This is a genomic window from Delftia sp. PX-1, assembly GCF_055797465.1.
Genome location: NZ_CP184763.1, coordinates 5,310,820 through 5,539,661 on the forward strand (window position 1 = coordinate 5,310,820; position 228,842 = coordinate 5,539,661).

The window sequence follows — 228,842 nt, forward strand, 5'->3', positions numbered from 1 at the left end:
ACAGAGAACAGGGCGTTGAGCCTGACGCTGCAGCTGCGTCGAGGCGTGAACGAGAACTTCTCCAATGTGTCGGGCGTGCCAATCTGTACGCTTTCCAATGCCAACCCCACATGTGATGTGTCCGGCCCCGCCACTTACGCACCAGGCGACACCATGACTGTGCAGTTGGTTGGCACCCAGGCCTTCAATACGGCGGTTACCGGTTTGATCGTGGTGGCCTCCTGCCAGTGAGCTCGCTATGCGACCTGCGCGCCGCGTCCATATCTGCCTGAACATGATCGTCAAGAACGAGGCCCCGGTGATCGCGCGTTGCCTGGCCTCGGTCAAGCCGTGGGTGGACCATTGGGTGATCGTGGACACGGGCTCCAGCGATGGCACGCAGGACCTGGTGCGCCAGTGCATGGAGGGCATACCCGGCAGCCTGCACGAGCGGCCCTGGGTGGACTTCGCCCACAACCGCAACGAGGCGCTGGAGCTGGCGCGGCCGCACGGTGACTACCTGCTGTTCATTGATGCCGACGAGCAGCTGCGCGTGCCCGAAGGCTTTGCATGGCCGGCGCTGGAGGCGGACGGCTGCATGCTGTCCTGCCACATGGCGGGCACCGAATACCAGCGCAATGCGCTGATCGCCACGCGCGTGGACTGGCGCTGGGAAGGCGTGCTGCACGAGTACCTGACCGCCCCGGCGCACCAGGCCTGGCAGATGCTGGCGGGGCCGTACATCGATGTCTCGCACGACGGCGCGCGGGCGCGGGACCCGCAGACCTACCTGCGCGACATCGCCGTGCTCGAGAAGGCCGTGCGCGAGCAGCCCGGCAACACGCGCAACGTGTTCTATCTGGCGCAAAGCCACCGCGACGCAGGCCAGATCGAGTCCAGCCTGCAGTGGTACCGGCAGCGCGCCGCCATGGGCGGCTGGGCCGAGGAGCAGTGGTTTGCGCTGTTCCAGATCGGCGTGCTGCTGGAGCGCTCGGGCGCCGAGCCAGTCTCCGTGCGCGAGGCCTATCTCACCGCCTATGCCGCGCGACCGCAGCGGGCCGAGCCCCTGTGCGAGCTGGCGCGCTACCACCGCGAGCGGTCCGAGTTCGCCCTGGCCTGCCTCTATGCGCGCCAGGCCGCCGCGCTGCCGCGCCCGGCCGAGGACATCCTGTTCATCGACGCCCAGGTTTATGCCTGGCGCGCACTGGACGAGCTGGCCGTCAGCGCCTTCTACACCCCGCTGCGCGACCTGGGCCGCGCCGCGCTGCAGCAGTTGCTGGCCGAACGCCGCTACCCTGCCAGCGAGCAGGCACGCATCGAGGCCAATCGCCCCTTCTATGGCCTGTAGCCGCCTGGGCCGGGCGGCCTGCGACAATGGCCGCCATGCCGCACACCACCTCCCCCTGGCTGCATGAAGCCATCAACCGCATCGAGGCCGACTACCAGCGCAGTGCCGACACGCACCTGATACCGCTGCCCCTGCCCGGCTTTGCCGACCTGGGGATCGATCTCTACCTCAAGGACGAATCCACCCATCCCACGGGCAGCCTCAAGCACCGGCTGGCGCGCTCGCTGTTTCTCTATGCGCTGTGCAATGGCTGGGTGCACGAGGGATCGACCATCGTCGAGGCATCGAGCGGCTCCACGGCCGTGAGCGAGGCCTACTTCGCGCGCCTGCTGGGCCTGCCCTTCGTGGCCGTGATGCCGCGCAGCACCTCGGTGGAGAAGATTGCACTGATCGAGTTCTACGGCGGCCGCTGCCATCTGGTGGACAGCGCCGCCCAGGTCTATGACGAGGCACGCGCCGTGGCCGCGCAGGCCGGCGGCCACTACATGGACCAGTTCACCTATGCCGAGCGCGCCACCGACTGGCGTGGCAACAACAATATTGCGGAGAGCATGTTCACCCAGATGCGGCGCGAGCGCCATGCCGTGCCGCGCTGGATCGTGGTGGGCGCGGGCACGGGCGGCACCAGTGCCACCATCGGCCGCTACGTGCGTTTCCAGCGCCATGCCACGGGCATCTGCGTGGCCGACCCCGAGGGCTCGGTGTTCGCCGCCTACCACCGCACGGGCGATGCCACCCTCACCGCGCCGGGCTCGCGCATCGAGGGCATAGGCCGCCCGCGCGTGGAGCCCAGCTTCGTGCGCACGCTGGTGGACCGCATGGAGGAAGTGGCGGACTGCGATTCCCTGGCCGCCATGCGCAGCCTGTCCACACTGCTGGGCCGGCGCGTGGGGCCGTCCACGGGCACCAACTACGTGGCCATGCTCAGGCTGGCCAGCGAGATGCGCCAGCGCGGCGAGCAGGGCTCCATTCTTTCGCTGCTGTGCGATGCGGGCGAGCGCTACCTGCCCACCTACCATGATGCGGACTGGGTGATGCAGCGCATCGGCGACTGCGGGCCGGCCCAGGCGCGCATCGCGCAGTTGCAAAGCTGATCCATGATGCCCCTGCCCCGCCGCCATCTGCTGGGCCTGGCTGCCGGCCTGGGCCTGGGGGCGGCAGGACTGCCCGCCCAGGCACTGCCGCCACGCACGCTGGTTTTTCCGCGCGACCACGGTAGCCACCCGGAGCTGCGCACCGAGTGGTGGTACATCACCGGCCAGGCACGCGCGGCGGGCCGGGCCTGGGGTTTCCAGATCACCTTCTTCCGGTCGCGCGTGCAGGCCACGCAGGAGTTGCGCTCCGCCTTTGCGGCGCGCCAGTTGCTGTTTGCCCATGCGGCGCTGTGCGATGTGCAGGGCGCTCGCCTGCACCACGACCAGCGCATTGCGCGCGCAGGCTTCGGCATTGCCCAGGCCAGCGAGGCCGATGCCGACGTGCGGCTGCAGGACTGGTCGCTGGCCCGCACCGATGAAGGCGCTGCCGAGCGCTATACCACGCGCCTGCGCAGCAGCACATTCGCCCTGGACCTGCGCTTTGACACCCGCCTGCCCCCCTTGCTGCAGGGCCGCGCCGGCCTGTCGCGCAAGGGTCCCGAACCCGAGCAGGCCAGCTACTACTACAGCCGCCCGCAGCTGCAGGTGAGCGGCACGCTGGAGCTGGCAGGCCAGCGCATGGCGATAGAAGCCGCACGCGAGCCCGGCGACAACCGCGCCTGGCTGGACCATGAATGGAGCCAGGCCCTGCTGCACCCCGAGGCCGTGGGCTGGGACTGGATAGGCATGAACCTGTTCGACGGCGGCGCGCTCACGGCCTTCCGAGTGCGCCGCAGCGATGGCAGCGCGCTGTGGGCCGGAGGCTCGCTGCGCGACGCCGATGGCAAGGTACAGGTCTTCGCCCACGATGCCGTGCAGTTCACACCACGGCGCCACTGGAGCAGCCCCGCCAGCGGCGCGCGCTACCCCGTGCAATGGCAGGTGGACACGCCCGCAGGCCGCTTCACCGTGAACGCCCTGGTCGATGACCAGGAGCTGGACAGCAGCGCCTCCACCGGCGCCATCTACTGGGAGGGCCTGTGCAGCCTGCAAAAGCCCACCGGCCCGGGCCAGGAGGCGCGAGCCGGTCAGGGATACCTGGAGATGACGGGCTACGCCCGGCCGCTGCAGTTGTAGCTATGGCAGTCAACAGCATGGGCACGTAGCCCACCCCCTTGAAACCGTCCCAACCCGGCTCTCAAGGGGTACGCTTTTTCTGCAGCCGGACGATCAGCTCGCCCATGATGCCCTTGCGGAACAGCAGCACGCAGACCACGAAGATCAGGCCCGTGACGATGGTCACCGACTCGCCCAGCGTGGAGAACCACTCCACGCCCGTGAGGCGCTGCAGGAAGAGGCCGAACTCGCCGATCTTGTTCTCCAGCATGACCACCACGGCCGATCCCAGGATGGGGCCGGACAGCGTGCCCAGGCCGCCCATCAGCGTCATCAGGATCACGTGGCCGGAGGTGGTCCAGTGCACATCCGACAGCGTGGCAAAGCCCAGCACCACGGTCTTGAGCGAACCGGCCAGGCCCGTGAGCGCGGCCGAGATCACGAAGGCCAGCAGCTTGAAGCGCGCCACGTCGTAGCCCAGCGAGGTCGCGCGCGGCTCGTTCTCCTTGATGGCCTTGAGCACCTGGCCGAAGGGCGAGTGGATGGTGCGCACGATCAGCAGGAAGGCCAGGACCACGATGACCAGCGTGACGTAGTACATGGTCATGTCGCTGGCCAGGTCGATGAGGCCGAACAGCTTGCCGCGCGGCACGCCCTGCAGCCCGTCCTCGCCGCCCGTGAAGGGCGCCTGCAGGCACACGAAGAACAGCATCTGGGCCAGCGCCAGCGTGATCATGGAAAAGTAGATGCCCTGGCGGCGGATAGCCAGCCAGCCGAAGATCAGCCCCAGCAGCGCGCCGCCGGCCGTGCCGGCCAGCATGGCCAGCTCGGGCGTGAAGCCCCAGCCCTTGATGGCGTAGCCCGTCACATAGGCCGCGCCGCCCAGGAAGGCCGCGTGGCCGAAGGACAGCAGGCCCGTGTAGCCCAGCAGCAGGTTGAAGGCCGAGGCGAACAGTGCGAAGCACATGAGCTTCATCACGAACACCGGATACGCGCCCAGCAGGGGCGCCGCCAGCAGGCCCAGCAGCAGCAGGCCATAGCCCCAGGGGGCAATGCGTTGAACGAGAGTCTTGGATTTCATGTGGTCGGCCCCTTGTCCTCGTTCTTGTTATTTCTCTTTGCCGAACAGGCCGGCGGGGCGGATGAGCAAAACGATGACCATGATGAAGAACACCACGGTGGACGATGCCTCGGGCCAGAAGACCTTGGTCAGGCCCTCGATCACCCCCAGGCCCAGGCCGGTGAGGATGGAGCCCATGATGGAGCCCATGCCTCCGATCACCACCACGGCGAAGACCACGATGATGAGGTTCTGCCCCATCAGCGGCGTGACCTGGTAGACGGGCGCCGCCAGCACGCCGGCAAACGCCGCCAGCGCCGCGCCGAAGGCATAGGTCAGCGTGATCATCACGGGCACGTTGACGCCGAAGGCCTCGACCAGGCGCGGGTTCTCGGTGCCGGCCCGCAGGTAGGCGCCGATGCGCGTCTTCTCGATCATGAACCAGGTGGCCACGCAGACCACGATGGAGGCCAGCACCACCCAGGCGCGGTAGTTGGGCAGGATCATGAAGCCCAGGTTGGTCGCGCCCTCCAGCAGCTCGGGCGTGTCATAGCCCAGCCCCGAGACGCCGTAGACCGAGCGGAACAGGCCCTCGATCAGCAGCGACAGGCCCAGGGTCAGCAGCAGGCCGTAGAGATGGTCGAGCTTGTAGATCCAGCGCAACAGGAAGCGCTCGATCAGCACCCCCAGCAGGCCCACCAGCAGCGGCGACAGCACCAGCATCACCCAGTAGTTGATGTTGAAGTAGCTCATGGCCATCCAGGTGACCATGGCGCCCAGCATGAACAACGCGCCGTGGGCGAAGTTGATCACGTTGAGCAGGCCGAAGATCACCGCCAGCCCCAGGCTGAGGATGGCGTAGAACGAGCCGTTGACCAGCCCCAGAAGGAGCTGGCTCATCAGGCCTGGCAGGGAAACACCAAAGATTTCCATGGGATGCAGCTGTCGTGGTTGGCCGGGTGGCGGTTGGGGGTCAGTGGCGGCGCAGCGTTACTTCCACAGCGCGCACTTGGTCTCGGCCTTGGTAGTCCAGACCTGGTCGGCGGGCAGCGTGGCCACGACCTTCAGGTAGTCCCAGGGCTTCTTGGACTCGGCGGGCTTCTTGACCTCGACCAGGTACATGTCGTGGGCAAAGGTGCCGTCGGGACGGATCGAGCCCTTGCCGTAGAAGTCGTCGATGGGCGTGCTCTTGAGATGGGCCATGACCTTGTCGGCATCCGTGGACTTCACGGCCTGCACGGCCTTGAGGTAGCTGGTCACGGCCGAGTAGTCGGCGGCCTGGATGGAGGTGGGCATGCGCTTGGTCTTGGCAAAGAAGCGCTCGGCGAACTTGCGCGCCGCGTCGTTCTGGTCCCAGTACCAGCTGGTGGTGAACTGCATGCCTTCGGTGTTCTTCAGGCCCAGGCTGTGGATGTCGGTCAGGAACACCAGCAGGCCCACGGTCTTCATGCTCTTGTTGATGCCGAATTCCTTGGCCGCCTTGATGGCGTTGATGGTGTCGCCACCGGCATTGGCCAGGCCCAGGATCTGGGCCTTGGAGGCCTGCGCCTGCAGCAGGAAGGACGAGAAGTCCGAGGCGTTGAGCGGATGCTTGACGCCGCCCACCACCTTGCCGCCCTTGGCCTTGATCACCGCCGTGGTGTCGTTCTCCAGCGCGTGGCCGAAGGCGTAGTCTGCCGTCAGGAAGAACCAGTCCTTGCCGCCGCGCTCCACCACGGCCGTGCCCGTGCCCTTGGCCAGGGCCACGGTGTCATAGGCGTAGTGCACGGTGTAGGGATTGCACTGCTCGTTGGTCAGCGCCGACGAGCCTGCGCCGCTGTTGAAGTGCACGCGCTTTTTCTCATTGGCCACCTGCGAGACCGCCAGGGCCGTGCCGGAGTTGGTGCCGCTGAACACCAGCGAGATACCCTGCGTGTCCACCCACTCGCGCACCTTGGAGGCGGCGATGTCGGCCTTGTTCTGGTGGTCGGCGCTCAGCAGCTCGATGGGCTGGCCCAGCACCTTGCCGCCGAAGTCATCGATGGCCATCTGCATGGCGGTGACGGCGTTCTTGCCTTCCACGTCCGCATACAGGCTGGACATGTCGGTCACGAAGCCGATCTTCACCTTCTCCTGTGCCATGGCAAGCGGGCTGGCCAGGCCGGCGGCGGCCAGCATGCACGACAGTGCGGTCAGTTTTGCTTTCATTGGTGTCTCCTTCGCGTTGATGTCTTGGGTTTTTTGTCACAGGGCCATGGCAGGAATGCAGCCGGCGAGCCCCAGGCGCCAGCCACGATGGATATCCGGGTCAGACTCCGAGCAGTTCGTTGAGCACGGGCATCTTGGCCTGCAGCTCGGCCGCGCCGAAACGCTCGACCACATGGCCGTGCTCGACCACGTAGAAGCGGTCGGCCAGCGGCGCCGCGAAGTGGAAGTTCTGCTCCACCATCACCACGGTGTAGCCCTTGGTGCGCAGCATGGTGATCATGCGGGCCAGCGCCTGCACGATGACGGGGGCCAGGCCTTCGGAGATCTCGTCGAGCAGCAGCAGCCGCGCGCCGGTACGCAAAATGCGCGCCACCGCCAGCATCTGCTGCTCGCCGCCCGACAGGCGCGTGCCCTGGCTGTGGCGGCGCTCGGCCAGGTTGGGGAACATGGCGTAGATCTCGTCCACGCTCATGCCCTGCTGGCCGGTCTTGAGCGGCGGCGGCAGCATCAGGTTCTCCTCGCACGAGAGGCTGGAGAAGATGCCGCGCTCTTCCGGGCAGTAGCCCACGCCCAGGTGGGCAATGCGGTGCGTGGGCAGGTGGATGGCCTCCACGCCATTGATCCTGATCGAGCCCTTGCGTGCGCCCGTCAGCCCCATGATGGCGCGCAGCGTGGACGTGCGGCCCGCGCCGTTGCGCCCCAGCAGCGTGACCACCTCGCCGGGCTGGACCACCAGGTCCATGCCGTGCAGCACATGGGATTCGCCATACCAGGCCTGCAGGCCCTTGATTTCCAATGCCGGTGCAGTCATCTCAATGCGCTCCCTGCAACTGGCCGTCGGTGGTGCCCATATACGCTTCCATCACTTGCGGGTTGCGCGAAACTTCCTCGTATGGCCCCTCGGCCAGCACGGCACCGCGCTGCAGCACCGTGATGCGGTCGGCGATGGTGGAGATCACCTTCATGTTGTGCTCCACCATGAGAATCGTGCGGCCTGCCGAGACCTTCTTGATCAGCTGGGTCACGCGGTCCACGTCTTCGTGGCCCATGCCCTGGGTGGGCTCGTCCAGCAGCATCAGCTCGGGCTCCATGGCCAGAGTGGTGGCGATCTCCAGCGCGCGCTTGCGGCCATAGGGCAGGTTGACGGTGACCTCGTCGGCCAGGTCCTGCAGGCCGACTTCGGACAGCAGCTGCATGGCGCGGTCATTGAGCATGGACAGGCTTTTTTCGCTGCGCCAGAAATGGAACTCGGTGCCCAGCTTGCGCTGCAGGCCGATGCGCACGTTCTCCAGCAGCGTGCAATGCGGGAAGACGGCCGAGATCTGGAAGGACCGGATCACGCCACGGCGCGCGATCTGCGCCGGCGCCTCCTGCGTGATGTCCTCGCCGTTGAAACGGATGGTGCCGGAGGTGGGCTCCAGGAACTTGGTCAGCAGATTGAAGCAGGTGGTCTTGCCTGCGCCATTGGGGCCGATCAAGGCATGGATGGAGCCGCGGCGCACCGAAAGGTCCACCTTGCTCACCGCCGTAAATCCCTTGAACTCTTTGGTCAGGTTCCGGGTTTCGAGAATAACGTCGCTCATGTGCGCTTCGCCTGCTCCGTTGATGCTGCCAGCCGCCAACGCGTCGCCAGAGGCTCTGGTGGGCGTTGTGCAGGGTCGGACGCATCGTAGGCTTGCCGACGTTGTGCACCGCAGCGGGAAAACGCCTACGTAGGTGCTCCTAAGCACAGGCCCTGCCCCGCACTGCAGCATGGCGCATCAAGACGAGTCGCCGCAAAAACAAGAAGCAACCACTCACACTTGAAATAATCAAGCAGTCACGGGGCTGCAAGGCGCCGCGGCTGCAGGCGGGCCCTAGGGTTCTCCATCACCTCGGCCCGGCGACGCCCACGCGGAAGGCCAGAGCGCTTCCAAAGAGATAGCAAACTACCCTTTTTGCGGCTTGGCAGACAGCGACCAATGTCTGCTGCCTTACGGGAAACACCCAGGTGGGCAATCTCCCTGTGGCCTGCTCAGTCACTATGCGAAAAGCCGCGGATATGCTTGGGTTTGTCGCCCCATCAATTGAATGGCGACAAAGCGACTCAAAGCGCTATTCAATTAATAGCACCAGGTGATTGCCTGGCATGGGAATTGGCGATCGATCGCCATGAGCGCAATTGTCGCCACCAAGACAGCATGTGCCCGGAGCAAGTTACTGCAGCGTTTCCTTGCTGCCTTGCGGCAAGGCCAATGGAACCACGGCAATGCCTTCGTCCAGCAATTGCATGGCCTGCTCGGGACTGGCCTTGCCGCGGATGGCGCGCTCTTCGGTCTCGCCATAGTGCATGCGGCGGGCTTCATCGGCAAAGCGTTCGCCCACGTCCTCGGTCTGCTGCGCGACCTTGCGCGACCACTGCAGCCAGGCGGCCTGCATGGCCTGCAATTGCTCACGCGCCTGGGGCGGCATGGCCGTTGAAGCAGCGGCTGCCGAGCTGGCGTCCGAGGCGGCTGCAGCAGGCTCTGCCGCCGCAGCCGGGGGCAAGCTTGCAGGCTTGGCGCCAAGATTGATGCGGGGGGCGCTCAGGCGCTTGGTGATGTCGCTGTGGCCGCAGACGGGGCACAGCACCAGCTGGCGCTGCAGCTGGCTCTGGAAATCCTCTTCCGAGGCGAACCAGCCCTCGAAGAGATGGCCCTGCGGGCAATGGAGGTCGAGCACTTTCATCGCGCACCCTCATCCATGAAGCAACCGGCACCGCGGCCTCAGCCGCGGCGGTGAATCAGGAAACGATAGACGAAACCCGGGAATGCCAGTGTCAGGAACAACGCCCCCGTGATGGCATAGAACTCCCAGCCCTGGGGTGCAATCTGCCCCACGCGGCGCTCCAGCAGCAGCGCCACGCCGCCGACGATGAAGTACAGCAGCACCATCTCCAGCAGGCACAGGGCCAGCGGCTTGCGCTGGGTGCGCAGCGGCCCCAGCTGCAGCCAGCGGGGGTTGAAGAAAGGCAAATTGGCTGCCACAAGGGCAGCCAATATCACGAGCCAGATCGAAGCGGTTTGCGACAAGCCGATGTCCTCACCGCAGGGCCTTGCGCGCAAGGCCCTGCACAGGGAAAGTGGATCAGGAAGCCAGGGCGCGCACGACGGCGTCGGCGCACAGGGCCATCAGGCCGCCGGGCAGGATGCCCAGACCCAGCACCAGGGCGCCATTGAGGGTCAGCACCACGCGCACGTCCAGCGAAGCGGAAACGCTGGTGGCGGTGATGGGCTCATCGAAGTACATGACCTTGACGACGCGCAGGTAGTAGAAGGCGCCGATCAGCGACATGACCACGGCGAACACGGCCAGGGCGATGTACAGGCTGTGGCCCGAAGCCACCAGCGCCTGCAGCACCGACAGCTTGGCGTAGAAGCCGACCAGGGGCGGAATGCCGGCCATGGAGAACAGGCAGATCGCCATCACGCCGGCATACAGCGGGCTGCGCTGGTTCAGGCCGGCAAAGTCGGCGACCTCTTCGCTCTCGAAGCCTTCGCGGGCCAGCAGCTGGATCACGCCGAAGGCGGCCAGCGTGGTCAGCACATAGGTCACCACGTAGAACATGGCCGAGCTGTAGGCGTTCTCGACGGTGGCCGGATCGACCTTGCCGTCGACCACACCCGACATCAGGCCCAGCAGTACGAAGCCCATCTGCGAGATGGTCGAGTAGGCCAGCATGCGCTTGAGGTTGGTCTGCTGCAGGCCGGCCAGGTTGCCGACCAGCAGAGAGGCAATGGCAAGCACGGCCAGCATCTGCTGCCAGTCGATGGCCAGCGGCAGCAGGCCGTCCACCAGCAGGCGGATGACGATGGCGAAGGCCGCCAGCTTGGGCGCGCCACCGATCATGGTGGTGATGGCCGTGGGAGCGCCCTGGTACACGTCGGGGACCCACATGTGGAAGGGAACCACGCCCAGCTTGAAGGCCAGGCCGGAGACCACGAAGACCAGGCCGAACACCAGCACCTGGTGCTTGATTTCGCCCGAGTTGATGGCCTTGAACACCTGGCCGATGTCCAGCGAGCCGGTCGCGCCGTAGAGCATGGACATGCCGTACAGCAGGAAGCCGCTGGCCATGGCGCCAAGCACGAAGTACTTCATCGCGGCCTCGACCGAAGCCGTGTGGTCGCGGCGCAGCGCCACCAGGGCGTAGCTGGACAGCGTCAGCAGCTCCAGGCCCAGGTAGATGACCAGGAAGTTGTTGCCCGAGATCATGATGAACATGCCCAGCAGCGCGAGCATGGCCAACGTGAAGAGCTCGCCGCCGCGCAGCATGTCGCGGTCAGCGGCATAGGGTCGGCCGTAGACCAGGGTGACCATCATGGCCACGGTGGCGAAACACTTGAGCCAGTTGCCCATGGCGTCGGAGACGACCATGTTGCCCCAGCCATAGAACGTGTTGCCACTGGAGGCATACATGCCTTGCAGGACGGCCACCACGCCCAGGGTCAGCAGTGTCAGAACATAGGTGCCCGTGCGGCGCGGGCTTTTGACGCCCAGGTCCACCAGGGCGATCACGCAGGCCATGACCAGGAGAAGGATCTCCGGATAGATGGCCAGCCAGCTGATGTTGTCAATCATCTCGATTCTCTCGTTTCAGTCTGGTCACTGCAGCTTGCTCATGGCCACATGCTTGAGCAGCTCGGCCACGGACACATCCATCACGTCAGTGAAGGGCTTGGGATACAGGCCCATGTACAGCACGGCGATGGCCAGCAGACCCAGCACCAGGAACTCGCGGTTGCCGATGTCGGTCAGGCCGCGCACATTGTCATTGGTGACAGGACCCAGGTAGACGCGCTTGTACATCCACAGCGTGTAGGCCGCGCCGAAGATCAGCGCCGTGGCAGCGCCCAGGCCGATCCAGAAGTTGTATTGCACGGCGCCCAGGATCACCATCCACTCGCCGACGAAGCCGGCCGTCGCGGGCAGGCCGCAGTTGGCCATGGCGAACAGCAGCGCGAAGGCCGCGAACTTGGGCATGGTGTTGACCACGCCGCCGTAGGAAGCGATTTCACGCGAGTGCACGCGGTCGTAGAGCACGCCGATGCACAGGAACATGGCGCCCGACACGAAGCCGTGGGCAATCATCTGCACGATGCCGCCAGCAATGCCCAGCGGATTGAAGATGAAGAAGCCCAGGGTCACGAAGCCCATGTGGGCCACGGACGAGTAGGCCACCAGCTTCTTCATGTCCTTTTGCACCAGGGCGACCACGCCCACGTAGATCACGGCGATCAGCGACAGGGCGATGACCAGCCAGGCCCACTTGTGCGAGGCATCGGGTGCGATGGGCATGGAAAAGCGCAGGAAACCGTAGGCGCCCAGCTTCAGCATGATGGCGGCCAGCACGGCGGAGCCGCCGGTGGGCGCTTCCACGTGCACGTCGGGCAGCCAGGTGTGGACCGGCCACATCGGCACCTTCACGGCAAAGGCCGCGAAGAAGGCGAAGAAGATCAGCGTCTGGGCCGTCATGGACAGCGGCAGCTTGTGCCAGTCGAGGATCTCGAAGCTGCCACCCGACTGGGTGTACAGGTAGATCACGGCGACCAGGGTCAGCAGCGAACCCATCAGCGTGTACAGGAAGAACTTGAAGGCCGCATAGATGCGGTTGGGACCGCCCCAGATGCCGATGATCAGGTACATCGGGATCAGCGTGGCCTCGAAGAACACGTAGAACAGCAGGCCGTCCAGCGCGCTGAACACGCCGACCATCAGGCCGGACAGGATCAGGAAGGCGCCCATGTACTGGTTCACGCGCTCGGTGATGTTCTCCCACGACGCGATCACGACGATCACGGTGATGAAGGCGGTCAGCGGCACGAACCAGAACGAGATGCCATCCACGCCCAGGTGGTAGTGGATGTTGAAACGCTCGATCCACAGCGCCTTCTCCACGAACTGCATGGCAGCCGTGCTGTTGTCGAACTGCTGTATCAGCGGCAGCGTGACGGCCAGGCCTGCCAGCGCGCCGACCAGGGCCAGCCAGCGCACTGCCTTGACCTGATCCTCGCGGCCCAGGGCCAGCAGGAGGGCGCCGAAGGCGATCGGCACCCAGATTGAAAGACTCAACCAATGCATTTTTGTTCTTCCCCTACTACTTGTTGAGCCACACGAAATACGTCATGAGAGCGAACACGCCCAGCAGCATGACCAACGCGTAGTGATAGAGATAGCCCGACTGCAGCTTGCGCACCCACTGGCCGATGCGGCCGATGAGCTTCCACGAGCCGTTGACGATGCCGCCATCGATGATGGCCTGGTCGCCGACCTTCCAGAAGAAGCTGCCGAAGGCGCGTGCGCCGCGGGCGAAGATGTTCTCGTAGACCCAGTCCACGCCGTACTTGCCTTCCAGTGCCTGGTAGACACCGATCTTCTGCATGGACGACTTGATGGCGGCAGGCACTTCGGGCTTGACCATGTAGAACAGGTAGGAGACGACGACGCCTGCCAGTGCCAGCCAGAACGGCGCGGCCGTGAAGCCGTGCAGCGCCATGGGCACCCAGCCGTGGATCTTCTCGGCCAGCTCGGCCATGGCGCCGTGCTTGCTGCCATCGACGTGGATCACGCCCTTGAAGAAATCACCGAACAGCATGGGCATCAGTGCCAGGGCACCGATCACCACCGAGGGGATGGCCAGCAGCATCAGAGGGCCGGTCACGACCAGCGGCGACTCATGCGGCTTGGCATCGTGGCCATGGCCGTGGTGGTCGTCATGGGCGTGGTGGTCATCGTGGCCATGGTGGTGCGCATCGGGATTCTGGTCGTAGCGCTCCTTGCCGTGGAAGACGATGAAGTACAGGCGGAAGGAGTAGAAGGCCGTGATGAACACGCCGGCCAGCACCGCGAAGTTGGCGAAGCCAGCACCCGGCAGGTTGGTGGCGTGCACGGCCTCGATGATGGCGTCCTTCGAGTAGAAGCCCGAGAAGAACGGCGTGCCGATCAGCGCCAGGTTGCCCAGCAGGAACGTGATCCAGGTGATGGGCATGTACTTGCGCACGCCGCCCATCCAGCGGATGTCCTGGTTGTGGTGCATGCCCATGATCACCGAGCCGGCGCCAAGGAACAGCAGGGCCTTGAAGAAGGCGTGGGTCATCAGGTGGAACACGGCCACCGAGTAGGCCGAGGCGCCCAGGGCCACGGTCATGTAGCCCAGCTGCGACAGCGTGGAGTACGCGATCACGCGCTTGATGTCGTTCTGGATGATGCCCAGCACGCCCATGAACAGCGCCGTGATGGAGCCGATCACCAGGATGAAGCTCAGCGCCGTGTCCGACAGCTCGTACAGCGGCGACATGCGCGAGACCATGAAGATGCCGGCCGTCACCATGGTGGCGGCGTGGATCAGTGCCGAGATGGGGGTCGGGCCTTCCATCGAATCGGGCAGCCAGGCATGCAGCGGGAACTGGGCCGACTTGCCCATGGCGCCGATGAACAGGCAGATGGCCGTCACCGTCACCAGCAGCCAGCCGGTGCCCGGCAGCAGGGTGTTCTGGATCTCGGGCAGCTTGGCGAAGATCTCGCCATAGTTCATGGTGCCCGTGTAGGCAGCGATCAGGCCGATGCCCAGGATGAAGCCGAAGTCGCCCACGCGGTTGACCAGGAAGGCCTTCATGTTGGCGAAGATGGCCGAGGGCTTGTTGTAGTAGAAGCCGATCAGCAGATACGACACCAGGCCCACGGCTTCCCAGCCGAAGAACAGCTGCAGCAGGTTGTTGCTCATGACGAGCATCAACATGGAGAAGGTGAACAGCGAGATGTAGGAGAAGAAACGGTTGTAGCCGTCATCTTCCTGCATGTAGCCGATGGTGTAGATGTGCACCATCAGCGACACGAAGGTCACCACGCACATCATCATGGCCGTGATGCTGTCGATCAGGAAACCGACTTCCATCTTCAGCCCGCCGATTTCCATCCAGGTGTAGATGGACTGGTCGAAGCGCGCCCCGTCGAAGATCACGCTGTTGAAGGTGATGGCCGACAGGATGAAGGCGATCAGCACGCCCAAAATCGTGAGGGAATGGCTGCCGCCGCGACCGATCTTGTTGCCGCCGAAGGCCGTGCCCCAGATACCCGCGAGCGCGGAACCCGCCAGCGGTGCCAGCGGCACCGCCAGGAGCATGGATGCAGAGAGTGTTTGACTCATTCTTAAGAACCTTGCAAGTTACGGCGGACTCAACCCTTGAGGGAGTTGAGATCTTCCGCATTGATGCTGGTCTTGTTGCGGAACAGAAGCACCAGGATCGCCAGACCGATGGCCGACTCGGCCGCTGCCACTGTCAGGATGAAGAACACGAACACCTGTCCGTGCATGTCACCCAGATAGCTGGAGAAGGCCACGAAGTTCATGTTGACGGCCAGGAGCATCAGCTCGATGGCCATCAGCAGCACGATCAGGTTCTTGCGGTTCAGAAAAATGCCAACGACGGAGAGCGCGAACAGCATGGCGCCCAGCGTCAAGTAATGGCCCAAAGTCAGCGTCATGCTTTTGTCTCCACGGCGGGGGTTGCCTCGGCGGCCGGTGCCTGCGGCGCCTGGGTGACCGGCACCTTGACCAGCTCGAGGCGATCCTTTGCGCGCACGCGGATCTGCTGGGCCGGGTTCACTGCCTTGCTGTCCTTGCGCTTGCGCAGGGTCAGGGCGATGGCGGCGATCATCGCCACCAGCAGGATCACGGCAGCGATCTCGACGGGGTACAGGTATTCGGTGTACAGCAGCTTGCCCAGGGCCTGGGTGTTGGAGTACTGCACGGTCTGGCCGGCAGCGTTGACCGTGGCCGCAATGGCCTTGGGCTCCTCGACGCCGCTGAAGCCGCCCATCAGCACCATGCCCATTTCAAAGGCGATCAGTGCGCCGATCAGGGCAGCGAAGGGGAAATGCTTCCAGAAGCCCTGGCGCACGGCGTCGATGCGGATGTCCAGCATCATCACCACGAACAGGAACAGCACCATCACGGCGCCCAGGTAGACCAGCACCAGGGTCACGCCCAGGAACTCGGCCTTGAGCAAAAGCCAGATGCCGGCAGCCTGCGAGAAGGCCAGGATCAGGTTGAGCACGGCGTGCACGGGGTTGCGCGCCGTGACGACCCGGAAGGCTGCAAACAGCAGCACGACCGAGAACAGATAGAAGAAACCAGTTTTGGCGTCCATGGATCGAATCTTTTCAAGTGATCAAGGAGCCGCTTCAGCGGTACTTGGCGTCCGCAGCCTTGGCGGCGGCAATCTCGGGTTCGTAGCGATCGCCAACGGCCAGCAGCATGTCCTTGGTGAAGTACAGGTCGCCGCGCTTTTCTCCGTGGTATTCGAAGATATGCGTCTCGACGATGGAATCCACCGGGCAGCTTTCCTCGCAGAAGCCGCAGAAGATGCACTTGGTCAGGTCGATGTCGTAGCGCGTGGTGCGGCGCGAGCCGTCGTCACGCACATCGGACTCGATGGTGATGGCCATGGCCGGGCAGACCGCTTCGCACAGCTTGCAGGCGATGCAGCGCTCTTCGCCGTTGTCATAACGGCGCAGGGCGTGCAGTCCGCGAAAACGCGGCGACAGAGGTGTCTTTTCTTCGGGGAACTGCACCGTGACCTTGCGGCGGAAGGTGTAGCGGCCAGTCAGGGCCATGCCCTTGGCCAGTTCCCAGAGCATGAAGCTCTTGAAGAAATCTTTGATCGAAAATGGGGTAGCAGCAACCGCAGACATTCTTGCTCCGCTCAGTTCCAGATGTTCCAAGGCGAGTGCATCCAGCCACCCACGATGACCAGCCACACCAGGGTGACGGGAATGAAGATCTTCCAGCCCAGACGCATGATCTGGTCATAGCGAAAGCGCGGGAAGGTGGCACGGATCCAGATGAACATGGACACGACCAGGAAAGTCTTCGCCGCCAGCCAGATCCATCCGGGGATGAACGACAGGAAGTCGAACGGAGGCAGCCAGCCGCCCAGGAACATGATCACGGCCAGGATGGACACCAGCCACATGCTGGCGTACTCGGCCAGGAAGAAGATGGCAAAGCCCATGCCCGAGTACTCGACCATGTGGCCGGCCACGATTTCGGCTTCGCCTTCGACCACGTCGAAGGGGTGGCGGTTGGTCTCGGCCACGGCCGAGATCAGGTACACCACGAAGATCGGCAGCAGCGGCAGCCAGTTCCACGACAGGACGCTGGCACCCATGCTGGCGAACTGGCCCTGGCCCTGGCTCAGCACGATCTGCGTCAGATTCATGCTGCCCGTGACCATGATCACCACCAGGAAGCAGAAGCCCAGCGCGATCTCGTAGCTGACCATCTGCGCCGAGGCGCGCAGCGCGCCCAGGAAGGCGTACTTGGAGTTGGAGGCCCAGCCGGCAATGATCACGCCATAGACTTCGATGGACGTGATGGCCATGATCAGCAGCAGGCCGGCGTTGACGTTGGCCAGCGCCACTTCGGGGCCGAAGGGGATAGCCACCCATGCCGCCAGGGCGGGCATGATGGCCATCACGGGACCCACGTAGAACAGGCCCTTGGCGGCAGCCGTGGGCTGGATCAGTTCCTTGGTCAGCAGCTTCAGGCCATCGGCCAGGGGCTGCAGCAGGCCGAAGGGACCCACGCGGTTGGGACCCATGCGAACCTGCATGAAGCCCAGCAGCTTGCGCTCCCACAGCGTCAGGTAGGCCACGGCGCCCATCAGCGGGGCGACGATGGCGACGATGCCCAGCAGGATCCAGAGCACGGGCCAGGCCACGTCGGTCCACCAGGGGGCGGCGATCAGGCCGGCACCGGCCGTCTTGAGTGCGTCAATCATGCGGCGCCTCCCTCACGAGCCTGACGTGCATCTGCCGTCAGTTGCAGCGACGTCGCGCGGCGCACGATGCTGTCGAGCTGATAAATGCTGGCCACCACGGGCGCGGCATGGCCGGCGCCGTTGGCGATGGAATTCACGGCAGGCGCACCATTGCCCAGCAGGTTGGCCGGCACGCTGGTGGCGCCGGCGGTGGCGGCTGCGAGCACATCCTGCGACGTCTCGTAGTCCACGCCCTGCACGCCCAGCAGGTTGGCCAGAACGCGCAGCACCTTCCAGCCCGGACGGGCTTCGGCCAGCGGCTTGACCACGGCATGGAAGCTTTGCAGGCGGCCTTCGGCGTTGACGAAGCTGCCCGAGGTTTCCGTGAACGGGGCGATGGGCAGCAGCACGTCGCTGAATTCCATGTTGGCCTTGAACGGGCTCAGGGTCACGACCATCTCGGCCTTGCCCAGTGCCTCTGCGGCGCGGGCGCCGGCAGCGGAGTCGAACACGGGTTCGTTGTTCAGCAGCAGCACGGCCTTGAGGCCGCCGGCCAGCATCTGGCCTGCGTTCAGGCCCGAAGCGGCAGGCTGTGCGCCCACCCACTGCGCGCCCACCGTGTTGGCGGCTTCGGTCAGGTAGCCGACCGAGGCGCCGGTCTGCTCGGCAATCCAGTTGGCCAGCGACAGCAGGGTCGATGCCTGTGCGTGGTGCGCAGCGGCATTGCCCAGCAAGATGGCCTTGCGCTCGCCGCGCAGCAGCGCGGTGGCAATGGCCTGGGCCTCGGCATGCACGTCGGCGGCGGCCACGGGAGCGGCAACACCTTTTTCCTGCGCCACGGCGGCGGCCACATCGGCCAGCGCCTGGGCCCAGTCCGGGGCTGCCACGATGGACGCCGTCACCGGCATGGCCCAGTCGTAGACACGCTCATTGATGGCGAGCACGGTGCAGCCCTGCTTGGCCGCCTGGCGGATGCGCTGCGCGAACAGCGGATGGTCCTTGCGCAGGTTGGAGCCGAGCACCAGGACGCCTTGCAGCTTGGACAGCGAGGCGATGGGCGTGCCCAGCCACTGCACGCCCTGAGCGGCGGTGAACTCGGCGTTGCGCAGGCGATGGTCGATGTTCTCGCTGCCCAGGCCGCGCACCAGCTTGCCTGCCAGGAACAGCTCTTCCAGCGTGCTGTGCGGGCTGACCAGCGCGCCGATGGCGGAGGCGCCATGGTCGTTCTTGATCTGGCGCAGGCCGTTGGCCACGTATTCGAGGGCCGTCTGCCAGTCGACTTCCTTCCACTCGCCGCCCTGCTTGAGCATGGGGCGGGTCAGGCGTTCGTCACTGTTCAGGGCTTCATAGGAGAAGCGGTCGCGGTCGGCGATCCAGCACTCGTTGACCTCTTCGTTCTCGAAGGGCACGACGCGCAGGACCTTGTGGTTCTTGACCTGGACGATGAGGTTGGCACCCGTGGAATCATGGGGCGAGACCGACTTGCGGCGCGACAGCTCCCAGGTGCGGGCGCTGTAGCGGAAGGGCTTGCTGGTCAGCGCGCCCACGGGGCAGATGTCGATCATGTTGCCCGACAGCTCGGAGTCCACCGTATCGCCCACCACCGTGGTGATCTCGGAGTGCTCGCCGCGGTTGATCATGCCCAGCTCCATCACGCCGGACACTTCCTGTCCGAAGCGCACGCAGCGGGTGCAGTGGATGCAGCGGCTCATCTCCTGCATGGAGATCAGCGGGCCCACGTCCTTGTGGAAGACCACGCGCTTTTCTTCCTCGTAGCGCGAGGCGGAGCTGCCGTAGCCCACGGCCAGATCCTGCAGCTGGCATTCGCCGCCCTGGTCGCAGATCGGGCAGTCCAGCGGGTGATTGATGAGCAGGAACTCCATCACCGATTGCTGTGCCTTGATCGCCTTCTCGCTCTTGGTGCGCACGATCATGCCCTGCGTCACGGGCGTGGCGCAGGCGGGCATGGGCTTGGGGGCCTTTTCCACGTCCACCAGGCACATGCGGCAGTTGGCGGCGATGGAAAGTTTCTTGTGGTAGCAGAAATGCGGGATGTAGGTGCCTGCCTTCTCGGCTGCATGCATGACCATGCAGCCCTCGGCGACCTCCACCTTCTTTCCGTCCAGTTCAATTTCAACCATATGCTTTTCTCGCGATCAGGCGGCGTGGACCGTCTGCTTGGAAGCGTTCTGGATCTTCGCTTCAAACTCGTGGCGGAAGTGCTTGATCATGGCGCGCACCGGCATCGCTGCCGCATCGCCCAGCGCACAGATCGTGCGCCCCATGATGTTCACGGACACCGAGTCCAACAGCTCGATGTCTTCAGGACGGCCTTCGCCGTGCTCGATTCGGTTGACCACGCGCCACAGCCAGCCCGTGCCTTCGCGGCAGGGAGTGCACTGGCCGCAGGACTCGTGCTGGTAGAAGTAGGACAGGCGCAGCAGGCTCTCGACCATGTCGCGCGAGTCGTCCATCACGATCACGGCGCCCGAGCCCAGCATGGAGCCGGCCTTGGCGATGGAGTCGTAGTCCATCGTGCATTCCATGATGATGTCGGCCGGCAGCACGGGCGAGGACGATCCACCGGGGATCACGGCCTTGAGCTTGCGGCCCGTGCGCACGCCGCCCGCCAGCTCCAACAGCTTGCTGAAGGGCGTACCCAGCGGCACTTCGTAGTTGCCGGGCAGGTTGACGTCGCCGCTGACCGAGAAGATCTTGGTGCCGCCATTGTTGGGCTTGCCGCACTCCAGGTACGCAGCACCGCCGTTGCGGATGATCCAGGGAACGGCCGCAAAGGTTTCGGTGTTGTTGATGGTGGTGGGCTTGCCGTACAGGCCGAAGCTGGCCGGGAACGGCGGCTTGAAGCGCGGCTGGCCCTTCTTGCCTTCCAGCGACTCCAGCAGCGCAGTCTCTTCGCCGCAGATGTAGGCGCCGAAGCCATGGTGCGCGTGCAGCTGGAAGCTGAAGCTGCTGCCCATGATGTTGTCGCCCAGGTAGCCGGCAGCGCGGGCTTCCTCCAGCGCGGCCTCGAAGCGCTCATAGGCCTCGAAGATTTCGCCGTGGATGTAGTTGTAGCCCAGGGAGATGCCCATCGCGTAGGCCGCGATGATCATGCCCTCGATCACGATGTGGGGGTTGTGCACCAGGATGTCCCGGTCCTTGCAGGTGCCCGGCTCGCCTTCGTCCGAGTTGCACACCAGGTGCTTCTGGCCCGGGAACTGGCGGGGCATGAAGCTCCACTTCAGGCCCGTGGGGAAACCTGCGCCGCCGCGGCCGCGCAGTCCCGACTCCTTGACGGTGGCGATCACCTGGTCCTGCGTCAGGCCTTCGCTGCCGTCCTTGCCCAGGATCTTGCGCAGCGCCTGGTAGCCGCCGCGTGCCTCGTAGTCCTTGATGGACCAGTTGGCGCCGGTCAGATCGGCATAGATCTGGGGATTGATGTGGCGGTCGTGGAAGCAGGTCTCGCTGCCCGAGGCGGCAAACCTGGCCAGGACCGATTGTGCGGCGGCGTTCATGCCTTGCCCTCCGCGGCGCGCAGGCCGTCGATCAGTTCGTCGAGCTTTTCGTTGCTCATGAAGCTGCACATGCAGCGGTCGTTCACCAGCATCACCGGCGAATCCGCGCAGGCACCCAGGCACTCGGACTGCTGCAGCGTGAACATGCCGTCGGGCGTGGTCTCGCCCATCTTGATGCCCAGGCGGGATTCCAGATGGTGCAGCGCCTTGTAGCCGTCGCGCAGCTGGCAGGGCAGGTTGGTGCAGACGTTCAGCTTGAACTTGCCCACCGGCCGCTGGTTGTACATGTTGTAGAACGTGGTGACTTCGTGCACCGCGATCTCGGCCATGCCCAGGAACTCGGCAATCACGGCCTCGCTCTCGGGACTGACCCAGCCCTGTTCCTGCTGCACGATGGACAGGCAGGCCATCACGGCCGACTGCTTCTGGTCGGCCGGGTACTTGGCCACCTCGCGCGCAAAGCGCTCCTTGGTCGCTTCGGTAATCATCGGTCAACGTCTCCAAACACGATGTCCAGGGTACTCAGCACCATCACGGCGTCGGCCAGCATGTGGCCTCGGCACAGTTCGTCCATGGCGGACAGATTGGCGAATCCCGGCGGACGGATCTTCAGGCGGTAGGGCTTGTTGGCCCCGTCGCTCACGATGTAGATGCCGAACTCCCCCTTGGGGTGTTCGATGGCCGCGTAAGCCTCGCCTTCGGGCACGCGGAAACCTTCGGTGAAGAGCTTGAAGTGGTGGATCAGCTCTTCCATGTTGGACTTCATGCCTTCGCGCGGCGGCGGGGCGATCTTGTGGTTGTCCACGATCACCGGGCCCGGGTTGGCACGCAGCCAGTCCACGCACTGCTTGATGATGCGGTTGGACTGGCGCATTTCGGCCACGCGCACCAGGTAGCGGTCGTAGCAGTCGCCGGTCTTGCCCACGGGCACGTCGAAGTCCATGCGGTCATAGACCTCGTAGGGCTGCGACTTGCGCATGTCCCAGGCCACGCCGGAGGCACGCAGCATGGGGCCGGTCAGGCCCAGGTTCATGGCACGCTCGGCCGTCACCACGCCGATGTCCACGTTGCGCTGCTTCCAGATGCGGTTGTCGGTCAGCAGGGTCTCGTACTCGTCGGCGCACTTGGGGAAGCGCTGCGTGAAGTCGTCGATGAAGTCCAGCAGCGAGCCCTGGCGGTTGCGGTTCATGACCTCGACCGAGCGCGCATTGCGCACCTTGCTGGCCTTGTACTGCGGCATGGTGTCGGGCAGGTCGCGGTAGACGCCGCCCGGACGGAAATAGGCCGCGTGCATGCGCGCGCCGGAGACCGCCTCGTACATGTCCATGAGGTCTTCGCGCTCACGGAAGGTATAGATCAGCGTCGTGGAGCTGCCTGCATCGTTGCCGCTGGAGCCCAGCCACATCAGGTGATTCATGATGCGGGTGATCTCCGAATACATCACGCGGATGTACTGGGCGCGAATGGGCACCTCGATGCCCAGCAGCTTCTCGATGGCCAGGCAGTAGGCGTGCTCGTTGCACATCATGGACACGTAGTCCAGCCGGTCCATATAGGGCAGCGACTGGATGTAGGTCTTGCTCTCTGCCAGTTTTTCCGTCGCGCGGTGCAGCAGACCGATGTGCGGGTCTGCACGCTGCACCACTTCACCGTCGAGCTCCAGCACCAGGCGCAGCACGCCGTGCGCTGCCGGGTGCTGCGGACCAAAGTTCAGGGAATAGTTCTTGATTTCAGCCATGGTCGTCCATCAAAAAGGCGCCTGCAGCGCCTTCAGTGCAGGCCCCCGTAGTTGTCTTCGCGGATGATCCGCGGCGTGATCTCGCGGGGCTCGATGGTGACCGGCTGGTACACCACGCGCTGCTGTTCGGGGTCATAGCGCATCTCCACATGGCCCGACAGCGGGAAGTCCTTGCGGAAGGGATGGCCGATGAAGCCGTAGTCGGTCAGGATGCGGCGCAGGTCGTCATGGCCATCGAAGACGATGCCGAACAGGTCGAACGCCTCGCGCTCGAACCAGTTGGCGCCGGCCCAGATGGGAGTGACCGAAGCCACCACCGGAAAATCGTCGTCGGTACAGAAGACGCGAACGCGCAGGCGCTGGTTCAGGCTGATCGACAGCAGGTGGGACACCACGGCAAAGCGCGGCCCTTCGCGGCCGACTTCCGCATAGGTGGAATAGTCCACGCCACACAGGTCCACCAGGACCTCGAACCGGCAATCCGGGGCGCTTTGCAGAACCTGCATGGCCTCCAGATAGTTGGCAGCGGACACTTCGACCGTCACCTCGCCCAGGGCCACGGTCACGCTGCGCGCCTTGTCGCCCAAGGCAGCAGCCACCACATCCCGAAGCACTTCGGGGTGAATCGCAATAGCAGTCATCATCTAGCCCTTAGACGCGAGCGATGGTATGGGTGCGGCGGATCTTCTGCTGCAGCTGGATGATGCCGTAGATCAGGGCTTCCGCCGTGGGGGGGCAGCCAGGCACATAGACATCGACCGGCACGATGCGGTCGCAGCCACGCACCACGGAATAGCTGTAGTGGTAGTAGCCGCCGCCATTGGCGCACGAGCCCATGGAGATGACCCAGCGCGGCTCGGACATCTGGTCATAGACCTTGCGCATGGCGGGCGCCATCTTGTTGCACAGGGTGCCGGCCACAATCATCAGGTCCGACTGGCGGGGGCTGGCACGGAAGACTTCCGAGCCAAAGCGGCCAATGTCGTAACGCGCCGCCGCAGCGTGCATCATCTCGACCGCGCAGCAGGCCAGACCAAATGTCATGGGCCACAGCGAGCCCGTCTTGGCCCAATTCACCACCGAGTCGTAACTCGTGGTGATGAAGCCTTCCTTCATCACGCCTTCGATCATCGTGTTTCCTTAGTGAACCCGCATCAGTCCCAGTCCAACGCACCCTTCTTCCATTCGTAGACAAAGCCCACGACGAGAACGGTCAGGAAAATCAGGACAGCGGCGAAACCAGCCCCACCCACGTCCCGAAGCGCAACGGCCCAGGGCAGCAGAAAGGCGATTTCCAAATCAAATAGGATGAACAGGATGGCGACGAGGTAGTAGCGCACATCGAATTTCATGCGCGCGTCTTCGAAGGCCTCGAAGCCACATTCGTAGGGAGAGTTCTTGGCGGCATCGGGCCGGTTCGGACCCAGCACATACCCCAGTACCAGGGGGACTACGCCGACACCCATGCCGACGAGAATGAACAAGAGAACGGGAAGATACTGGTCGATGTTCATCGTGTGCGGCTACCTTGAAAGGCATGCCCGCACCGATCAGCCTGATCAGCAGGGCAGGCTCTTAGTTATATCTTGGTGCCGTCGGCGAGACTCGAACTCGCACAGCTTTCGCCACTACCCCCTCAAGATAGCGTGTCTACCAATTTCACCACGACGGCTACGTCTCGATTTCGGCTGGCTCTTTATCTTCGTTGCAAAGATTCCGCCTACCGAACAATCTCTAGATTCTACTCTGAAAAACCCTCGGACCAGGAGGACTGAGGGCTTTGTTCGAAATTATTTCGTGGGGATCTGGGCCGCACCTTCAGCACCGGCAGCAGGCGCCTGACCTGCCGCAGGAGCAGGCACTTCGCCAGCAGCGCCAGGGACGGCGGGAGCCGGTGCCGTGATGGGGGCCGCGCCTTCCAGCACGCTGCCCGAGCTGACGGGACGCGCATTGCTCAGATAGGCCAGCGCCAGCGTGGTCACGAAGAACACCGTGGCCAGGCCTGCCGTGGAGCGCGACAGAAAGTTCGCGCTGCCCGAGGCACCGAACAGGCTGCCGGAGCTGCCGCTGCCGAACGAGGCGCCCATGTCGGCGCCCTTTCCGTGCTGGATCAGGATCAGGCCGATCATGCCGAGTGCCGACAGCATCTGGACGGCGAGGATCACGCTTGCGAATGCATTCATTGGTTGTACCTGCTAGTAACGCGAGAGCTAAAAAAGCGAATGGAGAAACTGCTCCGGCTCACTGGGCCGCAGCGATGATGGCCAGGAAATCCGGCGCCTTGAGCGACGCCCCACCCACAAGACCACCGTCAATGTCGGCCTGGGCCAGAAGCTGGGCTGCATTGGAGGCATTCATGCTGCCGCCGTAGAGCAAGGGGATGCGGTCAGCCTGCCGGCTGGCAGCCGCCAGCTGGGCGCGCAGCACGGCATGCACCTGCTGCGCCTGCTCGGGTGTTGCGGTCCTGCCGGTGCCGATGGCCCAGACAGGCTCGTAGGCCACGACCAGCTCACTGATGCACTGACCCACCTGATGGATCACGGCTGCCAGCTGGCGCTTGACGACTTCCTCGGTCTGCCCCGCCTCGCGCTCTGCCAGCGTTTCGCCCACACAGACGATGGGGGTGACGCCCTTGGCCAGCGCAGCCTGCGCCTTCAAGGCCACCACGGCATCGGTTTCACCATGGTATTGGCGACGCTCCGAGTGCCCCACCAAGGTGTAGCGCACGTCAAAATCCTGGAGCATGGCAGCCGAAAGCTCGCCCGTGTAGGCGCCCGAGTCATGCTGCGACACATCCTGCGCAGCCACGCCAATGGACGACCCTGCAAGCTCGACCTGGGCCTGGGCCAGATAGGCGGCCGGCACAGCCACCGCCACACCCGCATTTCCACCTTCGGGCAGCCCCTGCTTGAGGGCCTTGAGCAACACGGCATTGGCAGCCAGGCTGCCATTCATCTTCCAGTTGCCGACGATGAGTTTCTTCTTCATGGTTACCACGTCAAAACGATTTTGCCGGTGTGCTGACTCGACTCCATCAGCGCGTGCGCCTTGTCGGCATCAGCGGCAGCAAAGGTGCTGTGAATCACAGGGCGGATACCGCCTGCCTCGATGAGCGGCCAGACCTCGCGCCGCAGCGCCTGGGCGATGGCCGCCTTGAAGGCGACAGGACGCGGACGCAGCGTGGAGCCCGTCACCAGCAGGCGACGGCGCAGGACCAGGCCCGCATCGAACTCCGCCTTGATGCCGCCCTGCACCGCAATGATGACCAGACGGCCATCCTCGGCCAGGCTCTGCACTTCGCGCGCCACATAGCTGCCCGCCACCATGTCCAGGATCACGTCCACGCCCTTGCCGTCGGTGATGCGCTGCACCTCCGCGGCAAAGTCCTGGGTACGGTAGTTGATGGCATGGTCGGCGCCCAGCTTCAGGCAGTCGGCGCATTTGGCATCGGAGCCAGCCGTCACGATGACCGTGGCGCCACGCGCCTTGGCCAACTGGATGGCCGTCACGCCAATGCCGCTGCTGCCGCCCTGCACCAGCAGGGTTTCGCCCGCCTGCAAGGCGCCGCGATCGAACACATTGCTCCAGACGGTGAAGAAGGTTTCAGGCAATGCCGAAGCCTCCACCTCGCTGAGCCCCGCCGGGATGGGCAGGCACTGGGCCACTGGCGCAACGCAGTACTCCGCATAGCCACCACCGGCCAGCAGCGCGCACACGCGGTCGCCCACGCGCAGGCCTGCCAGCCGCATGGCGTCGTCGTCACCCGACACGATCACCCCGGCCACTTCCAGCCCGGGCAGATCCGAGGCACCGGGCGGCGGGGCGTAGTGCCCCTTGCGCTGCAACACATCAGGACGATTGACACCGCTGGCCGAGACCTGGATCAGCAACTCCTGCGCGCCGGCCACGGGCAGCGGACGCTCGCCCAGGCGCAAGACCTCGGGACCACCAAAGTCCGTGAGTTCCACGGCACGCATGATTTGCTTTTCCATTTTTCGACCTCGCAATCCCTGTCAAAAATGCCACAAGCGCTGAACAGGTCAGCGCTTTTTCCAGTCACCGCATGCACCTGCAAGGCCACCCCCCCCTTTTTGGGGAACGGCCTTGCCGGGCATTACTGCTGCTGTTGCTGTTGCTGCTCGCCCTCGGCAGCCGGACGGCCGCCGTCACGGGGCTCGCGAGGTTCACGCGGCTCGCGGTACTCGCGTTGCTGGCGGGGCTCACGCGGCTGGCGGAACTCACGCTCGGCAGGCGCGGGGCGCTCGCTGCGCTCCATGCCGGCAGGACGCTCGGTCAACGCCTTCAGCGACAGCTTGACACGACCCTTTTCGTCGGTCTCCATGACCTTGACCTTGATGATCTGGCCTTCCTGCAGGTAGTCGGCGACGCGCTCCACGCGCTCGTGGGCAATCTGGCTGATGTGCAGCAGACCGTCCTTGCCGGGCAGCAGGTTCACGAGAGCACCGAAGTCCAGGATCTTGGTGACCGGGCCTTCGTAGATCTTGCCGATTTCGACTTCGGCCGTGATCTCTTCGATGCGGCGCTTGGCTTCGTCGGCCTTGGCGGCATCGCTGGAAGCGATGGTGATGGTGCCGTCTTCGCCGATGTCGATCTGCGTGCCGGTCTCTTCGGTCAGTGCACGGATGGTGGAGCCGCCCTTGCCGATCACGTCACGGATCTTCTCGGGGTTGATCTTCATCGTGTACAGCTTGGGAGCGAAGGACGAGATCTCGGCCTTGGCTTCACCCATGGCTTCCTGCATCTTGCCCAGGATGTGCATGCGCGCTTCCTTGGCCTGGGCCAGGGCGACCTGCATGATTTCCTTGGTGATGCCCTGGATCTTGATGTCCATCTGCAGCGCAGTGATGCCGCTGGTGGTGCCAGCCACCTTGAAGTCCATGTCGCCCAGATGATCTTCATCACCCAGGATGTCGGTCAGCACGGCGAAGCGGTTGTCTTCCTTGATCAGGCCCATGGCGATACCGGCCACGTGGGCCTTCATCGGAACGCCTGCATCCATCATCGACAGGCAGCCGCCGCAGACCGAGGCCATGGACGAGGAGCCGTTGGACTCGGTGATTTCCGACACCACGCGGATGGTGTAGGGGAATTCTTCCTTGCTGGGCAGGCAGGCCGCCAGGGCGCGCTTGGCCAGACGGCCGTGGCCGATTTCGCGGCGCTTGGTCGAGCCCATGCGGCCCACTTCGCCGGTGGCAAAGGGAGGCATGTTGTAGTGGAACAGGAAGCGGTCCTCGAACTCGCCAGCCAGCGCGTCGATGCGTTGTGCATCGCGCTCGGTGCCCAGCGTGGACACGACCAGGGCCTGCGTCTCACCGCGCGTGAACAGGGCCGAGCCGTGCGTACGGGGCAGCACGGAGTTGCGGATTTCGATGGGACGCACGGTGCGCGTGTCGCGGCCGTCGATGCGCGGCTCGCCGGCCAGGATCTGGCTGCGAACGATGCGTGCCTCGATGTCGAACAGCATGCCTTCGACCTTGACGCCGTCGAACTCCACGCCCTGGGCCGTCAGGCCGGCCTTCACGGCGGCGTAGGCTTCGCGGCAGGCCTGCGTGCGGCTTTGCTTGTTGCGGATCTGGTAGGCCGCGCGCAGGGCTTCGTCACCCAGTGCGGCCACCTTGGCGATCAGCTCTTCATCCTTGGCGGGAGCGACCCAGTCCCAGACGGGCTTGCCGGCTTCGCGCACCAGTTCATGGATGGCGTCAATGGCGATGCGGCCTTGCTCGTGGCCGAAGACCACGGCGCCCAGCATCACGTCTTCAGGCAGTTGCTGCGCCTCGGACTCCACCATCAGCACGGCAGCTTCAGTACCGGCCACGACCAGATCCATCTGCGAATCCTTGCGCTGGGTCTGGCCGGGGTTGAGCACGTACTCGCCATTGATGTAGCCCACGCGGGCTGCACCGATGGGCCCGTTGAACGGAATGCCCGACACGGACAGGGCGGCCGACGTGGCGATCAGGGCGGCGATGTCGGCATCGACTTCGGGGTTCAGCGACACGGTGTGGATGACCACATGCACGTCGTTGTAGAAGCCTTCGGGGAACAGCGGGCGGATCGGGCGGTCGATCAGGCGGCTGGTCAGGGTTTCGAGTTCGCTGGGCTTGGCTTCGCGCTTGAAGAAGCTGCCGGGGATCTTGCCTGCGGCGTAGGTCTTCTCGATGTAATCGACGGTCAGCGGGAAGAAGTCCTGGCCGGACTTGGCCTGCTTGGACGCCACCACGGTGGCCAGCACCACGGTGTCATCGATGTTGACCAGCACGGCGCCGGAAGCCTGGCGGGCGATCTCGCCGGTTTCCATGGTGACCGTGTGCTGGCCCCACTGGAAGGTCTTGGTGACTTTGTTGAAGATGGACATTGTTGCTCCTAGGGAATGTTGGCCAGATGCACTCATCCGGCCATGATGGAGAGCAATTCAGAACACGATGCCATTCCATTGCTGGATTTCTTGCTATCAAATCCGCAGCAATGGAATGACACAGCTTCGCTCTGTCTTGCTTTCTCCGAAGTAAAAAACGCCTGAGCTAGACAGGCTAACTCAGGCGTTTCGATCTCCCACCGTGCTTACTTGCGCAGGCCCAGCTTGGCGATCAGTGCGGTGTAGCGATCAGCGTCCTTGGACTTGAGGTAGTCCAGCAGCTTGCGACGGCGGCTCACCATGCGCAGCAGGCCACGGCGACCGTGGTGGTCCTTGGCGTGTTGCTTGAAGTGAGGGGTCAGCTCGTTGATGCGTGCGGTCAGCAGGGCCACTTGCACTTCTGGGCTACCAGTGTCGTTGGCAGAGCGTGCGTTGGACTTGACGACTTCAGCCTTCACGGAAGATGCGATCATTTTTTTCCTTGGAAATTGGCGCCTCAAAGACAAAAGCAAGGAGGCAGCCTTGGTTACTTGCGCCGAGACTGGAAAGGCCCCGACGTGCGTCTTGCACCATGCAAAACCCTGAGATTATAACAAGCACGCCCGGACCGGTATCCACACCTGATTTGCAGCCCTTTGCCACTTCGGCCTGCTGCCCGCCCAGAATCCCGCAAAGCCCGCGCCACAGGCATGCCGTCACGAAGCACGGATATGTGGTGCGCAGGCATTCCATACACCAAGGGAGGGCCACGCCATGGCAGTGCGTTTTTCATTCATTCCATCGACCCGACAAGCGCAGCTGCGGCAATGCGCCCTGCTCTGCCTGGTCGCGGCCCTGGGCCTGGCCCTGCCTGCCCAGGCTGCGTCCCATCGCGCCGACGCATCGGCTGCGCAAGGCTCCACGCGCAAAAAGGGCGGGCAGCGGGTCCGGGTGCCGACGCAGCGCAGCAGCTCAGACGAGTCGCCCGAGCAACGCGACAAGCGGCTTTACCGCGAATGCCAGGGCAGGCACAACGCCGGAGCATGCGCCGGATACACCGGGCAGCCGCCGGGCAGGCGCCAGCGCTGACACGCTCCCAGAAACAGTCCTAGGCCAGCCTCCAATACCAAAAAATTTGGCAAGTCCTTGCCATCATTGGATTTTTTCGCACCTCTGCACGCCTGAATTCAGCCCCATTCACGGCACAACTCCTATTTTTTGACCAAAGAAACAGATTGGTCTGAAAGACATGCACGAACAACCCCAATAGATTGAGCGGCGCACGAAACAAACAGCAACAACCAGCGTTGCGCAAGCCAATCGACGGGGAGGGATTCAAGACATGTCATCGACCAGGCCTCAGGCTCGCCCGGGCGCCGAAGGCTTCACTGCCATCGAGTTGATGGTGGTCGTCGCCATCCTCGCCGTGCTCACCACGCTGGCAGCTCCCAGCTTCAACCTCATCATCGAGCGCTGGCGTGTTCGCCAGACCGTCGAGGCCCTGCAATCGACGCTGCAGTACGCGCGCTCCGAAGCCGTGCGGCGCGGTGGCGGCGTTTTCATCCAGAAACTGCCCCAAGGCACCAAGGGCTGCACCCTGGCGGCGCAGCACGCCGACTGGGGCTGCGGCTGGGTGGTGTTCGTCGACCGCAATGGCAACAGGCACTGGGATCCCAAGGAGGAGCTGCAGCGCTTCGACACGCCCGCCCGCACCCTCGTCACCCGCTCCCGGTCTGCCTCCATCATCAGTGTGGACCGCTGGGGTCAGTTGGGCGGACTCACCGCCATGGGTTTCGCCATTGCGCCATCTCCGGCCGGAATCACTTCCGCCGCAACCCAAGGCATTTGCGTCTCGTCCGGCGGACGCATCCGGGTGGTCGGCCAGGAGGGTATTCCATGCGCCTGACTCGTACCCGCAATCGGCATCCCAACGGCTTTACCCTGATCGAAACCCTGGTCGCCACCGTCATCACGGCCCTGGGTGTTCTGGGAATCCTGGGACTGCAGATGCGCACCCTGGCCGACAACCAAAGCGGCGTGCGCCGCGCCCAGGCCATCCGGCTGATCGAGGACCTCAGCGAGCGCACGCACGCCAACCCCAACTCCCTCGGACAGATCGGCCGCTACGTTTCCGACTGGAATCACGCCCCCGAATCCGTCGCCGACTGCAGTGCCGCCGCATGCGGCCCGGACGCAATGGCCAGCTACCACCTCGCACGATGGAAGGCATCCGTTCGCCAACTACTGCCAGGCGGGGCCGCCAAGGTCTTCCTCGCAGGAGACGAGGCAGCCGCCAGCGCCGGCAATGGGCGCCAGCTGGGGATCATGATCAGTTGGCGCGAGAACGAAAAGTCCGGCAAGGCCGACTACAAGGACCCCATCGGACTTGATGGCGATGGCGATCGCATGCACGGCGACCAGGCCATGGCCTGTCCTGCAGGCAGAACCTGCCACCTGCAATACATCCCACTCAGCGCTCGCTGTGCTCCCTACCTTGCAAACAACGCAGTCCAGTTCTTCTGCGCAGGCCCATGAAACCCCATCGCATCGCCACCGCCATTGCGGCCAGACCGCGTCAACGCGGGCTGAGCCTCGTCGAACTGCTGGTCGGACTTTTCCTGGGACTGCTGATCATCGGCGTGGCCATGGGCGCACTCATGGCGTCACGCGCCGTGTCCGCCACCATCAGCGATGCCAGTCAGTTGCAACAGCAGGCTTCCCATCTCTTCCGTGTCATGGGCCGGCAGATCCGGCAGGCGGGGTCCCTGCGGCTGCTTCTTGCATCACACAAGAAGGCAACAGAAGCCATTGACGTGGCAGACCCCGTTGCATTCGAGGCGGGCGCACTGGACTTCAACCCCGTGCACGACACCATCCAGGGCCTCGATGCACCCGGGCGCTCCCAATACAAGCTCGCCGTGGGCTACAGCAACTACACGCAGCCGCTGCACACATCGGCCATCGAGACCTCACTGCAGCGCAATTGCCTGGGGCAAACCAACAGCGACAGCCTCATCCTGAGCCGCTTTGTCCTGGACGCCAGTAAAAACACCCTGCGCTGCGCCGGAGCGCCCTCCGCAGGTGCCCAGCCCCTTGCCAGGAACGTCGCCAACTTCCAGGTGCGCTACCTGATCCAGGCGCCGGGGGGCGCCGCCCGCATCCAGTATGTCAACGCAGCCGCCGTAGGCCAGGACTGGCCTCGCGTCGTCGGCGCCGAGGTCTGCCTGGTGCTCTTCGGCAACGAGGCCATCGACATGCCCGCCAACAGCAGCTATACCGACTGCGCCGACAGCGACGGTACGGCCGAATCCATCCACATGGCCACGCTGCCTGCGCCCAGGACGCGGCGCCTGCACATGGTCTTTCGCAGCGTGTACCAGTTACGCAGCCAGGGGTTGGCCGGATGACGCACAAGGATGCAGGCATGCGACATGCCCACACCTGCGCAGCGCAGCGCCAAAAAGGCATCGCCCTGTTCATCGTGGTGGTCCTGGTCATGCTGTCCATGCTGCTCGCCCTGTGGGCGTCGCGCAGCGCACTGTTCAACGAAATGTTCGTGGGCAACGATGCCGACTACCAGCGTGCCCTGGAGGCTGCACAGGCCTTGCTGCAGGATGCCGAACTGGATATTCGGGGCGAACAGGCCAGCGGCGCCGCCTGCGCCGCCAGCAGCAGCCAGCCATCCGTCTGCCGCAGCGGTGCAGGCATCGCACAGTTCCCCCGGGAAACCGGGGAAGTCGGCCTGCTGCTGGCCAGCCTCGCTGAGGCCACACCCACTGGATGCCGCGATGGCCTGTGCACCAAGCGCACGGGACCTCAGGACTTCTGGAACAACGCGGACGAAGGCCAAGGGATCACGCTGGGCCAGATGACTGCCGCTGACGTCGGCGCACGCTACGGCCAGTTCACGGGCGCCATCGCTGGCGGAAAGAGCGACTCCATCCTGGCAAATCGTGAGGCAGGAAAGGGAGGCTGGTATTGGATAGAGATCCTGCCCTATGACGTCAACGCAGGGAACTCGGGCGTCATCGCCAACGGCTCACCCCGACTGGCCCTTTACATGCAGCCCCAGGTGATCTATCGCATCACGGCCATTGCCCATGGCCGCAAGAGCAACACCCAGGTGGTGATGCAGCAGACCTACGCCCGGCAGAAACGCCGCGACTGACTCAGGACACCTGACATGCCCCACCTCTGCCATCCCTGGCTCCGGCGCATCCTGCTGCCAGCGCCGACAGCCGCAGCCATGGCCGCTGCAGTCCTGGCCGCGCAAAACAGCCAGGCAATGGATATGATCCAGTCGTCGCTTGGGCCCCGAGTCAAGGTCACGATAAAGCCTGGCCTGCCGGCACCCATCCAGGTCCAGCAGGTCTCGGAGGCAGACACTCCAGTTGCCAGGGTTCAGGCAGATGGCACCGAATTCGCCGCGCCCATTGAAGACTGCCCGGCCGGACAACAGGCAGATGCCAAGGGCCGCAGCAGCTCCATGGCCTCCAGCGGCAGCGTGATTACGCGGGCCGGCGTGGACATATTCAGCGCCCGCTACAGCGCAAAAGCGGCCTGGAGCGGCTGGATCAGCGCAGAAACCGTCCAGGCCGATGGCAGCCTCACCGCAACAGCCAGCTGGCAAGGCAAAACCACGGCCGGCCACCTGGATGCACTCAGCGACGAACAGGCAATCAATGACCGTCTGATCCTGACCTGGAGCGACAGACTGCAAAGAGGCGTGTCCTTCAAGTGGAATGAACTCGACCACCGGCAGAAAGCCTCCCTGGGCATCGATGTCGAAGGAAGAGCAGACAACCTGGGCAAGCACAGGCTCAACTTCATACGCGGCGACCGCCGCATGGAAGCGCCGGGACAACCGCCGCGCGTTGGCCCCACCCGTCCTTTTCGCCAGCGCAGCTCGCGCCAGGGCGACATCGTCAACTCCCAGATCTGGCATACCGGCCATCCCGTGGACAACTGGCCCCTGCCGGGCTATGCCGCCTATACCCTCGCCCAGCAGAACCGCCAGCCCATGATCTATGCAGGCGGCAATGACGGCATGCTGCATGGCTTTTCGGCCACCGACGGCAGGGAAAAGATCGCCTACATCCCACGAGGCGTGATCTCCGGACTGGCAAGACTTTCCGACCCCGACTACGACGCCCGGCATCGCTACTTTGTGGACGGCTCCGCCATGAGCGGCGACATCCCCTCGGGCAGCGTTGCGTCCTCGCAGTGGCGCACTGTGCTGGCTGGCATGGCGGGCGCCGGAGCCAAGGGCTACTTCGTGCTGGACATCACCCATCCGGAGGCTTTCAGCGAGTCCGGTGCCAGCTCGCTGGTCCTGCTTGACCGAACCCAGACACGCAACAGCGATCCCGGCGACTGCACCAGCCTGGATGACATGCGCCAGCGCGCCACTTGCCAGGAAAACAAAGACCTGGGCCATATTTTGGCGGCGCCCGTGCTGGACGATGCCAACCCGCAACGCAGCACTCAGATCACGCAGTTGAACAACAACCGCTGGGCACTGGTGACGGGCAACGGCTACCACAGCACCAACCAGCGGCCCGTGTTGCTGATCCAGTATCTCGATGGCAACCAGGAGCTGTTGCGCCTCGTTGCCACGGGCAATACCCCAACCGGCACCACCCCCGAGACTACCCGCAACGGACTCTCCGCCCCGCGCCTCGTGGACATCAATGGAGACGGCCGGCCCGATGTGGTCTACGCAGGTGACATCCAGGGCAATCTGTGGAAATTCCTCATCGCCAGCGGTGCCTCCTCCCGCTGGGGCGTAGCCTTCGACGGCCGGCCGCTGTACACAGCCTGGGGTGGCAGTTCTCCATCGGCCACTCGCAACCTGCGTCAAGCCATCACCGCCCCTCCTTCCGTACGCGCCAATGACCGGCGCAGGGCCAGCAAAAATGCCAAAGAAGGGCGCGAGCGCTTGACGGCAGGCGGCATGCTGGTGGCATTCGGTACCGGACGCCACATCACGCGGCAGGATTCTGGCAACACAGCGGTCCAGAGCATCTATTCCATCCTCGACAGCACCCGCTACAGGCTGCTCGCGGACGGCAGAGTGCAAGCTTGCCTCGATGGCAAGGATTCGGACTGCAGGCAGCCTGACGGACAGCGAGCGGCACCCGTTTCAGGCATCGGAGAACTGGCCAGGCGCTCGGTGAACCATCAGCCGGCAGGGGCGGCCGGCCAAGGCTTCTGGCGCGTTGACTCCACGACCGACCTCGACTGGACGCGGCACAAAGGCTGGTACATGGACCTGCCCCTGCCGGGCGAGCGCCTGCTCAAGCCAATGGGCTTCTACGACGGCAGCAACATCCTCGCGATCTACAGCCAGATACCTGCCGGATCCCCCAGACGCCCCGGCGAAAGCGCAAGCCCGCCCGACGCCTGCAATGCGAGCGAGGAGCGCCAATTCCTGACATTCATGAACATCATGGATGGCAAGCGACCCGGCGTCCCGTTGATGGACAGCAACGGCGATGGGGTCTACGGCACGGCAGATGAGGAGGTCTCGCGCGCAAGCGTCGCCAGGGGATCCCAGGCCTTGCTCCACAAGGGCCATCACGCCATCGGCTACGACGCCGAAGGCCGCCGCAATGTACTCGCCCGCATGCCGGAGCAATCCCTGCGCCCCAGCTGGCGCCAAATGAAATGAGGCACCACATGCGCCGCCCTCGATCCCCAGGATTCACGCTCATAGAACTCATGATCGTCGTGGCCGTCATCGTCATCCTCGGCACGGTCGCCGTCCCCAGCTACAACGAGTACATCCGCGCAGTCCACCGCGCCGACGCCCGCGCCGGTCTACTCCAGGCCCAGCAATGGCTGGAGCGCGCCGCCACCGCCAACGGCACCTACCCCACCGAGTTGCCAGCAGATCTGACCTGGGCCCACGACTCCAGCAAGCGCTACACCATCGACTTCCTGTCAACCAGCGGCCACGACGACGACACCTACACCCTGATCGCCACACGCCGCGGCTCCCAGTTCGGTGACCGATGTGGCGATTTCACGCTGACCCATACCGGAGAGCGCAGTGGTGCGAATGTGGCCTCCAGCACCACAGCCGCTGAATGCTGGGGCAGATAACCCTGCGCATACCAGCCCTGTTTCCCAGGCAATCACCCAGGGTCCATTGCGATCAACGGGCCCCATGCACCCTCGTGATGCGGGAACTACCCGCAGTTCCGCCAGCCACTCATCCCGAGGTTGCATCCATTCATCCGGCTCCTTCGCCTGCCTCTGGACACAATGCCTAGCATCCGGGTATGCATGCATTGTCTCCACGACGGCCACCACGAACCAGGTCTCCCAAACAGGGCTCCAGAGGGTTCACCACCCTGGAACTGATGGTGGTGGTAGCCATCCTGGCCATACTCACAGCGCTTGCTGTGCCCAGCTTCACCTTGATCATTGAACGCTGGCGCGCGCGCGGAGTGGTTGAGGACCTGCAAGCAACGATCTACCTTGCGCGTTCTGAGGCCATCAAGCGCGGCGGCAACGTCCTCATCGACAAACTAGCCAGCGGCAATGGTTGCACCAGCACCGTCGGCAACACCTCCTGGGACTGCGGCTGGCGCGTAGTAACCAGCGGCGGCACCGTGGTACAGCAAAGCTCTGCGCCCAACCGCGTAGAAGTCAATCTGACCAACCTCACGGGCAGCATTTCCGTGGACCGCTGGGGCATGCTGACTAGCGGTGGCGCAGACGCCACGGCCATGGCCATGGAGTTCGTCATCGTCCCCAAAGGCAAAGACGTCAGCGACAACAGCGCGATCCGCCTGTGTGCAGGCATGGGCGGACGAATCGTTCAGGCAAAGGGCAGCGAAGCATGTCCCTGAATTCAACCCGAGACCATCCCATGCACCAGCCGAAACACACCCGGCCAACCCCGCACCGCCGACAGGGCGGCATCACTTTGGTCGAGTCCCTGGTGGCCATCGTGGTGGCTGCCCTGGGCATTCTTGGCATTCTAGGCACACAGATGCGTACGCTGACCGATACGCAAACCACCCTACGCCGCGCGCAGGCCATTCGTCTGATAGAAGACCTGAGCGAGCGGATGAGGGTCAACCCCAACGCATTGGCCAGTCTTGACGCCTACGTTTCCGACTTCTCCAGCAGCCCTTCGCCCGGTGACTGCCGCAACACTGCGTGTACTCAGGATCTGCTGTCCACCTACGACATAGGCTCATGGAAGCAGTCCGTCAGAGACACACTTCCGCTGGGCCGGGCCAATGTGTTCATTGCACCAGCAGATACTTCCGCCACGAATCGTCGGCAACTGGGCGTTATGGTCGGCTGGCGTGAAAACGAGCGGGACATTGCCAACGCAGCCGACAAGAAAACCTACAAGGACAACATAGACGCCACCCAGGTGCGGGCAGCCGACGGCACCCTCAGTTCCGGGGCAGGCACAGCTGCCACCTGCCCGGATGGATTCACCTGTCATCTGCAATACATCCCCATCGCAGCCCGCTGCGCGCCTTACCAACCTCTAGGCAATCCAGTCCAGTTCTACTGCCCGGGAGCCTAACCATGGCCACACGAATCCAATTCTTTAAAACCCCGCGGCCCGGCGCTCTAAGTGCTAAGCCCGCGCTTGCAAGCCCTCGGCGCGCCATGGCGCAACGCGGCGTCACCCTGATTGAATTGATGGTGGGCATTGCTATAGGCCTGCTGGTCGTGGCTGTGTCCATGGCGGCACTGATGGTGTCGCGCGGCGTCTCCGGCACAGTGAGCGATGCCAGTGGCCTGCAGCAGCAGGCCGCCTACGCCTTACGCGTCATCGGCCTACAGCTGCGCCAGTCCGGCTCTCTGTATCTCAACCTCAACCCGACCAGCGCGATCGCGGCCAACAGTTCCGCCGCTCCGGTGGCATTCGAGACCAAGGCGGAGTCAGTGAACAAGGGAAATACCTTCGATCCGGTCACCAATGCCATTCTGGGCACAGCCAGCCCGACCACACTCGCGGTGGGCTATCGCCGCTACAAGGAGCCTGTCTACAGCAGTGCCGACGAGCAATCGCTGGCGCGCAATTGCCTGGGAGGCCCTGCCAATGCCAGCACCGATCAGCGCGTGGAAAGTGTGTTCCAGCTCAGTGGCAGCCAACTCCAATGTCAGGGTAATGGGTCAGCCCCTCAGACCCTGGCGCAGAACGTCGCCAGCTTCCAGGTTCGCTACTCGTTGCAGGACAACACGACCTTGGGCAAACCCAAGATCCAGTATGTGACTGCCACGAACGTGGACAACTGGGGCAAGGTGCAAGCGGTAGAGGTATGCCTGGAGATCTATGGCAACGAGCCCGTGGACATGCCCGCCGGAAGCACCTATGTGAACTGCAACGGTGCGGCCGTCGACATGACGACGCTGGCCGCCCCTCGGACCCGACGCATGCACCTGACGTTCCGCAGTGTCTACCAGCTCCGCAGCCAAGGGCTGGTGGGGACCGTGCTGTGACCCTTTTTGCCAACTCCTCCATGCACCTGCGCATGCAACTCTATTCAAAGGACCGCCGGCAGCGTGGCGTGGCGCTGTTCGTCGTCCTCGTGTTCGTCATGCTCTCTATGCTCCTGGCATTGTGGGCCACCCGCACCTCGCTGTTCAATGAGATGGTGGTCGGCAACGATGCCGATTACCAGCGCGCCTATGAGGCCGCCCAGGCACTGCTGCAGGATGCCGAGTTGGATATACGCGGCGAACAGTCCAACGGTGCGGAATGCAGTGGCAGCGGCGATGTCTGCCGCAAGACGACCGCAGACAAGATCCCTCTGGAGGCACAGGACGTCACTCCTTTGCTGGGCCAACTGGAAGCACAGCCCACCCGATGCCGCAATGGCCTTTGCGCCAAGCGCACGGGCAAGCAGGATTTCTGGAACAACTCGGACGAATCTCAGGGGCCCACGTTGGCACAGATGACGGCCAGTACGGTTGGTGCGCGCTATGGCCAGTACACGGGCGCAGCGAAAGGCTCCAGTTCCCAGCCCGCCAACCCCATCCTGACGGACACAGGCAGCGCCAATCGGGGAGGCTGGTACTGGATGGAGGTTCTTCCCTACCAGGACAACAAGAATTCCAGCCTCATCATGGGCGGCCCGCACAACCTGCTGCCGCTGAACCTCAAGCCCTTCGTGGTGTATCGCGTCACGGCGCTGGCCTATGGGCGCAAGCCGAACACCATGGTGGTCCTGCAGCAGACCTACGCACAGCAAAAACGCAAGAACTAGGCCAACACGCCTTGCCACCCGCCAAGGCATGCAAACCCTTCCACATTCACCATATTGACACTAAGAGGAGCAAGCGCCATGAAATGCAAGCCCCCCGTTTCGCTGCACACCTTCCGCCGGACCTTGCTTTCGCTGGCCGCGGCAGCCGCGCTGCTGCCGCAAGGCGCCATGGCGCTGGATCTTTCGCAGTCGCCGCCCGGCACTAAGGAACCTTACGTTTCACCCAACGTCATCATCTCCATTGACGATTCGGGAAGTATGAATTTCCGGCTCGACAGCGAAAGCACCAGCGGCGCGAGCAACCAGACCACACCCAACTCGGATGGTACTTGGCCCATGAGCAGCCGCCGTGTCAACGTACTCAAGTACGCACTCATCGGAAACAATGGATCCGGCGGTATCTTCCGAGACACCACGCTGCTGCCCGACAAGAAAATCCGGTTGGCCTGGCAGGCCATGTGGAACAACGGTCGCTCTTCCGATGCCGGCAATGTGGACAGCGGCAGTGGCAGAAGCGCCGTCCAGATGAATACGAACTCCATGCGCCCGCTGCAAGGTTCGCATCGCACGAACTTCATCTCCTTCATCAACAACCTGAGCCCCAGCAACGGCACACCGTCGCACCTGATGTTCAGTCAGGCGGACAGTTACATGCGCCGCGCAGTCAGCAAGGACGGACCGTGGGCCAGCGATCCAGGCAATACCGGCGCGCCTTACCTTGCCTGCCGACGCAATTACCACATCATGATGACCGATGGCCGCTGGAATGGCACAGCTACCAATGTCCCCAATACGAATTGGAGAGACAATGCGACCAACCTGAAGTTCAGCGACAACATGGTGTACGGCGGCAGCACGGCGGACCAAAAGAAATCCGCCCTCTACCGTGACGAATCCAAAGGTACGACCTTGGCCGACTGGGCGTTCTACAGCTGGGCCAATCCGCTGCAGACTTCGGGGTTGACAGGGACCATGCAGCCTACCGCCGACTACCGCAAGGCCTCCTCCACCGAAACCTTCACCAATGCCAGCGGCACCTCTGCCACGCTGGATCGCTATTGGAATCCACGCTACAACCCGGCCACCTGGCCCCACATGGTGACCTACACCATCGGCTTCAGCAAGATGGCGTTCGAATGGAGCTATTCATCCATCACGCGTCCGACACAAATGGTACCGTTTGGCTACGACGGAAGTTTCCCAGGCTTGGCCAACGGCACCATCGGCTGGCCTGACCTGACCGCCAACACGGAGTCGCGCAATGCCCTGGATCTGTGGCATGCGGCACTCAATGGTCGCGGACGCTTTTATGCCGTGGAAAAAGGCGAGGATCTGGAAAAGGCCTTCCGTGAGATCTTTGGTCAGATCAACACGCAGACCGAACCCGACCTGACATCCACTGCCACCAGTGGCTCCAACGCCTCACGCAACGATGTCGGCAAATTCACCGGTGCCTATGAGCCGCAGAACGCCTGGAAGGGCTTCGTGACGGCAGAGACCGTGCAAAAGGATGGCACGACGATTTCCGCCCCCGGATGGGGCGGAAAAAATTCGGCAGACAAGCTCGATGCGCTGACCAGCGTGGCCAGCCGTCTGATCCTGAGCTGGAGCGACAAATGGGACACCACCAAATACAAAGGAGGCACGTCCTTCAAATGGGCCAACGATGAGGCCAATCTGAGCACGGCGCAAAAGGCAATGCTGGGGCTCAACCCCAGCGACACCAGTGTCACCGTGGCAACGAACGGACAGAACCGGCTCAACTTCATCCGGGGTGACCGCAGCCTGGAAGGCTCCGACAACAATGGCTACACCACATCCCAACCATTCCGCGAACGCAAGAGCCGCCAGGGCGATATTATCAATTCCGTGGTGTGGTATCTCGGCAAACCTTCGAGCAGCTATGCCCTGACCGGCTATGCCGAATTCACACGCAACAATGCCGATCGCCCCCCCATGATCTATGTGGGCGGCAACGATGGCATGCTGCACGGTTTTTCGGCCGCCGACGGCAGCGAGAAAATTGCCTATGTCCCCCGCGGCGTGATTCCCAACCTCAAGCTGCTGACATCTCCCGATTACAACAGCACGCACAAATACTTCGTGGATGGCTCGCCAATGACTGGCGATGTGGACCTGGGCACTGGCATCCAGGCGACCGACGATCCTAACTATGCGATCAACTACGCGGCCAAATGGCGTACGCTGCTGGTAGGAGCCCTTGGCGCCGGAGGCAAGGGCTACTTCGTGCTGGATGTCACCAATCCAAACTCAGCCACCACCACGGATGGCGCTCTGGGCTTCACCGAAGCCAATGCCTCGCAACTGGTGAGACTCGACCGTACCCGCGGCGCTGGGGAGACGGTGCTTGACTGCGCAAGAACGGGTATAGGCGTGTCCGAGAAGGCCGCATGCCTGAAAGCCGTGGAAGAGGACAGGGATATCGGCCATATCACCGCCCGCCCCGTGCTCGACGAAAACGACCCCATGCGCACCACGCAGATCACACGCATGAACAACAACCGCTGGGCAGTGGTGATGGGCAATGGCTACAACAGTGCCAATCAACGCCCCGTGCTGCTGGTCCAGTATCTGGATGGCGCACAGGAATTGGTGCGTATCCCCGTCACCACGGAAACGGCTGGCACAGGCAAGGCGGCAGACAACGGCCTGTCGGCCCCGCGCCTGGTGGACATCGACGGCGATGGCCGACCCGACGTCATCTATGCCGGAGACAACCTGGGCAATCTCTGGAAGTTCGATGTAACCAGCATCAACGATTCCAACTGGAACGTGGCCTTCAGAGGTCAGCCCTTATTCACGGCAAAGGGGCCGACCGCACTGAACTCGTCCGCACGCACCAATGTACAGCCCATCACGGTCGCACCTACGGTGCGCACCAATGACCGCACCATGACGATAGGCACGGGAACAAATGCCAAGACGGTCCCCGTGACCGGCATGATGATCGCGTTCGGCACGGGCCGCAACGTCACCCAGGACGATCCCAACAGCGTACAGGTGCAAAGCCTTTACTCAGTTCTTGACAACACACGCTACCGCATCATCGACACCGCCAAAGGCAAGCGCCTGGAGGTGCACCCTGGCGACGGGGTCTGCGCGCCATCAGCAACCACCTGCGTGCCTTCACCGTTGGCCTTGGGCGAAGGCGTAGCCAATGCCAAGCTGGCCGAACAGAAAATCAGCGAACTCGGCAACGGCGAATACGGCACGGTGGATGCAAGGAATGCGGAAAACGAACTTAAGAAGGAAACCTGGGCCAACTACAACGGCTGGTTCATGGACATGCCCGCCATTGGGGAACGCCTGCTCAAGCCAATGGAGTTCTATGACGGAAGCAACATCCTGACGGTGTACTCGCAGGTGCCGGCCAAAGGTTCGAACGTGGATCTCAGCGTAGAAAGCTGCGAGTCCACTTCCGTGGATGAGGAGCGCCAGTACCGCACGCTGATCAACATCATGGACGGCAAGCGGCCGACCGTGCAGATCGTGGACAAGAACAAGGATGGCTTCTTCAATGTCAATGATGGCGGTGTCTCGCGCGCACAGGTCAGCAAGGGATCGCATACCGTGCTCTCCAGCAGCAAGATAAATATCGATATTGATTCGAAAAACGAGAAGGAGAAGCTCGCACCCATGCCTGAAGAATCCCTGCGCCCCAGTTGGCGCCACATCAAGTAGGCTTGCGGATGTTATCTTTCATCCCAGTTGAGCAGCCATATATGAAACGCAAGAACCAAGGCTTCACCTTAATCGAGATGATGATCGTGGTGGCGGTCGTCGGCATCCTCACGGCCATTGCCATACCAAGCTACTCCGAGTACATACGCCGCGGACACAGGGCCGATGCCCGTGCGGGGCTGCTGCAGGCCCAGCAGTGGCTGGAAAGGGCTTCTACCGCCACGGGCGTCTATCCCACTGCACTGCCGGCCGCCCTCACCTGGGCAGGCGACAACAGCAAGCGCTACACCATCGGATTCGCAGCAAACAATAGCAACGCAAGCTACACCTTGACGGCAGTGCCCCGTGGCCCGCAGACAGGCGACAAATGCGGAACCTATACGCTGAGCAACACCGGGCTGCGCGGCGCCGATGGAAAGGTCTCGTCGGACTCGGCATTCAACGCCGATTGCTGGGGCAAGTAAGACACACAGCCAAGCTGCCTTACCATGCTGGCCATGGCAGATTCCCCTCGACACATGCACCAAGCGCTTGGGCTCGCCGCCCAGGCGCTTTTTCTTTCCTCCCCCAATCCGCGCGTGGGCTGCGTACTGGTGGCACCCGATGGCCGGGTCGTTGGCCAGGGGTTCACCCAGCAGGCTGGTGGCCCACATGCCGAAGTGATGGCGCTGCGCGATGCCGCAGCACAGGGCGGGGATGTGCGCGGAGCCACCGCCTATGTGACGCTGGAGCCTTGCTCGCACCAGGGCCGTACAGGTCCCTGCTGCGATGCCCTGATCGCTGCAGGCGTTGCCAAGGTGGTAGGCGCACTCACCGATCCCAATCCCCAGGTAGCTGGCCAAGGTTTTGCGCGGCTGCGTGCTGCAGGTGTACAGGTGGAGGTGGGACCAGGTGCAGCCGAATCGCGCGAACTGAACATCGGCTTCTTCAGCCGCATGCTGCGCGGCATACCGTGGGTGCGCATGAAGGCCGCCAGTTCCCTTGACGGCGCAACCGCATTGCACAACGGTGTCAGCCAATGGATCACCTCGCCCGAGGCACGTGCCGACGGCCATGCCTGGCGCGCGAGGGCCTGCACCCTGCTGACGGGCATAGGCACGGTGCTGGAAGACGATCCGCGTCTGAACGTGCGTGAAGTGCCTACCCAGCGCCAACCGCGCATCGCGGTGGTGGATAGCCGGCTGGACACGCCGCTCACCGCCCAGGTACTGAAGACGCCCGGCGGCTGCCTTATCTACACCAGCAGTCAGGATACTTTGCGGTCCGAAGATTTGCAGGCGGCTGGCGCGACGATCATCCACATGCCCAACGCGCACGGCAAGGTGGACTTGGCCGCCATGCTGCGTGACCTGGCCGCGCGCGGTACGAACGAGCTGCATGTGGAAGCAGGCTTCAAGCTCAATGGCTCGCTGATACGCGAAGGGCTGGTCGATGAACTGCTGCTGTACCTGGCCCCCAAGCTGCTGGGCACGGGTGGCATGGGCATTGCCAGTTTCGGGCCACTGGACGCGCTGTCCGAGGCCCTTGCGCTGGAGTTGCACGATGTGCAGCGTATAGGGCCGGATCTGCGCGTTGTCGCTCGTGTTGAAGGGCGCGCCAGCTTCTGACGCGGACAGCAGCTTCCTGGACCAGCGGCTGGCGCAGCCGTCCGACACCCGATTGACCGATCCTTGGGCCAAATCTTCGAATCATGTCCGGCGCTCGCAACCTACAGCCTCTTCCATCCGTCAGCCTCTTCCGAGGCCTGCGGACCACGCTTGTCCTGCTGGTGTCCGCCGTGGTCTGCGGCTGCGCCAGCAGCTTGCCCTCTCAGGTCGATCGCCCCGTCACTGCCGCCTTGGAAGCTCCGCAAAGCACGCCATTGGGCTCTTTGGTGCAGCAATTGCGGCCAGCCAGCGTCAGGCCTCAAACCTCCGCCTTCACCCTCCTGTCCGGCGCCCAGGCCGCCTACGGCGCACGGCTGGCCCTGGTCGAGGGAGCGCAGCAGACGCTGGACCTGCAGTACTACGCCATCCATGCCGACGAGAGCACGCAGCGCCTGCTGCGCGGCGTGGTGGAGGCGGCGCGGCGTGGCGTGCGGGTGCGGGTGTTGCTGGACGACTTCCACAGCACGGGTGCGAATGCGCAGGTCATGCGGCTGGCCTTTGTGCCGGGCATAGAGATGCGCATGTTCAACCCGCTGGCGGGCGCACGCAGTTCCGTGCTGGGGCGGGCCTATACGCTGTTGACGGATTTCCAGCGGGCGCAGCAGCGCATGCACAACAAGCTCTTCATTGCCGACAACGCCATGGGCGTGATCGGGGGGCGCAATCTGGGCGATGCGTATTTCGACGCGGACAGCGCCAGCAATTTCGTGGACCTCGACGTGCTGGCTGCGGGGCCGGTGGTCGGCGATCTGTCACGCAGCTTCGACAGCTATTGGAACAACCCGCGCGCCTATCCGGTTCAGTCGCTCATCAGTCTCAAGGAGCTCAAGCAGCTGCGCGAGCGCTTTGCCGATGATGGCGATCAGGCGCAGGACGAGGACCCTACGCCTGCCGTTGCCGCCAAAGAGGCAAAGACGGCTGAGCAGGCCGCCGAACACAGCCGCATCATCTGGGACCAGCAGCCCATGGATTTGCGCAAGGCGCCATGGACCTGGGCCTCGGCCGCCGTGCTGGTGGACCAGCCGGCCAAGATCCCGCTGGACAGGGATGACAGCCCGAGCAGCAGTGCGGACGCGTCTGCGCCAGCCACACCCGCCCCGAACAGCCCGCAGGCCAAGCCTGCTGGCACGCTGCCCATGGGCCAGCCAACTCCGGCCTTGCGCCAGGCGGCGCGCCCAGTGCTGGAGGCCGATTCGGTAGTGGACGGCCTGCTGGCCCTGGTCCGCAAGACGCGGCGCGATCTGCTGGTGGTCTCGCCCTATTTCGTGCCCGGTCCGGACATGATGGAGGCGTTTCGCGGCGCGCGGCAACGCGGGGTGCGCGTGCGCATCCTGACCAATTCACTGGCCTCCAATGACGCGCCCCTGGCCCATGCCGGCTATGCACGCCACCGCAAGGCGCTGCTGGAGATGGGCGTTGAACTCTATGAGATGCGCAGCACGGCGGCCAGTGTCCGCTCTGCGTTTGGCTCGGGCAGCAGTGGCGGCGGCGGTCCTTCAGGCGCCACGGGTGCCTCGCGCGCCATGCTGCATTCCAAGCTGCTGGTGGTGGATGGTCACCTGGTGGCAGTCGGCTCGATGAATCTGGACCTGCGCTCGCAACTGCAGAACACCGAGATCGCCCTGCTCATCGCCAGCCGCGAGTTCGGCCGGCTGGCCACGCAAAGTATTGACGAGGGCCTGCAGGACGGCAGCTGGCGCGTGGAGATCGACAAGGATGGAGGACTGGTCTGGCGCGCCTCGGAAGACAGCGACCGCGCCGACGAGCACAGCGAGCCCGATGCCAGCTGGGGCCTGCGCCTGATGCTCAAGCTCCTGGGCCCGCTGGCGCCGGACCACCTGCTGTAGGCGGGCGACAGCGCTACAACCCCGCCCACTCCTGGCGCCGAGCCAGCGCCTGGACCCAGAGGGTAATCTCGCGCTGATCGGTCTGGGTGCGCACCTCCTGATAGGCCTGCTCGGCCTCGGGAAAGCGGCGGCGCAGCAGGTTCAGCCATTGCTTGAGACGGCCTGCGCGCTGGCGCGGCTCCAAGTCCTCGCAGACCATGTCCCAGAAGCGCTGAACCTGGGGCACGAGGTCGCTCCAGTACACCTCGGCGGCCGGGGTCTGCTCACCTTCAACGGCGGCGCGAATGGCCAGCGCCAGGCCCGGGTCGGCAACGATTCCCCGCCCCAGCATCAGGTCGCTGCAACCCGATTGCTCGCGGCAGCGCAGCGCCTCCTGCACCGTCCATATCTCGCCGTTGGCCACCACGGGCACGGTCACGGATTCGCGGATGCGCGGGATCATCTCCCAGTAGGCGGGCGGGCGGTAGCCATCGAGCTTGGTGCGGGCATGAACGACGATTTCGCAGGCACCGCCGGCCTGCATGGCCTGGGCGCATTCGGTCATCAGGGCGGTGTCATTGAAACCCAGCCGCATCTTGGCCGACACGGGCATGGCCGCTGGCACGGCGGCACGCACGGCGCCCACCACGCGCGCAATCTGTTCCGGGTCCTGCAGCAGCGCAGCGCCGCCGCCGTGGCGGTTGACCACCTTGGCCGGGCAGCCGAAGTTCAGGTCGATGCCCTCCGGCCCCAGGCGCGCCAGATTGGCCGCGTTGGCCGCCATGCTGTCCGGGTCCGATCCCAGCAACTGGGCCCGCACGGGCACCCCCGCCAGCGTCCGGCTGCCATTGTTCAATTCCGGCATGGTGCGCAGGAATACCTTGTCGGGCAGCAGCGTCCCCGTGACGCGGATGAACTCAGAGACGCAGCGGTCCGCACCGCCCACGCGCGTGAGCACATCGCGCAGCACGAAATCAAGCAAGCCCTCCATGGGCGCCAGCAACAGTCTCATCAGCTGTGTTCCGGGGCCTGCAGCCCCGTCTTCCTGTTACAGATCAAACAATATTCCTGCGGCCCGTACTGGCCGCCTGCCCCTTCGAATCGCCCCTCATCAAGGCGGCGGCAGGCGATTGTGCCCTTGCCGCAGCAAGTTGCACCGGACCAGTTGTCATGGCTTTTTCACGCCACGGTCATTCATGTAACGTGCAATCGGGGCTTGTCGGACTCCCCTGCCCCAACCATGCTGCTGCAAAAAACCGCCAAGGCCCTTGAAGAGCTGCAGCCCGGCCGGCGCAGCCTGCCGCTGCGCGAGCGCTCGGTGCTGCTGATGGCCGATGGCCGCACCGAGGAGCAGCTGCAGCAGGTGCTGGGTGCCCAGGCCAGGGAGCTGGTACAGCAGCTAATAGACAGCGGCCATCTGCAGCGCCTGGCCGGCAATGCCATCGAAACATCGCCCCAGCCGCAGCCCCCCGCGATGGCGCCTGCCGCTGCCAGGGAACCCTCTTCACCAGGCCCTGCCGCCACGCTGAATCTGGCCGGCACACGCATGTATCTGTTCGACCTGTGCGAGCGCATGTTCGCCAACCGCCATGAGGACAAGGCCCAGGTGCTGCGCCATCTGCTGCGCGAAGCGCGCGACCTGGCGGCTCTGCAGGCCGCCGCCTTGCAGCTGCTGCAGACCGTGCAGGAGCATGCCGGCAACGAGCGCGCGGATGCGCTGCGCGAGCGGCTGCAGCATCTGCTGCCCCAAGAGGCAAACGAGTCAATGGCAGCGCAAGGCGCCTGACCGGGATGAAAGCGTGGGTGCCGGCGATCAGCGAGGCGCCAGGCGCCACAGCGAGGTGACTTCGGCAGCGCGTGCGGCGTGCAGCGGATCGGCAGCGTCCGCAGCCTTCCCATGGCGTGGACGGATGTCCTCTCGGCCCAGGACCTGCAGGCCAGCGGCCTCGATCCACTCCAGCAATTGCTCGCGCGAGCGCAGTTGCAGATGCTCGGCCAGATCCGACAGGATCAGCCAGCCTTCGCCGCCCGGCAGCAGATGCGCTGCAAGGCCTTGCACAAAGCCGCGCAGCATGCGGCTGCCTTCGTCGTAGACGGCCTGCTCCAGCAGGGAGCTGGCCTTGCCCGGCAACCACGGTGGATTGCAGACCACCAGGGCGGCCCGGCCTTCGGGGAACAGGTCTGCCTTGCGCAGGCTCACGCGCTGCGCCAATCCCAGTCGCTGCAGGTTGTCCTGCGCACAGGCCAGGGCCCGGTCGCTCAGGTCGGTGGCCACCACCTGCCGCACGCCACGGTGCAGCAAGAGAGCGGAAAGCACACCCGTGCCCGTGCCGATATCCCAGACTGCGGCATCGGCCTGCTGGGCTGCGGCCGGCAGGGGCGCCTGCGCCACCAGATCCAGGTACTCGCCGCGCACCGGGGAGAACACGCCGTAGTGCGGATGAATGCTGAACTCCGGCATGCCCGGCACAGCCAGGGCCACGCCCTTCTTGCGCCACTCATGCGCGCCCAGCGCGCCCAGCAGTTCACGCAAGGGAACGATGACGCTGCGCGCACCCTGATCGGCGGGAATGTCGCCCCAGGCCTCGCGGCAGGCCTCGCTCCAGTCCGGTGCGCGGCGCAGGGCGCAATGCCAGCTGGCATCGAGCTCGATCATCACGCTGGACAGAATGCGTGCCCGCTGCGCCAGCGCCTGGCGGTGCAGGTGGAAGGCATGGGGAAAGACAGGCTTGGCGTCTTGCTTGCCGGCCCGCCGATGGCGAGCCTTGGCGGACGTCTCACGTGCAGGCTTGTCCAGGCGGCGGCCCAGCGCCGACAGCAATTGCCTGGCATTCTGGAAATCGCCGCGCCACAGCATCGCCTGGCCTTCGCAGGCCAGGCGGTAGGCGCTGTCGGCAGACAGGCTGTCGTCGGCGATGACGATGCGGCGCGGTGCGGTCATGGTGCTGTCCGCGCGCCACAGCGCTGCCTGCGTGGCCTCGTTCTCCTGCCATTGCAGCAGGGACCAGTTCTGGGAAGAGGACAAGGCCTGCTGCTCCGTGAGTGATTTAGGGGGAAAGCGGGTCGGAGACCCGATCAGTTCAGTGCGCGCTTGAGCCGCACTTCCTCGATCTTGAGACCACCCACCTGGGCCGTCTTGGCGGTGGACATTTCGCGCTTGAAGCCGGCGAGCTCGTGAAAGCGCAGCGCGCGTTCATTGCGCAGCGGCACCCACGACGTGACATTGGTGCAGCCTTCTTCAAGCAGGCCGTCGCGTGCGGCGTCCCACAGGGCCACGCCCACACCCTGATTCCAGTGGGTAGGTGCAGCATAGATGGCCCAGATTTCACCGGTGGTCTGGCGCGACTTCTCATCGCGCGAGCGGTCGAAGCCGACGAAGCCGACGATCTTGTCGCCATCGATGGCGACCTGAACCTGGGGCTCGCAAAATTCAATGGCTTCGCGCCAATAGGCCTGGCGTTTTTCTACCGACGACATGCTCTTGAGCTGGTCATCGGGAACCAGACCTCGGTAAGCCTCCATGGCGGAAGCAGTATGGATCTGGGCAATCGCTTTTGCATCGCGGAGAGTGGCTGGACGAACCTGGATACTAGACATGGAAAAACCGAAACGAAAACAGGTGAAAATAGAAGGGCGTGATTTTCACCGGAATCGCGCTTTTTGCGTGCATCGAGCCCCTTAGCCATGCACGCAAGTACGGCTGTGCTCGTTTTCTTGCCCTCGGCTATCGGATGTGCTATGTGCTCTTCAAAAAAGAGCAGCTAGTGCATGCAACACAAGGCTCGCCAAGGAATCAGTTGACAATTTCTCACGATGCAGGCATGCCCGGCAACACGCCCGATCGAGCCCTTGCTCACAGCCAGCGGCGCATCAGTTCCATGATGCGATCGAACTTCGCACCATAGGGCGGATACAGCATGGCGGCCCCTGACCAACGCGACTGCACGAACACCGCCTTCTGATGGCTCAGCCGCGCAAAGCCCTGCTCCGAATGATAGGCACCCCAACCGCTGTCGCCCACGCCACCGAAGGGCAGGTTCTCGTGCGCGAAGTGCAGCAGGGTGTCATTGACCGTCACCCCGCCGCTGATGGTGCGTGACAGCACCGCATCACGCACCTTCTCGTCGCGGCCGAACCAGTACAGCGCCAGCGGCCTGGGCCCGGCATTGATGGCCGAGACCACGTCGTCCAGCCTGTCGTAGCTGATCACGGGCAGGATGGGGCCGAAGATCTCCTCCTGCATGAGCTGCATCTGGCTGGTGGCATTGAAGACCAAGGCCGGTGCCATCTGGCGCTCCACGGCATCGCCCCAGGCCATGTCCGCCCCCTCCTGGCTGGCGCCGCCGTCCTCCATCCATTCGACATGGGCGCCCATGCCCTGGGCCTGGCGCAGCATCTGCCGCAGGCGGGCCAGGTGGCGCTTGGTGAGGATGGCGGCATAGTCCGGGTTGCCGGCAAAGCGCGGGAACAGCCGCTGCGCGGCGGCGCGAAAGGCCTCGGCGAATTCGGCCTCCTGTCCACGCGGCAGCAGCACGTAGTCAGGGGCAATGCAGGTCTGGCCTGCGTTGACGAGCTTGCCATGTGCGATCTTGAGCGCCGCCTCCTTCAGGTCGCAGTCGGTGGAGACGATGCAGGGCGACTTGCCGCCCAGCTCCAGCGTGGTCGGCGTCAGGTGCGCTGCGGCCGCCTGGGCCACGCGCCGGCCCACGGCCGTCGATCCGGTGAACAGCAAATGGTCGAAGTGCAGGCCCGAGAACTGCGTGGCCACGCTCACATCGCCTTCGATCACGGCGAACTCCTCGGGCGCAAAGAACTGCCCCACCAGCGCGGCCAGTTGCGCCGACGTGTGCGGCGTGAGTTCGCTGGGCTTGAGCATGACGCGGTTGCCCGCTGCCAGGGCCGTGATGGCAGGCCCCAGCGCCAGCTGCACCGGATAGTTCCACGGGGAGATCACCCCCACCACGCCCAGCGGCTGGCGCTCTATCCACCCCCGGCCCGGCATCAGCATCAGCGGCGTGCGCACCCGCTGGCGCCCCGACCAGCGCGCCAGATGGCGCAGCGTGTGCTTGAGCAGGTTCCGCAGCACGAACAGCTCCACCATCTCGGTCAACCGTGGCGAGCGCATGCCGAAGTCGGCCTGCACTGCGGCAGCCAGCACGGGGCCGTGCTCGTCCAGCAGCTTTTGCATGCGCAGCAGCCTCTCGCGGCGCACCAGCAGCGGCACGTCCACCTGCGCCCGGCTGGCCTGGTACTGAAGTTCGAAGACGCGATGAAGATCCATCTGGGTCATAGGGCTCAATGGTAAGAAGACGCGGCAGACGCTCTCATGCTGCACAGGCCGCCTGCGGGTTGGCTGGATACGGCGGCAAGCAGCCAGAACGGCTCGGAGAAAAAAAAGGGAGCCTTGCACGGGCTCCCGAGGGTTACAGACTATACGGGCCGATATGCGCGGCCTGGGCGCGAAGATGCGCAGGCCGCGTAAAGGCTGCAGCAAGACGCTTCAGGGCTCGCGCACTTCACGGGGCTGAACGTCGGTCACCTCGCCCGCTCCCGGCAGCACGCCTGCGCCTGCACCTGCGCGACGGCCACCGCCTTCAGCCGCGCCGTAGGCGCGCTGCGGGCGCTGGGCCATCCACTCGGAGCCGGAGCGGTAGACGGTCTGCCAGCCAGCCCGCGGGCTCATGCGCATGGCCCAGGGCATGACCGGCTGGCCGGTGAGCCTGGCCCACAGCGCCCGCACGGCCCAGACCAGGGCCAGCAGCGCCGCCGCGGTGAGCAGGCTGACAAAGAAGACCAGGCCCACAAGCATCAGCAGGATGCGAACGGCCCAGCGGGTCAGGGTGGCGACGAAATCGTTCAAAGCAAAGCCTTTCTTGGCTGGCCCGGTGCGTCAGGCGGAGTCTGCCGCATCGAACCGGAATACGCCCGGTTCCTGTACCGGGTCCACATGCACCGCAATCGTGCTCTTGGGCGGGAAGCGCCCTTCGAGCAGCAGTTTCGACAACGGATTCTCGATCCGCTGCTGTATCGCGCGCTTGAGCGGCCGGGCCCCGAAAACGGGATCGAAGCCCACCTTGGCCAGTTCGGCCAGTGCCTGGTCGGACACCTGCAGCGCAAGGTCCATTTTCTCCAAACGCCGCTCCAGCAGCTTGAGCTGAATCCTTGCGATCGACTCGATATTCTTCGCGTCGAGCGCGTGGAACACCACGGTCTCGTCGATACGGTTGAGGAATTCGGGTCGGAAATGGTTCTTGAGTTCCCCCCAGACCGCGTCTTTCACATCATCGTAATCCTCGCCGACCATGGCCTGGATCAGCAAAGAGCCTATGTTGCTCGTCATCACGATGACCGTATTCTTGAAGTCCACGGTGCGGCCCTGGCCGTCGGTCAGCCGGCCGTCGTCCAATACCTGCAGCAGCACGTTGAAGACGTCGGGATGGGCCTTCTCCACCTCGTCGAGCAGCAGCACGCTGTAGGGCTTGCGGCGAACGGCCTCGGTCAGGTAGCCGCCTTCCTCGTAGCCCACGTAGCCGGGCGGCGCGCCGATCAGGCGGGCCACGGAATGCTTTTCCATGAACTCGCTCATGTCGATGCGCACCAGATGGTCTTCGCTGTCGAACAGGAAGCCGGCCAGCGCCTTGCACAGTTCCGTCTTGCCAACGCCCGTGGGGCCCAGGAACAGGAAGGAACCGGTGGGCCGGTTGGGATCGGACAGGCCCGAGCGCGAACGGCGGATGGCGTTGGCCACGGCCGAGATGGCCTCGTCCTGGCCGACGACGCGGTCATGCAGCCGGTCTTCCATGCGCAGCAGCTTGTCCTTCTCGCCCTGCATCATCTTGGCCACGGGAATGCCCGTGGCACGGCTGACCACCTCGGCAATCTCCTCGGCGCCCACATGGGTGCGCAGCAATCTGTGGGCGGGCGCACCGCCCTGCCCCTGCTCGCTGGCCTGGGCTTCGTTGAGCTGCTTTTCCAGCGAGGGCAGCTTGCCGTACTGCAGCTCGGCCACCTTGTTGAAGTCGCCCTTGCGCTTGAGCTCGTCGATCTGGATACGGATCTGGTCGATCTCCTTGCGGATCTGCTCGGAGCCCTGGGCGCTGGCCTTCTCGCTCTTCCACACGTCTTCGAGGTCGGCGTACTCGCGCTCCAGGCTGCCGAGTTCTTCCTCGATCAGTTGCAGGCGCTTTTGCGAGGCCTCGTCCTTTTCCTTCTTCATGGCCTCGCGCTCGATCTTGAGCTGGATCATGCGGCGCTCGAGCTTGTCCATGACCTCGGGCTTGGAGTCGATCTCGATCTTGATCTTGGCCGCAGCCTCGTCGATCAGGTCGATGGCCTTGTCGGGCAGGAAGCGGTCGGTGATGTAGCGGTGGCTCAGCTCGGCCGCGGCCACAATGGCCGGGTCGGTGATGTCCACGCCGTGGTGGGCCTCGTAGCGCACCTGCAGGCCGCGCAGGATGGCGATGGTGTCCTCGACCGAGGGCTCCTCGACCAGCACCTTCTGGAAGCGCCGCTCCAGCGCCGCATCCTTTTCGATGTACTTGCGGTATTCATCGAGCGTGGTCGCGCCGATGCAGTGCAGCTCGCCGCGCGCCAGCGCGGGCTTGAGCATGTTGCCCGCATCCATGGCGCCATCGGCCTTGCCGGCGCCGACCATGGTGTGGATCTCGTCGATGAACAGGATGATGCGCCCCTCTTCCTGGGCCACTTCCTTGAGCACGGACTTCAGGCGTTCCTCGAAGTCGCCGCGGTACTTGGCGCCGGCCAGCAGGCCCGCCATGTCCAGCGACAGCACGCGCTTGTTCTTGAGGCTTTCGGGCACCTCGCCGGCCACGATGCGCTGGGCCAGGCCCTCGACAATGGCGGTCTTGCCCACGCCAGGCTCGCCGATGAGCACGGGGTTGTTCTTGCTGCGGCGCTGCAGCACCTGGATGGAGCGGCGGATTTCGTCGTCGCGGCCGATCACCGGATCGAGCTTGCCGATGCGCGCGCGCTCGGTCAGGTCCAGGGTGTATTTCTTGAGGGCCTCGCGCTGGCCTTCGCCTTCGGCGCTGTCCATGGTCTGGCCGCCGCGCACGGCGTTGATAGCGGACTCCAGCGTGGAGCGCGTCACGCCGCTTTCCTTGAGCAATTGGCCCGCACGCGTGGAGGCGCCGCTGCTATCGGTCAGCGCCAGCAGGAACAGCTCGCTGGCAATGAACTGGTCGCCCCGCTTGAGGGCTTCCTTCTCGGTCACCTGCAGCAGGCGGCCCAGCTCGGAGCCGACCTGCACCTGGTCCTGATGCTGCACGCGCGGCAGATCGGCCAGGGCCTTCTCGGCCGCGGCCTGCAACTGCCCCAGGTTGGCGCCGGCACGCTGCAAGAGCGAGCGCGGACCGTCGTCCTGGCGCAGCAGTGCCACGAGCAGGTGCAGGGGTTCGATGTTGGATTGGTCACCGCCCAGGGCCAGCGTTTGCGCGTCGGCCAGGGCTTCCTGGAACTTGGTTGTCAGTTTGTCGATTCGCATGGTGTTTCTTTTCGCTCCTGAAACAGGGTCATTGCGATTTATCTGATACCGGCAGGGCAAATTTCAAGCCATGCCCGGCCCGCAAGGACAGACGCTTGCGCCAGATCAAGGCCGGCGAGGCCGGCCATCCTTCTCAAGCATTGCGCTGAAAGATCGAGAACTGCGTAGGCGTAACGCCCAAATGCGCCCGGAAGCTGCGCACCAGGTGGCTGGCGCTGGAAAAGCCGCAATCCAGCGCCAGCTCGGCCAGCGGCGGCACGTTGCGCGCAGACAGGGCACGCCGTGCCCGGGCCAGGCGCTGCTGCAGCACCCATTCGTGCACCGTGCAGCCCATGCTCTGGCGGAACATGCGTGCGAAATGGAATTCCGAAAGGCAGGCCTGTCTCGCCAGTGCCGGCAGCGACACGGCCTTGGAGTCATGCAGATGCGCCTCGATATGGGCAAGCACCCTGCGCCGCACGGCCGCAGAGAGCCCGCCCAGCGGCCGCTGCAGCGCCTGCACCTGGCGCGGCGTGGCGGACTGCAGCACCAGCCGGTCCACCAGCTGCTGGCCAATGGCATCGGCCGCCAGTTGCTGCTGCGGGTCCTGCCAGTCCAGCTGCATCAGCGCACGGGCACCGGCGTGGAAGGCCTGATCGTCCCCGTAGATCTGCGCACGCAAGGTGCGCGAGCGGGGCTCGGCATCCAGCATGCGGACCACGCGCCCCGCCCAGGCCAGGTCGGACACATACAGGTGCAGGAACTGCACGGGCGATCGCACCAGCCAGTGCGATTCGTCCTCTGGCGTGAAGATGCAGATGCGCCCCGGCGCCCCCATGGCCTCGGGCCGCGCCTTGAGCTGCGAGCCCTCGCCGCCGGCCAGGTAGACCGACAGCGTGTGGTGACCGGGCTGGCAGTAGCGCACCTCGTCGTCCACATTGGCCCAGACGGCCAGCTCCACCCCCTCGCTCAGGCGCACGCGCCGCTGCAGCCGGGCCTTGGAGCGTGACAGCACCTGGCACAGGTGGCTGGAGGGCAGCTCGGGCAGCGGCGTGGGCGTCATGGCAGCGATTGTGGTCCCGCAGCCATACCGACGCATGGCGCCAGGCCATCAAACCGCAGGAATCTGCCATGCCCGCCCAGCCTGCGGCGCCATCATCACCGGCCATGACTGCCACCCTCTATGCCCTGGTCGTGCTGATCTGGGGTTCGACCTGGATCGCCCTGAAGCTGCAGCTGGGCACCGTGCCCGTGGAGCTGTCCATTGCCTACCGCTTTGCGCTGGCCGCCGTGCTGATGTTCGCCTGGCTGGCCTGGTCGCGCCAGCTGCGCGTGCCCCGCGGCCCGGCGCTGCCGCGCGTGCTGGCCCAGGGCCTGTGCCTGTTCAGCTTCAACTTCGTGTGCTTCATGCATGCCAGCGAGACGCTGGCCAGCGGCCTGGCCGCCGTGGTGTTCTCCAGCGCCAATCTCTGGAACGCGCTGCTGGCGCGCATCATCCACGGCCGCAGGCTGGCGCCCCATGTGCTGGCCGGCAGCCTCTTCGGCCTTGCAGGCCTGGTGGCGCTGTTCTGGCCCGAGCTGCGCGCAGGCCGGCATGCCAGCCTGCCCGGCCTGGCCTGGGCGGTGCTGGGCACGCTGTGCTTTTCCTGCGGGAACATGCTGTCGGCCTCGCTGCAGTCCATGGGCTGGCGGCCCGCACAGACCAATGCCTGGGGCATGCTGGCCGGCACGCTGCTGCTGACCGGCTATGCGCTGGTGGCAGGCCTGCCCTGGCGCTTCGATGCCAGCTGGACCTATGTGGGCTCCTGGCTGTACCTGGCCATTCCGGGCTCGGTGATCGCGTTCACGGCCTACCTGACCCTGGTCGGACGCCTGGGCCCCGAGAAGGCGGCGTATGCGACGGTGCTGTTCCCCATCGTTGCGCTCAGTATCTCGGCCCTTTTCGAAGGCTATGTGTGGACGCCGCTGGCCGTGGGTGGCCTGCTGCTGGTGATGTTCGGCAACCTGCTGGTGTTCCGGCCGCCGCAATGGTTGCGGGGTGCCGCACTGCGCAGGGCCTGAAGCGTCAGCTCACTGGCGCCAGCGCGCCAGCGCCTCTTCGTCGCTGACGCGCGCATCCACCCAGCGCGCGCCCTCGGGCGTCTGTTCCTTTTTCCAGAAAGGCGCCAGCGACTTGAGGTAGTCCATGATGTATTCGCAGGCCTGGAAAGCCATGCCCCGGTGCGATGCGGTGACGGCCACGAGCACGATCTGGTCCATGGGCTGCAGCGGGCCGATGCGGTGGATGACGCGCGCGCCATGGATGCCGAAGCGCTGCACGGCCTCGTCGATGATGGCCTCGATGGATTTCTCGGTCATGCCCGGATAGTGCTCCAGCTCCATGCTGGCCACGGTGGCGCCCTCGTTGCGGTCGCGCACGGTGCCTATGAAGCTGCAGACCGCCCCCACGCGGGCGTCGCCGGAGCGCAGGGCGGCGAGTTCGGCCGATACGTCGAAATCCTCGGTCTGGATGGATACACGGGCTGCTTGCATGCCCGCATTGTCGCAGGGCGGCGGCGCGCCAGAAGGCGATGAACGCGGTAGCATTGCCCTCCCCCGCCCCCAGCGCTTTTTTGCTGCGGCGGGCCACGCATGGCCACACTCACGATCACCACCCCCGAATACACGCTCTACCCCTCGCCGCGCAACGAGCAGCGCGTGGTCTACGAGCACCAGCTGTTCGTGCCCCATCCCTACACCATCATCCACCTGCCCGACTACGGCTTTCGCGGCAAGGCCACGCTGTTTGCAGCCCACCGGCTGGGCGACGGCAAGATGGGCCAGCTGGTGAGCTGCGAGCTGGCCGAAGACATCGCACGCTTCGAACGCCTGTTCGAACCCGATTGAGGCGCGCCATGGACGAGACCAGCCAGATACAGCCGCCGCCGAGCTTTGCCGCCCTGTATGCCGACCGGCACGGCCGGCTCAAGGCATCGATTGCAGACGTGGTCGGGCGCTATGAACTGTGCGAGGACCTGGCCAGCCACCTGGTCGAGCAGGCGCAGACGCTTTACCACTCCGGCAACTCCTCGGAGCAAGGCGTGCTGCTGGGCATGCACGCGGGCCTTGCGGCCGATGGCTCCATCGTCAGCCCTGGTGAGGCGCGCTGGATCGTGCAGCGCCTGGCCGAGCTGCTGGAGTGGCAGGCACCGCTGCTGCCCGATGCATCAACCCCTCCCGGCGCCGAAGGCGCAGCCTGAAGGTCACCACCGAGGCGCTCAGGCGCGCTACACTGCGCGCCATGCCTGCAATCTTTGCCTTCCCCACATGCCACGGCGATGCCGTGTGCCTGTGCCTGGGCAAAGCCTGCAAACCCCAGCTCGTCTGACCGGAGCTGAGGTTCCGTCCAGATGAGCGACGGAACCGGCCCGGCAGCCTCCATCTCCCCTTCCCGCATCCCTTCAGGCGCCTGCCTTTCCGCCCTCGGTCTGGCCGGTGGCTGCGTCCGGTCGTTCATTGTTTGAATCACCCGAAGGGATCTTCCATGTCTTTGCCTTCCACCACCTCGCCGCAAGCCCGATTCCAGGGGCTGTGGCTTCCGCTGGTCACGCCCTTTCTTCCTGGAGATGAGGCGGCGGTGGACCACGGGGCGCTGCGCGCCCTGGTGCAGCACTACAACGCCAGCGGCATCGCCGGCTACGTGGCCTGCGGCTCGACCGCCGAGGCCGCCGCGCTGAGCGAAGCGGAGCACGATGCCGCCCTGTCCACCATCCTCTCAGCGGCCCAGGGCATGCCCGTGGTCATGGGCGTTTCGGACTGCCACCTGGGGCATGCGCTGGCCCGCGTTCAGGCACTGAACGCCCTGCCGCTGGCAGGCATTCTGGTGCCCGCGCCGCATTACATACGCCCGTCGCAGGCAGGCCTGCTGCAGTGGTTCACGGCGATTGCCGAGCGCAGCGCCCATCCGGTCATCGTCTACGACATTCCCTACCGCACCGGCGTGGTGCTGGAGCTGGCCACGCTGCGTGCGCTGGCCGCACATGAGCGCATCGTGGCCATCAAGGATTGCGGGGGCGATGCCGCCAAGACCCAGGCACTGATCGCCGATGGGCAACTGCAGGTGCTGGCCGGCGAAGACGCGCAGATCTTTTCCACGCTGGCCCTGGGCGGCGCGGGAGCGATTGCTGCCAGCGCGCACGCGCATACAGGGCACTTCGTCGAGCTGATGCAATGCCTGGAGCGCGGCGACCTGCCCGCTGCCCGTGCGCTGTGGCAGCCGCTGCAGCCGCACATCGCCGCCTGCTTTGCCGAGCCCAACCCCGCCCCCATCAAGGCCTTGCTGGCGCAGCAGGGCCGAATGCGGGCAACGCTGCGGGCGCCCATGCAGCCGGCATCGGCCGCGCTGGCGCAGCGGCTGGCCGGGATTCAGCTGCCGCTGCTGCCGTCCGCAGACAGTGTTGCCGAACGCAGGTCGGCGTAGCGGTTCAGGATGCGCTGCACCTGACCGTGCGTCCACTCGCCGCCCCGGGCCGCGGCAATGCCGCGCGCATTGAGTTCGGCGGCCATGGCGCGGTGCGTCAGGCCGCGCGCCTGCAGTTCGGCGAACAGCGCCTCATGCTGCTGGGCAAAGGCATCGGCCGTGGATTTGCGCTTTTCCACGGTGGCGCGCAGGTTGTCTGCGCCTGCGCGGCCCAGTTGCACGCCGCGCGCCTTGGCTTCGGACAAGGCCTTGCGCGTGCGTGCGCTGATGGCCTGGTCCACGGGCTTGTCGGTGGTCATTTGGGTCAACCTCCGGTCACGGGGGGGAAGAAAGCCACCTCGTCCCCCTGCCGAATGGCGGCACCGGCATCGCACAGGACCTGGTTCAGCGCCATGCGCACGGCCTTGCCAGGGGCCAGCGCTTCGGCGGCTGCACCGCCACGCGCAATCAGTTCCTCACGCAGCGCGCCCACGGTGGCGGCCTCGGTGGACAGGGTTTCGCTGCCCGTGCCCAGGGCTTCGCGGATGGAGGCGAAATAGCGCACGGTGATGGTGATGGCGATGGGGACGGCCTGGCTCATGACAGCAGCTCCGAAAAGGCGATGAAGCGCACCCGGTCGCCCGGCGCAATGGCCTGGCCCGGCGGGTTGTCCACCACGCCATCGCCCCAGGCCGCCGAGGTCAGCACGCCCGAACTCTGGTTGCGGAACAGCTCCAGCCCGCCGCTGTCGTTGTAGCGCACGCGCAGGAATTCGCGGCGCTTGTCCCCGCGCGGCCAATGGAAGTCGGCGCGCACCTCGACCGAGCGTGGCAGCGCCTGCTGCACGCCCTGCAGGCGCAGCACGAAGGGGCGCACCAGCAGGAGAAAGGTGACGAAGCTGGAGACCGGATTGCCGGGCAGGCCGATGAAGTGGGCAAAGCCTTCACCTTCGCGGTTCACACGGCCATAGGCGAAGGGCTTGCCGGGCTTGACCGCGATCTGCCAGAGGTCGAGCTGGCCCAGCGCCTGCACGGCGGGCTTGACATGGTCTTCCTCGCCGACCGACACCCCGCCGCTGGTCAGGATCAGGTCATGCGCGCAGGCCGCCTCGCGCAAAGCATCCACAGTGGCCTCGCGCCGGTCGGGGACGATGCCGAAGTCGGTGACCTCGCAGCCCATGCGCTGCAGCAGGGCGCGAAGGAAGAATCGGTTGCTGTTGTAGATGCTGCCGGGCGGCATCTGCTCGGGCGCCACGGTGCCCGGCATGACCAGCTCGTCGCCCGTGGAGAACAGGGCCACGCGCGGCTTGCGTGCCACGCGCAAAGTGGCCAGGCCGATGCTGGCGGCCAGGCCCAGCTCGGCCGGCGACAGGCGCGTGCCGGCCGCGATGACGGTGGCGCCGCGCCGGATGTCCTCGCCCGAGCGGCGTATCCATTGCCCGGCCTCGGGCCGCGCCTTGATGCGCACGCGGCCGTCTTCCAGGACTTCGCAGTCTTCCTGCATGACGATGGCATCGGCACCTTCGGGCACCGGAGCCCCCGTGAAGATGCGCGCCACCGTGCCCACGGCCAGCGGCTGGCCCACGGCGCCTGCGGGGATGCGCTGCGAGACGGGCAGCTCGGCATTGCCCTGCGTGCATTCGGCGCTGCGCACGGCGTAGCCGTCCATGGCGCTGTTGTCCTGGGGCGGCACCTGCAGCGGCGAGACGGCGTCGACCCGCAGCACGCGGCCATCGGCGTCAAAGCAGTCCACGGTGTCATCGCCAGCCAGCGGCAGTGCCTGGGCCAGCAGTTCGGCCAGCGCTTCATCGAGGGGCTTGAGCGGGGCTCGCATGGTTTTTCTCCTAGTCTTGGCCGCTGTCAGGTGCACGGTAGCGCAGGCGCTCCCCCTGATCCAGCAGCCATTGCAGTATCTGCGCTGGCGCGTTGAGGTCCAGCACGGGCTGGCGCGGCGGCTCGGGCAGGCGGGCCGGCGCATCGGTCGCCACGGCCAGCACATGGGGATCGTGCGGGAACAAAGGCGCCTGGGTCTTGCCGGCGCTGGTGCGCTCGGGCTGCTCGCGCCAGATTTCTATCTTGGGCAGGTCGGCGTGCTTGAAACCCTCTACCAGCACCCAGTCCACGAGGGGGTCCAGCTCGGCCAGCATGTCGTGCACCGACAGCTCCGTGGGCCGGGGGAATTCGCGCATCAGCGCCAGACGGCGATCGGAAGCCAGCACCACCTCATAGGCACCCGCCTTGCGGTGGCGCCAGCTGTCCTTGCCCTCGTGATCGACATCGAAATGGTGGTGGGCATGCTTGACCACCGAAACGCTGAGCCCCTGCGCACGCATCAGCGTGATCAGGGGCTCCACCAGGCTGGTCTTGCCCGAGCCGGAGTAGCCGGCAAAGCCGATGACCTTCATCGCCATGCACTCCAGCTGCGGACCTGCGGACAGCCCGGCCGTGGCATCAGTCGCAATGCCGGGCGATGTAGGCCTTGACCTGCTCGGCGTCGGCCGGCAAGTCGGTCACGCGCTTGGGCAGGTCCTCGATGCCTTCGAACTTGGCCGGGCGATCGGGCAGGCGGCCCAGGGCCTCCTCGATGGTGGCGGCGAACTTGATGGGCAGTGCCGTCTCCAGCACGATCATGGGCACGCCGGCCTGCAGCTGCTCGCGCGCCACCTTGACGCCGTCGGCCGTGTGCGTGTCGATCATGGTGCCGAAGCGCTCGAAGGTATCGCGGATGGTGGCCAGGCGGTCGGCATGCGTGCTCTTGCCGCTGACGAAGCCGTAGCGGGCAGCAGCTTCCTGGAACAGCGGGTTGCCGCCCAGGTCGAAGCGGCCCTGGCGTGCCACGCCCTCGGCGAACAATTCGCGCGTGGCCTGTCCATCGCGACCCAGCAGGTCGAACACGAAGCGCTCGAAGTTGCTGGCCTTGGAGATGTCCATCGAGGGGCTCGATGTCTCGTAGGTGTGCTCGCTGCCGCGCACCACGTAGGCGCCCGTGCGGAAGAACTCGTCGAGCACGTCGTTCTCGTTGGTCGCCACCACCAGGCGTTCGATCGGCAGGCCCATCTGGCGCGCCACATGGCCGGCGCAGATGTTGCCGAAGTTGCCGCTGGGCACCGTGAAGCTGACCTTCTGGTCATTGCTCTGCGTGGCCTGCAGGTAGCCGGCGAAGTAGTAGACGACCTGGGCCAGCAGGCGGGCCCAGTTGATCGAGTTGACCGTGCCGATCTTGTACTTCGCCTTGAAGGCGTGGTCGTTGGAGACGGCCTTGACGATGTCCTGGCAGTCGTCGAACACGCCTTCGATGGCGATGTTGTGGATGTTGGCGTCCTGCAGGCTGAACATCTGGGCCTGCTGGAAGGGGCTCATGCGGCCGCGCGGGCTGGTCATGAACACGCGCACGCCCTTTTTGCCGCGCATGGCGTACTCGGCCGCGCTGCCGGTATCGCCGCTGGTGGCGCCCAGGATGTTCAGCTCCTCGCCACGGCGGCCCAGTTCGTACTCGAACAGGTTGCCCAGCAGCTGCATGGCCATGTCCTTGAAGGCCAGCGTGGGGCCGTTGGACAGGGCTTCGAGCCACAGGCCGTCTTCCAGCGGGCGCAGCGGCGTGATCTCGGCCGTGCCGAAAACCTGCTGCGTATAGGTCTTGGCGCACAGGGCGCGCAGATCCTCGGCCGGGATGTCGTCGATGTACAGGCTCAGGATCTCGAAGGCCAGGGCCGCGTAGCCCTGCTCCTTGTAGATGCTGCGCAGCTCGCCCAGGCGGGCGGCATCGATCTGCGGATAGCGCTCGGGCAGGTACAGCCCGCCATCGGGCGCCAGGCCCTCGAGCAGGATGTCGCAAAAGCGCTTGCGGTCCGCGTGGCCGCGCGTGGAAAGATAAAGCATGTCGCTTCCTCGTCAGTATTCTGTGAGACGGGGCGCGGCCGATGCCAGGGATGCCGAGCAAGGGCCGCCCCGCAGCGAGGGCGTCGTCCCCCTCCCGCGTGCGAGAGAGGGGGAAGCGGCGCAGCCGCTCAGGGGGTGTCTTAGTTCAACTCTTCCTTGCGGATGCGGTTGATAGGGGCCAGCACCGTGGGCAACTGCTGGATCTGCGCCAGGGCAGCATCCATGTCGCCTTCGCGCGTGGCGTGGGTCAGGATGATCAGGTCGGTCTGCGGCACGCCCTGGCTGCCTTCGCTGTCGCCGCTCACCTCGCCAGCCTCGCGCTGCAGCAGGGCATCGATGCTGATGCCGGCACCGGCGAGGATGCTGGTGATCTTGGCCAGCACGCCGGCTTCGTCGGCCACGCGGATGCGCAGGTAGTAGCTGGTGACCACCTCGCTCATGGGCAGCACGGGCAGCTCGCCACCTGCGGCGACCAGCGTGTTCGACTGGAAGGCCAGCGGGGGCACGCGGTGCTCGGGGTCGGCCGTGTGCAGGCGGGCAATGTCCACCAGGTCGGCAATCACGGCGCTGGCCGTGGGCTCGGAGCCCGCGCCCTTGCCGTAGTACAGCGTCGTGCCCACGGCGTCGCCATGGACGACGACGGCGTTCATCGCGCCTTCCACGTTGGCGATCAGGCGCTTGGTCGGCACCAGGCTGGGGTGCACGCGCAGCTCGATGCCCTTGTCCGTGCGCTTGGTGATGCCCAGCAGCTTGATGCGGTAGCCCAGTTGCTCGGCGTACTTGATGTCGGCCGCAGACAGCTTGGTGATGCCTTCCACATGCGCCTTGTCGAACTGCACGGGAATGCCGAAGGCGATGGCGCTCATCAGCGTGACCTTGTGGGCGGCGTCCACGCCTTCGATGTCGAAGGTCGGATCGGCTTCGGCATAGCCCAGGCGCTGGGCCTCCTTGAGCACCACGTCGAAGTCCAGGCCCTTGTCGCGCATCTCGGACAGAATGAAGTTGGTCGTGCCGTTGATGATGCCGGCCACCCACTGGATCTGGTTGGCCGTCAGGCCTTCGCGCAGCGCCTTGATGATGGGAATGCCACCGGCCACGGCCGCTTCGTAGGCCACCATCACGCCCTTCTCGGCGGCGGCCTTGAAGATTTCGCTGCCATGCACGGCCAGCAAGGCCTTGTTGGCCGTGACCACATGCTTGCCGGCGGCAATGGCCTCCAGCACCAGGGCCTTGGCAATGCCGTAGCCGCCGATCAGCTCGATCACCACGTCGATCTCGGGGTTGGCGATGATCTCGCGCGCATCGCCGACCACCTTGGCCGTGTCGCCCACGACGGAGCGTGCGCGTTCAGTATCCAGGTCGGCCACCATGGCAATCTCAATACCGCGGCCCGCGCGGCGGCGGATCTCTTCCTGGTTGCGCTGCAGCACGTTGAAGGTGCCGCTGCCCACGGTGCCAATGCCCAGAAGGCCTACTTGGATCGGTTTCATAAACTACTTGCCAGTCAAAAAATGCTGCGGCGCCCAGAGGGTGCGCGCCGGCAGCCGGTAAAAAGCGATGGTCGGCGCAAGGCCCTCTCCCCCGCCGGCCCCCGCACAGCTCAGCCGCGGTCCGTGCCGTGGCGCTTGCGGTATTTCTCGAGGAACACGGCGAGGCGGCGGATGGCCTCGCGCAGGTCGGTGTCGTGCGGCAGGAAGACGATGCGGAAATGGTCGGGGTGCGGCCAGTTGAAGCCTGTTCCCTGCACCAGCATGACCTTGGTTTCCTGCAGCACTTCCAGGAAGAACGCCTGGTCATCCTTGATCGGGTAGATCTCGGGGTCCAGGCGCGGGAACATGTACAGCGCGGCCTGCGGCTTGACGCAGCTCACGCCGGGGATTTCGGTGATCAGTTGGTAGGCCAGGTCGCGCTGCACGCGCAGCCGGCCGCCTTCCTGCACCAGCTCGTCGATGCTCTGATGCCCGCCCAGCGCCGTCTGCACGGCCCATTGGCCAGGCACATTGGCGCACAGGCGCATGTTGGAGAGCATGTTCAGGCCCTCGATATAGTCCTTGGCCGCCTTCTTGTCGCCCGAGACCACCATCCAGCCGGCGCGGTAGCCGCAGCTGCGATAGGCCTTGGACAGCGAGTTGAAGGTCAGCGTCAGCACATCGGTGGACAGGCTGGCCAGCGGCGTATGCACGACGTCGTCGTAGAGCACCTTGTCATAGACCTCGTCGGCGAAGATCACCAGGCCATGCTCGCGGGCCAGCGCCACGATGCTTTGCAGCAGCTGCTTGCTGTACAGGGCACCTGTCGGATTGTTGGGGTTGATGACGACGATGCCCTTGGTGCGCGGCGTGATCTTGGCGCGGATGTCGTCCAGATCGGGCATCCAGCCGTTGGACTCGTCGCACATATAGTGCACGGGCGTGCCGCCGGACAGGCTGGTGACGGCGGTCCACAGCGGATAGTCGGGCGCCGGCAGCAGCATCTCGTCGCCGTCGTCCAGCAGCGCGTTCGTGGCCAGGCTGATCAGCTCGGATGCGCCATTGCCCAGGTAGATATCGTCCAGCGTCACGCCCAGGATGCCCTGGCGCTGGGTCTCATGCATCACGGCCTTGCGCGCCGCGAAGATGCCCTTGCTGTCCGAGTAGCCTGCCGAATTGGGCAGGTTGCGGATCATGTCCTGCTGCACTTCCTCAGGAGCGTCGAAGCCGAACACGGCCAGATTGCCGATATTGAGCTTGATGATCTTCTGGCCGTCCTCTTCCATCTTCTTGGCCGCGTCCATGATGGGCCCGCGGATGTCATAACAGACGTTGGCTAGTTTTGCGGATTTGAGAACGGTTTTCATGCTGAGAATATGAAAGTGGCCGGCGCGGGCTTGCGGCCTTCATGCACGCCAAAGTGCCCCATGCACCCTGGTGAAACCTATAATTTGACCACAGTTCCGCAATGCAGCATCGCCCTGGCCCCGACCCATGTGGCGGCCACCCCCATCGCGCAGACCGCGCCACCCTCATCCATGAAATTCCACGCCGACAAATCCGAAGCACAGAGCATCACGGGCTATGGCCCCGGCTGGGTCGCCGTGGACCGGGAAAAGTTCGAACACAGCCTGCTTGTCGGCGCCAAAGGCCTGCGCCAGGCCTGGGACTGCGCCCGCTTCGAAGACCTGACGCCTGAGCATTTCGAGGCCCTGTCCCAGCTGGATGCAGAGGTCATCATCCTGGGCAGCGGCCAGCGCAACCGCTTCCCGCCAGCGGCCTGGCTGCGCCCGCTCATGGCCCGACGCATCGGCCTGGAAAGCATGGATACGCAGGCCGCGTGTCGCACCTACAACATCCTTGCCAGCGAAGGCCGTAACGTCGTCGCGGCCCTACTCTTGGAGTAGACTCCTGCCCCCCTGATTGGGAGAAATTCCGTTTTCAGGGTAAAATTGCAGGTTGCGGTTGGGGGCATTTCCGATAAAAGCAAAAACACAAACACGGCCCTCGGCATTTCAACGACTACACCCGAGAGATATAAGCGCATGGCGATCGTTGTCAACAAACCCCTTCCCGAATTTGAAGCCAACGCTACCGGCGGGATCAAGGTGACCAACACCTCCCACACGGGCCAGATTCTGATCCTGTATTTCTACCCCAAGGACAATACGCCTGGCTGCACCACCGAAGCCATGCAGTTCCGCGACAAGTACAAGGACTTCGTGAAAGCTGGCGCCACCGTGTTTGGCGTCTCGCGCGACAACATGAAGTCGCACGACGACTTCAAGGAAAAGCTGGAACTGCCGTTCGAGCTGATCGCCGATACGGAAGAGAAGATGTGCCACATGTTCGGCGTGGTCAAGAACAAGATCATGTACGGCAAGAAGGTGAAGGGCATCGAGCGCTCCACCTTCCTGGTCGGAGCCGATGGCCTGCTGGTGCAGGAATGGCGCGGCCTGAAGGTTCCCGGCCACGTTGACGAGGTGCTCAAGGCTGTCAAGACCCTGAAGGCATTGAAGCAGGCTGCCTGATAGCAACAATCCGACAGGTGACAGAGTGCCGGCCGACATATTCAGGCCGTCCGCCTATGCATAATGGGGCAATGCCTCTTAGCAAAGACGCTTTTCCCTGTCACCCCTCCAAAGCCGCCTCGGTTTCCAGGCGGCTTTGTGCTTTTTGATCCTTGTTGAGGAACGGTTCGTCCACCATGCCCCTGCCCCCCGCACCCGGCCGCCGTGCCGCCAAGCTCTCCCCCGAAGCCTTTCTTCCCGTGCGCGGTGCCCAGCACGCAGACCCCCTGCCCGCTGACGATCTTCCCGATGCAGTCGAGGCCGTAGCTGCCGCCGCGCCACGCAAGCGCAAGCCGGCCCCGGCCTCCGCCTCCAACACCACCGTCACAGCCGCAAAGCCCGCACCGGCACGCGGCCGCAACGCCAAGCCCGCATCACCGGCACCGGCTCCTGCGGCCGCGACTGCAGCCCCGGCCCATAGGCAGCGCCGTGCAACCGACAATTCCAACGCAACGGCAGCGCCGTCCAGCACCCGGTCGGCCAACAGGTCGGCCACGGAAGCCAAGCCGGCAGCACTGCTGGCAGCGCCGGTTCGCCCACGCCGCACGCGCACAGGCCCGAAGACGCTGTTCGTGCTCGACACCAACGTGCTGCTGCACGACCCGACCAGCCTGTTCCGCTTCGAGGAGCACGACATCTTCCTGCCCATGGTGGTGCTGGAAGAGCTCGACGGCCACAAGAAGGGAATGACCGAAGTGGCGCGCAACGGCCGCCAGGTCAGCCGCACGCTGGATTCACTGGTCGCCTCCCAGCCCTCCGAGACGCTGGACAAGGGCCTGCCGCTGAATGCCACGGGCCAGCGCAGCGCCACCGGCATGCTGTATTTCCAGACAGAACCGCTGGAGACCTCGCTGCCCGACAGCCTGCCCCAGGGCAAGGCGGACAACCAGATCCTGGGCGTGGTCGCCGCGCTGCGCAAGAAGTTCAGCGAGCGTGAAGTCGTGCTGGTGTCCAAGGACATCAACATGCGCGTCAAGGCACGCGCCCTGGGCCTTGCGGCCGAGGACTACCAGAACGACAAGGTACTGGACGACGGCGACCTGCTGTACGCAGGCGCCCTGGCCCTGCCCCAGGACTTCTGGGCCAAGGCCGGCAAGAACGTCGAAAGCTGGCAGGAAGGCGCCATCACCTACTACCGCATCAGCGGCGCCATCGTCGACCAGCTGATGATCAACCAGTTCGTCTACCACGAGGCACCGGGCGAGCCCAGCCTGTTCATGCGCGTGACCGAGATCCGCGACAAGACGGCCGTGCTCAAGACGCTCAAGGACTTCGGCAATCCCAAGTACGCCGTCTGGGGCGTCACGGCGCGCAACCGCGAACAGAACTTCGCGATGAACCTGTTGATGAACCCGGACATCGACCTGGTCACGCTGACCGGCACGGCCGGCACGGGCAAGACCCTGCTAGCCCTGGCCGCCGGCCTGTCCCAGGTGCTGGACGACCGCCGCTACACCGAGATCATCATGACGCGCGCCACGGTCAGCGTGGGTGAGGACATCGGCTTCCTGCCCGGCACCGAGGAAGAGAAGATGGGCCCCTGGATGGGCGCCCTCGACGACAACCTCGAATTCCTGGCCAAGGGCGATGGCGGCAATGCCGGCGAATGGGGCCGCGCCGCCACCAACGAGCTGATCCGCAGCCGCATCAAGATCAAGAGCATGAACTTCATGCGCGGCCGCACCTTCCTGAACAAGTACGTCATCATCGACGAGGCCCAGAACCTGACGCCCAAGCAGATGAAGACCCTGATCACGCGCGCCGGCCCCGGCACCAAGATCATCTGCATGGGCAATCTGGCGCAGATCGACACGCCCTACCTGACCGAGGGATCGTCGGGACTGACCTACGCCGTGGACCGCTTCAAGGGCTGGCCCCACAGCGGCCACATCACGCTGGCGCGCGGCGAACGCTCGCGCCTGGCCGACTTCGCCAGCGAGGTGCTGTAAGCCATGGCGATCAGCTGGATCACGGCGCTGAAGCTGGTGCCCTGGGGCGATGTCATCGAGGCCACCCCCCAGGTCGTCAAGGCAGCCAAGAGCCTGCTGCGCAAAAAGGATGCGGAGCAGGCGGTCGGCGCGCAGCCGGCTGCAGCCGGCGAGCCGCTGGCAGCCCCGCGCTCGGCTGGCGAACAGGCTCTGCTGCTGATCCAGGCCCAGGAAGCCCGCATCACGCAGCTGGAGCAGTCACAGCGCCAGTCGCTGGAACTGATCGAGAAGCTGGCCGAGCAGAATGCCCAGATCGTGGCCACCGTGGGTGCGCTGCGCACGGGCGCCCAGCGGCTGGCCTGGGCCTGCGCCATCCTCGGCGCCTGCGTGGCAGGTCTGCTGATCCATGCCTGGCGTACATAGACCGCCCACTGCAAAAAAACCAAACGGCCCCTCGGGGCCGTTTTTCATGGAAAGCCTGAAAGCCAAGTGCTGCAATCAGTACTCGTCGCCACCACCGTAGCCCACGGCCAGGTTCTCGAAGCGCGTCTGGTTTTTCTGGAAGAACAGCTTGACCGTGCCGGTCGGGCCGTTACGCTGCTTGCCGATGATGACTTCGGCAATGTTGGGCTCTTTGCTGTCCTTGTTGTAGTAGTCATCGCGGTAGATGAACATGATGATGTCGGCATCCTGCTCGATGGCGCCCGATTCGCGCAGGTCGGACATCATGGGGCGCTTGTCGGTGCGCTGCTCCACCGAACGGTTGAGCTGGGACAGGGCAATCACCGGGCACTGCAACTCCTTGGCCAGCATCTTCAAGCCCCGCGAAATCTCGCCCAGCTCGGTCGCACGGTTGTCGGAACTGGCAGCCGAGCCCGAGCCGCTCATCAGCTGCAAATAGTCCACCACGATCAGACCCAGCTTGCCACAGGTGCGCGCCAGGCGCCGCGCATTGGCGCGCAGCTCCGTGGGGGACAGGCCCGGTGTCTCGTCGATGTGCAGGGACACCGTGCGCAGCCGCTCGATGGCTTCCGTCAGACGCGGCCACTCGTCATCGTTGAGCTTGCCCGTGCGCAGATTGCCCTGGTTGACGCGGCCGATGGAGCCGACGATACGCACCGCCAGCTGGGCCGCGCCCATTTCCATGGAGAAAATGGCGACCGGCAGGCCTTCGTTGAGCGCCACGTGCTCGGCGATATTCACCGCAAACGAGGTCTTGCCCATCGAGGGGCGTGCGGCCAGCACCACCAAGTCGCCAGCCTGCAGGCCACTGGTCATGCGGTCCAGATCGACGAAGCCCGTGGGCACGCCGGTCACGTCCATGGGGTTGTCGGCCATCTCCTGGACACGGTCCAGCAGGTCCACCACCAGCGTGTCGAGCGACTGGAAGCCCTGCTTGTTGCGCGCCCCCTCCTCACCGATGGCCAGGATCTTCTGCTCGGCCTCGTCAAGGATGCGGTCCACCGTCTTGCCCTGCGGATTGAAGGCATTGGTGGCGATGTCATCACTGGCCGTCACCAGCTTGCGCAGGATGGAGCGCTCGCGCACGATCTCCGCGTAGCGCCGGATGTTGGTGGCACTGGGCACGTACTGCGCCAGCTGGTTCAGGTACAGCAGGCCGCCAATTTCCTCGGCCTTGCCCATGCCCTGCAAATGCTCGTACACCGTGATCACGTCGGCCGGCTTGCTGGCATTGATCAGCTTGCCGATGGCCTCGTAAATCAGCTTGTGCTCATGGCGGTAGAAATCACCATCCACCAGCAGATCGCCCACGCGGTCCCAGGCACTGTTGTCCAGAAGCAGGCCACCCAGCACGCTGGACTCGGACTCCATCGAATGCGGCGGCACGCGCAACTGCGCGACCTGCTGGTCGCCAGCGGGCAGCAGCGGTGCGAACGCATCATCGAGATCGAGCGGGGGCATTACGGACGACATGGAATTCCTGGAGATGAGCCCGCCATCGTAGCGGCTGGCAAAAGGCCGCGCCACCCGGCGTCATCACCCGGGCGCGGCAAAGCAAAAAGCCGCCCGAAGGCGGCTTTTTGGTGATACGGGACAAGCCTCGGATCAGGAGTGGTCGCCGTAGACCGACACCGACACTTCGACGCTGACGTCGGTGTGCAGTGCCACGACCACGGTGGCGTCGCCCACGGTCTTGATGGGACCGTTGACCAGGCGAACTTGCGACTTGGCAACGGCGAAGCCGGCCTTGGTCAGTTCTTCGGCGATGTCGGCATTGGTCACCGAACCGAACAGGCGGCCGTCAACGCCAGCCTTCTGGGTCAGCTTGACGTTCACGCCGTTGAGCTTTTCGCCCAGTTGCTGGGCAGCAGCCAGCTTTTCAGCCGCTTGCTTTTCCAGTTCGGCGCGCTTGGCTTCGAACTCGGCCTTGGCGGAAGCCGTGGCGCGACGGGCAGCGCCCGTGGGGATCAGGAAGTTGCGGGCGTAGCCGTCCTTGACCTTGACGATATCGCCGAGGCCACCGAGGTTCACAACCTTGTCGAGCAGAATGACTTGCATGGGTTGTATTCCTTAGATCTTGTGCTGGTCAGAGTAAGGAACCAGAGCCAGGAAGCGGGCGCGCTTGATGGCAGTGTTCAACTGACGCTGGTAGATGGCGCGCGTGCCGGTCAGGCGAGCGGGGACGATCTTGCCGTTTTCACCGATGAAGTCACGCAGGGTGTCCACATCCTTGTAGTCGATTTCTTCGACGCCGGCGACGGTGAAGCGGCAGAAGCGCTTGCGCTTGAACAGCAGCGACTGCGTGTTGCGCTTGGGGCGCTTGTCCTTGTTGAATTTCTTGAACGTGGCCATTTCTGGACCTCTTGAAAATTAGTTTTGTTGAATGTCCTGGATGTGAAGAACCAGCAATTTGCCGTTGCGGGGCGTTGCCAGGAAGCCTTGGAACTTCCACTGGCTGCCGAGCGCCTGGCGGGCCAGCTTTTCAGCCAGCGCGCCAAAGGCCACCGCCTTGACAGATGCCGTCACGCTGCGCTCGCCTCCCGCCTCTTTCTGCCGCGACGCATGCTCGAGTCGCAGTTCAAGGGCTGGCAGCCCTGCCGGCGTGTAGCGCAGTGCTTGAAGCTCTGCGATGGCGGCCGTCAGTACAACGTGGTTCTCCACTCCTTCAGGTTCTGACAGGGCTGGGCTCAGGCCTGTTCGGTCTGGCTGGCCTTGCGGGCCTCTTCACGCTCGACGGTCTTCATCATCGAGGAAGGAGCCGTATCGGCCTTCTTCTTCTGAACCGTCAGGTGACGCAGCACGGCATCGTTGAACTTGAAGGCATGCTCCAGCTCAGCCATCACAGCCTGGTCGGCTTCGATGTTCAGGCACAGGTAGTGGGCCTTGGCGAGCTTGTTGATCATGTAAGCCAGTTGGCGACGGCCCCAGTCTTCTTCGCGATGGACCTTGCCACCGCCAGCGGTGATCATGCCCTTGTAGCGTTCCAGCATGGCGGGAACCTGCTCGCTCTGATCCGGGTGGATCAACAAAACGATTTCGTAATGACGCATATCGACTCCTTTTGGGAAAACGCCGCCCACTGCGTCTTGTAGCGGTGCGGCAAGGCAAAGCATTGGATTCTAGCGCAGCCCTCTTCCATCTGTACACTTCGCACTGCCCGAGACCCCGGATCTGTGTGGGGCTTTTGCCCCGTCGCCCGGCTTTTGCCCTCACCGTGTACCTCTGCCGCGCGGATGCACATGCACAAAGCCCTTGAAAATACACCGATCCGCTCGCATCTCGATTCAAGATCGTGCAATCGCCTGGCCTCCAGTCTGGCGACCGCTTTGTTTTGTAGCTGAAGTCTCTATCCATGTCTGAACAAAACTCCAACCCCTTGCAAGACGCAGCCCCGGAAGAAATCGAAGCCGCCATGGCGGCCAATGCAGCCGACGAGCTGCAGCGCCTGCAGGCCGAGCTGGCCGAACTCAAGGCCAAGAGCGCCGAGCTGGCAGACCAGTTCCTGCGCGCCAAGGCCGAGGCCGAGAATGTGCGCCGCCGCGCGGAAGACGAAGTCTCCAAGGCGCGCAAATTCGGCATCGAGAGCTTTGCCGAAAGCCTTCTGCCTGTCTGCGACAGCCTGGATGCCGCCCTGGCCATTCAACAGGCCACGCCGGAACAGCTGCGCGAAGGCGCCGACGCCACGCTGCGCCAGCTGACCTCGGCCCTTGAGCGCAACAAGGTCGTGACCATCAATCCGGCTGCCGGCGAGAAATTCGACCCCAACCTGCACCAGGCGATCAGCATGGTGCCTGCACAGCAGGAAGCCAACACCGTGGTGTCGGTGCTGCAAAAGGGCTACCTGATCGCCGACCGCATCCTGCGCCCGGCCCTCGTGACCGTGGCCCAGCCCCAGTAAGCGGGCACTCACGGCAGCACTGACAAAAAAGGGGACAAGCCCCTTGAAGCTGCGCGAGCCGGCCACAAGTTAGCAGTCATTCAAACATTTCACAGAACGCGGAGAGAACTCAAAATGGGAAAAATCATCGGTATTGACCTGGGCACCACCAATAGCTGCGTGGCCATCATGGACGGCAACACCACGCGCGTGATCGAGAACAGCGAAGGTGCGCGCACCACGCCGTCGATCATTGCGTACCAGGAAGACGGCGAGATCCTCGTCGGCGCCTCGGCCAAGCGCCAGGCGGTCACCAACCCCCGCAACACTATCTATGCCGCCAAGCGCCTGATCGGCCGCAAGTTCGACGAGAAGGAAGTGCAAAAGGACATCGACCTGATGCCCTACACCATCTCGCGCGCCGACAACGGCGACGCCTGGGTGGAAGTGCGCGGCCAGAAGCTGGCCCCGCCGCAGATTTCCGCCGAAGTGCTGCGCAAGATGAAGAAGACCGCCGAGGACTACCTGGGCGAGCCCGTGACCGAGGCCGTGATCACCGTGCCCGCTTACTTCAACGACGCCCAGCGCCAGGCCACCAAGGACGCCGGCCGCATCGCCGGCCTGGAAGTCAAGCGCATCATCAACGAACCCACGGCGGCGGCCCTGGCCTTCGGCCTGGACAAGACCGACAAGGGCGACCGCAAGATCGCCGTGTATGACCTGGGCGGCGGCACCTTCGACGTGTCCATCATCGAAATCGCCGATGTGGACGGCGAAAAGCAGTTCGAAGTGCTGTCGACCAACGGCGACACCTTCCTGGGCGGCGAAGACTTCGACCAGCGCATCATCGACTACATCATCACCGAGTTCAAGAAGGAACAGGGCGTCGATCTGTCCAAGGACGTGCTGGCCCTGCAGCGCCTGAAGGAAGCCGCCGAGAAGGCCAAGATCGAGCTGTCGAACTCGGCCCAGACCGACATCAACCTGCCCTACATCACGGCCGATGCCTCGGGTCCCAAGCACCTGAACATCAAGCTGACCCGCGCCAAGCTGGAAAGCCTGGTCGAGGACCTGATCGAGCGCACCATTGCGCCCTGCCGCACGGCCATCAAGGACGCAGGCGTGTCCGTGTCCGACATCGATGACGTCATCCTGGTCGGCGGCATGACCCGCATGCCCAAGGTGCAGGAAAAGGTCAAGGAATTCTTCGGCAAGGATCCCCGCAAGGACGTGAACCCCGACGAAGCCGTGGCCGTGGGCGCCGCCGTGCAGGGCCAGGTTCTGTCGGGTGACCGCAAGGACGTGCTGCTGCTGGACGTGACACCGCTGTCGCTGGGCATCGAGACGCTGGGTGGCGTGATGACCAAGATGATCACCAAGAACACCACCATCCCGACGAAGTTCGCACAGACCTTCTCGACGGCCGACGACAACCAGCCTGCCGTGACGATCAAGGTGTTCCAGGGCGAGCGCGAAATGGCTTCGGGCAACAAGATGCTGGGCGAGTTCAACCTCGAAGGCATCCCGCCGGCCGCGCGTGGCGTGCCCCAGATCGAAGTGGCCTTTGACATCGACGCCAACGGCATCCTGAACGTGTCCGCCAAGGACAAGGCATCGGGCAAGGAAAACAAGATCACCATCAAGGCGAACTCCGGCCTGTCCGAGGAAGAGATCCAGAAGATGGTCAAGGACGCCGAGCTGAACGCCGCCGACGACAAGAAGAAGCTGGAACTGGTCCAGGCCCGCAACCAGGGCGAGGCTGCCGTGCACAGCGTCAAGAAGAGCCTGGGCGAGCATGGCGACAAGCTCGACGCTGGCGAGAAGACCGCCATCGAGAGCGCCGTCAAGGACCTGGAAGAAGCGCTCAAGGGCGAGGACAAGGACGCCATCGACGCCAAGACCACGGCGCTGATGACGGTCAGCCAGAAGCTCGGCGAGAAGATGTACGCCGATGCACAGGCAGCGGGCGCCCCCGAGGCAGCCGCCGCCGCAGCAGCCGCCGGTGCTGCAGGCGCCTCGGCCGGTGCTGCAGCCGCTGACGACAACGTCGTCGACGCCGAAGTCAAGGAAGTCAAGAAGGACTGAACCCAGCGCGTGGTCCCTTGACGACCGCTTGCCGCCGCGCTCGGCCCTGCCAAGGGGCTGACGCGGCGTTCCTGTTCTCACTGACTGGCTAGCAAACACCATGTCCAAACGCGATTTTTACGAGGTCCTCGGCGTTGCCAAGAACGCCTCGGACGACGACATCAAGAAGGCTTATCGCAAGCTGGCGATGAAGTACCACCCTGACCGCAACCAGGGGGATGCCGCACGCGAGGCGGAAGAGAAATTCAAGGAGGCCAAGGAGGCCTACGAGATGCTCTCCGACAGCAACAAACGCGCGGCCTACGATCAGTACGGCCACGCAGGCGTGGACCCCAACCGCGGCATGGGCGGCGGCGCAGAAGGCTTTGGCGGCTTTGCCGAGGCCTTTGGCGACATCTTCGGCGACATGTTCAACCAGGGCGGGCGGCGCGGCGGCGCAGGTGGCGGCCGCCAGGTCTACCGTGGCAACGACCTCAGCTATGCCATGGAGATCACGCTGGAAGAGGCTGCCCACGGCAAGGATGCGCAGATACGCATCCCCAGCTGGGACAGCTGCGACATCTGCCACGGCAGCGGCGCCAAGCCCGGCACCAGCGCCAAGACCTGCACCACCTGCAACGGCATGGGCAGCGTGCAGATGCGCCAGGGCTTCTTCAGCGTGCAGCAGACCTGCCCGCACTGCCGAGGCACCGGCAAGATCATTCCCGAACCCTGCACCAGCTGCGGCGGCCAGGGCAAGGTCAAGCGCCAGAAGACGCTGGAAGTGAAGATTCCCGCAGGCATCGACGACGGCATGCGCATCCGCTCCTCGGGCAATGGCGAACCCGGCACCAATGGCGGGCCTGCAGGCGATCTCTACATCGAGATCCGCATCAAGGACCACGACATCTTCGAGCGCGATGGCGACGATCTGCACTGCAACGTGCCCGTGAGCTTCATCACGGCAGCGCTGGGTGGCGAGATCGAGGTACCCACCCTCTCGGGCAAGGCGGCCATCGACATCCCCGAAGGCACCCAGGCCGGCAAGCAGTTCCGCCTGCGCGGCAAGGGCATCAAGGGCGTGCGCTCCAGCTACCCCGGTGACCTGTACTGCCACATCGTGGTCGAGACGCCCGTCAAGCTGACCGAGTACCAGCGCAAGCTGCTGCGCGAGCTGGAGGAATCGCTCAAGAAGGGCGGCGCCAAGCATTCGCCCAGCGGCGAGAGCTGGACCGACAGGCTCAAGAGCTTCTTCAGCTGATGCAGCACTGAGCCCCCAACAAAAACGCCTCTTCCGAGGCGTTTTTCATTGGTGCATCCTCAACAGGACTCAGGGAGCGGGTTTGGCCTTCCAGGCCGCCGCCTGCCGCTCGGCACGTGCGCGCTCTGCCGCGCTCAGCGGCTGGGCCATGCTGTCGCGCTTGGCCGCCAGAGAGCTGTCCTTGCCCGCTGCCAGCAGCATCCAGAAATAGGCCTGCGACGGGCTGCGCTCCACGCCCTTGCCCGAGGAATAGAGGCTGGCCAGATTGGACTGCGCCAGCGCGTCGCCCTGCTGGGCGGCACGCTCCAGCCAGCGCGCGGCCTGCTTGTCGCTGGCAGGCACGCCCTGGCCATTGGCATACAGAACGCCCAGGTTGGACTGGGCTGCGGCACTGCCCTGCTCGGCCGCCTTCTCCAGCCAGTGTGCGGCCTGCGCCATGTCGCGATCGACCACGCCACCCTCGGCATAGAGCATGCCGGCGTTGAATTGCGCATCGACATGACCCTGGCCTGCCGCCGCCACAAACCAGCGCAGCGCCTGCGCCACATCCTCGGCCACGCCCCGGCCCGTGGCATACATCACGCCCAGGCTGTACTGGCCGGCCGCCTCCCCCTGTTCGGCAGAGCGCTGGAACCATTGCACGGCCTGGACGGGATCCTTGGCGGCTCCGCGCCCCTCGGCCAGCATCAGGCCCAGGTTGTTCTGTGCCACGGCGTCACCCTGCTCGGCAGCCTTGCGATACCACTGCACAGCCTGCGCATCGTCGCGCACCACGCCACGGCCATTGGCGTACATCAAACCCAGGTCGGACTGAGCCGGCGCATAGCCTTGCTGGGCCGATTTCTCATACCACCGGGCGGCAGTCTCCGCATCCAGGGCAACGCCCTGGCCGCGCTTGTACAGCGAGCCCAGCGCGTACTGGGCGCTGGCCTCCCCCTGCTCGGCATGCTGCTGCAGCGCTGCAAGCTCGGCAGCGCTCAGGCCGGACTCACCCTTGGACACGCCGCCACCTGCGGCTGCAGCTGCAGCCCCCGCTGCGGCAGCGCCGCCCACCACGCCTGCAGCGGCGGCCGCCTTGGCAGGTGCGCTGCGGGTGGTGGCAGGTGCCGGCTTGCCCTTGGATTTGACGGCGATCTTGCCTGTCGGCCTCGCAGCTGCCTTGGCCGCAGGCTTGGCGGGGGCCTTCGCGCCGCTCTTGGCCGTGTTCTTCGCTGGTGGCTGCGGCTTGGCAGACGCCGGGACGGCCATGCAGGACAGGGCTGCGGCCAGCAGCAATGACAGGCCTGCAGGCAGGGCTCGCAGGCCCGTCGGGTATCGATCGTTCATATGCTCTTATTTTTGCAGCAATCCATGCAGGCGACTGGCGCAAAGATTGACAAATTCTTTCAGTATGCAACCGGCGTTCCGGCGGGCATGGCTGCCCGCAGCCATCGCCACGAGGCATGACCCCCATCTCCATGAAATCGCACGACATCACCAAAGACATCGCGCTTGAAGATGACAGATCGATGACTTGTGCGAGAAAATCCATTCAACTTCTCCTAATGAGAAGCCTGAACCCCACCACATGAAGAATTCAGAGCGCAGTTTTGCACGGCGCATAGACCTTACCTCCTTGCAGCTGTTCGTGGCTGTCTGCGAACTTGGCAGCATCGGACGAGCGGCAGAGCGTGAGTTCATCGCCGCTTCGGCGGTGAGCAAGCGCCTGTCCGACCTCGAGGCCACCGTGGACACGGCCCTGCTGTATCGCCACAGCCGTGGCGTGACACTCACTCCTGCCGGCGAAAGCCTGCTGCACCACGCGCGCAACGTGCTGTATGGCCTGGAGCGCATGCAGGGCGAGCTGTCCGAGTACGCCGATGGCGTGCGCGGCCATGTACGCATCCACGCCAATATGTCGGCCATCGTGCAGTTCCTGCCGGAAGACCTGGGCGTCTTCGCGCGCAAGCATGGCCAGGTCAAGATCGACCTGCAGGAGCAGCTCAGCCCCGCCGTGCTGGCGGCGGTGCAGGAAGGCACGGCCGACATCGGCATCTGCTCCATGGCATACATGCCGCTGGGCAATGGCCAGGCCACTCCCGCGCTGCAGCACCGCCCCTACCGCGAGGACCGGCTGGTCGTCGTGGTGCCCGAGCAGCACGCGCTGGCGCACAGCGACAGCGTGGCCTTTGCCGATGTGCTCGAATGGGACATCGTCAGCCTGCAGGCCGGCTCCTCCATCAGCCTGGCCATGCGTGCGGCTGCGGCCCAGGCCGGGCATGCGCTGCACCAGCGCATCCAGGTCACCAGCCTGGATGCCATGTGCCGCATGATCGACAACGGCCTGGGCGTGGGACTGATCCCCGACCGCGCCTTCGAGCTCATGCACGGCGTGGGCCATCTGCGCGCCCTGGAGCTCAGCGACGACTGGGCACGGCGCGAGCTGAGCATCGTGGCGCGCGACTTCGACGCGCTACCCGTTACGGCCCGCCTGCTGGTGGAGCACCTGAGCCCGCCGGCCAGCGCATCCTGAAGGCCCCTTGCCCGCCGGATGCACATCCAAGAATTTCCCCACGACACCAACCATTCGAGAACGCCATGGGACGCACCCTCTACGACAAGATCTTCGACGAGCATGTCATCCACACCGAGGATGACGGCACCGCCGTCCTCTACATCGACCGCCACCTGGTGCACGAAGTCACCAGCCCCCAGGCCTTCGAAGGCCTGCGCATGGCCGGCCGCAAGCTGTGGCGCATCAGCTCGGTGGTGGCCACGGCCGACCACAACACACCCACCGACGGCTGGGAGCGCGGCTATGACGGCATTGCCGACCCCATCAGCAAGGAACAGATCACCACGCTGAACACCAACATCGGCGAGTTCGGCTCTGCGGCCTTCTTTCCCTTCATGGACAAGGGCCAGGGCATCGTCCACGTCATGGGTCCCGAGCAAGGCGCCACCCTGCCCGGCATGACCGTGGTCTGCGGCGACAGCCACACGTCCACGCATGGGGCCTTCGGCGCACTGGCCCACGGCATCGGCACCTCCGAAGTCGAGCACGTGATGGCCACCCAGACCCTGCTGGCCAAGAAGGCCAAGAACATGCTGATCAACGTCAGCGGCAAGGCGGCGCCCGGCATCACGGCCAAGGACATCGTGCTGGCCATCATCGGCAAGATCGGCACGGCAGGCGGCACGGGCTACACCATCGAGTTCGCAGGCGAGGCCATCCGCGACCTGAGCATGGAAGGCCGCATGACGGTCTGCAACATGGCCATCGAAGGCGGCGCACGCGCCGGCCTGGTGGCCGTGGACGACAAGACCATCGCCTACGTCAAGGGCCGCCCGCTGGCCCCCACCGGCGCCGAATGGGACGCCGCCGTCTCCTACTGGAAGACGCTGCACTCCGATGCCGATGCGAAGTTCGACCGCGTGGTCGAGCTGCAGGCCAGCGAGATCGTGCCGCAGGTCACCTGGGGCACCTCGCCCGAAATGGTGCTGGGCGTGGATGCCCGCGTGCCCGATCCCGACAAGGAAAAGGATGCCAGCAAGCGCGGCGCCATCGAGCGCGCGCTGACCTACATGGCGCTGGAACCCGGTAAGGCCATCGACGACATCTTCGTGGACAAGGTCTTCATCGGCTCGTGCACCAACAGCCGCATCGAAGACATGCGCGAAGCCGCCGCCGTGGTCAAGAAGCTGGGCCAGAAGGTGGCACGCAACATCAAGCTGGCCATGGTGGTGCCCGGATCGGGCCTGGTCAAGGAGCAGGCCGAGCGCGAAGGCCTGGACCAGATCTTCAAGGCGGCAGGCTTTGAATGGCGCGAACCCGGCTGCTCCATGTGTCTGGCCATGAACGCCGACCGCCTGGAGCCCGGCGAGCGCTGCGCCTCCACCAGCAACCGCAACTTCGAAGGCCGCCAGGGCGCGGGCGGACGCACCCACCTGGTGAGCCCCGCCATGGCCGCTGCCGCGGCCATCCACGGCCACTTCGTGGACATCCGCAGATTCTCCTGAACCCGCAACTGCCCCGCCAGCACACCATGAAGCCTTCCTTCTCGATCCTCCTGATCGGCCTGGCCTTCACCCTGGCCGCCTGCAATACCGTCAAGGGCATTGGCCAGGACGTGCAAAGCGCGGGCAGCGCCATCGAACGCGCCGCCCGCTGAACCCTGAATTCGATACTGCCATGCAACAATTCACCGTGCACAAGGGCCTTGTCGCCCCCATGGACCGCGAAAACGTCGACACCGACGCCATCATTCCCAAGCAGTTCCTCAAGTCGATCAAGAAGACCGGCTTCGGCGTGAACCTGTTCGACGAGTGGCGCTACCTGGACCATGGCGAACCCGGCCAGGACCCGGCCTCGCGCAAGCCCAACCCCGACTTCGTGCTCAATCAGCCGCGCTATGCGGGCGCCTCCATCCTGGTCGCACGCAAGAACTTCGGCTGCGGCTCCAGCCGCGAGCACGCGCCCTGGGCCCTGGACCAGTACGGCTTTCGCGCCATCCTGGCACCCAGCTTCGCCGACATCTTCTTCAACAACTGCTTCAAGAACGGCCTGCTGCCCATCGTGCTGCCCGAAGCCACGATCGACATGCTGTTCAACGAGATCGCGGCCTTCCCCGGCTACGAGCTGACCATCGACCTGGACCGCCAGGTGATCGTGCGCCCGCAGGGCGAGGAGATCCCCTTCGACGTCATTGCCTTCCGCAAGTACTGCCTGCTCAACGGTTTTGACGACATCGGCCTGACCCTGCGCCATGCCGACAAGATCCGCGCCTACGAGGCCGAGCGCCTGGCCACCAAGCCCTGGCTGGCCCACACGCTGGTGCAGCGCTGATCGATCTCCACTTGCGCGCATCAATGGGCCGCAGGCGTTGCTGAACCAGCCGCCGGCGGCCTTCCACCATCCGAACAGTCTCTCAAAAGGAACACCATGAAAATCGCAGTCTTGCCCGGTGATGGCATCGGCCCCGAAATCGTTGCCGAAGCCGTGAAGGTGCTGGGCGCCCTGGGCCTGGACTTCGACATGCAGACGGCCCCCGTGGGCGGCGCTGCCTACGAAGCTGCCGGCCACCCGTTGCCCGAATCCACGCTGAAGCTGGCCATGGAGTCCGACGCCGTGCTGTTCGGCGCCGTGGGCGACTGGAAGTACGACACGCTGGACCGCCCGCTGCGCCCCGAGCAGGCCATCCTGGGCCTGCGCAAGCACATGGGCCTGTTTGCCAACTTCCGCCCGGCCATCTGCTATGCGGAGCTGACCCATGCCTCCAGCCTCAAGCCCGAACTGGTCGCAGGCCTGGACATCCTCATCATCCGCGAGCTGACCGGCGACATCTACTTCGGCCAGCCGCGCGGCCGCCGCGTGGCCACCGACGGCCACTTCCCCGGCGCCGAGGAAGCCTTCGACACCATGCGCTACTCCAAGCCCGAAATCGAGCGCATCGCCCACGTGGCCTTCCAGGCCGCGCAAAAGCGCAGCAAGCGCGTGACCAGCGTGGACAAGGCCAACGTACTGGAAACCTTCCAGTTCTGGAAGGACGTGGTCACCGAGGTAGGCCAGCAGTACCCCGACGTGCAACTGGACCACATGTACGTGGACAACGCCGCCATGCAACTGGTCAAGGAGCCCAAGCGCTTCGACGTGGTGGTCACGGGCAATATGTTTGGCGACATCCTGTCCGATGAAGCCTCCATGCTCACCGGCTCCATCGGCATGCTGCCCTCCGCCTCGCTCAACGCCAAGGGCCAGGGTCTGTACGAGCCCAGCCATGGCTCGGCCCCCGACATTGCGGGCAAGGGCATTGCCAATCCGCTGGCCACCATCCTGTCGGCTGCGATGATGCTGCGCTTCTCACTGAATCAGGAGGCTGCTGCACAGCGTATCGAAGCCGCCGTGCAAAAGGTCCTGGCCCAGGGCCTGCGCACGGCCGACATCCACAGCGAAGGCACGACCAAGGTCTCCACCCGCGAGATGGGCGATGCCGTGGTGGCCGCGCTGGCCTGACGTCCACGACAGCCGCGACCCTCCGGGCTTGCGGCTGCCCTGCCTGGCCAGGATTTTCCGAAACCAGGCAAAGCGTCAAAACAGACGTCTGCTTTTCGCCATTTCGACGAAGATATTCATCAAACAGACATTCTCTTTCCTGGCGTATTCGCTAGAATGACTGCTCTTATGTTTGCCGCCCGCCCGTTCCTCCTGCTGAACATTGCACCCGCCGCCCAGGCTGGTGTGGCCGTGCGCGCAATCACATCCACAACCATTACGACAATCAAAGGCTGACCCAGCCCGGTTCGTCGTGCGCCCTCACCTGGCCCAGACGAGCCGGGCGACAACAGTCTTGATCCAGCACTGTTTTCACACTGAAAGGGCGTTTCAAAAATGAGCAAGCAATTGGTAGGCCTGGTGGGCTGGCGCGGCATGGTCGGCTCCGTGCTGATGGACCGCATGCAGGCAGAGGGCGATTTCGACCTGATCGAGCCCGTTTTCTTCTCCACCTCCAACGCCGGCGGCAAGGCCCCGGCCATGGCGAAGACCCACACCGAGCTGCGCAATGCCAACGACATTGCCGAGCTGTCCAAGTGCGACATCATCATCACCTGCCAGGGCGGTGACTACACAAAGGAAGTCTTCCCCCAGCTGCGCGCCTCGGGCTGGAACGGCCACTGGATCGATGCCGCATCGTCGCTGCGCATGGAAGGCGATGCCGTCATCGTGCTCGACCCCGTCAATGAAGGCCTGATCCAGTCCAAGCTCGCCGCGGGCGGCAAGAACTGGATTGGCGGCAACTGCACCAACTCCATCCTGCTGATGGGGCTGGGCGGCCTGTTCAAGGCCGGTCTCGTGGAATGGGTCAGCTCCATGACCTACCAGGCAGCCTCCGGTGGCGGCGCCAACCACATGCGCGAACTGCTCAAGGGCATGGGCGTGGTGCATGCGGCCGTGGCCGACGAGCTGGCCACGCCCGCCTCCGCCATCCTGGATATCGACCGCAAGGTGGCTCAGACCATCCGCACCGATGTGCCCACCGAATTCTTCGGCGCGCCTCTGGCTGGCGGCCTGATCCCCTGGATCGACGCACAGCTGGACAACGGCCAGTCCAAGGAAGAGTGGAAGGGCCAGGCCGAGGTCAACAAGATCCTGGGCACGGAGCAGACCATTCCCGTCGACGGCCTGTGCGTGCGCATCGGCGCCATGCGCTGCCACAGCCTGGCGCTGACCCTCAAGCTCAAGAAGGACCTGCCCCTGCAGGAGCTGGAAGCCATCATCAAGTCCGGCAACCCCTGGGTGAAGTGGGTGCCCAATGAACGCGCCATCACCGTCAAGGAACTGACGCCCGCCGCCATCACCGGCGGCCTGGAAGTCGGCGTGGGCCGCGTGCGCAAGCTGAACATGGGCCCCGAATACCTGTCGGCCTTCGTGATCGGCGACCAACTGCTGTGGGGCGCCGCCGAGCCGCTGCGCCGCATGCTGCGCATCCTGCTGGCCGCCTGAGCACCGCCGGCTTGAGCCAACACAAAAAGCGCCATGTCCTGGCCCGGGACATGGCGCTTTTTTCGGCTTTAAACCCTGTGCGATTGGGCACAATGCCCAAGTCTCTTGTCCCCTGACTGTAAGCGGTTGCCTACAATCACCGAAGATACATTGTGTTTCTTCTCGTTGCCGTTCGACAACAACTGGCAGCGTTCACCGGCAACCAGACGCTTGCGATCCTATAGCGTGGCCGACAATGCGACCCAAGCACCTTGGTATATGGCGTGCCATCTATCCCCGGGTAAATTTCAATTACATGTGCAAACGCGGGCATCCTCACAATAACAATAGTGCCCGCCCAATTGCATCCACACAGGTTTGACGCTTTATGCATCGTTGGAAACTCTCTGTGCTGGCCGCTGCGGCCGTCGTCTCGGTCGCACTGCCCGCCTCCGAGGCCTGGGCACTGGCTCTGGGCCGGGTGAACGTGCAATCGGCCCTGGGCGAGCCCCTGCGTGCCGAAGTCGAAATCCCCCAGATCACGGCGGCTGAAGCCGAAGGCCTGCGCGTGGGCGTGGCCTCTCCCGGCGTCTTCCGCACCCAGGGCATGGAGTACAACGCCACGGCCAGCCAGGTGCGCGTCAGCGTGCAGCGTCGCGCGGACGGATCGGCCGTGCTGCGACTCACAAGCACCCAGCCCGTCAACGAGCCCTTTGTCGATCTGGTGATCGACGCCAGCTGGGCCTCGGGCAACCTGCAGCGCAACTACACCCTGCTGCTGGATCCGCCCACCCTGCAAAAGCTGCCGCCTGCCGTGACGGCTGCGGCCCAGGCCTCCGCCCCCGAACCGGGCGCCGCACCGCGCCGCGCCGCGCCGGCCCCCTCGCCAGCTGCCGCAGGCAACACCGAGGAAAGCCGTCCAGCCCCTGCTCCGGCAGCCCCGCGCCGGAGCACCGCATCAGCCCGCGAGCGCGCTGCTGCAGCGCCGGCACCGTCCGAAGCATCCGAGGTCCGCATCAAGACCGGAGACACGGCCGGCCGCATTGCCGCCGCCCACCTGCCCGCAGGCGTTTCGCTGGACCAGATGCTGGTGGCCATGCTGCGCTCCAACCCCAAGGCCTTCATCAACGGCAATGTGAACCGCATGCGCTCCGGCGCCGTGCTCACCGTGCCTGACGAGGCCACGGCACAGGCCACCTCGCCGCGCGAGGCGCGCCAGATCGTTGCAGCCCAGTCCCGGGATTTCAACCAGTTCCGCCGCCAGCTGGCCAGCGCCGCACCGGCCGCGCCCGTGGCATCGGCCAATCGTGAAGCATCGGGCAGCGTCCAGGCCCAGGTCGAAGACCGCAAGCCCTCCACCGCCGCACCCGACAAGCTCACCCTGTCCAAAGGTGCTGTCAAGGGCGTGGAGGCAGACGAGCGCCTGGCCAAGCAAAAGCAGTCCGACGACCAGGCATCGCGCACGGCCGAACTGCAGCGCAACATGTCCGAGCTGAGCCAGATCGCCGCCGCCACCAAGCCCGCCGAAGGTGCTGCTGCAGCACCTGCCTCGGCAGCCAGCGGCACGGCAAACGGCGTGGCTGTGCCGGGCGCGCCGACCGTGCCTGCAGCGCCTGAAGCTGCAGCACCCCAGACAACGCCCCCGGCCCCGGCGGCGCCTGCCGATGCAGCCGCTGCGGCCGCTGCCGCCACCGCTGCTGCTCCAGACGCCGCAGCCAATGCTGCCGGCCCGGCAGCGCCCGCGGCAGAAGCCGTGCCCGCCACGCCCGCTCCTGCCGAGCCGCCGAAGCCCAAGCCGGCACCCGCCCCCGTCGCACCGATCGCCGAGCCCAGCTTCATCGATACGCTGATGGAAGATCCCACCATCCCGCTGGCCGGCGCCGCCTTGCTGGCCCTGCTGCTGGGCTATGGTGGCTACCGCGTCATGCAGCGCCGCCGCGCTGCCGCAGCCTCCAGCGAAAGCGCCTTTGGCGACAGCCAGCTCGCGGCCGATTCCTTCTTTGGAGCCAGTGGCGGCCAACGCGTGGATACCGGCACATCGAGCCAGCTGTCGGGCACCTCCATGCACTACTCGCCCAGTCAGCTCGATGCCGGCGATGTGGACCCCGTGGCCGAGGCCGATGTCTACCTGGCCTATGGCCGCGACCTGCAGGCAGAGGAAATCCTCAAGGAAGCCCTGCGCACCGATCCCAGCCGCACCGCACTGCACCAGAAGCTGGCCGACATCTACGCCAAGCGCCATGACCGCAAGGCCTTCGAGGCCGTCGCGCAGACCCTGCACGGCCTGACCCAGGGCAAGGGCGTGGACTGGCAGCGCCTGGCCGACCAGGGCCGCATCCTGGACCCGGAAAACGCCCTCTACCAGCCTGCCGGCGCCGCGCCCCTGTCTGCTGCCGCCGTTGCCGGCGGCGCCGCAGCGGCAGCTGCCGGACTGGCGGCCGCCTCGCTGGCCAGCCGCCCCCTGGACATGGAGGCGCACCGCGAAGGCCCTGCCACCCTGCCCATGGACCTGGACATGGACCTCAACATGGACCTGCCCGGCGGCCTGGCCGACGCCAGCCTGCCCGCGCAGCACGCCAGCCCGCTGCCCGCACCGGCCCCCATGCCCAGCGAACAGGACTTCGCTGCGCTGGAGCCCACGCTGCGCGCACCACTGGAGCCCATGCAGCCAGCAGCAAGCGAGGCGCCTCGCATGGATCCCCGCGTGGAGCCGCCTGCTGCATCGCTGGACATGCCCGGCTTCCAGCCCACGGCCCACGCCTCGCTGACGGATGCCCTGAACCACAGCAGCGCCATGAGCGACATGCAGCCGACCGAGATGCTGCCGCTGGACATGCCCGTCACACGGCAGGTCACGGACAGCTTCCCGGCCACGGAACCTTCGCCCCTGACCGGCTCCACCACGGACGACAGCCACGCCAGTACCGATCTGCTGTCGCTGGACGCCATGGAGTTCAACCTGGAAGACCTGGGCACCGAGGCGCCAGCCCAAGCGCCGGCAGCAGCGCATTCGGGCGGCGTGCTGGAAACGGCGGCCAAGGCCAAGCCAGAACCGGCCGAATCGCTGGAATTCGACCTGGGCAGCCTGTCCCTGGACCTGGGCAATGACACTCCCACGGCCGCAACGCCGCCTTCGGCGCCCGAGGACCCGCTGGCCACCAAGCTCGCCCTGGCCCAGGAATTCAATGCCATCGGCGACAGCGACGGAGCCCGTACACTCATCGAGGAAGTGATCTCCGAGGCCCACGGCGATCTCAAGGCCAAAGCCCAGCGCCTCCTTGCCGAGATAGACTGAAGCCCGACGGCGCCTGCCCAGGCGCCGCGTGCCGGTTTCGCGTGACAGGGTGGTACATGCCACCATGGAAAACTGACAACTTGATGCACACCCAACCCATGCCGGAGGCCTCGCCATGCGCGTAGCCCTCGGCGTCGCCTACAACGGCCAGCGCTACAGCGGCTGGCAAAGCCAGCTGTCTGGCAACACCATTCAAGACCATCTCGAAGCGGCCCTGGGCCGCTTTGCCGCTCAGGAGGTCCACACCCTCTGTGCGGGCCGCACCGATGCCGGAGTGCACGGCCTCATGCAGGTCGTCCACTTCGACACGCCGCTGGACAGGGCCCCGTTCTCCTGGGTCCGTGGCACCAACACCTTCCTGCCGCCGGACATCGCCGTGCAATGGGCCCAGCCCGTGCCCGACTCCTTCCATTCACGGGCCTGCGCCACAGCCAGGCGCTATGCCTATGTGCTGCTGCAGTCGCCCGTGCGGCCCAGCGTGGAGGCCGGGCGTGTGGGCTGGGTGTTCCATGCACTCAACGGTGACGCCATGCAGGCCGCCGCCCAGCACCTGCTGGGAGAGCACGATTTCAGCTCGTTCCGCGCGTCGGGTTGCCAGGCCAAATCCCCCGTCAAGACACTGCACCGCCTGTCCATCACCCGCCGCATGGCAGGCGACGGCGCCCAGATGGCCGCGGCCAGCTCCATGCGTCCCGGGGATGCAGCCATGGAATGCTGCTACTGGCGATTCGAGTTCGAGGGCAGCGCCTTCCTCCACCACATGGTGCGCAACATCATGGGCTGCCTGCTCGCCGTAGGCCAGGGCACACACGCGCCGCAGTGGATGCAACAGGTGCTGGAGGCGCGCTCCCGCGATGCCGCCGCGCCCACCTTCTCGCCGGACGGCCTGTACTTTCTGGGTCCCGTATACGATCCTTCATGGGGCCTTCCTTCGCGCAGCCCGGCCTATGATTGGCTCCCGTGAACGAGCAGGCCTTCCCCCATTCTTCAGCCCCCATGCAGCGCACCCGAATCAAGATCTGCGGACTCACCCGCGAACAGGATGTGGACGCAGCCGTGGCCGCCGGCGCCGACGCCGTGGGCTTTGTCCTCTACGCCCCCAGCCCGCGCGCCGTGACGGTGCAGCGTGCCGCCGAGCTGGCGCGGCGCCTGCCGCCCTTCGTGACACCGGTGCTGCTGTTCGTCAATGAAAGCGCCGCCAACGTGATGGCCGCCTGCGCCGCCATCCCGGGCGCCTGCGTGCAGTTCCACGGCGACGAGTCGCCCGAGGACTGCCTTGCCGCCACATCGGGCGGCACCCGCGCCTTCCTGCGCGCCGCGCGCATTCCCCTTGGTCCCGATGCCGCGCGCTTCGACCTCGTAGAATATGCCCAGCGTTACTCGAAAGCCCAGGCCATACTGCTCGACGCCCATGTCGACGGCTATGGTGGTGGCGGAAAAGCATTCAATTGGTCACTCCTTCCACCAAACGTCGCCTCTCACCTCGTTTTGTCTGGTGGACTCACGCCTGCAAACGTGACCGATGGCATCTTGCAACTGCGCCCGCGAGGACTCTCGCTGGCCGTTGATGTCAGTTCCGGCGTCGAGGCCGATGGTCCCGACGGCAAGCCCCTCAGGGGCATCAAGGACGCCGGCAAGATACACCGATTCATCGCCGCCGTGCGCGCGGCCGATGACCAACTTTTGCAGACAAGCCATGTTCGAATACCAGTACCCTGACGCATCTGGCCACTTTGGCCGCTTCGGCGGCAGCTTTGCCAGCGAAACCCTGACACACGCTCTGACCGAGCTGCGCGACGCCTACGCCAAGTACCAGAACGACCCGGAATTCGTTGCCGAATTCCAGTCCGAGCTGGCCCATTTCGTCGGCCGCCCTTCGCCCGTCTACCACGCGGCACGCATGTCGCGCGAGATGGGCGGCGCGCAGATCTACCTCAAGCGCGAAGACCTCAACCACACGGGCGCGCACAAGATCAACAACGTGATCGGCCAGGCCATGCTCGCCCGGCGCATGGGCAAGCCCCGCATCATTGCCGAGACGGGCGCCGGCCAGCACGGCGTGGCCACGGCCACCATCTGCGCGCGCTACGGCCTCGAGTGCATCGTCTACATGGGCTCCGAGGACGTGAAGCGCCAAAGCCCCAACGTCTACCGCATGCGCCTGCTGGGCGCCACCGTGGTGCCGGTGGAATCGGGCAGCCGCACGCTCAAGGATGCGCTCAACGAGGCCATGCGCGACTGGGTGGCCAACGTGGACAACACCTTCTACATCATCGGCACCGTGGCCGGCCCCCACCCCTACCCCGCGATGGTGCGCGACTTCCAGAAGGTCATCGGCGAGGAATGCCTGACGCAGATGCCCGAGTTCCTGGGCGCCGACCGCCAGCCCGACGCCGTGGTCGCCTGCGTGGGCGGCGGCAGCAATGCCATGGGCATCTTCCACCCCTATATCCCGTTCGAGAACACGCGCCTGATCGGCGTGGAGGCTGCGGGCGAGGGCCTGGACAGCGGCAAGCACTCGGCCTCGCTGCAGCGCGGCAGCAGCGGCGTGCTGCACGGCAACCGCACCTTCATCCTGCAGGACGAGAACGGCCAGATCACCGAGACGCACAGCATCAGCGCCGGCCTTGACTATCCCGGCGTCGGCCCCGAGCACGCCTGGCTGCAGGAACTGGGCCGCGCCCAATACGTGGGCATCACGGACCAGGAGGCCTTGGACGCCTTCCACTACCTGTGCCGCACCGAAGGCATCATTCCCGCCCTGGAGTCCAGCCATGCCGTGGCCTATGCCATGCAACTGGCCAAGACCATGCGCGCCGACCAGTCCATCCTCGTGAACCTGTCCGGTCGCGGCGACAAGGACATCGGCACCGTGGCCGATCTCTCGGGCGCCGACTATTACGACCGTCCCTCCATGCGCGGGCTCACGGTCAAGGGAGGAGCAGCTCAATGAGCCGCATCACCACGACTTTCACCAAACTCCAGGAAGATGGCCGCAAGGCCCTGATCCCCTACATCACCGCGGGCTTCCCGTTCGCGGCCATCACGCCGTCGCTGATGCACGGCATGGTGGAGGCTGGCGCCGATGTGATCGAGCTGGGCGTGCCCTTCTCCGACCCCATGGCCGACGGCCCCACCATCCAGAAGGCTGGCGACCGTGCCATCGCCAACGGCGTGGGCCTGGTGCAGGTGCTGGCCTATGTGCGCGAGTTCCGCCAGAAGAACCAGACCACGCCCGTGGTGCTGATGGGCTATGCCAACCCGGTGGAGCGCTACGACCAGATCCACGGCAAGGACCGCTTCGTGGACGATGCGGCCGAAGCCGGCGTCGACGGCCTGCTCATCGTGGACTACCCGCCCGAGGAGTGCGAGGCATTCGCCGCGCAACTGCGTGCGCGCGACATGGACCTCATCTTCCTGCTGGCACCCACGTCCACCACCGAGCGCATGCAGCAGGTGGCGCGCGTGGCCAGCGGCTATGTCTACTACGTCTCGCTCAAGGGCGTGACCGGCTCGGGCGCGCTCGACACGGCAGCCGTGGAAGCCATGCTGCCGCGCATCCGCGAGCACGTGAGCATTCCCGTGGGCGTGGGCTTCGGCATCCGCGACGCGGCCACGGCACAGGCCATCGGCCGCGTGGCCGATGCGGTGGTGATCGGCAGCCGCATCATCGAGATGCTGGACGGCCAGCCCCACGAAAAGATCGTCCCCCTGACCATCGACTTCCTGCGCGGCGTGCGCAAGGCACTCGACGCGTAGGTCGCATAATGCAGCCCTTGCATGCGGCCCGGTGCCGCATGCCCTGCGCCTGAAAAGGAAACACCATGTCCTGGCTTGAAAAACTCCTGCCTGCCAAAATCCAGCAAACCAACCCTACGGATCGCCTCCAGCAGATCCCCGAAGGTCTGTGGATCAAGTGCCCGAGCTGCGAGACCGTGCTCTACAAGGCCGATCTGGAGAAAAACCAGAACGTCTGCCCCAGCTGCAGCCACCATCACCGCATCGGCGCGCGCGCCCGCCTGAACCATTTCCTGGATGCCGAAGGCCGCTATGAGATCGGCCAGGAAGTCATTCCTGTCGACGCCCTGAAGTTCAAGGACAGCCGCAAGTACCCCGAGCGCCTCAAGGAAGCGCTGGAGAACACCGGCGAGACCGATGCCCTGGTCGTCATGGGCGGCGCCATCAAGAGCGTCAACGTGGTCGCAGCCTGCTTCGAGTTCGAATTCATGGGCGGCTCCATGGGCTCCGTGGTCGGCGAGCGCTTCGTGCGTGGCGTCGAGACCGCCATCGAGCAGAAGGTCCCCTTCATCTGCTTCACCGCCACCGGCGGCGCGCGCATGCAGGAAGGCCTGCTGAGCCTGATGCAGATGGCCAAGGCCAACGCCGCGCTCACACGCCTGGCCAAGAAGGGCCTGCCCTACGTCTCGGTGCTGACCGACCCCACCTTCGGCGGCGTCTCCGCCAGCTTCGCCTTCGTGGGAGACATCGTCATTGCCGAGCCCAAGACCCTGGTCGGCTTCGCCGGCCCGCGCGTGATCGAGACCACGGTGCGCGTGAAGCTGCCCGAAGGCTTCCAGCGCGCCGAGTTCCTGCAGGACAAGGGCGCCGTGGACATGATCGTGGACCGCCGCGAGCTGCGCGACCGCATCGCCGCATCGCTTGCCATGCTGCAGCGCCTGCCGGCCGACGCTGTTCAGTAAAGCCTCGCGCAGACACAAAAAAGCCGCCGCAGGTGGGTGCCTGCGGCGGCTTTTTCACGTCCGGAAAACTGGGGAAATCAGGCCAGCAGCATCAGGCCCGAGCCCTGGATATAGCCCAGCACCATCAGCGCAATCTGCAGCAGCACCAGGGCCACCAGTGCCGACAGATCGATACCGCCGATCAGGGGCACGATGCGGCGAATGGGCCGCAGCATGGGCTCGGACAGGCGCTGCAGCACGCCGTACATCGGCGACTGCGGCTGCACCCACGACAAGATGACATAGATCAGCAGCACGCCCACCATGCCCGACAGCGCCACGCGCGCCAGGCCGCACAGGGCCAGCCACGGCAAGGCGAGCACATTGGACTGCCCGCCCATCAGCAGCCACAGCAGCACGAACTGCAGCATCTGCAGCAGGAAGGCCGCGATCAGGCTGGACATGTCCCAGCGCCCGGCCGGCTTGATGACGCGGCGCAGCGGCATCACGATCCAGTCGGACAGCGCAAACACCAGTTGGCCGACCGGGTTGCCGAAGGGAATGCGCTGGGCCTGCATGTACATGCGCAACAGGCAGACGCCGGTCAGCAGGCCAACGACCACGTCGAGCAAAAAGGAAACGATCTGAAAAAGCATGGCGTTGTAGGACTGCGAGAGGAAGATCGGACCACGGCCAGCCGGCCTTGGCACAGCATGGGATGATAGCTGCCGCATCCCGCCCATCACATGACCGCCCATACCGCACTGCACTCCCTGCCGCTTTTCCCCCTGGGCAGCGTCCTTTTTCCCCAAGGCCTGCTGAGCCTTCGCGTCTTCGAGGTCCGCTACCTCGACATGATCCGCAAGTGCGAGCGCACGGGAGCCCCCTTCGGCGTGGTGGCATTGCAGGCCGGCAGCGAAGTGCGCAAGGCCGGTGCTGCCGCCGAGCAGCTGCATGCCGTGGGCACGCTGGCACGCATCGTCCAGCTGCAGCAGCCCCAGCCCGGCCTGCTTCACCTGCAGTGCGAGGGCACGCAGCGCTTTCGCATGCAGGATCACCGGCAGCTGCCCCACGGCCTGTGGGTGGCCGATGTGCAGATGCTGCCTGCCGACGCCGCCGTCCCCGTCCCCGATCACCTGCTCGCCACGGCCCAGGCCCTGGCCCAGGTGCTGATGCAGCTGCACGCACGATCCACCGACGCCGACCATGCCCGGCTGCCCAGCGCCGAACAGATGGGCGACTGCGGCTGGGTGGCCAACCGCTGGACCGAGCTGCTGCCCCTGCCCGTGTCCATCAAGCAGCAACTGATGGCCTTGGACAGCCCGCTGGTGCGGCTGGAGCTGGTGGCGGATGTGCTGGAACGCAGCGGCATAGGCAATTCACAGGGGACGGCCCCCGGCTCCCCGCCCGCTGCGCACTGACGAATTGGCGGTCCTGCGGCGTCATACCGCAGCAAGGTCCGGCACATTGACGGCACCACGCACCGAAAGCGCGACAAAAAACTTAAAATCGCGGATTCAGCCCGCCAGCTGCGGGGCCTGCCGGTGGCATTTGCTGCTGCCGCTGCATTTTCCAGCCCTTCCCGCCTGGCTTTTTTTCGGCTTTCCCCGATTTCCCCCTCCGGCTTTTTTCCGGCCCCTCGGCGTTTTGCGCTGGCGCTCATTGTCATGACCGAACACAACACACCATCTGCAGCGGACCAGACCGCTCCCCAGGACGAAAACCAACTCATCGCCGAGCGCCGCGAAAAACTCAAGGCCCTGCGCGAACAGGTGCGTGAACAGGGCGGCGTGGCCTTCCCCAACGACTTCAAGCCGGCCGACCGCGCCGAGGCCCTGCAGCAGGCCCATGCCGACAAGAGCGCCGAGCAGCTCGACGCCGAATCCGTGCAGGTCAGCCTGGGCGGCCGCATGATGCTCAAGCGCGTCATGGGCAAGGCCAGCTTCGCCACCATCCAGGACGGATCGCTGGGCCCCACGCACGGCCGCATCCAGCTGTACATCACGCGCGACACCGTGGGCGAGGAGGTCTATGCGGCCTTCAAGCGGTGGGACCTGGGCGACATCCTGGGCGCCGAAGGCACGCTGATGAAGACCAAGACCGGCGAGCTGTCGGTCAAGGTGCAGACGCTGCGCCTGCTCACCAAGAGCCTGCGCCCCATGCCCGACAAGTTCCACGGCATGGCCGATCTGGAGCAGAAGGTGCGCCAGCGCTACGTGGACCTGATGATGGACGAGCAGGCCCGCCGCCGCTTCATCGCGCGCAGCAAGGCCGTCTCGGGCATCCGCGAATTCATGGTGGAGCATGGCTTCCTGGAAGTGGAGACGCCCATGCTGCATCCCATTCCCGGCGGCGCCAACGCCAAGCCCTTCGTCACCCACCACAACGCGCTGGACCAGGAGATGTACCTGCGCATCGCGCCCGAGCTGTACCTCAAGCGCCTGGTGGTCGGCGGCTTCGAGCGCGTGTTCGAGATCAATCGCAACTTCCGCAACGAAGGCATCTCGGTGCGCCACAACCCCGAGTTCACCATGATGGAGTTCTACGCGGCCTACTGGAACTACCGCGACCTGATGGACTACACCGAGGCACTGGTGCGCGACGCCGCGCAAAAGGCCGTGGGCACGCTGCAGCTGACCTACGGCGGCAAGCCCGTGGACCTGTCCCAGCCCTTCCAGCGCCTGACCATTCCCGAGGCCATCGTCAAGTTCACCGAAGCCGGTGACAAGGTGGCCGACCGCGAATGGCTGACCAATGCCCTGCGCAAGCTGGGCATGACGGAAGAAAAGGACCGCCTGTCCACCCGTACCCTGGCCAGCCTGCAGGTGCTGTACTTCGAGGAAGTGGTCGAGGAAAAGCTCTGGCAGCCCACCTTCATCATGGAGCACCCCACCGAGATCTCGCCGCTGGCACGCGCCAATGACGAGCGCCCCGAAGTCACCGAGCGCTTCGAGCTGTACATCACGGGCCGTGAATTCGGCAACGGCTTCTCCGAACTCAACGACGCCGAGGACCAGGCCGCGCGCTTCAACGCCCAGGTCCAGGCCAAGGACGGTGGCGACGACGAAGCCATGTACTTCGACCACGACTTCGTGCGTGCCCTCGAGTACGGCATGCCCCCCACGGGCGGCTGCGGCATCGGCATCGACCGCCTGATGATGCTGCTGACCGACAGCGCCAGCATCCGCGACGTGATCCTGTTCCCCGCCCTGCGCCGCGAACAGTAAACCCCCGGCATCCAGCGCCTGCGCGCATGGCCAACTGAAGCCGCCTGCGTTCCCTTGGGAGCCAGGCGGCTTTTCCCTATACTGGCTCGCCATGCACATCCCCACCTACTGGGCGCAGGCGCGCCTGCGGCATGAAAGCCGCCCCACCCACGGCATCACCGTCCAGCGCTGGGGATGGTCCGACACCAGCCAGGAGGCTGCCCAGGCCCACGCCCAGGAGCGTGCCGCCAAGGCCCTGCAAGACGCCCGCAATGCGGCGCTGCCCCCGGGCGAGCCGCGCATGGAATGGAAGAACGAGTACGCGCTCGACGGCTTCAGCACCCCCATACGCGAAGAAGTCCTGCAGCGCCGCGACGGCACGGTGATGACGCGCAACAGCTACGGCGCCCACTGCCTGAACACCGAGCGCGTGGCCATCGCCGATATCGACCTGCCCGAGCCGCCCAGCGCTGTGCGCTTTCCCGTCGTGACCCTGCTTTTGTTGGCTTCGGCCGCCACCTGGCTGGCCCGGCTGGCACCGCACAAGAACAATTCGAGGATGGTGGCCACGGCGCTGGTCGTGCTGCTGCTGTTCCTGGCCATGCGGCGCGTGCAGCGCTGGTGGGAGGCGCGGCAGGCGCGCCGGCGCGCGGCCACGGACTCGCCGTCCGCACGCGCCATGGAGCGCGTACAGGCCTTCCACCAAAGCCATGCCGACTGGGGGCTGCGCGTCTATGAAACGCCCAAGGGCCTGCGTGTCATCGTCACGCATACCGATTTCGCACCCGACGACCCTGCCGTCGCGCAGTTGTTCGACGCCTTGCAGGTGGACCCGCTCTATGCCCTGCTGTGCGAGCGCCAGCAGTGCTTTCGCGCCCGCGTATCGGGCAAGCCCTGGCGCATGGGCCTGACCGGACTGTCCACCTCGCTGCGCCGCTGGCCCCAGCCCGAGCAGACGCGGCAAGAGCGCCGCCAGTGGGCGCTTGCCTATGACGAAAAAGCCCAGGGCTTTGCAGCTTGCAGGCTGCTGCAGCAACTGGGCAACCCACGCCTGTGTGCGGCCGCCGACGCCTTCGTGCAATGGCACGACGAAGCCAGCCGGGCCCGCACGGACCTGCCCCTGGCCTGAAGAAAGCCGGGCATCCACAATCGCACACGAATACAACGACCGACTTACACTGGCGCCACCCCCATGCCGCGTACTGCGCAGCCCCCTGACCCATTTCTGGTCTCACAACCCTGAAGGCCATGCCCGCTGCCCCACCACCTTCGCCCACCGACAGCACCGACTCTCCCGCCATCGAGCCCACCGGAGCGCGCTTCGCCAAGCCGACGGACGAGGCATCGCCGTTTTGCGTGCTGGTCGTGGAAGACCAGGCCTCGGTACGCACCAGTCTGGTCAGCGAGCTGCTGCATGCGGGCGTGACCCGCGTGCTGGAGGCTGCCGATGGCCCCAGCGCCCTGGCACTGTTCCGCGAGCAGCGCCCCGACCTCGTGCTGCTCGACATCCGTCTGCCGGGCGAGGACGGCTACTGGGTGGCCCGCCAGCTGCGCGAGGCCGAGCCCGGCGAGTGGACGCCCGTCATCTTCCTGTCCGGACTGGACAATGACCTGGACGTGTGGCGCGGCATCGAGGCCGGAGGCGACGACTACCTGGTCAAGCCCGTCAAGCCCATCGTGCTCGTGGCCAAGCTGCGCGCCATGCGCCGCCTGCTGGACATGCGCCGGCGCCTGGTATCGCTGTCGGCCGAGCTGCATGAGGCCAACCAGAAGCTCAACGAAATGGTCGAGCTCGACCAGCTCACGGGCCTGGTCAACCGCCGAGGCTTCGACCGCATCCTGCATGCCGAGATCGCCTCGGCCCGCCGCGAGGGCCAGCCGCTGACGCTGATGCTCTGCGACCTGGACCATTTCAAGCGCTACAACGACACCTATGGCCATGTGCATGGCGATGAATGCCTGAAACAGATAGGCCGCCTGCTGCGCGAGGTCTGCGTGCGCCCGCGTGACGTGGCGGCGCGCTATGGCGGCGAGGAATTCGCGCTCATCCTGCCGCGCACGCCACGCTCGGGGGCCATGACGTTCGCGCGTGCCGTGGGCCAGATGCTGCGCGTGCTGCGCATACGCCACCCCGACTCACCCCATGAATCGGGCCTCACGCTGTCGGGCGGCATCACCACCTGCGTCCCCGACGAATACACCAGCGCCGAAGCCATGCTCATGCGCGCCGACCAGGCCCTGTACGCGGCCAAGGCGCAGGGGCGCGACCGCTTCTTCAGCTTCGAGATGCAGATGGACACGGTGGAGCAGCGCCGCACCTGACTGCCGGGCCTTGCGCCTGCGCTTACGATCGCAGCTCAATGCCGGGCGCGCGCAAGCCGCGCATCCGGGTCCTGAATGCGGATTGCTGTTTCCTGAATGTTTGAAGTTATGCGTCGTTTTCAAGCGCACCTGCCCGCCTGGATGCAGGATTGGCTGGAGTTCATCATCCCCGGTGCCCAGATCCTGCTGATCATCGGTGCGGCCTGGCTGCTCAATCGCCTGGTTCGCCGGCTGATCGCACGCGCGGGCAGGCACTACGGCCTGCCGCCGGAGCTGCTGGTGCCGCTGCGCGGCGTGTTCCGCTGGATTCTCATCGCCGCCACCGTGCCGCTGGTACTGGAGCGCCTGGGCGTCTCGGCCACCGTGCTGTGGACGGCCTTCACCGGCTTTGCCACCGTGGGCGCCGTGGCCTTCTTTGCGGCCTGGAGCGTGCTGTCCAACCTGTTCTGCGCCCTGCTCATCGTCATCGTCGGGCCCTTTCGCCTGGGCGACTACATCGAGGTGCTGGACACGGCCGAAAAGCCCGGTGCCAAGGGCCGCGTGATCGACATCAACATGCTCTACACCACCTTGCAGGATGCCCATGCGCCCGATGGCTCACCCAATCTGCTGCAGATTCCCAACTCGCTGATCTTCCAGCGCGTGGTCCGGCGCTGGAAGGGGGGCCTGGGCGCGGATGGCGAGCATGCCAGCCATGGCGAGGAGGAGCGCGCCATCCGGCTGACCACGCCGCATGATGCCCAGCCCTCGCAGCCTCCCATGCACACGACCAACTAAGGCCGGCACCCCATGAAAAAAGCCGCCGCCCGGCAAAGGGACGGCGGCTTTGTCATTGGGCAGCGCCTCAGGGCTTGCGCGGCCGGACCTTGCTGGCGGCCAGCTTGGCGTTGGTTCGCGCCTGCTCCACATCCTGGGCGCGCGCCAGGGCCACGCCCATGCGGCGCTTGACGAAGCTCTCTGGCTTGCCGAACAGGCGCAGGTCCGTGCCCGGCACGGCCAGGGCCTCGTCCACGCCGTCGAACACCAGGCCTTCGGCATCCTGCCCGCCATAGATCACGGCGCTGGCGCCGGGATTGCGCAGCGAGGCATCCACGGGCAGGCCCAGGATGGCGCGCGCATGCAGCTCGAACTCGCTTTGCCACTGCGTGGCCAGCGTGACCAGCCCCGTGTCGTGCGGGCGTGGCGAGACTTCGCTGAACCAGACCTGCTCGCCCTTGACGAACAGCTCCACGCCAAACAGGCCCAGGCCGCCCAGGTCGTCGGTCACCGCCTTGGCGATGTCGCGCGACTTCTGCAGCGCCGCCGGGTGCATGGGATGGGGCTGCCAGCTTTCCACATAGTCGCCGGACTGCTGGATGTGGCCGATGGGATCGCAGAAATGCGTCTGCACCTGGCCGTCCGCACCCTTGGCGCGCACCGTGAGCTGGGTGATTTCGTAGTCGAAGTCGATGAAGCCTTCGACGATCACACGGCCATGGCTCACGCGGCCGCCGGCCATGGCGTAGTCCCAGGCCTTGGCCACGTCGTCCGGGCCGTCCAGCTTGCTCTGGCCCTTGCCCGAGCTGCTCATCACGGGCTTGACCACGCAGGGAAAGCCGATGGCGGGCTGGCCATCCGTGCCGTCGATGGCAGCCTGCAGTTCCTGCTGCGAATCACAGAAGCGGTAAGGGCTGGTGGCCAGGCCCAGCGTCTCGGCGGCCAGGCGGCGAATGCCTTCGCGGTCCATGGTCAGGCGCGCGGCGCGGGCCGTGGGGATCACGGTGACCACGCCTGCCGCTTCCAGCTCTTCGAGCATGGGCGTGGCAATGGCCTCGATCTCGGGCACGACCAGGTCGGGTTTCTCGGCCTCGATCAAGGCCTTGAGCTGGGCCGGATCGCTCATGGTGATGGTGCGCGCGTGGTGGGCCACCTGCTGGCCGGGCGCATTCTCGTAGCGATCCACGGCGATCGTCTCCACGCCCAGGCGCTGCAGCGCGATCAGCACTTCCTTGCCGAGTTCGCCGCTGCCCAGCAGCATGACTTTGGTGGCATGGGGGGAGTAAGGGGTTCCAAGGGTGGTCATCTGCGCGTCCGGTGAGCCAGGCAGAGCCTGGGCAAGATAAAAAAGAGAGGGAGGCAGGCCTGCACGGCCCGCAGCAGCCCCCGATCATAGGATGCCGACACAGGCGCCGCCTACAAACCCAGCGCCTGCGCGAGGTTGCACCGCGCCCGTGCCTCCAGCCGTTGCCGGAACCAGTCGGTGCAGTAGATGGCCTCGCGCTGCATGAAGCCCAGCAACACCTCGCGGCGCCTGGCGCGGTACAGCGGCAAGGGCACCCATTCGTACTCGGCCCGCACCTGTACCTCGTACTCGGCAAACCGCAGAGGGTCGGCCGCGAGAATGCCCAGGTCGGCATCCACCAGCAGTTGGGCGTCGATCCCGGACGGCTGTGCAGCGTGACAGGTCGCCATGATCAGGCCGTGCACGCGCCCGGCCACCTCCGCCGGCAGGCCCTGCCCGCGCACCACGGCCACGGCCCAGTCGGCGCTGCGCGCCTCGTTGTCCTTGGCCTGGGTTTCGTAGACGGCATCATGGAACCACAGCGCCAGCGCCACCTCGCCGGGGTGCGCGGCCAGGCCCAGCGCCGGCTGCAGCAGGCCCATGGCCTCGCCCAGATGCTGCAGCGTGTGGTAGTGGCGCTGGGGCTCGCTGTAGCTTTGCAGCAGCTCGGCCAGCACAGGCTGCGGCGCGCTGGCGCCCAGTGCGGACCAGGCATGCTGCCAAGATGCCTGCCAGGTCTGCAGCGATGCATCGTTTGCGCTGGGCATTTCGGCCCCTGGTCCAGCCTGGGTCATCGCCTGCTCCTTGGGTCTTCAGAAGATGCCGGGTGCCAGAGCCCGCAACGGCGCACCCGCCGGTGACAGCAGCCAGGCCAGCAGGCCGCAGTTGATCCCCACGGTGATCCAGAACACCAACTGGAACGAGGCCTTGCTGGACTTGTGCCGCAGCAGCCCTTGCGCGAGCAGCGCGCCAGGCCAGCCGCCCAGCAGCGCCAGCAGGTGCAGACGGCCTTCGCTGGTACGCCAGCGGTCGTGCACGGCGGCGGACTTGTCGAATCCGTAGACCATGAAGGTCACCAGGCTTGCCGCCGCATACAGGCCGACCAGTGCCCAGGGCATGCGGCCAATCCAGGCAACGGCCATCAGCACGCAGAAGAAGGCAGCGGCCAGCCCCACTGCCACCTGGCCTCGCACAGTTGACTGAGGCCGCGAGGACATGCCGGCACGGCGTCGCCGCGCAGGCTGCGGATGGCCGCTCCTGGACTCGCCAATGAAGGCGACATCCTGGGCGCGCCATTTCCCCTGGGCGTTGCGGCCGGGCACGTAGCTGACGCGCTCGCCGCCCTCGGGCCTGCGGCGGCGATCGGTGAAGGACTTGATGTGGACAAAGACCGGCGCCCCGCCGCCATCGGGCTCGATGAAGCCGAAGCCCTGCTCGTCCTTCCAGCCGGTGATGCGCCCCTGTTGCCGCATGGCGGGCTCAGTGGCGGCCAGCGGCGGCCGGCGACGCAGCAGGCTTGCGGGGCTCGCCCAGGCAAATGCCTATGTCGCGCGCCATGGTGAGCAGGCCGTGGTCCAGCGGCACGGTGCGCTGGGTGTTGGCCACGCGTGAGATTTCCACGCTGCCGATCTGCCCGCCCTGCAGCGTGACCATGCGCCCAAAGCCGCCGGACAGCACCAGCTGCGCCGCATGGTGGCCGTACTGCGTGGCCAGCACGCGGTCAAAGGGAGTGGGGTCGCCCCCGCGTTGCACATGGCCCAGCACCGTGGTGCGCACCTCGCTCCTGAGATGGGGCTGCAGGCGCTCGCGCAGCACATGGCCGACGCCACCCAGGCGTACGGGGTCCGGGCTTTGCTCTATGCGCTCACGCACCGTGAGGCTGGCACCGCTTTCCTTGGCGCCCTCGCCGATGCAGATGATGGTGTAGCGCTGGCGCTGCTCGCGCATGCGGCAGAAATCCACGATGGCCTGCAGGTCGTAGTCGATCTCGGGCAGCAGGATGACGTCGGCCGCACCGGCAATGCCGGCCTCCAGCGCCAGCCATCCGGCATGGCGCCCCATGGTCTCGACGATCATCACGCGGTGGTGGCTGTTGGCTGTGCTCTCGATGCGGCGCAGCGCCTCGGTGGCCGTGGCCACGGCGGTGTCGAAACCAAAGCTGCGCTCGCAGTTGGCAATGTCGTTGTCGATGGTCTTGGGCACGCCCACGCAGGTCAGGCCCACCTGTTCGGCCAGGCCATGCGCCAGGCTCATGGTGCCGTCGCCGCCGATGGCCACCACCACGTCCAGTCCCAGCGCCCGGACGTTGCGACCCACATGCTCCAGCGTGGCCTCATCGCGCAGGGGATTGGCGCTGTTGCTGGTGCCCAGGATGGTGCCGCCCACATGCAGGATGCCCGAGACCTCGTCCCAGCCCAGGGGCTTGACGCCGGGCGGGTCGAGCATCAGGCCCTCGAAGCCGTCGGCAATGCCCAGCACCTCGCACTGGCCGTGGTTGATCAGGGACTTGGTGACCGCACGGATCACCGCATTCAGGCCGGGGCAGTCGCCACCTCCGGTCAGCACGCCAACGCGCATGGGAAAACTCTCCTGTGAAAACACTTGGCGTGCGCGTCCTCCATGGCCCGCACAGCCTTTGCAAAGCCCGCCAGGCCTCAGCCGGCCAGCCGCTGCGCTCGTCAATCCATCAAGGCAGCAGGTCCAGCGCCTGGAGGTAGGCCGGCTGGCGCATGAGGTCGTCCCAGGGCTGGGGCACGGTCTCCGGCAGCAGGGCCAGGCGGCGCGATTCGCTGTCGGCATCGGGCTGCCAGCGGCCACTGCGCTGCGCGGCCTCCATGCCGGCCAGCAGCTCGTCCACATGCTCGCCCAGGCCCAGGCTCTGGTTGCACAGCAGCACCATGTCGCAGCCGGCCTCCAGCGCGGCCAGGGCTGCGTCGGTGTAGCCGATGAGTTGCCCGTCGATGCGGCGCGCGCCCTCCATGCTCAGGTCATCGCTGAAGATGGCGCCGTCGTAGCGCAGGCGGCTGCGCAGGATGTCCTTGAGCCACTTGGCGGAAAAACCGGCCGGGCGCCTGTCGACCTTGGGGTAGATCACATGGGCCGGCATCACGGCCGTGAGCACGCTGGACAGCCAGGGATAGGGCGCGGCGTCCTCGCCCAGGATGGCGGTGAGGCTGCGGCCATCGACCGGAATGTCCACATGCGAGTCGGCCTTGACGAAGCCGTGGCCGGGAAAGTGTTTGCCGCAGTTGCCCATGCCGGCCTGCAGCAGGCCGTGCATGAGGCTGCGGGCCAGCGCCGCCACCACGCGCGGGTCGCGGTGGAAGCTGCGGTCGCCGATGACGCTGCTGGCACCGTAGTCAAGGTCCAGCACCGGGGTGAAGCTGAAATCCACGCCGCAGGCGCGCAGTTCGGTGCCCAGCACGTAGCCGGCCGCCGTGGCGGCGTTCATGGCAGCCAGGGCGCCGCTGCCTTCGCGCTGCTTGCTGCCCTTGCCGTCGTCCATCCACATCTGGCCGAAGGCGCGCATGGGCGGCAGATGCGTGAATCCGTCGGCACGAAAACGCTGCACGCGCCCGCCCTCGTGGTCCACGCAGATCAGCAGGTCGGCTTTGACGCCCTTGATATCGGCGCACAGCTGCACCAGTTGCTCGCGGCTTTCCCAGTTGCGGGCGAAGAGGATGATGCCGCCGACCAGCGGATGCGCCAGGCGCCGGCGGTCCGCGTCGGTGAGCGCCTTGCCGGCGATGTCGATGATCAGGGGTGCGTGCTCGGTCATGCTATGAATCCTGTGGAGTCAAAAAAGCCAGCGCTGCGCCGGCCGGGTGTCAGGCGCGGCGCTCGACCACGCAGAAGCTGGCCGCGTAGTCGCTCTCGTCGGTCACGGACAGGTGCACCTGCAGGTTCCGTGCCTCGAACCATTCCTTGAGCGCGCCGTGCAGCACGATGGCTGGCTGGCCACTGGGCAGCTTGACGACCTCGCAGCTGCGCCAGGTCATGGGCATGACCATGCCCATGCCTATGGCCTTGGAAAAGGCCTCCTTGGCGGAAAAGCGCGTGGCGACGAAGCGGATGCCGCGCTCGGGCCAGCGCGCGCGGCGGGCTCGCCAGGTGGACAGTTCGCCTTCGGCCAGCACCTTCTCGGCGAAACGGTCGCCATGGCGCTCCAGGCTGGCGCGGATGCGGCGCACGTCGCAGATGTCGGTACCGATGCCGTAGATCATGGATTCGCTCCGCGAAAGCTTCAGGCGCGCGCCGCCATGCCCTGGTCTATGCACTGCTGGTAGGCGCGCACGGTTTGGGCGTAGCCCAGCTCCAGCGCGTCGGCGATCAGCGCATGGCCGATGGAGACTTCGAGCAGGCCCGGCACGCGCGCCACGAAGGCGGCCAGGTTGTCGCGGCTGAGGTCATGGCCGGCATTGATGCCCAGCCCGGCGTCCAGCGCAGCCTGGGCCGCCGCCGCGTAGGCCTGCAGTTGAACTTCCTGGTCTGCCGTGCCCCAGGCGGCCGCATAGGGCTCGGTGTACAGCTCGACCCGGTCGGCGCCCACGGCCCGCGCAGCGGCCATCTGTGCGGGAACCGGGTCCATGAACAGGCTGACGCGCACGCCGAGTTGGCGGCATTCGGCGATCAGCGGCTTCAGGCGCTCGGCATCCTGCGGGAAGTTCCAGCCGTGGTCGCTGGTGAACTGGTCCTCGCTGTCGGGCACGAAGGTGGCCTGGTGCGGGCGCGTGGCCCGGATGAAGTCCATCAGGTTCTGCGTCGGGTTGCCCTCGATGTTGAACTCCGCCTGCGGCCAATGCTTCATCAGCGCATGCAGTTCATAGACATCTTCGCTGCGGATATGGCGCTGGTCGGGACGCGGATGGATGGTGATGCCCTGGGCACCGGCCTCCAGGCAGATGCGCGCGGCGCGCGTCACGCTGGGAATGCCCAGATGGCGCGTGTTGCGCAGCAGCGCAACCTTGTTGACATTGACCGACAGCGCCGTGCGCTGCGAAGCGTGGGAAAGATTCATAGCGATTGCAGATCCATCATCAGCTGGCGGGTGCGCAGCATGGGACTGCCGCAATGGTATTGCAGCAAGGCCCTCAGTTGGGGCTTGAGGGCCAGCGCCGCCTCGGGCTGGGCCACCACATGCAGTGTGGCGTTGAAGGCCTGCCGTGCCTGCAGCGCGCTCTCAATGGCCTGCCATTGCGCAGCGCCAAGCACGGCGCGCTCGCCCTGCAGCGCCGGGCGCAGGCCGCCTTCGGCCACCAGCGCATAGCGACGCCCCTCGGCCAGCGGCGCCAGCGTGGCGCTTTCCTCATTCAAGGCAGGCAGATGGCCCAGTTCGCGCAGCAGCAGCAGCTCGAAGGTGCGCAGCACGGGCTCGATGGCATCGCCATGCTGGCCTGCCAGCACGCGCACCACGCCGGCATAGATGTCGAACAGCGCCGCGTAGGGATCGTCGCGCGCCAGCAGGCGCATCAGCAGCTCGTTGAGGTACAGGCCCGACAGCAGGGCGTCACCCTGGGGCATGACATGCCCGCCCACCCACTCTGCGCCCTTGAGGGTATGGATCTCGCCATTGCCCTCGCCGCCCAGGCTGTAGCTCAGGCTCAGCGGCTGCAGCGGCAGCAGCACGGGGCGAAAGTTCGAGGTCGGCCGCTTGACGCCCTTGGCCGCCAGCGCCACGCGGCCCCGGTGACGCGTGAAGACCTCAAGGATCAAGCTGGACTCGCTCCAGTCGTAGCTGTGCAGGACGAAGGCCGGCTCGTCCGAGACACGCTTTGCGCTAGCCATGGACGCAGGGCCTTGCGGTAAGGGTGCTCACTCGTAGCCGAACGAACGCACGCGGGCTTCGTCGTCGGCCCAGCCGGAGCGGACCTTGACCCAGACTTCGAGGAAGACCTTGGCATCCATGAGCTTTTCCAGCTCCTGGCGCGCCTCGGTGCTGATGCGCTTGAGGCGCTCGCCCTTCTCTCCGATGATCATGGCCTTGTGGCCGTCGCGTTCGACCACGATGGTGGCCGCCACGCGGATGAAACGCTTGTGCTGCTTGCTGGCCTCTTCCTCGAACTTGTCGATGACCACCGTGGAGGTGTAGGGCAGCTCGTCGCCCGTGAATCGGAACAGCTTCTCGCGCACGGTCTCCGAGGCGAGGAACTTCTCGCTGCGGTCGGTCAGCTCGTCGGCGGCGTACATCCAGTCCTGCTCGGGCAGGTACTTCTCGCAGATGCCGAACAGGCGCTCGATGTCTCCCTTGTTCTTGGCCGACATGGGCACGAACTCGGCGAACGGATGGCGCTCCTGCATGCCCTTGAGCCAGGGGGCGATCTCGGCACGGCGGCCCACGGTGTCCAGCTTGTTGGCAATCAGCAGCGTGGGGATGCCAGGCTTGAACAGCGACAGCACCTTGGCATCGGCCAGCGTGAACTGGCCGGCTTCCACGACGAACAGGATCAGGTCCACATCGCCGATGGCGCCCATCACGGTCTTGTTGAGCGACTTGTTCAGTGCCGTGCTGTGCTTGGTCTGGAAACCCGGCGTATCGACAAAGATGAACTGCGTCGCGGCGCGCGTGCGAATGCCCGTGATGCGGTGGCGCGTGGTCTGCGCCTTGCGCGAGGTGATGCTGATTTTCTGGCCCACCAGCGCATTCATCAGCGTGGACTTGCCCACATTGGGCTTGCCGACGATGGCGATCAGGCCGCAGCGCTGCAGGCCGGTCGGCACCTCGGGTGCCGGGGTGTCATCAGCAGCGGATGCCGTGCGAGCTGCGCCAGCGCCGGGCTTGGCCGCAGCCAGCAGGGCATCGAGTTCGGCGGCGGTCTGTGCCGGCGCCGGGGGTTTGTCTTGGTTCATGCGTGTCTTGCTTTCAATAGTTCCAGCATGGCTGTGGCAGCCGTCTGCTCGGCGGCCCTGCGCGAGGCACCCGTTCCCCGGGCCTGCAGTTGCAACTCGGCAATCGCGCAGGCCACCTCGAAGGTCTGGCGATGGGCGGCGCCCGTGGTGGCAACCACTTCGTACTGCGGCAGCTTCATGCGCCGCCCCTGCAGCCATTCCTGCAGGGCCGTCTTCGCATCCTTTTCGGCTGCGCGCATGTGGGGGTTGATGTCCACGCCCTCGAAGAGATGGTGTACCACCTTCTCGCCCGCAGCGTAGCCGGCGTCCAGATACACTGCGCCGATCAGGGCCTCGACCGCATCGGCCAGGATGGAGGGGCGTTGCTTGCCGCCCGACTTGGATTCGCCTTCGCCCAGGCGCAGCAGATCGGGCAACTGCAGCCTCAGCGCGATCTGGTGCAGCGTACCTTCCTTGACCAGGTTGGCGCGCACGCGGGACAGATCGCCCTCGGGCATGGAACTGAGCCGCTGGTAGAGCAGGCTGGAAATGGCAAGATTCAGCACCGAGTCGCCGAGGAATTCCAGGCGCTCGTTGTTGTCTGCCGAGAAGCTGCGGTGCGTGACGGCACGCTGCAGCAATGCAGGCTCGGCAAATTGATGCTGCAGCCTCAGCTGCAGCGCATTCAGTAAGGGAGGCACCTATTGGGTCTGCTTCTTAAAACGGTAAGTCAGGTAGGCGGGGCCCACGAGATGGATCTCGCGCGAATATTCGAACCCCACCACCACACGGTCATTGATTTTGGTCACTTCGAGGTCCTCCCCCGTAATCGATTTGATGTCGTCGATCTGGGCTGAGCGATTGAAGCCGGCTTTAACGTCAGCCACGGAATTGCCTTCGCGGGCCGCCTTGTTGGCGGCCTTGACGATGGCCTGGTACTCCAGGAAGACCGGCACGGATTGTGCGCCCACGGCCACCACACCCACGCCCAGGGCAATCACAAACACCAGTCCCAGAAAGGACAGACCGCGCTGGCGCGAACGCCGGTTGTTCGATGTCAACATGCTTTTTCCTCCTCCGATGTGAATCCCTCGCGCATGCCTGGGGGCATCCGGCCCTCAGGCATGCATGTGATCAATGGAAGCCGCCGATGCGCTTGAAATCCCCGAAGTTCATCCAGACGAAGAAGGCCCGGCCAACGATGTTCTTGTCGGGCACAAAGCCCCAGTATCGGGAATCCAGCGAATTGTCGCGGTTGTCGCCCATCATGAAGTACTGGCCCTCGGGCACCTTGCAGGTGATGCCTTCGACGCTGTAGCGGCAGTTCTCGCGGAACTCGAAGCCGCTGGCACCCTGGATGAAGGCGGGCACGTCCTGGTTCACGATCATGCGGTGCGGCTTGTCGCCCAGCGACTCCTCGTACTGCTTGAAGTAGCGCATCGCGTCCTTGTCGAAGAAGTCCGGCAGTTCGCTGACCGGGACTTCCTTGCCATTGACCGTCAGCCGCTTGTTCAGATAGGAGATCTCGTCACCCGGCAGGCCCACCACGCGCTTGATGTAGTCCAGGCTGGGTTGCGGAGGATAGCGGAACACCACCACATCGCCGCGCTGCAGCGGCTGGCCCTGGGTGATCTTGGTGTTGATCACCGGCAGGCGCACGCCGTAGGTGAACTTGTTCACCAGGATCAGGTCGCCCACGAGCAGCGTGGGAATCATGGAGCCCGAGGGAATCTTGAACGGCTCGAACAGGAACGAGCGCAGAACAAAGACGATGGCGATCACGGGGAACAGGCCCGCGGTCCAGTCAAGCCACCAGGGCTGCATGAGGATGCGGCCCTTGGCCTCTTCCGACACCTCGATGTCGGTCTTGGCGATGCCCATGCGGTCGAGTTCTGCGCGGCGCGCCACGGCAGCCTCCTCGATGGCCACGGCGGCGCGGCGGCGGCGGGGCAGGAAATACAGCCGTTCGGCCACCCAGTACAGGCCAGTGACCACGGTGGCCAGGAACAGCAGCAACGCGAAGTTGCCCTCGATGAAGCCCGTGTACCAGGCGCCGATATAGCCCACGAAAGCCGCCAGCACGACGGCCGTAATCCATTGCATGGCTTGCATCAATCCTCCACTTGCAAGATGGCCAGGAAGGCCTCCTGAGGCACTTCCACCGAACCGATCTGCTTCATGCGCTTCTTGCCGGCCTTTTGCTTCTCCAGCAGCTTGCGCTTGCGGGTGATGTCGCCGCCATAGCACTTGGCCAGCACGTTCTTGCGCATGGCCTTGACGGTTTCCCGAGCAATGATGTTGGCGCCGATGGCGGCCTGGATGGCCACGTCGAACATCTGGCGGCTGATGATCTCGCGCATCTTCGCCACCACGGCCCGGCCGCGGTACGTGGCCTGGGAGCGGTGCACGATGATGGACAGCGCATCGACCTTCTCGCCGTTGAGCAGGATGTCCACCTTGACCACGTCGGAGGCGCGGTACTCCTTGAACTCGTAGTCCATGGAGGCATAGCCGCGCGAGACCGACTTGAGCTTGTCGAAGAAGTCCAGCACGATCTCGCCCAGCGGCATCTCATAGGTGAGCATCACCTGGCGGCCGTGGTACTGCATGTTGATCTGCACGCCACGCTTCTGGTTGGCCAGCGTCATCACCGGGCCCACATAGTCCTGGGGCATGTACAGGTGCACGGTCACGATGGGCTCGCGCACCTCCTCGATACGGCCGGCATCGGGCATCTTGGACGGGTTCTCGACCTGGATGACCTCGCCATCGCCCTTGACCACTTCGTAGACCACGCTGGGCGCGGTGGTGATCAGGTCCTGGTCGAATTCGCGCTCCAGGCGCTCCTGCACGATTTCCATGTGCAGCAGGCCCAGGAAGCCGCAGCGAAAGCCGAAGCCCAGCGCCTGAGAGACTTCAGGCTCGAACTGCAGGGACGAATCGTTGAGCTGCAGCTTTTCCAGCGCATCGCGCAGCTGGTCATATTCGCTGGCTTCGGTGGGGTACAGACCCGCGAACACCTGGGGCTTGATTTCCTTGAAGCCGGGCAGGGCCTCGGTGGCAGGGCCCAGATTGTTGGGAAGCTTCTTTTCCAGCGTGATGGTGTCGCCCACCTTGGCTGCCTTGAGCTCCTTGATGCCGGCGATGATGTAACCCACCTCGCCGGCGCGCAGCGCGTCGCGCGGCACGTCGGCCGGAGTGAACACGCCCAGGTTGTTGGCTTCGTAGGCAGCGCCCGAAGCCATCATCTTGAAGCGCTCGCCACGCTTGAGTTCACCATCGACCACGCGCACCAGCATCACGACGCCCACGTAAGTGTCGAACCAGCTGTCGATGATCATGGCGCGCAGTTGGCCATTGGGATTGCCCTTGGGCGGTGGCACCTTGGCAACCACGGCCTCCAGGATCTCGTCGATGCCCATGCCGGTCTTGGCCGAGCAGGGAATGGCATCGCTGGCATCGATGCCGATGACGTCCTCGATCTCTGCCTTGGCGTTGTCGGGGTCAGCCTGCGGCAGATCCATCTTGTTGAGAACGGCCGTCACTTCCACGCCGAGATCCAGCGCGGTATAGCAGTTGGCCACGGTCTGTGCCTCTACGCCCTGAGAGGCGTCCACCACCAGCAGCGCTCCCTCGCAGGCCGACAGGGAACGCGAGACTTCGTACGAGAAGTCCACGTGGCCGGGCGTGTCGATGAGGTTGAGGTTGTAGACCTGACCATCCTTGGCCTTGTACTGCAGGGCAGCCGTCTGCGCCTTGATGGTGATGCCGCGCTCTTTCTCGATATCCATCGAGTCCAGCACCTGGGCTTCCATGTCACGGTCAGCCAGGCCTCCGCAACGCTGGATCAGGCGGTCGGCCAGCGTCGACTTGCCATGGTCGATGTGCGCAATGATGGAAAAATTTCTGATGTGGTTCATCAACGAGAAGGACTGCTAGTGAAAGTGGAAAACGACAGGGTCGGCGCGCAAGAAAAAAGGGCGCGTCCATGAACGACGCGCCCCGAACCAACAATCTCTGGCAACTGCGATAGTTGGGACTTTATTGTAGGCAAAAAGGGCTGGAAACCAAGCCCTGACAAGGCCTGCAAAGCTCCGGGCTTGATCTGTCACAATTATTTATCAACAGTTTATCAACAGACCCGACAAGCCATTTCTAGCCCGTCGATCACCGGATAGTGCGGTGCTTTTGCACCGCAACAATCCTCTTTGAAAACAGGTTTCTGACGCCTTGAGCCGTCACGCTTTGGTGGGGCATTTTACCCAATGCCCCAAGGGGCATGGGCAGGCCTTGATCCGGATTCCGAGGGTATTCCCCAGTACCCCGAAAAACCGGCCTGCCCCAACCCCTCAGCGGGCAGGACGGATAAGCACGTACTGAGCCCATTCGCCGCGGCGCACCAGAAGGTTCACCGGCTTGCTCTTGTCCACCTTGGCCAGCGTGGCCTCGAAGCTCTTGAGCCCCGTGACCTCGACATTGGCCAGTTGCAGGATCACATCACCTTCGCGCAGGCCTGCGCGTGCTGCTGCCTCGACAGCGGCCGTCACGCGGACACCACCCTTGATGCCCAATTCCCTTTTCTGGGCATCCGTGAGTTCGGCCAGCGTCAGGCCCAGCGACTGGGAGACCAGGGTGCTGCCCTTGCCTGCAGCCTTTGCCTGGGGAGCGCCATCGGGCTCGACTTCGGCGATCACCATGGTCAGATCCTTGGCGGCTCCGCGGCGGAATACGGTGATGGTGCTGCGCGTTCCGGGCTTGGTGTTGCCCACCAGACGCGGCAGGTCGGCGACCTTCTCAATGGCCTTCCCATCGAACTTGATGATCACGTCACCCGCCTCGACGCCGGCCTTGGCGGCTGGGGAATCGGGTTCCACGGCAGAGACCAGCGCACCCTGAGCCTTGCCCAGGCCGATGGATTCGGCAATGTCCTTGGTGACCTGCCCGATTTGCACGCCGATGCGCCCTCGCGTGACCTTGCCGGTGGCGCGCAGCTGGTCGCTGACGCGCACGGCCTCGTCGATCGGAATCGCGAAGCTGATCCCCATGAAACCGCCGGAACGCGAATAGATCTGGCTGTTGATGCCCACGACCTCGCCGCGCATGTTCAGCAACGGGCCGCCCGAGTTGCCGGGATTGATGGCCACATCGGTCTGGATGAAGGGCAGATAGTCTCCCGTGTCGCGCTGCTTGGCGCTGACGATGCCTGCGGTGACCGAGTTGTCGAGGCCGAAGGGCGATCCGATGGCCATCACCCACTCACCGACCTTGAGACGGTTCACGTCGCCGATCTTCACGGCGGGCAGTCCGGTGGCATCGATCTTGACCACAGCCACGTCGGTGCGCTTGTCGCTGCCCACGATCTTGGCCTTGAACTCACGCTTGTCGGTCAGCGTGACGATGACCTCGTCAGCACCTTCGACCACGTGGGCATTGGTCATCACAAAGCCGTCCGCCGTCAGGATGAAGCCCGACCCCACGCCACGCGGCTGTTCCTCGTCAGGCTGTGAACGCGGCTGGGGGCGTTGGCGCGGCACATTGGGCACGGGCAGGCCGAAGCGGCGGAAGAACTCGAGCATGTCCTCATCCATGCCCAGCGCCTCGGCAGAGTTGGCCGACGCCTTCTCCAACGTGCGGATGTTGACCACGGAAGGCCCTACCTGCTCGACCAGGTCGGTGAAGTCCGGCAGACCCCGCACCACGGCACCGCTTTGCGCATGAGCGGCACTCACCGGCACCAGCATTGAGGCGCTGCCAGCAGCCAGCGCCAGAACGCCTGCCAGTGTGCAGGACTGCAGCGTCTTCCATCGAACTGTGGTCATGGTGATCCTTTCCTTCTCAATCATTGTGTTGCCCCCGTGCCCATTGCGCCCGGGCGGCCTGTTCAGATACGCGGTGCCGACTTGCATCTCGGACGAACGCCACATTCTGGCGCAGTCCCGGCATGCACCGGCCAGACGATGGCTCAGAAGCCTGAAAGACGCTGTTAGTTCCCGAATCGGCCGCATGCATGCGGCGCGAACCGCCGTGCATGGGCCACAAATGACTGCACCCGCGCCCATTTCAATGCCGAACGGCTGGACGCGGGTGCAAAAGAAGGCAGGAGAGTCATGCTCTCCTGCGGGATTCAGCGCTGGTTCGCGCGCGGTGCCGAGGCGAAGTTGGCATTGCGCAGGAAGCTGGCCGGCATCTGCAACGTGGCCGGACCACTGTATTGCGGATGGGAGGCCAGCAGCGCATCCAGGCGCGGATCACGCAGCATGACGCTTTGGCCGTAAGGGCCTGCCACAGCCACCACCGAAGAGGATTGGGCCGTATCTCCGAGAGGGAAGTCCTGGGCATTTCCAGCGACAGCAGCCGCTGCAGGCGCCCCCGTTTCAAGGGCGGCCAATGCCCGGCCCGGCGCCGCGCCGGGGCCTGCAGGCGCGCCGAGCATCACGCTCCAGCCAATGGCAGCCACGGCCGCCACGGACGCAAAACCCGCAGCCATCTTCCAGCGGAATACCGACGCATTGGCTGCATCGTGCAGCGGCGCGCCATTGACGACGGCCCTGCCGTGCGCCGGGCGCGCGACCTGCTCCAGCTCGTCTGCGGCGACGGGAACCAGGGGGCGGCGCGGCTCGTTGGCCAACTGGGAGCGGATTCCGGAAAGCAGATCGTGCCGGCTGTGGTGCGCCAGCTCAGGAGAGCGCAGCACATCGCCCACCAGGTGGTACATGCGCCATTCCTGCTGGCCTGCATCGCTTTGCGCATAGGCCAGCGCGGCCTGCAGCTCCGCGGCAGAGAGTTCGCCATCAGCCAATGCCGACAATTGTTCGCGCTTCGTCAGATCGTCATTCATGATCAATCACCTGCCTGTCTGCTCTGAGACCCTGTACCCAAAAAATGCGCCACCCGATGGCCATCACCCGTTGCTACCACCGCTTGCCAGACTGGCGCTCCAGCAAAGGCTTGACTCTCGCTGAAATCGCTTCGCGTGCACGGAAGATGCGTGAACGCACGGTGCCTATGGGACAACCCATGGCGTTCGAGATTTCCTCGTAGCTCAGGCCTTCGATTTCCCGCAACGTGACGGCTTGACGGAGATCTTCGGGCAAGGCCTCCATGGCGGCGTTGACTGCCTGGGCAATCTCCTGGGCCGCCAGGATCGTTTCGGGTGTTTCTTCGGTGGTTAGTTCCTGGCTGAGCCGGGAAGTTTCATCATCGTCATCCCCGTTGTGTAACGCGCTTTCGGTGATCAGCGGCGAGCGCTTCATGTCCAGCAGCGCCTTCTTGGCGGTATTCACGGCGATGCGATACAGCCAGGTGTAGAACTGGGCATCACCCCGGAACTGGTGCAGCGCCCGATAGGCCCGGATGAAGGTTTCCTGCGCAATGTCAGGCACCAGGTCCACGTCGCGCACCATGCGGCCAATGAGGCGCTCGATGCGGCGCTGGTACTTGATGACCAGCAGCTCGAAGGCCCGCATGTCTCCTGCGTTGGTGCGCTCGACCAGAGCCAGGTCGCTGTCGGCAGAAGAAGGCGGGAATTCGGGAGGCGTCATGAAATCGGTGAAGACGGGCCGTGGCGGCCCTGGCGCAGTCACTGCGCGCGTTCTGTAGGTCTGGGCGGGAAATATACAGCACGCCGCAAATCACCCCAGGTTTCAGGACTCTGCCTGTAAGACAGCAGCAGCCAGCGGGAGCTTCGCCAGCGCAAAGACCCCGTCGTAACGGGTCTGGCCTGCGCCCATAGCCATTGACCACCGTCAGCGCGCACCTGCAGCAGCACCGGCTGCGCATCGTCGGCAGCGGCTGCCTCACCAAGCCACCACTGCGCGCCATCCCATGCAACAAAGCCTCTGCCCAGGGCGCGCCATCCATGCCACATGCCTGCAGCTGCAACCAGAGAACCCGTGACAGCCACGACGGCAGGCCCCCATCCGGACTGAAGATCAAGCGCCCACGCCAGCAAAAGCATGGCCGCCAGCAGCCAAAGCGCGCACAGGCATGCGACCGACCCACGCGGTGGATTCAGCGGATGGCGGACTGCGGGCGGGGCATGGCGTGACGTCATGCCTGCAGTGTCGCAAAACCGCAGCATGTCTGACATGCGTTCCACCCCTGCCGGACGCGCCCTGACCCATGGGAGAAATAAAAAAGCCCGCTCCCTTGCGGGGCGGGCTTTTCATGGTGAGGTGTGCAGGCCTCAGATTCGCTTGAACACCAGCGTTCCGTTGGTGCCGCCGAACCCGAAGTTGTTTTTCACTGCCACTTCGATCTTCGCATCCCGTGCCGTGTTGGCGCAGTAGTCGAGATCGCACTCGGGATCCTGGTTGTCCAGATTGATGGTCGGGGGAATCTTCTGCTCGTGCAATGCCAGCACGGTGAAGACGCTCTCGATGCCGCCAGCGCCACCCAGCAGGTGACCGGTCATGGACTTGGTCGAGCTGACAACGATTTTCTTGGCGTGATCGCCCAGAGCCGCCTTGATGGCATTGGTCTCGTTGAGGTCGCCCAGCGGCGTGGATGTGCCGTGCGCATTCAGATAATCGATCTGGTCGGCGTTGATGCCGGCGTTGCGCAGAGCTGACAGCATGGCGCGGCGCGGGCCGTCCATGTTGGGCGCCGTCATGTGGCCGGCATCGGCACTCATGCCGTAGCCGCACAGTTCAGCATAGATCTTGGCACCGCGGGCCTTGGCATGCTCGTACTCTTCCAGCACCAGCACGCCTGCACCTTCACCCAGCACAAAGCCGTCGCGGTCCTTGTCCCAGGGACGCGAGGCGACCTTGGGATCATCATTGCGCGTGGACAGTGCGCGCATGGCGGCAAAGCCGCCGACGCCCAGCGGGGAGACCGTGGCTTCCGTGCCACCAGCCACCACCACATCGGCATCGCCGTATTCGATCATGCGTCCTGCTTCGCCTATGCAGTGCAGCCCGGTCGTGCAGGCAGTCACCACGGCGAGATTCGGCCCCTTGAAGCCAAACCGCATGGACACATGGCCAGCCACCATGTTGATGATGGAGGCAGGCACGAAGAACGGCGTGATGCGGCGCGGTCCGCGCGCAGCCAGTTCTGCGTGGGTGTTCTCGATCAGCGGCAAGCCGCCGATGCCCGAACCGATCACACAGCCGATGCGCGTAGCCAGATCATCCGACAAGGCCTCGCCCGTGGGCAGACCTGAGTCCTGCACGGCTTGCGCCGCAGCAGCGATGCCGTAATGGATGAAGGTGTCCATGGAGCGCGCATCCTTGGCGCTCATGTACGACTCCACATCGAATCCCTTGACCTCGCCCGCAATCTTGCAGGCAAAGTTCGAGGCATCGAACTTGGTGATGAGGTCAATGCCGGACTGGCCGGCCAAAAGATTGGCCCAGGCGTCGCCCACCGTGTTACCCACGGGGGAGATGCAACCCAGGCCGGTCACGACAACGCGACGACGGCTCATGCGTAAAACCTTCTGCTGATCGCTCGGGTCAGGGCCCTGTCAGGCCTTCTGGTGGGTGTTGGCGTAGTCGATGGCGTTTTGCACCGTCGTGATCTTTTCCGCGTCTTCGTCGGGGATCTCGATGCCGAATTCATCTTCCAGGGCCATCACCAGCTCCACCGTGTCCAGGGAGTCAGCACCCAGATCAGCCACGAAGGCCTTTTCGTTGGTGACTTGAGACTCTTCAACGCCGAGTTGTTCGGCAATGATTTTTTTGACACGTGCTTCGATATCGCTCATGGTTTCCCTCTGGGGGTTGTGAATGAACCCGCGATTCTAGCCGTTTCGGACCTTACGCCCTCTTCAGCCGGCCGTCGCGAGGAAACGGCCTCTTCGGTTGCAAGCAACGGCGGCTTCTGGCAGGGATCTGCCCGCAGCCGCCGCAGCGCTTACATGTACATGCCGCCGTTGACGTGCAATTCCTGGCCGGTGACGTAGCCTGCGCCCGCCGATGCGAGATAGGCCACGGCATGGGCGATGTCGCTGGGCTGGCCCAGATCACCCATGGCGATCTGCGATTTCAGGGCATTTTTCTGCTCTTCAGGCAGCTCCGCCGTCATGTCGGTGGCGATGAAGCCCGGAGCCACGCAATTGACCGTGATGCCGCGGCTGCCCAGTTCACGGGCCAGCGCACGCGTCATGCCGGCAACGCCGGCCTTGGCAGCTGCATAGTTGGCTTGACCGGGGTTTCCGGAGGCACCAACGACGCTGGTGATGTTGATGATGCGTCCGAAGCGCTGCTTCATCATGGGCCGAATGGCCGTACGGCTGACTCGGAAAACCGCCTTGAGATTGGTGTCGATCACCGCATCCCAGTCATCGTCCTTCATGCGCATGGCCAGGGTGTCGCGCGTGATGCCGGCATTGTTGACCAGCACATGCAGGCCACCGTCATTCTTGACGATGCTGTCGATCAGGGCATCGACGGCGGTCACGTCCGTGACATTGAGGTTCACGCCACGGCAGCCTTCATGGGCCGACAGGGCCTGGTTGATCTTCTCGGCACCACCATCGGTGGTGGCCGTGCCGATCACGCGGTAGCCGCGTGCTGCCAGCTCCTGGGCAATGGCGGCACCGATGCCGCGCGAGGCACCCGTCACCAGGGCAACCTGGGGCTTGTTCTGGTTGTCAGTCATGCGAGGGATTCTTTCACGTCGGCCAGCGTGGCCGGGTCATAGAGGGCAGCGGCCGTCAGGTCCGCGTCAATCCGCTTGGTCAGGCCCATCAGCACCTTGCCGGGACCGCACTCGACGAGGTGGACGACGCCGCGGGCCTTCATGGCCTGAACGCATTCCACCCAGCGCACCGGGCCGAAGGCCTGGCGATACAGCGCATCGCGAATGGCGTCGGCATCCTGCTGCACAGTCACGTCGATGTTGTTGAGCACTGGGATGCGCGGCGCAGCCAGCACGGTGGCAGCCAGCGCCGCCTTGAGCTTTTCGGCCGCAGGCTTCATCAGGCTGGAATGGAAAGGCGCCGACACCGGCAGCGGCAGCGCACGTTTGGCGCCTGCGGCCTTGAGGGCCTCGCAGGCCTTCTCGACAGCCGCCTTGCTGCCGGCAATCACGGTCTGCGAGGGGTCGTTGAAATTCACGGCCTCGACGACTTCCGCACCACCCAATGCCGCCGTGACTTCTGCGCAGCCTGCGCGCACCTTGTCGGCATCCAGCCCCAGGATGGCAGCCATGGCACCGGTTCCCACGGGAACGGCCTCCTGCATGGCAGCCGCGCGCAGCCGCACCAGCGGCGCAGCCTGGGCCAGGGTCAGCACACCTGACGCGACCAGGGCCGTGTACTCACCCAGCGAGTGGCCCGCCACAACGTCGGGCAGCGCGCCGCCTTCGGCCTGCCAGACGCGCCAGGCAGCCACACCGGCCACCAGCATCACGGGCTGGGTATTGGTGGTGAGCGCCAGAGCTTCCTTCGGCCCCTGCTGGATCAGCTGGCCGATGTTTTCGCCGAGGGCATCGGAGGCTTCGACCAAGGTCTGGGCCACGACGGGATGGTCACCCCATCCGTCGAGCATGCCTACCGATTGCGAACCCTGACCAGGAAAGACGAATGCAAACTTCTTCATGATTTTCAAAAATAAAGGCCGCGCCATGGGCACCTGCCCTCAGGCAGGCATCCCGCATCACATCTTGAGAAGTACCGCGCCCCAGGTGAAGCCGCCGCCAACACCTTCCAGCAGCACGGTCTGACCGGGCTTGACCTGGCCACTGCGCACGCCGTGGTCCAGCGCCAGGGGGATCGAGGCAGCCGACGTGTTGCCATGCTGGTCCACCGTCACCACCACCTTGTCCATGGACAGCTTGAGCTTGCGCGCCGTGCTTTGCATGATGCGGATATTGGCCTGATGGGGGATCAGCCAGTCGATGTCGGCATCGGTGAGCCCTGCCTTGTCCAGCGTGGCGCGAGCAGCCTTCTCCAGCACGCCGACCGCCAGCTTGAACACGGCCTGCCCATCCATCTTCAGCAGCGGATCACCGAGGATCTGGCCACCGGAGACATTGCCTGGCACGCACAGGATGCCGACATGCTTGCCGTCGGCATGCAGGTCGGAAGCCAGGATGCCTGGCTGCTCGGACGCCTCCAGCACCACGGCTCCGGCACCGTCACCGAACAGCACGCAGGTCGTCCGGTCGTTGAAGTCCAGGATGCGGCTGAATACTTCGGAGCCCACCACCAGCGCGCGGCTCGCAGCGCCGGACTGGATCATGGCGTCGGCCACGGTGAGGGCGTAGACAAAGCCGCTGCATACGGCTTGCACATCAAAGGCCGCACAGCCATTGGCGCCGAGCTTGTTTTGCAGGATGCATGCCGTGGACGGGAAGACCATGTCCGGCGTCGATGTGGCGACGATGATCAGATCGATATCCTGCGGCTGGCAGCCGGCGGCTTCCAGCGCCTTCTTCGATGCCTCCAAGGCCAGATCGCTGCTGGCCACTTCTGGCGCGGCAAAGTGTCGGGCATGGATGCCGGTGCGCTCGACGATCCACTCGTCCGAGGTCTCGATGCCGCGCTGGGCCAGTTCGGCTGCCAGATCGTGATTGGTGAGTCGGCGGGGTGGCAGGTAACTGCCCGTGCCGGTGATGCGTGCGTAGCGTCTCATCTGTATTAGGGCGCCGACGGTCCCGATTCCGACTGCGCAGCCAGCAACAGAGGCAGGGCTGCGGAGATACGGGTACGGACACGGTCGAGCAGGTTGTTGCGGGCCGCATCATACGCGCGCTTCAGCGCGTGCTCGAAAGCCAAGGCATCGGCCGATCCATGGCTTTTGAAGACCAGCCCGCGAAGGCCCAGCAGCGCCGCGCCGTTGTAGCGACGATGATCCACGCGCCTCATCAAAGCAGTTAGCACCGGATAGGCAACGATGGCCGCCATTTTGGTGAAGATGTTGCGCTTGAACTCCTGCTTGAGGGCATTGGAGATCATGGACGCCACGCCCTCGGAAGACTTGAGAGCCACGTTGCCCACAAAGCCATCACAGACCACGACCTGGGTCGTGCCCTTGAAGATGTCGTTGCCTTCGACGTTGCCGTAGAAATTCAGATGACCGGCCTTGCCGGCCGCGCGCAGCAGTTCGCCAGCGCGCTTGATGACCTCGCTGCCCTTGATCTGCTCCTCGCCAATGTTGAGCAGACCCACCGAGGGCGCCTCTTCGTTGTTCAGGGCAGACACCAGGGCCGAGCCCATGACGGCGAACTGCAGCAGATGCTCGGCCGAGCAGTCCACATTGGCACCCAGGTCCAGCACCGTGGTGGCCTCGCCCTTGGCATTGGGCAACTGGGGCGCGATGGCAGGGCGATCAATGCCATCGAGCGTCTTGAGCAGGTAGCGCGAGATGGCCATCAGCGCACCCGTGTTTCCAGCCGACACAGCAGCGGCAGCCGCGCCATCCTTGACTTGCTGGATGGCGATGCGCATGGAGGAATCCTTCTTCCTGCGCAGCGCCATCTCGATCGGATCATCCATGCCGACCACTTCCGAGGCCGGCACCACACTGGCGCGCTCATGCGCAAAGCCAGCCAGCGCATCGGGCTGGCCAACCAGCAGCAGCCGGGCATCGGGGTGGGAATCGAGGAACTGGCGGCACGCCGCAAGCGTGACGCGGGGGCCGTGATCACCCCCCATGCAGTCAACGGCCAAAGTGATCATGTGCGACTGGCAAGCCTGTTGCAAGGCCTGGAAAGATAGGAGCAACCATCAGAAAAAACAAAAGCCCGCGCTACGAAAACTGTAGCCGCGGGCCCTGCGGGAACGGTCGAAGATCAGGCTTCGGACTTGTTCTTCAGCACTTGACGGCCGCGGTACACGCCGTTGGGGCTGATGTGGTGACGCAGATGGGTTTCGCCGGTGGTGGGTTCCACGGCAATGCCAGGCACATTCAGTGCGTTGTGCGAACGGTGCATACCGCGCTTGGAGGGGGACTTCTTGTTCTGCTGAACAGCCATGATGGCTCCTGTGTATCTGAAAAGGGTTGGTAAAAAACGCGATCAGCCCATTAAAGACACGAGGGGGTTTCGCGCGAAGCCCTTGATTATAGCGCAATCGCTTTTCCCGGCCTCGGCCTTTTTTCCGGACATCGCAATCAGTCGGCTGACTTGCCCACATCCAGCCCGCGCAGCACGGCAAATGGATTGGGCTTGTCCTCGCTGGCCTGCTCGAAGTCTGCGTCGCTGGACTGCATGCTCACCGGCTCGGGGCAGCTGTCGTGGCGTGGCACCACGGGCAACTCCATGAGCAGCTCATCCTCTATGAGTTCAAGCAGGTTGAATTCGCGGCTGAGCACCAGCAGGTCCTCGTCGCTCTCGTCATCCTCGGACTCGGCCGTGGTCTCGTCCGCAACAAAGCGGAAAGACCTATCGACCTGGAGGGAGATGAGCGCCACAGTGAGGCAGCGTTGGCACACCATCGGAACGACAGCATCGGCCTGCAGATGCAGCCAGACCTGGCCCGAACCGCCGGTTTGCTCGACCAGTTCGCCGTCAGCCTGCCAGTGCACCTCGCCGTGCCCATCAGCGGCATCCGGCTGCGCATCCTCGGCCAGACGAGGAAAGGCCGAAAGCGCCGACTGACCCTGGAGATGGCCCGCCGATTGCGCAAAAGCGCGAACATCGAGACGGACCGCAGAAAATTCCTTGCTCATGCGGGCAGTGTAAGAGAATCCGGGCATGCAAGCTTCCCACCTCGCCTTAGCCCAGGCTCCCGGCCTGGCACGCCCCCTGATCCTTGGCTCCACCTCACGCTACCGCCGCGAACTTCTGGAGCGGCTGCAACTACCATTCCAGACCGTGTCCCCGGAAGTCGATGAGACACCGCTGACCGGCGAAACACCGCATGCACTTTCGTTGCGACTGGCCCTGGCCAAGGCACAGGCCGTGGCGGCGCTGCACCCGGGCGCCGTCGTCATCGGCTCCGACCAGGTACCCGAGTTGGATGGCATGCCGCTGTCCAAGCCCGGCACCCACGAGCGCGCCACCGAACAACTGCGCCAGATGAGCGGGCGCCAGATGAATTTCCACACCGCCGTGAGCGTGGTCTGCCGGGAAAGCGGCTTTGCCGAGACCGATGTGGTCACCGTCCAGGTCCGGTTTCGTGATCTCAACGACGCGGAGATCGAACGCTACCTGCGCGCCGAACAGCCCTATGACTGCGCAGGCAGCGCCAAGAGCGAAGGACTGGGCATCGCGCTGCTGGATGCCATCGTCAGCGACGACCCCACGGCGCTGATCGGCCTGCCGCTGATCCGCACCTGCCAGCTGCTGCGCGCCGCAGGAGCCGTGCTGCCATGAACGATGCTGCAACCCAACCCACCAGAGGAACGCTCTATCTGGTGCCCGCGCCGCTGGACTTCGGCTGCGACGAGCAAACGCCGCTGACGCAGGTCCTGCCCGATGGAACACTGCGCACCGCTGCACGCCTGACCCACTGGATCTGCGAAAACGCCAAAAGCACGCGCGCCTACCTGAAGCGCATTGACGCACTGCACGCCCTGGCCCAGCCCTTGCAAACCCAGCAGATCACAGAACTGCCGCGCGAGGCCCACAAGAAGGGCGACCACGGCGACAAGGGCGCGGCGGTCTTCGATGCCAAGCCACTGCTCGCCCCCTTGCTGCTGGGCCACGACATGGGACTGGTCAGCGAAGCCGGCATGCCTGCCGTGGCCGACCCCGGCAGCTCCATCGTGCGCGCCGCGCATGATCTGGGCATACGGGTCGTGCCCCTGATCGGTCCGGTGTCGTTGCTGCTGGCCCTGGCCGCCAGCGGACTCAACGGACAGAACTATGCTTTTGTGGGGTACCTGCCGCAGGACGCTGGCGGGCGGGTTCAGCGCATCAAGGAGCTTGAAACCCTGGCATTGCGCCAAGGCCAGACCCAGCAGTTCATAGAGACGCCCTACCGCAACGCCGCGCTGTGGCAGGCCTTGCTGCAGACGCTCCAACCCCATACGCGCCTGGCGCTGGCCTGCGGCCTGACACTGGAGAGCGCCCGCATCGAAAGCCGTCTGGTGCGCGAATGGCGCCAGCACAAGGAAGTGCCGGACAACCGCACGCCGGTGGTGTTTTCCATCGGTCGCTGAGACTGTCTTCCTCGATGAGCAAAAAAAGCCCGCCTTCCACAAGAAGGCGGGCTTTTTGCATCTTGGCAGACGCCAGGGAAATCAGCGCAGAGACGGAAGGCTGGAGCGCAGCGCCTGAACGGCACCTCCACCGAAGGCCGCGCCAAAACGCTTGGCCAGGCGCTCGGCCACGTTGTCGCGGCGCGTGTAATCCACCACCTCTTCCGCCTTGACCACTTCACGGGCCACGTAGTCAAGACTGCCCAGCTTGTCGGCCAGGCCCATCTCCACGGCCTGCTGACCCGTCCAGAACAGGCCGCTGAACGTCTCGGGCGTCTCGTGCAGGCGATCGCCACGGCCGGCCTTGACCACATTGATGAACTGCGAGTGGATCTGGCCCAGCATCTGATGGGCATGGGCGCGCTGTGCTTCGGACATGGGACTGAACGGGTCCAGGAAGCCCTTGTTCTCGCCAGCCGTCAGCAGGCGGCGCTCCACGCCCAGCTTTTCCATGGCGCCCGTGAAGCCGAAGCCATCCATGAGCACACCGATGCTGCCCACGATGCTGGCCTTGTCGACAAAGATCTCGTCGGCCGCCGCAGCAATGTAATAAGCAGCCGAAGCGCAGGTTTCCTCCACCACGGCATACAGGGGCTTGTCGTACTTGCCCTTGAGCCGCACGATTTCGTCATTGATGATGCCGGCCTGCACCGGGCTGCCGCCTGGCGAGTTGATCAGCAGCACGACGGCACGCGAGCCCGAGTCCTCGAAGGCGCTGCGCATGGCGGCCACCACGAATTCCGCGCTGGCGTCGGCGCCTGCAGCGATCTCGCCCTTGACCTCGACCACTGCGGTATGCGGAGAGGAGCTGGTCGTGGTCGCCGTGTCCTTGGCAAACAGCACCCACAGGACCACCAGGATGAGTGCCGTCCACAGCAGGCGGCCGAAGAGTCGCCAGCGGCGCGAGGCGCGCTGCTCGTTGATGGTGGCGAAGACCAGCTTTTCCAGCACGTCCCGCTCCCAGCCGCTCGATGCCGCCGTTCGCGCATCGGCAGCCGCCGCGGCGGGCGTGGCCCGGGCCCACAGGTCCGCACCCGGGGAAGGGTGCGATGCGGAGCCAGGATTTTCCGGGGGTATGGGGGAAGTCATGTCAGAACTCGACGGGTTTCAGGTTATCGGCAGTATGCCAGTGCACCACCCCCGCGCTTTCGCTCAGGGAGATTTTCACCAGGCCGCCACGGCAGGGGCCGCCAGCGCAGGCGCCGCTGTCCGGCGCATAGACCGCGCCATGGGTTGCGCACAGCAACCAACGCCCGGAATCATCGAAAAAGCGGTCTGGCTGGTAGTCCATCTCCATGGCCACGTGCGTGCAGCGGTTCAGATAGGCATGCGCCTGTCCCTCGAAGCGGATGGCGAATGCGCGGCAGGCATGCCCCGCGTAGACCACGTCGAAAGGCACGGCATTCGCACCTTCCTGCAAGGCCTCGCTGGCACACAAAACAATGCGATCAACGGTCACCAGCGCACCTCACAAGCATGGATTCCCGCGCTGACGCGGCCATGACGACTCAACCATGGGCCAGCAGCCACTGATGCAAATCCGCAACACTCTGCGCCACATGCAACGGCTGCAGCACGCCAAAGCCGTCGGTGGGATGCGCGCCATAGCCCACGCCCACGCTGGCACAGCCAGCATTGCGGGCCAGTTCCAGGTCGTGCGTGGTGTCGCCGATCATCAGCACGCGGCCAGGCTCCACGCCGAATTCGGCCATCAGCTCCTGCAGCATCAGCGGGTTGGGCTTGCCGGCGGTTTCGTCCGCCGTGCGCGAGCTGTCGAACATGCCGCGCAGTTGCGGGTCCTGCAGCGCATCGTTCAGACCGCGCCGGCTCTTGCCCGTGGCCACGGCCAGCAGGTGGCCGCGCTCGCGCAGCGCCGCCAGCATGGGCAGCACGCCGGCGAACAGGCTGATGTCGTCCTGGTGCTTGATGAAATGGTGGCGATAGCGGTTGCCCAGCTCCGGGTATTTCTCGGGCGACACATCGGGCGCCGCACGCGCCAATGCCGGCATCAGCGCCATGCCGATCACATAGGAGGCCGCCTCATTGCTGGGGGGCGTGCCTCCCACATCGGCCACGGCCGCCTGAATGCACTTGACGATCACCGCGGTGGAATCCGACAGCGTCCCATCCCAGTCGAAGGCGATGAGGTCGAAGCGGCGCGCACGGTATATCTCGGAAGAACCAGGAGTTGTCATGTCTGCAAGGAGTCAAATCCGGCGTCAGCCGGCGAAACGGGCCAGCTCCTCGGGAAGCTCGGCGCGCAATTCCACCCGCTCACCACTGGACGGGTGTGTGAACTGTAGCCGCCATGCGTGCAGGAACATGCGTTTGAGCCCCTGTTTCTGCAACCGGCGGTTCAGGTCGAAGTCCCCGTACTTGTCATCCCCCGCAATCGGGTGCCCCTGGCTGGACAGGTGCACGCGGATCTGGTGCGTGCGCCCGGTCTTGATGGTCACCTCCAGCAGGCTCATGGCCGGCAGACCCAGCAGGGGCTGGGGCGCCAGCGTGCTGCGAACGCGCACCAGCGTGACGGAGCGCATGCCGTCAGGATCATCGGCCGTGGTCACCCGCACGCGGCGCTCGCCGTCGGCCTGCAGGTATTTGTGCAGCGGCAGATCAATCACCTTGCGGTTGGCAGGCCAGGTGCCCTGGACCAGCGCCAGATAGGTCTTGCCGGTTTCGCGCTCGCGGAACTGGTCCTGCAGATGCGTCAGCGCCGAGCGCTTCTTGGCCACCAGCAAGATGCCGGATGTCTCGCGGTCGAGCCGATGCACCAGCTCCAGAAAGCGGCTTTGCGGCCGCGCCTGGCGCAATTGCTCGATGACGCCAAAACTCACGCCCGAGCCCCCGTGCACGGCCACACCGGCAGGCTTGTCGATGGCAATCAGATGTTCGTCTTCCAGCAGACTGGGGAAATCCCTGGCGGGCGCAGGCCGCTCGGCCTTTTCGGCGACTTTTTCGGAAATGCGCACGGGCGGCACGCGAACGACATCGCCAGTCGAGACGCGGGTTTCCGCACTGACGCGCCCCTTGTTGATGCGCACTTCTCCACTGCGGATGATGCGATAGACATGGGTTTTGGGAACGCCCTTGAGATGGCGTATGAGAAAGTTGTCCAACCGCTGTCCGGCCGAATCGTCATCGACTTCGATCAGCCGCACTGCGGCAGTGGCTGCGTTCAGGGAACGGTCGTCTGCCGGTTTGCCCTCTATAATGTGTTTCACCTGTGCCGAACTATTTATAAGTGGTTGATTCTCATGGAGTTTAGTCCAAACAACCATTTCCCCGCACAGGCAGGTCGATGCCATCCGGTGTCATGCACGCGAAACAGCAGGAAAAGATGGCCTGCGAAGTTCGTCGTTGCATCGGTTGTGGCTGACGAATTGAAACACTGATACGGAATCTCAAGCTGGCAGAAGGGGTCGGACCCGGCGTCCGCCGCTGCCAGCGGATCAAAAGCGAGCATGTGGATCTTTTGGGCATGGATGGTCACGCTGTGGAGCAGGAAAACGCCTGCGCCCAGGATCATTGCCGCCCCCAAGCCTCCCGCCTGCCCCGCACGTGCAGCAGCTTCGCTTGAAGCTGGACGGCGTGCCTCTCTCATCGCTCTCGTCCCCCTGCCCTTGCCCCCATTGCTGACTTGAGCCAGGTCTCAAGAAGCAAGGCATTCGGCGATTCCTTTCGTTTCAATGCGTCAGTCCGGCATCTCGGCTCCCTCGCGAGCCTGTCTTTGATTACAAGTCAAAGGCGTGACGGTCTGGCAGCAGAGGCTGCACCCCGGCGCGCCCCAGAGAAAACGAATAAAGGAAACGCATCATGAAACGGATGCTCATCAACGCCACGCAGTCGGAAGAGCGGCGCCTTGCCATCGTCGATGGACAAAAGCTCCTCGACTACGAGATCGAGATCGAAGGACGCGAGCAGCGCAAGGGCAACATCTACAAGGCCGTGGTCACGCGTGTGGAGCCCAGCCTTGAGGCCTGCTTCGTCGACTACGGCGAAGACCGCCACGGCTTCCTGCCCTTCAAGGAAATCTCCAAGCAGTATTTCGCCGAAGGCGTCTCCCCCAGCCAGGCCCGCATCAACGAAGTCATCCGTGAAGGCCAGGAACTGATCGTCCAGGTCGAGAAGGAAGAGCGCGGCAACAAGGGCGCGGCCCTGACCACCTTCATCTCGCTGGCCGGCCGCTATGTGGTGCTGATGCCCAACAACCCGCGCGGCGGTGGCGTCTCGCGCCGCATCGAGGGCGAGGACCGTGCCGAACTCAAGGAGGCGATGGACCAGCTCGAGTACCCCAAGGGCATGTCCATCATTGCGCGCACCGCCGGCATCGGCCGCACCGCGCCCGAGCTGCAGTGGGACCTGAACTACCTGCTCAAGCTGTGGAACGCCATCGATGGCGCAGCCAAGTCGGCCAAGGGCGCCTTCCTGATCTACCAGGAATCGAGCCTGGTGATCCGCGCCATCCGCGACTACTTCAACGGCGACATCGGCGACATCCTCATCGACACCGACGACATCTACGAGCAGGCGCAGCAGTTCATGCAGCACGTCATGCCCGAGCATGCCGCCCGCGTCAAACGCTACCGCGACGATGCCCCCCTGTTCAGCCGTTTCCAGATCGAGCACCAGATCGAATCGGCCTACGCGCGCACCGTGACCCTGCCCTCGGGCGGCGCCATCGTCATCGATCACACCGAGGCCCTGGTCTCCATCGACGTGAACTCGGCCCGCGCCATCAAGGGCGGCGACATCGAGGAAACCGCCACCCGCACCAATCTGGAAGCCGCCGACGAAGTCGCGCGCCAGATGCGCCTGCGCGACCTGGGCGGCCTGATCGTCATCGACTTCATCGACATGGAGGAGAGCAAGAACCGCCGCGAAGTCGAGAATCGCCTGCGCGACGCGCTGCGCCAGGACCGTGCGCGCGTGCAGTTCGGCACCATCAGCAAGTTCGGCCTCATGGAAATGAGCCGCCAGCGGCTCAAGCCCGCCCTGTCCGAAGGCGCGCACATCAACTGCCCGCGCTGCGGCGGCTCCGGTCATATCCGCGATACGGAAAGCTCTGCGCTGCAGATCCTGCGCATCATCCAGGAAGAGTCCATGAAGGACAACACGGCCGCCGTGCACTGCCAGGTGCCCGTGGAAGTGGCCAGCTTCCTGCTCAACGAAAAGCGCGGCGAGATCACCAAGATCGAACTCAAGCAGCGCGTCAACGTGATCATGGTCCCCAACAAGTCCATGGACACGCCGCACTACAAGCTCGAGCGCCTCAAGCACGACGATGCGCGCCTGGAAAGCATGGAAGCCAGCTACAAGCTGGCCGAAGAGCTGGACACCGAAACCACGGTGACACGCCGCTCGCAGGAGCCCACCAACAAGCAGACACCCATGATCAAGGGTGTGCTGCCGGACATGCCGGCTCCCATTGCCGAGCCTCGTCCCGAAGGCAGCCGCAACCGCCCGGCCAACGGCCAGCAGCGCGACGCCAAGCCTGCAGCCACGGCGGCAGCGCCCGCACCGGCCGCCGCCCCCGTCGTGGTCCGCGAACAAGGCTTCTTTGCCTGGCTCAAGAGCCTGTTCGGCTTTGGCGCGGCACCTGCGCCGGTCGCAGCGCCCGTGCCGGCTGCCGAAGCCCCCGCACGCGAAGGTCGCCGTGACGGCCGCAACGACAGCCGTGGCCGCCGCAACGAACGCAATGGCGAGCGTGGTGGTGAGCGCACCGAGCGCAGCGGTGAGCGCGCCGGCGCCCCCAACGCCGAGCGCCAGGCTGGCGGTGGCGATCGCAACCGCCGCAATGCCGAGCGTGGCGAGCGCACGGAACGCGGTGAACGTGGTGAGCGCCCGGATCGTGGCGAGCGCGGTGAACGCACCGACCGCGGCGAACGCCGCGGCCGTGGCGAGCGCAGCCGCGACGGCGAAAACCGCCAGCCGCTGGAGGCCGTGAACGCCTCCGCAGCCCTGGCGGCAGATGGCAGCACCCTCGAGCAGCGTCCCGAGCGCGCGCCGCGTGGCGACCGCCAGGAACGCGGCGAAGGCCGCCGCGAGCGCGGTGAACGAGGCGAGCGTGGAGATCGCGCCGAACGCGGTGAACGCAGCGAGCGCCAGCCCCGTCAGTTCGAAGTCGCGCCCGAGTCCGAAGAAAAGCTGGACAACCAGGCCCAGCAGCAGGACCAGTCCCTGGACAACGCTGCTCCCGCCTCCGGCGAAGAGCAGCCGCGCCAGCGTCGTTCGCGCGACCGCTACGGCCGTGACCGCCGCGAGCGTGGCGATCGCGGTGACCGTGCAGAGCGCGCGCCGCGTGAAGCCGAAGGCGAAGCCGTGCAGTCCTTCGAGGCCTCCGTGCCCGAGCAGGACCAGCAGCCAGCCCGTCGCAGCTACTTCAACGCCGCCAACTCTGCTGCCGAAGTCCAGGCCCCCGAAGCCGTGGCCGAAGCCCCAGTGGCCGCACAGCCTGCGGCAGTTGTGGAAGTGCAGCAACCCGTCGCGGTGCCCGAGCAGCAGAGCGCGGCCTTCGCGCCGGTCGCACCGGCCCCTGTGGCGGCCCCTGCCGTGACGGCAGACGTGCCAGCACCTGCTGCACCTGCCGCTTCTGCTGCTTCTGCCGCAGCCGAGCCCGCTGCAGCCAAGGCCGCTGAGGCAACCGCAGAACGCGGCCTGCCCAAGGTCCAGGCCTACCAGTTGCCCGTGTCCGAGCTGCAGGCGCTGGCCGCCGCCTCGGGCCTGCAATGGGTGGGCTCCGATGCCGACAAGGTGGCCGCTGCGCAGGCAGCCATCGCGGCCGAACCGCAGCCCGAGCGCGTCGTGCGCGAGCGCCCGCCCATGGTCGTGCTGGATGACGGTCCTCTGATCCTCGTGGAAACACGCAAGGACCTGAGCGACCTGCAGCTGCCATTCGAGCAGCAACCGCAGGGCGTGGCCCATGTCTGACCACAGACAGTGACGACACAGGGGCCCTCGCGGCCCCTGTTTGTTTCTGCCGCCACCCCCGTCCATCTGTCTTTTCTCCCTCTCTATCCTGGAGCTTGCGTCCCGCCATGCTGTTGCTGCTCTCCCCCGCCAAATCGCTGGACTACGACACACCGCTGCCGCCGAAGCTGCCACACACGCTTCCCGTCTTCTCCGAACAGCCGCTGGAGCTGATCGAAGTGCTGCGCCGCCAATCGCCGCAGCAACTGTCGGAACTCATGGGCATCAGCGACAAGCTGGCTGCGCTCAACGTGGCGCGCTACGAGGCCTTCAGCCCTCGCTTCACGGCCACCAATGCCCGCCAGGCGCTGCTGGCCTTCAACGGTGATGTCTATGAAGGCCTGCAGGCGCGCAGCCTGGACGCCGAAGACCTGGACTGGGCGCAGCAGCACATCGCCATCCTCAGCGGCCTGTACGGCGTGCTGCGTCCGCTGGACCGCATGCAGCCCTACCGCCTGGAAATGGGCACCCGGCTGGAGACCGCGCATGGCAGCAACCTCTACCAGTTCTGGGGCAGCCGCATTGCCGAGTACCTGAACCAGCGCGCGGCCCGGCAGCCGGCGGGCGAGCGCGTCGTCGTCAACCTGGCTTCGCAGGAATACTTCAAATCGGTAGACTTGAAGCACCTCAAGCCCCCGGTGGTGGAATGCGCGTTCGAGGATTACAAGAACGGCGCCTACAAGATCATCAGCTTCCATGCCAAACGCGCGCGCGGGCTGATGGCACGATTTGCCATACAGCAACGCGCTCGCAGCGCGGCTGAACTCGAAGCCTTCGATCTGGAAGGCTACGCACTGGCGCCAGCTTCCTCGACGCCTGCGCGCCTGGTGTTCCGCCGCAAGACCGCTGACTGAGCCTCGCCGGCCACCGGCCGGCCCCGGCCTCGATGCCTTTGGAGTCCATTCACTGCGGCAAGGGCCGCACTGCACGCCATGAGCCTCAAATCCTCACCAGATTCCCCGAGCACCGCGCAGGACCTGCCGGCGGGTCTCACGCCTGAACTCATGCAATGGGTACGCGACCAGCGCGCATCTGGCATAGGGCCTGCGGCCCTGCTGCGCTCCATGCGCGACGTGGGCTGGAGCGAAGAACTGGCCCGGCGGGCGTTGGACCTGCCCCACCAAGGCGAAGCGGCGCCACCGGCCGTCGTCGTCTCGGCCTCCTCGCTGCCGGAGCCGGACCTCTCCCAGGACCCCACCAGCATCGATGTCGGCGACCGCAAGGTCCAGGTACTGGTCAGCATGCGCAACCCGCGCATCGTGGTCTTCGGCAACCTGCTCTCGCATGAGGAGTGCGACGCCATCATCGCCGCCGCGCGTCCGCGCATGGCGCGCTCGCTCACCGTGGCCACGCAAAGCGGCGGTGAAGAGATCAATGACGACCGCACCAGCAACGGCATGTTCTTCCAGCGCGGGGAAACCGGCATCGTCCGCCAGCTGGAAGAACGCATCGCCCGCCTGCTGCGCTGGCCGCTGGACCACGGCGAAGGCCTGCAGGTACTGCACTACGGCCCGGGCGCCGAGTACAAGCCCCACCACGACTACTTCGCGCCCGGCGAACCCGGCACGCCCACCATCCTCAAGCGCGGCGGCCAGCGCGTGGGCACGCTGGTCATCTACCTGAACGAGCCCGAGCGCGGCGGCGCCACCATCTTTCCCGAAGTGCCGCTACAAGTGGTTCCGCGCCGGGGCAACGCCGTCTTCTTCAGCTATGAGCGCCCCGACCCCTCCACGCGCACCCTGCACGGCGGCGCGCCCGTGCTGGCCGGCGAAAAATGGATCGCCACCAAATGGCTGCGCGAGCGCGAATTCCACTGAAGAGCCAGCGAACCCGGGCGCACCCACCCTTATTGACCTTATATGGCCGCCCATGCCTGCGGGCATGGAAATTCAGTTAGCTTCAAAGCCTGGGTCCACGCGCTCCGCGCGGACCGTCCAGGCCTGACCAGCGCCGGCACGGCCGGCCCTTTTTCCATGAACACTCCCGAACAATCCCAGCTGGGCAAAAGCTCTGCCTACATCGACCAGTACGCCCCCTCGCTGCTGTTCCCCCTGCCCCGCGCGCCCAAGCGCGAGGAAATCGGCATTCAGGGAAGCCAGATGCCCTTCTTCGGCGCCGACCTGTGGACGGCGTTCGAACTGTCCTGGCTCAACCTGCGCGGCAAGCCGCAGGTGGCTCTCGTGCATTTCACGATCCCCTGCGAGACCCCCAATCTCATCGAAAGCAAGTCGTTCAAGCTCTACCTCAACAGCTTCAACAACACCCGCCTGGCCGACGCTGCCGAAGTCCAGGCACGCCTTCGCACCGACCTGGCCGAAGCGCTATGGCGAGGCAGCGAGCAAAAGGGCAGCATCGGCGTGAAGATCATCGGCCTGGACCGCTTCGACCAGGAAATGGTGCAGGAACTGGACGGCCTGCTGCTGGACCGCCTGGACGTGGAATGCACGCAGTACCAGCCCGCCCCAGAGCTGCTGCACGCCAACCACGAGGAAGCGCCCGTCACCGAGACCCTCGTCAGCCACCTGCTCAAGAGCAACTGCCTGGTCACAGGCCAGCCCGACTGGGGCAGCGTGCAGATCCGCTACAGCGGCGCGCAGATCGACCAGGAAGGCCTGCTGCAATACCTGGTGAGCTTCCGCAACCACAACGAATTCCATGAGCAATGCGTGGAACGCATCTTCATGGACATCTGGACCCGCTGCCGCCCCATCAAGCTCTCGGTGTACGCACGCTACACGCGCCGTGGCGGCCTGGACATCAACCCATTCCGCACCAGCCATCCTGGCGCGCTGCCGGCCAACGTGCGCTCTGCACGGCAGTAAAAGAGGCGGCCGGCCATCCTCAGGCCGGCTGTCATTTCAAGCTTTTCACCGGCATGCCGACGCCGCAGCGGCATGCCCGCACTCCTGCCCATCGAGCCCCGCGCCCAGGCTCCTGTCGGCGGCCCGCACCTGAATTCTGAAAAACAGGAATCGTCCTGCATCGATTCAGATTGACTTTTCAGATCACCCTATTTGAGCCTATTTCGCCTCGATTTATCTGCCACGGATGGATCGTCGAAAACACGGAATTCACTAAATAGCTTGCTATTGAAATGGCAGCAAAAATCTCCGTCGATGCATTCAGAAACATCGTCAGGAGTTGTCTTAGAGACAAGCGAGAAAAAAGTTCATAGGCTTGGCGGCACAAGAAATGACTTCAGGCAGCAATGAATCGCCGCCTGAAAGTCAGGCATAGGCAGGTGCCTTTTTCCTGCCAATGCCCCACGCAGAACTGTCCTGGCGCGCAGCGCCAAAGCGGCAGTCCACCGCCAACCTTGAGGGAGAGACCATCCATGCATCGCTTTCATTCAGCGCCTTGACGCAGTGCGCTGACGCCAAGGCCCTGTGCCTGGGCACGGCTGATTCCCTGCACATGCGCAATTCGGAAGAACCGCCAGCCACCGCCCTGGTGCCCGCTTATTCCTGAATTGCGTTTTCCCTTTTTCCCGTTTTCTGCGATGCACGGCTGCGGCCCTGCGTCTGCCTGCTCACGTCCCTACAGATTTCTTCCACCAGCACAGGAGCTTTTGCATGACCACCTTCAATACATCACTGCAATCTCGCAAGCAACGCGGCCAAGGCATGACCGAGTACATCATCATCGTGGCCCTGATTGGTGTGGCCGCCATTGCCGTCTACCAATACTTTGGCCAAACCATCCGCGCCCAGACATCGGGCATCGCCAACGAAGTCGCGGGCAAGTCCGCCAAGGAGGCCATCAAGGACGCAAAAGCCGCCGCCGGCAATGCCGATATAGAGCGCAAGGAAAAAGGCCTCGACGCCTACGAGAACAAGTAAGCGGGCCTGCCCATGTGCACCATCACCACCCTGCGCGGCGGTCGGATACGGAGGCGGGACGGGCAACGCGGGCAGGCACTGATCTACGGCATCTTTGTCCTGATCGGTGCACTGGCCTCGCTGTTCTTTCTGTTCAACACCGGCCAGCTCTCCCAGGAAAAAACCAAGCTCGTCAGCACGGCCGATGCCGTGGCCTACAGCGCCGGCGTGATGCACGCGCGGGCGATGAATTTCAAGGCCTACGGCAATCGCGCCCTGATCGCCAACGAGGTGCTGGTGGCGCAGATGGTGAGCCTGTCCTCGTGGGCGCAATACGCACAGACCCACGCGGAGAACCTGCCCACGCAGTTCCCCGAATGTGCTGACTACACCGGTTGGGGCGCATTGATCGGTGCTGCATTCCACTACAACGAGATGTACGCGATCATGTGCTACGCCACCGTGCAGTACGCGGGCCAGTACATCCAGCAGATGGCCAAGATGGTGCCGTCGCTGGCATTCGATACGGTCACAGCCGTGGAGGCCAACAAACAGGCAATACAGAAGGCGCACAACCTGCTGCACGCCCGCTCCTACCTGCAGAGCATTCGCCGCAGCGTTATGCAGGACGTGGCCCAGGCCAACTACGCGGGCGACGGCAGCGTGAAGGTGCTGCCCCTGGGCCCTGGCATCGCCGTGGCGCTGACTGACGACCTGGATGGATTTACCCAAAGCTATACCGGCAAGGACCGGGGCCGCATGGCAGAGCTGGCCGTGTATGCGGCCCACAGCGACAGATTCACCAAGGAACGCGTCTGGACGGCCGAGGCAGAAGTGCCCGGCCCAGACGAGATCTGCATTGCGAGAGAGCGCAAAAGCGAGGTGCGCCGACGCGGCGGCACCGAACTGGTCAACTACGACGAGTGGATCGCCGAAGACACTGAGTCCTTCTGGCGCGCCCAGCGAAGGGGTGGACTCATCCCACGCTGCCGGCTCAGGGAGGAGCCCATTGCCTGGGGCGAACAGCAGGCCCATCCCGAGGATCAGGATGATTCAGGCGCCTGGTTGGGAGGTGCGCGCACCAACGCAAAGGCGTCCAGCCAGGCCTCATCCAACAAGTGGCGCCAATACACCGGCCTGCCCAGCTACTACGACCTGAGCCAGCCGCAACTGGACAAGAACGACCCCACGCTGCGGTTCAGCGTGCGCCTGTCGCGGGCGCACAGCCAATTGCGCACCTCCGATAGCGCCAGCCAGATAACCAGCACTTCAGACAGCCGCATCAACGCCTATCAGAGCCAGGTCGCCCAAGGCGAAATGGTGGCCGTTGCCACGTCCGAAGTGTTCTTCGAACGCCCTTTGGCACAGCGTCATAACCGCTATGGCGCAAGCCAGGGGCTCCCGCTGGAGCTGCCCAGCCTGTTCAACCCCTACTGGCAGGTACGCCTTATCCACTCCCAAACCGATGTACTTGGCCAGCAGATGCGCCAGCGAGGGCTGATCCCATGAACCTCCTGAACCGCGCCCGCTACCCAAGGCGGCAGGCAGGCCAGGCCCTGGTCGAATTCCTGGCCATGGCGGCGCCCCTGCTGGGCCTGTTCCTGCTGATGCCCATGATCGGCAAGTACCAAGACATTGCCCATGCCACCCAGATGGCCAGCCGCTATGCAGCCTTCGATGCCACGGTACACAACGACGAGGCGGGCAGCTACAAGCCGCCTGCCCAACTGGCAGCCGAAGTGCGCAGGCGCTATTTCAGCCGACCCGACGCCCCCATCAAGACGGACGATACGGCAGGCGACTTCGACGCACACCGCAATCCGCTGTGGACGGACCCCGCAGGCAATCCGCTGATCCCGCGCTTTTCAGACATTTCGGTCAGCTTTGGAGCAAGCCAGTCCACAGCGCACAGAGATGCCTTCACGGCCAGCCCAGACGGCGTACCCTTCAGCATAGTGCCTCTGGCGAACCACGGACGCATCGGGTTGAACGCCCCAGGCATCTACCGCGCCAACATCTCCGTGCCACTGGCCAACCTGCCCGCAGGCATCCAAAGCTACACCCCCTTCGACCAACTGGACCTGCGCGTCACACGCCACACCAGCGTGCTCATCGAGCCTTGGGCCTCGCGCTCCGTGGAGCAGACCATGGACCGGTTCGGCCGGCTGGCGCCGCTCAACAGCCTGTTCTCCCCGGTGGAGACGCTGCTGGATGTGGCCATACCGGTCTTCGAGTTGATGGAGGTGCCGGCCCCCAAGTTCGGACGCCTGGACAAGTGGCAGGACATTGTTCCGGCAGACAGGCTCAGGGCCGAATGATGACAACGGCTCGCATGCTCCGTTCCATCTGCCTGAGCCTGCTGACGCCAGGGCTCACCCATGCCTTTGCGCAGGCCAACTGGCCCGAGATCCCGCTGCCCGAACATGCCAGGAGCTACCACATCGGCCAGCAGATGGACCTGGACGGCCTGCCCATGCGGCTGACCGGCTTCGCCACCCGCAGCACACCCAGGCAGACCGGCGACTGGTTTGTGCGCACCCTGGGCCAGCCCCTGATGGACGACCAGCGCGATGGCCAGCGCATTCTGGGCCGCGCCCAGGGCGAGCACTACCTCACCATCCGACTGGAACCCGCCCCCGACGGCGGCACGCGTGGCCTTGTCGCTGTCACCCACCTGCGCGCAGCCTTGAGCGGCAAGGCCCGCAGCCAGGGGGAAAGAGCCCGATGGCGGCGCCTGCTGCCAGCGGGAACCGAGATCGCCAGCCTGCTGAACACCCAGGACGGTGGCCAGCTGTCCACCCATCTCGTTGCCACGAACAGGCACGGCGAGGCGCTCAATGCGCAACGCCTCACTGCGGCGCTGCAGGAGCAGGGCTATGCGCTGGAACGCCGCTTCGACGCCGCCACAGACACCAAGGCCCACGCGTTCGGCTCTGAGACCGGCGCCATCACGGTGCTGATGCGCGGCCCGGGCAAAGAGGCGACGGCCGTCATTTCCCGCAATGCGCTGGGCCTCACCAGCATCGTTCTCGTCACCAGCGTGGCGGTGGAGACCGCGCCATGAAGCTTGCCCATCGCCTGCGCGGCCAGTCCTCGGTGGAGTACGCCGTGGTCTGCGCGGCCCTGGCCTTCGCGCTGGGCGTCGGCATGGTGGACAGCAACAGCGTGCTGCACCAGTTGCTGCTCGCCCTGCAGGCTGCCTACCAGAAGTTCAGCTTCGCCCTCTCCCTGCCCATTTGACCCGTCAGCCATGAACTCCGCACTCGCCCGAATCACCGCCCTGCGTCCCAACAAAACCTGGGTCGCTCTTGCCATGGCCCTGGCCATCGGCCTGGGCGCAGCCGTCATTGCACGCAGTTACCTGCATCGCCAGATGGAGGCCATAGAAGCGCGCGGAAAAAGCAAAACCCGGCCGCTGATCGTTGCCAAGCGCAATCTCAGCAAAGGCGAGCCCATATCCAAGGAGACCATTGCCGTGCGCGACGTTCCCCACGACTACGCGCACTCGCTGGCCATCGGCCCCGAGGATTTTTCCCGCATTGCAGGCCGCGCGCTGGAGCATGGCATGCAGCACGGCGACATCCTGCTGTGGAACCTGCTCGAAGGCGACAAGGTGCCGACCTTCTCGGCCCGCATCGAGGTAGGGCGGCGCGCCATCACCGTGCATGTGGACGAGATCAACTCCATCTCGGGCCTGCTGGAGCCGGGGGATGCCATCGACCTGATGCTCACCCTGGATCAGAAAGGCCGCAAGACCACCTTTCCACTGCTGCAGAACGTCCAGGTCATGGCCACCGGCCAGCGGTCCGTGGATGACCCCAGAAGCGGTGAGCGGCGCCAGTACTCCACGGTCACGCTGGACACCTCCAAGGCGCAGGCCCGCAGCGTGATCATCGCGCGCGAGGCGGGAAAGATCACCGCCTTGCTGCGCAATCCCAAGGACTCGGAGGTTGTCGAAGAAGACAGCGCTGCCATGGCCGCCCTGCTGGGCCTGGCAGGCGACGTGCAGTCCCTGATTCAGACAGCGGGCGCAGCGCAATCACCGGGCCGAGCCGTTCCCGTGCTCTATGGCGGACGCCGCATGGACTTCAAGCCCGAAGACCTGCTGCTGCGCCAGGACAAGGCCCACGATGCCGGCGAAGGCCCGCCCGAGGCAGCCGCAGCCCCCACGCCTGTGCAGCCAGCCCTGCAAGCCGCACTGCAACCAGGCCAGGCTCCTCTTTTCCCTGCGTCCTTCCCGATCCAGCCAAGCGCGTTGCCTCGCTGAAGGCGCCTCACCTGCTCCTGCCTTCTTCATCGCTCCATGCGCCTGATCCCAATGTCCATCCGTTCAGCCCACACTGCATCCCTGTCCGCCCGCTCCAGTCCAACGCCCTTTCTGCATGCCTTGCGCTGCGGCTTCGTGCTGACCCTGGGCTGGAGCCTGGCCGGCCCGGCAACAGCCCAGATACCAGAGGATGCAACAAGCTCTGCGCAGTCCCTAGGCATGCCGGGTGGATTCGCGCCCATGCTGCAGGGCGTGCCCAGCCGCGAGGCAGCGGCGGGCCAGCCGTACCGCCCCATACAGAAACCGGACGACCAGGCTCAGGTGCCGGAAATCGAGATGTTCGTGGGCGAATCGCGCGTCTTCCCCAGCCCCGGCGTGGCGCGCATTGCCGTGGGCAATGGCCGGGTGCTGACGGCCGCCGCGCTGGACGAGCGCGAGGTCATCATCTTCGCCAACGAGATCGGCACCTCCTCGCTGTTCGTGTGGAACGCCGACGGCCGATATCAGCGCGTCAAGATCCATGTGGTGCGCGGCGACACAAGCCGCCATGCGCGCGAGATCGCAGCCTTTCTCAGCACCATCCCCAACGCGCGGGCCTCCATCATCGGTGACAAGGTCGTGGTCGAAGGGGACCATCTCAGCGATGTCGATCTCAAGAAGATCGAAGACCTCAGAAAGCACTACCCGCAGATCATCAACTTCACCAACCAGATCGGCTGGGAGCAGATGGTGCTCATGGACGTGAAGGTGGTCGAATTCCCGGTCAATGAGCTGCGCGAATTCGGCTTGCGCTGGACCGCCCAGGGCGGGGCCAGCGTGGGAGGCATCTGGGCGCCGGCGCGGCGCGGCCATCAGCCCGGTCTGGTCATCGGCGTCCAGAACCCGCCAATCACCCCGGACAGCGGTGACAAAGGCCCGCTGCCCCAAGGCCTGAACATCCTCACCGCCGTCAACATGGGCCTGACCGCAAAGCTGGACCTGCTGGCCCGCGACGGAAAGGCCAGCATTCTTGCCCAGCCCCAGCTGTCGGCTCGCAACGGCTCCAAGGCCGAGTTCCTGGCCGGTGGCGAATATCCGTACTCCGTGGCCACGATCTACGGCCCCGTGGTCATGTTCAAGCCCTACGGCGTCAAGCTGCGCATCACGCCGCGCGTGGACCGCAACGGCGTCATCAGGGCCGAGATCGACAGCGAGGTCAGCAACATCGACCCATCGTTCTCCACGCCCTCGGGGCCCGGGTTGAGCACTCGGCGCACCTTCACCGAATTCAACGTCCAGGACGGCGAGACCATGGTGCTGGCCGGCTTGCTGTCGCGCAAGGGTGGCGACAACGTCGACAAGGTTCCCTTCCTGGGAGACCTGCCCGTGCTGGGTGCTCTGTTCCGGTCCCAGCGATTCCAGAACGAAGAGACCGAATTGGTGGTCTTCGTCACGCCCACGGTGATCAACAGCCGATCGCCGGGCCTGCTGCAGCGCGTGGAAGACGCCGGTGCGCGCCTGGGCCAGCGCTACGGTCCCCAGCCCTACCTGACCGAACCCGGCCCTGCGCCCGAGCATCCTCCCCGGCTGGCGCCCCTGCCTGTGGCCAGCGCAAGCGCCAGCATCGCGGCGCCTGTGCAGGAACTCCCCGCGCCAGTGCGGCCCCTGCCCGCACCGGCCACCGCGACCCTGCCCGAACACTGGCCCGCCCTGCCGCACACCGGCAACCCGCTGGCCTCCGCGGCAGCAGCGGACCAGCCGCTGGTCAACCACTGGCGCGTGGTGCATGACGGGCTGGCCTTGCATGCCGAACCTCGGGCGCAAAGCGACACCCTGCTGCAACTGGGCCAAGGCAGTTTCGTGCGTGCCGCACCCGGTTCATCTGCCGCCCACAACCCGCACTCCGGCTGGCGCGCGGTGGCGGTCGCAGCCCTGACGGGCTGGGTGCGCGATGAAAGCCTGCAGCCCGTCGCGCACGTCCCCGGCATGAAGCCCGCACCCGACGGACCCCATGCGCGCCAGGCGCGGCAAGGCCGGGCTCTCACGCCCCATGAATCCGGCGCCACCACGGGCCACTCCGCACCAGGCACCTACCGTGTGGGCCTTGATCGGCTTGCCCTTCGCGTGTCCCCCGACATCAACGCCCCCGTCCTCCAGAACCTGCCCGTGGGCAGCCTTGTGCAGGTGCTGCCCCAGGCCCCGCAGGCCCAGTTCTCGGCCGTGCGCATCAATGACCGGCTGGGCTGGGCCGAGACCCAGTGGCTTTCTCCCCTGACCTCCGCAACCGGCAGCCCCCCATGATCGACCTTGAAATCATCCACCCCGACGGCCGGCACCAGCCGTTGAGCGTGCCCGATATGTGCTCCATCGGCAAAGGCTCCCAGTGCGAAGTCCGCCTGGACAACTGGCGCCTTGCCAAGGAGCATGCACGCCTTTTCACCAGCCCCTCGGGCGTGCTGATCGACGACGCAGGCAGCTTCGGCGGCGTGCTGGTCAACGGTCAGCGCATCACCGCCCAATACGGCCCGCTGCAAAACGGCGACCTCATCGGCATTGGCCCGTTCCAGTTGCGCATCCTGAACAGCGGTGAAGAGCCGCAAGCCGCGGCTTTTCCTGTACCGGCCGCAGCGCATGCCGCCACCACAGCGCCCATGCAGAGCACACAGGACACGCCGCTGGCAGCGCCTGCCGACGCGCCCGAGCCTGCGGCAGCCGAGCCCGGGGACGCCCACTTGCAGGCGCTGCAATTCGAATGGCGCAAGCGCCTGCACACCAAGCTCATCGACACCATGGACCTGCGCCGCCATGACGTCTCCAGCATGTCCGACGAACACCTGCGCGCCGAGGCGGACCGGCTCATCGCCAGAACGCTGCAGGACATGGACGACGAGATACCGGCCCAGCTGGACCGCAACGCGCTGCGCAGGCAGGTTCTGGACGAGGCCGTGGGGCTGGGGCCGCTGGAGGAATTGCTGGCCGACGAAACGGTCAGCGAAATCATGGTCAACCGCTTCGACGAAATCTATGTCGAGCGCGCGGGGCGCCTGCAAAAGCATGCCCTGAGCTTCACCAGCGATCGCGCCGTCATGGGCGTGATCGAGCGCATCGTGGCACCGCTGGGCCGGCGCATCGACGAATCCTCGCCCATGGTCGATGCACGGCTCAAGGACGGCTCGCGCGTCAACGCCATCATCGCGCCGCTGGCGCTCAAGGGCTCCACGCTGACCATCCGCAAGTTCGCCAGGCGCAAGCTCAATGCCGCCGACCTTGTGCAGTTCGGCGCGCTCAGCCCGGCCATGGCCGACTTCCTGCGCATCTGCGTGGAGGCCCGCAAGAACATCATCGTCTCGGGCGGCACGGGGTCTGGCAAGACCACGCTGCTCAACATCCTGTCCAACTTCATCCCGTCCGGCGAACGCGTGATCACCGTCGAGGACGCCGCCGAACTCAAGCTGGCCCACGAGCATTTGATCAGCCTGGAGTCGCGCCCCGCGAATGTCGAAGGCAAGGGCGGCGTGCCCATCCGAGAACTGGTGCGCAACACCCTGCGCATGCGCCCGGACCGCATCGTGGTCGGCGAATGCCGCGGCGCCGAGGCGCTGGACATGCTCCAGGCCATGAACACGGGCCATGAGGGATCTCTGACCACGCTGCACGCCAACACCCCGCGCGACGGGCTCGCCCGGCTGGAGACCATGGTGCTGATGGCCGGCATGGAACTGCCCTTGGCAGCCATACGCGAGCAGATCGCCAGCGCCGTGGACATCATCGTGCAGCAGACCCGCTTTGCCTGCGGCACACGCCTGGTCACCCACATCTGCGAAGTCAGCGGCATGGAAAGCGGAAAGATCCAGCTGCAGGAGCTGTTCCGCTTTGCCAACAAAGGCTACGCCGCCCAGGCCAACGGCCTGGCCAAGGTGCAGGGCCTGTTCACCGGCTGCGACGTCGTTCCCCACTTCTACGACGAACTGCGCGCCAGCGGCCATGCGCTGGACCTGGACATCTTCCGTCCGGGCGCCGAGAGCGCGGACCTGCATGCCGGAGAGCGGCCATGAGCGGGCTCTCGCCAGACACCGTCCTGGCCCTGATCACGGCCGTGGTCGCCCTCTGCGTCGGTCTGCTGACATGGCTGGCCTTGGACCTGGGAGGCTCCACGCTCAGGCGCTACCGGGCCGGCTTCACGGAGCGCGCCGGCTTTCAGGCCGCGGAATTCTTCCTCTTCATCGACCCGCGCAAACTCTTCCTGGCCAACCTGGCAGTCATGTCGCTGGGCGGCGTGCTGGTGTGGCTGGTCAGCGGCAGCCATCTGCTGGCTGTGCCCGCCTTCTTCGCGCTGGGGCTGCTGCCCCGGCTGCTGTACCGGCACATGCGCAAGCGCCGGCTGCGCAAGTTTGAAGAGCAGTTGCCCGATGCGCTGATGATGCTCAGCGGCGGCCTGCGCGCCGGCATTGGCCTGAGCAGCGCCATCGCCCAGCTTGTAGCCGAATCCCGCCCGCCGCTGAGCCAGGAGTTCTCGCTGATGCTGCGCGAGCAGCGCCTGGGCGTATCCCTGGAACAGGCACTCAATCACCTGAGCCTGCGCGTGCCCACCCAGAGCACCGTGCTCATCACCTCGGCCATGCGCATCGCCAGCGAAACCGGAGGCGGCCTGGCCGAGACCATGGAACGCACGGCCTCCACCGTGCGCAGCCGGCTGCAAATGGAAGCCAAGATCGGCTCCCTCACCGCCCAGGGAAAACTGCAGGCCTGGGTCGTCGGCGCCCTGCCCCTCGTCCTCATGCTCATCCTCGACCGGATGGAGCCTGAAGCCATGTCCATGCTCTGGCACTCCCGCGTGGGCTGGGGGGCGCTGGCCGTGATCGCCTGCTTCGAGGCCATGGGCATCTATGTCATCCGAAAGATCGTCGCCATCGACGTCTGAAGGCCGCACCATGGACTCCAACACCGTGATACTCGCCCTGATCGCTGTGGCAGCCGGACTCAGTGCTGCCCTGGTGGCCTGGCTCCTGGGCCACTCGATGAGCAGCGTTCCCGCCGAGGACCGCAGCTACAAGGATCCGCCGCCACTGGCCCTGCGCATGGTCTGGTGGCCCATCCAGTGGATCAGCCACCACCTGTCGCCCCGGCTCGGAACGGGCAGAACCGCGCAAGCCGTGCAACTGCGGCTGCGACAGGCGGGACTGGACTACGCGCTCAGTCCTGCGCAGTTCATCGCCAGCCGCATCGTCGGCGCCGGGGTGGCCGCGCTGGCGGCCTGGTGGCTGGTCTCCAGCTTCGACGGCCTGCCCCGGGGCGCCGATGGCGGTGTACGCCACATCGCCCTGCCCATCTATCTGCAGGCCATGGCCGCAGGCGCACTGCTGGGCTGGGCCTACCCCGCCATCTGGCTCAGGGATCGCATCGCCGTGCGCCGGCGCGAACTGCTGCGCATGCTGCCCTTCTTCCTGGACATCATCACGCTGTGCGTGGAAGCCGGCCTGAACATGCAGGGCGCCATGACCCAGGCCGTGGCCAAAGGCCCCCAGGGACTGGTGCGCGACGAATTCCAGCGCGTGCTGCGCGATATACGCGCCGGCAAGGCGCGTGCCGAAGCACTGCGCGGCATGGCCGAGCGCCTGAACGAACCGAGCGTCGCCAACTTCACCTCCGCCGTGATCCAGGCAGAGAGCATGGGCATGAACCTCGGCCCCGTGCTGCGGGCACAGGCCGATCAGCGCCGCTCCGAACGCTTCATGCGCGCGGAAAAACTCGCGATGGAAGCGCCCGTGAAGATGCTGTTTCCGCTGATCGCCTTCATCTTTCCCTGCACCTTCATCGTCTTGCTGTTCCCCATAGCGATGAAGCTGCTGAACTCGGGACTGTGATGCAGATGCCGCCCTCCCCCTTCCTGGTGCGCCAGGCCTGCGGCTTCTGGCAGCGCCTTGCCGGCCTCATGGGCCAGGCCCAACCCGCCGCGCGCTGCGCATTGCTCATCGCGCGCTGCACCAGCGTGCACACCTGCTTCATGCGGCAGGCCATCGACATCGTCTACCTCGATCGGCAGGGCCGCATCACCGGCCTGCGTCCAGGCGTTGCGCCCTGGCGCCTCAGCCGGGGCGAACGCGGCAGCAGGCATGTGCTGGAGATGCGTGCAGGTGCCATCGCCTGCCAGGGCCTGGTGTCGGGCATGCAGTTGCAGCCCTGGCCCATCGAAGGTGCCGGGGCTGCGCTGAACGTCTGCGCCTTCACCCCTGACGGGTCCAACTCCTAATGCAACGCCGCGGAGGTGCCCACACAACGCATTGCCCAGAACACACCAAAGTGAATTGCCAGCCGGCCCTGCCGGCCTTCCTCCACTACGCATTGAAAAACCGACGGACATGCACCATCCATCCATCACCTCTCCCACAGACCACGGTGCCACGCACATGCGGCTGACACACCCTTCATCCTGGCTACTGGCCTGCGCCGCTGGTCTGGCCCTGACCGCCTGCGGTGGCGGCTCCGGCAACGAAGGCGGCGCGGGAGACCCAGGCCCCGGAGGCACCGCCAGTTCCGGCGTCTTCATCGCCCCCTCAGGCCCGCTGTGCACCAAACTCAGCAGCACGGGCAGCTGTCTGCAACCCACCTCATCGGCCATTGAGGAGTCTGACCTGATCAAACTCATCACCGATCCCGATGCACAAACGTCGTTGATCGATTTCAGCGGCATGGGTGTGATCCACAACACCACACTCACCTATAGCCAGCAGCCGGGCCAGGCCATCGAAAGCAGTTTCATCTACAGCTCCTACGGCATGGCAAGGCGCGACTTCCAGGTAGGGCGCAACACCTTCATCGTGCAGGGCAGGCAGTACCCGCAAGTCACGCACTACCCGGAGGCGGGCCAGAGCCACTACAAGAACATCAGCGGCGATGCAGGCGTCATCTTCCTCGTAGGACCACCGGACCAGCACGAGGAAGGCATCTGGGGCACCACCTTCTCGGAAGGCCAGAACCTCAGCATGGTCGGCCGCATGCCCAACATGCGCAGCGAAAACACCAACTGGATTTCCGCCATCAGACTGCTCACCGACCAGAGCCAGGCGCCGAGCGAGCCGACCGTGACCTATATCGGCAGTGTCAGCACGCTGGCCGGCACGGCACAACGGCTGGACCCGTACACCACCGACATACTGAACACCGGCGTCAACTACGAGGCGGAATTCAATACGGCCACGGGCAAGCTCACTGGCGTAAAGATCGACTACACAGACCCCAAAAGCCAGAGGCGCACAGTGATGGAAGTGCCAGAGCTGACGTTTGTGAACTCGCAGTTGATCCCTGACTCGCGCAGCCAACGCATCAACGTCGTGCTGGAAGGCCCTGCGAGCGACGTCCGCGCAGATGCTCCACGGCCCGACACACCCCTCACCCGGCAGGACTACACCCTCGATGGCCTCGAAGGCGAAATCACCGGCAAGCAGGCCGAGATCATCCACATCCTCGGCGCCGGCCCCCAGGGCACCATGCAATTGATGCTGATGCGCAAGGACAAGGCCGGTCCGGACGTGCCCATCCACATCCCCCTGCCACACCCAAACAAGCCCTGAAGCATGGCCAGCGGGTGGATACAAGCCCGTCCGCCGGCCGCAAACCTGCAGGCATCCTCATGCGCCAGAGCACCTCATTCCGCAGGCCGCGCCAGCGCGGCAGCGCCATGGTCGAGTTCACCGTGGTCGGCCCCATCATCACCCTGCTGGGGCTGGCCCTGCTGCAGTACGGCCTGGTTTTCTTCAACAAGAACCAGATCAATCACGCCAGCTTCATGGCCGCCCGCGCGGGCACCATGGCCCATGCGCGCATGGACGATATCCGCGAGGCCTATCTGCGCGCCATGGTTCCGCTGTATGGCGGTGGCAGCAACAGTGACGAACTGGCGGATGCCAAGACAAAGGCCAAGGCCGACCTTGAAGGCCACCTGCGCATAGACCTCATCAACCCCACGCGCGAGAGCTTCGACGACTGGAGCGCTCCCCACCTGAAGCAGAAATACGGCGTGCGAGCCATTCCAAACGCCGGCCTGGCGCACCGGGACAAAAAAGACATAGGCAGCAAGTCGGCCCAGAGCGTTCAGGACGCCAACCTGCTCAAGATCCGCGTCACCCACGGCTACGAACTCAAGATCCCGCTGGTGCGCGGCATCTACCAGCACTACCTGCGCTGGCTGGACGACGGCAGCGACCCCTTCCACACCGAACTCATCCAGCACGGTCGACTGCCCATCGTCGCGCAGGCCACCTTGCACATGCAAAGCGACGCTATGGAAAGCGATGCCACGGTATCCATCCCCGACACAGGCAACAAGGGCAATCCGCAGGACCCAGGCCAGCCCGATACATCGGAACCCGGTGAACCGCCCGATTGCGAAACCGTGGGCTGCACCACGGTCGGGCCGCCGGGGCCGGGGGTTGATGGCGGAGAAGACGGTGGCGACAAGGGCGGAGACGGCGATGGAGACGGAGACGGAGGTTCCGAATGTGTCTGATCTATCAGGGCGAAGTAAACGTTAACAGCAAGAGAGGTGCTGAATGCTGGTGAAAATTCGACGACGCGGCATGTACCGCAAAACGCGGAGATGGGAATGCCAGCGAGGCTCCGGAATCGACGGATTTCCCACAAAGAGGGTGCAACCCACAACTGCCACTTGGTTCACGAAGGCTGCAATCGTCTTGTCGGGTTTGGTCGTTGCGGGGACAGCATGGGCACAGTGCGGTATCACTCAAAGTTGCATCTCGCCTCCTCCCGGCATATTGCCTCCAATAACGTCACTCTGCGAAGTAAATATGTGCTTTAGCAGTAGGGAGAATCGGGAAAGATACGAACGTGAAAATAACTGCATCTTTCCAGATAACAGCCTTTGCGGGGGGAAGAAGGTGGACAGCGAAACGCAGTGTTGCGTCAAGGATGCCAGAACCCAAAAAAGCAAGATCAGGCAAAAGCAATATACAAAACTCGATAAATCCTTTGACTGGAATTCGTACAAACAGGAATGCGTCGATATGCAGCAAAGCGAGGCTCCGCCCGACTCCCTATGGAGACAGTGCGTTGTGGGCCAGCCACATGCAAACGATGATGACTATGCCGTGATGAAAGTGGAGTCCAATGGTAATGCACGCAGCTACTGTATTGATGGGTGCAGTACGCCACCATCGGCTATAAAAATAGCGACTAGTATGGGTTATTTCATTTTCCCGGACAGAAACAACCCAACTGGAGGCGGAGCTGGAGGAATTGGGGAACAATCAAGTTTTCTTGCGGCATGCTCCAATCATGATCGCTGCTATCAAACTTGCAGTGAATCAAATCAAGAAAATTGTGACGATAGCATGCTCGCAGACATGCAAGCCGTTTGCAGGAATATTCCAGCCGATCATGAAACCCGTTACCAAGGAAATTTTGATATTACAAGAACAAAAAATACTCTCGAAGCCTGCATATCTGCAGCAGAAGATATGCACTCCGTGCTAAGAAAATTCGGATCAGGCGCATTCAATAACCGCCGCCAACAATACTGTCAATGTTGCTAAGGAGATGTCACATGTTTTCTAAAATCATGATGCACCTTTCTCTACTTCTAATATCCCCTACATTAGCAAGCGCGGAATATCAGTTGATAAGCGAAAAGCAGATACAAAGGTACGATTCCTACGCTCAAATAGACAAGCAGGAAAGCAGCCAATGGGTGTCTTTAAATCGCGTCGGAGACGCTGACAGTCTGTCGACTGAGTTCTTAATTCAAGATATGCGCTGCTCCGACGAAGATACACCAAAGAGAATTAAAGCATCTGGTTTCTATCTTTCCATGTCCTCGATATCTATTGCACACAAACAACCGATCGTTGTGCCAGTTACTGATTATCTCGGGCATTGGTATCTGGCACAGCTTGATGAGAAGGCAACCAAAGTCAAACGCAACTTGCAAATGAAAGAAGTCGGTGTCATCCGAGCGGGCGCCACCTCACCCCAGGGTTACTTCATGGGGGGATCTGATACAAACAATCGTCCATTGCTTATGCTTTATAGCTCCGATCTTAAGCGTCGCAAAATTCTCAGTGAAAAGAACTCTACGGAAGGAGAGATTTCCGGCATCTTCAATAGAGGCAATGAAGTAGCAGCGATATACAACAAACGTAGTAGCGAATATTCTTCTGCGAAGTTCTCATCCGAGTTGCGCCTATATTCTCCAGTTGGTATGGAAGTGGCAAAAGTTAGGCTGGATGGCTTAGATGGCTCAGGCGTGGCGTTGGAAGACGGCAGTATCATCGTAAGCTATTGGGATAGCGGAAAAATATACATGGAGCGATTCAACCCTGACCTCTCTCCCAAATGGAAGCTAATGCTACATCAAATTGAAGGAATTGCATCCATCAATGGAGCAGTTCTTATAGTTGGAGAATCGTTGGCTTGGATCGGCGCAAACGATAATAAATTACTTATCCATAGGATAGAGAAAGATGGAAGCGCTGTTAGTACTCGAATTGACTCTAATCACAAACTTAATCCTCCTCAGCCGCTGAAATACTCTGCTTCCGCCTACGGCGACGAAATTCATATACGAGGAAGAACAAACAGAGGAAAAGGGGCAACCCTCGGCGCAGTTACTGAATTTTGCCTAGTAGAGAAGCCGTAAATATTTCGCTGATAGAGATTTAAAAATTATCCACCCATCCAATTGGTTATTTTTATCAGAAAGAAAGATATTTCATGAATCAAAAAAAACGCCAACTGCTATTGGCAATTTCCCTTCTTTCAATATACCTTTCATCATGGGCCAAAGAAATCCCACATCAGATCTGGAACCAATTGAAAGAACTAAGGGGCATTCCTACGCAATCTGACCTATCCCAACCCACCTTGTACGTTTTCATAGATCCCAACTGCCCAGTTTGCGCCGATTTGTGGAAAAAGCAGGTCAATGGCAAACCTTTCAATGAACTACCCGCCATGTGGTTACCTATTTCCCATATGGGCAATGGCAGTCTTGGCAAGGCAGCTGAATTGCTACGCAGCGGCCGCAAGGAAGACATGCAACGCAATTTCATGAAATTCAATCGCAGCAAGCGCCAGGGTGGCTTACCAGGCGTTACGCCCACTTCTGCGGAACGGGCAGCACTGGCGGCAGCGAAAGCCCTGTGGACAGAACTGGGCGGAGCAACGCCCATGTTCCTCTACCGCACTAAACAAGGTGAAGCGCGTCTTTTTCTTGGTCTGCCGCCCGAACCGCGATTCGCGGACTTGGTTGCATCCATGCTCCTTCCAAGCACATCGCACTGATCGTGTGCAGATTTTGGTCCACCGATGTGCCACTGGTTAGTGACATCACCCACATGTCCGGACAAGCTGAAACAGCGCATGCAGTAATACCGCTCAGCGGTCCAAGCATTCGTCAGTACTTATATCCAGCCTCGAGCGCATTGCTATCGTGCACGATTTTCAGCTACGAGCGCCCCTTCTCAAGCATCTGAAAACCTGCCGCTCTTGCAGGTCAATAGTCCTCACTTCATCTTTACCAAGCCTTGGGATCACCCCATGTGCGCCAGCGAATAGCTAGGCCACCTAAATGCACGAACGCCTCATCACCCAGGTCCAGCGCACTGGCCAGGAACTGCGCTCCAGCCGCTACCACTATGACGAGGCCGGCAGGCGCACCCTGGACCAGCAGAACGTGGCCTCCGGCGATCTGCAGGCGGGCACGCGGGCCATCGCCTACCTGCCAGGCAGCCACCGCTGGAGTGCCGAGCGTGCAGCGGACCAGAAAGACACAACCACCCAGCGCACCCAGTACAACGCCAACGGCCAGCCCCTGCAGGCAGGCCCGCGCAGCTACCGCTGGGACGCATTGGGGCGGCTGGAACAGGTCAACGAACAGGGCGCCCCGCTGGCCCGCTACCGCTACAACCACCGGGGCGAGCGCATTGCCAAACACACCGGCAAGGCCCAAGGAGGCAGCCGGGCGTACCTCTACGAATCCGGCCAACTCAGCGCCGAACTCGATGCCCAGGGCCGCATCACGCGCCAGTACATCCACCTGGGCCAGTGGCCCCTGGCCGTCATCGACACGCCCCAAGGCCGCAAGCCTGCGGATGGCGCCGGCACGCTGGGGCGCATCGTGCAGGACCTGGGCACCATCGCGGGCCGTTGGCTGGGCGGCGGCGGCGAACGCCTGGCCTGGCTGCACACCAACCACCTGGGCGCCGTGGAAGCGGCCACCGACACGCAGGGCCAGTTGATCTGGCGCGCCCGCTACACGGCGTTTGGCCGGCAGCAGGTGCTGTCCCAACCTTCAGCCCCGGGCTTCGAAATGCCGCTGCGCCTGCCGGGCCAGTACCACGACCCCGAAACCGGGCTGCACTACAACCTGCACCGCTACTACGACCCGGACCGGGGCCAATACCTCACACCCGACCCGCTGGGCACGCCGGATGGGCCCAATCCCTACAGCTATGTGCGGGGCAATCCGCTGCGGTATGTGGATCCGGAAGGGCTGATTCTGTTTGCGTTTGATGGAACCAATAATTCAAATCCACCACCCGAGGGCGATACTTTTTCCAACGTCTACAAGTTTTATTTAGCGTATGACGAAAAATCAAACGGGGAGAAATGGTACATGAACGGTGTGGGCCGCGATGACAAGGAGGGAAAAATCATCGCACCAAAAAATGACTACAAAGTGGCCACTACCGCACGTGCACGTGTGGACCATATGCTGAAAAATCTTGATAAATTCATGGAGGAGCATACGTTTTCAGATGGCAAAAAGGTCAGTATCGATATCGTGGGTTTCAGCCGTGGTGCAGCCATGGGCCGGGACTTTGCGAACCGGGTTGCCACCCGTATCAAAGAACAGCATTGGAAAAAGGAATCCGCTTGCGTTGGGCTGAATTTCTTGGGTTTATGGGACACAGTGGCGCAATTTGGTGCAAATGGGCTACACAATGATCAATGGCAACTGGCCATTCCTTCGGAAGTGCAGCATGTTTTTCATGCAGTAGCACTCAATGAGCATCGCTACCTGTTCCCAGGAGAGGGCATAACCCGAGGCACTCAACTGGGATTCATAGGAAGCCATGCAGATATCGGTGGCAGCTTTGGCACCGGAGATCTATCGAATGTGGCGTTGAACTGGATCGCTGAAATGGCAAAAGAAAGTGGTATCACTATGAATGATTGGAAGGATGTGGGAGATGCAAAATGGGGCAAGGTAACAGAGCCAGTTCTCCACGATAAAAGCTACATCTACTCAGATCCACCAGATGACAGCGCCTTTTGCACAAGAGATAACAATGGAAGATCAAAAGACTGTATCCCCAGGAAAAAGCTTAGCCCTGGCGGCATGAGTCATGAAGAAAGTCAACGATTCATCATTTACAGAACCAGACCGGGAATGGATTCAGATGGAGTTTCCCGAATCACCGGAGACATCAACATGAAGGAGTACACCCAATGGCTCAAAGAAAACTATGGTCTTACCGTCGCACTGCAATAGTCTATTTCTGCTCGACAATCGCATCCTCTCTGATTGGTTGTGCGCATCGGAAGCCAGGCTTCGGCTTATCGCTGAAATTTTACAATAAAGGCTCTCGCCCGCTGGTAACCAGAAGATTTGATTTTGACGAAAAACGAGGACCAATACCTGGCTATCTTGGCCCTGGTGGAGGTGGCGCAAATATGAGCTTCATGCCAGGAGACATTAAAGGCGGAGTGCCGAAATCTGTAGAGGCAGAATGGGTTCTTCATAGTGAGGAGTTTCTAGCTTGGTCAAAAAATACTCCAGACAATGAAAGATATTCAAAGGAAAATCGTGAAATCTATAGAAAACTCTGGGCCGCCAATCCCCATTACGTACAGCGCGTAGACCTGACTCCCATTCTGACCCCAGAGCTCATCGCAAAAGTCCAAGCAGACCGGGAGAACACTCAGTTAAAAATGATTGTCATATTTCGAGATGACAAGGTGGAAATCACCGTTGAACCTTATAAGTGGCGATGAATTTCTGCATTCGGAGCAATTCCGCATATGAGAGGCAGGCTGGCGTACCCTGGACCAGCAGGACGTGGCGCCCAGAGCAACGCATCTTGGGCAGCAGCAGGTACTGGCAAAGGTATCGGACAGCGCCTGCCGGGCCAGTACCACGACGCCGAAACCGGGCTGCACTACAACCTGCACCGCTACTACGACCCGGACCGGGGCCAATACCTCACGCCCGATCCGCTAGGCACGCCGGATGGGCCTAATCCTTATGGCTATGTGCGGGGCAATCCGCTGCGGTATGTGGATCGATCCGGAGGGGTTGATTCTGTTTGCGTTTGATGGGACTAATAACTCCAATCCGCCACAAGATAATGATACTTTTTCCAATGTCTATAAGTTCTATTTAGCGTATGACCAAAATATCAATGGAAAATCATGGTACATGAACGGCGTGGGCCGCTATGACGACGAAAGCAAAATCACAGCACCATGGAATGACCACATGGTCGCCAGTACCGCACGTGCGCGCGTAGACCATATGCTGAAAAATCTGGACAAATTCATGGAGGAACATACGTTTGCAGACGGCAAAAAGGTCAGCATCGATATCGTGGGTTTCAGCCGTGGTGCAGCCATGGGCCGGGACTTTGCGAACCGGGTTGCCACCCGCATCAAAGAACAGCATTGGAAAGAAAAATCCGAATGCATGGAGCTAAATTTTTTGGGATTGTGGGACACAGTGGCGCAATTTGGCGCAAATGGACGTCTCAATGATCAATGGCAACTGGCCATTCCTTTTGAAGTGCAGCATGTTTTTCATGCAGTAGCACTCAATGAGCATCGCTACCTGTTCCCAGGAGAGGGTATAACCCGAGGCACTCAACTGGGATTCATAGGAAGCCATGCAGATATCGGCGGCAGCTTTGGCACCGGAGATCTATCGAATGTGGCGTTGAACTGGATCGCTGAAATGGCAAAAGAAAGTGGTATCACTATGAATGATTGGAAGGATGTGGAAAATGCAAAATGGGGCAAGGTAACAGAGCCAGTTCTCCACGACAAAAGCTATATCTATTCTGATCCTCCCGAAGACAGTGCCTTTTGCATAAGAGAAAACAATGGAAGAGCAAAAGATTGTGTTCCCAGAAAAAAGCTCAGTCCTGGTGGCATGAGTTCTGAGGAAAGCCAGAAATTCATCATATACAGAACCAGGCCGGGATTGGATTCAGATGGATCTTCGCGCATCACCGGTGACGTCAACATGAAGGAGTACGCCCAATGGCTCAAAGAAAATTATGGACTGACCGTCGCGCTGCAATAAGATATTGCTGCGCGACAATCCCTTCGTCTCTGATTGGTTGTGCGCATAGGGAAACAGGCTTCGGCTTATCGCTGAAATTTTATAATAAAGGTTCTCGCCCGCTGGTAACCAGAAGATTTTATTTTGACGGAAAACGAGGGCCAATACCTGGCTATCTTGGCCCTGGTGGAGGTGGTGCAAATATGAGCTTCATGCCAGGAGACATTAAAAGTGGAGTTCCGAAAATCATAGAGGCAGAGTGGATTCTTCATAGCAAGGAATATACCGCGTGGTCAAAAAGCACCTCCCGTGAGGAAAAATACACCATTGAAAATGAAAAAATCTATGAACAACTATGGGCTGCAAACCCTCATTACATACAGCGCGTAGATTTGACTCCCATTCTGACCCCAGAGCTCATCGCAAAAGTCCAAGCAGACCGGGAGAACACTCAGTTAAAGATGATTGTCATATTTCGAGATGACAAGGTGGAAATCACCGCTGAACCTTATAAGTGGCGCTAAACAGAAGCAATTACTCAGAACATTCAACAAGGGACATATGCAGGAAAATAAACTCCAGCCCATCCATGACGATATGGATGCAAACCCCGTAAGACAGGCCTGCAACAGCCATGTCAGAGCCAGCTCGGACAACGGTATGCCCGAGACTGCAGCAGAGCCACCCACCATGCATCGTCGCCCCATCGCCGCCCGGGAGCATGGCTGGGCGCGGGCATTGAGCTCTGCGCTGGCGCGGTGTGCGATCACGCCCAACCAGATCTCTGTGTTCAGTGTTCTGTTTGCAGGAGCAGGCGCTGCCATGCTGGTGTGGATGCCGACGCCCATGGGGTGGCTTGGCTGCGCAGCCTGTGTGCAATTGCGTCTGCTGTGCAATCTGCTGGATGGCATGGTGGCCGTGGAAGGGGGCAAGCAAACCCCAACCGGCACGCTCTACAACGAGTTTCCCGATCGGATAGCAGATTCGCTGCTGCTGCTGGGCCTGGGCACTGCAGCTGGGCAGTCCTGGCTGGGATGGTTGGGCGCCCTGCTGGCTGCATTGACCGCCTATGTGCGGTTAACGGGCGCCAGCCTGGGTCTGGAACAGGATTTTCGCGGCCCGATGGCCAAGCAGCATCGCATGGCGGTGCTGACAGCGGCCTGCCTTTTGGCCGCAGGCCTGGGCCTGCTGGGCCACGAAGTTGCTAGCCTCATTCTGGGCACTGCAGCCTGGGGCATAGCACTCGGAGCGCTCTTGACCTGTGTGGCCCGCACCCAGGCGATCGCCAGGCTGTTGAAAGGGGACTGAGATGCTGCCGCACCTGCTTGCCGCATCGGCACGGATTTTCATTGGCGCCTATCCGCGCTGGCAGGGCTCAAGCCCACAGTCGCGCCAACGCGTCTACTTTGCCAATCACGCCAGCCATCTGGACACGGTGGCACTATGGGCAGCACTGCCACGCCATTTGCGCGCCCGTACCCGGCCGGTAGCCGCCCGGGACTACTGGGGACGTGGATTGCACAGCCTGCTGGCCTTGCGCGGTTTCAATGCCGTGCTGATAGACCGCCACCGCGCCCAACCCGAGCAAGATCCGTTGCAGCCGCTGTATGAGGCACTGGAGCGTGGTGATTCACTGATCCTCTTTCCCGAAGGCACGCGCCATCAGGAGACCATGCCCCAGCCATTCAAGTCCGGCCTCTACCACCTGGCCCGACGTTTTCCTCAGGTGGAGTTCATTGCCGTCTATCTGGACAATGCGCGCCGCTGCCTGCCCAAAGGCAGTGTGGTGCCTCTGCCGCTGATCTGCACCGCATGGTTCGGGCCACCCGTTGAACTGCAGCCTGGCGAGAGCCGGCTGGATTTTCTGGAACGCGCCCGCGCCGCAGTGGAGAGCATGGCATGAGCACCCCATTCCAGGACTACCTTCCCGCCTCGTTGGTGGCCGCCGCCAGCGCACGTGTGCCCGACAGCTTCTGGTGGATCTTCGTTTCCCTGCTGGGGCTTCTTTCCGTGGCCAGCGCCACAGGCGCGGCCTTGTCGCTTTACCGCCCCGGGCCAGTGGTCCAGAACCTCAACGCACGCATACGGTCTTGGTGGCTGATGGTCGCGATTCTGGTCATCAGCTTCTTGCTGGGCAAACCCGTCACGCTGGCGCTATACGGAATGCTCTCGTTTTTTTCGCTGCGCGAATTCATCTCGCTGACGCCGACGCGGCACGGAGACCATCTTGCCTTGTGTCTTTGCTTTTATGTAGCGATCCCGTTGCAGTACTGGCTGATCGGCACGGACTGGTATGGCCTGTTCTCCATCTGCATTCCTGTCTATGCCTTTTTGCTGCTGCCTGCGGTGTCTGCACTGTCAGGCGATACCACGGATTTTCTGGCGCGCAGTGCCAAGGTCCAATGGGGCCTGATGCTCACGGTGTATTGCCTGAGCCATGCTCCGGCGCTGATGCTCTTGCAGATCCCTGGTTACGAAGGCCAGAGCCTGATGCTGCTGCTTTATCTGCTGCTGGTCGTGCAGTTGAGCGATGTCCTGCAATATGTGTTTGGCAAGCTGTTTGGCAAGCACCTGCTCGCCCCCCAGGTCAGCCCGTCGAAAACCGTGGAAGGCCTGATAGGAGGTGGCCTGAGTGCGGCATTGGTGGGAATGGGATTGTGGTGGATCACGCCTTTCACACCGGTTGAATCAGGACTGCTCTCCCTATTGATCGTGCTGTGCGGTTTTCTGGGAGGTCTGGCCCTGTCAGCCGTCAAGCGCAGCCTGAAAGCGAAAGATTGGGGCGAGATGATTCAAGGCCATGGGGGCATGCTGGATCGCCTGGATTCAGTGGTGTTCTCTGCCCCCGTCTTCTTTCATGTTGTGCGCTATGCCTATGCATGAATTCGACAGACCATCGATCTATATATCATCATCTTAATTGTTTATACTCATTTCAAAAAACACATATCAATTATGAGAAATATTATTGCCCAAAAATTAATTTCCTATGCTATAGCGATATTTTCTTCTGCGCTGGTTTCCGGCTGTGGAATCTGGAGACCTTATGATGGATTCAAGGACCCACCCTACGCAAAGGGACAGCTTGTAGAAGCGCAGCATAAAATCAACCAATGTCATTGGTGCAAGTCTGGAGGCTATGGTGACTCAGCATATTTTTCAAAGGAAAACTGTTCCAACGGAATGTCATCTTCAAGCCAGATGTATGACATTGAAAAAATATTTAAAGATGCAGATAAACTGCTGGCTCAAGCCATACCAAAAGAAAAATGGATTTTCACCAGAAAGACATTTGTTGGCACTGATAGATATTTTTATCCAGCAAGAGTGTTCATACCCAGCATAGACCCCTTGACACTTATCATTATCCCTTGGGATAAATATGACTTAAAGCGAATACTCGATCATTCGTCACACATATTAGACATTACACAGAAATACTATGAATTTGAATATATCGATAAAAGTAAATCAAATTTACAAAAAAGAATCGTCATTGGATGGCCATCCGAACTATTCATTCCACTTGAAGTAAGAGGTAGCTTACCGGTGATTCCAGAGCAACTAAGAGTTATTGCCAAGGGCTTCGATAAGACAATAACCATCCCGGCAGTCCACAAAAATCAAGAATTTACCTTGGACGTTGCAGATCAGAAAATTAAATTCACTCCATCAGGTGAAAAATTAAATATCGCGTTCACAAGTAAAGGCATAAATTGCCGATAGACTCAAAAAAGCATCATTCAATGCGGGGGCCCTCGCTTTCGAACCACCAAAATATTGCAGGGCCTACATGCAACGGCCACAGCGTTGACCGTGGGCTGCCCAAGCAGGCCCCCTCCTACCGGCCCCTCCCCCTCACCGCAACGTAAACACCTCCAGCGACCGCTCCAGCGACTGGGCGCTGGCACGCAGCGAGCCCGCCGCGCCGGCCGATTGCTCGACCAGGGCGGCGTTTTGCTGGGTGACGGAGTCGAGCTGGGCCACGGCGTCGTTGACCTGGGCGATGCCTACGGATTGTTCGCGCGTGGCGATGCTGATCTGGTGGACCAGGTCGCTGACGCGGCCCACGGCGTCGACCATGCCGTCGATGGTGCGGCCTGCGGCGTCCATGCGGGCGTTGCCATCGTTGATGCCGTCCACGGTGCGGTTGATGAGGCCGCTGATTTCCTTGGCGGCCGAGGCGCTGCGCTGGGCCAGGGCCCGCACTTCGCCGGCCACGACGGCAAAGCCGCGGCCCTGTTCGCCTGCGCGTGCCGCTTCGACGGCGGCATTCAAGGCCAGCAGGTTGGTCTGGAAGGCAATGCTTTCGATCACGCCGATGATCTCGCCCATGCGGCGCGAGGAGCCGCGGATGTGCTCCATGGCAGCGCCCACTTCCTGGATGGCGGCGCCGCTCTTGCCGGCGACCTGGCGGCTCTGGTCGCTTTCATGGGCCATGAGCTGGGCCGTGTCGGCGGTCTGTGCCACGGTGCCCGATATCTCTTCCATCGAGGCCGCCGTCTGCTGCAGGCTGGTGGCCTGGGATTCTGTGCGCTGCGCGAGGTCGAAGCTGCCCTGGGCGATCTCGTGGGCCGTCGTGGCAAAGCCGCGCATTTCGGTGCGCACGTCGCCGACCACGGCGCGCAGGTTGATCTGGATCTGCTGCAGCCGCTGCATCAGGGCACCCATGGGGCCGCTGTAGTCGTGCTGCATGTCCGTGCCCAGCTGGCAGCTGGCAATGTCGGCGGCAAAGCCGCTGGCCTGCTCCAGGCCCGCCACGCAGCGCTGCTGGAAGCGCCACAGCACAAAGCTGCCGCCCGCCAGCAAGGCGGCCAGGCGCGTGCCCCAGGCTGCGGCGCCCTGCCAGCCCAGCAGGTCGGGCAGCATGGCCGCCAGGCCCACGCCGCCCAGCATCAGTGCCATGCGGGCTGTCAGGCCCAGGTCGCTGCGGCGGTCCCACAGCCCGGCCAGGCCCAGGCGGCGCAGTTCGCCGCCGCGCAGTCGCAGGGTTTCCTGGCCGGCATCGGCTTCGGCGCGCATGCGGGCATAGAGGGCTTCGGCGGCCTCGATCTCGTCCGGCCGGGGCTTGGTTCGCACCGACAGGTAGCCGCGCGGCCGGCCGCCTTCCATGATGGGCGTGACGTTGGCGCGCACCCAGTAGTGGTCGCCGTTCTTGCGCCGGTTCTTGACCAGGGCAGTCCACGGGTAGCCGTGGGCGATGGTGCGCCACATGTCCTTGAAGGCGGCGGCCGGCATGTCCGGGTGGCGGATGAGGTTGTGCGGCTGGTCGATCAGTTCCTCGTAGGTATAGCCGCTGACCCGCACGAAGGCAGGGTTGCAATGGGTGATCTCGCCCTTGGTGTTGGTGACGGATACCAGCAGCTCATCGCCCGGAAAGTCGTAGTTGAGCTGGCTGACGGGCAAATTCACGCGCATGGGTACCACTCCTTTGGGATGTCTCTTGTTCTTGTGAAATGGCAAGGCGAAGCGCACTGAAGCCACCGGAATCCATCAAACGGAAACACAAATTCACATTTCCAAATCATCTCACAGCACGGCAACCTCAGTCCCATGCTCGAAACTGGTGCATGGTTTTACAGCGTGTGCGCCAGATTTGTGGTGATGATTCAGAACAGTTGAGGTGTAAAGGGATCGCTGTCCGGCGCGGGCTGGGCCGGTCCCCTGAGCAGTTGCTCGCGCGCCAGCGGGTCGTGGGCGGTGGCGTTCCAGTCGGCCGTGCGAACGAGGTTGCCCACGCGCACGCCCAGCAGGCGCAGCCGCTTGGCCAGGGGCACGCGCTTGAGGCATTGGCCTGCGGCGCGGCGCAGGGTGGCGGCATCGGCCATGGGCAGCTCCAGCGTGTGGTCGCGCGTGGCGGTCTTGAAGTCGTCGTAGCGCAGCTTGATGCCCACGGTGCGGCCCATGTAGCCCTTGCGCTGCAGGTCCTGGGCCAGGCGTTCGCACAGGTCGGTGAAGATGGCGCTCAGTTCGGCCCGGTCGCGCACGGCATGCAGGTCGCGCTCGAAGGTGGTCTCGCGGCTCATGGAGACGGGCTCGCTGTGCGTGACCACGGGCCGGTCGTCGCGGCCCCAGGAGGCACCATGCAGCCAGTTGCCGTAGGCGCGGCCAAACCATTGCACGAGCTGGGGCAGGCTTTGCGCGGCCAGCTCGCCGATGGTCCGTATGCCCAGCGCCTGCAGCTTGGCGTCGGCCTTGGGGCCTATGCCATTGATCTTGCGGCAGGCCAGCGGCCAGATGACGGTCTGCAGGTCCTCGGGCTGGACGATGGAGATGCCGTTGGGCTTGTTGAATTCGCTGGCCATCTTGGCCAGCAGCTTGTTGGGGGCCACGCCGATGGAGCAGGTCAGGCCCGTGGCGTCGGTGATGGTTTTCTGGATCAGCCGAGCCAGCACGCGCCCGCCTTCGCGCTGGCCGCCAGGCACGTCGGTGAAGTCGATGTAGACCTCGTCCACGCCGCGGTCCTCCATCAGCGGGGCGATGGAGACGATGATCTCCTTGAACATGCGCGAGAAGCGCCGCACCTCGGCAAAGTCCACGGGCAGCATGATGGCCTGGGGGCACAGGCGCGCGGCCTTCATCATGCCCATGGCCGACCCCACGCCGAACTGGCGCGCCGGGTAGGTGGCCGTGGTGATCACGCCCCGGCCGACGTAGTCCTTGAGGCGCGAGAACTCGTCCACCGGAATCTCGTGCAGCCGCCCGGCGTAGCGCGCATCCAGCGCCTCGTCATGCGCGCGGCGCCCGCCGCCGATGACCACGGGCAGCCCCTTGAGCTGCGGATAGCGCAGCAGCTCCACCGAGGCATAGAAGGCGTCCATGTCCAGGTGGGCGATGCGGCGCGCAGGCGCAGCATCGGCAGGGCTTGCGGGTGTCGTGGGTGTCGTTTCAGGCACGCCGCCATTATTGCGGCAACTGTGCATTCATACAGCCTGCAGGGCTTGTTCCCACAGGCCCTGGACCATTCATCCCTGCAGGCAGATCAGCACCAGTCCCAGCACCATCAGAGCCATGCCGATCTTCTCCTGGCGGCTCAGGCTTTCGCTGAGCACGCGGCGCGAGACGATGTAGCTGAACACCACCTCGACCATGCCCAGCGTGCGCACGGGCGCGGCGCCTTGCAGGGCGTAGGCGGTGAACCAGGCCAGCGAGGCGGCCGCGCCCATGCCGCCGGCCAGCAGCGACACGCGCCAGGCGCGGAAGATGGGGCGCAGGCCCTGCGCGTGGGTGCGCGCAATCCAGGCGCCCAGGCCCAGGGTCTGCATGAGCTGGGCTGTCAGCACGCCCCAGGCGCCCGACAGCCAGGGAGATATCTCGCCCAGGCGCGCCAGCTCCACGGCGCCGCCCCGGTAGCCCACGGTGGCGATGGCAAAGCAGGCGCCACAGGCCAGGCCATAGAGCGCCGAGCGGCTGGCCCAGGCCGACAGCGACAGCATCTGGCCGCGCGGCGGCAGCGACAGGATGAGCACGCCCAAGGTGGCCAGCGCCATGGCCAGCAGGGCCACGGCCGTGGGCAGCTCGTGCAGGAAGAGGCCTGCGAACAGGGCGACCTGCAGCACCTCGGTCTTGGACAGGGTGACGGCCACGGCGAAGTTGCGCTCCTTCATGGCCAGCAGCAAGGCCGCCGTGGCCGCTACCTGGAAGAAGGCGCCCAGCGCGATCCAGCCCAGGTAGGCCCAGGAGAACCGGGGCAGCGCCCAGGCCCCGTCCCCTCCCAGGTACAGCGCCAGCAGGTAGATGCCGGCAAACGGCAGGCCGTAGAGAAAGCGCACCAGGGTGGCCGGCAGGGTGCCGAGTTCGGAGGTCAGCGAGCGCTGGGCCGTATTGCGCACAGTCTGGGCGGCTGCGGCGAACAGCACCACGGGCACCCACAGCCAGGTCAGGTCTTGGAGGGAAGAAAGCATGTCGGCAAAAAAGGGAAGGCACCGCCGGCATGGCGCGGGCGACTGAGTGCCGGCCAGCATAGCCGCCGGTCGGGCACCAGGCGCACGCACTTGGAGAAGGCTGCCGCGCCCGGCAGCGAAACAGAGGCCGGCCAGCCAACGCTGCACGCGCGCCCTGCTCTGGCCAGGGCAAGCAGGCTGCGTTGTGCAGCAGCACGGCCGTCGCCAATGGCGAGCGGGCCTGCGCGGCGCGCTACAGGTCGCGCCGGATCAGCGCGCCCTTGAACAGCACCGGTCCCGTGGGTCCGGTCTGGCTGGGCACGCCGCCCTTGGGCTCCAGGCTGATGGCCAGGGCAGGCACGCCCTGGACTTCGGCGGCCGCTGCCGTCAGCTTCACGAGCTTGTCGCGTCCCAGCACGCCCAGCGACTGCGGGCCGCCCTGGGGCGGCAGGGCCCACAGCTGCAGCGATTTGTCTGCGGCCTCGTGGAAGTCGCCCACGCGCTGCAGCACCAGGCTGTTCTTGCCGGGGTCGAAGGTCACGAGCATGGAGGCATCGGCCTTGTCGTCGGCCAGCACGGCCACGTACTGGATCTGGGGCGTTGCCTGCAGCGCGACCTGGGCGGCCTGCAGCTGGTTGCGCAGCACGGCCAGCTGGCGCTCACCGCTTTGGCGCAGGTCCTGGTGCGACCACAGCCCCACGGCCACGGCCGCCACGGTGGCGCAGGCGCCCAGCAGGGCCGCGCCGCGCCACCAGGCCAGGGCACGGCCCACGCCGGATTTCGCGCGTTCGTCCAGGCCTTGCCCATCAACGGCGCGCCGCCGGTGCGGCTGGGCGGCGCGGGCTTTTTCGGCCTGCAGCAGGTTGTCGATGCGGACCCAGACCGCATCGTCGGGGCGCACGGGAGCCTGCATTTCGGACAGGGCCGACCAGCGGCCCTGCCACAGCAGGGCGGCGGCGCGCACCGGGGCCTGGTCACGGGCCAGTTGCTCGAAGCGGCGGCGTGCCGCACCGCGCAGCGTGCCCAGGGCGTATGCGGCGGCCAGCCGGTCCAGCAGTTCGGGGTGTCGGGAAATATTCATGGCAAATCCTTGGGCCGCTCAGAGCATGTCATCTGCATCACGCATGGCGCGAGAGGCAGCGGCGCAACTGCTCCAGGCCGCGCCGGATCCAGGTTTTGACCGTGCCCAGCGGCAACTGCAGCTGGCCGGCCAGTTCGCCGTGGCTGAGGTCACGCAGGTAGGCCAGGCTGACCACCTCGCGCTGGCGGCCTTCCAGCCGCTCCAGGCACTGGTACAGCGCCACCGCCTGCTCGCTGGCCTCGGCCAGTTGCAGCGGGCCCTGGCTTTCATCGCTCCCGCCGCCATGGGCCGCCAGTTGCGCCTCATCGAACTCCTCGTTCAGGTGCAGGCGTTCGGCGCGGCGCCGGCGCAGGAAGTCCAGCGCCCTGCTGCGCACCACCAGGCCCATCCAGGCCAGCGGCGGGCTCAGCGAGCCCCGGTAGCCCGAGGCGCTGCGCCAGATGTGCAGGTAGCTGTCCTGCAGCACGTCTTCGGCCCAGTCCTTGTGCCGCAGGATGCGCAGCGCAAGCCCGTACAGCCGGGACGAGGTGGCCTCGTACAGGCTGCGGAGCGCGGGCTCGTCCTGCGCTGCGATGCGGTCCAGAAGGTCCATCAGCTCTTGGTCGGTTGGTGTGGTGCCCATGCACGCATTGTGGGCGAGCGGGCGGCCCCGTGGCCCGCACTGTTGCGTCGCCGCCCCGGGGGGCTTGTCGTGTCCTTCAATCGGCTGCAGGGGTCATATCGGTGGCCTGCAGGGGGTCTGGTACCGGTCTGCCGGCCTGCGCCGGCTCTCACTGGGCAATACGCAGCACATTGCGAACCGGATGCGGATAAATTTTTTTTGCACCCAGGTGAATCCAACCTCACCCATGCTGCGTATTCCGTGTGTCGCGCCCCGGACAGCGGTCCAAGGCGACATCCCTCAACCCCTCGACCTGGAGAACCTCATGAGCTACATCCTCCCCCTCGGCCTGGCCACCATGGCTGCACTGACGCTTGGCGCCTGCTCCTCCATGGACATGAGCAAGAGCTATTCCCAGTCCGGCCTGCCGGCCGCCGTGCAGGTGCCCGCAGGCCACAAGGTCGCCATGGAAACCGTCGGCATCGGCCAGATCACCTACGAGTGCCGCGCCAAGAAGGACCAGGCGATGGAGCAGGAGTGGGCCTTCGTCGGCCCCGATGCCCGCCTGACGGACCGCCAGGGCCGCGTCATCGGCCGCTACTTCGGCCCGCCCGCCACCTGGGCGCACCAGGACGGCTCCAAGGTCACGGCCACCCAGGTCGCGGTGGCTCCGTCCAGCGCAGGCAACATCCCCCTGCAACTGGTCAAGGCCGAACCTGCCACCGGCATGGGCGCCATGCAGGGCGTGACCTATATCCAGCGCGTGGCCACGCGCGGCGGCGTGGCGCCGGCCATGGCCTGCAACAGCTCCACGCTGGGCCAAAAGCAGGTGGTGCAGTACCAGGCCGACTACATCATCTGGAAGGCTTCCTGATCCGCGGCCACCGGTGCCGCTACGGCTGCCCGCCCCCTGCCCCGAAGGCCGAGGGCGGCATGCCGAACTGGCGCCTGAAGGCCAGCGAATAGGCGCTGTGGCTTTCATAGCCGGCCTCCAGCGCCACCTGCACGATGGGCCGGCCGGCCAGCAGGGCCTGCATGGACGACAGCAGCCGCGCGCGCTGCCGCCAGCGGCCGAAACTCAGGCCGGTGGCCTGCAGGAAATGGCGGTGGAAAGTCTTCTCGCCCATGGCCAGCCGTGCGGCCCAGTCGGCGGCCGTGGCGGCCAGGTTTTCAGCCCGTTCACCGCCCTGGCCCACGGCCTGGCCTTCTTCGGCCAGCGCGCGGCAGACAGCCGCCATGCGCGCATCCTGCGGCCAGGGCAGGTGAAATGGCACGACAGGCGGCTGGCGCAATTCCTGCAGCAGCAGTTCGACGACCAGCCGGTTCCTCGTTTCATCCTGTCCGCGCTGCGGCGCCGCCGGCCAGCGCGCGACCTCGCTGATCAGCTCGCGCAATAGCGGCGAGACCTCGATCACGCAGTCCGCCACCGGCAGCCCCTGCGCCGCCTGGGCATCCACGAACAGGCTGCGCACCTGCACGGCACCACGCATGCGCAGGCTGTGCGGCACGCCCGAGCACAGCCAGACGCCGCGCGTGGGCGGCACCACCCAGCGCCCGCTGCGCGCGCGCACCTCCAGCACGCCCTGAACGGCATAGAGCAGTTGGCAGCATTCGTGGGAGTGCTCCTGCACTTCCATCCCGGCCGGGTAGTCGCCGGCCACGCCCGTGACGGGCAAGGGCGCGGCAGCCTGCAGCTCAGGCAGGCCGGCATGGCCACAGGGCACGGCGGGCAAGTCGGCGGCAGTGCGCATGTTTGTCCAGATCCATGGAGAAAATGAGAAATTCTATAAAGACAGACAAATGCCCTGCCCGCAAACTGGCACCCGTTCCCTGTGATTCACCGCCATCGCACCATGCACCGCCTGCCCTCGCCCTCCCTACCATCCCTGGCCCATGGCCGGGGTCCGGGCGCCTGCGCAGGCGCCGCATTTCGCACCGACTCTCCCTGATCCCGGCCTGGCGCAGCTTCCCCACACCGGGAAGCCAGGAGAGCGGGGCTGCCGGCCGATCCGGTGGCTGCATACCCAGCGTTTCCTGCGAGGCCCGCATGCTGAAGAATCCCGCGTCCAGATACCTTCCCTTCCCCGCCGTCGACCTGCCCGACCGCCAATGGCCTTCGCGCCAGCTGAGCCAGGCGCCCGTGTGGCTGTCCACCGACCTGCGCGACGGCAACCAAGCCCTGTTCGAGCCCATGAACCGCGAGCGCAAGCTGCGCCTGTTCCACGAGCTGGTGCGCATAGGCTTCAAGGAGATCGAGGTGGGCTTTCCCTCTGCCTCGCAGACCGACTACGCCATCGTGCGCCACCTGATCGACGAAGGGCTGATCCCCGCCGACGTGACGCCCATGGTCATCACCCAGCTGCGCGAGGACCTGATCCGCGCCACGGTGGACAGCGTGGCCGGCGCGCGGCGCGCCATCGTGCACTTCTACAACGCCGTGGCACCGGCCTGGCGCGAGATCGTCTTCGGCATGCAGGTGCCCGAGATCATCGCCATGGTGGAGCACCACATCGCCCTGCTGCGCGAACTCACCGATGCCCACCCCGAGACCGAATGGGTTCTGCAGTACTCGCCCGAGACCTTCTGCATGGCCGAGCTCGACGTGTCGCTGGCCGTGTGCAACGCGGCCATCCGCGCCTGGGATGCAGGCCCCACGCGGCCCATGATCATCAACCTGCCGACCACGGTGGAGGTGAGCACGGCCAATGTCTTCGCCGACCAGATCGAGTGGATGCACCGCCGCCTGGAGCGGCGCGAGCACATCGTGCTGTCCGTGCACCCGCACAACGACCGGGGCACGGGCGTGGCCTGCGCCGAGCAGGCGCTGCTGGCCGGCGCCCAGCGCGTGGAAGGCTGCCTGTTCGGCAATGGCGAGCGCAGCGGCAACCTCGATGTGGTGACGCTGGCGCTCAACCTGTACACGCAGGGCATCGCGCCGGGACTGGACTTCTCGGACATCGCCGCCGTGGCGCGCATTGCGGAGGAATGCACGGCCCTGCCCATCCACCCGCGCCACCCCTATGTGGGCGACCTGGTGTTCACGGCGTTCTCGGGCTCGCACCAGGACGCCATCGCCAAGGGCTTTGCGGTGCAACGGCCCGATGCGCCCTGGCGCGTCCCCTACCTGCCCATCGACCCGCAGGACCTGGGCCGCACCTACGACAGCATCGTGCGCGTCAACAGCCAGTCAGGCAAGGGCGGCATCGCCTTCCTGCTGCAGCGCGACCATGGCGTGACCATGCCCCGGCGCATGCAGGTGGAATTCAGCGCCGTGGTGCAGCGCCAGGCCGACGCCAGCGAGGCCGAGCTGGCCAGTGAAGACCTGTGGGAGCTGTTCGAGTCCACCTACCTCGCACCCCGGCAGCTTCCCTGGCGCTACCACAGCCACCATCTGTTCGACAGCGCCAAGGGCCAGGGCATTGCGCTGGAAGTGGTGCGGACGGACGGGCTTCGAATGCAGCTGCATGGCGATGGCAGCGGTCCCATCGACGCCGTGGCCGCTGCCATCGGCCAGCACCTGGGCGTGGCGCTGCGCATAGACCACTACGAGGAGCGCAGCCTGGGCCAGGGCGCCGGCGCCACGGCGCTGGCCATCGTCGAGGCCGCCCTGCCCGGCGTGGCGGGCACACGCTTCGGTGCGGGGCGCCATGCCAACATCGTGACCGCGTCCATCCTGGCCGTGCTGCATGCGGCGGGCCGGCTGGTGGCGGCGCAGCCGGAAAACCGGCGCGTACCTGCCCAAGCCTGAGGCGCAGCCTGAAAGGAGAAAAGGACCGCCGAGGCGGTCCTTTTCTCGTGCAGCTTTTGCCGGTTCAGCGCACGGCGCCCGGATAGGTTCCGGGCAGCAGGATGCTGCGGTCCACGGTATCGATCTGCGTGTGGCCGCAGAAGGCCATGGTGGTCTCCAGCTCCTTCTGGATGATCTGCAGGGCGCGCGTCACGCCATGCTCGCCGTAGGCACCCAGGCCGTAGAGGAAGCTGCGGCCGATCATGGTGCCCTGGGCGCCCAGGGCACGCGCCTTGAGCACGTCCTGCCCGCTGCGGATGCCGCCGTCCATCCAGACCTCGATGTCCTTGCCCGCCGCCTCGGCAATGCCCGGCAGCGCCTCGATGGACGAGGGTGCGCCGTCGAGCTGGCGCCCGCCGTGGTTGCTGACGACGAGCGCGTCGGCGCCGCTGTCGGCCGCCAGGCGCGCGTCCTCGGCGTCCATGATGCCCTTGAGGATGAGCTTGCCGCCCCAGAGCTTCTTGATGCGCTCCACGTCGCCCCAGTTCAGGCTGGGATCGAACTGGCTGGCGGTCCACGACGACAGCGAACTCATGTCGGCCACGCCATCCACATGTCCGACGATGTTGCCGAAGGTGCGGCGCTTGGTGCCCAGCATGCCCAGGCACCAGTGCGGCTTGGTCGCCAGGTTGGCCAGGTTGCGCAGCGTGGGCTTCGGTGGCGTGGACAGGCCGTTCTTGATGTCCTTGTGGCGCTGGCCCAGGATCTGCAGGTCCAGCGTCAGCACCAGGGCCGAGCAGTTGGCCGCGCGGGCACGCTCGATCAGGCGCTCCATGAACCGGCGGTCGCGCATCACATAGAGCTGGAACCAGAACGGATGGCGGCCCGTGTGCTCGGCAATGTCCTCGATGGAGCAGATGCTCATGGTGGACAGCGTGAACGGAATGCCGAAGGCCTTGGCCGCGCGCGCGCCCAGGATCTCGCCGTCGGCATGCTGCATGCCGGTCAGGCCCGTGGGCGCGATGGCCACGGGCATGGCGACCTGCTCTCCGATCATGGTGGTGCGCGTGCTGCGCCCCTCCATGTTCACGGCCACGCGCTGGCGCAGCTTGATCCGGTGGAAGTCGTCCTCGTTGGCGCGGTAGGTGCCCTGGGTGTAGGAACCCGAATCGGCGTAGTCATAGAACATGCGCGGCACGCGGCGCTGGGCCACGACGCGCAGGTCTTCGATGCAGGTGATTTTGGAAAGGTCGGTGGACACGTTTTCTGGCTTTCTGGAACCCGCATGCCGCGGGACTGCCGAGCATGGTAGTGCCGTGCGCGGGCTCCGGCCACCCGTTCGGGTTTGAAGTGATTTGTGCGCCGATTGAAATTTTCTCTCTCGCAGCCCAACCCAGGGCTAACGCTAGTGCGCCAAACCGCCATGGGAGTAACGATCCGCCCCGCACAACATCCTAAAAACTCTTCAGGAGAAGCTCCTATGGTTTGGCAACAGGTCTACGACCCTCTTTCCAACATGTGGCTGTCCACACTGCTTGCGGCCATTCCGGTCGTGGTCATGCTGGTGGGACTGGGCTTTTTGCACATGAAGGCCCATCTGGCGGCCGGCGCCGGGCTGGTTGCCGCGCTGGTGATCGCGGTCTTCGTCTACAACATGCCGGCCGGCATGGCCGGGCGCGCGGCGCTGTTCGGCGGCTTCACGGGGCTGCTGCCCATCGGCTGGATCGTTCTGAACATCATCTTCCTGCACCAGCTGACCGAGAAGAACGGCAGCTTCAAGATCCTGCAGGACTCCATTGCCGGCATCACCGAGGACAGGCGCATCCAGCTGCTGCTGATCGCCTTCGCCTTCGGCGCCTTCTTCGAGGGCGCGGCCGGCTTCGGCACGCCCGTGGCCGTGACGGCGGCCATCCTCATCGGCCTGGGCTTTTCGCCGCTGGCCGCCTCGGGCCTGTCGCTGATCGCCAATACCGCGCCCGTGGCCTTCGGCGCGCTGGGCACGCCGGTGATCACGCTGGCCAAGGTCCATGGCTACGACCTGATGGAGGTCACGGCCATGGTCGGCCGCCAGCTGCCGTTCTTCTCGGTGCTGGTGCCGTTCTGGCTGATCTGGGCCTTTGCCGGGCGCAAGGCCATGATGGAGATCTGGCCCATCATTTTGGTGACCGGCGTGTCCTTCGCCATTCCGCAGTACCTGGTGTCCAACTTCATCGGACCCGAGCTGGTGGACATCATCGCGGCCATCGTCTCCATGGTCTGCACGGTCGGCTTCCTGCGCATATGGCAGCCCAGGACCATCTGGCGCTCGACCTCGCTCAAGGGCCATGAGAGCAGCGGCGGCGAGGCCCAGGCGCCCCGCGCCGTGACCCAGCACCCGCGCGCCGACGTGATCCGCGCCTGGACGCCCTGGGCCATCCTCACGGTCTTCGTCTTCATCTGGGGCCTGCCCTCGGTCAAGGCAGCGCTCAATGGCCTGTTCGCACCGGCCTTTCCCATGGAAGGCCTGCACAACATGGTCGAGAAGGTGCCGCCCGTCGTGCGCCAGCCCACCAAGGAAGGCGCCATCTACACGCTGAACCTGCTGTCGGCCACGGGCACGGGCATCCTGCTGTCGGCCATCGTGGGCGGCCTGGTCATGAAGTACAACCCCGTGCAACTGGTCAGCCAGTTCGTGCGCACCCTCTGGCTGGTGCGTTATTCGCTCATCACCATCGTGCTGATGCTGGCGCTGGGCACGCTGACGCGCTACTCGGGCACCGACACCACGCTGGGCCTGGCCTTCGCCAACACGGGCGTGTTCTACCCCTTCTTCGGCACGCTGATGGGCTGGCTGGGCGTGGCGCTCACGGGTTCGGACACGGCATCGAACGTGCTGTTCGGCGGCATGCAGAAGGTGGCGGCCGAGCAGCTGGGCCTGTCGCCCAACCTCATGGGCGCGGCCAACAGCTCGGGCGGCGTGATGGGCAAGATGATCGATGCGCAGTCCATCGTCGTCGCCTCCACGGCCACGCGCTGGTTCAACCACGAGGGCGACATCCTGCGCTACGTGTTCTTCCACTCCGTCGCCCTGGCCTGCCTGATGGGCATCTTCGTGACGCTGCAGGCCTATGTCTGGCCGTTCCGCCTGATGGTCAATTGAGCCTTGCGCATCTGCGCCAGGCCTCAGCCGCCCGCATGCGCCGGGCGGCTTTTTTGCGCCTGGGGTATGCATCGCTGCATCAACAGATGCGCAGCGGCATTTATGGTTGTACCATGCAACCATATTCAAACCCTGCACGGCCCCAAGGAGCACCCATGCCGCAGCACGATCTTTCCCTGGTGGACGACATCCGCGCCGCCTCGCGCCAGATGGTGCGCGAGCTGGGCTTCATGCAGGCCACGCTGGCGGCCACGGACTATCCGCCCTCGGCCGTGCACGCCATCCTGGAGATCGGCGCGCAGGGGTCCATGGCGGCCTCGCAGCTGGCCCAGGCGCTGGGGCTGGAGAAATCCAGCGTCAGCCGCATGGTGCGCAAGCTGGTGGAGGCCGGCGAGCTGAAGGAAACCGCCGATGGCGAGGACGGCCGCGTCAAGCGGCTGGCCCTCACCGCCAAGGGCCGGCGCACGCTGGCCGCCATCGAGGCCTTCGGGCGCCAGCAGGTGACGGCCGCGCTGGACCGCATGCAGCCGCCGCAGCAACAGGCGGTCTCGCGCGGGCTGGCCCTCTACGCCCAGGCACTGCAGGCGCATCGGCAGGAGGAGCCCCTGCCCGCACCCGCGCAGATACAGGTCCTGCCCGGATACCGGCCCGGCTGCATCGGCCGCATCGTGGAAATGCATGCGCGCTTCTATGCACGCCACGCAGGTTTCGGCGTCTTCTTCGAAAGCCGCGTGGCCAGCGGCCTGGCCGAGTTCGCTAGCCGGCTGGACAAACCCTGCAACCAGCTGTGGACGGCGCTGGACGGCGACCGCGTCGTGGGCTCCGTGGCCATCGATGGCGAGGACCTGGCCAAGCACCCCGAGGACCGCCAGGCGCACCTGCGCTGGTTCATCCTGGACGACGGCCTGCGCGGCGCCGGCACGGGGCGCCAGCTGCTGCAGCAGGCCCTGGCGTTCTGCGACCAGCAGGCCTTCGAGGCCACCCAGCTGTGGACGTTCAGCGGCCTGGATGCGGCGCGCCGGCTCTACGAATCGTCAGGCTTCACCCTGGCCGAGGAATGGCCGGGCCAGCAATGGGGCGAGACCGTGACCGAGCAGCGCTTCGTGCGGGCTCGGCCCTGATGCTGCCCTGAGGCTGCCCTGGGGCCGCACTGCGGCGTTCAGCGCCCGCCCGCGCGCGAAGCCACCACGCCGGCGCCGCGCACCTCCACCTGCACGCTGTCCAGCACCTGCCCCTTGGCATCGACCAGTTCCAGCCGGTGGCGGCCGGGCCAGGGCATCCAGGCGGCGGCAGCCCCCCGGCCGATCTCCTTGGGCGGCGGCTCGGCCGCGCCGGGCGCGGCAGCACTGACCATGCGCCAGCGCAGGCTGGCGTCCTGCCATTCCTGCGTGGCGGCCGTGCCTGCCGGGCGAGCCGACAGCTGCACGCGCTGGCGGTCTGGCGGAATGTCGGGGTCCAGCGCGAGGATGGTGCCGTTGGCCGGGCGCGCAATGCGCACGGGCGAGGCGGCCGAAGTCCCGCGTGTCGATGCGGATGCGGCAGGCAGGCCGCTGCCCGCCATGGCGAACAGGCTCTGCTGCGTGCCCGCCACGAACCACTCGCTGCGCGCGCTCTCCAGCGGCAGGCCCGACGCATCGGGGCCGAAACGCACGGCCTGCTGCAGCACGCCCGCCGGCGCCTTGGGCGCGCGGCTGGGCGTGCGGGCATGCAGGAAGCCCATCACGGCGGCCCAGACAGGTGCCGCGCCGCTGGTGCCGCTGACCGAGTGCATGGCCTCGCCGCGCGCATTGCCCACCCACACGCCCACGGTGTAGCGCTGCGACCAGCCCACGGCCCAGTTGTCGCGCATGTCCTTGCTGGTGCCGGTCTTGACGGCCGTCCAGAAGCGCGTGGCCAGCACGCTGTCGGTGCCGAAGGTGGGCGCGCGCGCCATGGGATCGGACAGGATGTCGCCCACGATGAAGGCCGCGCGTGCGTCGATGGCCTGCACGGGCGCAGCCGGCTTTTGCGCTGCGGACCCCGCGCCCGTGGGCTGCACCGCCCAGCGCACGGGCGTCAGCTGCCCGCCGTTGGCCAGGGCGCGGTAGGCGTTGGCGAGCTGCAGCAGCGGCACCTCGGCACTGCCCAGCGCCAGGCTGAAGCCGTGGTAGCCGCCGCTTTCGCGCAGCGGCAGGCCCAGGCGCTGCAGTTGCGAGAAGAAGGCATCGGGCGTGACCATGACCAGGGTGCGCACGGCCGGCACGTTGAGCGACGACGCCAGCGCAGTGCGCGCCGAGACCCAGCCCTTGAAGCGCCGGTCGTAGTTCTGAGGGATGTAGAGCCCGTTCTGCGTGGGAATGTGGGCCGATGAATCCTCGATCAGCGAGGCCGCCGTCAGCCGCCGCTCGGCAATCGCCTGGGCATAGAGAAAGGGCTTGAGCGTGGAGCCGGGCTGGCGCATGGCCGTGACGCCATCCACCTCGGCCGCCTGGCTCAATTCGCCCGACGATCCCACCCAGGCCAGCACCTCGCCCGTGGCGTTGTCCAGCACGACGATGGCGCCGTCCTCCACATTGCGGCCCTGCAGCTCACGCAGTTGCTGCTGCAGGCTTTGCACGGCAAAGCGCTGCACGGGCGCGCTCAGCGTGGATCGCACGCGGGCCTGGCCTTTGGACTGCGGCTCGGCCAGCAGGCGGCGCGCCAGATGCGGGGCCTGGCCTTCGCTGGCCGCCCATTGCCGGCGCAGCAGCACGCTGGCGGTGAGCAGTTCCATGGCCGTGCAGTCGCGCGCCGCCACATCCTCGGGCGCCAGCGACTGCAGCACGCCGCAGGCGCGCCGGCCCACGCGCTCGGGCGAGGCGTTGGGCGCGCGCACCAGGGCGGCGGCAATGGCGGCCTCGCGCGCGTCCAGCCCGTGCGCGGCCTTGCCGAACAGGGTGCGCGACAGCGCATCGATGCCCACGATCTCGCCCCGGAAGGGCACCAGGTTCAGGTAGGCCTCCAGGATCTGGTCCTTGCGCCAGCGCCGGTCCAGCACCTGGGCAGAGACGGTCTGGCCCAGTTTCTGCACCACGCTGCGCCCGCCCGGGCCCTGGCGCCAGTCGCCGTCCAGCAGGCCCGCCAACTGCATGGTGATGGTGCTGGCGCCGCGCGTGCGCTGGTTCCAGAGGTTGCCCCAGGCGGCGGCGGACACGGCCGCCCAGTCCACGCCGCTGTGCTCGTAGAAGCGCTTGTCCTCGCTGAGCACCAGGGCCGTGCGCAGCGCGGGAGAGATGTCGGCCAGGGCTACCCAGTCGCCACGGCGCACGCTGGCGTCGGTGCGCTGGCGCTGCAGCACCTCGCCCTCGCGCGAGAGCAGTTCGGTCTCGGAGGAGCGGTGGCCTTCGCGGACTTCGGAAAAGCTGGGCAGCGCCTGGGCGGCACCGGCCGCCGCGAACAGCAGCGCGGCCGCCAGGGCCGCGCGGGGAAGACGCATGAAGGGGGAAGGTCGCCGGGATTCGATCATGGAGCCGGCATTGTCCGCCTTTGGGCCAGCGGCTCAGGAAGAATGGCGTATGCCCTTCTTGAGCTTGAAGGACAGCAGCACCATGAGCACGCCGAAGACCACCGCATAAGTGGCCAGCACCCAGAGCATGGCCATCATGCCCGCGCCCGGCTGGGCCAGCACGAAGGCGCCGAACAGCACGGACAGCACGCCGCCCAGGATCAGCAGCCACTCGCCCGTGATCTCCTTGCGCAGCCGCACGGCCGCCACGATCTGCAGCAGGCCCGTGACCAGGGCCCAGGCGCCGATGTACAGCGTCATCACCAGGGCCGTGACGCCGGGCGCGACCACGGTGAGCACGCCCACCACCACGCCGGCCAGGCCCCACAGCAGCAGCACCCACCAATGGCGCATCTGGTCGCGCCCCTGGATGGCCGAATACACGCCCAGCAGGCCATCGACGAAGGTGAAGGCACCGAAGGTCAGCACCAGCGCCGCCAGCGATACCGCCGGCTGCGCCCAGGTCAGCACGCCGAAGGCGATGGCGACCAGGCCGCGCAGCAGCAGCACCCACCAGGTGCGGTGAAGAATCGTGGACAGCGGATTGGGGCTCATGGATGCTCCTTCAAAACAGTCCCCATGACCTTGGAGCAGGCCTGCGGCACTGTCTGTAGGCCAAGGCCGGCTTGGCGGCGGTCCGTGACCTGGATCAATCCAGCTGCAGCAGCACGGGCTGGTGGTCGGAGAGCCTTGTGTCGCTGTCCACGGCCCAGCCGCGCACATGGCCGCGCAGGCTGTCGCTGACCCAGGCGAAGTCGCAGGCGCCGGGCTCGGGGCCCCACTGGCGGTCGAACAACCGGAAGGTGGGCGGCTGGGGCTGGTCCGGGTGCAGCACGCTCCAGCTGTTGTGCCATTGGCCTGCGCTCAGGGCGCCCTGCTCGCCGGCCGCCCAGGGGGCGGACAGGCCGGCGTATTCATCCTCGTGCGGCTCGAAGTTGAAGTCGCCGCAGAGCACGGCATGCGGCGTGTGCGGCTTGGTCTGCTGGGGCGAGCCGTCGCTGGCTGGCTGGGGCGGCGCCTCGGCCTGGCCCAGGGCCTCGATCTGCAGGGAACGCAGCGCCAGCGCCTGGGCCATGCGCTGGCGGCGCGAGAAATATTCGAGGTGGGTGCTCATCACCCGCACGGGGCCCAGCGCGGCATCCATCACCGTGGCCGCCGTGCAGCAGCGCGGCATGCTGCGCACGCCGCCGTCGTGCGGATACGGCAGGCGGTGGTGGGCCAGTTGCAGCACCGGCAGGCGCGTGGCCACCAGGTTGCCGAAGCGCTGCCGGCCCACGGCCGTGAACTCGTCCACGGCGGCGCCGAAGAAGACCTTCCAGCCTTCGGGCAGGGCCTGGCGGATCTGCGCCACCTGGTCGCCGGGCGCACCCTGCAGGCCGGGATAGTGGATGGCGATTTCCTGCAGGCACAGCACGTCGATATCGGCCATGGACAGTGCATGCGCCACGATGCGCTCCGGGTCCATGCGGCCGTCCAGGCCCAGGCACCATTGGGTGTTCCAGGTGAGGATCTGCATCATGCGGACAGCGGCTCGCGCAGCTGGAACAGGTTGCCTTCGGGGTCCATGGCGTTGCAGACGCGAAAGCCCGGGCCCAGCCAGGACTGCTCCCACAGCTGGCCGCCATGCGCGATGACCAGGGGGCGCACGGCCGCAAAGCTTTTCACGGTGGCAAAGAACTTGATGGCCACGTTCTCGCGCGGCTGGGGTGGCTCGGTGATGGTGATGTGCCGCGCAATCGCCTCGGGAATGGCGTGCAGCACCAGTTGCAGGTCCGGCGACTGCAGCACCATGAGCTCGCTCGTGTGGTGCAGCATGCGCATGGCCAGCACCTCCATGTAGAACAGCGCCAGCCTGTCGGGCTGCTTGGCGTAGATGAACAGACCTGCGGATGCGGGACCGGACATGGTGGACCTCGGGGTGAAAGGCTGGGACAAGGAACTTTAGCACCGCCCTCACTTGATCCCCGCACGCATGAAGCTCTGCACGAACTGGCGCTGGAACAGCACGAAGGCCACCAGCAGCGGGCCCGAGCTCATCAGCGTGGCGGCCGTGATGGTGGCCCATTCCACGCCAGACTCCACGCTGGAGAACACCTGCAGCCCCACCGTGAGCGGGCGCGCCTGCACGCTGTTGGTGATGATCAGCGGCCACAGGAAGTTGTTCCAGTGAAAGCTCACCGACACCAGCGCAAACGCCAGGTACACGGGCCGCGCCAGCGGCACGTAGACGCGCCACAGGATCTGCAGGGTGCTGGCGCCCTCCACCCGCGCGGCCTCGTCCAGTTCCCGGGGAATGCCCAGGAAGGTCTGGCGCAGCAAAAAGATGGCAAAGGCCGATGCGAAGTACGGCAGGCCGATGCCCAGCAGCGTATCGACGGCGCCCAGGCGCGACAGGGTCCGGTAGTTCGCCACCAGCAGGATGTCCGGCATGATCATCAGCTGCACCAGCACCAGGGCAAAGGCCAGGCCCTGGCCGCGAAAGCGGTAGCGCGCAAAGGCATAGGCGGCCAGCGTGCCCAGCACCAGCTGGGCCGCCAAAATCATGACCACCAGCACGGCCGTGTTCAGGAAATAGCGCGCAAAGGGCGCGGCCTGCCAGGCACGGCGAAAGTTCTCCAGCGTCCAGGGCGCGGCCAGGTCGAAGCGTGCCGAGTATTCGGGCGGATGGAAGGCCGTCCAGAACGCATAGGCCAGCGGCAGTATCCACAGCAGGGCCAGCAGCCAGGCGGCCAGCGTATCCAGCCAGGTGGCGCCGTACAGCGCGGGCGGCGCATGGCGCGGGGCAATGGGTGCGGCGCTCATTGGTAGTGCACCTTCTTGTCGAGCACGAAGAACTGCAGCAGCGCCACGGCCGCCAGCACGGCGACCAGCACCACGGTCAGGGCCGCCGCATAGCCCGTGTCCCAGAACTTGAAGCCCACTTCGTAGAGGTGATAGAGCAGCAGCGTGGAGGCGTTGTCCGGCCCGCCGCGCGTGAGGATGAAGAGATGGTCCACCAGGCGGAAGGCATTGATCACCGCATTGACCAGCACGAACAGCGTGGTCGGCATCAGCAGCGGCCACTGCACGCGGCGCAGGAAGTACCAGCGCGAGGCCCCCTCGATGGCCGCCGCCTCCTTGAGGCTGGGGTTGAGGGTCTGCAGCGCGGCCAGGTAGAAGATCATGAAAAAGCCCGCCTCCTTCCACACCGCCACCACGGTCACGCAGGCCAGCGCCGTGGACGGATCGCCCAGCCAGTTGTGCGCGGGAAGGCCCAGTGCGCCGCGCAGCTGCTCCAGCAGCCCGTACTGCGGCGTGTAGAAGAACAGCCAGATGTTGGCCACGGCAATCATGGGCAGCACCGTGGGCGTGAAATACGCCATGCGCACGAAGGCGCGGCCGGCCAGCCTCTCGTTGACCCACAGCGCCATGGCCAGCGCCAGTGCCATGGACAGCGGAATCGTGGCCGCCGCAAACCACAGGTTGTTGCGCACGGCCTGCCAGAACACCGGGTCGTCCACCATCACGGCGTAGTTCTCCAGCCCCACCCATGGCCCCGGCTGGCCGCCGCGCTGCGTGGCATGCAGGCTGTCGATCAGCGTGGCCACGGCCGGCCAGTGCGTGAAGGCCACCAGCAGCACCAGCGCCGGCAGCAGCATCAGCCAGGCATGGACGGCCTGGCGGCCGCGGACAAGGGAGGCGGGAGCGGAGCTCATGCGGTCAGCGGCACTGCGCCATCACCTGTAGCGGCGCAGGATGCGGTCTGCTTCCTTTTGCGCATCCTGCAGGGCCTGGGCCGAGGTCTTGCTGCCGTTGAGGGCGGCCTGCACGGCGTCGTTGAGCACCTTGGTCACGCGCTGGTTCTCATGCGTGGAGAACTCGGCCACCGACACGGGCAGCTGGTCGCGCGCCACCAAGGCCTGCGGGAAGTCCTGGCCGTACTTCTTGAGCGCGGGCGTGTCATAGGCGGCGGGCGAGACGGCAACGTAGCCGCTGTCCATGCTCCACTGCGCGGCCAGCGGGGGCTGGGTGACCCACTTCATGAACTGGAAGGCCGCCTCCTGCTGCTCCCTGGGCGCCTTCTTGAACAGGTAGAAATTGCCGCCGCCCGTGGGCGAGCCCTTGCGCACATTGCCTGCGATCTGGCCCACGCCGAAGTCGAATTTGGCATTGGCGCGGATATTGGTCAGGTTGCCCGTGGTGGTGACGATGATGGCGGCCTTCTTTTCCATGAAGTCCTTGGGCGTCGTGCCCCACTCCACCACGCCGGCCGGGTGCACGCCTTCCTTGACCAGGCCCACCCAGTAGTCCAGCGCCTCCACTACCTTGGGGCTGTCCAGCGTGACCTGGGTGCCGGCCTCGTTGGCCAGCAGCACGTCATTGGGCGTGGTCAGCGTCTGCAGCATCCAGTAGGCAAAGCCGGTGGACGGGATCTGGATGCCGTACTGCACGACCTTGCCGCTGGCGTCCTTCTTCGTCAGCCTGTGGGCGGCTTCCTTGAGTTCCTTCCAGTTCTGCGGCGCCTTGTTCGGGTCCAGGCCGGCTTCCTTGAAGGCTTCCTTGTTGTAGTACATGACCACGGTGGAACGCTGGAAGGGCACGCCCCAGGTCTTGCCGCCCGCCTGGCTGTTGGCCATGAAGGCCGGGTAGAAGCCCTTGAGCCAGGCCCGGTCGGCATCGGTCTTCACGAAGTCGTCGATGGGGGCGATGGCGTCCTCGTCGATCAGCGTGAACATGTCGGTGGACAGCAGCACCGAGGTGGCCGGCGGCTTGCCCGACTTGTGGGCCGTCAGCGCCTTGACGATGGTCTCCTGGTAGGTACCCGCATAGACGGGCGTGATCCGGTACTGCGGATGGGCCTTGTTGAACTCGGCCGCGTAGCCGTCGATCACCTTGGTGATGGGGCCGCCCACGGCCACGGGAAAGTAGAACGGCACCTCCAGCGGCGTCTGCGCGCTGGCGGTGTGCAGCAGGCCCGTGGCGGCCAGGGCGGCAGCGGCTGCGAGGGTTTTGAGGAAGGCATGGCGTTGCATGGCGGACTCTCCTGGAAGGTGCTTCGGGTGCGAAAGCCGGAACGGCTGAAACGGTGGAACTGCGGAGGAAGATAGGAGCGGTGCCACGGCCTCAGGCCGTGCAGCGCCGCCCCTGTTCGTCAAAGAAATGCGTGGCCTCGCGCGCCCAGCGCAGGCCCACGAGCTGGCCCGGCTGCAGGCCGCCGAGCTGGCTGCCAGCGGTGCGCACCATCAGTTGTTCGCTGCCCACGCGGCAGCGCAGCACCAGGTCGGCGCCCAGGTATTCGAGGCTTTCGATGTCGGCAGCCACCACGGGGCCGCTGCCGACATCGCCATGGAGCGACAGGCGCATGTCCTCGGGCCTGACGCCCAGCCAGCGCGCCTGGCCCGGCTGCTGCAGGCCGGCGGGCGCGGCGCTGGCATGGCTGCCCGCGATGAGCAGGCCGTCGAGGCGCGCGATGTTCATGGCCGGCGTGCCGATGAAGCGCGCGGCAAAGGTGGTGGCGGGCCGGCGGTAGATCTCCTGGGGCGCGGCGCACTGCTCCACGCGCCCCTGGCTGAGCAGCACCACCTGGTCGGCCATGCCCATGGCCTCGGCCTGGTCGTGCGTGACATAGACCACGGTCAGGCCCAGGCGCCGCTGCAGCTCGCGCAGCTCGGTGCGCATTTCCTGGCGCAGCTGGGCGTCGAGGTTGGACAGCGGCTCATCCATCAGGCAGACCCGGGCGCGGGCCACCAGGGCACGGCCCAGCGCCACGCGCTGCTGCTGGCCGCCCGACAATTGCCCGGGCCGGCGCGCCAGCAGCGCGTCCAGGCCCAGCAGCGCGGCGGCCTCGTCGATGCGCCGGCGCGCCTCGGCCGCCGGGACCTTGCGCACGGACAGGCCGAAGCCGATGTTCTGCGCCACCGTCAGGTGCGGGAACAGCGCGTAGTTCTGGAACACCATGGCAATGCCGCGCCGTGCGGGCGGCAGTTGGGTGACGTCCTGCCCATCGATGCGCACGCGGCCCGAGGTGGCGCTTTCCAGGCCCGCGATGATGCGCAGCGTGGTGGACTTGCCGCAGCCCGAGGGACCGAGCAGCACGCAAAAGGATCCGGGTTCAATGCGCAGATCCAGCGCCTGCAGTGCCATGGTGCCGCCCCAGGACTTGGCGACACCTTCCATCTCGATCAAGGACATCGCGCCAGTCTAGGAAGGCTGTGTGACAGGCCCGTGTCGCGCCACCGGCCTGGCGCCCCCGCGCAGCTCAGGCAGCTCAGGCAGCTCAGGCAGCTCAGGCAGCAGGGTGCCGTCTGTGCCAGTCCGTGGCCTGCTGGAACGCCCAGCCCGCGCGCACCAGCAGGTCTTCGCGGAAGTCGGGGGCCACGAACTGGAAGGCCACGGGCGCGCCCTCGGGAGTGCGTCCGCCGGGCAGCGTGATCGTGGGGCTGCCCGTGAGGTCGAAGGGGCAGGTGTAGCGCAGCATGCCCGAGAACAGCTCGGCATCGGAGCCGAAATGCGCCATGCGCTGCAGCGTGGGGGCCGCAAAGGCCGTGGCGGGGACCAGCAGCAGGTCCACCTGCGCGAAGAGTGCACGCACCCGGCCCGTGAAGTCCGCGCGGCGCAGCAGCAGCCGCTGGTAGTCGGTGGCGGACAGGCCCAGCCCCAGGTCGATCAGCCCGGCGAGCCCGGGGCCATAGGCCTCGCGCCGTGCAGGGAACGTGGCGCCGTGCGCCACGGCGGTCTCCACCGCGCACAGCGCCGGCCAGTCCTCCACCGCCTGGGTGGCATCGGGAAAGCGGACCTCCTGCACGCTGGCACCCAGGCGCTGCGCCACCGCCAGGGCCTGCTCCACCGACTGGCGGGAGGGGACATCCACGCCGTCCAGTGCCCATTGCCGGTCCATGCCCAGGCGCAGGCCGGAGAATCCGCGCGTCATCATGGCCAGATAGTCGGGCACGCTGCACTGGCTGGCCGTAGGGTCCAGCGGGTCCGCCCCGGCGATGGCCGCGAGCATGGCTGCGGCATCGGCGGCACTGCGCGCCATCGGGCCTATGTGGTCCAGGGACGCGGCCAATTCGAAGGCGCCGTGGCGGCTCACCCTGCCCCAGGTGGGCTTGAGCCCCGTGATGCCGTTGGCGGCCGATGGAAAGCGGATGGAGCCCCCGGTGTCCGTGCCCAGCGATCCGAAGCACAGCCCCGCCGCCGTGGCCACGCCCGAGCCGCTGGACGAGGCCCCGGGCCACAGCTGGGCGCCCCAGGGGTTGACGGGGGCAGTGATCTCGGGATGGTGGTCGGCGAAGGCGCCTTCAGTCTGCTGCAGCTTGCCCAGGATGACGGCGCCGGCCTCGCGCAGCCTGCGCACCACGGTGGCATCTTCCGTGGGGCGATGGTCGCGGTGCAGCGTCATTCCATGCGTGGTGGGGACGCCCCGGGTCCACAGCAGGTCCTTGAGCGCCAGCGGCACGCCGTGCAGCGCACCGCGGCGGCGGCCCTGCGCGATCTCGGCGTCGGCGCGGCGGGCGTCCTCCATCGCCTGCTGCGCCATCACCGTCACGTAGCTGTGCAGCCGCGCGTCCACGGCCTCGATACGCGCCAGCATGTGGCGGGTCACCTCTTCCGAGGAAATGCGGCGGGACTGGATCTCGCGCCCCACCTCCAGCAGTTCGAGATGGTGCAGTTCGCTGTCGTTCATGGCATGTCTCCCGGCGCCCGGCTCCGGGGCGCCACCGTTGTTGCAATGGAAAAGCCGCACGGGACGCGCGGCAGCCCCATGCTAGGGAGCCGGCGGCACCCACGCTTGTTCGGGAGGGTCAGCGACCTTGCTCAGGCGGCCAGCAGGCTGCGGGGCGTGCAGCCGAACGCCTTGCGAAAGGCTCGGCTGAAGTGCGCCGCATCGGAGAACCCATGCGCGAAGGCCGCCTCGGTCACGCTGGAGCAGCGCCCCTGCATCAGGGCCTGGCGGCTGGCCTGCAACCGCAGCTGCCATACCAGGCCCATGGGCGTCTGGTTGTGCCGCGCAAAGGCCCGCGTCACGGTGCGGGGCGAGACGTTGTGCTGCTGCGCCAGCCATTGCAGCGACAGCTCGGGCGAGCCCAGGTTGTCCTGGATGAACGCCTGGATGCGGCCGTGCAGGTCCCGTTCCGAGCGGGGCTGCACGGCCATTTCCTGCATCTCCAGCGCCAGGGCCAGCACGTCGAGCAGCGCCATGCCGAAGCGCTGCGCCAAGGCATCACCGTGCGGCGCAGGCGGCATGGCCATGGCCTCGCCGAGCATGGCCCGCAGCGGCGCCACGGCCGGGGCATGGCCATGCAGCGCCCGGCCCGCGTGCAAGGGTGCACGGGCAAAGCGATTCAACAATTCGCTGCGCGGAATGCGCATCAGCAGGATATCGCGGGGCGCCACCGAGAATTCGAAAGGCTGCGCAGCGTCATAAAGCACCAGATTGCCCGCACTCAGCCGGGCCACTTGCCCGCCCTGGCGCACCTCGGCCTGGCCCTGGAGCAGATAGCCCAGCCACAGCTCGTCGCGGGCATGCAGGCGCAGGTGGGCTGCGTTGCGCACCCAGCGGTGGCTGGGCGCCGACATGGCACTGATCTCCAGCAGTCCCAGGGACCGCACGGACAGCGTGGCCCCGAAGCCGCCGGGACCTGCACCATCCCCCTGCGCGCGGTGGCTGTCGGCCGGGATGCAGTGGCGGCAGACCACCTCGTGCCAGTAGTCGAAACGATGGCGTGGCTCCTGCGAATGGGTGGAGTATTCGAGCTGCATGGCAGCGCCCAGTATCCGCAGGCGGCCGCTGGCTGGCACCCCGGTGTTTACCCAAAGGCCCGGGGTGCCGCGACGGCGGCGCTGCCAGGCACGGCTCAGCTGTGGCCCGGCGCCCGGTTCAGCAGATGCGTGCGCTGGTCGGCGCTCAGCGACAGGTAGCGCTCGTAGTGGCGCAGGATGTCGGCGATGACTTCCTCGCTGCGCAGGTACTGGATGTCGTGGCCCAGGCGTCCGTCCTCGAAGAACGTGATGGGCTCGTAGACATGGCGGCGCTCCTGCTCGTTGGCCGCCTCGCTCACCAGGAAGGTGGGCACCGTGCGGCGCGTGGCGCGCACGCCGTAGACGAAGTCGCGCAGCGAGGGATCGGGCACGGTCAGGCGCACGGCGCCCTCGCCGTCCAGGTCCTCGGTGACCACCGCCTCGACGCCGCGCTTGTGCATTTCGGCTGCCACCTCGTTCATGGCGGGCAGCACCACGCCGGCCAGGAACCTGCGCACATCGGCGCGCGAGGGCTGGTGCACGATCTGCTCCAGGCGCTTGCGCCAGTGCTGGCCGCTCCAGAAGCTGGTGGCCGGAGCCAGGTCGGGCGAGAAGTGCGCGCGGTCGGCCAGCAGGCCGCGCCACAGCCCGTAGCACAGCGCCAGCATGATGACGGCCACCGGCAGGGCCGCCACCAGGGTCATGGCCTGCAGCGCCTTGAGGCCGCCGGCCAGCATCAGCACCATGGCCGTCGCGCCCAGCACGGCAGCCCAGAACAGCCGCTGCCAGACCGGCGAACGCGCATGGCCGCGCGAGGCGATGTTGTCCACCACGAAGGCCCCGGAGTCCGCCGAGGTGACGAAGAACACCGCGATGAGCACGATGGTGAGCCAGGCCACGGGCTTGAACCAGGGCAGGTACTCGAAGAAGCGGAACAGCAGCGCATCCACGTTCGAGGCCGTCTGCCCCAACGCGCCCATGGCCACGTGGGTGTCTATCCAGATGGCGCTGTTGCCGAAGGCCGTCATCCACAGCAGGTTGAAGGCCGTGGGCACCAGCAGCACGCCGGTCACGAACTGGCGGATGGTGCGTCCGCGCGAGATGCGTGCGATGAACATGCCCACGAAGGGCGACCAGGAGATCCACCAGGCCCAGTAGAGGATGGTCCAGCCGCCGAACCAGCCTTCCTGGCTGGGCGGCTCGTAGGCAAAGGTGCGGAACGACAGCTGCACCAGGCCAGACACGTAGTTGCCGATGTTCTCGCTCAGCGCCTCGAACAGGAAGACCGTGGGCCCGGCGACGATGACGAAGGCCAGCAGGATGAAGGCCAGCATGAGGTTGAACTCGCTCAGGCGCCGCACCCCTTTGTCCAGGCCCGAGACGGCCGACAGCCCGGCCAGGCAGACCACGATGACGATGACCGCGATGCGGAAAGCCGCCGCAGAGGTGTCCCAGCCCGTGAGGGTGTGCAGGCCGGCGGCCAGCTGCAGCGCGCCGTAGCCCAGCGTGGTGGCGATACCCGCGATGGTGCCCACCAGCGCGAAGGCATCCACGCTGTGGCCGATGGGGCCGTTGATGCGCTTGCCCAGCAGCGGGTACAGGCCCGAGCGCATGGTCAGCGGCAGGTTGTAGCGAAAGCCGAAGTAGGCCAGCACCAGGCCCATGGTCCCGTAGACGGCCCAGGCATGGAAGCCCCAGTGGAAGAAGGTGGACTGCAGGGCCTCGCGTGCGGCGGCCGGCGTGGAAGGCACGGCCGTGGGCGGCTTGAGGAAGTGCTGCAGCGGCTCGCCCACGCCGAAGTACATCAGGCCGATGCCCATGCCGGCGGCGAACAGCATGGCGGTCCAGGAGATGAAGCTGAACTCGGGCTCCGCATCATCGGGACCCAGGCGGATGTCGCCGAAGCGGCTGGACGCGACGAAGATCAGAAAGACCAGGAACAGCGTGACCGAGACGGCATAGAACCAGTCCATGTGCCCCACCACCCAGGCCTGGGCGCTGGAGAACAGCCGGTCGGCGCTGTCGGGCATGAAGCCGCAGTACAGCAGCAGCAGGCCCAGCACCAGCAGGGAAGGAATGACGACGGGGCCCGAGAACGTGATGCGCGGTGCAGGCTCTGCAGGCGATGGCGTGGCCGCCTGCGGCGCATCCGGTGGCGGAGCTGCCGGTGGCGCCGTGCGGGGATCGGTGTTCATGTCTGGCATAGACCCTCTCTCTCTTGTGATCAATGGTGTGCCCGGGAACCGATTCGCAATGGTGGCAGCCTTGCCCTTGTGGGGCGGGCCGCGTTCCCTGCTCGGGGTATGTCCGCCGGGCAAAGGCCGCAAGTATCGTGACTCTTCGCGTCTGCCCGCGTCGGACGCAGGCCCTGAAGGCTTCCGTTTTGCTGACGTGATGCCTTCAGGCCAGGTCAGCCGGCCAGCCTGGCCACCACGGCCGGGGCGATGACGCGGTGGGCCGGCGCCACGCCCAACATGTAGATGCGGCCCAGGGCATTGTGCACATGGACCACGGTGGACATGGCGGCGGTGAAGGTGGCGGACGGCGCGCCCTCGGGGCCGGGCAGCCGCATGAGGGAGACCTGCACGTCCAGGTGCCGGTCGCTGTCGCCCAGCACCACCTCGCCATCGCTCAGCGCATGGATGCGGAAGATGCCGGCGCGGTCGCCCACGCGGTAGCTCGATGGCTGGCGCTGCGCATCGACGCCGCTGAGCGTGCCCAGGTCCTTGATGCCGAAGGGCGCCACCACGCGGTTGCGCAGGCGCATCAGAAAGTCGATCCAGCCCGGCGTGCGGCCCACGCAGCGCAGGTACAGCGCCATGGGGCTGCTGCCGTCGTCCGGCAATTGCAGCTGGTAGCTGTCGTGGAAATAGGCGGTCTTGAGGCGGTCCTGCAGGGCGCTGCCCGCGGGAACCGGGGAGAGGATGACTTGTGCCATGGAGCGGAGGGTGATGAAAAAAGGGGGCGGTCCTGCAGCCATCATAGGCCGCAGGGCCGCCCCCTTGTCAGGGCGCCATCAACGCTGCATCAGCGCTTGTCGCCCACCTTGATGCGGGCGTTGGGAGCCTCGCCGAACATCTCGGGCGCATACAGTGCCTCCACCCGCGTGGGCGGCAGCGCGAAGTCGCCGGCATTGTTCAGCCGCACGGTGTACTCCACGCGCGTATTGCCCTTGGGCAGGTACTGGTAGTAGGCGCGGTAGGCCTCGAAGCTGCGCTCTTCATAAGCCAGCCAGCCCGCGCCTTCTGCGCGCTCGCCGCCCGAGGCGATCTCCGAGTCGCGCCCCAGACCGCCGCCCAGGATGGTGGCGCCCGTGGGCACGGGGTCGGTGATGGCCACCCAGGTCATGTCGGTGCGGGCCTGCACCTCCAGCGTGACGCGCAGCACGTCGCCGCGCGAGTACTGGCCTGCGGGCAGGCTCTTGTCGGCCTGCTCCACGGGCTTGACCGTGCGCGTGACGGTGTAGCCGGCGCTGAACGGCGCCTTCAGCTGCACAGCCGCTACCGACTGCAGCGTGAGCCAGGGCCTGCCCGTGCCCTGCTGGGTCACCGTCAGCTGACCCTTGCGGGCCTCGCCCACCGCGCTCCAGGGCAGGAACATGGTGTTGTTGCGCAGGCCGCCGACCACCGTGGTCGCGCCGAAGCTGGACGCCTGGTGCGCCGCGCCCTCGCTGTCGCTGGCGCGCATGCGCGTGACCTGGCTCCACTCCACGCGGGCCTGGGACGCGCCCAAAGCCGCCTGGGTGGCGCCCGTCACGGGCGTGGCCTCGAACTGCTGCGAGAAGCGCTGCAGTGCCAGCGTCCCCCACAGGTTGGCCGTGGTCGTGCCCCAGGCGCCATTGCTCTGGCGCGAGATGAAGCCGTTGGCCAGGCGCGGCAGCTCTTCCTTCCACGTCGGGTCGTCCATGTTGACCAGCATCAGGCGGGCCAGGTTGACCTCGGGGCCCTGCATCAGCCACCACCACTGGTCGTCCTGCTCGTTGCTGAAGGCCACGCGCGTGCCCTGGTAGCTCAGGCGGGCGCGCAGGATCTGCTGGGCCTGGGCCAGCTGCTGTTCGCGCTGGGGCAGCTCGCGCATGTGCTTGAGCAGGGCCACCCAGTCGATGACGGCATGCGTGGGCCAGTCGTTGGGCGCGATGGTGATGCTGTCGAGCATGCGCGGATTGGCGCGGCCCGTCAGCGCCAGCGCCTGGATGGCGGCCAGCTTGCGCATGTCCAGGTCCTTGCGCGGGCTCCAGAAGCTGCGCTGGATGCGGCCTTCGACGAAGGCGATCAGGCCGTTTTCCATGCGCTCGCGCTCGGCCGCCGGCAGCACGAAGCGCTTGTCCACGCCCTGTGCCAGTGCCGAGAGGTTGAGCAGGTGGGCCGTCAGCGTATCGCTGCCGCGGGCCGCACGGCCCGAGCCGTCGCCGGCCAGCGGGAAGTAGCTGGCCAGGCCGTCGCTGTCCAGGTAGCTGGGCAGCTGGCCCATGGTGGACTGCCACAGCGTGGCGTCGCTCATGCCCACGGCCTTGCTGGTGACCTGCTCCAGGCAGCTGTAGGGATAGCGCGCCCACCAGTCGCGCACGCCCGGCAGGCCTTCGGCCAGCTTGGGCGCCAGCGACATGCGCAGGCCGCCGCGGCCGGCCAGCGCGTCGGCCGGCAGCTGCACGGGCAGGTTGATGCTGCCATCGACCTGCATCAGCGTGCCCTGCTGCACCGTCAGCGGCACGGCCGGGATGATGCGCTGGCTGACTTTCAGCCTGTCGCTGGCGGGCTTGTCGCCACCTGCGGTGTCACGGGCCTCGATCTCCCAGATCAGCGACTCGGCGCGGGTCTGGCCCAGCTGGGCCGGGGCGGTGACGTTCCAGCCCACCTCGCGCGCCTCGCCCGCGGGAATCTCCACGGTCTGCGCTGCCAGCTCCAGCAGCGTGGCACGCGGCGTGACCTGCACCTTCATGGCCTTGGCCGAGGTGTTGCGCAGCGTGACCATGGCACGGAACTGGTCCTCCTCGCGCACCAGCGGCGGCAGGCCGCTGATGATCTGCAGGTCCTGGGCCGTGCGGATGGGCGCCTGGCCCGTGCCGAACATCGACACGCCATGGTCGGCCACCGCCACCACCTGGAAGGTGGTCAGCGAGTCGTTGAGCGGCACGCTGACCTGGGCCTTGCCCTGGGCGTCCAGCACCACGCTCGGATTCCACAGCAGCAGCGTCTCGAACAGCTCGCGCGTCTGGCTGCGGCCACCGCCGCCGCCAGCGGCCACGGCCTTGCGGCCGTAGTGGCGCCTGCCGATCACCTCCATCTGCGCGGTCGAGGTCTGCACGCCCCACTCGCGGCGGCGCAGCATGGCGTCGGCCAGCTGCCAGCTGGTGTTGGGCATGAGCTCCAGCAGGGCCTGGTCCACGACCGCCAGCGCCACCTCGGCGCCAGCGGCGGGCTTGCCGTCGGGCAGCGTGGCGCTGATGGTGACCTTGGCGGTGCCGCGCACCTGGTAGCTGGCCTGGTCGGCCGTGACCTTGACGTCGATGCGATGGGCCTTGGTGCCCACGCGGATCTCGGCCATGCCCAGGCGGTAGGCGGGCTTGGACAGATCGACCAGGGCCGTGGGCGCGATGTATTCCTTGCCCTCGTGCCAGAAGGCATTCCACCACTCGCGCGGCGCCTTGAAGCCCCAGGTGAAGAAGCTGTACCAGGGCACCTCGCGCAGCCGCCCGCGCAGGGCCAGCACGCTCACGTAGACGTTGGGCCCCCAGTCGGGCTGGACCTTCAGCTCCACGGTGGGGTTCTGGCCATTGAGCTGCATGACCTGGGTGCTGACGATGCCTTCGCGCTCCACGGCGACCAGGGCCGTCGCATAGCGGAAGGGCATGCGCACCTGAAAGCGCGCGGTCTCGCCGGGCTCGTAGCTGCGCTTTTCGGGCAGCACGTCCATGCGGTCATGGTCCTCGCCGCCGAACCACAGTTCGCCCTGGCGCGTGACCCAGACGCTGGAGGCGGCCTGGGCGGGCCGGCCGTCCTTGTCGGAGGCGGTGACGATCAGCTCGACCTCGCCGGGCTGCGACAGCTGGGCCTCGCACTGCACCATGCCTTGGGCATCGCTGTTGCCCGTGCACACCGTGCCCATGGATTGGAGCGCGGTCTGGTTGTCGTAGCTGTAAAAGCCCCCCACCAGGCGCTTGCGGCTGCTGGTGGTGACGCGGGAGATGGCCTCCACCTTGACCGGCACGCCGGCCTGGGGCTTGCCGTCCACGCCCAGGGCCAGCGCCTGGAACTGGAGCTTGCGGCCCGTGGTGATCCAGCTTTCGGCGCGCACGCCGGCCACGATGGCCGCGGGCCACAGCATCTGCGTGCTGCGCAGGGTCTGCACCTCGCCATTGGGGTCGGCATAGGTGGCCTCGATCAGCAGCTCGCGCGGCTCGCGCAGCTTGGGCAGGTTCTCGATCTTGAGCTTGCCCAGTCCTTCACGGTCCAGCGTCACGGGCAGCTTGTCGGCCACCACCTTGCTGTCCTGGGCGGCCGTGGCCTCCTCGTCATCGCTCTGGCCCGTGTCCTGGGCGCTTCGCGGTGCCGAGAAGCTGAAGCCCTGCCAGTCGCTGCGGTCCATCCAGGTGGAGCGCACCAGGGCGGACACGCGCACCGGAAAATTGGCGGCCGGGCCGCCGGAGACGTAGTTCACCTGCACCTGCACCGGCAGGCTGGAGACGCCGACCAGGGCCTGCTTGCCCTCGGGGCCCACACGGCCTTCGAGCACGGGCAGGCGGAATTCCTCGACACGGAAGCTGCCCGTGCCGAAGCGGTTGTTGCGCCCGCGCGAGCCGTTGCCCTCGCCGCGCAGCTCCACGGAGTACGAACCCAGCTTGGCGCCCTTGGGCACGGAGAAGCTGTTTTCCGCACTCAGGCCGCCGGTGCCCGTGGAACGCCACTGCAGCGGCTGCGTGTACTGCTGGCCGCTGCCTTCATGGGTGATGACCAGTTGCGTGGGCCGCTGCTCGGGCAGCGCAAAGCCGCCCTGCCCCTGGCCGATGCCGGTCTGGGTGCGCATCAGGTGCTTCATGGACACGGTCTCGCCGGCGCGCAGCAGCGTGCGGTCGAAGATGGTGTGGGCCACTTCGTCGCGCTGGGCGCTGCGGCTGGTGGGCACGTTGAAGCGCCAGGACTCGATGCCGCGCTGCCAGTCGCTCCAGGTGAAGGCCAGCTCCTGCTGGCCGTCCTTGCCCTGGGCGCGCGCGCTGACGAAGTAGGCCGGCGAGCGGTAGCCGACACCGCCCGTGCACTGGGGCGGCTCGGGCGACAGGCCGTCCAGGCGCGCCACGCCGCTGGCATCGGTGGTGGCCGAGGTCAGCACCTTGCCATTGCAGTCGGAGACCTGGACCCTGGCATTGGCCACGGCCTGGCCCTTGTCCAGCGTGGTGACCCAGGCGGCCGCGTTCTCGCGGCCGAGCTTGAAGTGCACGGACAGGTTGGTCACCAGGGCCGAGGTGCGCACATACATGCTGCGCGCCGAGCCGTAGCGCTCATCGAGCAGCGACTGCCCCAGCAGCGGCGAGGCGATCTCGACCACATGAAAGCCCGGCGTGAGCGGAATGCCCACCACCTCGAACGGGCGCGGATCGCCCTTGGCGGGCTTGGGCAGCTCCAGCGTCTTGACGTCGCCCTGGCCGGCCAGCAGCGACAGCATGCGCGTCTGCACATAGTCGCGGTTTTCGTTGTCGATCACGGGCGGCAGCGGGCCCTTGATGTCGCGCGAGGCGCGCTTGCGGTCCATGTCGGAGGACTCGTAGTCGGCCACGCGGCGCATCCAGGCGATGATCTCGGCATCGCTGCCGGGCTGCTTGGTGCTCACGCGGCTGGCATCCAGGGACCTGGTGGCCAGCTCGGACTCCACATTGCGCAGCGTCACGGGCAGCAGGGCCGGGCCGTCCGGGCCTTCGGCGTAGCGCTCGACGATGCCGAAGGGCGAGGCCGCGAACTTGGCCAGCGGCGGCAGCGCGCCCGTGGCCACCTGCAGCGGGAACATGTCGGCATTGCTCAGGCTGCGGCCTGCCGCGTCCTTGAACTGCGGAGGCAGCTCCACCGTGTAGCGCGCCTGGGCCTGCATGGTGGCCGGGAAGCTCAGGTTCTGCACCAGCGAATCCTCGCTGAGCTTTTCGCCGTATTCGCTGTCGATCACGGGCGCCACCTTGGAGGCGCCGCTGCTCAGGCGAATGCCCTCGGCCAGCTTGCGCGGCACGGGGGCATTGAAGCGCAGGCGCATGGGACGGATCGGCAGGCAGGCGGCCTGGGCGTTCTCGCGCTCGCAGCTGAACTCGGCGGCGAAGGGCTCGCGCACGCGGTACTCGAAGCGCTTGTCCTGGCGGCTGGCCACGCCGTTGGGCGTGGCAATGCCGGCGCCGAAGACCAGCTTCATGGTCGTGCCCGCCGTCAGGCGGCGGTTGCAGGCCAGCGTGGCGTATTGCAGCGGGTTCTTGGCAGCGGCCTTGTCCCAGCCGCGGTGCTTGAGCAGCTCGTCGCGCTCCTTGCCTTCGATCAGGCGCACGGGAATGCGCTCGCCCACGCCTTCGGCCGTGCACCACATGTGCTGCTGCAGGCTTTGCACGGTGGCCGGGCCCGACAGGCGCAGAGCGAAGTACTGCTCCTCGTCGATCTGTTCATAGGTGTCGGGTGCCATGTCCAGCACGGCCGGGCCGCCGGTCTGGAACTGGTAGCTGGCAGCGCCCGTCACGGCCGTGCCCGCAGGCGACTTGTAGCCGGCCACGAGCTGGGCCGTGCAGCGCACGCCGGGCGGCAGGGCCTGCTTGAAGTCGAACACCCATTCGCGGTCGCTGTTCCAGCGGCCCGTGCCCTGGGTGGCCGCCGCATCGCTGCAGCTGAGCGTGACCGGCGCGGCCGCCTTGGGGTCGCCAAAGCGCACGGCCGTGCCATCGAACTGCACCACCACCTGCTCGACCTTGGCCACCTCTCCCTGCGGGCTGAACTGGCGCACGCCCACGGCCTGCGCCGCCAGCGCCACCGATCCCAGCAGCAGGCCCAAACCCCACCGGCCCCAGGCCCGGCCGTGCGCCGGCGGACTCTGGAACCCCTTGATCGCTGTCGTGCGAAGCACCCCCATGGCAATCCCTTCTGTCGGGCTCAGATGGCCCGGTGTTTTCTTGGAATGAGCAGGCTTTCAGCGCTGCGGCGCGCGCCGTGCACGGTGCACAGGCTGCAAATGAAAAGCCCTGCGCTGCGGCAGGGCTCGGCGGCAAGGGCTGCAACGAGGCAGATGCCCGCCGCCCGCATGCGCCGAATGCAGGGCCGCATCCGCTGCGGCTGAAAACCACTGCGCGGGATGATACCGGGCCGCATCCGCTGCAGGCCCTGCTGCGGGTGCCCGGAACCGGGTCTGCGGTGTATCCATCTGTAAGACATCGACGCACAAGGGCGTCATATATGTCTGATCACAAGGATTCGCGCCACACGCCGCGCTGCCAACCCCGGCGATGGCAGCACCAAGACACAGCGCTTGCCGGTTCACAGCGCCTGCCGGCCGCGGAGGCTGTCGCCCCGCAGTCCGCCTGTCTTACTGCGGCTGGAAGCCGCTGGTCTGGATGATGCGTTTCCAGACCTGGGTATAGGCCTGCTCGCGCTCGGCCAGTTGCGCGGGCGGCATGTGGCCCACGGTCAGGCCCAGGGCGGTGAGCTGCTCGTGCACATCGGGCTGTTTGAGCACGGCGGCCACGGCGGCGGAGAAGCGGTCGATGAAGGCCTGGGGCGTGCCGCGCGGCGCGTAGATGCCGTAGTAGGGCGTGTCCTCGAAGCCCTTGACGCCCTGCTCGGCCAGCGTGGGCACTTCGGGCATGGTGGCCTGGCGGCGCGTGCCCAGCACGCCGATCACGCGCAGCTTGCCGGCCTTGTGGTTTTCCATGAAGTCCTGCACCGAGGCGATGCCGGCCGGGATCTGGTTGCCCAGCATGTCGGCCAGCATGGGCGCGCTGCCCCGGTAGGGCGCGGCCACCAGGTCCAGCCTGTAGTGCTCGCCCAGCAGCCTGACCAGGAATTCCGGCGTGGACGCGGGCGCGGGTATGCCGATGCTGCCGCGCTTTGCGCCCTGGCGCACCCACTCCACATACTCGGCGAGGTTGCGCGCCGGCGTGCTGGCGGAGACCGCCAGCGCGTTCACGAAGGTGGCAAAGCCGGCCACGGGAACGAAGTCATGGGCCGGGTCGAAGCCCGGCTTCTTCACCACCTGGGGCAGGATGGAGATGGTGTGGTCATGCGTGAGGAACAGCGTGTGGCCATCGGCCGCAGCCGCCTTGAGCTGCTGCGCCGCGATCTGGCCGCCCGCGCCGGGGCGGTTGTCCACCAGCACCGTGGTGCCCAGCACGTCCTTGAGACGGTCGGCCAGCAGGCGTGCGATGGCATCGGTGCCGCCGCCCGGCGGAAAGCCCACGAGGATGCGAATGGCCTGCCCCGGCTGGGCCCAGGCCAGCGGAGCCAGGACGGACGAGGCGGCAACGGCGGTCACTGCGCCGGCGGCGCGCAGCGCCCCCGTCAGCAGTTGGCGGCGGGAGGATGTCATGGCGTGGCTCCGGCGAACGGGGGGATCAGCCCAGGCGCGCGTTCAGGCGTGCATTCAAGCGCGCCTGGTGGCCTGCCAGCTGCTTGCGCACCTGGGCCGGCGCCGTGCCGCCCAGGGTGTTGCGCGCATTGAGCGAGCCTTCCAGGCTGAGCGCCTCGAAGACGTCGGCCTCGATGCCGGGATTGAAGGCCTGCAGTTCGGCCAGCGGCAGCTCGGTCAGGTCCACGCCCTTTTGCGAGGCCAGCTTGACGGCATGGGCCACGGTCTCGTGCGCGTCGCGGAAGGGCAGGCCCTTCTTGACCAGGTAGTCGGCCAGGTCGGTGGCGGTGGCGTAGCCCTTGAGTGCGGCGGCGCGCATGGCTTCGGCGTTGACGGTGATGCCGCCCTTCTTGCCGCCCGTGGCCGGGTCGGCCTGGCCGCCGATCATCTCGGCGAAGATGCGCAGCGTGTCCTTCAGGGTGTCCACCGTGTCGAACAGCGGCTCCTTGTCTTCCTGGTTGTCCTTGTTGTAGGCCAGGGGCTGGCCCTTCATCAGGGTGATCAGGCCCATCAGGTGGCCGACCACGCGGCCGGTCTTGCCGCGTGCCAGCTCGGGCACGTCGGGGTTCTTCTTCTGCGGCATGATCGACGAGCCGGTGGTGAAGCGGTCGGCGATGCGGATGAAGCCGAAGTTCTGGCTCATCCAGATGATCAGCTCTTCGGACAGGCGGCTCACGTGCACCATGCACAGGCTGGCGGCCGAGGTGAATTCGATGGCGAAGTCGCGGTCGCTGACGCCGTCCAGCGAGTTCTGGCAGACGCCTTCCATGCCCAGGGTGCGGGCCACGCGCTCGCGGTCCAGCGGGTAGGTGGTGCCGGCCAGGGCGGCGCTGCCCAGCGGCAGCACGTTGACGCGGCGGCGCAGGTCCAGCATGCGCTCGGCGTCGCGCTTGAACATTTCCACATAGGCCAGCAGGTGGTGGGCAAAGCTCACGGGCTGGGCCACCTGCAGGTGGGTGAAGCCGGGCAGGATCACGTCCACATTCTTCTCGGCCACTTCGACCAGGGACAGCTGCAGCTCGCCCAGCAGTCCTTCGATCAGGTCGATCTCGCCGCGCAGCCACAGGCGCACGTCGGTGGCCACCTGGTCGTTGCGGCTGCGGCCCGTGTGCAGGCGCTTGCCGGCGTCGCCGACCAGCTGGGTCAGGCGGGCCTCGATGTTCAGGTGCACGTCTTCCAGGTCGAGCTTCCACTCGAACTGGCCGGACTCGATCTCCTGCGTGATCTGCGCCATGCCCTTGCGGATGGCTTCATGGTCGGCGGCGGCGATGATGCCCTGGGCCGCCAGCATCTCGGCATGCGCCAGGCTGCCCGTGATGTCGGCCTGCCACAGGCGCTTGTCGAAGAACACGCTGGAGGTATAGCGCTTGACCAGATCGCTCATCGGCTCTTCGAAGAGAGCGGACCAGGCCTGGGCCTTGGTATCGAGCTGGTTGTGCGAGGCGGACGTTGGTTGATTGGCAGACATGTGAGGACGCGATCTTCGATGGGGCTGTGCAGGCAGCGCAGGCGGCGGGCGGCATCGCCCCCCGGCGCAGGCAGGAAGCGAAGATTCTATCGACCTGGGCGGCACCACGCCCGTGCAGGGGCCTACACGGGCCTGCATGGGCGTGCATGGGTGTGCATGGGCGGTGTGACCGCTGTGCAGGCCCGCCCGGCATGACCATAATCCGGGCATGCGGCGCGAACCCCACCCGCCGAAACACTACCTGCCGCCCCTTGCCGACCCAGCCGACCCCCACCACTGCCCCCCCGCCCCTGCCTGCGGCGCTGGTCTTTGACGCCTGCAACGTAGGCGTGGTGCTGCGCGCCGTGCTGTTTGTGCAGGCCGTGGTGGCAACGGCCTCGATGTTCGGTGCCGACTCGCCCCTGCAGTGGCTGCAGGGCATGGCCCTGCTGACCGGCGCCTGCCTGCCCGGCACGCTGGTCTGGCTGGTGGCCGCCTGCCTGCTCAAGCACCCGCTGCAGCGGCTGCCCGCCTCCGGCCAGTACGCGGCCGGCGTGCTGCTGGGCATGGCGGCCGGGCTGTATGCCTGCGCCATGCTGCACCTGGCCGGCGGCACCAGCGCCCCCTGGCTGGCCAGCGCCGTGTCCGGCGGACTGTTGGCAGCCCTGCTGGTCGCAGCCCTGGTGCTGCGCGCACGCGGCCACGCACCCGCCGACACGCAGGCGCGGCTGGCCGAGCTGCAGTCGCGCATACGCCCGCATTTCCTGTTCAACACGCTCAACAGCGCCATCGCCCTGGTGCGCGCCGAGCCCGCCAAGGCCGAGGCCCTGCTGGAGGACCTCAGCGACCTGTTCCGCTATGCGCTGGCCGAGCCGCACAGCACGACCACGCTGGCCGAGGAGATCGAGCTGGCCCAGCGCTACCTGGCCATCGAGCAGGTGCGCTTTGGCGAACGGCTGCAGGTGCGCTGGCAACTGGACCCTGCCGCCCACGGCGCCCTGCTGCCGCCGCTGCTGCTGCAGCCGCTGGTGGAAAACGCCATACGCCATGGCGTGGAGCCCAGCGCACGCGGCGGCAAGCTGCAGGTGCGCACCGAGCGCCGTGGCGATCTGGTGGAGGTGCGCATCACCAACACCCTGCCCTCCGAGATCGATTCCGCCAGCGCAGCCGGCACGCGCGGCAACGGCATTGCGCTGGCCAATGTGCGCGCCCGGCTGTCGCTGCTGCACGACCTGCAGGCCCACCTCACGGCGCGCACGCTCAACGGGCATTTCGTGGTGCGCATCAGCCTGCCGCTGGCAACGCCTGCCAGCCAACCCACGAAGGCTTTATCGAAGAAGAAGCACCATGCACATCCTGATCGTTGACGACGAAGCCCTGGCCCGCGCGCGGCTGCGCACCCTGCTGGCCGACGTGCAGGCATGCACGGGCAGCGGCCCGCACCAGGTCAGCGAGGCGGCGGACGCCCGCCAGGCCATGGCCGTGCTGCAGGCGCCGGGCCCGCGCCCCGTGGAGCTGGCACTGCTGGACATCCACATGCCCGGCCAGGACGGCCTGGCCCTGGCCCATATGCTGCGCCGCCTGCCGCTGCCGCCTGCCGTGGTCTTCGTCACCGCCCATGCCGGCCACGCGGTCGAGGCCTTCGACCTGGATGCTGCCGACTACCTGACCAAGCCCGTGCGCCGCGAACGCCTGCAGCAGGCCCTGGCCAAGGCCGCGCGCACGGCCGCGCACCAGACGGCCGAACGCGACGGCGGCCCCGTGCTGCTGATACAGGACCGGGGCGCCACCGTGCGCCTGCCCCTGTCCGAAGTGCTCTACCTCAAGGCCGAACAGAAATACGTGACCGTGCGCACCGTGGGCCGCAGCTACATCCTCGACGGTGCACTGGCCGAACTGGAGGCCCGCCACGCCGATCACCTGCTGCGCGTGCACCGCAACGCGCTGGTGGCCCGCAGCGCCCTGCGCGCCCTGGAACGCCACGACGACCCCACCGAAGGCGAAGGCTGGGCCCTGCGCCTGCACGGCATCCCCGAACTGCTCATGGTCTCGCGCCGCCAGCTCCCCCAGGTCCGCGCCGCCATCCGCGACGAAGGACAGCCCGGCTGAGGCGCAGGGCTCAAGGAGCCCGGCCCAAGACAGCCCCCCGCGTCAGAAAGCACGCCCGCAACACAAGCATGGCCCAACGCGAGGGACACCGAGCAAGGGCCGCCCCGCAGCGAGGGTGTCGTCCCCCTCGGGGGGAAGGCGCGCAGCGCCTCAGGGGCTACATTTTTCTAGACAGATCCCACATCGCATCCACCAGCAGATCGATGTCCCGCGCGTCATGCCACAGGTGCGTGGACACGCGCACGCCGTAGTGGTCTGCCGCCGCGCCGATCACGGGGAAGTTGGAGTTGCGGATCACGAAGCCCTGCGGATAGTCGCTGAGCATGCGCGCCACAAAGGTCGAGGACTTGGTCCCGTTCATCACGTCGTCCTTGTTCTGGAACGGGTTGAAGCAGGTCAGCGCCGACAGCAGCTTGGGATCGTCCTTGGGCGAGTACAGCGAGTCCACGCCCCAGCGCTCGACGATCTTTTCCTTGAGGTAGGACGACAGCGTCAGGTCATAGGTCTCGATCTTCTTGCGGCCGATGCTGTCCCACTGCGCGCAGGCCTGGGCCAGCGCCATGAACATGGGCGTGTGCACGCTGCCGCAGGAAGTGACCGAGGCGGCGATGTCGTAGGTCTCCTTGGCCGTGGTCGTGCGCTCCAGCGCCGGGTAGGCGCTGGTGTGCACCGGGTACCACTTGGGCAGGGGCAGCGGGTTGGAGGCGCGGATCTTGTTGCGGATGATGAGGATGCCCGTGGAGCCCGGGCCGCACTGCCACTTGTGGCCCGCGCCCGACATGAAGTCCATGCCCAGCTCCGCATAGTTGTAGGCCATCATGCCCGGCAGGTGGGCGCCGTCCACGATGCTGATCAGGCCGTGCGCCTTGACCACGCCCATCAGGTCGGCAATGGGCAGCATGGTGCCGGTCTTGTAGGTGGGAGAGGACCACATCATGGCGCGCACGCGCTTGCCCTGGGCCTTGAGCGCGCGGATGCGCTCGTCGAACAGGTTCACGTAGGTGGCGGCCGTCTGGTTGTTGCCCACGGGCAGCGCAATGCGCGAGACCTCGATGCCGTAGCGGTCCTGGGCGATCTTCAGCGGCGTGTCGCCGCCGCCGTGCTCGTGGTTGGTGGTCACCACCACGTCGCCACGCTGCCAGTCGATGCCCAGGATGGCGTGGCACATGCCCGAGGAGGTGTTGGCCGAGAAGGCCAGCTCGTCGGCATCCACGCCAAAGCCCGGCGCCACCTGCTTGCGCAGGTCCAGCAGGTTGCTGTAGCCGTTGCCCGAGTCGGCGGCCTTCTTGCGGTTTTCGGTATCGAACACATCGAGCACCAGCTTGGGCATAGAGCCCGCCGTGCCGATGTTCATGTAGGTCTTCTCGGGCTTGAGGATGAACATGCTCTGCACGTCGGTCCAGAAGGCCTCGTCACGCATGAGCTGCTCGCGCAGCGCAGCGGCCGAGGTCTGGGCATTGCCGCTGCCGCAGGCAGCCAGCAGCGGGCCCAGCGTGGCTGCGCCGGTGCCGTAGCCCAGCATGCGCAGGAAGTCGCGGCGCTTGGAAGTCCAGCGCGCGGGATAGCCGGATTCGCCGGCGGCCGCAGTGGCGGTCAGGGATGTGGCCTGCTCGGCCGCGATCTGGGGGTGTCGTGCGTTCATGCGGTCCTCCTGTCGTTGCGCAAGCGGTCAGCGGCGGCCGACGATGGCCGAGATTTCGATCTTCACATCGCGCGGCAGGCGCGCCACCTCCACCGTGGCCCGAGCGGGGGCGCCGGTCTTGAAGTACTCGCCATAGACCTTGTTCATGGCGGCGAACTCGTTGAGGTCCTTCATGAAGACCGAGGTGGACAGCACATCCTCATAGCCCAGTCCCTGGGACTTGAGCTTGGCGCCGATGTGGTCCAGCACGGCGCGCGTCTGCTCCTCGATGGTCGTGCCCTGGATGGCCGTGCCCTGCGCGTTCAGCGGCAGCACGCCCGAGAAGTAGATCGTGTTGCCATGCGCCACCATCTGCGAATACGGGCCGATGGCCGGATAGATCTGCGTGGTGGACAGCACCTCGCGCTTGTGGGGCGCGGCGCAGCCCGCCAGCGTCGCTACCGCCGCCGCCACACCGCATGCCAGCGCCACGCGCCGCAGGTTCGATCGAATATCCATGGTATTGCCTTTCTGAAACAAGAATACAAACTGCCACTGCCGTGCCGCGCATTACTGCAACGGCGCCCCGGAAACACTTCGTCACCATTTAATTGGGTCATCGAAGGCGACATGAATCATTGACACAAAATGATTCGAATCAGTGATTTCACGGAGAAATTCTAGGCAGGGATCTGGAGCATTCGATAATGAATTTTCCCCTACGCACCACTACGCAGGACCGCTTGCGCAGTGCTACGCAGCAGGATAACTCTCTTCTGAAACAACGGCTTGGCACGGAACCTGCTCAACCGTAGCCAGGCATGTCAGACAGATGAGGGACGGCGCACCACAATACGGCAAAACCATTATTCAAGACCCCAAAAAGGGGACAACGCACCAAGAAAATGCATATCGGATTCCCTATGTCAATGGGATATTCTTTCGTGCGCGAAATATATTATCCATGGCATTTTCCTTGGGATATTCAAATTCCTTTTCCTGCGCGCGTGGATATGCAGCGCGCACAGGCTATTGGCAGATACGACGCCCGCCATTCAAGGTCCGCTGCCGGGCCCCGGCGCCATGCGCGCAAGCCCTGTTGACAAGGTCCGTGCACTGGGCGGAAAAGATCGTCGGTGCACCCCACACAGGCTCCCATGCAACTTCCGCTGAAACTTGCGCTTCTGTCGATTGCCGCCATCGCGCTGGCCCTGGGCCTGGTCGCGGTGACCGTGCAACACCAGACACTGGAGCTGGCCCGCCAGGAACGAGAGCTGGTCGAGACCGCCTACCTGCACAGCAAGGAGACCGAGCTGCGGCACTACGTGCAGCTGGCGACCACGGCGCTGGCGCGCATCCAGTCCAGCGGCGAGGAGCCATCCGTGCAGCGGCGCCAGGCGCTGGATACGCTGGCGCGCATGCAGTTCGGCGAGGACGGCTACTTCTTTGTCTACGACGAACACGGCAACGTGCTGCTGGATGCGCGGCAGATGGGCCTGTCGGGCGTGGACCTGTGCGATCCCAACAGCCCGGGCGGCGCAGGGCCCGCCAGGATCATCCTGGATGCCGCGCGCAGCGGCGGCGGCCTGGTGCGCTACCAGTGGCAAAAGCCGTCCTCGCTGCGTACCGAGGCCAAGCTCGCCTACGTGGCCACGGTCCCCGAATGGGGCTGGTCGCTGGGCACGGGCCTGTACCTGGACGATGTGGAGCAGGCGCTGCGCCAGATCGACGAAAGCGCCCAGGCCAATATCGCGGCCACGCGCTGGCGCATCTTCGGCATTGCGGCGCTGTGCATCGTGCTCATCGGCGTGGCGGGGCTGGCGTTCAATCTCAGCGACCACCGCGTGTCCAGCACCAAGCTGCAGCGCCTGGCCCAGCGCGTGGTGCATTCGCAGGAGGAAGAACGCACGCGCGTGGCGCGCGACCTGCATGACGGCGTGGTCCAGGTGCTGGTCTCGTCCAAGTTCCTGCTGGAGACGGCCCAGGCCCAGCTCAGGCGCCTGGCCGCACAGGACCCGGCCACGGCCCAGCGCATGGTGGACCAGGGGCTGGAGCAGCTCAACCACGCGCTGGTGGAGATACGGCGCGTCTCCCACGGCCTGCGCCCCGCACTGCTGGACGACCTGGGCCTGGCCCCGGCCCTGGCACTGATGAGCCAGCAGATGCAGGCCGAGGACGGCCTGCGCATGCAGTTCGGCTGCCGGGGCGAGACCCGCTTTCTGCCGCCCAGCCACGCCACGGCCCTGTTCCGCGTGGCCCAGGAGGCCGTGACGAATGCGCAAAACCATGCGCAGGCCACGCGCATCGACGTCAGCCTGCACTTTCAGCGCCGACGCGTGGTGCTGCAGGTCAGCGACGACGGCCAGGGCTTCGACATGCGCCGCGTGCAGCGCGACCGCCAGGGCGGCATCGGCCTGCGCAACATGCGCGAGCGCATCGAGGGCCTGGGCGGCCATCTGAGCATCAGCTCGGGCGCCCGGGGCACCCGGCTGGTCGCCGTGCTCTACCGCAGCGGCGGCATGCCGCTGTCTCCCTCACCGGAATTCGAACTCCCACAGGCCGCTGCATGAACCCCATGATCCGCATCCTCCTGGTGGACGACCACCCTCTTGTGCGCGACGGCGTGTCCATGCGCCTGCAGGCCACCGACCATATCCGTGTCGTGGGCGAGGCCGCCAGCGTGGACCAGGCCGTGCCGCTGGCGCGCGAGCTGTCGCCCGACCTGGTGGTGACCGACATCCGCATGCCGGGCGCCAGCGGCATCGACCTGGCCGCGCTGTTCCGCGATCAGTTCCCCCTGGTGCGCGTGCTGGTGCTGTCCATGCACGAGGACCCCGAGTACGTGCGGCGCGCCGTGGCACTGGGCGCACGCGGCTATGTGCTCAAGGATGCGCCGGCGCAGCAGCTCATCGAGGCCATAGACCGGGTCTACGCGGGCGGCCTGTATTTCAGCCCCGGCCTGCAGCCCGTGGTCGAGGACGACGGCGCCGGTGCCGGCCCCCGGCGCGCCCTCACGCCGCGCGAGGCCAGCGTGCTGCAGTGGATCTCGGAGGGCCGCTCCAACAAGGAGATTGCAGCGCTGATGGGCACCTCGGTGCGCACCGTGGAAACCCACCGGCTGCACCTGCGCCGCAAGCTGCGCATCGACGGCCATGCGGCCTTCATCAAGTACGCCGTGGACTATGCCGACCTGCTGGGCAGCACGCCCGTGCAGGCCGGTGCGGGATAGCCTGAAACGCCGCCCGCTCAGTGCGCGTGCGCCGCGCGGCTGACCACGGTGACCAGCACGATGCCCAGCATCAGCCAGCCCACCTGGGCCACGGTCTCGCGTGCGCTCAGGCGCTTTTGCAGCTGGGGAATCAGGTCGGCCAGCGCCACGTAGATGAAGCTGCTGGAGGCCACGGCCAGGAAGTACGGCAGCAGCTCCTGCAGCTGGCCGACCAGGAAATAGCCGCCAATGCCGCCCAGCGTGGTCACGGCCCCGGCCATGGACACCTTGATCAGGGCCACGCGCCGGTTGGAGCTGGACTGGCGCAGCACCACGATGTCACCCATGTGGTGTGGCACCTCGTGGGCCAGCACCGACACCGCCGCGATCAGCCCCAGGCGCATGTCGGCCATGAAGGCGGAGGCGATCAGCACGCCATCGCCGAAGCAGTGCACGCTGTCGCCGGTCAGCACCGCCCAGCCGCCGTGGCGGTGGCCATGATGGTGGCCATGGGAATGGTCATGGGCGTGGCCCTGGTGATCGTGATGCTCGTGGTGATCGTGCTCATGGGCCGGCGGCGCGCCGTGCTCATGCCCGTGGTGCCACAGCTCGGCCTTGGACAGCAGGAAAAAGAACACCAGGCCCACCAGCAGCGTGACGAACAGGTCGTGCGCGCCGGCCTCGCTCTCGAAGGCTTCGGGCAAGAGGTGCATGAAGGCCGTGGCCAGCAGCGCGCCCGCCGCCAGGCTCAACAGCCGCTGCGGCATCATGCCCGGCGAGCGGTTGCCTCCCAGCCCCATCAACAACGCGGCCACCCAGACGCTGCCAATACCGGCGGCCAGGGTGGCCAGAATGATTGCTACCAATGTCATAGCGATTTGTGCTTCAACCGTATGCCCTTGCAGGCGAAACCCGCGAATTCTCGCAGAAAGACCGGCCCCATCGCAGCCGTGGCCTGCGATCCCATGAAGGAAGCAGGCCACGGTGTCGGGCTCCCTCGGTTTCAGCCTACAGAAGCTGTCAAGCCCCCCCTGCGCGAATAAAGTTGAAAGCTAGTCAGCAATACCTTAAAAACTGGCGCGTCCTCACACCAGGGACACCGAGGAAGGGCCGCCCCGCACCGAGGGTGTCGTCCCCCTCCCGCGAAGCGAGAGAGGGGGAAGCGGCGCAGCCGCTCAGGGGGTCACCCCATGCTTATTGAACCAGGCCAGCATTTTTTGCCAACCGTCGCGCGCAGCCTGCTCGCGGTAGCTGGGCCGGTAGTCGGCATGGAAGGCGTGTGGCGCCTCCGGGTAGATCACGAACTCCGAGGCCTTGGCCGCTGCCGAGCCCTGCTTGAGCGCCTCGCGCATGCGCTCCACGGATTCCAGCGGAATGCCCGTGTCCTGCCCGCCATACAGGCCCAGCACCGGCGCCTTGAGGCTGGAGACCAGCTCCAGAGGATGGCGTGGCTGCAGCGCGGTCTTGGCGCCTTCCAGCCGGCCGTACCAGGCCACGCCGGCCTTGACCGGGCCATGGGTCGCATACAGCCAGGTGATGCGCCCGCCCCAGCAAAAGCCCGTGATGGCCACGCGCGCCGTATCGCCGCCCTGCGTGCCCGCCCATTGCACGGCGCCGTCCAGGTCGGCCATGACCTGTTCGTCGGGCACCTTGGAGACCAGCTCGCTCATGAGCTTGGCGATCTCGGTATAGGTCTTGGGATCGCCCTGGCGCGCATACAGATCGGGGGCGATGGCCAGGTAGCCGGCACGCGCCAGGCGGCGGCAGGTGTCGGCAATGTATTCGTGCACGCCGAAGATCTCGGAGATCACCAGCACCACGGGCACACTCTTCTTGCCGGCGGGCGCGGCGCGGTAGGCCGGCACCTTGAAGCCGTTCACGGTGAAATGCACCTCGCCGGCCGTCAGGCCGTCGGCCGGCGTGGAGATGGCGGTCTGCGCCATCAGCGGCGTGGCCGCGGCGGCATAGCCCAGGCCCAGGGCCGTCTGCAATGCCAGGCGCCGCGTGGGCCCCTCTTCGCTGCTGCGCCCCGGAACCAGGGCCTTCAGGTCTTGCTGCTGATCGTCACGCATGCATCTCTCCTTGGTGGTGGTTGAGAACCGGCCAAGTCTACGATGCGCGCGTGAAGCTCAATGTGCCTTGTCCCAGTTGGGGCCGACGCCCACTTCGGCGAGCAAGGGAACCTTCAGTTCCGCCACGCCGGCCATCAGGCGCGGGATCTCGGTGCGCACCCAGTCCGACTCGCCTTCGGGCAGCTCGAACACCAGTTCGTCGTGCACCTGCATGATGACGCGGACCTCGGACTGCCTGGCATCGAGCTCGGCCTGCACCGCCACCATGGCCTTCTTGATCAGGTCGGCCGCCGTGCCCTGCATGGGCGCGTTGATGGCCTGCCGTTCGGCCGCCTTCTTGCGCGGGCCGCTGCCGCCGTTGATGTCCACCAGGTACAGGCGGCGGCCGAAGACGGTTTCCACGTAGCCGTGGTCGCGCGCGAATTCCACCGTCTCGTCCATGTAGCGCTTGACGCCCGGATAGCGCTGGAAATAGCGGTCGATGTAGGCGGCGGCAGCCTTGGTCTCTATGCCCAGGTTCTTGGCCAGGCCAAAGCTGCTCATGCCGTAGATCAGCCCGAAGTTGATGACCTTGGCATAGCGGCGCTGCTCGCTGCTGACCTGCTCCAGCTCCACGTTGAAGACTTCCGATGCCGTGGCCCGGTGCACGTCGCGGCCTTCGTGGAAGGCGCGCAGCAGGGACTCGTCGCCCGACAGGTGGGCCATGATGCGCAGCTCGATCTGCGAGTAGTCGGCGCTGGCGATCACATGGCCGGGCGCGGCAATGAAGGCCTCGCGCACGCGCCGGCCTTCGGGCGTGCGGATAGGGATGTTCTGCAGGTTGGGGTCGTTGCTGGACAGGCGCCCAGTCACGGCCACGGCCTGGGCGTAGTGCGTGTGCACCCGGCCCGTGCGCGGCAGCGCCAGCTGGGCCAGCTTGTCGGTATAGGTGCCCTTGAGCTTGGACAGGCTGCGGTGCTCCAGCAGCTTGGCGGGCAGCGGATAGTCCTCGGCCAGCTTCTCCAGCACCTCTTCATCGGTGCTGCGTGCGCCGGTGGCCGTCTTCTTGACCACGGGCATGCCCAGCTTGTCGAAGAAGATCTCGCCCAGCTGCTTGGGGCTGGCCAAGTTGAAGGGCTGGCCCGCGATGTCGTAGGCCTCCTGCTCCAGCTGCACGATGCGCTGGCCCAGGTCGTTGCTCTGCCTGGCCAGCGTGGCGGCATCGATGAGCACGCCGTTGCGCTCTATGCGGAACAGGGCCTCGCTGGTGGCGATCTCCAGCTCGTAGATGCCGCGCAGGCCGTCGTGCGCCTGCAGCTGCGGCCACAGCACGCGGTGGACGTCCAGGGTCTGGTCCGCATCCTCGCAGGCGTAGGCGGCAGCCTTGTCCACGGGCACCTGGGCGAACGGGATCTGGTGGGCGCCCTTGCCGCACAGGTCTTCATAGCTGATGCCCGTGCGGTTGGTGTGGCGCAGCGCCAGGCTGGCCAGGCCGTGCGGGCGGTGCACTTCCAGCACATAGCTTTGCAGCATGGTGTCGTGCACATAACCGTGCACCTCGATGCCGGCATTGGCGAAGACATGGCGGTCGTACTTGACGTGCTGGCCCAGCTTGGGCCGGGCCGCATCCTCCAGCCAGGGCTTGAGGCGCTGCAGCACTTCGTCGGCCGGCAGTTGCTCGGGCGCGTCGGGGCCGGCATGGCGCAGGGGGATGTAGGCAGCGGCGCCGGGCTCCACGCTCAGCGAGATGCCGACGATCTCGGCACGCATCTCGTCCAGCGAGGTGGTTTCGGTATCCAGGGCCGTGAGTTCGGCGGCGTTGATCTTGGCCAGCCACTGGTCGAACGCTTCCCAGGTCAGCACCACGTCGTAGTCCAGCGCACGCTGCTGGGCGGTCTCGGCCTCGGCGGTGGCGTCGTCGGATTCGGCCTGCTCCTGGGCAAACATGTCGCCCGTGGACTGGTCGGCACGCGGCTTGGCCGCTGGCTTGCGGCCGGCCTTGACGGCTTGTAGCGCATCGGGCTCGGGCGCGGCACCGCCGAGCATGCGTGCCAGCCCCTTGAAGCCGTAGCGCTCATAGAACTCGCGCAGCGGCGCGGTATCGGGCTCGCGCGGCGCCAGCGCGTCGAGCACGGGCAGGGTTGGCACTTCGGCGCTCAGGTCGCAGTCGGTCTTCATGGTGACCAGCTGGCGGCTCAGCGCCAGCTGGCCCGAGGCGATGGCATCGCGCAGGTTCTGGCCAGCCACGCCCTTGATGCCGTCGGCCGCAGCGATCAGGCCGTCGAGCGAGCCGTGCTCGGCCAGCCACTTGACGGCCGTCTTGGGGCCGACCTTGGCAACGCCGGGCACGTTGTCCACGGCATCGCCGACCAGCGCCTGGTAGTCGATCATCTGCGCAGGCGGCACGCCGAACTCGGCCGTCACGCCGGCCACGTCGCGGCGCTTGCCGCTCATGGTGTCCATCACCATGATGTGGGGATCCACCAGCTGGGACAGGTCCTTGTCTCCACTGGAGATGACCACGTTCACGCCCTGGGCGGCGGCCGTCTTGGCCAGGGTGCCGATCACGTCGTCGGCCTCCACGCCCTGGATGGCCAGCACGGGCCAGCCCATCAGGCGGACCACTTCGTGGATGGGCTCGATCTGCGAGCGCAGATCGTCGGGCATGGGCGAGCGGTGCGCCTTGTATTCGGGATAGAGCGCATCGCGGAAGGTGGGGCCGCTGGCGTCGAACACGCAGACCGCGTAGTCGGCCGCCACTTCCTTGCGGATCGCCTGGAGCATGTTGATCATGCCGCGGATGGCGCCCGTGGCGGGGCTTTCCGGGTTGCCGGGCTCGGCGCGCAGATCCGGCATGGCGTGGTAGGCGCGGTAGAGGTAGCTGGAGCCGTCGATCAGCACCAGGGTCTTGGAATTGCTCATGCGCCGATTGTGCACGCGCCGGCAGGGGGACAGGGCGGGACAGGGCCCGCCGCAAGACCTACAATGGAGCCCATGCGCGCCGCTCCACTTCTCATCCTCCTGAGCCTGGCCGCCAGCCCCGTGCTGGCCCAGAACCCCACGCCTGCCCCGGCTGCCTCCACCGCCCCCGCGGCGGCGACCGCCGGGCAGACCGCGCCGGACACGGCCAGGCCCGAGGCCCGCGACCGAAGCAACCAGCGCGTGGAACGCATCCATGTGGAAGACGAAGGCAGCCGCGTTGACGAACTGCGCGTGGGCGGCCAGACCCGAAGCATCACCGTGCAGCCCAAGGTCGGCGACATGCCCTCCTATGAGGTGCAGTCCAACGACGGCGCCCGCTCCTCGCGCAACCGCGGCGATGGCGACGGCACCAACGGCACGCGCGTCTGGAACCTCAAGAAGTTCTGATCCTCACCGGACTGTCCGGGCCCCGGGCCCGGCGGCATCCCAGGGGGCAGCACCTGACGGCGCTGCCCTCTTTCCATATCTGACGACAACGATTTCCGCCGAGCCGCGCTGGCCGGCAATGCAAACATGGCTGTTTTCACCGAAGTCTCCGACAAAGATGCGCGCGAGCTGCTGCGCCGCATGTCCCTGGGTTCCTTCAAGGAGCTGCGCGGCATCCAGGGCGGCATAGAGAACACCAACTACTTTCTCACCACCGAGCAGGGCGAGTGGGTGCTGACGCTGTTCGAGCGCCTGACGGCCGAGCAACTGCCCTTCTACCTGTACCTGATGAAGCATCTGGCGCAGGCCGGCATTCCCGTGCCCGACCCGCAGGCCGAGACGCGCAGCGGCGACATCCTGCTGCGCGTGTGCGGCAAGCCCGCCTCCATCGTCAACCGCCTTCCCGGCAGGAGCGAGCTGACCCCCCAGCCCGCACACTGCGCCGCCGTGGGCGAGATGCTGGCGCGCATGCACCTGGCCGGCAGAGACTACGATCGCCAGCAGCCCAATCTGCGCGGCCTGCCATGGTGGAACGAGACCGTGCCCACGGTGATCCCGCACATCGACGCACCCACCGCCGACCTGCTGCGCTCCGAACTGGCCTTCCAGAACCATGTGGCCGCCTCGCCCGCCTATGCGGCCCTGCCGCGCGGCCCCGTGCATGCCGACCTGTTCCGCGACAACGTGATGTTCGAGGGCGAGCGCCTGACCGGCTTCTTCGATTTCTACTTCGCAGGCGTGGACAGCTGGCTGTTCGACCTGGCAGTGTGCCTCAACGACTGGTGCATCGAACACGCCACAGGCGCCCATGACGCGGCCAAGGCCAAGGCCATGATCGATGCCTACCAGTCCGTGCGCCCCCTGACCGCCGCCGAGCGAGAACTGTTCAACCCCATGCTGCGCGCGGGCGCGCTGCGCTTTTGGATCTCCCGCCTGTGGGATTTCCACCTGCCGCGCGAGGCCTCCATGCTCGTTCCCCACGATCCCACGCATTTCGAGCGCGTGCTGCGCCAGCGCCTGGCCCGCCCCGTGGCGCTGGACTGACGTCCCAGGCCGGCCACGACGCGGCTGCCGGAGGGCTTTGCGGTCCACGGGCCGCGCTTCCTCGGGTACAGTCCCCGTTCGGGCGCCAGCGGCGCGGCCCATGCCAGAGGCCATGCCCCATCCAGGCGCCCCGACTTCCTCACCCCATGAAACTTCTCATCGTTCCCGCCCGTACCGGCCTGCAATGGGTGCAGCAGGGCATCCGCACCTTCCGCCAGCAGCCGCTGGCGCTGGCGGCACTGTTCTTTCTGTCGATGGCGGCCATGTCGCTGGTCACGGTGCTGCCGCTGATAGGCCCCGTGATCGCGCTGGGCCTGCTGCCGGCCACATCGCTGGCCATGATGGTGGCGGCGGCCGAAGCCTCGCACGGGCGCGCGCCCACGCCGGCCCTGCTGCTGGTGGCCTTTCGCACCGGGCGCCAGCGCCTGAATTCCATGCTCACGCTGGGCGCCATGTATGCGGCAGGCTTCTTGCTGATCATGGGCCTGTCCATGCTGGTGGACGATGGCCAGTTCGCCAACGTCTACCTGGGCGGCGAGCCGCTGACGCGCGAGATCGCCGAATCGCCCGACTTCCAGGCCGCCATGTGGCTGAGCATGGGCCTGTACCTGCCGCTTTCGCTGCTGTTCTGGCATGCGCCGGGCCTGGTGCACTGGCACAACGTACCGCCGGTCAAGGCCGTGTTCTTCAGCCTGGTGGCGTGCGTGCGCAACATCGGCGCACTGGTGGTCTTCGGCCTGAGCTGGATGGGCGTGTTCATCGTGGCCGGCATCGTGATGGCACTGATCTCGGCCGTGCTGGCCCAGGTGCTGGGCGGCATTGCCAACGGCCTGATGATTGCCACGGCCATGCTGCTGGCCGCCATGTTCTTCACCTCCATCGTCTTCACCTTCCGTGACTGCTTTGCGGCGCCCGATGAAAGCGATGGCAGCGACGCCATCGGCACCGAACCGCCGCAGCCGCCCGGACTGTCCGGCTGACGCCTGCACGGCACCAGATCACCAGGCCCCTTTCGAGGGGCTTTTTCTTTGCCGTTTCTCTGTCGTTCCAGCGGCCACCCGGGCGTCCACATGACGCAGTCACTGTTGTGTCATGCGGATGCCATCGCTTTGTCACAGTGCCTGCCTAGCATGCCGTGCGGATGCATAGCCAGCGAGTGCGCAGCGGCATCCCGGCCCATCCCGCCCCCGATGGGCTGATGCAGACAACCCCACAACGGAAGCCCCATGTCCCAATCCACGATGCTCTCCCGCCGCAAGGCGCTGCAATTCCTGACCGGCGCCCCCCTGCTGCCGCTCGGCTCCGCCGTGTCCGCCGCCGGCCTGCTGACCGCCTGCGGCGGTGGCGATGACGGTCCCGCGAAGAACTATGTGGCGGCCAGCTTCACCTCCATGGCCGCGCCCACGCTGGCCACCCCCCAGGCCATGGCCCGGATGACCGTGGCCTCGCAGCTCAAGGTGCAGTACAGCGACAACAGCGAGCAGAGCTTCGACCTGGGCTACCAGCCCTTCTTCGTGACCGGCGACGAAGTGCCGGACGGCAAGGGCGGCAAGATCCTGGCCGGCGGCTACTACGACATCAACAACAACAAGATCATCGACCGCACCGTGGCCGGCAGCGAGCGCCACTTCTTCTCCGATGCGCCCGACGGCACCTCGCTGCTGACCGTGCCCAATGCCAAGGTGGATGGCGTCAAGGGCAAGCCCGTGTTCGCCGTGGTGCAGTTCGAATACACGACCTGGGCGCAGGATGGCAAGACCGACATGTACGGCAAGCTGCCCTCGCCCATCGCCGTGCTGACGCTGGACCAGGACCAGACCACGGGCAAGCTCAGCCTGGTCAAGTACCACAACGTGGACACCTCCAAGGTGCACGGCCTGTGGATCACCTGCGGCGCCAGCCTGTCGCCCTGGGGCACCCATCTGTCCAGCGAAGAGTACGAGCCCGACGCATTCGCCACCGGCAATGCGCAGTTGCAGGCCTTCAGCCAGAACCTGTATGGCGACCAGACCAAGGCCAACCCCTACCACTACGGCCACATGCCCGAAGTGACGGTCAACGTGGACGGCACGGCCAGCATCAAGAAGCATTTCTGCATGGGCCGCATCTCGCACGAGCTGGTCCAGGTCATGCCCGACCAGCGCACGGCGCTGATGGGCGACGACGCCACCAACAGCGGCTACTTCGTCTTCGTGGCCGACAAGGAAAAGGACCTGTCCTCGGGTTCGCTGTACGTGGCCAAGGTGGGTGCAGGCTTCTCCATCGACCCCGCATCGGGCAGCGCCGCCGCGCTGACCTGGATCAAGCTGGGCTCGGCCACCAGCGCCGAGATCGAGCAGCTGGCCAACACGCTCAAGCCCACGGACATCATGACCGTGGCCAAGACCGATCCGGGCGACGCCAGCTACACCAAGATCACCGCCAACGGCAAGGTGGAGTGGATCAAGATCAACCCTGGCATGGAAAAGGCCGCCGCCTTCCTGGAAACGCACCGCTACGCCGCCTTCAAGGGCGCAAGCATGGGCTTCACCAAGATGGAAGGCACGACCGTCAACGCCAAGGACAAGGTGGCCTACTCGGCCCTGCAGAACTGCGAGAAGTCCATGGTGGCCGGCGATGCGCTGAACGTGGCAGGCAATGGCGTGTCCATCCCCAAGCAGCTCAAGGCCGGCGCCGTGATGGCACTGAACCTGCGCGGTGGCCAGAAGGACACGGCCGGCGCCGCCATCAACAGCGAGTGGATGCCCGTGGACACCAAGGCCCTGCTGGCCGGCGAGGACATCAGCGCCGACGCGCTGGGCAACACCGGCAACCCGAACAAGATCTGCAACCCCGACAACCTCAAGTTCTCGGAGAAGATGCGCACCCTGTTCATCGGCGAGGACAGCGGCCAGCACGTGAACAACTTCCTGTGGGCCTACAACATCGACACCAAGCAGCTGTCGCGCCTGATGTCGATTCCCGCAGGCGGCGAATCCACGGGCCTGCACGCCGTGGACGAGATCAACGGCTGGACCTACATCATGAGCAACTTCCAGCACGCCGGTGACTGGGGCAGCATCCACAACGTGGTCAAGTCCACGCTGGACCCGCTGATCAGCACCAACTATCGCGGCAAGTTCGGCGCCGCCGTCGGCTACCTGACCGGCACCGCTTCCCAGCCCAAGCTGTCGGCCTGACCGCCGCCCTGCGGCGCGTGGCGCCACAACAAGAAGGCCATGGATTTCCATGGCCTTTTTGCATGCCTGCGCCGCAACTGCATGGATGTCATGAACCCGACTCTTAGCGTGCAAAACAAGAGTCATTCTCACCTGCTCGCTATAATTTCTGATGCATTGCGGCGTCGCTAGCCCGCCATCGCACCATCTTCAGCCCCGCCGGATCACGCCCCTCAAGGCCCGGCAGGCGCACGCAGAGCCACACCACAGGAGAGACTCCATGACCCCAGCTTCCCGCATCCTTCGCAGCACGGCCTCCGCATGGCTGGCGGCCGCTGCCACCCTGGCGGTGCCGGCTGCACATGCCGACTATCTCTGGCTGCAGCAGGACGCAGGACAGGCCCGGGCCTATGCCGGAGAACTGCGCAAGCCGCTGCAACAGCTGCCGGCCCTGGAGGACGCCAAGCAGGTCCTGCCCGACGGCAAGAGCCTTCCCCTGAAGGCCGAGGCCAATCATTTCACCGCAGACGCAGGCCAGGGCGATGTGCGCATCGCCGCCACGCGCCCCGGCGCCAATGGCGTGCTGACCTACTACCAGGCCCGTTTCGGCCGCAATGACACCAAGGCCGTGAACGACCTGGAGCTGGTGCCCACCACGGCGGGCGGCGATACGTTCCAGCTGGTGTTCAAGGGCCGCAAGGTCGCGGCCAGCCAGGTCAATGTGCAGACCAGCGAGGGCTGGTACCGCACGCTCACGCCATCGCAGGACGGCACGGTGAGCTTCAAGCCCTACTTCCCGGGCCTGTACGTGCTGGAGGTGACGGCGCGCGTGGACAACGGCTCGGTCACGCTGGACGGCAAGAAGTACACCGACGTGCGCCACACCACCACGCTGAGCTTCGAAGTCAAGCCCTGAGCGCCGGGCGCGGCGGCCCGGCCCTCACTCCACGACCGTGAGCTTGGCAATGGACAGCGCCAGCCACTTCGTGCCGTGGCGCCCAAAGCTGACCTGGGCACGCGCGTCGTCGCCCGTGCCTTCCAGGGCCAGCACCTTGCCTTCGCCGAACTTGTTGTGGAACACGTTCAGGCCCACGCGCAGGCCGTGGCCCGGGTCGGCCTTTTGCGGCGGCACGGGCGGGCTGGCGAAGACCTCGCTGCGCCAGCCTTCGGCCTTGCTGCCGAAGCCGCCGCGATCGCGTGAGCCATAGCCGCCACCGCCGCCACCGGGGCGGGGCGCGTAGCTGCCAAAGCCGCCCTGCTTGGGGGTGATCCACTTGAGCGCCTCTTCAGGCAGCTCGTCGAAGAAGCGGCTCTTGACGTTGTAGCGCGTCTGCCCGTGCAGCATGCGCGTCTGCGAATGGCTCAGGTACAGGCGCTTGCGCGCGCGGGTGATGGCCACATAGGCCAGGCGGCGTTCTTCCTCCAGGCCGCCCCGGTCCATCATGGCGTTCTCGTGCGGGAACAAGCCCTCTTCCACGCCGCCGATGAAGACGGCGTCGAACTCCAGGCCCTTGGAGGCATGCACGGTCATCAGCTGCACGGCGTCCTGGCCTGCCTGGGCCTGGTTGTCGCCAGCCTCCAGCGCCGCGTGCGTCAGGAAGGCAGCCAGCGGCGACAGGGTCTCGCCGGTATCGGCATCGACCATGCCGGCCACGGTGCCGGCCGGCGGCGTGAGGGGCGTGTCCAGCAGCGGCAGCGCAGGGTCCAGGCCCTGGCTGGCCGGGCTTTGCGTCAGCGCCCTGGCGCCGTCGTGCTCGTCCAGCGGCAGGGCCACGGCATCGCGGCCAAAGCCTTCCTGGGTGACAAAGCTCTCGGCCGCGTTCACGAGTTCCTGCAGGTTCTCGATGCGGTCGGCGCCTTCCTTTTCGTTGCGGTAGTGCTCGAGCAGGCCGCTTTCTTCCTCGATGGCCTCGATGATCTCGCGCAGCGTGCGGCCCTGGGTCTGCTCGCGCAGCACGTCGATCTTGGCGACAAAGCCTGCGAGCTTGGCGCCCGGCGCGCCCGGCACCGCCGAGACGGCATCGTGCAGCGAGCAGCCCGCGCTGCGCGCCGCGTCCTGCAGCGTCTCCACGCTGCGCGCGCCGATGCCGCGCGGAGGGAAGTTCACCACGCGCAAAAAGCTGGTGTCGTCGTGCGGGTTCTCCAGCAGGCGCAGGTAGGCCAGCGCATGCTTGATTTCGGCGCGCTCGAAAAAGCGCAGCCCGCCGTACACGCGGTAGGGAATGGCGGCATTGAACAGCTGCGATTCGATCACCCGGCTTTGCGCATTGCTGCGGTAGAGCACGGCGATTTCCTGGCGCTGCCAGCCGTCCTTTTTCACGAGCTGCTGGATTTCCTCGACCATCCACTGCGCCTCGGCCATGTCGGTGGGCGCCTCGTAGATGCGCACGGGCTCGCCCGGGCCCTGGGTGGTGCGCAGGTTCTTGCCCAGGCGCTGGCTGTTGTGGCTGATGAGCGCGTTGGCGCAGTCCAGGATGTTGCTGTAGGAGCGGTAGTTCTGCTCCAGCTTGATCTGCTGGCGCACGTCGAACTCGCGCACGAAGTCCTGCATGTTGCCCACGCGCGCACCGCGAAAGGCGTAGATGCTCTGGTCGTCGTCGCCCACGGCGATCACGCTGCCCAGGGCCTGCAGGCGGCCATCCACCACGTCGCCCGCCAATTGCTTGAGCCACTGGTACTGCAGCTTGTTCGTGTCCTGGAACTCGTCGACCATGATGTGGCGAAAGCGCCGCTGGTAGTGGGCGCGCAGCGCGGCATCGTCGCGCAGCAGCTCGAAGGAGCGCAGCATCAGCTCGCCGAAATCGACCACGCCTTCGCGCTGGCACTGCTCCTCGTAGAGCTGGTAGATCTCGACCTTCTTGCGCGTGTCCGGGTCATTGGCCACCACGTCGCCGGGGCGCATGCCCTCTTCCTTGCAGCCGGCAATGAAGTACTGCAGCTGCTTGGGCGGGAAGCGCTCGTCGTCCACGTTGAACTGCTTGCACAGGCGCTTGACGGCCGACAGCTGGTCCTGCGTGTCCAGGATCTGGAAGGTGGACGACAGCCCTGCCGCCTGGTGGTGGGCACGCAGCAGCCGGTTGCACAGGCCGTGGAAGGTGCCAATCCACATGCCGCGCACGTTGTAGGGCAGCATGGTCGACAGGCGCGCCAGCATTTCCTTGGCCGCCTTGTTGGTGAAGGTCACGGCCAGGATGGAGCCCGGCGTGGCCTGGCCCGTCTGCAGCAGCCAGGCGATGCGCGTGGTCAGCACCCGCGTCTTGCCCGAGCCGGCGCCGGCCAGGATCAGCGCATGGCCGGCCGGCAGCGTGACGGCAGCGAGCTGCTCCTCGTTGAGGTTGGCCAGCAAAGGGGAGTTGGAGGCGGGTGCGGCACCGGAGGCGCCGTCGAGCAGATCGATCGGGAACATCCCGGCATTGTAGGAAGCGCCCTGGCCTGCGGGGAAAGCCATGCTGCATTTCCCGCATTCGACACATGCAGCGCATCTTCCCGGTCCATAACGCCATTGCTATAACCGCTATATCGACAGGGCGCCCGGGCCCGCCGCCGGCAACGTATAGAATCAATCACCGGGCCCAAGTTTCTTGCGGTCCGGTTTTTTGTGCCCGGGCCACAGCCGCCCTGGCGACGCGGCCCGCCCGCGCCGCCCGCAAGACCGGCCTCCAAGCCAAGCGCCCCATCGCGGAGGGATGTTCCTGCCGCGACCTTTCATGGAGCTTGGAATCAAATGGAAATCTTCGACTACGACAACATCCTGCTGCTGCCGCGCAAGTGCCGCGTGGAAAGCCGCTCGGAGTGTGATGCCAGCGTGGAGCTGGGCGGTCGGTCCTTCCGCATCCCGGCCGTGCCGGCCAACATGAAGACGGTGGTGGATGAAAGCATCTGCACCTGGCTGGCCCGCAACGGCTACTTCTACGTGATGCACCGCTTTGACCTGGACAACGTGCAGTTCGTGCGCGAGATGCAGGGCAAGGGCTGCTTCGCCTCCATCTCGCTGGGCGTCAAGAAGCCCGACTACGACACCGTGGACCGCTTCGTCGCCGAAGGCCTGTGCCCTGAATACATCACCATCGACATCGCCCACGGCCATGCCGACAGCGTGAAGAACATGATCGGCTACCTCAAGGAAAAGCTGCCCAAGTCCTTCGTGATCGCCGGCAACGTGGGCACGCCCGAAGCCGTGATCGACCTGGAGAACTGGGGCGCCGACGCGACCAAGGTCGGCATCGGCCCCGGCAAGGTCTGCATCACCAAGCTCAAGACGGGCTTCGGCACGGGCGGCTGGCAGCTGTCGGCGCTCAAGTGGTGCGCGCGCGTTGCCACCAAGCCCATCATTGCCGACGGCGGCATCCGCAGCCACGGCGACATCGCCAAGAGCGTGCGCTTTGGCGCCACCATGGTGATGATCGGCTCGCTGTTCGCGGGCCATGAGGAATCGCCGGGCCAGACGGTCGAGGAAAACGGCCAGCGCTTCAAGGAGTACTACGGCTCGGCCTCGGACTTCAACAAGGGCGAGTACAAGCACGTCGAAGGCAAGCGCATCCTCGAGCCCGTCAAGGGACTTCTGGCCGACACCCTGATCGAGATGGAGCAGGATGTGCAAAGCTCCATCAGCTACTCGGGCGGCAAGAAGCTGATGGACATCCGCAAGGTCAACTACGTGATCCTGGGCGGTGACAACGCAGGCGAACATCTGCTGATGTAAGCGCAGACACCAAGGCAAGGCGGCTTCGGCCGCCTTTTTTTGTGCCTGCGTTCCCGACGTCACGCAGGCCGCGCACGCCGAGATCGCGCCATGAACCAAAATTTTGGCGTGTCTTCCTGCAAGCACGCCAAAAATGCCGCATAATTGCGGTCTCGTTTGCAGCGCAGACTTGTTTTTGGGGCTCTTAGCTCAGCTGGTAGAGCAGCGGACTCTTAATCCGTTGGTCGAGTGTTCGAATCACTCAGGGCCCACCAAAAATTCCTTTTCAGCCTGGATTCATCCAGGCTGATTCCTTCGGAATACCCGAGGGGGCTCTTAGCTCAGCTGGTAGAGCAGCGGACTCTTAATCCGTTGGTCGAGTGTTCGAATCACTCAGGGCCCACCAAGAATTCCTTTGCCTGATCTCTTCAGGCAGCCACGCAGAAATACGTGGGGCTCTTAGCTCAGCTGGTAGAGCAGCGGACTCTTAATCCGTTGGTCGAGTGTTCGAATCACTCAGGGCCCACCACCAACACCCCGAAAAAGGCACTCAGCGCACCGGCGCTCAGTGCCTTTTCTTGGTGTACTCCATCAGCACCGACATATTGCTGCTGCCGACCTTGGCCACCCACTCGCGACCAAAGCGCTCGCCCACCAAATCCAGCATGTGGCGCAGATCCGCCGACGGCGCGGCCACGGACACCTTGTTGTCGGCAAGGATCTTCTTGCCCAGCTCATCGGCCTGCTGGGCCAGCGCCCAGCCCTCTTTTTCAGCCGACTCGGCAGCGCGGCCGATGGCCTGGCGCTCGGGCTCGGTGAAGCCCCTCCAGGCAAGTTCGCTGACGCAAAGCATGTTCTTGGGAATCCAGGCCTTGATATCCAGAAACACCTTCATGGCCTTCCAGGCCTGGATGTCGGCGCCCGTGGCGCTGGAGGTAATCATGGCATCGATGCCACCTTGCTCCACAACGGCACCCAGATCGCCTGCGGCAATCACCACCGGCTGCGCCCCCCAGAGCTCGGCCAACCGCTTGGTCGCATCGCTTTGCACACGCAGCCTGAGGCCCTTGAGATCCGCGATGCCGTGGACCGGGCGCCGACTCAGGAGACCCTGCGCCGGCCAGGGCACGGCAAACAGCAGGCGCGCGCCCTGCTGGGCCAGCAAGAACTCCTGCAGCACGGGGCGGGTCAACTGCCACAGGCGCGCGGCCTCGTCAAAGCCACGCACCATGAAAGGCAGCGAGTCCATGGCCAGCAGCGGGTGGATATCCGCACAGGACGACATGAGCACTTCGCCGAACTGGAGGTCATTGCGCTTGAGCGCAGGCAGCACCTGCGCCATGGGCTTGAGCGCCGAGCCGGACACCACCTCGATCTCCAGCGACTGCCGGGTGTCGGCACCCACGCGTGCCGCGAAATTGCGCAGGTTCTGCGTGTGGAAGATGCCATCGCCATAGGCCGCCGACAGCTGCAGCCGGTGGCCCTTGGACCAGGCAGCGCCGGCGGTCAGTTGCAACGCGGCCGGAGCCAGGCCTGATATCAACGTGCGGCGAGAAACAGTCATGAAAGATCCTTGGCGAAAGCGCCCAGAACCATGCCATCCACCCGACGGCGGACCTGTGCATGCGGGCGGAAAAGATAAATTCTATCGACATTTATATCATTTAGATACAAACTATCGACTCATTCCATCGCCCAGGTCATTCGCCAAGCCATCCGTCACACCGGATTCCAGCCAAGCCGCTACAGTGTCACCCTGCCGCAGACGCATGAGTGTGCGGCCCTCTTCTGCGCCTGTGGCCCGCCTGCAGCGCACAACCGCCTCGCCTGCATGCCACAAAATGTTTCCCCGCTCTGGCAGGGCCCGCGCTGGGCCCTGGCCGTCCTGCTTGCCATCCTGGGCATGCTGGGGCCGTTCTCGATCGATACCTACATCCCGGCCTTCTCGGGCATCGCCCAGGCCTTGAACGCCACGCCGCTGCAGATGCAGCAGACGCTGTCGGCCTATCTGTTCGGCTTTGCCTTCATGAACCTTTTCCATGGCGCCATGGCCGACAGCTTTGGCCGTCGCCCCGTGGTGCTATGGGGACTGGCCGTGTTCACGCTGGCCTCGGCAGGCTGCGCGCTGTCGCAGAACATCACGCAACTGGTGCTGTTCCGGGCGCTGCAGGGCCTGTCCACGGGCGCCGGCATCGTGGTGTCGCGCGCCGTGGTGCGCGACCTGTTTCCGCCTGCCCAGGCCCAGCGCGTGATGGCCCAGATCACCATCTTCTTCGGCATTGCCCCGGCGCTGGCGCCGGTGCTGGGCGGCTGGCTGTTCGTGCACCTGGGCTGGGCGGCCGTATTCTGGTTCCTGACGCTGGTGGGCGTGCTGCTGTGGAGCATCAACTGGCGCTTTCTGCCCGAGTCTCTGCCGCAGGCGCAGCGCCAGCCCTTCCGGTTCAAGCCACTGATGCAGGGCTACAAGGCGCTGTGCAGCGATCCGCGCTTTGTGCTGCTGGCCTTTGCCAGCGGCGTGCCGTTCAACGGCATGTTTTTGTACGTGCTGTCGGCCCCCGCCTTCCTGGGCGACCTGCTGCACCTGCAGCCGCAGCAGTTCTTCTGGTTCTTCGTGATTTCGATCTCGGGCATCATGGGCGGCGCCTGGGTGAGCGGCCGGCTGGCCGGGCGCATTCCACCCAAGCACCAGATCCGCCACGGCTTCGTGATCATGTTCGTGGTGTCCATCGTCAACCTGGTTGCCAACCTGATCTGGCCTGCCCATGTGAGCTGGGCGTTGATTCCCGTGGGTGTGTTCGCCTTCGGCTGGGCCATGATGGTGCCCGTCGTGACCTTGCTGGTGCTGGACATCCATCCCGAGCGGCGCGGCCTGGCCTCATCGCTGCAGGCCGTGGTGGGCTCCACGGCCAATGGCATCGTGGCCGGCGTGCTGGCGCCGCTGGTGATGCATTCGACGGTGCTGCTGGCCCTGGGCTCGATCAGCATGATGCTGATCGGGCTGGCGTCGTGGATCTACCTGCATCACCGCTGGCCCGAAATCGGGCGGCATGCCTCGGAGGCCTGAAGGCCACTGCTCCCGGGATCCCGGGCGTCTATGCCCGGCCCGCGCGGCGGTCCAGCATTTTTTCCTTGTAGTAGCGCGCCTTTTCGGCATACATGGCCTGGTCCGCGCGTGACACGGTGGCCTCCAGCTGGCTGCCCTCGTTGCAACAGGCCACGCCCATGGACAGGCTGACCAGCTGACCCGGATAGAACTGGTTGTTGAGCTCCAGCAGGGACAGGATGCGCTCCTTGACGGCTTCGGCGCCGCGCTCGTCCGAGGCTGGCAGCAGCACCATGAATTCGTCGCCGCCCACGCGTGCCGCACAAGCAGGCGCATCCACGGCCTTGGTCAGCACTTCGCCCACTCGGCGAAGCATGTCGTCGCCTGCGGCATGGCCATGCTCGTCATTGGCCTCCTTGAGACCATTCATGTCGATGGCGATCACGGCCAGCGGCCACGGCCCCTTGCGCGCCAGGCGGTTCAATTCCTCGATATAGAAGGCGCGGTTGCGCAGTTGGGTGAGCACGTCGTGCTTGCCCAGGTATTCCAGATAGGCCTCGGCCTTCTTGCGTGCCGTGATATCCACCAGGGACAGCAGCACCAGCCCCCAGTCGTCCGCATGGCCGTCCAGCACGGCCAGCTGCATGTGGATGTGCAGCGTGTCGCCCGACAGCGCGTAGTTCACCACTTCGCGGTGCTGCACGAGCTTGCCGTTCCACAGGTCCTGGAGTTGATCGGCAAAGGAGTCGATCATTTCATCGCGGAAGATGCGGCCCAGCCGGCTCAGCAGCTGCAGCTTGTCGGTGGCACCGAACATGCGCAGCGTCTGGCGGTTCACGTCGATGACGCGAATCTCCTGCATGCAGCGCGAGATGAATTCCGGATGCACCTTGAGGAAGGTGGCGAAATCGCTGATGCCCTGGGCGCGCACATCGTCGAGCAGGCGCTTGATGGAGCTGAAGTCCTCGACCCACAGCGACACGGGCGAGTACTCGAACAGGTCGCGCGAGTACTGCTCGCTGCGGTGCAGCTGCCGCGTGCTGCGCATCTCGGCCGTCACGTCTTCCAGCGACACCAGCACGCAGTCCCAAAGCTCCTCATGGCCGGGCAGGATGCGGCCACGGATCTGCACGTCCAGCCGGCGCCCGTCCAGCGTGTAGTTGGCGGTGCGGTTGGCAAAAGTCGGCGAGCCCTTCCAAAGCTCCTGCAGCTCGCAGGCCAGGCCGGCATGCATGTCGTCACGGAACACCTGGCCCAGGCTGTCGAGAAAGGTCTGCTGGTCCGCGGCGCCGAACAGGTCCAGCGTGCGCTGGTTGACGCGAACCACCCTGAGCGCGGCACTGCACTGCTGCAGTGCCTGCGGATGGGCAGAAAAATGCGCCTGCAGATCGGTCACGCCCTGTGCTCGCCACTGGTCGAGCAGGCGCTTGAGCGCGCTGTAGTCCTCCAGCCATAGCGAGACGGGGGCCAGTTCGAACATGTGCTCAAAATCCACACTGGACGCGATCAAAGACTCCACAGGGCACCTCCGCGCCGCGATTATGGCAGTCGCAGAGCCCGCCAGACAGCAGGTTCTGCGCCACGAACACAGGCAGCGCCAGGCAGGCAGGCGGATTGCCCAAAAAAAACCGGCCCCGAAGGGCCGGTCTGCATGCAAAGCCGGAATCGATCAGCGCACGGCGCGCTTGCGATCGCCGCCCTGGGGCGAGTAAGGCTTGGGAGCGCTCTTGCCAAAGGCCGGACGGCGCTCACCACCGCCGAAGCCGCCGCGGGATTCACCGCCGAAGCCACGCGATTCACCGGATGCACCACGGAAGCCGCCATCGCGGTGGCCGCCATCGCGGGGAGCACCCTCACGACGGTCGCCGCCGCGCGCAGCGCCACGGTCGCCGCCGAAGCCACGGCCTTCCCCGCCACGGCCAAAGCCGCCTTCACGCGGAGCCTGGCTGTAGCCGCCTTCACGCTGGCCCTGGCCAAAGCCGCCTTCGCGCTGACCCTGGCCGAAGCCGCCTTCACGCTGGCCGCCACCGAAGCTGCCGAAGCCAGCCTTGCGGCCATAGCCTTCCGAATCACGGCGGGGGCCGAAGCCACGGTCGCCACCGCGATCACCAAAGCTGCGCTCGCGGTCACCACCGCCGAAGCCGCGGTCGCCACCGAAACCACCACGACCACCGCCGGCGGAGCCTCGGCGATCACCACCACGGCCTTCAAAGCCGCCGCCACGACGGCCGCCACGGCCTTCGTTGCCGCTGGGTGCGCGCTGTGCAGGCTCGAGACCAGGAATCACCTCGGCCTTGAATTGCTGACGGCTGTAGCCTTCGATATCGAAAATGCGGCGGCGGTCACGGAATTCCGCGAACGTCACGGCCACGCCTTCGCGACCGGCACGACCCGTGCGGCCGATGCGGTGGGTGTAGTCCTCGGCCTTCATGGGCAGGCCGTAGTTGAAGACGTGGGTGATGGAGGGCACGTCAATGCCGCGTGCCGCCACATCGGTCGCCACCAGCACCTGCACCTGGCCGCTGCGCAGCGCCATCAGGCGGCGGTTGCGCAGGCCCTGGCTCAGGGCGCCGTGCAGCGCCACGGCCGAGAAGCCGTCCTGCTGCAGGTCGTTGGCCAGGCCGTCGCACTCGACCTGGGTCGATGCGAAGACGATGGCCTGGTTGATGGTGGTGTCGCGCAGCCAGTGGTCCAGCAGCTTGCGCTTGTGCTGGGAGTTGTCGGCCCAGAACAGCACTTGCTTGATGTTGGCGTGCTTTTCCTGGGGCGTGTCGATGGTGACCTTCTTCACGCCCGATCCGCCGTCATGCATCACGCGCATGGCCAGCTGCTGGATGCGGGGCGCGAAGGTGGCGCTGAACATCATGGTCTGCTTGCGCTGGGCCGTCAGGTCGTTGACTTCGGCCAGATCGTCCGAGAAGCCCAGGTCCAGCATGCGGTCGGCCTCGTCGACCACCAGGAACTGCACCTGGTCGAGCTTGATCTGCATCGAGCGCTGCAGGTCCAGCAGACGGCCAGGCGTGGCCACCACGAGGTTGGCGTTCTGCAGCTTGGCAATCTGCAGCTGGTAGGGCATGCCGCCCACCACGTTGGCAATGCGGATGCCACGGCAGTGCTTGACCAGTTCGATGGCGTCATGCGCCACCTGCTGAGCCAGCTCGCGCGTGGGGCACAGGATCAGGGCGCCGGGAACGGCCGCCTTGAAGTTGCGGGGATTGGTGGGGTCCTTGCGCTTGTTGCGCTTGGGCGTGGGCTGGCCGCTGGCAGTGGCCTCGGCGCACTGGCGGTCATATTCGGCGCGGATGGCGGCTTCCTCGTCAGCCTTTTGCTGGATCAGCGTGTGCAGCACGGGCAGCAGGAAGGCGGCGGTCTTGCCCGAGCCGGTCTGGCTGGAAACCATCAGGTCGATGAAGGCCTGATCACCACTGCCCATGGCCAGGGGAATGGCTTGCGCCTGCACGGCCGTGGGCTGGGTGTAGCCCAGATCGGCAACGGCGCGGACCAGCTCTTCAGCCAGGCCCAGCTCGACGAAGGCGTTGGGGAGTTCGGGAGCTGCCTGAGCGGCTTCGGCGCCCTCGACGGTTTCAGCAGCGGCCTGCGACTCGGCGGCCTGCTCGGCACCGGCAACGGCGGCGTCCAGCACGGAAGAGGCTTGGGCAGCGCAAGCAAAAGAGGAATCGGCAGCGGCAATGATGCCCTGCTCTTGAGAGATGTCGTTCATGAATGGCTCTAACGAAAAGCACGCGCAGTCAGCGATCTGCCACGCTTTTCTCGACGGTTGGGTCAACATCCACCGTCAGACTTGACCGGCCCTTCGCAAAAGGGCGGATGGGCGTTTTCGGCTGGTCCGAAACCGATGGTCCCGCCATCCATGAAAGCCTTCATGGAGGTCTGTGGACATCGACCTCAGACACACAGCGCAGGAGCCCTTGTGTGATGGAGATGTGCAAATTGCCCCTTGTTGATGGAGGCAAGCTGTAGATTGTCGCACTCCTGGGGTTTTCCCGCAAGCCCCCTGCACAAAAATGGCCGGAGGGCCCCGGCTCCGGGCGCTAGACGCTCAGCAGGCGTGCGCGATAGTGCGCCAGCTCATCGATGGATTCATGCACATCGGCCAGCGCCGTGTGGCGCTGGGCCTTCTTGAAGGATGCGTAGGCATCGGGCTTCCAGCGCCTGGCCAGTTCCTTGAGGGTGCTGACATCAACGTTGCGGTAGTGAAAGAAGTCGTTGAGCTTGGGCATGTAGCGCTCCATGAAGCGCCGGTCCTGGCCAATGCTGTTGCCGCACAGCGGCGCCTTGCCCTTGGGAACGTACTGCGCCAGGAACTTGATCAGCGCGGCTTCCGCATCGGCCTCGGTGGTGGTCGATGCCTTGACGCGCTCGATCAGGCCGCTCCTGCCGTGCGTGCCCTTGTTCCAGGCGTCCATGCCGTCGAGCAGGGCATCGCTTTGATGGATGGCGAACACAGGACCCTCGATGCGCGTGGCAAGGTCCGGGCTGGTGACGACCACGGCGATCTCGATGATGCGATCGGTGTCGGGCTGCAGCCCGGTCATCTCGCAGTCGAGCCAGACGAGATTGAGGTCGGATTTGCTCAGGGTGACGGGCGTGCCGGATTCGGCGGGGACGGGAATGCAGGCGCTGGAGGCTTCGGACATGGCCCAAATTGTCGCCTACACTGCGGCCACATGGTCTTCAACCCCGATTTTTCCTCGACGCTTTCCCTGCTGTTTGCCGCAGCCGTGCTGGCCCAGTGGCTGCTGCGCGCCTGGCTGGCCTCGCGCCAGGTTCGCCATGTGGCAGGCCACAGAGCGCAGGTGCCCGAGGCCTTTGCGCAGCGCATCAGCCTGGCCGCCCACCAGAAGGCCGCCGACTACACACTGGCGAAGGCACGCGCTGCCCTGATCGACATGACGCTGGGCGCCGTGGTGCTGCTCGCATGGACGCTGCTGGGCGGGCTGGATGCACTCAACCAGCAGTTGCTGGAATGGATGGGCGCCGGCCTGTGGCAGCAATTGGCGCTGCTGGCCAGCTTTGCTCTGATCTCCGGCCTGGTGGAGCTGCCGCTGTCGCTCTACCAGACCTTTGTGCTGGAGCAGCGCTTCGGCTTCAACCAGATGACGCTGCGGCTGTGGCTGGCCGATGCCGCCAAGTCCACGGCCATGGGCGCAGCCATCGGCCTTCCGATTGCGGCACTGATCCTGTGGCTCATGGGTTCGGCCGGCGACCTGTGGTGGCTCTGGGCATGGGCCGTCTGGACGGGCTTCAACCTGCTGCTGATGTGGATCTTCCCGACCTTCATCGCACCGCTGTTCAACAAGTTCGATCCACTGGAGGACGGCCCGCTCAAGGAGCGCGTGAGCGCACTGATGCAGCGCTGCGGCTTCACGGCCAAGGGCCTGTTCGTGATGGACGGCAGCCGCCGCTCGGCACATGCCAATGCCTATTTCACGGGCTTCGGCCACTCCAAGCGCGTGGTGTTCTTCGACACCTTGCTCAAGCAGCTGGACGCCGACGAGGTGGAGGCCGTGCTCGCGCATGAGCTGGGCCATTTCAAGCACCGCCACATCCTCAAGCGCATGCTGCTGATGTTTGCCGCCAGCCTGGCGGGCTTTGCGCTGCTGGGCTGGCTGTCGCAGCAGCTGTGGTTCTACCTGGGCCTGGGCGTGCGTCCGGGTCTGGACCTTGCGCTGGGACACAGCGGCATCGGCGCCGGCAACGAGGCCGTGGCGCTGCTGCTGTTCCTGCTGGCCGTGCCAGTGTTCAGCTTCTTTGTCACCCCGCTGTTCTCGGCCCTGTCGCGCCGCGACGAGTTCGAAGCCGATACCTACGCCATGCAACAGGCCAGCGGAGCCCACCTGGCCTCGGCACTGCTCAAGCTGTACGAGGACAATGCTTCAACGCTCACGCCCGATCCCTGGTACGTGAGCTTCTACTACTCGCATCCGCCCGCCCTCGCCCGGCTGGCGCGCATGCCCTCTCCGACCTGAACCATACGCACTCACCATGAGCACACAACGCTTGCAACAACAGGACTGGTCCAACCAGCAGCGCCGCGCGCTGACTTCCGACGAACTGCACACCGCACTGGCCGCCCTGCCGGGCTGGCAGCTCGATGGCGATGCCATCGCCAAGAGCTACGCCTTCGCCAACTACTACGAGACCATGGCCTTCGTGAATGCGCTGGCCCTGATCGCCCACCAGCAGGACCACCATCCCGACCTGACCGTGAGCTACGGCCGCTGCGGTGTACGCCTGAACACGCATGACGTGAACGGCATCTCGTCCACCGACATCGAGTGCGCACGCCGCATCGATGCGTTGCTGGCGCGCCCATGAATCGCACCCCGCTGACCCATGGCTGAGCGCTCCGCACTGCACGAAGGCCTGGTCGTCTCCAGCCATGGCCGCCATTGCGTGGTCGAGACCGAAGACGGCTCGCGCCACATCTGCCACCCGCGCGGCAAGAAGAGCCAGACCGTGGTGGGCGACCGCGTGCGCTGGCAACTCCCGCCCCCAGGCCAGGGGGAGGAAGGCACCATAGAAAAGGTGCTGGAGCGGCGCAACCTGTTCTACCGGCAGGACGAGATACGCACCAAGTCCTTTGCAGCCAACATCGACCAGGTGCTGATCCTGATCGCCGCCGAGCCGGTCTTCTCCGAAAGCCAGCTGGCCCGCGCCCTGATCACTGCCGAAGCCACCCACATCAAGCCCCTGATTGCCCTCAACAAGCGTGACCTGGCCGAGCCCTTTGCCGACGCCTGGGAGCGCCTGGAGCCTTATCGCGAGATGTACCTGGGCCAGGAAAAGCCGCACTACGAGGTACTGTCGCTGTCGCTGGCCAATGAGGGCGAGGCCGATCGGCAGCTGCTGATGAAGCACCTCAAGGGCAAGGCCACGCTGGTGCTGGGCCCTTCCGGCTCGGGAAAGAGCACCCTGATCAACCTGCTGGTCCCCGGCGCGCGCGCGGCCACCAACGAGATCTCGCAGGCACTGAACTCCGGCAAGCACACGACCACCACGACCAGCTGGTACTGGATGGACGAGGAGCGCACGACAGCCCTGATCGACTCGCCGGGCTTCCAGGAGTTCGGACTGCGCCACATCGAACCCACCGACCTGCCCCGCTGCATGCCCGACATCGGCGCCCATGCGCAGGAATGCAAGTTCTACAACTGCACCCACCTGCACGAGCCCGGATGCGCGGTCATGCCGCGCGTGGAGGATGAGGAACACGGCATGGACGCCGACCATGACATCAGTGCCAACCGGTACTGCATCTATGCCGAGCTGTTTGATGAGTTGAGTCAGGCCACGAAGTATTGAGCCCCCCCCAAACGCCACGGGGCCGCTCCGGGAGGGAGGAAACGACGCCTCCAAAGGGGCGTCATCCAGGACTCGCCCGCAGGCTCCGCACTCAGCCCAACAGGCGCGCCAGCGACAGCAGCGCCAGCAGCAGCAGCCAGACCACGACCGAGCGCCAGACCAGGCCGACCACGCTGCGCAGGTGGCCGATCTCGGGCTCACGGCCCGGCGTGGCTTCGCTGTCCACGTCGAGATCGATCTCCTCGCCGTCGTCCCGGGTCACCGAGATGCCCTCGCGGCGCTTGAGTGCCTCGCCGCCCAGGCGCACGTTGATGGCGCCCGAGGTGGCGGCCAGGATCACGCCGTCGTTGTCGTTGGGAAAGCGCTGGGCATGGAAGCGCCAGCCCTCGATGGCCTCCTCGAAACTGCCGACCACGGCAAAGGAAAGAGCCGTCAGCCGTGCGGGCAGCCAGTCGATCACGGTCCAGGCCAACCGTGAGGCGTGCTGCAACTGGACACTGACCTGGCTGCCACCCAGCAGGCCCTTGCGCGACCAGGAGCGCGACAGGTGCTCGGTCATGCGGTAGAACACGGCGCCCAGCGGGCCCAGGCCCAGCGCCGCCAGTGCAGAGAACCAGAACAGCACGCCAAACACATGGCGATGCGCTGCCAGCACCGAATACTCGATCACATGGCGCACCACCTCGCTGCGGGGCACTTCGCTGGCGTCCACCTGCTGCCAGTGGGCGAGGGCTTCGCGCGCCGCGTACTCGTCACCTGCATCCAGCGCATCGCGGATGCGCGTGAAGTGGTGGCTGAACTGGCGAAAGCCCAGCGTGACGTAGAGCACGGCCACATTCCAAACCATGGCCAGCGGCCAGCCCACGCCCCACAGCAGCAGCAGATAGATGCCTGTCACCAGCACGCAGGGCAGCGCCACCGCCACGGTCCAGGCCAGCCAGCCGTGGTGCGCCTGGCCGGCATCGAAGTTGCGGCGCACCGAAACCGTCCAGGCCCTGTAGCCTGTGTGCACCAGGTTGGCCGGCGTCAGGGGGCGCGCCTGCTCGATCAGCAAGGCGATCAGAATGGCAAAGAAACTCATCCGGCCATCATACTGGCGCATGCGGGCAGGCCCGTGACCCCGGGGTGGCACGGCACCCCATCCGGGCATCAGGCCGACAGGAATCGGTAAAGATTGCGCAGCATGCCGGCCGTGGCGCCCCAGATGTAGCGCTGGCGGTCTCCATCCTGATAGGGCATGGCAAACCATTCGCGCGGCACGCCGTTCCAGACCATGGCGTGGCGCTCATGGTTGGCAGGATCGAGCAAAAAGGACAGCGGCACCTCGAACACGTCCGCCACTTCGTAGGGATTGGGATGCAGGCGCGCCCGGGGATCGACCAGGGCCACCACCGGCGTGATCAGAAAGGCCGTGCCCGTGGTGTAGATGGGCAGGGTGCCCAACACTTCCACATCGCCGGCAGCAAGCCCGACTTCCTCCTGCGCCTCGCGCAGGGCCGTGGCCTGGGCAGACACATCCTCAGGATCGCGCTTGCCACCCGGAAAGGCCACCTGGCCCGAATGGGTGGACAGATGGGCCGTGCGTTCGGTCAGCAGCACCGTGGGCTCGGAGCGCAGCACGATGGGCACGAGCACGGCGGCATCGGTGGGCTGGCGATCACTGAAGCGTTTCTCGCGCACCACCTCGGGAGCCCAGCGGGGCGGCCGCGCAAAGCGCTGGCGCAGGGCATCCGGCGCGCGGGCCTCCAGAGGCACGGCGGGCAGGTGGCTGTCCCTGCCCACCAGTTGCGCCATGCGCGGGTCGGCGACCGAGGCGACGGCCGCTGGCGTCGGGCCGCCGGTCGGCACGGGTATGGCGGTATCGGGCAGAGAGGACACGAATGAAGGAATGTGGTGAGAAACGACCGGGCAACAAAAAAGCCGCTACAGGCGACTGTAGCGGCTTTCCAGCTGTGACGCAGGTGCTCAGGCTTCGGCAGAAACCTTGACACGCGACGGCAGCTTTTCCTTGATGCGGGCCGACTTGCCGCTGCGCTCGCGCAGGTAGTACAGCTTGGCACGACGCACATCACCGCGACGCTTGACTTCGATGCCGGCGATCAGGGGCGAGTAGGTCTGGAACGTACGCTCCACGCCTTCACCACTGGAGATCTTGCGCACGGTGAAGCCGCTGTTCAGGCCACGGTTGCGCTTGGCGATCACGACGCCTTCGTAGGCCTGCACGCGCTTGCGGCTGCCTTCGACCACGTTCACGCTCACGATGACGGTGTCACCGGGGGCGAACTGGGGGATGGTCTTGTTCAGACGGGCGATTTCCTCTTGCTCGAGGGTCTGGATCAGATTCATGGTCAACATCCAATCGATCTTGTCCGCGCCAGGATTGGCAAGCGCCGGGATTGGCGCCATGGCTGCTTTGTTCGTAGCAGCGGCCGGATAGAGGATCGAAGAATCGCGGATTATAGCCCGGCGGCGTTTTTTGCCAAAAACCCCTCGTCCTTGGCATTGAGCAGGCCCTGGGCGCGTGCCTGCTCTATCAGCTCGGGCCGGTGCCTGGCCGTGATGGACAGGCGCTGGTCGCGGCGCCAGCGCTCGATCTGCGCGTGGTGCCCAGACAACAGCGGCGCCGGCACTTCGCGCCCTTCCCAGACTTCGGGGCGCGTGTAGTGCGGGCAATCGAGCAGACCATCGAGCGCGGGATTGAAGCTGTCCTGCTGGAAGCTGCCCTCGTCGTTGAGCACGCCGGGCTGCAACCGGGCCACGGCATCGAGCAAGGCCATGGCAGCAATCTCGCCGCCGGAGAGCACGAAATCGCCCAGGCTCAGCTGGTGCGTGACATGGGCATCGATGAAGCGCTGGTCCAACCCCTCGTAGCGGCCGCACAGCAAGATGGCACCCTGCCCCTGCGCCCAGTCGGCGACCACGCAGTGGCGCAGCGTCGTGCCTATCGGCGAAAACAGCACCACCGGCACCGGCTCGGTCTCGCCCGCGTCGCGGCGCGCCTGCTGCGCCGCCTCCAGGCAGCGCTGCAGCGGCTCGGCCATCATCACCATGCCCGGCCCGCCGCCAAAGGGCCGGTCGTCCACGCGCCGGTAGTTGCCCTGGGCATGGTCGCGCGGATTCCACAGGTGCACGCCGACCTGGCCCGAGGCATAGGCCCGGCGCGTCACGCCGCTTTCGAGAAACGGCGTGAACAGCTCGGGAAACAGCGTGAGGATGTCGAAGCGCATGGATGTCGGCGATCAGTAGTCGGGCTGCCA

Annotated in this window: 210 protein-coding genes and 4 tRNA genes (2 of these 214 only partly in view); 100 read left to right on the forward strand and 114 right to left on the reverse strand. The window is 65.4% G+C overall.

Annotated features, from left to right (window positions below; genetic code table 11):
* The 4 genes in view from ACN20X_RS24240 to ACN20X_RS24255 are tightly spaced (at most 26 nt apart) and all read left to right on the forward strand, a layout consistent with a single transcriptional unit that may run on beyond the window.
* On the forward strand, positions 1-231 hold the 3' portion of the coding sequence (locus ACN20X_RS24240; protein WP_082254695.1) for a hypothetical protein. It extends 93 nt beyond the left edge of the window; only the last 231 of its 324 coding nucleotides appear in the window; the start codon falls outside the window, past its left edge; the stop codon is at positions 229-231.
* Between the two features lie 7 nt (positions 232-238).
* A complete protein-coding gene (locus ACN20X_RS24245; RefSeq protein WP_473209992.1) occupies positions 239-1,327 on the forward strand; it encodes a tetratricopeptide repeat-containing glycosyltransferase in 1,089 nt (362 codons plus the stop codon).
* A 26-nt stretch (positions 1,328-1,353) separates the two neighbouring features.
* Positions 1,354-2,421, forward strand: a complete 1,068-nt coding sequence (locus ACN20X_RS24250) for a PLP-dependent cysteine synthase family protein (RefSeq protein WP_338500008.1) — start codon at positions 1,354-1,356, stop codon at positions 2,419-2,421.
* Positions 2,422-2,424: 3 nt separating this feature from the next.
* A complete protein-coding gene (locus tag ACN20X_RS24255) occupies positions 2,425-3,537 on the forward strand; it encodes a lipocalin-like domain-containing protein (protein ID WP_473209993.1) in 1,113 nt (370 codons plus the stop codon).
* 61 nt (positions 3,538-3,598) lie between these two features.
* On the opposite strand, the gene ACN20X_RS24260 is transcribed toward ACN20X_RS24255, so the two are convergent.
* The 27 genes from ACN20X_RS24260 to rpsO all read right to left on the reverse strand — a co-directional run bounded on the left by ACN20X_RS24260 (position 3,599) and on the right by rpsO (position 29,643).
* Complete coding sequence (locus ACN20X_RS24260; RefSeq protein ID WP_016447695.1) at positions 3,599-4,597, reverse strand: branched-chain amino acid ABC transporter permease; 999 nt, start codon at positions 4,595-4,597, stop codon at positions 3,599-3,601.
* 27 nt (positions 4,598-4,624) lie between these two features.
* Complete coding sequence (locus ACN20X_RS24265; protein ID WP_012206960.1) at positions 4,625-5,509, reverse strand: branched-chain amino acid ABC transporter permease; 885 nt, start codon at positions 5,507-5,509, stop codon at positions 4,625-4,627.
* Between the two features lie 57 nt (positions 5,510-5,566).
* A complete protein-coding gene (locus tag ACN20X_RS24270) occupies positions 5,567-6,763 on the reverse strand; it encodes an ABC transporter substrate-binding protein (RefSeq protein WP_016447696.1) in 1,197 nt (398 codons plus the stop codon).
* A 100-nt stretch (positions 6,764-6,863) separates the two neighbouring features.
* Complete coding sequence (locus ACN20X_RS24275; protein WP_016447697.1) at positions 6,864-7,574, reverse strand: ABC transporter ATP-binding protein; 711 nt, start codon at positions 7,572-7,574, stop codon at positions 6,864-6,866.
* Between the two features lies 1 nt (position 7,575).
* A complete protein-coding gene (locus ACN20X_RS24280) occupies positions 7,576-8,346 on the reverse strand; it encodes an ABC transporter ATP-binding protein (RefSeq protein ID WP_016447698.1) in 771 nt (256 codons plus the stop codon).
* Between the two features lie 613 nt (positions 8,347-8,959).
* Positions 8,960-9,469 (reverse strand): DUF1178 family protein, encoded by a 510-nt coding sequence (locus ACN20X_RS24285; protein ID WP_016451216.1) that lies wholly within the window; start codon positions 9,467-9,469, stop codon positions 8,960-8,962.
* 38 nt (positions 9,470-9,507) lie between these two features.
* The gene (locus ACN20X_RS24290) at positions 9,508-9,813 is read right to left on the reverse strand and encodes a DUF2818 family protein (RefSeq protein WP_016447700.1); all 306 of its coding nucleotides are present in this window, start codon (positions 9,811-9,813) and stop codon (positions 9,508-9,510) included.
* A 55-nt stretch (positions 9,814-9,868) separates the two neighbouring features.
* Entirely contained in the window at positions 9,869-11,362 is a 1,494-nt protein-coding gene (nuoN, locus tag ACN20X_RS24295; RefSeq protein WP_016447701.1) for an NADH-quinone oxidoreductase subunit NuoN, read from the reverse strand.
* Between the two features lie 24 nt (positions 11,363-11,386).
* Complete coding sequence (locus ACN20X_RS24300) at positions 11,387-12,862, reverse strand: NADH-quinone oxidoreductase subunit M (RefSeq protein WP_046239124.1); 1,476 nt, start codon at positions 12,860-12,862, stop codon at positions 11,387-11,389.
* A 16-nt stretch (positions 12,863-12,878) separates the two neighbouring features.
* Entirely contained in the window at positions 12,879-14,927 is a 2,049-nt protein-coding gene (nuoL, locus tag ACN20X_RS24305) for an NADH-quinone oxidoreductase subunit L (protein WP_026062052.1), read from the reverse strand.
* Between the two features lie 29 nt (positions 14,928-14,956).
* Positions 14,957-15,265 carry an NADH-quinone oxidoreductase subunit NuoK gene (gene nuoK, locus ACN20X_RS24310; RefSeq protein ID WP_016447704.1) on the reverse strand — a complete coding sequence of 103 codons (309 nt, stop codon included), beginning with the start codon at positions 15,263-15,265 and terminating at the stop codon, positions 14,957-14,959.
* On the reverse strand, positions 15,262-15,930 hold the full coding sequence (locus ACN20X_RS24315; protein ID WP_012206970.1) for an NADH-quinone oxidoreductase subunit J: 669 nt from the start codon (positions 15,928-15,930) through the stop codon (positions 15,262-15,264). The genes nuoK and ACN20X_RS24315 overlap by 4 nt, the downstream gene beginning before the upstream one ends.
* Before the next feature lie 34 nt (positions 15,931-15,964).
* Positions 15,965-16,474 carry an NADH-quinone oxidoreductase subunit NuoI gene (nuoI, locus tag ACN20X_RS24320; protein WP_016447705.1) on the reverse strand — a complete coding sequence of 170 codons (510 nt, stop codon included), beginning with the start codon at positions 16,472-16,474 and terminating at the stop codon, positions 15,965-15,967.
* 11 nt (positions 16,475-16,485) lie between these two features.
* Positions 16,486-17,562 (reverse strand): NADH-quinone oxidoreductase subunit NuoH, encoded by a 1,077-nt coding sequence (nuoH, locus tag ACN20X_RS24325; protein ID WP_016447706.1) that lies wholly within the window; start codon positions 17,560-17,562, stop codon positions 16,486-16,488.
* The gene (gene nuoG, locus ACN20X_RS24330; RefSeq protein WP_016447707.1) at positions 17,559-19,682 is read right to left on the reverse strand and encodes an NADH-quinone oxidoreductase subunit NuoG; all 2,124 of its coding nucleotides are present in this window, start codon (positions 19,680-19,682) and stop codon (positions 17,559-17,561) included. Before nuoG ends, nuoH begins: the two co-directional genes overlap by 4 nt.
* A gap of 15 nt (positions 19,683-19,697) precedes the next feature.
* Positions 19,698-21,056, reverse strand: a complete 1,359-nt coding sequence (nuoF, locus tag ACN20X_RS24335) for an NADH-quinone oxidoreductase subunit NuoF (protein ID WP_016447708.1) — start codon at positions 21,054-21,056, stop codon at positions 19,698-19,700.
* Positions 21,053-21,544 (reverse strand): NADH-quinone oxidoreductase subunit NuoE, encoded by a 492-nt coding sequence (gene nuoE, locus ACN20X_RS24340; protein WP_016447709.1) that lies wholly within the window; start codon positions 21,542-21,544, stop codon positions 21,053-21,055. Before nuoE ends, nuoF begins: the two co-directional genes overlap by 4 nt.
* Positions 21,541-22,794, reverse strand: a complete 1,254-nt coding sequence (locus ACN20X_RS24345) for an NADH-quinone oxidoreductase subunit D (protein WP_016447710.1) — start codon at positions 22,792-22,794, stop codon at positions 21,541-21,543. The genes nuoE and ACN20X_RS24345 overlap by 4 nt, the downstream gene beginning before the upstream one ends.
* A gap of 32 nt (positions 22,795-22,826) precedes the next feature.
* Entirely contained in the window at positions 22,827-23,435 is a 609-nt protein-coding gene (locus ACN20X_RS24350) for an NADH-quinone oxidoreductase subunit C (protein WP_160852116.1), read from the reverse strand.
* A 10-nt stretch (positions 23,436-23,445) separates the two neighbouring features.
* Positions 23,446-23,925: a NuoB/complex I 20 kDa subunit family protein gene (locus tag ACN20X_RS24355; RefSeq protein ID WP_012206978.1), complete on the reverse strand. Its 480-nt coding sequence runs from the start codon at positions 23,923-23,925 to the stop codon at positions 23,446-23,448.
* Positions 23,926-23,948: 23 nt separating this feature from the next.
* Positions 23,949-24,308 carry an NADH-quinone oxidoreductase subunit A gene (locus tag ACN20X_RS24360; protein WP_012206979.1) on the reverse strand — a complete coding sequence of 120 codons (360 nt, stop codon included), beginning with the start codon at positions 24,306-24,308 and terminating at the stop codon, positions 23,949-23,951.
* 73 nt (positions 24,309-24,381) lie between these two features.
* Positions 24,382-24,466, reverse strand: a tRNA-Leu gene (locus ACN20X_RS24365).
* 118 nt (positions 24,467-24,584) lie between these two features.
* Positions 24,585-24,977 carry a preprotein translocase subunit SecG gene (secG, locus tag ACN20X_RS24370; RefSeq protein ID WP_016447712.1) on the reverse strand — a complete coding sequence of 131 codons (393 nt, stop codon included), beginning with the start codon at positions 24,975-24,977 and terminating at the stop codon, positions 24,585-24,587.
* Positions 24,978-25,035: 58 nt separating this feature from the next.
* Positions 25,036-25,782, reverse strand: a complete 747-nt coding sequence (tpiA, locus tag ACN20X_RS24375) for a triose-phosphate isomerase (protein WP_016451211.1) — start codon at positions 25,780-25,782, stop codon at positions 25,036-25,038.
* 2 nt (positions 25,783-25,784) lie between these two features.
* Positions 25,785-26,786: an NAD(P)H-quinone oxidoreductase gene (locus tag ACN20X_RS24380; RefSeq protein WP_016447714.1), complete on the reverse strand. Its 1,002-nt coding sequence runs from the start codon at positions 26,784-26,786 to the stop codon at positions 25,785-25,787.
* Between the two features lie 122 nt (positions 26,787-26,908).
* Positions 26,909-29,170: a polyribonucleotide nucleotidyltransferase gene (gene pnp, locus ACN20X_RS24385; RefSeq protein ID WP_016447715.1), complete on the reverse strand. Its 2,262-nt coding sequence runs from the start codon at positions 29,168-29,170 to the stop codon at positions 26,909-26,911.
* Between the two features lie 206 nt (positions 29,171-29,376).
* A complete protein-coding gene (gene rpsO, locus ACN20X_RS24390) occupies positions 29,377-29,643 on the reverse strand; it encodes a 30S ribosomal protein S15 (RefSeq protein ID WP_012206984.1) in 267 nt (88 codons plus the stop codon).
* 280 nt (positions 29,644-29,923) lie between these two features.
* Between rpsO and ACN20X_RS24395 the strand changes: the two genes are divergently transcribed.
* From ACN20X_RS24395 to ACN20X_RS24465, 15 genes are all read left to right on the forward strand, one after another.
* Positions 29,924-30,238 (forward strand): hypothetical protein, encoded by a 315-nt coding sequence (locus tag ACN20X_RS24395; protein ID WP_016451210.1) that lies wholly within the window; start codon positions 29,924-29,926, stop codon positions 30,236-30,238.
* 253 nt (positions 30,239-30,491) lie between these two features.
* Positions 30,492-31,055, forward strand: coding sequence for a GspH/FimT family pseudopilin (locus ACN20X_RS24400; RefSeq protein WP_016451209.1), 564 nt, complete (start codon positions 30,492-30,494; stop codon positions 31,053-31,055).
* Positions 31,046-31,684 carry a type IV pilus modification protein PilV gene (gene pilV, locus ACN20X_RS24405; protein WP_016451208.1) on the forward strand — a complete coding sequence of 213 codons (639 nt, stop codon included), beginning with the start codon at positions 31,046-31,048 and terminating at the stop codon, positions 31,682-31,684. Before ACN20X_RS24400 ends, pilV (ACN20X_RS24405) begins: the two co-directional genes overlap by 10 nt.
* A complete protein-coding gene (locus ACN20X_RS24410; RefSeq protein WP_473209994.1) occupies positions 31,681-32,556 on the forward strand; it encodes a PilW family protein in 876 nt (291 codons plus the stop codon). Before pilV (ACN20X_RS24405) ends, ACN20X_RS24410 begins: the two co-directional genes overlap by 4 nt.
* Positions 32,553-33,317 carry a pilus assembly PilX family protein gene (locus ACN20X_RS24415; protein WP_464185311.1) on the forward strand — a complete coding sequence of 255 codons (765 nt, stop codon included), beginning with the start codon at positions 32,553-32,555 and terminating at the stop codon, positions 33,315-33,317. The genes ACN20X_RS24410 and ACN20X_RS24415 overlap by 4 nt, the downstream gene beginning before the upstream one ends.
* Positions 33,318-33,395: 78 nt before the next feature.
* Positions 33,396-35,819, forward strand: a complete 2,424-nt coding sequence (locus ACN20X_RS24420) for a pilus assembly protein (protein ID WP_473209995.1) — start codon at positions 33,396-33,398, stop codon at positions 35,817-35,819.
* An 8-nt stretch (positions 35,820-35,827) separates the two neighbouring features.
* Positions 35,828-36,253: a type IV pilin protein gene (locus tag ACN20X_RS24425; RefSeq protein WP_016447722.1), complete on the forward strand. Its 426-nt coding sequence runs from the start codon at positions 35,828-35,830 to the stop codon at positions 36,251-36,253.
* Between the two features lie 179 nt (positions 36,254-36,432).
* Positions 36,433-37,005, forward strand: coding sequence for a GspH/FimT family pseudopilin (locus ACN20X_RS24430; RefSeq protein WP_203400507.1), 573 nt, complete (start codon positions 36,433-36,435; stop codon positions 37,003-37,005).
* Between the two features lie 20 nt (positions 37,006-37,025).
* Positions 37,026-37,700, forward strand: a complete 675-nt coding sequence (gene pilV / locus ACN20X_RS24435; protein ID WP_047469186.1) for a type IV pilus modification protein PilV — start codon at positions 37,026-37,028, stop codon at positions 37,698-37,700.
* A 2-nt stretch (positions 37,701-37,702) separates the two neighbouring features.
* Complete coding sequence (locus ACN20X_RS24440) at positions 37,703-38,623, forward strand: PilW family protein (RefSeq protein ID WP_473209996.1); 921 nt, start codon at positions 37,703-37,705, stop codon at positions 38,621-38,623.
* Positions 38,624-38,643: 20 nt separating this feature from the next.
* Positions 38,644-39,390, forward strand: a complete 747-nt coding sequence (locus ACN20X_RS24445) for a pilus assembly PilX family protein (RefSeq protein WP_034363848.1) — start codon at positions 38,644-38,646, stop codon at positions 39,388-39,390.
* Positions 39,391-39,468: 78 nt separating this feature from the next.
* Positions 39,469-43,092, forward strand: coding sequence for a pilus assembly protein (locus ACN20X_RS24450; RefSeq protein ID WP_473209997.1), 3,624 nt, complete (start codon positions 39,469-39,471; stop codon positions 43,090-43,092).
* A 41-nt stretch (positions 43,093-43,133) separates the two neighbouring features.
* A complete protein-coding gene (locus ACN20X_RS24455; protein WP_016447728.1) occupies positions 43,134-43,556 on the forward strand; it encodes a type IV pilin protein in 423 nt (140 codons plus the stop codon).
* 24 nt (positions 43,557-43,580) lie between these two features.
* On the forward strand, positions 43,581-44,699 hold the full coding sequence (gene ribD, locus ACN20X_RS24460; protein ID WP_016447729.1) for a bifunctional diaminohydroxyphosphoribosylaminopyrimidine deaminase/5-amino-6-(5-phosphoribosylamino)uracil reductase RibD: 1,119 nt from the start codon (positions 43,581-43,583) through the stop codon (positions 44,697-44,699).
* An 83-nt stretch (positions 44,700-44,782) separates the two neighbouring features.
* Entirely contained in the window at positions 44,783-46,585 is a 1,803-nt protein-coding gene (locus ACN20X_RS24465; RefSeq protein WP_473209998.1) for a phospholipase D family protein, read from the forward strand.
* Between the two features lie 13 nt (positions 46,586-46,598).
* Here the strand turns inward: ACN20X_RS24465 and ACN20X_RS24470 are convergent, their stop codons facing one another.
* Positions 46,599-47,576: a tRNA dihydrouridine synthase gene (locus ACN20X_RS24470; RefSeq protein ID WP_047217374.1), complete on the reverse strand. Its 978-nt coding sequence runs from the start codon at positions 47,574-47,576 to the stop codon at positions 46,599-46,601.
* A 228-nt stretch (positions 47,577-47,804) separates the two neighbouring features.
* Here ACN20X_RS24470 and ACN20X_RS24475 point away from each other — a divergent pair, with 228 nt between their 5' ends.
* Complete coding sequence (locus ACN20X_RS24475) at positions 47,805-48,350, forward strand: hypothetical protein (protein ID WP_473209999.1); 546 nt, start codon at positions 47,805-47,807, stop codon at positions 48,348-48,350.
* 27 nt (positions 48,351-48,377) lie between these two features.
* Here ACN20X_RS24475 and ACN20X_RS24480 read toward each other — a convergent pair whose 3' ends face one another.
* The 6 genes from ACN20X_RS24480 to ACN20X_RS24505 all read right to left on the reverse strand — a co-directional run bounded on the left by ACN20X_RS24480 (position 48,378) and on the right by ACN20X_RS24505 (position 56,109).
* On the reverse strand, positions 48,378-49,589 hold the full coding sequence (locus ACN20X_RS24480) for a N5-glutamine methyltransferase family protein (RefSeq protein ID WP_016447733.1): 1,212 nt from the start codon (positions 49,587-49,589) through the stop codon (positions 48,378-48,380).
* A 50-nt stretch (positions 49,590-49,639) separates the two neighbouring features.
* Complete coding sequence (locus ACN20X_RS24485) at positions 49,640-50,161, reverse strand: GNAT family N-acetyltransferase (RefSeq protein ID WP_026062042.1); 522 nt, start codon at positions 50,159-50,161, stop codon at positions 49,640-49,642.
* A 256-nt stretch (positions 50,162-50,417) separates the two neighbouring features.
* Positions 50,418-51,854, reverse strand: a complete 1,437-nt coding sequence (locus ACN20X_RS24490) for an aldehyde dehydrogenase family protein (RefSeq protein WP_016447735.1) — start codon at positions 51,852-51,854, stop codon at positions 50,418-50,420.
* 210 nt (positions 51,855-52,064) lie between these two features.
* Entirely contained in the window at positions 52,065-52,424 is a 360-nt protein-coding gene (locus ACN20X_RS24495) for a hypothetical protein (protein WP_016447736.1), read from the reverse strand.
* Between the two features lie 30 nt (positions 52,425-52,454).
* Positions 52,455-55,067: an ATP-dependent chaperone ClpB gene (gene clpB, locus ACN20X_RS24500; protein WP_473210000.1), complete on the reverse strand. Its 2,613-nt coding sequence runs from the start codon at positions 55,065-55,067 to the stop codon at positions 52,455-52,457.
* Between the two features lie 133 nt (positions 55,068-55,200).
* Positions 55,201-56,109 carry an AraC family transcriptional regulator gene (locus tag ACN20X_RS24505; RefSeq protein ID WP_017404082.1) on the reverse strand — a complete coding sequence of 303 codons (909 nt, stop codon included), beginning with the start codon at positions 56,107-56,109 and terminating at the stop codon, positions 55,201-55,203.
* Between the two features lie 104 nt (positions 56,110-56,213).
* On the opposite strand from ACN20X_RS24505, the gene ACN20X_RS24510 reads away from it, so the two are divergent.
* Positions 56,214-57,107, forward strand: coding sequence for a DMT family transporter (locus tag ACN20X_RS24510; RefSeq protein WP_241150317.1), 894 nt, complete (start codon positions 56,214-56,216; stop codon positions 57,105-57,107).
* A gap of 9 nt (positions 57,108-57,116) precedes the next feature.
* On the opposite strand, the gene moaE is transcribed toward ACN20X_RS24510, so the two are convergent.
* Positions 57,117-57,578 carry a molybdopterin synthase catalytic subunit MoaE gene (moaE, locus tag ACN20X_RS24515; protein WP_017404080.1) on the reverse strand — a complete coding sequence of 154 codons (462 nt, stop codon included), beginning with the start codon at positions 57,576-57,578 and terminating at the stop codon, positions 57,117-57,119.
* A 99-nt stretch (positions 57,579-57,677) separates the two neighbouring features.
* Between moaE and ACN20X_RS24520 the strand changes: the two genes are divergently transcribed.
* From ACN20X_RS24520 to dapA, 3 genes are all read left to right on the forward strand, one after another.
* A complete protein-coding gene (locus ACN20X_RS24520) occupies positions 57,678-57,932 on the forward strand; it encodes a hypothetical protein (RefSeq protein ID WP_016447741.1) in 255 nt (84 codons plus the stop codon).
* 8 nt (positions 57,933-57,940) lie between these two features.
* Positions 57,941-58,285 (forward strand): hypothetical protein, encoded by a 345-nt coding sequence (locus ACN20X_RS24525; RefSeq protein ID WP_047217375.1) that lies wholly within the window; start codon positions 57,941-57,943, stop codon positions 58,283-58,285.
* 284 nt (positions 58,286-58,569) lie between these two features.
* Positions 58,570-59,505: a 4-hydroxy-tetrahydrodipicolinate synthase gene (dapA, locus tag ACN20X_RS24530; protein WP_016451198.1), complete on the forward strand. Its 936-nt coding sequence runs from the start codon at positions 58,570-58,572 to the stop codon at positions 59,503-59,505.
* Here dapA and ACN20X_RS24535 read toward each other — a convergent pair.
* The 7 genes from ACN20X_RS24535 to ACN20X_RS24565 all read right to left on the reverse strand — a co-directional run bounded on the left by ACN20X_RS24535 (position 59,451) and on the right by ACN20X_RS24565 (position 66,198).
* The gene (locus ACN20X_RS24535; RefSeq protein ID WP_017404077.1) at positions 59,451-59,804 is read right to left on the reverse strand and encodes a recombinase family protein; all 354 of its coding nucleotides are present in this window, start codon (positions 59,802-59,804) and stop codon (positions 59,451-59,453) included. The genes dapA and ACN20X_RS24535 overlap by 55 nt on opposite strands.
* Before the next feature lie 5 nt (positions 59,805-59,809).
* On the reverse strand, positions 59,810-60,085 hold the full coding sequence (gene moaD, locus ACN20X_RS24540) for a molybdopterin converting factor subunit 1 (RefSeq protein WP_013801032.1): 276 nt from the start codon (positions 60,083-60,085) through the stop codon (positions 59,810-59,812).
* Positions 60,082-61,317: a molybdopterin molybdotransferase MoeA gene (locus ACN20X_RS24545; protein ID WP_280047642.1), complete on the reverse strand. Its 1,236-nt coding sequence runs from the start codon at positions 61,315-61,317 to the stop codon at positions 60,082-60,084. Before ACN20X_RS24545 ends, moaD begins: the two co-directional genes overlap by 4 nt.
* A 10-nt stretch (positions 61,318-61,327) precedes the next feature.
* On the reverse strand, positions 61,328-61,888 hold the full coding sequence (gene mobB, locus ACN20X_RS24550) for a molybdopterin-guanine dinucleotide biosynthesis protein B (RefSeq protein ID WP_016447747.1): 561 nt from the start codon (positions 61,886-61,888) through the stop codon (positions 61,328-61,330).
* A 46-nt stretch (positions 61,889-61,934) separates the two neighbouring features.
* Positions 61,935-63,362, reverse strand: a complete 1,428-nt coding sequence (thrC, locus tag ACN20X_RS24555) for a threonine synthase (protein ID WP_016447748.1) — start codon at positions 63,360-63,362, stop codon at positions 61,935-61,937.
* A gap of 140 nt (positions 63,363-63,502) precedes the next feature.
* Entirely contained in the window at positions 63,503-64,852 is a 1,350-nt protein-coding gene (locus tag ACN20X_RS24560; RefSeq protein ID WP_016447749.1) for a homoserine dehydrogenase, read from the reverse strand.
* A gap of 110 nt (positions 64,853-64,962) precedes the next feature.
* Positions 64,963-66,198 (reverse strand): pyridoxal phosphate-dependent aminotransferase, encoded by a 1,236-nt coding sequence (locus tag ACN20X_RS24565; RefSeq protein ID WP_016447750.1) that lies wholly within the window; start codon positions 66,196-66,198, stop codon positions 64,963-64,965.
* Positions 66,199-66,369: 171 nt separating this feature from the next.
* Between ACN20X_RS24565 and ACN20X_RS24570 the strand changes: the two genes are divergently transcribed.
* The 4 genes from ACN20X_RS24570 (at position 66,370) to ACN20X_RS24585 (ending at position 69,752) form a co-directional block, all read left to right on the forward strand.
* Positions 66,370-66,738, forward strand: a complete 369-nt coding sequence (locus tag ACN20X_RS24570) for an Mth938-like domain-containing protein (RefSeq protein ID WP_017407848.1) — start codon at positions 66,370-66,372, stop codon at positions 66,736-66,738.
* A gap of 138 nt (positions 66,739-66,876) precedes the next feature.
* Entirely contained in the window at positions 66,877-67,362 is a 486-nt protein-coding gene (locus ACN20X_RS24575) for a peroxiredoxin (RefSeq protein WP_012207021.1), read from the forward strand.
* A gap of 176 nt (positions 67,363-67,538) precedes the next feature.
* The gene (locus ACN20X_RS24580; protein ID WP_047217378.1) at positions 67,539-69,350 is read left to right on the forward strand and encodes a PhoH family protein; all 1,812 of its coding nucleotides are present in this window, start codon (positions 67,539-67,541) and stop codon (positions 69,348-69,350) included.
* A 3-nt stretch (positions 69,351-69,353) separates the two neighbouring features.
* On the forward strand, positions 69,354-69,752 hold the full coding sequence (locus ACN20X_RS24585; protein ID WP_016447753.1) for a hypothetical protein: 399 nt from the start codon (positions 69,354-69,356) through the stop codon (positions 69,750-69,752).
* 75 nt (positions 69,753-69,827) lie between these two features.
* Here ACN20X_RS24585 and dnaB read toward each other — a convergent pair whose 3' ends face one another.
* From dnaB to rpsF, 5 genes are all read right to left on the reverse strand, one after another.
* Positions 69,828-71,264 carry a replicative DNA helicase gene (gene dnaB / locus ACN20X_RS24590; RefSeq protein ID WP_016447754.1) on the reverse strand — a complete coding sequence of 479 codons (1,437 nt, stop codon included), beginning with the start codon at positions 71,262-71,264 and terminating at the stop codon, positions 69,828-69,830.
* Positions 71,265-71,396: 132 nt separating this feature from the next.
* The gene (gene rplI / locus ACN20X_RS24595; protein ID WP_016447755.1) at positions 71,397-71,849 is read right to left on the reverse strand and encodes a 50S ribosomal protein L9; all 453 of its coding nucleotides are present in this window, start codon (positions 71,847-71,849) and stop codon (positions 71,397-71,399) included.
* 12 nt (positions 71,850-71,861) lie between these two features.
* A complete protein-coding gene (rpsR, locus tag ACN20X_RS24600) occupies positions 71,862-72,143 on the reverse strand; it encodes a 30S ribosomal protein S18 (protein ID WP_012207026.1) in 282 nt (93 codons plus the stop codon).
* An 18-nt stretch (positions 72,144-72,161) separates the two neighbouring features.
* Positions 72,162-72,452: a primosomal replication protein N gene (gene priB / locus ACN20X_RS24605; protein WP_017405358.1), complete on the reverse strand. Its 291-nt coding sequence runs from the start codon at positions 72,450-72,452 to the stop codon at positions 72,162-72,164.
* A gap of 26 nt (positions 72,453-72,478) precedes the next feature.
* A complete protein-coding gene (rpsF, locus tag ACN20X_RS24610) occupies positions 72,479-72,841 on the reverse strand; it encodes a 30S ribosomal protein S6 (RefSeq protein ID WP_012207028.1) in 363 nt (120 codons plus the stop codon).
* A 302-nt stretch (positions 72,842-73,143) separates the two neighbouring features.
* Between rpsF and grpE the strand changes: the two genes are divergently transcribed.
* From grpE to dnaJ, 3 genes are all read left to right on the forward strand, one after another.
* The gene (gene grpE, locus ACN20X_RS24615) at positions 73,144-73,689 is read left to right on the forward strand and encodes a nucleotide exchange factor GrpE (RefSeq protein WP_016447757.1); all 546 of its coding nucleotides are present in this window, start codon (positions 73,144-73,146) and stop codon (positions 73,687-73,689) included.
* A 114-nt stretch (positions 73,690-73,803) separates the two neighbouring features.
* A complete protein-coding gene (gene dnaK, locus ACN20X_RS24620) occupies positions 73,804-75,753 on the forward strand; it encodes a molecular chaperone DnaK (RefSeq protein WP_016447758.1) in 1,950 nt (649 codons plus the stop codon).
* Positions 75,754-75,853: 100 nt separating this feature from the next.
* Positions 75,854-76,993 (forward strand): molecular chaperone DnaJ, encoded by a 1,140-nt coding sequence (gene dnaJ / locus ACN20X_RS24625; RefSeq protein ID WP_016447759.1) that lies wholly within the window; start codon positions 75,854-75,856, stop codon positions 76,991-76,993.
* 69 nt (positions 76,994-77,062) lie between these two features.
* Here dnaJ and ACN20X_RS24630 read toward each other — a convergent pair whose 3' ends face one another.
* Entirely contained in the window at positions 77,063-78,319 is a 1,257-nt protein-coding gene (locus ACN20X_RS24630; RefSeq protein WP_227468439.1) for a tetratricopeptide repeat protein, read from the reverse strand.
* Between the two features lie 241 nt (positions 78,320-78,560).
* Between ACN20X_RS24630 and ACN20X_RS24635 the strand changes: the two genes are divergently transcribed.
* From ACN20X_RS24635 to accD, 12 genes are all read left to right on the forward strand, one after another.
* A complete protein-coding gene (locus tag ACN20X_RS24635; protein WP_016447761.1) occupies positions 78,561-79,505 on the forward strand; it encodes a LysR substrate-binding domain-containing protein in 945 nt (314 codons plus the stop codon).
* Between the two features lie 65 nt (positions 79,506-79,570).
* Positions 79,571-80,992 carry a 3-isopropylmalate dehydratase large subunit gene (gene leuC, locus ACN20X_RS24640; RefSeq protein WP_126310800.1) on the forward strand — a complete coding sequence of 474 codons (1,422 nt, stop codon included), beginning with the start codon at positions 79,571-79,573 and terminating at the stop codon, positions 80,990-80,992.
* Positions 80,993-81,018: 26 nt separating this feature from the next.
* Complete coding sequence (locus ACN20X_RS24645; RefSeq protein ID WP_012207035.1) at positions 81,019-81,144, forward strand: entericidin A/B family lipoprotein; 126 nt, start codon at positions 81,019-81,021, stop codon at positions 81,142-81,144.
* Positions 81,145-81,164: 20 nt separating this feature from the next.
* A complete protein-coding gene (gene leuD / locus ACN20X_RS24650) occupies positions 81,165-81,818 on the forward strand; it encodes a 3-isopropylmalate dehydratase small subunit (protein WP_016447763.1) in 654 nt (217 codons plus the stop codon).
* A gap of 96 nt (positions 81,819-81,914) precedes the next feature.
* The gene (gene leuB / locus ACN20X_RS24655) at positions 81,915-82,985 is read left to right on the forward strand and encodes a 3-isopropylmalate dehydrogenase (protein ID WP_016447764.1); all 1,071 of its coding nucleotides are present in this window, start codon (positions 81,915-81,917) and stop codon (positions 82,983-82,985) included.
* A gap of 375 nt (positions 82,986-83,360) precedes the next feature.
* Positions 83,361-84,473, forward strand: a complete 1,113-nt coding sequence (gene asd, locus ACN20X_RS24660; RefSeq protein ID WP_016447765.1) for an aspartate-semialdehyde dehydrogenase — start codon at positions 83,361-83,363, stop codon at positions 84,471-84,473.
* 367 nt (positions 84,474-84,840) lie between these two features.
* Positions 84,841-87,747, forward strand: a complete 2,907-nt coding sequence (locus ACN20X_RS24665; protein WP_473210001.1) for a motility hub landmark protein FimV — start codon at positions 84,841-84,843, stop codon at positions 87,745-87,747.
* A 115-nt stretch (positions 87,748-87,862) separates the two neighbouring features.
* Positions 87,863-88,711, forward strand: coding sequence for a tRNA pseudouridine(38-40) synthase TruA (gene truA, locus ACN20X_RS24670; protein ID WP_016447767.1), 849 nt, complete (start codon positions 87,863-87,865; stop codon positions 88,709-88,711).
* Positions 88,712-88,743: 32 nt separating this feature from the next.
* Complete coding sequence (locus ACN20X_RS24675) at positions 88,744-89,466, forward strand: phosphoribosylanthranilate isomerase (RefSeq protein WP_473210826.1); 723 nt, start codon at positions 88,744-88,746, stop codon at positions 89,464-89,466.
* Positions 89,444-90,700: a tryptophan synthase subunit beta gene (gene trpB, locus ACN20X_RS24680; protein WP_016447769.1), complete on the forward strand. Its 1,257-nt coding sequence runs from the start codon at positions 89,444-89,446 to the stop codon at positions 90,698-90,700. Before ACN20X_RS24675 ends, trpB begins: the two co-directional genes overlap by 23 nt.
* Complete coding sequence (trpA, locus tag ACN20X_RS24685) at positions 90,697-91,506, forward strand: tryptophan synthase subunit alpha (RefSeq protein WP_016447770.1); 810 nt, start codon at positions 90,697-90,699, stop codon at positions 91,504-91,506. The genes trpB and trpA overlap by 4 nt, the downstream gene beginning before the upstream one ends.
* Before the next feature lie 65 nt (positions 91,507-91,571).
* Entirely contained in the window at positions 91,572-92,447 is an 876-nt protein-coding gene (gene accD, locus ACN20X_RS24690; RefSeq protein ID WP_016447771.1) for an acetyl-CoA carboxylase, carboxyltransferase subunit beta, read from the forward strand.
* Between the two features lie 77 nt (positions 92,448-92,524).
* Here the strand turns inward: accD and ACN20X_RS24695 are convergent, their stop codons facing one another.
* Positions 92,525-93,082 carry a YggT family protein gene (locus ACN20X_RS24695; protein WP_016447772.1) on the reverse strand — a complete coding sequence of 186 codons (558 nt, stop codon included), beginning with the start codon at positions 93,080-93,082 and terminating at the stop codon, positions 92,525-92,527.
* A gap of 90 nt (positions 93,083-93,172) precedes the next feature.
* Between ACN20X_RS24695 and ACN20X_RS24700 the strand changes: the two genes are divergently transcribed.
* The 5 genes from ACN20X_RS24700 to ACN20X_RS24720 all read left to right on the forward strand — a co-directional run bounded on the left by ACN20X_RS24700 (position 93,173) and on the right by ACN20X_RS24720 (position 98,731).
* Positions 93,173-93,847 (forward strand): LON peptidase substrate-binding domain-containing protein, encoded by a 675-nt coding sequence (locus ACN20X_RS24700; protein WP_016451187.1) that lies wholly within the window; start codon positions 93,173-93,175, stop codon positions 93,845-93,847.
* Between the two features lie 246 nt (positions 93,848-94,093).
* Positions 94,094-95,653 (forward strand): lysine--tRNA ligase, encoded by a 1,560-nt coding sequence (gene lysS, locus ACN20X_RS24705; RefSeq protein WP_016447774.1) that lies wholly within the window; start codon positions 94,094-94,096, stop codon positions 95,651-95,653.
* Between the two features lie 91 nt (positions 95,654-95,744).
* Complete coding sequence (locus ACN20X_RS24710; RefSeq protein ID WP_046239858.1) at positions 95,745-96,761, forward strand: hypothetical protein; 1,017 nt, start codon at positions 95,745-95,747, stop codon at positions 96,759-96,761.
* Positions 96,762-96,880: 119 nt separating this feature from the next.
* Positions 96,881-97,954: a GGDEF domain-containing response regulator gene (locus tag ACN20X_RS24715; protein ID WP_016447776.1), complete on the forward strand. Its 1,074-nt coding sequence runs from the start codon at positions 96,881-96,883 to the stop codon at positions 97,952-97,954.
* Positions 97,955-98,062: 108 nt separating this feature from the next.
* Positions 98,063-98,731 carry a mechanosensitive ion channel family protein gene (locus tag ACN20X_RS24720; RefSeq protein WP_174538860.1) on the forward strand — a complete coding sequence of 223 codons (669 nt, stop codon included), beginning with the start codon at positions 98,063-98,065 and terminating at the stop codon, positions 98,729-98,731.
* Between the two features lie 67 nt (positions 98,732-98,798).
* Here the strand turns inward: ACN20X_RS24720 and purT are convergent, their stop codons facing one another.
* The 24 genes from purT to ACN20X_RS24840 all read right to left on the reverse strand — a co-directional run bounded on the left by purT (position 98,799) and on the right by ACN20X_RS24840 (position 121,438).
* Positions 98,799-100,016, reverse strand: coding sequence for a formate-dependent phosphoribosylglycinamide formyltransferase (gene purT / locus ACN20X_RS24725; RefSeq protein WP_016451185.1), 1,218 nt, complete (start codon positions 100,014-100,016; stop codon positions 98,799-98,801).
* 110 nt (positions 100,017-100,126) lie between these two features.
* Entirely contained in the window at positions 100,127-100,789 is a 663-nt protein-coding gene (locus ACN20X_RS24730) for an HD domain-containing protein (RefSeq protein WP_074921055.1), read from the reverse strand.
* Positions 100,790-100,807: 18 nt separating this feature from the next.
* The gene (locus ACN20X_RS24735) at positions 100,808-101,467 is read right to left on the reverse strand and encodes a DUF1294 domain-containing protein (RefSeq protein ID WP_016451183.1); all 660 of its coding nucleotides are present in this window, start codon (positions 101,465-101,467) and stop codon (positions 100,808-100,810) included.
* 7 nt (positions 101,468-101,474) lie between these two features.
* Positions 101,475-102,572, reverse strand: a complete 1,098-nt coding sequence (locus ACN20X_RS24740) for a 6-phosphofructokinase (protein WP_016447781.1) — start codon at positions 102,570-102,572, stop codon at positions 101,475-101,477.
* A 109-nt stretch (positions 102,573-102,681) separates the two neighbouring features.
* Positions 102,682-103,773, reverse strand: a complete 1,092-nt coding sequence (gene nagZ, locus ACN20X_RS24745) for a beta-N-acetylhexosaminidase (RefSeq protein ID WP_016447782.1) — start codon at positions 103,771-103,773, stop codon at positions 102,682-102,684.
* Positions 103,774-103,822: 49 nt separating this feature from the next.
* On the reverse strand, positions 103,823-104,218 hold the full coding sequence (gene acpS, locus ACN20X_RS24750; RefSeq protein ID WP_016447783.1) for a holo-ACP synthase: 396 nt from the start codon (positions 104,216-104,218) through the stop codon (positions 103,823-103,825).
* 20 nt (positions 104,219-104,238) lie between these two features.
* Positions 104,239-105,012, reverse strand: a complete 774-nt coding sequence (locus ACN20X_RS24755) for a pyridoxine 5'-phosphate synthase (protein WP_047471146.1) — start codon at positions 105,010-105,012, stop codon at positions 104,239-104,241.
* Positions 105,009-105,779, reverse strand: a complete 771-nt coding sequence (gene recO / locus ACN20X_RS24760; protein ID WP_016451180.1) for a DNA repair protein RecO — start codon at positions 105,777-105,779, stop codon at positions 105,009-105,011. Before recO ends, ACN20X_RS24755 begins: the two co-directional genes overlap by 4 nt.
* A 27-nt stretch (positions 105,780-105,806) precedes the next feature.
* Entirely contained in the window at positions 105,807-106,841 is a 1,035-nt protein-coding gene (gene era, locus ACN20X_RS24765) for a GTPase Era (RefSeq protein ID WP_473210002.1), read from the reverse strand.
* On the reverse strand, positions 106,838-107,521 hold the full coding sequence (rnc, locus tag ACN20X_RS24770; protein ID WP_012207060.1) for a ribonuclease III: 684 nt from the start codon (positions 107,519-107,521) through the stop codon (positions 106,838-106,840). The genes era and rnc overlap by 4 nt, the downstream gene beginning before the upstream one ends.
* Positions 107,522-107,884: a DUF4845 domain-containing protein gene (locus tag ACN20X_RS24775; protein ID WP_016447787.1), complete on the reverse strand. Its 363-nt coding sequence runs from the start codon at positions 107,882-107,884 to the stop codon at positions 107,522-107,524.
* Positions 107,885-107,954: 70 nt separating this feature from the next.
* Entirely contained in the window at positions 107,955-108,932 is a 978-nt protein-coding gene (gene lepB, locus ACN20X_RS24780) for a signal peptidase I (RefSeq protein WP_016451178.1), read from the reverse strand.
* Positions 108,932-110,740 carry a translation elongation factor 4 gene (gene lepA, locus ACN20X_RS24785; RefSeq protein ID WP_016447789.1) on the reverse strand — a complete coding sequence of 603 codons (1,809 nt, stop codon included), beginning with the start codon at positions 110,738-110,740 and terminating at the stop codon, positions 108,932-108,934. Before lepA ends, lepB begins: the two co-directional genes overlap by 1 nt.
* Before the next feature lie 429 nt (positions 110,741-111,169).
* Entirely contained in the window at positions 111,170-112,639 is a 1,470-nt protein-coding gene (locus ACN20X_RS24790) for a DegQ family serine endoprotease (protein WP_016447790.1), read from the reverse strand.
* 305 nt (positions 112,640-112,944) lie between these two features.
* Positions 112,945-113,658 carry a sigma-E factor negative regulatory protein gene (locus ACN20X_RS24795; RefSeq protein ID WP_016447791.1) on the reverse strand — a complete coding sequence of 238 codons (714 nt, stop codon included), beginning with the start codon at positions 113,656-113,658 and terminating at the stop codon, positions 112,945-112,947.
* Between the two features lie 73 nt (positions 113,659-113,731).
* Positions 113,732-114,361: an RNA polymerase sigma factor RpoE gene (gene rpoE / locus ACN20X_RS24800; protein WP_016447792.1), complete on the reverse strand. Its 630-nt coding sequence runs from the start codon at positions 114,359-114,361 to the stop codon at positions 113,732-113,734.
* Positions 114,362-115,005: 644 nt separating this feature from the next.
* On the reverse strand, positions 115,006-116,250 hold the full coding sequence (gene fabF / locus ACN20X_RS24805) for a beta-ketoacyl-ACP synthase II (RefSeq protein WP_016451177.1): 1,245 nt from the start codon (positions 116,248-116,250) through the stop codon (positions 115,006-115,008).
* 39 nt (positions 116,251-116,289) lie between these two features.
* Complete coding sequence (gene acpP / locus ACN20X_RS24810) at positions 116,290-116,529, reverse strand: acyl carrier protein (protein WP_003058049.1); 240 nt, start codon at positions 116,527-116,529, stop codon at positions 116,290-116,292.
* A gap of 149 nt (positions 116,530-116,678) precedes the next feature.
* Complete coding sequence (gene fabG / locus ACN20X_RS24815) at positions 116,679-117,425, reverse strand: 3-oxoacyl-ACP reductase FabG (protein ID WP_016451176.1); 747 nt, start codon at positions 117,423-117,425, stop codon at positions 116,679-116,681.
* Positions 117,422-118,366, reverse strand: a complete 945-nt coding sequence (gene fabD / locus ACN20X_RS24820; RefSeq protein ID WP_034347649.1) for an ACP S-malonyltransferase — start codon at positions 118,364-118,366, stop codon at positions 117,422-117,424. Before fabD ends, fabG begins: the two co-directional genes overlap by 4 nt.
* 57 nt (positions 118,367-118,423) lie before the next feature.
* A complete protein-coding gene (locus ACN20X_RS24825; protein WP_016447796.1) occupies positions 118,424-119,401 on the reverse strand; it encodes a beta-ketoacyl-ACP synthase III in 978 nt (325 codons plus the stop codon).
* Positions 119,402-119,406: 5 nt separating this feature from the next.
* The gene (plsX, locus tag ACN20X_RS24830; protein ID WP_016451174.1) at positions 119,407-120,447 is read right to left on the reverse strand and encodes a phosphate acyltransferase PlsX; all 1,041 of its coding nucleotides are present in this window, start codon (positions 120,445-120,447) and stop codon (positions 119,407-119,409) included.
* Between the two features lie 113 nt (positions 120,448-120,560).
* Positions 120,561-120,743 (reverse strand): 50S ribosomal protein L32, encoded by a 183-nt coding sequence (gene rpmF / locus ACN20X_RS24835; RefSeq protein WP_012207072.1) that lies wholly within the window; start codon positions 120,741-120,743, stop codon positions 120,561-120,563.
* Positions 120,744-120,880: 137 nt separating this feature from the next.
* Entirely contained in the window at positions 120,881-121,438 is a 558-nt protein-coding gene (locus ACN20X_RS24840) for a YceD family protein (protein ID WP_016451173.1), read from the reverse strand.
* A gap of 25 nt (positions 121,439-121,463) precedes the next feature.
* Here ACN20X_RS24840 and ACN20X_RS24845 point away from each other — a divergent pair, with 25 nt between their 5' ends.
* Both ACN20X_RS24845 and ACN20X_RS24850 read left to right on the forward strand, forming a co-directional pair.
* On the forward strand, positions 121,464-122,084 hold the full coding sequence (locus ACN20X_RS24845; RefSeq protein WP_016447799.1) for a Maf family nucleotide pyrophosphatase: 621 nt from the start codon (positions 121,464-121,466) through the stop codon (positions 122,082-122,084).
* Positions 122,081-122,872 (forward strand): SAM-dependent methyltransferase, encoded by a 792-nt coding sequence (locus ACN20X_RS24850; RefSeq protein WP_016451172.1) that lies wholly within the window; start codon positions 122,081-122,083, stop codon positions 122,870-122,872. The genes ACN20X_RS24845 and ACN20X_RS24850 overlap by 4 nt, the downstream gene beginning before the upstream one ends.
* Positions 122,873-122,953: 81 nt before the next feature.
* Here the strand turns inward: ACN20X_RS24850 and ACN20X_RS24855 are convergent, their stop codons facing one another.
* From ACN20X_RS24855 to ACN20X_RS24870, 4 genes are read right to left on the reverse strand one after another with little or no spacing between them, the layout of a single operon-like run.
* Positions 122,954-124,000, reverse strand: coding sequence for a S49 family peptidase (locus ACN20X_RS24855; RefSeq protein WP_016451171.1), 1,047 nt, complete (start codon positions 123,998-124,000; stop codon positions 122,954-122,956).
* A 1-nt stretch (position 124,001) separates the two neighbouring features.
* Positions 124,002-124,370 (reverse strand): Rieske (2Fe-2S) protein, encoded by a 369-nt coding sequence (locus ACN20X_RS24860; RefSeq protein ID WP_016451170.1) that lies wholly within the window; start codon positions 124,368-124,370, stop codon positions 124,002-124,004.
* Positions 124,371-124,419: 49 nt separating this feature from the next.
* Complete coding sequence (locus tag ACN20X_RS24865; RefSeq protein WP_016451169.1) at positions 124,420-125,106, reverse strand: HAD family hydrolase; 687 nt, start codon at positions 125,104-125,106, stop codon at positions 124,420-124,422.
* A gap of 24 nt (positions 125,107-125,130) precedes the next feature.
* The gene (locus tag ACN20X_RS24870; protein WP_016447804.1) at positions 125,131-126,192 is read right to left on the reverse strand and encodes an RluA family pseudouridine synthase; all 1,062 of its coding nucleotides are present in this window, start codon (positions 126,190-126,192) and stop codon (positions 125,131-125,133) included.
* Between the two features lie 535 nt (positions 126,193-126,727).
* Here ACN20X_RS24870 and ACN20X_RS24875 point away from each other — a divergent pair.
* The 29 genes from ACN20X_RS24875 to ACN20X_RS25015 all read left to right on the forward strand — a co-directional run bounded on the left by ACN20X_RS24875 (position 126,728) and on the right by ACN20X_RS25015 (position 156,962).
* Positions 126,728-129,841: an Rne/Rng family ribonuclease gene (locus ACN20X_RS24875; protein ID WP_047326614.1), complete on the forward strand. Its 3,114-nt coding sequence runs from the start codon at positions 126,728-126,730 to the stop codon at positions 129,839-129,841.
* A gap of 107 nt (positions 129,842-129,948) precedes the next feature.
* Positions 129,949-130,734 carry a peroxide stress protein YaaA gene (gene yaaA / locus ACN20X_RS24880; protein ID WP_016447806.1) on the forward strand — a complete coding sequence of 262 codons (786 nt, stop codon included), beginning with the start codon at positions 129,949-129,951 and terminating at the stop codon, positions 130,732-130,734.
* 78 nt (positions 130,735-130,812) lie between these two features.
* Positions 130,813-131,697: a 2OG-Fe(II) oxygenase gene (locus ACN20X_RS24885; RefSeq protein WP_016447807.1), complete on the forward strand. Its 885-nt coding sequence runs from the start codon at positions 130,813-130,815 to the stop codon at positions 131,695-131,697.
* Positions 131,698-131,853: 156 nt separating this feature from the next.
* Positions 131,854-132,702 (forward strand): NADPH-dependent 7-cyano-7-deazaguanine reductase QueF, encoded by an 849-nt coding sequence (queF, locus tag ACN20X_RS24890; RefSeq protein WP_016447808.1) that lies wholly within the window; start codon positions 131,854-131,856, stop codon positions 132,700-132,702.
* 750 nt (positions 132,703-133,452) lie between these two features.
* Entirely contained in the window at positions 133,453-133,719 is a 267-nt protein-coding gene (locus ACN20X_RS24895; RefSeq protein WP_034363829.1) for a Flp family type IVb pilin, read from the forward strand.
* Between the two features lie 12 nt (positions 133,720-133,731).
* The gene (locus ACN20X_RS24900) at positions 133,732-135,207 is read left to right on the forward strand and encodes a pilus assembly protein TadG-related protein (protein WP_046238344.1); all 1,476 of its coding nucleotides are present in this window, start codon (positions 133,732-133,734) and stop codon (positions 135,205-135,207) included.
* A complete protein-coding gene (locus tag ACN20X_RS24905; protein ID WP_017406513.1) occupies positions 135,204-136,016 on the forward strand; it encodes a TadE/TadG family type IV pilus assembly protein in 813 nt (270 codons plus the stop codon). The genes ACN20X_RS24900 and ACN20X_RS24905 overlap by 4 nt, the downstream gene beginning before the upstream one ends.
* A gap of 14 nt (positions 136,017-136,030) precedes the next feature.
* Positions 136,031-136,762, forward strand: a complete 732-nt coding sequence (locus tag ACN20X_RS24910; RefSeq protein ID WP_237426627.1) for a hypothetical protein — start codon at positions 136,031-136,033, stop codon at positions 136,760-136,762.
* Complete coding sequence (locus tag ACN20X_RS24915) at positions 136,759-136,938, forward strand: hypothetical protein (RefSeq protein WP_016447814.1); 180 nt, start codon at positions 136,759-136,761, stop codon at positions 136,936-136,938. The genes ACN20X_RS24910 and ACN20X_RS24915 overlap by 4 nt, the downstream gene beginning before the upstream one ends.
* Before the next feature lie 10 nt (positions 136,939-136,948).
* Positions 136,949-137,965, forward strand: coding sequence for a Flp pilus assembly protein CpaB (gene cpaB, locus ACN20X_RS24920; protein ID WP_473210003.1), 1,017 nt, complete (start codon positions 136,949-136,951; stop codon positions 137,963-137,965).
* 36 nt (positions 137,966-138,001) lie between these two features.
* Positions 138,002-140,245, forward strand: coding sequence for a pilus assembly protein N-terminal domain-containing protein (locus ACN20X_RS24925; RefSeq protein WP_154833682.1), 2,244 nt, complete (start codon positions 138,002-138,004; stop codon positions 140,243-140,245).
* Positions 140,242-141,999, forward strand: a complete 1,758-nt coding sequence (locus tag ACN20X_RS24930; protein WP_016451159.1) for an ATPase, T2SS/T4P/T4SS family — start codon at positions 140,242-140,244, stop codon at positions 141,997-141,999. Before ACN20X_RS24925 ends, ACN20X_RS24930 begins: the two co-directional genes overlap by 4 nt.
* Positions 141,996-142,865 carry a type II secretion system F family protein gene (locus ACN20X_RS24935; protein ID WP_016451158.1) on the forward strand — a complete coding sequence of 290 codons (870 nt, stop codon included), beginning with the start codon at positions 141,996-141,998 and terminating at the stop codon, positions 142,863-142,865. The genes ACN20X_RS24930 and ACN20X_RS24935 overlap by 4 nt, the downstream gene beginning before the upstream one ends.
* Before the next feature lie 10 nt (positions 142,866-142,875).
* Positions 142,876-143,808 (forward strand): type II secretion system F family protein, encoded by a 933-nt coding sequence (locus ACN20X_RS24940; RefSeq protein WP_154833681.1) that lies wholly within the window; start codon positions 142,876-142,878, stop codon positions 143,806-143,808.
* 5 nt (positions 143,809-143,813) lie between these two features.
* Positions 143,814-144,194 (forward strand): DUF192 domain-containing protein, encoded by a 381-nt coding sequence (locus ACN20X_RS24945; RefSeq protein WP_223275333.1) that lies wholly within the window; start codon positions 143,814-143,816, stop codon positions 144,192-144,194.
* Positions 144,195-144,351: 157 nt separating this feature from the next.
* Entirely contained in the window at positions 144,352-145,515 is a 1,164-nt protein-coding gene (locus ACN20X_RS24950; RefSeq protein ID WP_473210004.1) for a hypothetical protein, read from the forward strand.
* A 59-nt stretch (positions 145,516-145,574) separates the two neighbouring features.
* Positions 145,575-146,450 (forward strand): TadE/TadG family type IV pilus assembly protein, encoded by an 876-nt coding sequence (locus ACN20X_RS24955; RefSeq protein ID WP_473210005.1) that lies wholly within the window; start codon positions 145,575-145,577, stop codon positions 146,448-146,450.
* A 388-nt stretch (positions 146,451-146,838) separates the two neighbouring features.
* Positions 146,839-147,492 carry a hypothetical protein gene (locus tag ACN20X_RS24960; protein ID WP_155524803.1) on the forward strand — a complete coding sequence of 218 codons (654 nt, stop codon included), beginning with the start codon at positions 146,839-146,841 and terminating at the stop codon, positions 147,490-147,492.
* Positions 147,493-147,503: 11 nt separating this feature from the next.
* On the forward strand, positions 147,504-148,595 hold the full coding sequence (locus ACN20X_RS24965) for a hypothetical protein (protein ID WP_016451152.1): 1,092 nt from the start codon (positions 147,504-147,506) through the stop codon (positions 148,593-148,595).
* A 74-nt stretch (positions 148,596-148,669) separates the two neighbouring features.
* The gene (locus tag ACN20X_RS24970) at positions 148,670-149,239 is read left to right on the forward strand and encodes a hypothetical protein (RefSeq protein ID WP_155524802.1); all 570 of its coding nucleotides are present in this window, start codon (positions 148,670-148,672) and stop codon (positions 149,237-149,239) included.
* 286 nt (positions 149,240-149,525) lie between these two features.
* Complete coding sequence (locus ACN20X_RS24975) at positions 149,526-151,451, forward strand: RHS repeat-associated core domain-containing protein (RefSeq protein ID WP_473210006.1); 1,926 nt, start codon at positions 149,526-149,528, stop codon at positions 151,449-151,451.
* Positions 151,409-151,954, forward strand: a complete 546-nt coding sequence (locus tag ACN20X_RS24980; RefSeq protein WP_227469494.1) for a hypothetical protein — start codon at positions 151,409-151,411, stop codon at positions 151,952-151,954. Before ACN20X_RS24975 ends, ACN20X_RS24980 begins: the two co-directional genes overlap by 43 nt.
* Positions 151,955-151,981: 27 nt before the next feature.
* Positions 151,982-152,275: an RHS repeat-associated core domain-containing protein gene (locus tag ACN20X_RS24985; RefSeq protein ID WP_080649843.1), complete on the forward strand. Its 294-nt coding sequence runs from the start codon at positions 151,982-151,984 to the stop codon at positions 152,273-152,275.
* On the forward strand, positions 152,235-153,257 hold the full coding sequence (locus ACN20X_RS24990) for a T6SS phospholipase effector Tle1-like catalytic domain-containing protein (RefSeq protein WP_193584783.1): 1,023 nt from the start codon (positions 152,235-152,237) through the stop codon (positions 153,255-153,257). Before ACN20X_RS24985 ends, ACN20X_RS24990 begins: the two co-directional genes overlap by 41 nt.
* Positions 153,215-153,760, forward strand: coding sequence for a hypothetical protein (locus tag ACN20X_RS24995; RefSeq protein ID WP_227469493.1), 546 nt, complete (start codon positions 153,215-153,217; stop codon positions 153,758-153,760). The genes ACN20X_RS24990 and ACN20X_RS24995 overlap by 43 nt, the downstream gene beginning before the upstream one ends.
* Positions 153,717-154,544, forward strand: a complete 828-nt coding sequence (locus ACN20X_RS25000; RefSeq protein ID WP_227469492.1) for a CDP-alcohol phosphatidyltransferase family protein — start codon at positions 153,717-153,719, stop codon at positions 154,542-154,544. Before ACN20X_RS24995 ends, ACN20X_RS25000 begins: the two co-directional genes overlap by 44 nt.
* 1 nt (position 154,545) lies before the next feature.
* A complete protein-coding gene (locus tag ACN20X_RS25005; RefSeq protein ID WP_016451146.1) occupies positions 154,546-155,139 on the forward strand; it encodes a lysophospholipid acyltransferase family protein in 594 nt (197 codons plus the stop codon).
* Positions 155,136-156,119 carry a phosphatidate cytidylyltransferase gene (locus ACN20X_RS25010; protein ID WP_473210007.1) on the forward strand — a complete coding sequence of 328 codons (984 nt, stop codon included), beginning with the start codon at positions 155,136-155,138 and terminating at the stop codon, positions 156,117-156,119. Before ACN20X_RS25005 ends, ACN20X_RS25010 begins: the two co-directional genes overlap by 4 nt.
* A gap of 72 nt (positions 156,120-156,191) precedes the next feature.
* Positions 156,192-156,962: a hypothetical protein gene (locus ACN20X_RS25015; protein ID WP_016451144.1), complete on the forward strand. Its 771-nt coding sequence runs from the start codon at positions 156,192-156,194 to the stop codon at positions 156,960-156,962.
* Between the two features lie 132 nt (positions 156,963-157,094).
* Here the strand turns inward: ACN20X_RS25015 and ACN20X_RS25020 are convergent, their stop codons facing one another.
* The 5 genes from ACN20X_RS25020 to ACN20X_RS25040 all read right to left on the reverse strand — a co-directional run bounded on the left by ACN20X_RS25020 (position 157,095) and on the right by ACN20X_RS25040 (position 162,822).
* Positions 157,095-158,654, reverse strand: coding sequence for a methyl-accepting chemotaxis protein (locus ACN20X_RS25020; RefSeq protein WP_046239606.1), 1,560 nt, complete (start codon positions 158,652-158,654; stop codon positions 157,095-157,097).
* Between the two features lie 191 nt (positions 158,655-158,845).
* Positions 158,846-160,159: a Y-family DNA polymerase gene (locus tag ACN20X_RS25025; protein ID WP_016447830.1), complete on the reverse strand. Its 1,314-nt coding sequence runs from the start codon at positions 160,157-160,159 to the stop codon at positions 158,846-158,848.
* A 42-nt stretch (positions 160,160-160,201) separates the two neighbouring features.
* Positions 160,202-161,140: a DMT family transporter gene (locus ACN20X_RS25030; RefSeq protein ID WP_046985631.1), complete on the reverse strand. Its 939-nt coding sequence runs from the start codon at positions 161,138-161,140 to the stop codon at positions 160,202-160,204.
* A 232-nt stretch (positions 161,141-161,372) separates the two neighbouring features.
* Positions 161,373-162,200 carry an anti-sigma factor gene (locus tag ACN20X_RS25035; RefSeq protein WP_016451141.1) on the reverse strand — a complete coding sequence of 276 codons (828 nt, stop codon included), beginning with the start codon at positions 162,198-162,200 and terminating at the stop codon, positions 161,373-161,375.
* Between the two features lie 37 nt (positions 162,201-162,237).
* The gene (locus tag ACN20X_RS25040) at positions 162,238-162,822 is read right to left on the reverse strand and encodes an RNA polymerase sigma factor (protein WP_016447833.1); all 585 of its coding nucleotides are present in this window, start codon (positions 162,820-162,822) and stop codon (positions 162,238-162,240) included.
* A 304-nt stretch (positions 162,823-163,126) separates the two neighbouring features.
* Here ACN20X_RS25040 and ACN20X_RS25045 point away from each other — a divergent pair, with 304 nt between their 5' ends.
* Positions 163,127-163,675, forward strand: coding sequence for a DUF3455 domain-containing protein (locus ACN20X_RS25045; RefSeq protein WP_016447834.1), 549 nt, complete (start codon positions 163,127-163,129; stop codon positions 163,673-163,675).
* Positions 163,676-163,694: 19 nt separating this feature from the next.
* Here ACN20X_RS25045 and ACN20X_RS25050 read toward each other — a convergent pair whose 3' ends face one another.
* Positions 163,695-164,552 carry an AraC family transcriptional regulator gene (locus ACN20X_RS25050; protein WP_016451140.1) on the reverse strand — a complete coding sequence of 286 codons (858 nt, stop codon included), beginning with the start codon at positions 164,550-164,552 and terminating at the stop codon, positions 163,695-163,697.
* A gap of 296 nt (positions 164,553-164,848) precedes the next feature.
* On the opposite strand from ACN20X_RS25050, the gene ACN20X_RS25055 reads away from it, so the two are divergent.
* A complete protein-coding gene (locus ACN20X_RS25055; protein ID WP_473210008.1) occupies positions 164,849-166,549 on the forward strand; it encodes a 2-isopropylmalate synthase in 1,701 nt (566 codons plus the stop codon).
* 64 nt (positions 166,550-166,613) lie between these two features.
* Here the strand turns inward: ACN20X_RS25055 and ACN20X_RS25060 are convergent, their stop codons facing one another.
* Entirely contained in the window at positions 166,614-167,789 is a 1,176-nt protein-coding gene (locus tag ACN20X_RS25060) for an alpha-hydroxy acid oxidase (RefSeq protein WP_016447837.1), read from the reverse strand.
* 219 nt (positions 167,790-168,008) lie between these two features.
* On the opposite strand from ACN20X_RS25060, the gene ACN20X_RS25065 reads away from it, so the two are divergent.
* A complete protein-coding gene (locus ACN20X_RS25065; protein WP_016447838.1) occupies positions 168,009-169,667 on the forward strand; it encodes an L-lactate permease in 1,659 nt (552 codons plus the stop codon).
* Between the two features lie 155 nt (positions 169,668-169,822).
* Positions 169,823-170,788, forward strand: a complete 966-nt coding sequence (locus ACN20X_RS25070) for a bifunctional helix-turn-helix transcriptional regulator/GNAT family N-acetyltransferase (protein WP_016447839.1) — start codon at positions 169,823-169,825, stop codon at positions 170,786-170,788.
* Between the two features lie 38 nt (positions 170,789-170,826).
* On the opposite strand, the gene pbpC is transcribed toward ACN20X_RS25070, so the two are convergent.
* The 15 genes from pbpC to argH form a co-directional block, all read right to left on the reverse strand.
* Positions 170,827-173,151 carry a penicillin-binding protein 1C gene (gene pbpC, locus ACN20X_RS25075; protein ID WP_473210009.1) on the reverse strand — a complete coding sequence of 775 codons (2,325 nt, stop codon included), beginning with the start codon at positions 173,149-173,151 and terminating at the stop codon, positions 170,827-170,829.
* Positions 173,152-173,184: 33 nt separating this feature from the next.
* Positions 173,185-173,745: an HdeD family acid-resistance protein gene (locus ACN20X_RS25080; RefSeq protein WP_012207099.1), complete on the reverse strand. Its 561-nt coding sequence runs from the start codon at positions 173,743-173,745 to the stop codon at positions 173,185-173,187.
* 94 nt (positions 173,746-173,839) lie between these two features.
* Positions 173,840-174,709 (reverse strand): endonuclease/exonuclease/phosphatase family protein, encoded by an 870-nt coding sequence (locus ACN20X_RS25085; RefSeq protein ID WP_016451137.1) that lies wholly within the window; start codon positions 174,707-174,709, stop codon positions 173,840-173,842.
* Positions 174,706-175,095: a VOC family protein gene (locus ACN20X_RS25090; protein WP_016447842.1), complete on the reverse strand. Its 390-nt coding sequence runs from the start codon at positions 175,093-175,095 to the stop codon at positions 174,706-174,708. Before ACN20X_RS25090 ends, ACN20X_RS25085 begins: the two co-directional genes overlap by 4 nt.
* Positions 175,096-175,143: 48 nt before the next feature.
* A complete protein-coding gene (locus ACN20X_RS25095; protein WP_017404193.1) occupies positions 175,144-175,992 on the reverse strand; it encodes an ABC transporter permease subunit in 849 nt (282 codons plus the stop codon).
* Positions 175,989-176,885, reverse strand: a complete 897-nt coding sequence (locus ACN20X_RS25100; RefSeq protein WP_473210010.1) for a carbohydrate ABC transporter permease — start codon at positions 176,883-176,885, stop codon at positions 175,989-175,991. Before ACN20X_RS25100 ends, ACN20X_RS25095 begins: the two co-directional genes overlap by 4 nt.
* Positions 176,886-176,906: 21 nt before the next feature.
* On the reverse strand, positions 176,907-178,202 hold the full coding sequence (locus ACN20X_RS25105) for an ABC transporter substrate-binding protein (RefSeq protein ID WP_016451134.1): 1,296 nt from the start codon (positions 178,200-178,202) through the stop codon (positions 176,907-176,909).
* A 91-nt stretch (positions 178,203-178,293) separates the two neighbouring features.
* Complete coding sequence (locus ACN20X_RS25110) at positions 178,294-179,361, reverse strand: ABC transporter ATP-binding protein (RefSeq protein WP_016451133.1); 1,068 nt, start codon at positions 179,359-179,361, stop codon at positions 178,294-178,296.
* Positions 179,362-179,455: 94 nt separating this feature from the next.
* Positions 179,456-180,856, reverse strand: a complete 1,401-nt coding sequence (locus ACN20X_RS25115; RefSeq protein WP_016451132.1) for an amidase — start codon at positions 180,854-180,856, stop codon at positions 179,456-179,458.
* Between the two features lie 131 nt (positions 180,857-180,987).
* Positions 180,988-181,932 carry a helix-turn-helix domain-containing protein gene (locus ACN20X_RS25120; protein WP_047217399.1) on the reverse strand — a complete coding sequence of 315 codons (945 nt, stop codon included), beginning with the start codon at positions 181,930-181,932 and terminating at the stop codon, positions 180,988-180,990.
* 95 nt (positions 181,933-182,027) lie between these two features.
* Entirely contained in the window at positions 182,028-184,115 is a 2,088-nt protein-coding gene (locus ACN20X_RS25125; protein WP_026062436.1) for a BCCT family transporter, read from the reverse strand.
* A 206-nt stretch (positions 184,116-184,321) separates the two neighbouring features.
* Positions 184,322-184,849, reverse strand: a complete 528-nt coding sequence (locus tag ACN20X_RS25130; protein ID WP_016445816.1) for a DUF2867 domain-containing protein — start codon at positions 184,847-184,849, stop codon at positions 184,322-184,324.
* A gap of 89 nt (positions 184,850-184,938) precedes the next feature.
* Positions 184,939-191,001 (reverse strand): alpha-2-macroglobulin family protein, encoded by a 6,063-nt coding sequence (locus ACN20X_RS25135; protein WP_473210011.1) that lies wholly within the window; start codon positions 190,999-191,001, stop codon positions 184,939-184,941.
* Between the two features lie 450 nt (positions 191,002-191,451).
* Complete coding sequence (locus tag ACN20X_RS25140; protein ID WP_473210012.1) at positions 191,452-192,450, reverse strand: Bug family tripartite tricarboxylate transporter substrate binding protein; 999 nt, start codon at positions 192,448-192,450, stop codon at positions 191,452-191,454.
* 25 nt (positions 192,451-192,475) lie between these two features.
* A complete protein-coding gene (argH, locus tag ACN20X_RS25145) occupies positions 192,476-193,957 on the reverse strand; it encodes an argininosuccinate lyase (RefSeq protein ID WP_016445811.1) in 1,482 nt (493 codons plus the stop codon).
* Between the two features lie 191 nt (positions 193,958-194,148).
* Between argH and ACN20X_RS25150 the strand changes: the two genes are divergently transcribed.
* Together ACN20X_RS25150 and ACN20X_RS25155 are read left to right on the forward strand one after the other, a co-directional pair.
* On the forward strand, positions 194,149-195,303 hold the full coding sequence (locus tag ACN20X_RS25150) for a sensor histidine kinase (RefSeq protein WP_473210013.1): 1,155 nt from the start codon (positions 194,149-194,151) through the stop codon (positions 195,301-195,303).
* The gene (locus ACN20X_RS25155) at positions 195,284-196,045 is read left to right on the forward strand and encodes a LytR/AlgR family response regulator transcription factor (RefSeq protein WP_252651460.1); all 762 of its coding nucleotides are present in this window, start codon (positions 195,284-195,286) and stop codon (positions 196,043-196,045) included. Before ACN20X_RS25150 ends, ACN20X_RS25155 begins: the two co-directional genes overlap by 20 nt.
* Before the next feature lie 157 nt (positions 196,046-196,202).
* Here ACN20X_RS25155 and ACN20X_RS25160 read toward each other — a convergent pair whose 3' ends face one another.
* Together ACN20X_RS25160 and ACN20X_RS25165 are read right to left on the reverse strand one after the other, a co-directional pair.
* Positions 196,203-197,687 (reverse strand): aminotransferase class V-fold PLP-dependent enzyme, encoded by a 1,485-nt coding sequence (locus ACN20X_RS25160; protein ID WP_016445808.1) that lies wholly within the window; start codon positions 197,685-197,687, stop codon positions 196,203-196,205.
* 27 nt (positions 197,688-197,714) lie between these two features.
* The gene (locus ACN20X_RS25165) at positions 197,715-198,185 is read right to left on the reverse strand and encodes a Rid family detoxifying hydrolase (protein ID WP_016445807.1); all 471 of its coding nucleotides are present in this window, start codon (positions 198,183-198,185) and stop codon (positions 197,715-197,717) included.
* Between the two features lie 638 nt (positions 198,186-198,823).
* On the opposite strand from ACN20X_RS25165, the gene ACN20X_RS25170 reads away from it, so the two are divergent.
* Positions 198,824-200,236 (forward strand): cache domain-containing protein, encoded by a 1,413-nt coding sequence (locus ACN20X_RS25170; RefSeq protein ID WP_016445806.1) that lies wholly within the window; start codon positions 198,824-198,826, stop codon positions 200,234-200,236.
* The gene (locus ACN20X_RS25175) at positions 200,233-200,895 is read left to right on the forward strand and encodes a response regulator (protein WP_034366318.1); all 663 of its coding nucleotides are present in this window, start codon (positions 200,233-200,235) and stop codon (positions 200,893-200,895) included. The genes ACN20X_RS25170 and ACN20X_RS25175 overlap by 4 nt, the downstream gene beginning before the upstream one ends.
* Before the next feature lie 17 nt (positions 200,896-200,912).
* On the opposite strand, the gene ACN20X_RS25180 is transcribed toward ACN20X_RS25175, so the two are convergent.
* The 3 genes from ACN20X_RS25180 to polA all read right to left on the reverse strand — a co-directional run bounded on the left by ACN20X_RS25180 (position 200,913) and on the right by polA (position 205,847).
* Entirely contained in the window at positions 200,913-201,746 is an 834-nt protein-coding gene (locus tag ACN20X_RS25180) for a ZIP family metal transporter (RefSeq protein WP_016445804.1), read from the reverse strand.
* A gap of 303 nt (positions 201,747-202,049) precedes the next feature.
* A complete protein-coding gene (locus tag ACN20X_RS25185) occupies positions 202,050-202,946 on the reverse strand; it encodes a dienelactone hydrolase family protein (RefSeq protein ID WP_047472884.1) in 897 nt (298 codons plus the stop codon).
* A gap of 57 nt (positions 202,947-203,003) precedes the next feature.
* Positions 203,004-205,847, reverse strand: a complete 2,844-nt coding sequence (gene polA, locus ACN20X_RS25190) for a DNA polymerase I (RefSeq protein ID WP_016451119.1) — start codon at positions 205,845-205,847, stop codon at positions 203,004-203,006.
* Positions 205,848-205,919: 72 nt separating this feature from the next.
* Here polA and ACN20X_RS25195 point away from each other — a divergent pair, with 72 nt between their 5' ends.
* The 5 genes from ACN20X_RS25195 to ACN20X_RS25215 all read left to right on the forward strand — a co-directional run bounded on the left by ACN20X_RS25195 (position 205,920) and on the right by ACN20X_RS25215 (position 211,451).
* Positions 205,920-206,294: a hypothetical protein gene (locus tag ACN20X_RS25195; RefSeq protein ID WP_016451118.1), complete on the forward strand. Its 375-nt coding sequence runs from the start codon at positions 205,920-205,922 to the stop codon at positions 206,292-206,294.
* A gap of 126 nt (positions 206,295-206,420) precedes the next feature.
* On the forward strand, positions 206,421-207,377 hold the full coding sequence (locus ACN20X_RS25200) for a homoserine kinase (RefSeq protein WP_061287392.1): 957 nt from the start codon (positions 206,421-206,423) through the stop codon (positions 207,375-207,377).
* A 146-nt stretch (positions 207,378-207,523) separates the two neighbouring features.
* Positions 207,524-208,357 carry a BPSS1780 family membrane protein gene (locus ACN20X_RS25205; RefSeq protein WP_016445799.1) on the forward strand — a complete coding sequence of 278 codons (834 nt, stop codon included), beginning with the start codon at positions 207,524-207,526 and terminating at the stop codon, positions 208,355-208,357.
* Between the two features lie 246 nt (positions 208,358-208,603).
* The gene (locus ACN20X_RS25210) at positions 208,604-210,556 is read left to right on the forward strand and encodes a PhoX family protein (RefSeq protein ID WP_016445798.1); all 1,953 of its coding nucleotides are present in this window, start codon (positions 208,604-208,606) and stop codon (positions 210,554-210,556) included.
* Between the two features lie 259 nt (positions 210,557-210,815).
* Positions 210,816-211,451: a hypothetical protein gene (locus ACN20X_RS25215; RefSeq protein ID WP_016445797.1), complete on the forward strand. Its 636-nt coding sequence runs from the start codon at positions 210,816-210,818 to the stop codon at positions 211,449-211,451.
* Between the two features lie 24 nt (positions 211,452-211,475).
* Here the strand turns inward: ACN20X_RS25215 and ACN20X_RS25220 are convergent, their stop codons facing one another.
* The gene (locus tag ACN20X_RS25220) at positions 211,476-213,941 is read right to left on the reverse strand and encodes a UvrD-helicase domain-containing protein (protein WP_047472639.1); all 2,466 of its coding nucleotides are present in this window, start codon (positions 213,939-213,941) and stop codon (positions 211,476-211,478) included.
* 318 nt (positions 213,942-214,259) lie between these two features.
* On the opposite strand from ACN20X_RS25220, the gene ACN20X_RS25225 reads away from it, so the two are divergent.
* The 4 genes from ACN20X_RS25225 (at position 214,260) to ACN20X_RS25240 (ending at position 215,745) form a co-directional block, all read left to right on the forward strand.
* Complete coding sequence (locus tag ACN20X_RS25225; RefSeq protein ID WP_016445795.1) at positions 214,260-215,237, forward strand: GMP reductase; 978 nt, start codon at positions 214,260-214,262, stop codon at positions 215,235-215,237.
* A gap of 178 nt (positions 215,238-215,415) precedes the next feature.
* Positions 215,416-215,491 (forward strand) — tRNA-Lys (locus tag ACN20X_RS25230).
* Between the two features lie 55 nt (positions 215,492-215,546).
* A tRNA-Lys gene (locus ACN20X_RS25235) sits at positions 215,547-215,622 on the forward strand.
* 47 nt (positions 215,623-215,669) lie between these two features.
* Positions 215,670-215,745: transfer RNA gene (locus tag ACN20X_RS25240), tRNA-Lys, on the forward strand.
* A 36-nt stretch (positions 215,746-215,781) separates the two neighbouring features.
* Here ACN20X_RS25240 and ACN20X_RS25245 read toward each other — a convergent pair.
* Positions 215,782-216,780 (reverse strand): TRAP transporter substrate-binding protein, encoded by a 999-nt coding sequence (locus ACN20X_RS25245; protein WP_473210014.1) that lies wholly within the window; start codon positions 216,778-216,780, stop codon positions 215,782-215,784.
* Positions 216,781-217,047: 267 nt separating this feature from the next.
* On the opposite strand from ACN20X_RS25245, the gene ACN20X_RS25250 reads away from it, so the two are divergent.
* Complete coding sequence (locus ACN20X_RS25250) at positions 217,048-218,280, forward strand: multidrug effflux MFS transporter (protein WP_016445793.1); 1,233 nt, start codon at positions 217,048-217,050, stop codon at positions 218,278-218,280.
* Between the two features lie 28 nt (positions 218,281-218,308).
* On the opposite strand, the gene ACN20X_RS25255 is transcribed toward ACN20X_RS25250, so the two are convergent.
* From ACN20X_RS25255 to orn, 3 genes are all read right to left on the reverse strand, one after another.
* Complete coding sequence (locus tag ACN20X_RS25255; protein ID WP_016451114.1) at positions 218,309-219,778, reverse strand: sensor domain-containing diguanylate cyclase; 1,470 nt, start codon at positions 219,776-219,778, stop codon at positions 218,309-218,311.
* 150 nt (positions 219,779-219,928) lie between these two features.
* Positions 219,929-221,980 carry a DEAD/DEAH box helicase gene (locus ACN20X_RS25260; protein WP_016445791.1) on the reverse strand — a complete coding sequence of 684 codons (2,052 nt, stop codon included), beginning with the start codon at positions 221,978-221,980 and terminating at the stop codon, positions 219,929-219,931.
* Between the two features lie 331 nt (positions 221,981-222,311).
* Positions 222,312-222,917, reverse strand: coding sequence for an oligoribonuclease (gene orn, locus ACN20X_RS25265; protein WP_016445790.1), 606 nt, complete (start codon positions 222,915-222,917; stop codon positions 222,312-222,314).
* A 30-nt stretch (positions 222,918-222,947) separates the two neighbouring features.
* Here orn and ACN20X_RS25270 point away from each other — a divergent pair, with 30 nt between their 5' ends.
* Genes ACN20X_RS25270 through rsgA form a run of 3 tightly spaced genes read left to right on the forward strand, consistent with a single transcriptional unit; the run spans position 222,948 to position 225,585 of the window.
* Positions 222,948-224,249, forward strand: a complete 1,302-nt coding sequence (locus ACN20X_RS25270) for a M48 family metallopeptidase (RefSeq protein ID WP_046240658.1) — start codon at positions 222,948-222,950, stop codon at positions 224,247-224,249.
* Between the two features lie 16 nt (positions 224,250-224,265).
* Positions 224,266-224,598, forward strand: a complete 333-nt coding sequence (locus ACN20X_RS25275) for a 4a-hydroxytetrahydrobiopterin dehydratase (RefSeq protein WP_016445788.1) — start codon at positions 224,266-224,268, stop codon at positions 224,596-224,598.
* A gap of 18 nt (positions 224,599-224,616) precedes the next feature.
* The gene (gene rsgA / locus ACN20X_RS25280) at positions 224,617-225,585 is read left to right on the forward strand and encodes a ribosome small subunit-dependent GTPase A (RefSeq protein WP_016445787.1); all 969 of its coding nucleotides are present in this window, start codon (positions 224,617-224,619) and stop codon (positions 225,583-225,585) included.
* Between the two features lie 91 nt (positions 225,586-225,676).
* Here the strand turns inward: rsgA and ACN20X_RS25285 are convergent, their stop codons facing one another.
* The 5 genes from ACN20X_RS25285 to rimM form a co-directional block, all read right to left on the reverse strand.
* The gene (locus ACN20X_RS25285) at positions 225,677-226,666 is read right to left on the reverse strand and encodes a CobD/CbiB family protein (RefSeq protein WP_026062341.1); all 990 of its coding nucleotides are present in this window, start codon (positions 226,664-226,666) and stop codon (positions 225,677-225,679) included.
* A 68-nt stretch (positions 226,667-226,734) separates the two neighbouring features.
* Positions 226,735-227,463 (reverse strand): CoA pyrophosphatase, encoded by a 729-nt coding sequence (locus ACN20X_RS25290; protein WP_016445785.1) that lies wholly within the window; start codon positions 227,461-227,463, stop codon positions 226,735-226,737.
* Positions 227,464-227,550: 87 nt separating this feature from the next.
* Entirely contained in the window at positions 227,551-227,931 is a 381-nt protein-coding gene (gene rplS, locus ACN20X_RS25295) for a 50S ribosomal protein L19 (protein WP_016445784.1), read from the reverse strand.
* A 110-nt stretch (positions 227,932-228,041) separates the two neighbouring features.
* On the reverse strand, positions 228,042-228,812 hold the full coding sequence (trmD, locus tag ACN20X_RS25300) for a tRNA (guanosine(37)-N1)-methyltransferase TrmD (protein WP_016445783.1): 771 nt from the start codon (positions 228,810-228,812) through the stop codon (positions 228,042-228,044).
* 12 nt (positions 228,813-228,824) lie between these two features.
* On the reverse strand, positions 228,825-228,842 hold the 3' portion of the coding sequence (rimM, locus tag ACN20X_RS25305; protein WP_016445782.1) for a ribosome maturation factor RimM. 552 nt of this gene lie beyond the right edge of the window; 18 of the gene's 570 nt are visible here — the last part of the coding sequence; its start codon lies beyond the right edge, outside the window; it ends in the stop codon at positions 228,825-228,827.

Coding starts and splice junctions, on each gene's coding strand:
- ACN20X_RS25000 (WP_227469492.1), top strand. CDS start 153,717: ATGACAAGGTGGAAATCACCGCTGAACCTTATAAGTGGCGCTAAACAG.
- ACN20X_RS24475 (WP_473209999.1), top strand. CDS start 47,805: ATGCTGCTGCAAAAAACCGCCAAGGCCCTTGAAGAGCTGCAGCCCGGC.
- ACN20X_RS24635 (WP_016447761.1), top strand. CDS start 78,561: ATGAAGAATTCAGAGCGCAGTTTTGCACGGCGCATAGACCTTACCTCC.
- ACN20X_RS25080 (WP_012207099.1), bottom strand. CDS start 173,745: ATGAGCCCCAATCCGCTGTCCACGATTCTTCACCGCACCTGGTGGGTG.
- trpA (WP_016447770.1), top strand. CDS start 90,697: ATGAGCCGCATCACCACGACTTTCACCAAACTCCAGGAAGATGGCCGC.
- nuoG (WP_016447707.1), bottom strand. CDS start 19,682: ATGGTTGAAATTGAACTGGACGGAAAGAAGGTGGAGGTCGCCGAGGGC.
- ACN20X_RS24380 (WP_016447714.1), bottom strand. CDS start 26,786: ATGGAAAAGCAAATCATGCGTGCCGTGGAACTCACGGACTTTGGTGGT.
- ACN20X_RS25160 (WP_016445808.1), bottom strand. CDS start 197,687: ATGAACGCACGACACCCCCAGATCGCGGCCGAGCAGGCCACATCCCTG.
- ribD (WP_016447729.1), top strand. CDS start 43,581: ATGCTGGCCATGGCAGATTCCCCTCGACACATGCACCAAGCGCTTGGG.
- ACN20X_RS25205 (WP_016445799.1), top strand. CDS start 207,524: ATGAAACTTCTCATCGTTCCCGCCCGTACCGGCCTGCAATGGGTGCAG.
- acpP (WP_003058049.1), bottom strand. CDS start 116,529: ATGAGCGATATCGAAGCACGTGTCAAAAAAATCATTGCCGAACAACTC.
- pilV (WP_016451208.1), top strand. CDS start 31,046: ATGCGCCTGACTCGTACCCGCAATCGGCATCCCAACGGCTTTACCCTG.
- ACN20X_RS24455 (WP_016447728.1), top strand. CDS start 43,134: ATGAAACGCAAGAACCAAGGCTTCACCTTAATCGAGATGATGATCGTG.
- ACN20X_RS25220 (WP_047472639.1), bottom strand. CDS start 213,941: ATGTTCCCGATCGATCTGCTCGACGGCGCCTCCGGTGCCGCACCCGCC.
- ACN20X_RS25040 (WP_016447833.1), bottom strand. CDS start 162,822: ATGGGCACCACACCAACCGACCAAGAGCTGATGGACCTTCTGGACCGC.
- rpsO (WP_012206984.1), bottom strand. CDS start 29,643: ATGATCGCATCTTCCGTGAAGGCTGAAGTCGTCAAGTCCAACGCACGC.
- ACN20X_RS25055 (WP_473210008.1), top strand. CDS start 164,849: ATGCTGAAGAATCCCGCGTCCAGATACCTTCCCTTCCCCGCCGTCGAC.
- nuoH (WP_016447706.1), bottom strand. CDS start 17,562: ATGATTGACGCACTCAAGACGGCCGGTGCCGGCCTGATCGCCGCCCCC.
- ACN20X_RS24470 (WP_047217374.1), bottom strand. CDS start 47,576: ATGAGACTGTTGCTGGCGCCCATGGAGGGCTTGCTTGATTTCGTGCTG.
- ACN20X_RS24935 (WP_016451158.1), top strand. CDS start 141,996: ATGAGCGGGCTCTCGCCAGACACCGTCCTGGCCCTGATCACGGCCGTG.
- ACN20X_RS25065 (WP_016447838.1), top strand. CDS start 168,009: ATGGTTTGGCAACAGGTCTACGACCCTCTTTCCAACATGTGGCTGTCC.
- dnaK (WP_016447758.1), top strand. CDS start 73,804: ATGGGAAAAATCATCGGTATTGACCTGGGCACCACCAATAGCTGCGTG.
- ACN20X_RS25120 (WP_047217399.1), bottom strand. CDS start 181,932: ATGCAGCTCGAATACTCCACCCATTCGCAGGAGCCACGCCATCGTTTC.
- ACN20X_RS24905 (WP_017406513.1), top strand. CDS start 135,204: ATGAACCTCCTGAACCGCGCCCGCTACCCAAGGCGGCAGGCAGGCCAG.
- ACN20X_RS24980 (WP_227469494.1), top strand. CDS start 151,409: ATGGCTCAAAGAAAACTATGGTCTTACCGTCGCACTGCAATAGTCTAT.
- leuD (WP_016447763.1), top strand. CDS start 81,165: ATGCAACAATTCACCGTGCACAAGGGCCTTGTCGCCCCCATGGACCGC.
- ACN20X_RS25175 (WP_034366318.1), top strand. CDS start 200,233: ATGAACCCCATGATCCGCATCCTCCTGGTGGACGACCACCCTCTTGTG.
- ACN20X_RS25125 (WP_026062436.1), bottom strand. CDS start 184,115: ATGCCAGACATGAACACCGATCCCCGCACGGCGCCACCGGCAGCTCCG.
- nuoN (WP_016447701.1), bottom strand. CDS start 11,362: ATGATTGACAACATCAGCTGGCTGGCCATCTATCCGGAGATCCTTCTC.
- ACN20X_RS24940 (WP_154833681.1), top strand. CDS start 142,876: ATGGACTCCAACACCGTGATACTCGCCCTGATCGCTGTGGCAGCCGGA.
- lysS (WP_016447774.1), top strand. CDS start 94,094: ATGACCGAACACAACACACCATCTGCAGCGGACCAGACCGCTCCCCAG.
- dnaJ (WP_016447759.1), top strand. CDS start 75,854: ATGTCCAAACGCGATTTTTACGAGGTCCTCGGCGTTGCCAAGAACGCC.
- ACN20X_RS24400 (WP_016451209.1), top strand. CDS start 30,492: ATGTCATCGACCAGGCCTCAGGCTCGCCCGGGCGCCGAAGGCTTCACT.
- acpS (WP_016447783.1), bottom strand. CDS start 104,218: ATGATCTACGGCATCGGTACCGACATCTGCGACGTGCGCCGCATCCGC.
- ACN20X_RS24700 (WP_016451187.1), top strand. CDS start 93,173: ATGACCGCCCATACCGCACTGCACTCCCTGCCGCTTTTCCCCCTGGGC.
- ACN20X_RS24300 (WP_046239124.1), bottom strand. CDS start 12,862: ATGCATTGGTTGAGTCTTTCAATCTGGGTGCCGATCGCCTTCGGCGCC.
- ACN20X_RS25085 (WP_016451137.1), bottom strand. CDS start 174,709: ATGATGCAGATCCTCACCTGGAACACCCAATGGTGCCTGGGCCTGGAC.
- ACN20X_RS25100 (WP_473210010.1), bottom strand. CDS start 176,885: ATGAGCTCCGCTCCCGCCTCCCTTGTCCGCGGCCGCCAGGCCGTCCAT.
- ACN20X_RS24965 (WP_016451152.1), top strand. CDS start 147,504: ATGTTTTCTAAAATCATGATGCACCTTTCTCTACTTCTAATATCCCCT.
- ACN20X_RS24355 (WP_012206978.1), bottom strand. CDS start 23,925: ATGATCGAAGGCGTGATGAAGGAAGGCTTCATCACCACGAGTTACGAC.
- ACN20X_RS24520 (WP_016447741.1), top strand. CDS start 57,678: ATGGCCACACTCACGATCACCACCCCCGAATACACGCTCTACCCCTCG.
- ACN20X_RS24995 (WP_227469493.1), top strand. CDS start 153,215: ATGGCTCAAAGAAAATTATGGACTGACCGTCGCGCTGCAATAAGATAT.
- rsgA (WP_016445787.1), top strand. CDS start 224,617: ATGGCTGAGCGCTCCGCACTGCACGAAGGCCTGGTCGTCTCCAGCCAT.
- ACN20X_RS24895 (WP_034363829.1), top strand. CDS start 133,453: ATGACCACCTTCAATACATCACTGCAATCTCGCAAGCAACGCGGCCAA.
- trpB (WP_016447769.1), top strand. CDS start 89,444: ATGTTCGAATACCAGTACCCTGACGCATCTGGCCACTTTGGCCGCTTC.
- ACN20X_RS24580 (WP_047217378.1), top strand. CDS start 67,539: ATGCCCCTGCCCCCCGCACCCGGCCGCCGTGCCGCCAAGCTCTCCCCC.
- ACN20X_RS24840 (WP_016451173.1), bottom strand. CDS start 121,438: ATGAGCAAGGAATTTTCTGCGGTCCGTCTCGATGTTCGCGCTTTTGCG.
- ACN20X_RS25180 (WP_016445804.1), bottom strand. CDS start 201,746: ATGACATTGGTAGCAATCATTCTGGCCACCCTGGCCGCCGGTATTGGC.
- ACN20X_RS24315 (WP_012206970.1), bottom strand. CDS start 15,930: ATGGACGCCAAAACTGGTTTCTTCTATCTGTTCTCGGTCGTGCTGCTG.
- pilV (WP_047469186.1), top strand. CDS start 37,026: ATGCACCAGCCGAAACACACCCGGCCAACCCCGCACCGCCGACAGGGC.
- ACN20X_RS24275 (WP_016447697.1), bottom strand. CDS start 7,574: ATGACTGCACCGGCATTGGAAATCAAGGGCCTGCAGGCCTGGTATGGC.
- rpsF (WP_012207028.1), bottom strand. CDS start 72,841: ATGCGTCATTACGAAATCGTTTTGTTGATCCACCCGGATCAGAGCGAG.
- ACN20X_RS24575 (WP_012207021.1), top strand. CDS start 66,877: ATGGCGATCGTTGTCAACAAACCCCTTCCCGAATTTGAAGCCAACGCT.
- ACN20X_RS24885 (WP_016447807.1), top strand. CDS start 130,813: ATGAGCCTCAAATCCTCACCAGATTCCCCGAGCACCGCGCAGGACCTG.
- ACN20X_RS24735 (WP_016451183.1), bottom strand. CDS start 101,467: ATGCGGCAACAGGGGCGCATCACCGGCTGGAAGGACGAGCAGGGCTTC.
- ACN20X_RS25150 (WP_473210013.1), top strand. CDS start 194,149: ATGACCATAATCCGGGCATGCGGCGCGAACCCCACCCGCCGAAACACT.
- cpaB (WP_473210003.1), top strand. CDS start 136,949: ATGAACTCCGCACTCGCCCGAATCACCGCCCTGCGTCCCAACAAAACC.
- asd (WP_016447765.1), top strand. CDS start 83,361: ATGAGCAAGCAATTGGTAGGCCTGGTGGGCTGGCGCGGCATGGTCGGC.
- nuoL (WP_026062052.1), bottom strand. CDS start 14,927: ATGAGTCAAACACTCTCTGCATCCATGCTCCTGGCGGTGCCGCTGGCA.
- moaE (WP_017404080.1), bottom strand. CDS start 57,578: ATGCAAGCAGCCCGTGTATCCATCCAGACCGAGGATTTCGACGTATCG.
- ACN20X_RS24875 (WP_047326614.1), top strand. CDS start 126,728: ATGAAACGGATGCTCATCAACGCCACGCAGTCGGAAGAGCGGCGCCTT.
- ACN20X_RS24645 (WP_012207035.1), top strand. CDS start 81,019: ATGAAGCCTTCCTTCTCGATCCTCCTGATCGGCCTGGCCTTCACCCTG.
- grpE (WP_016447757.1), top strand. CDS start 73,144: ATGTCTGAACAAAACTCCAACCCCTTGCAAGACGCAGCCCCGGAAGAA.
- moaD (WP_013801032.1), bottom strand. CDS start 60,085: ATGAGCCAGGCCGTCCCCATCGCCATCACCATCACCGTGCGCTATTTC.
- ACN20X_RS25050 (WP_016451140.1), bottom strand. CDS start 164,552: ATGCGCACTGCCGCCGACTTGCCCGCCGTGCCCTGTGGCCATGCCGGC.
- nuoI (WP_016447705.1), bottom strand. CDS start 16,474: ATGTCTGCGGTTGCTGCTACCCCATTTTCGATCAAAGATTTCTTCAAG.
- ACN20X_RS24900 (WP_046238344.1), top strand. CDS start 133,732: ATGTGCACCATCACCACCCTGCGCGGCGGTCGGATACGGAGGCGGGAC.
- ACN20X_RS24870 (WP_016447804.1), bottom strand. CDS start 126,192: ATGGTTGTTTGGACTAAACTCCATGAGAATCAACCACTTATAAATAGT.
- ACN20X_RS24950 (WP_473210004.1), top strand. CDS start 144,352: ATGCGGCTGACACACCCTTCATCCTGGCTACTGGCCTGCGCCGCTGGT.
- ACN20X_RS24755 (WP_047471146.1), bottom strand. CDS start 105,012: ATGAATCTTTCCCACGCTTCGCAGCGCACGGCGCTGTCGGTCAATGTC.
- ACN20X_RS24490 (WP_016447735.1), bottom strand. CDS start 51,854: ATGACCCAGATGGATCTTCATCGCGTCTTCGAACTTCAGTACCAGGCC.
- ACN20X_RS24910 (WP_237426627.1), top strand. CDS start 136,031: ATGCTCCGTTCCATCTGCCTGAGCCTGCTGACGCCAGGGCTCACCCAT.
- ACN20X_RS24265 (WP_012206960.1), bottom strand. CDS start 5,509: ATGGAAATCTTTGGTGTTTCCCTGCCAGGCCTGATGAGCCAGCTCCTT.
- ACN20X_RS24585 (WP_016447753.1), top strand. CDS start 69,354: ATGGCGATCAGCTGGATCACGGCGCTGAAGCTGGTGCCCTGGGGCGAT.
- ACN20X_RS24450 (WP_473209997.1), top strand. CDS start 39,469: ATGAAATGCAAGCCCCCCGTTTCGCTGCACACCTTCCGCCGGACCTTG.
- ACN20X_RS25185 (WP_047472884.1), bottom strand. CDS start 202,946: ATGCGTGACGATCAGCAGCAAGACCTGAAGGCCCTGGTTCCGGGGCGC.
- ACN20X_RS25195 (WP_016451118.1), top strand. CDS start 205,920: ATGCGCGCCGCTCCACTTCTCATCCTCCTGAGCCTGGCCGCCAGCCCC.
- ACN20X_RS25015 (WP_016451144.1), top strand. CDS start 156,192: ATGAGAAATATTATTGCCCAAAAATTAATTTCCTATGCTATAGCGATA.
- ACN20X_RS24775 (WP_016447787.1), bottom strand. CDS start 107,884: ATGTTGACATCGAACAACCGGCGTTCGCGCCAGCGCGGTCTGTCCTTT.
- ACN20X_RS25110 (WP_016451133.1), bottom strand. CDS start 179,361: ATGTCCTTGATCGAGATGGAAGGTGTCGCCAAGTCCTGGGGCGGCACC.
- ACN20X_RS24260 (WP_016447695.1), bottom strand. CDS start 4,597: ATGAAATCCAAGACTCTCGTTCAACGCATTGCCCCCTGGGGCTATGGC.
- ACN20X_RS24855 (WP_016451171.1), bottom strand. CDS start 124,000: ATGACTTCCCCCATACCCCCGGAAAATCCTGGCTCCGCATCGCACCCT.
- ACN20X_RS24485 (WP_026062042.1), bottom strand. CDS start 50,161: ATGTCTAGTATCCAGGTTCGTCCAGCCACTCTCCGCGATGCAAAAGCG.
- ACN20X_RS24440 (WP_473209996.1), top strand. CDS start 37,703: ATGGCCACACGAATCCAATTCTTTAAAACCCCGCGGCCCGGCGCTCTA.
- plsX (WP_016451174.1), bottom strand. CDS start 120,447: ATGATCACTTTGGCCGTTGACTGCATGGGGGGTGATCACGGCCCCCGC.
- ACN20X_RS24270 (WP_016447696.1), bottom strand. CDS start 6,763: ATGAAAGCAAAACTGACCGCACTGTCGTGCATGCTGGCCGCCGCCGGC.
- ACN20X_RS24345 (WP_016447710.1), bottom strand. CDS start 22,794: ATGGCTGAAATCAAGAACTATTCCCTGAACTTTGGTCCGCAGCACCCG.
- ACN20X_RS24975 (WP_473210006.1), top strand. CDS start 149,526: ATGCACGAACGCCTCATCACCCAGGTCCAGCGCACTGGCCAGGAACTG.
- nuoK (WP_016447704.1), bottom strand. CDS start 15,265: ATGACGCTGACTTTGGGCCATTACTTGACGCTGGGCGCCATGCTGTTC.
- ACN20X_RS25095 (WP_017404193.1), bottom strand. CDS start 175,992: ATGAGCGCCGCACCCATTGCCCCGCGCCATGCGCCGCCCGCGCTGTAC.
- ACN20X_RS24245 (WP_473209992.1), top strand. CDS start 239: ATGCGACCTGCGCGCCGCGTCCATATCTGCCTGAACATGATCGTCAAG.
- leuB (WP_016447764.1), top strand. CDS start 81,915: ATGAAAATCGCAGTCTTGCCCGGTGATGGCATCGGCCCCGAAATCGTT.
- ACN20X_RS25200 (WP_061287392.1), top strand. CDS start 206,421: ATGGCTGTTTTCACCGAAGTCTCCGACAAAGATGCGCGCGAGCTGCTG.
- ACN20X_RS24955 (WP_473210005.1), top strand. CDS start 145,575: ATGCGCCAGAGCACCTCATTCCGCAGGCCGCGCCAGCGCGGCAGCGCC.
- nuoE (WP_016447709.1), bottom strand. CDS start 21,544: ATGATTACCGAAGCGACCAAGGAGCGCTTTGCGCGCGAGGTGGCCAAG.
- queF (WP_016447808.1), top strand. CDS start 131,854: ATGAACACTCCCGAACAATCCCAGCTGGGCAAAAGCTCTGCCTACATC.
- pbpC (WP_473210009.1), bottom strand. CDS start 173,151: ATGATCGAATCCCGGCGACCTTCCCCCTTCATGCGTCTTCCCCGCGCG.
- ACN20X_RS24825 (WP_016447796.1), bottom strand. CDS start 119,401: ATGAGACGCTACGCACGCATCACCGGCACGGGCAGTTACCTGCCACCC.
- ACN20X_RS25210 (WP_016445798.1), top strand. CDS start 208,604: ATGTCCCAATCCACGATGCTCTCCCGCCGCAAGGCGCTGCAATTCCTG.
- ACN20X_RS24695 (WP_016447772.1), bottom strand. CDS start 93,082: ATGCTTTTTCAGATCGTTTCCTTTTTGCTCGACGTGGTCGTTGGCCTG.
- ACN20X_RS24255 (WP_473209993.1), top strand. CDS start 2,425: ATGATGCCCCTGCCCCGCCGCCATCTGCTGGGCCTGGCTGCCGGCCTG.
- nuoF (WP_016447708.1), bottom strand. CDS start 21,056: ATGAACGCCGCCGCACAATCGGTCCTGGCCAGGTTTGCCGCCTCGGGC.
- ACN20X_RS25155 (WP_252651460.1), top strand. CDS start 195,284: ATGCACATCCTGATCGTTGACGACGAAGCCCTGGCCCGCGCGCGGCTG.
- ACN20X_RS25005 (WP_016451146.1), top strand. CDS start 154,546: ATGCTGCCGCACCTGCTTGCCGCATCGGCACGGATTTTCATTGGCGCC.
- ACN20X_RS24985 (WP_080649843.1), top strand. CDS start 151,982: ATGAGAGGCAGGCTGGCGTACCCTGGACCAGCAGGACGTGGCGCCCAG.
- ACN20X_RS24505 (WP_017404082.1), bottom strand. CDS start 56,109: ATGACGCCCACGCCGCTGCCCGAGCTGCCCTCCAGCCACCTGTGCCAG.
- tpiA (WP_016451211.1), bottom strand. CDS start 25,782: ATGAAGAAGAAACTCATCGTCGGCAACTGGAAGATGAATGGCAGCCTG.
- pnp (WP_016447715.1), bottom strand. CDS start 29,170: ATGTCCATCTTCAACAAAGTCACCAAGACCTTCCAGTGGGGCCAGCAC.
- ACN20X_RS24280 (WP_016447698.1), bottom strand. CDS start 8,346: ATGAGCGACGTTATTCTCGAAACCCGGAACCTGACCAAAGAGTTCAAG.
- ACN20X_RS24790 (WP_016447790.1), bottom strand. CDS start 112,639: ATGACCACAGTTCGATGGAAGACGCTGCAGTCCTGCACACTGGCAGGC.
- ACN20X_RS24360 (WP_012206979.1), bottom strand. CDS start 24,308: ATGAACATCGACCAGTATCTTCCCGTTCTCTTGTTCATTCTCGTCGGC.
- rpoE (WP_016447792.1), bottom strand. CDS start 114,361: ATGACGCCTCCCGAATTCCCGCCTTCTTCTGCCGACAGCGACCTGGCT.
- accD (WP_016447771.1), top strand. CDS start 91,572: ATGTCCTGGCTTGAAAAACTCCTGCCTGCCAAAATCCAGCAAACCAAC.
- ACN20X_RS25245 (WP_473210014.1), bottom strand. CDS start 216,780: ATGACTGTTTCTCGCCGCACGTTGATATCAGGCCTGGCTCCGGCCGCG.
- ACN20X_RS25140 (WP_473210012.1), bottom strand. CDS start 192,450: ATGACATCCTCCCGCCGCCAACTGCTGACGGGGGCGCTGCGCGCCGCC.
- trmD (WP_016445783.1), bottom strand. CDS start 228,812: ATGCGCTTCGACATCCTCACGCTGTTTCCCGAGCTGTTCACGCCGTTT.
- ACN20X_RS24720 (WP_174538860.1), top strand. CDS start 98,063: ATGCGTCGTTTTCAAGCGCACCTGCCCGCCTGGATGCAGGATTGGCTG.
- clpB (WP_473210000.1), bottom strand. CDS start 55,067: ATGCGAATCGACAAACTGACAACCAAGTTCCAGGAAGCCCTGGCCGAC.
- thrC (WP_016447748.1), bottom strand. CDS start 63,362: ATGCTTTATCTTTCCACGCGCGGCCACGCGGACCGCAAGCGCTTTTGC.
- ACN20X_RS24740 (WP_016447781.1), bottom strand. CDS start 102,572: ATGCGCGTTGGCGTGCTGACCGGAGGTGGCGACTGCCCCGGCCTGAAT.
- ACN20X_RS25260 (WP_016445791.1), bottom strand. CDS start 221,980: ATGAACGACATCTCTCAAGAGCAGGGCATCATTGCCGCTGCCGATTCC.
- ACN20X_RS24715 (WP_016447776.1), top strand. CDS start 96,881: ATGCCCGCTGCCCCACCACCTTCGCCCACCGACAGCACCGACTCTCCC.
- dapA (WP_016451198.1), top strand. CDS start 58,570: ATGTCTTTGCCTTCCACCACCTCGCCGCAAGCCCGATTCCAGGGGCTG.
- ACN20X_RS24630 (WP_227468439.1), bottom strand. CDS start 78,319: ATGAACGATCGATACCCGACGGGCCTGCGAGCCCTGCCTGCAGGCCTG.
- truA (WP_016447767.1), top strand. CDS start 87,863: ATGCGCGTAGCCCTCGGCGTCGCCTACAACGGCCAGCGCTACAGCGGC.
- ACN20X_RS25215 (WP_016445797.1), top strand. CDS start 210,816: ATGACCCCAGCTTCCCGCATCCTTCGCAGCACGGCCTCCGCATGGCTG.
- ACN20X_RS25035 (WP_016451141.1), bottom strand. CDS start 162,200: ATGAATATTTCCCGACACCCCGAACTGCTGGACCGGCTGGCCGCCGCA.
- ACN20X_RS24865 (WP_016451169.1), bottom strand. CDS start 125,106: ATGACAACTCCTGGTTCTTCCGAGATATACCGTGCGCGCCGCTTCGAC.
- ACN20X_RS25045 (WP_016447834.1), top strand. CDS start 163,127: ATGAGCTACATCCTCCCCCTCGGCCTGGCCACCATGGCTGCACTGACG.
- orn (WP_016445790.1), bottom strand. CDS start 222,917: ATGTCCGAAGCCTCCAGCGCCTGCATTCCCGTCCCCGCCGAATCCGGC.
- fabF (WP_016451177.1), bottom strand. CDS start 116,250: ATGAGCCGTCGTCGCGTTGTCGTGACCGGCCTGGGTTGCATCTCCCCC.
- rpmF (WP_012207072.1), bottom strand. CDS start 120,743: ATGGCTGTTCAGCAGAACAAGAAGTCCCCCTCCAAGCGCGGTATGCAC.
- rplS (WP_016445784.1), bottom strand. CDS start 227,931: ATGAATCTGATCCAGACCCTCGAGCAAGAGGAAATCGCCCGTCTGAAC.
- ACN20X_RS25105 (WP_016451134.1), bottom strand. CDS start 178,202: ATGCAACGCCATGCCTTCCTCAAAACCCTCGCAGCCGCTGCCGCCCTG.
- ACN20X_RS25025 (WP_016447830.1), bottom strand. CDS start 160,159: ATGCACAGTTGCCGCAATAATGGCGGCGTGCCTGAAACGACACCCACG.
- ACN20X_RS25170 (WP_016445806.1), top strand. CDS start 198,824: ATGCAACTTCCGCTGAAACTTGCGCTTCTGTCGATTGCCGCCATCGCG.
- rplI (WP_016447755.1), bottom strand. CDS start 71,849: ATGCAAGTCATTCTGCTCGACAAGGTTGTGAACCTCGGTGGCCTCGGC.
- ACN20X_RS25020 (WP_046239606.1), bottom strand. CDS start 158,654: ATGCGCGTGAATTTGCCCGTCAGCCAGCTCAACTACGACTTTCCGGGC.
- mobB (WP_016447747.1), bottom strand. CDS start 61,888: ATGAAGGTCATCGGCTTTGCCGGCTACTCCGGCTCGGGCAAGACCAGC.
- ACN20X_RS25070 (WP_016447839.1), top strand. CDS start 169,823: ATGCCGCAGCACGATCTTTCCCTGGTGGACGACATCCGCGCCGCCTCG.
- polA (WP_016451119.1), bottom strand. CDS start 205,847: ATGAGCAATTCCAAGACCCTGGTGCTGATCGACGGCTCCAGCTACCTC.
- recO (WP_016451180.1), bottom strand. CDS start 105,779: ATGGCTAGCGCAAAGCGTGTCTCGGACGAGCCGGCCTTCGTCCTGCAC.
- ACN20X_RS24350 (WP_160852116.1), bottom strand. CDS start 23,435: ATGACTGCTATTGCGATTCACCCCGAAGTGCTTCGGGATGTGGTGGCT.
- ACN20X_RS25030 (WP_046985631.1), bottom strand. CDS start 161,140: ATGCTTTCTTCCCTCCAAGACCTGACCTGGCTGTGGGTGCCCGTGGTG.
- ACN20X_RS24250 (WP_338500008.1), top strand. CDS start 1,354: ATGGCCGCCATGCCGCACACCACCTCCCCCTGGCTGCATGAAGCCATC.
- ACN20X_RS24665 (WP_473210001.1), top strand. CDS start 84,841: ATGCATCGTTGGAAACTCTCTGTGCTGGCCGCTGCGGCCGTCGTCTCG.
- ACN20X_RS24925 (WP_154833682.1), top strand. CDS start 138,002: ATGCGCCTGATCCCAATGTCCATCCGTTCAGCCCACACTGCATCCCTG.
- ACN20X_RS24710 (WP_046239858.1), top strand. CDS start 95,745: ATGCACATCCCCACCTACTGGGCGCAGGCGCGCCTGCGGCATGAAAGC.
- ACN20X_RS24675 (WP_473210826.1), top strand. CDS start 88,744: ATGCAGCGCACCCGAATCAAGATCTGCGGACTCACCCGCGAACAGGAT.
- yaaA (WP_016447806.1), top strand. CDS start 129,949: ATGCTGTTGCTGCTCTCCCCCGCCAAATCGCTGGACTACGACACACCG.
- ACN20X_RS24425 (WP_016447722.1), top strand. CDS start 35,828: ATGCGCCGCCCTCGATCCCCAGGATTCACGCTCATAGAACTCATGATC.
- ACN20X_RS24410 (WP_473209994.1), top strand. CDS start 31,681: ATGAAACCCCATCGCATCGCCACCGCCATTGCGGCCAGACCGCGTCAA.
- ACN20X_RS25010 (WP_473210007.1), top strand. CDS start 155,136: ATGAGCACCCCATTCCAGGACTACCTTCCCGCCTCGTTGGTGGCCGCC.
- rpsR (WP_012207026.1), bottom strand. CDS start 72,143: ATGGCCACGTTCAAGAAATTCAACAAGGACAAGCGCCCCAAGCGCAAC.
- ACN20X_RS24730 (WP_074921055.1), bottom strand. CDS start 100,789: ATGACCCAGGCTGGACCAGGGGCCGAAATGCCCAGCGCAAACGATGCA.
- ACN20X_RS24845 (WP_016447799.1), top strand. CDS start 121,464: ATGCAAGCTTCCCACCTCGCCTTAGCCCAGGCTCCCGGCCTGGCACGC.
- ACN20X_RS24570 (WP_017407848.1), top strand. CDS start 66,370: ATGAAATTCCACGCCGACAAATCCGAAGCACAGAGCATCACGGGCTAT.
- secG (WP_016447712.1), bottom strand. CDS start 24,977: ATGAATGCATTCGCAAGCGTGATCCTCGCCGTCCAGATGCTGTCGGCA.
- ACN20X_RS24445 (WP_034363848.1), top strand. CDS start 38,644: ATGCACCTGCGCATGCAACTCTATTCAAAGGACCGCCGGCAGCGTGGC.
- ACN20X_RS24565 (WP_016447750.1), bottom strand. CDS start 66,198: ATGAAAACCGTTCTCAAATCCGCAAAACTAGCCAACGTCTGTTATGAC.
- ACN20X_RS25285 (WP_026062341.1), bottom strand. CDS start 226,666: ATGAGTTTCTTTGCCATTCTGATCGCCTTGCTGATCGAGCAGGCGCGC.
- era (WP_473210002.1), bottom strand. CDS start 106,841: ATGAACCAAGACAAACCCCCGGCGCCGGCACAGACCGCCGCCGAACTC.
- leuC (WP_126310800.1), top strand. CDS start 79,571: ATGGGACGCACCCTCTACGACAAGATCTTCGACGAGCATGTCATCCAC.
- nagZ (WP_016447782.1), bottom strand. CDS start 103,773: ATGACCGAGCACGCACCCCTGATCATCGACATCGCCGGCAAGGCGCTC.
- ACN20X_RS25130 (WP_016445816.1), bottom strand. CDS start 184,849: ATGGCACAAGTCATCCTCTCCCCGGTTCCCGCGGGCAGCGCCCTGCAG.
- ACN20X_RS25115 (WP_016451132.1), bottom strand. CDS start 180,856: ATGAACGACAGCGAACTGCACCATCTCGAACTGCTGGAGGTGGGGCGC.
- argH (WP_016445811.1), bottom strand. CDS start 193,957: ATGTCTGCCAATCAACCAACGTCCGCCTCGCACAACCAGCTCGATACC.
- purT (WP_016451185.1), bottom strand. CDS start 100,016: ATGACCACCCTTGGAACCCCTTACTCCCCCCATGCCACCAAAGTCATG.
- ACN20X_RS25225 (WP_016445795.1), top strand. CDS start 214,260: ATGGAAATCTTCGACTACGACAACATCCTGCTGCTGCCGCGCAAGTGC.
- ACN20X_RS25250 (WP_016445793.1), top strand. CDS start 217,048: ATGCCACAAAATGTTTCCCCGCTCTGGCAGGGCCCGCGCTGGGCCCTG.
- ACN20X_RS24285 (WP_016451216.1), bottom strand. CDS start 9,469: ATGAAAGTGCTCGACCTCCATTGCCCGCAGGGCCATCTCTTCGAGGGC.
- ACN20X_RS24945 (WP_223275333.1), top strand. CDS start 143,814: ATGCCGCCCTCCCCCTTCCTGGTGCGCCAGGCCTGCGGCTTCTGGCAG.
- ACN20X_RS25275 (WP_016445788.1), top strand. CDS start 224,266: ATGAGCACACAACGCTTGCAACAACAGGACTGGTCCAACCAGCAGCGC.
- ACN20X_RS25135 (WP_473210011.1), bottom strand. CDS start 191,001: ATGGGGGTGCTTCGCACGACAGCGATCAAGGGGTTCCAGAGTCCGCCG.
- ACN20X_RS24525 (WP_047217375.1), top strand. CDS start 57,941: ATGGACGAGACCAGCCAGATACAGCCGCCGCCGAGCTTTGCCGCCCTG.
- ACN20X_RS24970 (WP_155524802.1), top strand. CDS start 148,670: ATGAATCAAAAAAAACGCCAACTGCTATTGGCAATTTCCCTTCTTTCA.
- ACN20X_RS24795 (WP_016447791.1), bottom strand. CDS start 113,658: ATGAATGACGATCTGACGAAGCGCGAACAATTGTCGGCATTGGCTGAT.
- ACN20X_RS24415 (WP_464185311.1), top strand. CDS start 32,553: ATGACGCACAAGGATGCAGGCATGCGACATGCCCACACCTGCGCAGCG.
- ACN20X_RS25090 (WP_016447842.1), bottom strand. CDS start 175,095: ATGTCCGGTCCCGCATCCGCAGGTCTGTTCATCTACGCCAAGCAGCCC.
- ACN20X_RS24545 (WP_280047642.1), bottom strand. CDS start 61,317: ATGCGAGCCCCGCTCAAGCCCCTCGATGAAGCGCTGGCCGAACTGCTG.
- ACN20X_RS24395 (WP_016451210.1), top strand. CDS start 29,924: ATGGCAGTGCGTTTTTCATTCATTCCATCGACCCGACAAGCGCAGCTG.
- ACN20X_RS24930 (WP_016451159.1), top strand. CDS start 140,242: ATGATCGACCTTGAAATCATCCACCCCGACGGCCGGCACCAGCCGTTG.
- ACN20X_RS24465 (WP_473209998.1), top strand. CDS start 44,783: ATGTCCGGCGCTCGCAACCTACAGCCTCTTCCATCCGTCAGCCTCTTC.
- lepB (WP_016451178.1), bottom strand. CDS start 108,932: ATGCAAGCCATGCAATGGATTACGGCCGTCGTGCTGGCGGCTTTCGTG.
- ACN20X_RS24420 (WP_473209995.1), top strand. CDS start 33,396: ATGGCCGCTGCAGTCCTGGCCGCGCAAAACAGCCAGGCAATGGATATG.
- dnaB (WP_016447754.1), bottom strand. CDS start 71,264: ATGTCGTCCGTAATGCCCCCGCTCGATCTCGATGATGCGTTCGCACCG.
- fabD (WP_034347649.1), bottom strand. CDS start 118,366: ATGAAGAAGTTTGCATTCGTCTTTCCTGGTCAGGGTTCGCAATCGGTA.
- ACN20X_RS25270 (WP_046240658.1), top strand. CDS start 222,948: ATGGTCTTCAACCCCGATTTTTCCTCGACGCTTTCCCTGCTGTTTGCC.
- ACN20X_RS24510 (WP_241150317.1), top strand. CDS start 56,214: ATGACTGCCACCCTCTATGCCCTGGTCGTGCTGATCTGGGGTTCGACC.
- ACN20X_RS24535 (WP_017404077.1), bottom strand. CDS start 59,804: ATGACCACCGACAAGCCCGTGGACCAGGCCATCAGCGCACGCACGCGC.
- lepA (WP_016447789.1), bottom strand. CDS start 110,740: ATGAACCACATCAGAAATTTTTCCATCATTGCGCACATCGACCATGGC.
- ACN20X_RS24430 (WP_203400507.1), top strand. CDS start 36,433: ATGCATGCATTGTCTCCACGACGGCCACCACGAACCAGGTCTCCCAAA.
- ACN20X_RS24850 (WP_016451172.1), top strand. CDS start 122,081: ATGAACGATGCTGCAACCCAACCCACCAGAGGAACGCTCTATCTGGTG.
- ACN20X_RS24990 (WP_193584783.1), top strand. CDS start 152,235: ATGTGGATCGATCCGGAGGGGTTGATTCTGTTTGCGTTTGATGGGACT.
- fabG (WP_016451176.1), bottom strand. CDS start 117,425: ATGACTGACAACCAGAACAAGCCCCAGGTTGCCCTGGTGACGGGTGCC.
- ACN20X_RS25165 (WP_016445807.1), bottom strand. CDS start 198,185: ATGGATATTCGATCGAACCTGCGGCGCGTGGCGCTGGCATGCGGTGTG.
- ACN20X_RS24915 (WP_016447814.1), top strand. CDS start 136,759: ATGAAGCTTGCCCATCGCCTGCGCGGCCAGTCCTCGGTGGAGTACGCC.
- ACN20X_RS24560 (WP_016447749.1), bottom strand. CDS start 64,852: ATGAAACCGATCCAAGTAGGCCTTCTGGGCATTGGCACCGTGGGCAGC.